209 protein-coding genes, 3 tRNA genes, 1 pseudogene and 1 other annotated feature (2 of these 214 cut by a window edge) are annotated in these 230,686 nt (G+C 52.9%); of the genes and pseudogenes, 140 read left to right on the top strand and 73 right to left on the bottom strand.

Annotated elements, in window-relative coordinates; translation table 11 throughout:
• From bamA to rpmE, 4 genes are all read left to right on the top strand, one after another.
• Positions 1–2,412, top strand: the 3' portion of a protein-coding gene (gene bamA, locus ACO6S1_RS18855) for an outer membrane protein assembly factor BamA (RefSeq protein WP_422344079.1). The gene continues 246 nt to the left of window position 1, outside the view; the window shows 2,412 of its 2,658 coding nt (coding positions 247–2,658); its start codon lies beyond the left edge, outside the window; it ends in the stop codon at positions 2,410–2,412.
• Positions 2,412–3,065: an OmpH family outer membrane protein gene (locus ACO6S1_RS18850; RefSeq protein WP_422344078.1), complete on the top strand. Its 654-nt coding sequence runs from the start codon at positions 2,412–2,414 to the stop codon at positions 3,063–3,065. Before bamA ends, ACO6S1_RS18850 begins: the two co-directional genes overlap by 1 nt.
• Positions 3,066–3,073: 8 nt before the next feature.
• The gene (gene fabZ, locus ACO6S1_RS18845; RefSeq protein ID WP_422344077.1) at positions 3,074–3,532 is read left to right on the top strand and encodes a 3-hydroxyacyl-ACP dehydratase FabZ; all 459 of its coding nucleotides are present in this window, start codon (positions 3,074–3,076) and stop codon (positions 3,530–3,532) included.
• Positions 3,533–3,640: 108 nt separating this feature from the next.
• Positions 3,641–3,871: a 50S ribosomal protein L31 gene (gene rpmE, locus ACO6S1_RS18840; protein ID WP_422344076.1), complete on the top strand. Its 231-nt coding sequence runs from the start codon at positions 3,641–3,643 to the stop codon at positions 3,869–3,871.
• 30 nt (positions 3,872–3,901) lie between these two features.
• On the opposite strand, the gene ACO6S1_RS18835 is transcribed toward rpmE, so the two are convergent.
• The 5 genes from ACO6S1_RS18835 to ACO6S1_RS18815 are packed head-to-tail and all read right to left on the bottom strand — an operon-like array spanning position 3,902 to position 8,135.
• A complete protein-coding gene (locus ACO6S1_RS18835) occupies positions 3,902–4,849 on the bottom strand; it encodes a biotin-dependent carboxyltransferase family protein (RefSeq protein WP_422344075.1) in 948 nt (315 codons plus the stop codon).
• Positions 4,846–5,511, bottom strand: a complete 666-nt coding sequence (locus ACO6S1_RS18830; RefSeq protein ID WP_422344074.1) for a 5-oxoprolinase subunit B family protein — start codon at positions 5,509–5,511, stop codon at positions 4,846–4,848. The genes ACO6S1_RS18835 and ACO6S1_RS18830 overlap by 4 nt, the downstream gene beginning before the upstream one ends.
• The gene (gene pxpA / locus ACO6S1_RS18825) at positions 5,499–6,266 is read right to left on the bottom strand and encodes a 5-oxoprolinase subunit PxpA (RefSeq protein WP_422344073.1); all 768 of its coding nucleotides are present in this window, start codon (positions 6,264–6,266) and stop codon (positions 5,499–5,501) included. Before pxpA ends, ACO6S1_RS18830 begins: the two co-directional genes overlap by 13 nt.
• Positions 6,263–7,483 carry an Nramp family divalent metal transporter gene (locus ACO6S1_RS18820; RefSeq protein WP_422344072.1) on the bottom strand — a complete coding sequence of 407 codons (1,221 nt, stop codon included), beginning with the start codon at positions 7,481–7,483 and terminating at the stop codon, positions 6,263–6,265. Before ACO6S1_RS18820 ends, pxpA begins: the two co-directional genes overlap by 4 nt.
• 10 nt (positions 7,484–7,493) lie before the next feature.
• The gene (locus tag ACO6S1_RS18815; RefSeq protein WP_422344071.1) at positions 7,494–8,135 is read right to left on the bottom strand and encodes a prolyl hydroxylase family protein; all 642 of its coding nucleotides are present in this window, start codon (positions 8,133–8,135) and stop codon (positions 7,494–7,496) included.
• 43 nt (positions 8,136–8,178) lie between these two features.
• Between ACO6S1_RS18815 and gspJ the strand changes: the two genes are divergently transcribed.
• The 4 genes from gspJ to ACO6S1_RS18795 all read left to right on the top strand — a co-directional run bounded on the left by gspJ (position 8,179) and on the right by ACO6S1_RS18795 (position 11,221).
• Positions 8,179–8,871: a type II secretion system minor pseudopilin GspJ gene (gspJ, locus tag ACO6S1_RS18810; protein ID WP_422344070.1), complete on the top strand. Its 693-nt coding sequence runs from the start codon at positions 8,179–8,181 to the stop codon at positions 8,869–8,871.
• Complete coding sequence (gspK, locus tag ACO6S1_RS18805; RefSeq protein WP_422344069.1) at positions 8,868–9,857, top strand: type II secretion system minor pseudopilin GspK; 990 nt, start codon at positions 8,868–8,870, stop codon at positions 9,855–9,857. The genes gspJ and gspK overlap by 4 nt, the downstream gene beginning before the upstream one ends.
• Positions 9,858–9,961: 104 nt before the next feature.
• A tRNA-His gene (locus ACO6S1_RS18800) sits at positions 9,962–10,038 on the top strand.
• Positions 10,039–10,171: 133 nt separating this feature from the next.
• A complete protein-coding gene (locus ACO6S1_RS18795) occupies positions 10,172–11,221 on the top strand; it encodes a Glu/Leu/Phe/Val family dehydrogenase (RefSeq protein WP_422344068.1) in 1,050 nt (349 codons plus the stop codon).
• Positions 11,222–11,282: 61 nt separating this feature from the next.
• On the opposite strand, the gene ACO6S1_RS18790 is transcribed toward ACO6S1_RS18795, so the two are convergent.
• Positions 11,283–13,472: a putative bifunctional diguanylate cyclase/phosphodiesterase gene (locus ACO6S1_RS18790; RefSeq protein ID WP_422344067.1), complete on the bottom strand. Its 2,190-nt coding sequence runs from the start codon at positions 13,470–13,472 to the stop codon at positions 11,283–11,285.
• Positions 13,473–13,716: 244 nt separating this feature from the next.
• Here ACO6S1_RS18790 and ccmC point away from each other — a divergent pair, with 244 nt between their 5' ends.
• From ccmC to ACO6S1_RS18730, 12 genes are all read left to right on the top strand, one after another.
• Complete coding sequence (gene ccmC, locus ACO6S1_RS18785; RefSeq protein WP_422344066.1) at positions 13,717–14,433, top strand: heme ABC transporter permease CcmC; 717 nt, start codon at positions 13,717–13,719, stop codon at positions 14,431–14,433.
• A complete protein-coding gene (ccmD, locus tag ACO6S1_RS18780; RefSeq protein WP_422344065.1) occupies positions 14,430–14,564 on the top strand; it encodes a heme exporter protein CcmD in 135 nt (44 codons plus the stop codon). The genes ccmC and ccmD overlap by 4 nt, the downstream gene beginning before the upstream one ends.
• A gap of 25 nt (positions 14,565–14,589) precedes the next feature.
• Positions 14,590–15,039, top strand: a complete 450-nt coding sequence (gene ccmE / locus ACO6S1_RS18775; protein ID WP_422344064.1) for a cytochrome c maturation protein CcmE — start codon at positions 14,590–14,592, stop codon at positions 15,037–15,039.
• A complete protein-coding gene (locus tag ACO6S1_RS18770) occupies positions 15,036–16,973 on the top strand; it encodes a heme lyase CcmF/NrfE family subunit (protein ID WP_422344063.1) in 1,938 nt (645 codons plus the stop codon). Before ccmE ends, ACO6S1_RS18770 begins: the two co-directional genes overlap by 4 nt.
• Positions 16,970–17,497, top strand: a complete 528-nt coding sequence (locus tag ACO6S1_RS18765; RefSeq protein WP_422344062.1) for a DsbE family thiol:disulfide interchange protein — start codon at positions 16,970–16,972, stop codon at positions 17,495–17,497. Before ACO6S1_RS18770 ends, ACO6S1_RS18765 begins: the two co-directional genes overlap by 4 nt.
• The gene (locus ACO6S1_RS18760; protein WP_422344061.1) at positions 17,494–17,919 is read left to right on the top strand and encodes a cytochrome c-type biogenesis protein; all 426 of its coding nucleotides are present in this window, start codon (positions 17,494–17,496) and stop codon (positions 17,917–17,919) included. The genes ACO6S1_RS18765 and ACO6S1_RS18760 overlap by 4 nt, the downstream gene beginning before the upstream one ends.
• Positions 17,919–18,572, top strand: a complete 654-nt coding sequence (locus ACO6S1_RS18755) for a tetratricopeptide repeat protein (RefSeq protein ID WP_422344060.1) — start codon at positions 17,919–17,921, stop codon at positions 18,570–18,572. Before ACO6S1_RS18760 ends, ACO6S1_RS18755 begins: the two co-directional genes overlap by 1 nt.
• Positions 18,573–18,724: 152 nt before the next feature.
• The gene (locus ACO6S1_RS18750) at positions 18,725–20,665 is read left to right on the top strand and encodes a potassium transporter Kup (protein ID WP_422344059.1); all 1,941 of its coding nucleotides are present in this window, start codon (positions 18,725–18,727) and stop codon (positions 20,663–20,665) included.
• 124 nt (positions 20,666–20,789) lie between these two features.
• A complete protein-coding gene (gene rpiB / locus ACO6S1_RS18745) occupies positions 20,790–21,242 on the top strand; it encodes a ribose 5-phosphate isomerase B (RefSeq protein ID WP_422344058.1) in 453 nt (150 codons plus the stop codon).
• Complete coding sequence (gene glyA, locus ACO6S1_RS18740; RefSeq protein WP_422346242.1) at positions 21,236–22,546, top strand: serine hydroxymethyltransferase; 1,311 nt, start codon at positions 21,236–21,238, stop codon at positions 22,544–22,546. Before rpiB ends, glyA begins: the two co-directional genes overlap by 7 nt.
• Positions 22,547–22,560: 14 nt before the next feature.
• The gene (nrdR, locus tag ACO6S1_RS18735) at positions 22,561–23,037 is read left to right on the top strand and encodes a transcriptional regulator NrdR (protein ID WP_422344057.1); all 477 of its coding nucleotides are present in this window, start codon (positions 22,561–22,563) and stop codon (positions 23,035–23,037) included.
• Entirely contained in the window at positions 23,034–23,765 is a 732-nt protein-coding gene (locus ACO6S1_RS18730; protein ID WP_422344056.1) for an RNA methyltransferase, read from the top strand. Before nrdR ends, ACO6S1_RS18730 begins: the two co-directional genes overlap by 4 nt.
• Positions 23,766–23,777: 12 nt before the next feature.
• Here the strand turns inward: ACO6S1_RS18730 and ACO6S1_RS18725 are convergent, their stop codons facing one another.
• Positions 23,778–24,089: a chorismate mutase gene (locus tag ACO6S1_RS18725; protein WP_422344055.1), complete on the bottom strand. Its 312-nt coding sequence runs from the start codon at positions 24,087–24,089 to the stop codon at positions 23,778–23,780.
• Positions 24,090–24,308: 219 nt separating this feature from the next.
• Here ACO6S1_RS18725 and rpsD point away from each other — a divergent pair, with 219 nt between their 5' ends.
• The 8 genes from rpsD (at position 24,309) to aguB (ending at position 32,435) form a co-directional block, all read left to right on the top strand.
• Positions 24,309–24,923 carry a 30S ribosomal protein S4 gene (gene rpsD / locus ACO6S1_RS18720; RefSeq protein ID WP_422344054.1) on the top strand — a complete coding sequence of 205 codons (615 nt, stop codon included), beginning with the start codon at positions 24,309–24,311 and terminating at the stop codon, positions 24,921–24,923.
• A 149-nt stretch (positions 24,924–25,072) separates the two neighbouring features.
• A complete protein-coding gene (locus tag ACO6S1_RS18715) occupies positions 25,073–26,749 on the top strand; it encodes a M28 family metallopeptidase (RefSeq protein ID WP_422344053.1) in 1,677 nt (558 codons plus the stop codon).
• A 16-nt stretch (positions 26,750–26,765) separates the two neighbouring features.
• Positions 26,766–27,749, top strand: coding sequence for an agmatine deiminase family protein (locus ACO6S1_RS18710; protein ID WP_422346241.1), 984 nt, complete (start codon positions 26,766–26,768; stop codon positions 27,747–27,749).
• An 84-nt stretch (positions 27,750–27,833) separates the two neighbouring features.
• Positions 27,834–29,354, top strand: coding sequence for an FMN-binding glutamate synthase family protein (locus tag ACO6S1_RS18705; RefSeq protein WP_422344052.1), 1,521 nt, complete (start codon positions 27,834–27,836; stop codon positions 29,352–29,354).
• 75 nt (positions 29,355–29,429) lie between these two features.
• Positions 29,430–30,290, top strand: a complete 861-nt coding sequence (locus ACO6S1_RS18700) for a class I SAM-dependent methyltransferase (RefSeq protein ID WP_422344051.1) — start codon at positions 29,430–29,432, stop codon at positions 30,288–30,290.
• Between the two features lie 72 nt (positions 30,291–30,362).
• On the top strand, positions 30,363–31,211 hold the full coding sequence (locus ACO6S1_RS18695) for a class I SAM-dependent methyltransferase (protein ID WP_422344050.1): 849 nt from the start codon (positions 30,363–30,365) through the stop codon (positions 31,209–31,211).
• A gap of 14 nt (positions 31,212–31,225) precedes the next feature.
• The gene (locus ACO6S1_RS18690; protein ID WP_422344049.1) at positions 31,226–31,576 is read left to right on the top strand and encodes a DUF3147 family protein; all 351 of its coding nucleotides are present in this window, start codon (positions 31,226–31,228) and stop codon (positions 31,574–31,576) included.
• 7 nt (positions 31,577–31,583) lie between these two features.
• Positions 31,584–32,435, top strand: coding sequence for an N-carbamoylputrescine amidase (gene aguB / locus ACO6S1_RS18685; RefSeq protein ID WP_422344048.1), 852 nt, complete (start codon positions 31,584–31,586; stop codon positions 32,433–32,435).
• Here the strand turns inward: aguB and ACO6S1_RS18680 are convergent.
• Together ACO6S1_RS18680 and ACO6S1_RS18675 are read right to left on the bottom strand one after the other, a co-directional pair.
• On the bottom strand, positions 32,432–33,082 hold the full coding sequence (locus tag ACO6S1_RS18680) for a uracil-DNA glycosylase (RefSeq protein WP_422344047.1): 651 nt from the start codon (positions 33,080–33,082) through the stop codon (positions 32,432–32,434). The genes aguB and ACO6S1_RS18680 overlap by 4 nt on opposite strands.
• 51 nt (positions 33,083–33,133) lie before the next feature.
• Positions 33,134–33,496, bottom strand: coding sequence for a DUF3597 domain-containing protein (locus tag ACO6S1_RS18675; protein WP_422344046.1), 363 nt, complete (start codon positions 33,494–33,496; stop codon positions 33,134–33,136).
• A gap of 236 nt (positions 33,497–33,732) precedes the next feature.
• Here ACO6S1_RS18675 and ACO6S1_RS18670 point away from each other — a divergent pair, with 236 nt between their 5' ends.
• Together ACO6S1_RS18670 and ACO6S1_RS18665 are read left to right on the top strand one after the other, a co-directional pair.
• Positions 33,733–34,308 (top strand): DUF937 domain-containing protein, encoded by a 576-nt coding sequence (locus ACO6S1_RS18670; protein ID WP_422344045.1) that lies wholly within the window; start codon positions 33,733–33,735, stop codon positions 34,306–34,308.
• 27 nt (positions 34,309–34,335) lie between these two features.
• Positions 34,336–34,716: a hypothetical protein gene (locus ACO6S1_RS18665; RefSeq protein WP_422344044.1), complete on the top strand. Its 381-nt coding sequence runs from the start codon at positions 34,336–34,338 to the stop codon at positions 34,714–34,716.
• Positions 34,717–34,753: 37 nt separating this feature from the next.
• On the opposite strand, the gene ACO6S1_RS18660 is transcribed toward ACO6S1_RS18665, so the two are convergent.
• Both ACO6S1_RS18660 and ACO6S1_RS18655 read right to left on the bottom strand, forming a co-directional pair.
• Positions 34,754–35,221 carry an NfeD family protein gene (locus ACO6S1_RS18660; RefSeq protein WP_422344043.1) on the bottom strand — a complete coding sequence of 156 codons (468 nt, stop codon included), beginning with the start codon at positions 35,219–35,221 and terminating at the stop codon, positions 34,754–34,756.
• 11 nt (positions 35,222–35,232) lie between these two features.
• Positions 35,233–36,195, bottom strand: coding sequence for an SPFH domain-containing protein (locus ACO6S1_RS18655; protein ID WP_422344042.1), 963 nt, complete (start codon positions 36,193–36,195; stop codon positions 35,233–35,235).
• 104 nt (positions 36,196–36,299) lie between these two features.
• On the opposite strand from ACO6S1_RS18655, the gene ACO6S1_RS18650 reads away from it, so the two are divergent.
• The 5 genes from ACO6S1_RS18650 (at position 36,300) to ACO6S1_RS18630 (ending at position 41,359) form a co-directional block, all read left to right on the top strand.
• Entirely contained in the window at positions 36,300–37,814 is a 1,515-nt protein-coding gene (locus tag ACO6S1_RS18650) for a M28 family peptidase (protein ID WP_422344041.1), read from the top strand.
• Positions 37,815–37,877: 63 nt separating this feature from the next.
• Positions 37,878–39,344 carry an IMP dehydrogenase gene (gene guaB / locus ACO6S1_RS18645; protein WP_422344040.1) on the top strand — a complete coding sequence of 489 codons (1,467 nt, stop codon included), beginning with the start codon at positions 37,878–37,880 and terminating at the stop codon, positions 39,342–39,344.
• Positions 39,345–39,356: 12 nt separating this feature from the next.
• Positions 39,357–39,566, top strand: a complete 210-nt coding sequence (locus tag ACO6S1_RS18640) for a hypothetical protein (RefSeq protein WP_422344039.1) — start codon at positions 39,357–39,359, stop codon at positions 39,564–39,566.
• Positions 39,563–40,741: an RsmB/NOP family class I SAM-dependent RNA methyltransferase gene (locus ACO6S1_RS18635; protein WP_422344038.1), complete on the top strand. Its 1,179-nt coding sequence runs from the start codon at positions 39,563–39,565 to the stop codon at positions 40,739–40,741. The genes ACO6S1_RS18640 and ACO6S1_RS18635 overlap by 4 nt, the downstream gene beginning before the upstream one ends.
• Positions 40,742–40,825: 84 nt before the next feature.
• The gene (locus tag ACO6S1_RS18630; protein WP_422344037.1) at positions 40,826–41,359 is read left to right on the top strand and encodes a tetratricopeptide repeat protein; all 534 of its coding nucleotides are present in this window, start codon (positions 40,826–40,828) and stop codon (positions 41,357–41,359) included.
• A gap of 18 nt (positions 41,360–41,377) precedes the next feature.
• On the opposite strand, the gene ACO6S1_RS18625 is transcribed toward ACO6S1_RS18630, so the two are convergent.
• Genes ACO6S1_RS18625 through ACO6S1_RS18615 form a run of 3 tightly spaced genes read right to left on the bottom strand, consistent with a single transcriptional unit; the run spans position 41,378 to position 43,789 of the window.
• Positions 41,378–42,328 carry a DUF481 domain-containing protein gene (locus tag ACO6S1_RS18625; RefSeq protein WP_422344036.1) on the bottom strand — a complete coding sequence of 317 codons (951 nt, stop codon included), beginning with the start codon at positions 42,326–42,328 and terminating at the stop codon, positions 41,378–41,380.
• Positions 42,329–42,359: 31 nt separating this feature from the next.
• A complete protein-coding gene (locus tag ACO6S1_RS18620) occupies positions 42,360–42,848 on the bottom strand; it encodes an RNA pyrophosphohydrolase (protein ID WP_422344035.1) in 489 nt (162 codons plus the stop codon).
• Entirely contained in the window at positions 42,845–43,789 is a 945-nt protein-coding gene (locus ACO6S1_RS18615) for an alpha/beta hydrolase (protein WP_422344034.1), read from the bottom strand. The genes ACO6S1_RS18620 and ACO6S1_RS18615 overlap by 4 nt, the downstream gene beginning before the upstream one ends.
• 200 nt (positions 43,790–43,989) lie before the next feature.
• Between ACO6S1_RS18615 and ACO6S1_RS18610 the strand changes: the two genes are divergently transcribed.
• From ACO6S1_RS18610 to ACO6S1_RS18580, 7 genes are all read left to right on the top strand, one after another.
• On the top strand, positions 43,990–45,879 hold the full coding sequence (locus tag ACO6S1_RS18610; RefSeq protein WP_422344033.1) for a 2-oxoacid:acceptor oxidoreductase subunit alpha: 1,890 nt from the start codon (positions 43,990–43,992) through the stop codon (positions 45,877–45,879).
• Positions 45,876–46,904 (top strand): 2-oxoacid:ferredoxin oxidoreductase subunit beta, encoded by a 1,029-nt coding sequence (locus ACO6S1_RS18605; RefSeq protein WP_422344032.1) that lies wholly within the window; start codon positions 45,876–45,878, stop codon positions 46,902–46,904. The genes ACO6S1_RS18610 and ACO6S1_RS18605 overlap by 4 nt, the downstream gene beginning before the upstream one ends.
• Before the next feature lie 207 nt (positions 46,905–47,111).
• The gene (locus ACO6S1_RS18600) at positions 47,112–48,134 is read left to right on the top strand and encodes a metal-dependent hydrolase (RefSeq protein WP_422344031.1); all 1,023 of its coding nucleotides are present in this window, start codon (positions 47,112–47,114) and stop codon (positions 48,132–48,134) included.
• Positions 48,131–49,522, top strand: coding sequence for a cryptochrome/photolyase family protein (locus tag ACO6S1_RS18595; RefSeq protein WP_422344030.1), 1,392 nt, complete (start codon positions 48,131–48,133; stop codon positions 49,520–49,522). The genes ACO6S1_RS18600 and ACO6S1_RS18595 overlap by 4 nt, the downstream gene beginning before the upstream one ends.
• A gap of 159 nt (positions 49,523–49,681) precedes the next feature.
• A complete protein-coding gene (locus ACO6S1_RS18590) occupies positions 49,682–50,464 on the top strand; it encodes an SDR family oxidoreductase (protein WP_422344029.1) in 783 nt (260 codons plus the stop codon).
• 66 nt (positions 50,465–50,530) lie between these two features.
• On the top strand, positions 50,531–51,787 hold the full coding sequence (locus ACO6S1_RS18585; RefSeq protein ID WP_422344028.1) for a class I SAM-dependent methyltransferase: 1,257 nt from the start codon (positions 50,531–50,533) through the stop codon (positions 51,785–51,787).
• 25 nt (positions 51,788–51,812) lie between these two features.
• Positions 51,813–53,045: a serine hydrolase domain-containing protein gene (locus ACO6S1_RS18580; RefSeq protein WP_422344027.1), complete on the top strand. Its 1,233-nt coding sequence runs from the start codon at positions 51,813–51,815 to the stop codon at positions 53,043–53,045.
• Here the strand turns inward: ACO6S1_RS18580 and ACO6S1_RS18575 are convergent.
• Both ACO6S1_RS18575 and purF read right to left on the bottom strand, forming a co-directional pair.
• Complete coding sequence (locus ACO6S1_RS18575; protein ID WP_422344026.1) at positions 53,038–53,739, bottom strand: SDR family NAD(P)-dependent oxidoreductase; 702 nt, start codon at positions 53,737–53,739, stop codon at positions 53,038–53,040. The genes ACO6S1_RS18580 and ACO6S1_RS18575 overlap by 8 nt on opposite strands.
• A 29-nt stretch (positions 53,740–53,768) precedes the next feature.
• A complete protein-coding gene (gene purF / locus ACO6S1_RS18570; RefSeq protein WP_422344025.1) occupies positions 53,769–55,262 on the bottom strand; it encodes an amidophosphoribosyltransferase in 1,494 nt (497 codons plus the stop codon).
• 199 nt (positions 55,263–55,461) lie between these two features.
• Between purF and hisI the strand changes: the two genes are divergently transcribed.
• The 5 genes from hisI (at position 55,462) to ACO6S1_RS18545 (ending at position 59,139) form a co-directional block, all read left to right on the top strand.
• Positions 55,462–55,836, top strand: coding sequence for a phosphoribosyl-AMP cyclohydrolase (hisI, locus tag ACO6S1_RS18565; protein WP_422344024.1), 375 nt, complete (start codon positions 55,462–55,464; stop codon positions 55,834–55,836).
• A complete protein-coding gene (locus ACO6S1_RS18560) occupies positions 55,833–56,363 on the top strand; it encodes a hypothetical protein (protein ID WP_422344023.1) in 531 nt (176 codons plus the stop codon). The genes hisI and ACO6S1_RS18560 overlap by 4 nt, the downstream gene beginning before the upstream one ends.
• A 37-nt stretch (positions 56,364–56,400) precedes the next feature.
• Positions 56,401–56,838 carry a MerR family transcriptional regulator gene (locus tag ACO6S1_RS18555; protein WP_422346240.1) on the top strand — a complete coding sequence of 146 codons (438 nt, stop codon included), beginning with the start codon at positions 56,401–56,403 and terminating at the stop codon, positions 56,836–56,838.
• Between the two features lie 56 nt (positions 56,839–56,894).
• Entirely contained in the window at positions 56,895–58,697 is a 1,803-nt protein-coding gene (locus tag ACO6S1_RS18550; RefSeq protein ID WP_422344022.1) for an acyl-CoA dehydrogenase C-terminal domain-containing protein, read from the top strand.
• 166 nt (positions 58,698–58,863) lie between these two features.
• Entirely contained in the window at positions 58,864–59,139 is a 276-nt protein-coding gene (locus tag ACO6S1_RS18545) for a hypothetical protein (RefSeq protein ID WP_422344021.1), read from the top strand.
• A 53-nt stretch (positions 59,140–59,192) separates the two neighbouring features.
• Here the strand turns inward: ACO6S1_RS18545 and ACO6S1_RS18540 are convergent, their stop codons facing one another.
• The 4 genes from ACO6S1_RS18540 to ACO6S1_RS18525 all read right to left on the bottom strand — a co-directional run bounded on the left by ACO6S1_RS18540 (position 59,193) and on the right by ACO6S1_RS18525 (position 62,782).
• The gene (locus tag ACO6S1_RS18540) at positions 59,193–59,906 is read right to left on the bottom strand and encodes a dienelactone hydrolase family protein (protein ID WP_422344020.1); all 714 of its coding nucleotides are present in this window, start codon (positions 59,904–59,906) and stop codon (positions 59,193–59,195) included.
• A complete protein-coding gene (gene cysK, locus ACO6S1_RS18535) occupies positions 59,903–60,823 on the bottom strand; it encodes a cysteine synthase A (RefSeq protein WP_422344019.1) in 921 nt (306 codons plus the stop codon). The genes ACO6S1_RS18540 and cysK overlap by 4 nt, the downstream gene beginning before the upstream one ends.
• Positions 60,824–60,842: 19 nt before the next feature.
• Positions 60,843–62,108 carry an MFS transporter gene (locus tag ACO6S1_RS18530; RefSeq protein WP_422346239.1) on the bottom strand — a complete coding sequence of 422 codons (1,266 nt, stop codon included), beginning with the start codon at positions 62,106–62,108 and terminating at the stop codon, positions 60,843–60,845.
• A gap of 263 nt (positions 62,109–62,371) precedes the next feature.
• Complete coding sequence (locus ACO6S1_RS18525) at positions 62,372–62,782, bottom strand: hypothetical protein (RefSeq protein ID WP_422344018.1); 411 nt, start codon at positions 62,780–62,782, stop codon at positions 62,372–62,374.
• A 216-nt stretch (positions 62,783–62,998) separates the two neighbouring features.
• On the opposite strand from ACO6S1_RS18525, the gene ACO6S1_RS18520 reads away from it, so the two are divergent.
• Positions 62,999–63,694, top strand: coding sequence for a L,D-transpeptidase family protein (locus ACO6S1_RS18520; RefSeq protein ID WP_422344017.1), 696 nt, complete (start codon positions 62,999–63,001; stop codon positions 63,692–63,694).
• A 6-nt stretch (positions 63,695–63,700) separates the two neighbouring features.
• Here ACO6S1_RS18520 and ACO6S1_RS18515 read toward each other — a convergent pair whose 3' ends face one another.
• Together ACO6S1_RS18515 and ACO6S1_RS18510 are read right to left on the bottom strand one after the other, a co-directional pair.
• Positions 63,701–65,317 (bottom strand): FAD-dependent oxidoreductase, encoded by a 1,617-nt coding sequence (locus tag ACO6S1_RS18515; protein ID WP_422344016.1) that lies wholly within the window; start codon positions 65,315–65,317, stop codon positions 63,701–63,703.
• A gap of 153 nt (positions 65,318–65,470) precedes the next feature.
• Positions 65,471–67,735: an ATP-dependent helicase gene (locus ACO6S1_RS18510; RefSeq protein ID WP_422346238.1), complete on the bottom strand. Its 2,265-nt coding sequence runs from the start codon at positions 67,733–67,735 to the stop codon at positions 65,471–65,473.
• A 158-nt stretch (positions 67,736–67,893) separates the two neighbouring features.
• On the opposite strand from ACO6S1_RS18510, the gene ACO6S1_RS18505 reads away from it, so the two are divergent.
• Complete coding sequence (locus ACO6S1_RS18505; protein ID WP_422344015.1) at positions 67,894–68,019, top strand: hypothetical protein; 126 nt, start codon at positions 67,894–67,896, stop codon at positions 68,017–68,019.
• A 21-nt stretch (positions 68,020–68,040) separates the two neighbouring features.
• On the opposite strand, the gene rsmD is transcribed toward ACO6S1_RS18505, so the two are convergent.
• Positions 68,041–68,577, bottom strand: a complete 537-nt coding sequence (rsmD, locus tag ACO6S1_RS18500; RefSeq protein WP_422344014.1) for a 16S rRNA (guanine(966)-N(2))-methyltransferase RsmD — start codon at positions 68,575–68,577, stop codon at positions 68,041–68,043.
• A gap of 13 nt (positions 68,578–68,590) precedes the next feature.
• A complete protein-coding gene (locus ACO6S1_RS18495) occupies positions 68,591–69,418 on the bottom strand; it encodes a pseudouridine synthase (protein WP_422344013.1) in 828 nt (275 codons plus the stop codon).
• A 99-nt stretch (positions 69,419–69,517) separates the two neighbouring features.
• Here ACO6S1_RS18495 and ACO6S1_RS18490 point away from each other — a divergent pair, with 99 nt between their 5' ends.
• Together ACO6S1_RS18490 and ACO6S1_RS18485 are read left to right on the top strand one after the other, a co-directional pair.
• Positions 69,518–70,303, top strand: coding sequence for a DUF1223 domain-containing protein (locus ACO6S1_RS18490; RefSeq protein WP_422344012.1), 786 nt, complete (start codon positions 69,518–69,520; stop codon positions 70,301–70,303).
• A 75-nt stretch (positions 70,304–70,378) separates the two neighbouring features.
• A complete protein-coding gene (locus tag ACO6S1_RS18485) occupies positions 70,379–71,725 on the top strand; it encodes an AmpG family muropeptide MFS transporter (protein WP_422344011.1) in 1,347 nt (448 codons plus the stop codon).
• Here the strand turns inward: ACO6S1_RS18485 and ACO6S1_RS18480 are convergent.
• The 9 genes from ACO6S1_RS18480 to purB all read right to left on the bottom strand — a co-directional run bounded on the left by ACO6S1_RS18480 (position 71,722) and on the right by purB (position 79,653).
• Entirely contained in the window at positions 71,722–73,044 is a 1,323-nt protein-coding gene (locus tag ACO6S1_RS18480; RefSeq protein WP_422346237.1) for a bifunctional folylpolyglutamate synthase/dihydrofolate synthase, read from the bottom strand. The genes ACO6S1_RS18485 and ACO6S1_RS18480 overlap by 4 nt on opposite strands.
• Positions 73,045–73,150: 106 nt before the next feature.
• Positions 73,151–74,005, bottom strand: a complete 855-nt coding sequence (gene accD / locus ACO6S1_RS18475; protein ID WP_422344010.1) for an acetyl-CoA carboxylase, carboxyltransferase subunit beta — start codon at positions 74,003–74,005, stop codon at positions 73,151–73,153.
• Positions 74,006–74,024: 19 nt separating this feature from the next.
• Positions 74,025–74,813 carry a tryptophan synthase subunit alpha gene (trpA, locus tag ACO6S1_RS18470; RefSeq protein WP_422344009.1) on the bottom strand — a complete coding sequence of 263 codons (789 nt, stop codon included), beginning with the start codon at positions 74,811–74,813 and terminating at the stop codon, positions 74,025–74,027.
• On the bottom strand, positions 74,810–75,250 hold the full coding sequence (locus ACO6S1_RS18465; protein WP_422344008.1) for an endonuclease domain-containing protein: 441 nt from the start codon (positions 75,248–75,250) through the stop codon (positions 74,810–74,812). The genes trpA and ACO6S1_RS18465 overlap by 4 nt, the downstream gene beginning before the upstream one ends.
• A gap of 54 nt (positions 75,251–75,304) precedes the next feature.
• Complete coding sequence (gene trpB, locus ACO6S1_RS18460) at positions 75,305–76,546, bottom strand: tryptophan synthase subunit beta (RefSeq protein ID WP_422344007.1); 1,242 nt, start codon at positions 76,544–76,546, stop codon at positions 75,305–75,307.
• A complete protein-coding gene (locus ACO6S1_RS18455; protein WP_422344006.1) occupies positions 76,530–77,174 on the bottom strand; it encodes a phosphoribosylanthranilate isomerase in 645 nt (214 codons plus the stop codon). Before ACO6S1_RS18455 ends, trpB begins: the two co-directional genes overlap by 17 nt.
• 8 nt (positions 77,175–77,182) lie before the next feature.
• Entirely contained in the window at positions 77,183–77,857 is a 675-nt protein-coding gene (gene pyrF, locus ACO6S1_RS18450) for an orotidine-5'-phosphate decarboxylase (RefSeq protein WP_422344005.1), read from the bottom strand.
• Positions 77,854–78,261 (bottom strand): hypothetical protein, encoded by a 408-nt coding sequence (locus ACO6S1_RS18445; protein WP_422344004.1) that lies wholly within the window; start codon positions 78,259–78,261, stop codon positions 77,854–77,856. The genes pyrF and ACO6S1_RS18445 overlap by 4 nt, the downstream gene beginning before the upstream one ends.
• Positions 78,262–78,351: 90 nt before the next feature.
• The gene (gene purB, locus ACO6S1_RS18440) at positions 78,352–79,653 is read right to left on the bottom strand and encodes an adenylosuccinate lyase (protein WP_422344003.1); all 1,302 of its coding nucleotides are present in this window, start codon (positions 79,651–79,653) and stop codon (positions 78,352–78,354) included.
• Between the two features lie 119 nt (positions 79,654–79,772).
• Here purB and ACO6S1_RS18435 point away from each other — a divergent pair, with 119 nt between their 5' ends.
• Entirely contained in the window at positions 79,773–80,873 is a 1,101-nt protein-coding gene (locus tag ACO6S1_RS18435) for a 6-phosphofructokinase (protein ID WP_422344002.1), read from the top strand.
• A gap of 76 nt (positions 80,874–80,949) precedes the next feature.
• Positions 80,950–83,112 carry an FAD-dependent oxidoreductase gene (locus tag ACO6S1_RS18430; protein WP_422344001.1) on the top strand — a complete coding sequence of 721 codons (2,163 nt, stop codon included), beginning with the start codon at positions 80,950–80,952 and terminating at the stop codon, positions 83,110–83,112.
• Positions 83,113–83,119: 7 nt separating this feature from the next.
• Here ACO6S1_RS18430 and radC read toward each other — a convergent pair whose 3' ends face one another.
• Positions 83,120–83,836 (bottom strand): RadC family protein, encoded by a 717-nt coding sequence (gene radC / locus ACO6S1_RS18425; protein WP_422344000.1) that lies wholly within the window; start codon positions 83,834–83,836, stop codon positions 83,120–83,122.
• 221 nt (positions 83,837–84,057) lie between these two features.
• On the opposite strand from radC, the gene ACO6S1_RS18420 reads away from it, so the two are divergent.
• The 15 genes from ACO6S1_RS18420 (at position 84,058) to ACO6S1_RS18350 (ending at position 97,441) form a co-directional block, all read left to right on the top strand.
• Complete coding sequence (locus ACO6S1_RS18420) at positions 84,058–87,180, top strand: intermembrane phospholipid transport protein YdbH family protein (RefSeq protein ID WP_422343999.1); 3,123 nt, start codon at positions 84,058–84,060, stop codon at positions 87,178–87,180.
• Between the two features lie 46 nt (positions 87,181–87,226).
• Entirely contained in the window at positions 87,227–87,424 is a 198-nt protein-coding gene (locus ACO6S1_RS18415) for a YnbE family lipoprotein (protein ID WP_108812705.1), read from the top strand.
• Positions 87,424–87,819 carry a YdbL family protein gene (locus tag ACO6S1_RS18410; RefSeq protein WP_422343998.1) on the top strand — a complete coding sequence of 132 codons (396 nt, stop codon included), beginning with the start codon at positions 87,424–87,426 and terminating at the stop codon, positions 87,817–87,819. The genes ACO6S1_RS18415 and ACO6S1_RS18410 overlap by 1 nt, the downstream gene beginning before the upstream one ends.
• Positions 87,820–88,056: 237 nt before the next feature.
• Positions 88,057–88,371 (top strand): AtpZ/AtpI family protein, encoded by a 315-nt coding sequence (locus tag ACO6S1_RS18405; RefSeq protein ID WP_422343997.1) that lies wholly within the window; start codon positions 88,057–88,059, stop codon positions 88,369–88,371.
• A gap of 36 nt (positions 88,372–88,407) precedes the next feature.
• Positions 88,408–89,190 (top strand): F0F1 ATP synthase subunit A, encoded by a 783-nt coding sequence (locus tag ACO6S1_RS18400; RefSeq protein WP_422343996.1) that lies wholly within the window; start codon positions 88,408–88,410, stop codon positions 89,188–89,190.
• A 52-nt stretch (positions 89,191–89,242) separates the two neighbouring features.
• Entirely contained in the window at positions 89,243–89,470 is a 228-nt protein-coding gene (locus ACO6S1_RS18395) for a F0F1 ATP synthase subunit C (protein WP_108809819.1), read from the top strand.
• A 72-nt stretch (positions 89,471–89,542) separates the two neighbouring features.
• Positions 89,543–90,037 (top strand): ATPase, encoded by a 495-nt coding sequence (locus ACO6S1_RS18390; RefSeq protein ID WP_422343995.1) that lies wholly within the window; start codon positions 89,543–89,545, stop codon positions 90,035–90,037.
• The gene (locus ACO6S1_RS18385; protein WP_422343994.1) at positions 90,030–90,608 is read left to right on the top strand and encodes a F0F1 ATP synthase subunit B; all 579 of its coding nucleotides are present in this window, start codon (positions 90,030–90,032) and stop codon (positions 90,606–90,608) included. The genes ACO6S1_RS18390 and ACO6S1_RS18385 overlap by 8 nt, the downstream gene beginning before the upstream one ends.
• 64 nt (positions 90,609–90,672) lie before the next feature.
• Positions 90,673–92,589 carry an excinuclease ABC subunit UvrC gene (gene uvrC / locus ACO6S1_RS18380; RefSeq protein WP_422343993.1) on the top strand — a complete coding sequence of 639 codons (1,917 nt, stop codon included), beginning with the start codon at positions 90,673–90,675 and terminating at the stop codon, positions 92,587–92,589.
• On the top strand, positions 92,582–93,316 hold the full coding sequence (recO, locus tag ACO6S1_RS18375) for a DNA repair protein RecO (protein WP_422343992.1): 735 nt from the start codon (positions 92,582–92,584) through the stop codon (positions 93,314–93,316). The genes uvrC and recO overlap by 8 nt, the downstream gene beginning before the upstream one ends.
• 47 nt (positions 93,317–93,363) lie before the next feature.
• Positions 93,364–94,413, top strand: coding sequence for a 3-isopropylmalate dehydrogenase (gene leuB / locus ACO6S1_RS18370; protein ID WP_422343991.1), 1,050 nt, complete (start codon positions 93,364–93,366; stop codon positions 94,411–94,413).
• Between the two features lie 24 nt (positions 94,414–94,437).
• Positions 94,438–95,646 carry a trans-sulfuration enzyme family protein gene (locus ACO6S1_RS18365; RefSeq protein WP_422343990.1) on the top strand — a complete coding sequence of 403 codons (1,209 nt, stop codon included), beginning with the start codon at positions 94,438–94,440 and terminating at the stop codon, positions 95,644–95,646.
• Between the two features lie 18 nt (positions 95,647–95,664).
• Positions 95,665–96,063: a Co2+/Mg2+ efflux protein ApaG gene (apaG, locus tag ACO6S1_RS18360; protein ID WP_422346236.1), complete on the top strand. Its 399-nt coding sequence runs from the start codon at positions 95,665–95,667 to the stop codon at positions 96,061–96,063.
• Positions 96,060–96,854: a LysR family transcriptional regulator gene (locus tag ACO6S1_RS18355; RefSeq protein WP_422343989.1), complete on the top strand. Its 795-nt coding sequence runs from the start codon at positions 96,060–96,062 to the stop codon at positions 96,852–96,854. The genes apaG and ACO6S1_RS18355 overlap by 4 nt, the downstream gene beginning before the upstream one ends.
• A complete protein-coding gene (locus ACO6S1_RS18350; protein ID WP_422343988.1) occupies positions 96,851–97,441 on the top strand; it encodes a GNAT family N-acetyltransferase in 591 nt (196 codons plus the stop codon). Before ACO6S1_RS18355 ends, ACO6S1_RS18350 begins: the two co-directional genes overlap by 4 nt.
• Here ACO6S1_RS18350 and ACO6S1_RS18345 read toward each other — a convergent pair.
• The 3 genes from ACO6S1_RS18345 to ACO6S1_RS18335 form a co-directional block, all read right to left on the bottom strand.
• Positions 97,395–98,621 (bottom strand): serine hydrolase, encoded by a 1,227-nt coding sequence (locus tag ACO6S1_RS18345; protein WP_422343987.1) that lies wholly within the window; start codon positions 98,619–98,621, stop codon positions 97,395–97,397. The two genes, ACO6S1_RS18350 and ACO6S1_RS18345, sit on opposite strands and share 47 nt — an antisense overlap.
• Before the next feature lie 82 nt (positions 98,622–98,703).
• On the bottom strand, positions 98,704–100,692 hold the full coding sequence (gene parE / locus ACO6S1_RS18340; protein WP_422343986.1) for a DNA topoisomerase IV subunit B: 1,989 nt from the start codon (positions 100,690–100,692) through the stop codon (positions 98,704–98,706).
• A gap of 92 nt (positions 100,693–100,784) precedes the next feature.
• Entirely contained in the window at positions 100,785–101,459 is a 675-nt protein-coding gene (locus ACO6S1_RS18335; RefSeq protein ID WP_422343985.1) for a GcrA family cell cycle regulator, read from the bottom strand.
• A gap of 127 nt (positions 101,460–101,586) precedes the next feature.
• Between ACO6S1_RS18335 and ACO6S1_RS18330 the strand changes: the two genes are divergently transcribed.
• On the top strand, positions 101,587–102,444 hold the full coding sequence (locus ACO6S1_RS18330; protein ID WP_422343984.1) for an ABC transporter permease: 858 nt from the start codon (positions 101,587–101,589) through the stop codon (positions 102,442–102,444).
• 14 nt (positions 102,445–102,458) lie between these two features.
• Here ACO6S1_RS18330 and hspQ read toward each other — a convergent pair whose 3' ends face one another.
• Positions 102,459–102,839 carry a heat shock protein HspQ gene (gene hspQ / locus ACO6S1_RS18325; protein ID WP_422343983.1) on the bottom strand — a complete coding sequence of 127 codons (381 nt, stop codon included), beginning with the start codon at positions 102,837–102,839 and terminating at the stop codon, positions 102,459–102,461.
• Positions 102,840–103,000: 161 nt separating this feature from the next.
• On the opposite strand from hspQ, the gene ACO6S1_RS18320 reads away from it, so the two are divergent.
• From ACO6S1_RS18320 to ahpF, 3 genes are all read left to right on the top strand, one after another.
• Positions 103,001–103,090: transfer RNA gene (locus ACO6S1_RS18320), tRNA-Ser, on the top strand.
• Between the two features lie 400 nt (positions 103,091–103,490).
• Entirely contained in the window at positions 103,491–104,054 is a 564-nt protein-coding gene (gene ahpC, locus ACO6S1_RS18315) for an alkyl hydroperoxide reductase subunit C (protein WP_422343982.1), read from the top strand.
• A gap of 120 nt (positions 104,055–104,174) precedes the next feature.
• Complete coding sequence (gene ahpF, locus ACO6S1_RS18310) at positions 104,175–105,737, top strand: alkyl hydroperoxide reductase subunit F (RefSeq protein WP_422343981.1); 1,563 nt, start codon at positions 104,175–104,177, stop codon at positions 105,735–105,737.
• Between the two features lie 21 nt (positions 105,738–105,758).
• Here the strand turns inward: ahpF and ACO6S1_RS18305 are convergent, their stop codons facing one another.
• A complete protein-coding gene (locus ACO6S1_RS18305) occupies positions 105,759–108,326 on the bottom strand; it encodes an EAL domain-containing protein (RefSeq protein ID WP_422343980.1) in 2,568 nt (855 codons plus the stop codon).
• 124 nt (positions 108,327–108,450) lie between these two features.
• Complete coding sequence (locus ACO6S1_RS18300; protein WP_422343979.1) at positions 108,451–111,498, bottom strand: S8 family peptidase; 3,048 nt, start codon at positions 111,496–111,498, stop codon at positions 108,451–108,453.
• 356 nt (positions 111,499–111,854) lie between these two features.
• Between ACO6S1_RS18300 and ACO6S1_RS18295 the strand changes: the two genes are divergently transcribed.
• The 8 genes from ACO6S1_RS18295 to ACO6S1_RS18260 all read left to right on the top strand — a co-directional run bounded on the left by ACO6S1_RS18295 (position 111,855) and on the right by ACO6S1_RS18260 (position 123,307).
• Entirely contained in the window at positions 111,855–113,633 is a 1,779-nt protein-coding gene (locus ACO6S1_RS18295) for an HAD-IB family hydrolase (protein ID WP_422343978.1), read from the top strand.
• 9 nt (positions 113,634–113,642) lie between these two features.
• Positions 113,643–115,988: a glycerol-3-phosphate 1-O-acyltransferase gene (locus tag ACO6S1_RS18290; protein ID WP_422343977.1), complete on the top strand. Its 2,346-nt coding sequence runs from the start codon at positions 113,643–113,645 to the stop codon at positions 115,986–115,988.
• 26 nt (positions 115,989–116,014) lie between these two features.
• Positions 116,015–117,559, top strand: coding sequence for a WS/DGAT/MGAT family O-acyltransferase (locus ACO6S1_RS18285; RefSeq protein WP_422343976.1), 1,545 nt, complete (start codon positions 116,015–116,017; stop codon positions 117,557–117,559).
• Between the two features lie 86 nt (positions 117,560–117,645).
• A complete protein-coding gene (locus tag ACO6S1_RS18280; protein WP_422343975.1) occupies positions 117,646–119,124 on the top strand; it encodes a DUF3336 domain-containing protein in 1,479 nt (492 codons plus the stop codon).
• Between the two features lie 17 nt (positions 119,125–119,141).
• Positions 119,142–119,975 carry an alpha/beta hydrolase gene (locus tag ACO6S1_RS18275; RefSeq protein WP_422343974.1) on the top strand — a complete coding sequence of 278 codons (834 nt, stop codon included), beginning with the start codon at positions 119,142–119,144 and terminating at the stop codon, positions 119,973–119,975.
• 28 nt (positions 119,976–120,003) lie between these two features.
• On the top strand, positions 120,004–120,933 hold the full coding sequence (locus tag ACO6S1_RS18270; protein ID WP_422343973.1) for an alpha/beta fold hydrolase: 930 nt from the start codon (positions 120,004–120,006) through the stop codon (positions 120,931–120,933).
• Between the two features lie 70 nt (positions 120,934–121,003).
• Positions 121,004–122,005 carry an NAD(P)H-dependent glycerol-3-phosphate dehydrogenase gene (locus ACO6S1_RS18265; protein ID WP_422343972.1) on the top strand — a complete coding sequence of 334 codons (1,002 nt, stop codon included), beginning with the start codon at positions 121,004–121,006 and terminating at the stop codon, positions 122,003–122,005.
• Positions 122,006–122,224: 219 nt separating this feature from the next.
• Entirely contained in the window at positions 122,225–123,307 is a 1,083-nt protein-coding gene (locus ACO6S1_RS18260; RefSeq protein WP_422346235.1) for a crotonase/enoyl-CoA hydratase family protein, read from the top strand.
• Here ACO6S1_RS18260 and ACO6S1_RS18255 read toward each other — a convergent pair.
• Both ACO6S1_RS18255 and ACO6S1_RS18250 read right to left on the bottom strand, forming a co-directional pair.
• Positions 123,304–125,889, bottom strand: coding sequence for a response regulator (locus ACO6S1_RS18255; protein WP_422343971.1), 2,586 nt, complete (start codon positions 125,887–125,889; stop codon positions 123,304–123,306). The genes ACO6S1_RS18260 and ACO6S1_RS18255 overlap by 4 nt on opposite strands.
• A 5-nt stretch (positions 125,890–125,894) precedes the next feature.
• Positions 125,895–128,051, bottom strand: coding sequence for a GGDEF/EAL domain-containing response regulator (locus tag ACO6S1_RS18250; protein ID WP_422343970.1), 2,157 nt, complete (start codon positions 128,049–128,051; stop codon positions 125,895–125,897).
• Positions 128,052–128,388: 337 nt separating this feature from the next.
• On the opposite strand from ACO6S1_RS18250, the gene ACO6S1_RS18245 reads away from it, so the two are divergent.
• From ACO6S1_RS18245 to ACO6S1_RS18220, 6 genes are all read left to right on the top strand, one after another.
• Positions 128,389–128,979 carry a hypothetical protein gene (locus tag ACO6S1_RS18245; RefSeq protein WP_422343969.1) on the top strand — a complete coding sequence of 197 codons (591 nt, stop codon included), beginning with the start codon at positions 128,389–128,391 and terminating at the stop codon, positions 128,977–128,979.
• A 286-nt stretch (positions 128,980–129,265) separates the two neighbouring features.
• Positions 129,266–130,198: a thymidylate synthase gene (locus ACO6S1_RS18240; protein WP_422343968.1), complete on the top strand. Its 933-nt coding sequence runs from the start codon at positions 129,266–129,268 to the stop codon at positions 130,196–130,198.
• Positions 130,199–130,386: 188 nt separating this feature from the next.
• A complete protein-coding gene (locus tag ACO6S1_RS18235; RefSeq protein WP_422343967.1) occupies positions 130,387–133,692 on the top strand; it encodes an autotransporter domain-containing protein in 3,306 nt (1,101 codons plus the stop codon).
• Positions 133,693–133,859: 167 nt separating this feature from the next.
• A complete protein-coding gene (locus ACO6S1_RS18230; RefSeq protein ID WP_422343966.1) occupies positions 133,860–135,149 on the top strand; it encodes a 3-methyl-2-oxobutanoate dehydrogenase (2-methylpropanoyl-transferring) subunit alpha in 1,290 nt (429 codons plus the stop codon).
• 8 nt (positions 135,150–135,157) lie between these two features.
• Positions 135,158–136,171 carry an alpha-ketoacid dehydrogenase subunit beta gene (locus ACO6S1_RS18225; protein WP_422346234.1) on the top strand — a complete coding sequence of 338 codons (1,014 nt, stop codon included), beginning with the start codon at positions 135,158–135,160 and terminating at the stop codon, positions 136,169–136,171.
• On the top strand, positions 136,168–137,469 hold the full coding sequence (locus ACO6S1_RS18220; RefSeq protein WP_422343965.1) for a dihydrolipoamide acetyltransferase family protein: 1,302 nt from the start codon (positions 136,168–136,170) through the stop codon (positions 137,467–137,469). The genes ACO6S1_RS18225 and ACO6S1_RS18220 overlap by 4 nt, the downstream gene beginning before the upstream one ends.
• A 216-nt stretch (positions 137,470–137,685) precedes the next feature.
• Here ACO6S1_RS18220 and ACO6S1_RS18215 read toward each other — a convergent pair whose 3' ends face one another.
• The 4 genes from ACO6S1_RS18215 to ACO6S1_RS18200 all read right to left on the bottom strand — a co-directional run bounded on the left by ACO6S1_RS18215 (position 137,686) and on the right by ACO6S1_RS18200 (position 145,558).
• Positions 137,686–142,785 (bottom strand): hypothetical protein, encoded by a 5,100-nt coding sequence (locus ACO6S1_RS18215; protein ID WP_422343964.1) that lies wholly within the window; start codon positions 142,783–142,785, stop codon positions 137,686–137,688.
• A gap of 72 nt (positions 142,786–142,857) precedes the next feature.
• Positions 142,858–143,955, bottom strand: coding sequence for a hypothetical protein (locus tag ACO6S1_RS18210; RefSeq protein ID WP_422343963.1), 1,098 nt, complete (start codon positions 143,953–143,955; stop codon positions 142,858–142,860).
• Positions 143,956–144,023: 68 nt separating this feature from the next.
• Positions 144,024–144,512 (bottom strand): hypothetical protein, encoded by a 489-nt coding sequence (locus ACO6S1_RS18205; protein WP_422343962.1) that lies wholly within the window; start codon positions 144,510–144,512, stop codon positions 144,024–144,026.
• An 11-nt stretch (positions 144,513–144,523) separates the two neighbouring features.
• Positions 144,524–145,558, bottom strand: coding sequence for a hypothetical protein (locus ACO6S1_RS18200; protein ID WP_422343961.1), 1,035 nt, complete (start codon positions 145,556–145,558; stop codon positions 144,524–144,526).
• A 402-nt stretch (positions 145,559–145,960) separates the two neighbouring features.
• On the opposite strand from ACO6S1_RS18200, the gene ACO6S1_RS18195 reads away from it, so the two are divergent.
• Positions 145,961–146,037, top strand: a tRNA-Asp gene (locus ACO6S1_RS18195).
• Positions 146,038–146,062: 25 nt separating this feature from the next.
• On the opposite strand, the gene ACO6S1_RS18190 is transcribed toward ACO6S1_RS18195, so the two are convergent.
• From ACO6S1_RS18190 to ACO6S1_RS18175, 4 genes are all read right to left on the bottom strand, one after another.
• Positions 146,063–146,314: a DUF2842 domain-containing protein gene (locus ACO6S1_RS18190; RefSeq protein ID WP_422343960.1), complete on the bottom strand. Its 252-nt coding sequence runs from the start codon at positions 146,312–146,314 to the stop codon at positions 146,063–146,065.
• Positions 146,311–146,895, bottom strand: coding sequence for a 5-formyltetrahydrofolate cyclo-ligase (locus tag ACO6S1_RS18185; protein ID WP_422343959.1), 585 nt, complete (start codon positions 146,893–146,895; stop codon positions 146,311–146,313). Before ACO6S1_RS18185 ends, ACO6S1_RS18190 begins: the two co-directional genes overlap by 4 nt.
• A 212-nt stretch (positions 146,896–147,107) precedes the next feature.
• A complete protein-coding gene (locus ACO6S1_RS18180) occupies positions 147,108–147,473 on the bottom strand; it encodes a cell division protein ZapA (RefSeq protein ID WP_422343958.1) in 366 nt (121 codons plus the stop codon).
• Position 147,474: 1 nt separating this feature from the next.
• The gene (locus ACO6S1_RS18175; protein WP_422343957.1) at positions 147,475–147,666 is read right to left on the bottom strand and encodes a hypothetical protein; all 192 of its coding nucleotides are present in this window, start codon (positions 147,664–147,666) and stop codon (positions 147,475–147,477) included.
• A 197-nt stretch (positions 147,667–147,863) separates the two neighbouring features.
• Here ACO6S1_RS18175 and tkt point away from each other — a divergent pair, with 197 nt between their 5' ends.
• The 6 genes from tkt to thiE are packed head-to-tail and all read left to right on the top strand — an operon-like array spanning position 147,864 to position 154,358.
• The gene (tkt, locus tag ACO6S1_RS18170; protein ID WP_422343956.1) at positions 147,864–149,843 is read left to right on the top strand and encodes a transketolase; all 1,980 of its coding nucleotides are present in this window, start codon (positions 147,864–147,866) and stop codon (positions 149,841–149,843) included.
• A 37-nt stretch (positions 149,844–149,880) separates the two neighbouring features.
• Positions 149,881–150,885, top strand: coding sequence for a type I glyceraldehyde-3-phosphate dehydrogenase (gene gap, locus ACO6S1_RS18165; RefSeq protein WP_422343955.1), 1,005 nt, complete (start codon positions 149,881–149,883; stop codon positions 150,883–150,885).
• An 18-nt stretch (positions 150,886–150,903) separates the two neighbouring features.
• Positions 150,904–152,103, top strand: coding sequence for a phosphoglycerate kinase (locus ACO6S1_RS18160; protein ID WP_422343954.1), 1,200 nt, complete (start codon positions 150,904–150,906; stop codon positions 152,101–152,103).
• Positions 152,104–152,128: 25 nt separating this feature from the next.
• Positions 152,129–153,022 carry a fructose bisphosphate aldolase gene (locus tag ACO6S1_RS18155; RefSeq protein WP_422343953.1) on the top strand — a complete coding sequence of 298 codons (894 nt, stop codon included), beginning with the start codon at positions 152,129–152,131 and terminating at the stop codon, positions 153,020–153,022.
• A 12-nt stretch (positions 153,023–153,034) separates the two neighbouring features.
• A complete protein-coding gene (locus tag ACO6S1_RS18150) occupies positions 153,035–153,709 on the top strand; it encodes an O-methyltransferase (RefSeq protein ID WP_422343952.1) in 675 nt (224 codons plus the stop codon).
• A 19-nt stretch (positions 153,710–153,728) separates the two neighbouring features.
• Positions 153,729–154,358: a thiamine phosphate synthase gene (gene thiE, locus ACO6S1_RS18145; protein WP_422343951.1), complete on the top strand. Its 630-nt coding sequence runs from the start codon at positions 153,729–153,731 to the stop codon at positions 154,356–154,358.
• Between the two features lie 6 nt (positions 154,359–154,364).
• On the opposite strand, the gene ACO6S1_RS18140 is transcribed toward thiE, so the two are convergent.
• A complete protein-coding gene (locus ACO6S1_RS18140) occupies positions 154,365–154,610 on the bottom strand; it encodes a hypothetical protein (protein WP_422343950.1) in 246 nt (81 codons plus the stop codon).
• Between the two features lie 469 nt (positions 154,611–155,079).
• Between ACO6S1_RS18140 and efp the strand changes: the two genes are divergently transcribed.
• The 23 genes and pseudogenes from efp (at position 155,080) to ACO6S1_RS18025 (ending at position 175,359) form a co-directional block, all read left to right on the top strand.
• A complete protein-coding gene (gene efp / locus ACO6S1_RS18135) occupies positions 155,080–155,643 on the top strand; it encodes an elongation factor P (protein ID WP_422343949.1) in 564 nt (187 codons plus the stop codon).
• Positions 155,644–155,793: 150 nt separating this feature from the next.
• Positions 155,794–156,612, top strand: coding sequence for an inositol monophosphatase family protein (locus ACO6S1_RS18130; protein ID WP_422343948.1), 819 nt, complete (start codon positions 155,794–155,796; stop codon positions 156,610–156,612).
• 105 nt (positions 156,613–156,717) lie between these two features.
• Positions 156,718–157,092, top strand: coding sequence for an NADH-quinone oxidoreductase subunit A (locus ACO6S1_RS18125; protein ID WP_422343947.1), 375 nt, complete (start codon positions 156,718–156,720; stop codon positions 157,090–157,092).
• A 41-nt stretch (positions 157,093–157,133) separates the two neighbouring features.
• On the top strand, positions 157,134–157,649 hold the full coding sequence (locus tag ACO6S1_RS18120; protein ID WP_108812719.1) for a NuoB/complex I 20 kDa subunit family protein: 516 nt from the start codon (positions 157,134–157,136) through the stop codon (positions 157,647–157,649).
• A 1-nt stretch (position 157,650) separates the two neighbouring features.
• Positions 157,651–158,265 (top strand): annotated as a pseudogene (locus ACO6S1_RS18115) (NADH-quinone oxidoreductase subunit C); the annotation flags it as partial.
• Between the two features lie 23 nt (positions 158,266–158,288).
• Positions 158,289–159,521, top strand: coding sequence for an NADH-quinone oxidoreductase subunit D (locus ACO6S1_RS18110; RefSeq protein ID WP_422343946.1), 1,233 nt, complete (start codon positions 158,289–158,291; stop codon positions 159,519–159,521).
• Positions 159,518–159,700, top strand: a complete 183-nt coding sequence (locus tag ACO6S1_RS18105) for a hypothetical protein (protein WP_422343945.1) — start codon at positions 159,518–159,520, stop codon at positions 159,698–159,700. Before ACO6S1_RS18110 ends, ACO6S1_RS18105 begins: the two co-directional genes overlap by 4 nt.
• Positions 159,693–159,944, top strand: a complete 252-nt coding sequence (locus ACO6S1_RS18100) for a hypothetical protein (protein WP_422343944.1) — start codon at positions 159,693–159,695, stop codon at positions 159,942–159,944. Before ACO6S1_RS18105 ends, ACO6S1_RS18100 begins: the two co-directional genes overlap by 8 nt.
• Positions 159,937–160,602: a complex I 24 kDa subunit family protein gene (locus tag ACO6S1_RS18095; protein WP_422343943.1), complete on the top strand. Its 666-nt coding sequence runs from the start codon at positions 159,937–159,939 to the stop codon at positions 160,600–160,602. Before ACO6S1_RS18100 ends, ACO6S1_RS18095 begins: the two co-directional genes overlap by 8 nt.
• Positions 160,603–160,695: 93 nt before the next feature.
• Positions 160,696–162,003 carry an NADH-quinone oxidoreductase subunit NuoF gene (gene nuoF / locus ACO6S1_RS18090; RefSeq protein ID WP_422343942.1) on the top strand — a complete coding sequence of 436 codons (1,308 nt, stop codon included), beginning with the start codon at positions 160,696–160,698 and terminating at the stop codon, positions 162,001–162,003.
• 129 nt (positions 162,004–162,132) lie between these two features.
• Positions 162,133–164,145: an NADH-quinone oxidoreductase subunit NuoG gene (nuoG, locus tag ACO6S1_RS18085; protein ID WP_422343941.1), complete on the top strand. Its 2,013-nt coding sequence runs from the start codon at positions 162,133–162,135 to the stop codon at positions 164,143–164,145.
• Positions 164,142–164,426: a hypothetical protein gene (locus ACO6S1_RS18080; RefSeq protein WP_422343940.1), complete on the top strand. Its 285-nt coding sequence runs from the start codon at positions 164,142–164,144 to the stop codon at positions 164,424–164,426. Before nuoG ends, ACO6S1_RS18080 begins: the two co-directional genes overlap by 4 nt.
• Positions 164,423–165,475 (top strand): NADH-quinone oxidoreductase subunit NuoH, encoded by a 1,053-nt coding sequence (gene nuoH, locus ACO6S1_RS18075; RefSeq protein WP_422343939.1) that lies wholly within the window; start codon positions 164,423–164,425, stop codon positions 165,473–165,475. The genes ACO6S1_RS18080 and nuoH overlap by 4 nt, the downstream gene beginning before the upstream one ends.
• Complete coding sequence (gene nuoI / locus ACO6S1_RS18070; protein ID WP_422343938.1) at positions 165,472–165,957, top strand: NADH-quinone oxidoreductase subunit NuoI; 486 nt, start codon at positions 165,472–165,474, stop codon at positions 165,955–165,957. The genes nuoH and nuoI overlap by 4 nt, the downstream gene beginning before the upstream one ends.
• Before the next feature lie 41 nt (positions 165,958–165,998).
• On the top strand, positions 165,999–166,610 hold the full coding sequence (locus tag ACO6S1_RS18065) for an NADH-quinone oxidoreductase subunit J (protein WP_422343937.1): 612 nt from the start codon (positions 165,999–166,001) through the stop codon (positions 166,608–166,610).
• Positions 166,607–166,912, top strand: a complete 306-nt coding sequence (gene nuoK, locus ACO6S1_RS18060; RefSeq protein WP_108809875.1) for an NADH-quinone oxidoreductase subunit NuoK — start codon at positions 166,607–166,609, stop codon at positions 166,910–166,912. Before ACO6S1_RS18065 ends, nuoK begins: the two co-directional genes overlap by 4 nt.
• 4 nt (positions 166,913–166,916) lie before the next feature.
• On the top strand, positions 166,917–168,920 hold the full coding sequence (gene nuoL, locus ACO6S1_RS18055; RefSeq protein WP_422343936.1) for an NADH-quinone oxidoreductase subunit L: 2,004 nt from the start codon (positions 166,917–166,919) through the stop codon (positions 168,918–168,920).
• Complete coding sequence (locus ACO6S1_RS18050; RefSeq protein ID WP_422343935.1) at positions 168,920–170,470, top strand: NADH-quinone oxidoreductase subunit M; 1,551 nt, start codon at positions 168,920–168,922, stop codon at positions 170,468–170,470. The genes nuoL and ACO6S1_RS18050 overlap by 1 nt, the downstream gene beginning before the upstream one ends.
• Complete coding sequence (gene nuoN, locus ACO6S1_RS18045; RefSeq protein WP_422343934.1) at positions 170,470–171,924, top strand: NADH-quinone oxidoreductase subunit NuoN; 1,455 nt, start codon at positions 170,470–170,472, stop codon at positions 171,922–171,924. The genes ACO6S1_RS18050 and nuoN overlap by 1 nt, the downstream gene beginning before the upstream one ends.
• Positions 171,852–172,637 carry a biotin--[acetyl-CoA-carboxylase] ligase gene (locus tag ACO6S1_RS18040; RefSeq protein WP_422346233.1) on the top strand — a complete coding sequence of 262 codons (786 nt, stop codon included), beginning with the start codon at positions 171,852–171,854 and terminating at the stop codon, positions 172,635–172,637. The genes nuoN and ACO6S1_RS18040 overlap by 73 nt, the downstream gene beginning before the upstream one ends.
• Positions 172,638–172,652: 15 nt before the next feature.
• On the top strand, positions 172,653–173,432 hold the full coding sequence (locus ACO6S1_RS18035) for a type III pantothenate kinase (protein WP_422343933.1): 780 nt from the start codon (positions 172,653–172,655) through the stop codon (positions 173,430–173,432).
• Positions 173,433–173,434: 2 nt separating this feature from the next.
• The gene (locus ACO6S1_RS18030; protein WP_422346232.1) at positions 173,435–175,072 is read left to right on the top strand and encodes a ribonuclease J; all 1,638 of its coding nucleotides are present in this window, start codon (positions 173,435–173,437) and stop codon (positions 175,070–175,072) included.
• A 5-nt stretch (positions 175,073–175,077) separates the two neighbouring features.
• Positions 175,078–175,359: a DUF1467 family protein gene (locus tag ACO6S1_RS18025; protein WP_422343932.1), complete on the top strand. Its 282-nt coding sequence runs from the start codon at positions 175,078–175,080 to the stop codon at positions 175,357–175,359.
• Positions 175,360–175,363: 4 nt separating this feature from the next.
• Here the strand turns inward: ACO6S1_RS18025 and ACO6S1_RS18020 are convergent, their stop codons facing one another.
• Complete coding sequence (locus ACO6S1_RS18020; RefSeq protein ID WP_422343931.1) at positions 175,364–177,652, bottom strand: hypothetical protein; 2,289 nt, start codon at positions 177,650–177,652, stop codon at positions 175,364–175,366.
• Positions 177,653–177,777: 125 nt separating this feature from the next.
• Between ACO6S1_RS18020 and ACO6S1_RS18015 the strand changes: the two genes are divergently transcribed.
• The 4 genes from ACO6S1_RS18015 (at position 177,778) to ACO6S1_RS18000 (ending at position 181,877) form a co-directional block, all read left to right on the top strand.
• The gene (locus ACO6S1_RS18015; protein ID WP_422343930.1) at positions 177,778–178,086 is read left to right on the top strand and encodes an Hpt domain-containing protein; all 309 of its coding nucleotides are present in this window, start codon (positions 177,778–177,780) and stop codon (positions 178,084–178,086) included.
• Positions 178,087–178,221: 135 nt separating this feature from the next.
• Positions 178,222–179,343 (top strand): hypothetical protein, encoded by a 1,122-nt coding sequence (locus ACO6S1_RS18010; RefSeq protein ID WP_422343929.1) that lies wholly within the window; start codon positions 178,222–178,224, stop codon positions 179,341–179,343.
• Positions 179,344–179,442: 99 nt separating this feature from the next.
• Positions 179,443–180,477, top strand: coding sequence for a hypothetical protein (locus ACO6S1_RS18005; RefSeq protein ID WP_422343928.1), 1,035 nt, complete (start codon positions 179,443–179,445; stop codon positions 180,475–180,477).
• Positions 180,477–181,877, top strand: a complete 1,401-nt coding sequence (locus ACO6S1_RS18000; RefSeq protein WP_422343927.1) for a sensor histidine kinase — start codon at positions 180,477–180,479, stop codon at positions 181,875–181,877. Before ACO6S1_RS18005 ends, ACO6S1_RS18000 begins: the two co-directional genes overlap by 1 nt.
• Before the next feature lie 54 nt (positions 181,878–181,931).
• Here the strand turns inward: ACO6S1_RS18000 and ACO6S1_RS17995 are convergent, their stop codons facing one another.
• Both ACO6S1_RS17995 and gltX read right to left on the bottom strand, forming a co-directional pair.
• The gene (locus ACO6S1_RS17995; RefSeq protein WP_422343926.1) at positions 181,932–183,218 is read right to left on the bottom strand and encodes a citrate synthase; all 1,287 of its coding nucleotides are present in this window, start codon (positions 183,216–183,218) and stop codon (positions 181,932–181,934) included.
• Between the two features lie 33 nt (positions 183,219–183,251).
• Positions 183,252–184,670: a glutamate--tRNA ligase gene (gltX, locus tag ACO6S1_RS17990; protein ID WP_422343925.1), complete on the bottom strand. Its 1,419-nt coding sequence runs from the start codon at positions 184,668–184,670 to the stop codon at positions 183,252–183,254.
• A gap of 43 nt (positions 184,671–184,713) precedes the next feature.
• Between gltX and ACO6S1_RS17985 the strand changes: the two genes are divergently transcribed.
• A complete protein-coding gene (locus ACO6S1_RS17985) occupies positions 184,714–187,011 on the top strand; it encodes a ComEC/Rec2 family competence protein (RefSeq protein ID WP_422343924.1) in 2,298 nt (765 codons plus the stop codon).
• Here ACO6S1_RS17985 and lexA read toward each other — a convergent pair.
• The 7 genes from lexA to ACO6S1_RS17950 all read right to left on the bottom strand — a co-directional run bounded on the left by lexA (position 187,002) and on the right by ACO6S1_RS17950 (position 192,318).
• Positions 187,002–187,694, bottom strand: coding sequence for a transcriptional repressor LexA (gene lexA / locus ACO6S1_RS17980; RefSeq protein WP_422343923.1), 693 nt, complete (start codon positions 187,692–187,694; stop codon positions 187,002–187,004). The genes ACO6S1_RS17985 and lexA overlap by 10 nt on opposite strands.
• 66 nt (positions 187,695–187,760) lie before the next feature.
• Positions 187,761–188,945, bottom strand: coding sequence for a gephyrin-like molybdotransferase Glp (gene glp / locus ACO6S1_RS17975; protein WP_422343922.1), 1,185 nt, complete (start codon positions 188,943–188,945; stop codon positions 187,761–187,763).
• Positions 188,942–189,412 (bottom strand): cyclic pyranopterin monophosphate synthase MoaC, encoded by a 471-nt coding sequence (gene moaC, locus ACO6S1_RS17970; RefSeq protein ID WP_422343921.1) that lies wholly within the window; start codon positions 189,410–189,412, stop codon positions 188,942–188,944. The genes glp and moaC overlap by 4 nt, the downstream gene beginning before the upstream one ends.
• Positions 189,413–190,207 (bottom strand): indole-3-glycerol phosphate synthase TrpC, encoded by a 795-nt coding sequence (gene trpC, locus ACO6S1_RS17965; RefSeq protein WP_422343920.1) that lies wholly within the window; start codon positions 190,205–190,207, stop codon positions 189,413–189,415.
• Positions 190,208–190,217: 10 nt separating this feature from the next.
• Positions 190,218–191,207, bottom strand: a complete 990-nt coding sequence (trpD, locus tag ACO6S1_RS17960; protein WP_422343919.1) for an anthranilate phosphoribosyltransferase — start codon at positions 191,205–191,207, stop codon at positions 190,218–190,220.
• The gene (locus ACO6S1_RS17955; protein WP_422343918.1) at positions 191,204–191,737 is read right to left on the bottom strand and encodes a YcxB family protein; all 534 of its coding nucleotides are present in this window, start codon (positions 191,735–191,737) and stop codon (positions 191,204–191,206) included. The genes trpD and ACO6S1_RS17955 overlap by 4 nt, the downstream gene beginning before the upstream one ends.
• The gene (locus ACO6S1_RS17950; RefSeq protein ID WP_422343917.1) at positions 191,734–192,318 is read right to left on the bottom strand and encodes an anthranilate synthase component II; all 585 of its coding nucleotides are present in this window, start codon (positions 192,316–192,318) and stop codon (positions 191,734–191,736) included. Before ACO6S1_RS17950 ends, ACO6S1_RS17955 begins: the two co-directional genes overlap by 4 nt.
• Before the next feature lie 13 nt (positions 192,319–192,331).
• On the opposite strand from ACO6S1_RS17950, the gene ACO6S1_RS17945 reads away from it, so the two are divergent.
• The gene (locus ACO6S1_RS17945; RefSeq protein ID WP_422343916.1) at positions 192,332–192,736 is read left to right on the top strand and encodes a polyhydroxyalkanoic acid system family protein; all 405 of its coding nucleotides are present in this window, start codon (positions 192,332–192,334) and stop codon (positions 192,734–192,736) included.
• 75 nt (positions 192,737–192,811) lie between these two features.
• Here the strand turns inward: ACO6S1_RS17945 and ACO6S1_RS17940 are convergent, their stop codons facing one another.
• The 3 genes from ACO6S1_RS17940 to ACO6S1_RS17930 all read right to left on the bottom strand — a co-directional run bounded on the left by ACO6S1_RS17940 (position 192,812) and on the right by ACO6S1_RS17930 (position 197,738).
• Positions 192,812–194,149, bottom strand: a complete 1,338-nt coding sequence (locus ACO6S1_RS17940; RefSeq protein ID WP_422343915.1) for an alpha/beta hydrolase family protein — start codon at positions 194,147–194,149, stop codon at positions 192,812–192,814.
• A gap of 95 nt (positions 194,150–194,244) precedes the next feature.
• Positions 194,245–195,765, bottom strand: a complete 1,521-nt coding sequence (gene trpE / locus ACO6S1_RS17935) for an anthranilate synthase component I (protein ID WP_422343914.1) — start codon at positions 195,763–195,765, stop codon at positions 194,245–194,247.
• Positions 195,766–195,794: 29 nt separating this feature from the next.
• Entirely contained in the window at positions 195,795–197,738 is a 1,944-nt protein-coding gene (locus tag ACO6S1_RS17930; protein ID WP_422343913.1) for a SurA N-terminal domain-containing protein, read from the bottom strand.
• Positions 197,739–197,915: 177 nt separating this feature from the next.
• Between ACO6S1_RS17930 and tpiA the strand changes: the two genes are divergently transcribed.
• Together tpiA and ACO6S1_RS17920 are read left to right on the top strand one after the other, a co-directional pair.
• On the top strand, positions 197,916–198,662 hold the full coding sequence (gene tpiA / locus ACO6S1_RS17925; RefSeq protein WP_422343912.1) for a triose-phosphate isomerase: 747 nt from the start codon (positions 197,916–197,918) through the stop codon (positions 198,660–198,662).
• Positions 198,662–198,877, top strand: coding sequence for a DUF2805 domain-containing protein (locus tag ACO6S1_RS17920; protein ID WP_422343911.1), 216 nt, complete (start codon positions 198,662–198,664; stop codon positions 198,875–198,877). Before tpiA ends, ACO6S1_RS17920 begins: the two co-directional genes overlap by 1 nt.
• A gap of 42 nt (positions 198,878–198,919) precedes the next feature.
• On the opposite strand, the gene ACO6S1_RS17915 is transcribed toward ACO6S1_RS17920, so the two are convergent.
• Together ACO6S1_RS17915 and ACO6S1_RS17910 are read right to left on the bottom strand one after the other, a co-directional pair.
• Positions 198,920–199,228 carry a hypothetical protein gene (locus tag ACO6S1_RS17915; RefSeq protein ID WP_422343910.1) on the bottom strand — a complete coding sequence of 103 codons (309 nt, stop codon included), beginning with the start codon at positions 199,226–199,228 and terminating at the stop codon, positions 198,920–198,922.
• 35 nt (positions 199,229–199,263) lie between these two features.
• On the bottom strand, positions 199,264–200,109 hold the full coding sequence (locus ACO6S1_RS17910; RefSeq protein ID WP_422343909.1) for a hypothetical protein: 846 nt from the start codon (positions 200,107–200,109) through the stop codon (positions 199,264–199,266).
• 242 nt (positions 200,110–200,351) lie between these two features.
• Here ACO6S1_RS17910 and ACO6S1_RS17905 point away from each other — a divergent pair, with 242 nt between their 5' ends.
• The 5 genes from ACO6S1_RS17905 to ACO6S1_RS17885 all read left to right on the top strand — a co-directional run bounded on the left by ACO6S1_RS17905 (position 200,352) and on the right by ACO6S1_RS17885 (position 206,738).
• A complete protein-coding gene (locus tag ACO6S1_RS17905) occupies positions 200,352–202,109 on the top strand; it encodes an alpha/beta fold hydrolase (RefSeq protein ID WP_422343908.1) in 1,758 nt (585 codons plus the stop codon).
• A 380-nt stretch (positions 202,110–202,489) separates the two neighbouring features.
• Positions 202,490–202,900 carry a preprotein translocase subunit SecG gene (gene secG, locus ACO6S1_RS17900; protein WP_422343907.1) on the top strand — a complete coding sequence of 137 codons (411 nt, stop codon included), beginning with the start codon at positions 202,490–202,492 and terminating at the stop codon, positions 202,898–202,900.
• 124 nt (positions 202,901–203,024) lie between these two features.
• Positions 203,025–204,656, top strand: coding sequence for a CTP synthase (locus ACO6S1_RS17895; protein ID WP_422343906.1), 1,632 nt, complete (start codon positions 203,025–203,027; stop codon positions 204,654–204,656).
• Between the two features lie 106 nt (positions 204,657–204,762).
• The gene (locus tag ACO6S1_RS17890) at positions 204,763–205,449 is read left to right on the top strand and encodes a Crp/Fnr family transcriptional regulator (protein ID WP_422343905.1); all 687 of its coding nucleotides are present in this window, start codon (positions 204,763–204,765) and stop codon (positions 205,447–205,449) included.
• Positions 205,450–205,509: 60 nt separating this feature from the next.
• A protein-coding gene (locus tag ACO6S1_RS17885; RefSeq protein ID WP_422343068.1) for an IS3 family transposase occupies positions 205,510–206,738 on the top strand; the annotation gives its coding sequence in 2 pieces (ribosomal slippage) (positions 205,510–205,798 and positions 205,798–206,738; 1,230 coding nt in all).
• Positions 205,791–205,907, top strand: a sequence feature (AL1L pseudoknot). It overlaps the preceding gene by 117 nt.
• A 331-nt stretch (positions 206,739–207,069) precedes the next feature.
• On the opposite strand, the gene ACO6S1_RS17880 is transcribed toward ACO6S1_RS17885, so the two are convergent.
• Positions 207,070–207,549: an Hsp20 family protein gene (locus ACO6S1_RS17880; protein WP_422343904.1), complete on the bottom strand. Its 480-nt coding sequence runs from the start codon at positions 207,547–207,549 to the stop codon at positions 207,070–207,072.
• Positions 207,550–208,026: 477 nt separating this feature from the next.
• Between ACO6S1_RS17880 and ACO6S1_RS17875 the strand changes: the two genes are divergently transcribed.
• The 5 genes from ACO6S1_RS17875 to ACO6S1_RS17855 all read left to right on the top strand — a co-directional run bounded on the left by ACO6S1_RS17875 (position 208,027) and on the right by ACO6S1_RS17855 (position 215,791).
• A complete protein-coding gene (locus ACO6S1_RS17875) occupies positions 208,027–209,277 on the top strand; it encodes a lipoprotein-releasing ABC transporter permease subunit (protein WP_422346231.1) in 1,251 nt (416 codons plus the stop codon).
• Complete coding sequence (locus tag ACO6S1_RS17870) at positions 209,270–209,953, top strand: ABC transporter ATP-binding protein (RefSeq protein WP_422343903.1); 684 nt, start codon at positions 209,270–209,272, stop codon at positions 209,951–209,953. Before ACO6S1_RS17875 ends, ACO6S1_RS17870 begins: the two co-directional genes overlap by 8 nt.
• A 101-nt stretch (positions 209,954–210,054) precedes the next feature.
• Positions 210,055–210,528 carry a glutathione peroxidase gene (locus ACO6S1_RS17865; protein ID WP_422343902.1) on the top strand — a complete coding sequence of 158 codons (474 nt, stop codon included), beginning with the start codon at positions 210,055–210,057 and terminating at the stop codon, positions 210,526–210,528.
• Between the two features lie 95 nt (positions 210,529–210,623).
• A complete protein-coding gene (gene dnaE, locus ACO6S1_RS17860) occupies positions 210,624–214,130 on the top strand; it encodes a DNA polymerase III subunit alpha (RefSeq protein ID WP_422343901.1) in 3,507 nt (1,168 codons plus the stop codon).
• Positions 214,131–214,174: 44 nt separating this feature from the next.
• Complete coding sequence (locus ACO6S1_RS17855; protein WP_422343900.1) at positions 214,175–215,791, top strand: long-chain fatty acid--CoA ligase; 1,617 nt, start codon at positions 214,175–214,177, stop codon at positions 215,789–215,791.
• On the opposite strand, the gene ACO6S1_RS17850 is transcribed toward ACO6S1_RS17855, so the two are convergent.
• The 6 genes from ACO6S1_RS17850 to moaB all read right to left on the bottom strand — a co-directional run bounded on the left by ACO6S1_RS17850 (position 215,721) and on the right by moaB (position 221,065).
• A complete protein-coding gene (locus tag ACO6S1_RS17850; protein WP_422343899.1) occupies positions 215,721–216,056 on the bottom strand; it encodes a pyridoxamine 5'-phosphate oxidase family protein in 336 nt (111 codons plus the stop codon). The genes ACO6S1_RS17855 and ACO6S1_RS17850 overlap by 71 nt on opposite strands.
• Before the next feature lie 435 nt (positions 216,057–216,491).
• Positions 216,492–217,112, bottom strand: a complete 621-nt coding sequence (locus ACO6S1_RS17845; protein WP_422343898.1) for a PEPxxWA-CTERM sorting domain-containing protein — start codon at positions 217,110–217,112, stop codon at positions 216,492–216,494.
• A 169-nt stretch (positions 217,113–217,281) separates the two neighbouring features.
• Positions 217,282–218,403 (bottom strand): class V aminotransferase, encoded by a 1,122-nt coding sequence (locus ACO6S1_RS17840; RefSeq protein WP_422343897.1) that lies wholly within the window; start codon positions 218,401–218,403, stop codon positions 217,282–217,284.
• Positions 218,400–219,197 carry a tryptophan 2,3-dioxygenase gene (locus tag ACO6S1_RS17835; RefSeq protein WP_422343896.1) on the bottom strand — a complete coding sequence of 266 codons (798 nt, stop codon included), beginning with the start codon at positions 219,195–219,197 and terminating at the stop codon, positions 218,400–218,402. Before ACO6S1_RS17835 ends, ACO6S1_RS17840 begins: the two co-directional genes overlap by 4 nt.
• A gap of 203 nt (positions 219,198–219,400) precedes the next feature.
• Entirely contained in the window at positions 219,401–220,498 is a 1,098-nt protein-coding gene (locus ACO6S1_RS17830) for a PA0069 family radical SAM protein (RefSeq protein WP_422343895.1), read from the bottom strand.
• A gap of 39 nt (positions 220,499–220,537) precedes the next feature.
• On the bottom strand, positions 220,538–221,065 hold the full coding sequence (gene moaB / locus ACO6S1_RS17825; protein WP_422343894.1) for a molybdenum cofactor biosynthesis protein B: 528 nt from the start codon (positions 221,063–221,065) through the stop codon (positions 220,538–220,540).
• Between the two features lie 113 nt (positions 221,066–221,178).
• On the opposite strand from moaB, the gene ACO6S1_RS17820 reads away from it, so the two are divergent.
• The 6 genes in view from ACO6S1_RS17820 to addA are tightly spaced (at most 12 nt apart) and all read left to right on the top strand, a layout consistent with a single transcriptional unit that may run on beyond the window.
• Positions 221,179–223,527, top strand: coding sequence for a PAS-domain containing protein (locus tag ACO6S1_RS17820; RefSeq protein ID WP_422343893.1), 2,349 nt, complete (start codon positions 221,179–221,181; stop codon positions 223,525–223,527).
• Positions 223,528–223,539: 12 nt separating this feature from the next.
• The gene (gene tsaE, locus ACO6S1_RS17815) at positions 223,540–223,995 is read left to right on the top strand and encodes a tRNA (adenosine(37)-N6)-threonylcarbamoyltransferase complex ATPase subunit type 1 TsaE (protein WP_422343892.1); all 456 of its coding nucleotides are present in this window, start codon (positions 223,540–223,542) and stop codon (positions 223,993–223,995) included.
• The gene (locus ACO6S1_RS17810; protein WP_422346230.1) at positions 223,992–224,972 is read left to right on the top strand and encodes an aminoglycoside phosphotransferase family protein; all 981 of its coding nucleotides are present in this window, start codon (positions 223,992–223,994) and stop codon (positions 224,970–224,972) included. The genes tsaE and ACO6S1_RS17810 overlap by 4 nt, the downstream gene beginning before the upstream one ends.
• On the top strand, positions 224,969–225,685 hold the full coding sequence (locus ACO6S1_RS17805) for a nucleotidyltransferase family protein (RefSeq protein WP_422343891.1): 717 nt from the start codon (positions 224,969–224,971) through the stop codon (positions 225,683–225,685). Before ACO6S1_RS17810 ends, ACO6S1_RS17805 begins: the two co-directional genes overlap by 4 nt.
• Before the next feature lie 6 nt (positions 225,686–225,691).
• Positions 225,692–228,691: a double-strand break repair protein AddB gene (gene addB / locus ACO6S1_RS17800; protein ID WP_422343890.1), complete on the top strand. Its 3,000-nt coding sequence runs from the start codon at positions 225,692–225,694 to the stop codon at positions 228,689–228,691.
• Positions 228,684–230,686 carry the 5' portion of a double-strand break repair helicase AddA gene (gene addA / locus ACO6S1_RS17795; protein ID WP_422343889.1) on the top strand. The gene runs 1,453 nt beyond the window's last position, so only the first 2,003 of its 3,456 coding nucleotides appear in the window; the start codon lies at positions 228,684–228,686; the stop codon falls past the right edge of the window. The genes addB and addA overlap by 8 nt, the downstream gene beginning before the upstream one ends.

Below are 230,686 nucleotides of genomic sequence, written 5' to 3'. Positions count from 1 at the left end.
TTCGAGACCGAATTGTTCAAGGATGTCAGCATCCGCAACAATGCCGGCGCTGTCGTCATTGATGTTGTCGAGAACCCGGTGATCAACCGGATTTTGCTGGAAGGCAACAAACGGATCAAAGATGATGCCATCCGGCCGGAAATCCGGCTGGCTCCGCGTCAGATATTCACGCGCTCCAAAGTGCGGGCCGATGTGGCTCGCATTATCGAGTTGTACAAGCGCAAGGGCCGCTTTGCTGCCAGCGTCGAACCCAAGATGGTTCAACTGGACCAGAACCGGGTTGATATCGTGTTTGAGGTCAACGAAGGTCCCAAATCCAAGGTTCAACAAATCAACATCATCGGGAATGAAGTATTTTCCGATGGCAAGCTGCGCGGTGAAATGGTCACCAAGCAATCGCGTTTCTATCGCTTCTTCAGCTCCAGCGACACATATGATCCCGATCGTCTGGCCTTTGATCAACAAAAACTTCGGCAATTTTACCTAACCGAAGGCTATGCCGATTTCCGGGTTATCTCGGCGGTTGCAGAGCTGACACCAGACAAAAAAGACTTCATCATCACTTATGTGGTGGAAGAAGGAGAACGCTATAAATTTGGCGATGTATCTGTCGAAAGTGAAATCCGTGATTTTACCGCCGAAACACTAACCCCGCTATTGCCGATGCAGGAAGGTGATTTCTACGACGCGAAGCAGGTGGAAGACACGGTGGAAAGCTTGTCTGAAACCGCTGGCCTTTTCGGCTATGCTTTCGCCGATGTACGGCCGGAATTTAACCGCGACAAAGACACCCTGACCATGGGTATCACATTCAAGGTTGCCGAAAGCGACCGGGTCTATGTCGAGCGGATTGATATTAACGGAAACACGCTGACCCAGGATAAAGTGGTCCGCCGCGAATTCCGTCTGAACGAAGGCGATGCCTTTAACAGTTTCCAGGTCAAGCGGTCCGCTAACCGTATCAAGTCTTTGGGCTTTTTCCAGGACGAGTTGGAGATTGAACAAAAACAAGGCAGCGCACCGGACCGGATCATTCTCGAAGCCAATGTGGAAGAACGCGCTACGGGTGAATTGCAGCTTTCTGCCGGTTTCTCGAGCGTTGAGAATTTCATTCTGCAAGCATCTGTTCGCCAGCGCAATTTCCGCGGTAAGGGCCAGGAACTACGTACAAGTGTGAGCTATTCCAGCTTCTCGCAATCGATTGAGCTGGGTTTTACTGAACCCTATTTATTTGACCGGAACATAGCAGTTGGAGTCGATCTCTTTCGCCGCGATCTGAACAGCTTTAATTTCGTTGGCGATGATCGGGAAACGACATTCGAGCAGCTGACAACCGGTTTTCAGGTCCGCGCAGGCGTTCCGATTACCGAATATCTGTCAGCGTCGCTGCGTTACGGCCTGAGTCATGATGATGTGACATTGGATCGTGATCTGTTCTTTACCGATTCTGATGGTGATGGTTTCCGCGGGAATAGTGATGCTGATACTTGCGACCCCTTGGTTGCTGGACGTTTTCTATGTGATGCATTGGGTAAACGCACCACCTCATCCATCGGCGCATCGCTGATTTATGACGACCGGGACAATCGTGTTCGTCCGACCCGCGGCCAGACCGTTGTCGGCAGCCTCGATTTTGCTGGCCTCGGCGGCAGTGTCAAATATCTTAGAGGTCGTTTGAATGCTGCAAAATATTGGCGGGTACTGGGGAATTTCATTTTCTCGGTAAGTGCCGAAGGTGGTTATATTCATCCGCTAGAGAATCGCGGTAGCGCTGCTGATGGTATCGATGATGTCCGCTTAACCGATCGGTTCTTCCTAGGCGAACCACAGATTCGCGGCTTTGATATCCGTGGTGTTGGGCCAAGGGTGATCCGCGCGCGTTTTACGCCAGAAATTGTTGATGGTCGTGCGGTTAACTCGATTATCGATTTCCGTGAAGATCGCGATAGTGTTACCGATGACGCCATCGGCGGTCGCGCTTATTATCTGGGCCGCGCTGAACTGGAAATTCCGTTGGGAAGTGGCGCACGGGAACTGGGATTACGGCCTTCAATATTTGTAGATGCCGGCGCGGTGTTCAATGTTACGCAACCCTTGTTGGTCGAAAACCGTGTGCAGGCTGTCGATACTAACGGTGATCCGCTTTTCATAACTGTAAACGACGATGGTGCTCTGGTGAATACTACCGATGCAGTTGATGCCAATGGTGTGGCCAATGAGCCTTCGCTGGTTGCAGGTAGTTTTACCGAACAATTTTTTGGCGACAGCGCCAGTCCACGCGTTTCCGTTGGCATTGGCGTCAACTGGAATTCCCCATTCGGTCCATTTAGGATCGATGTAGCACGTGCTCTGTTAAAGGAGCCAGGTGATGACACCAAGCTATTCACTTTCAATGTAGGAACTCAATTCTAATGACTTTTTCAACCAAGACACTTTTGAAATCAGCCGCATTGGCCGTTGCTGCTCTGTCGGTGCCGGCTGTGATAGCAACGCCGGCAGCGGCCCAATCCCGTACCAGCATCGCAATTGCCAATTATGAGGCTGCTGTGGTCAGATCACAGGCTTATCGCACCGCAGTTGAGCAGATGAAGACAACATACAAAGCCGACATCGATGCAACCAACGCGCGTGCGACAGCGCTGCAGACCGAGCTTAAACCTCTTGTGGATGCCTATAACGCAGCTGTTCAACAGCCTGGTGCCACAGCACAAACGGTTCAGCCACAGGCTCAGGCTCTGCAGGCAAAGCGGCAGTCCGGCCAACAGGAGCTGGCCCGTTTGCAGCAGCGTGTGACTTTGGCAACCGCTTATGTCGAAGAACAGGTCGGCATGAAACTGAATGATGCCATCAGGGCAACAATGAAGGCCAAGAATGTTGATCTTGTGCTTCAGCCGCAAGCCGCCGTTGCGCGGGAGCCTTATGTCGACATCACGGATGCGATTGTATTGGAGCTTAACAAGCTTGTTCCTTCTGCTTCTATAACACCTCCGGCTGACTGGAAGCCTGGCCAAGCACAGCAGCAGGCTGCGCAGCCCGCTGCAACCGAACAGCCTTCCGGCCGGTAAAAGACATAATGTCCGAATCGTTGGATTATGACGTAACCAAGGTGATGGCGGTGTTACCGCACCGCTATCCCATGTTGCTCGTGGACCGGGTGGAAGAACTTGTCAAAGACGAGTCCATCCGCGCCGTAAAAGCCGTCACCATGAATGAAGGCTTTTTTCAGGGACATTTTCCTGGCCGGCCAATCATGCCGGGAGTTATGATTGTTGAGGCACTGGCACAGGCTGCTGGTGTTTTGGCAATGGAAAGCTTTGGCCTGGTTGGCTCGGGCAAGCTGGTCTATTTCATGGCGATTGACGGAGCTAAATTCCGCAGTCCGGTGGAACCGGGTTGTCTGCTTTCGCTTAATGTTGAATTTGTCCAGAAACGTCCGCGAGTCTGCAAATTTGCAGGTAAAGCGATGATTGGCGATAAATTGGCGGCAGAAGCCAATTTTACCGCCATGATTGCCGATCCGCCCAGCGCTTAGGCCACAAAAGAATCTTGCACTTTGGCGCAGCGGCGGTTAATGCGCCGCTTCGCAGAAATTTATACGCTTAGGGATCTGGTCGGAAACCAGCCCGTTTTGGAGCATGAAATGAAAAAAGATACGCATCCCGATTACCACATGATCAAGGTCCAGATGACCGATGGCACCGTGTTTGAAACCCGCTCTACCTGGGGCAAAGAGGGTGAAACGCTGCAGCTGGATATTGATCCGACATCGCACCCGGCATGGACCGGTGGCAATCAGCGTCTTCTTGACGCCGGTGGTCAGGTTGCCCGCTTTAACAAGCGCTTTGGCGGTCTGTCTCTCAAGAAAAACTAAGCTGTGTTGGCAGGGGTTTAACGCCTCTGCTTACCACAGGCTTTCGATACCTAGCATAGGTGCAAGAAGCGAGAGCTTCTGGCGGTAGATTTCTGTTGCCCGCTCGTTTGAGGTCATCACAAACTGGATTTCTGATCCGGAACGCACTTGTCCGATCAAGTGACGATCGGCGCGAATGACCTGCGCTATCCGCGGATAGCCGCCGGTTGTTTGCGCATCCGGCCCAAGCAGGAAGGGCACGCCGTCGGGGGGGCATTGGATCGTACCCGGAAAGACCGGCGCGCTTTTCATGTGCAGCGCATTGGTGGTCTCCAAATTTCCGTTATTCAGGCTAATGCCCATGCGATTGATTCGCGTTCCGGCTTTGTATTTGTTCGCAAACAACCGAATTTGCGATTCATCATCCAATTGCGAATATTCCGGTCCTGCCGTTACACGAATCAAATATTTCCCGGACATTATCGGTCGAAGGTCATCCGGTATTTTCTTGCCCCTGTTTACGGATCTGCCATCGGGTGTGCATTTGACAACATCACCGACCTGCAACGCCCGTCCATGAAAACCGCCAAGGCTGGCGGCAAGATAGGTGGATTGCCCACTCAACAGGGTTTGCGATTCGATTGCACCTGAGATCGCCAGATAGGATCGACAGCCACGATCAGCGCTGCCGATATGAATTTCATCGCCCGGCTTCGCCGAAACCGACACATATGTCGGCTTATCCTCTCCATTTATCCGAAGAAAACTCGCTGCACCGGAGACGGCAAAGGCCAGCGGATGCATCGCAGCGAATTTGGCATCATCAAGTGTCATTTCCAAAGCGACTGCGTCTGGTGCATTGCCCACCAGATTGTTGGCGAGGGCAAGCGAGAAGCAATCCGCAGCACCGGCGGCGGGCATGCCAAGATGCCGGTGGCCTGAATAAGGTGCGCCCTGAAGAGTTGTCTGAAGTCCGGGTTTGATAACCTGCAACGTCATTTGACATGCTCGGCGGCAAGAGTATCAAATTCGGTTTTGCTGATCGGCTGAAAGGATACAGTTTGATTGGCGGATAGCAATGCAGGCGGATGCTTGCCGATATCAAATAGTTTTAGCGGCGTGCGCCCGATGATCGGCCAACCGCCGGGACTAGTGAACGAATAGATGCAACTCTGATCTCCAATAAGGCCTATGGAGCCGGCATCCACTTTTTGTCTGGGCGTCGCCAGCCGACCGATATCGCTGACAGCTTCGGTGCATTGCAAATAGGCGAAGCCGGGCATGAAGCCCAGCATGGTTACGGTGAATTCCAGATTGCTATGCCACTCTATCAATGCCTCGACGGTAAGGCCCAGCTTTTCGGCGATCCAATCTCGGTCAGGCGAAAAACTGTCCTCATAACAAACGGGAATTATAATCGGCTGCGGCTTTTCCATCGCTCCATTGAAGGGTGCCAGCATTTGTTCTCGAAACAAATCGGTCGCCTGTTCAGGGGTGATACGTACCGGATCGAACTGCACTGCTATGCTGTCGAGCCCAGGGACAACCTCTTGCCATGCAGAGTTTTTCCGAAAGGCGACATGCGCTGCATGAATTGCATCAAGACTGTCGAGGGGACAGGAAAGCCAGTCATCACAGGCGTGTATCTCTAAGATACGCACCGGACATCTGATCCAATTGATATGTCTTCAAGCTCCAGTGCGCGCCGGACCGCTTTTGCCGTTGCGAGGGCGCCATCGCTATCGCTGTGCAGGCACAATGTTTCGGCTTGAATAACTTTCGATGTTCTTTCTGCGGTTGTGACAGGCTCGCCCTTTGCCAGCGCCAAGGCCTGTCCTATCCTTTCACCATCGTCAGCAATCACTGCGCCTTCCTGGGACCGAGGCAATAGTCTGCCTCGCTCGGTGTAGCGCCGGTCGATAAAGGCTTCAGACAGAAAGGCGAGTTCTGCTTTTTTGGCTTCCTCATGGACCGCCGATCCGGCCATACTCACCAGTGGCAAATTTTCACTCTGCGCCACTTCGACGAGCATTTCTGCCAACAGCTCGTCATCCTGCGCATCGTTATAAAGTGCCCCATGGGGTTTGAGATGCGTGATGGATGTCCCAAGTTCATTCGCTATCTCTTGGATCATGGTCACTTGCCTAAGCAAATCAGCCTTCAATGCCGCCGGTTTTATGTCCATGCTCACGCGCCCGAAATTGGCCCGATCGGGATAGGAAGGATGGGCGCCCGCTGATAGTTTCCTTGCCTTGGCGGCGGTCAGCATGGTGCGCATGCTATCCGGTGATCCCGCATGGCCGCCGCAGGCAATGTTGCAACTGGAGACTATGTCCATAATCGCTATATCGCGCGCTGTGCCTTCCGGGCTGTCATCCTCGCCCAGGTCAGCGTTCAGATCAATAATCCGCTTCATGGCCGCCATCCCAATGCTCTGGCGATGAGACGGACGCCGAGCATGCTGGTCACTATTAAAATGATCGCCCCGGCGATATTGCCTTTCCAGCCATTGATATGACGACCCAGCAGGGCGCTGTCATTGGCCAATTTGATGAGAAAAAAGGCGATGATCGGTAATAAAAGACCATTGGCAATCTGGGCCACAAAGATGATTTCGACCGGTTTGTAATTGAGCAGCGCGCCAAATGTTCCGGACAATATGACTAGCAAGGCACCGATCCTGAACGGGGTTCGTGAAGCCTTGTCGTTCGCCTTTCCGAAAATCTCCTGCACAATATAGCCTGTCGCCAGCGGCGCTGTGATCGCTGATGTCAGCCCGGCGGCGAACAGGCCCGCGCCCAAGGTCATACTAGCAAAGCTGCCAAATAAGGGATTGAGTTGCTGGGCCATATCAACGGCGCTGGAGATTTCCGTACCGGTTCCGAACAGGCTGGCTGCTGCTGTCGCCAATATGGTGACGGAGACCAAGCCGCCAAGCCCAATGGAAAAAGCGCTGTCCGTTTGCGCTTCGGCAAGATCGCTCTCTTCTTTCCACCGCTCCCGTACGCTGGCGGCGTGGAGGAATAGGTTATAGGGCACGATCGTGGTCCCGATCAGCGCAATGGCGGTCAATAGCCCTTGCTCGGGAATGCGGGGGATGAAGCCGTTTAATATGGCGCCAATATCCGGCCGCGTAATCAGGAAGGTCAGCAGGAACGACAGGCACATGAACAGTACCATCGCGATCAATATCCGCTCCACCCAGCGAGGTTTTGATAATAGGATCAAACCGCCCGCCAGCAGCGCAATAGCGCAAATAACCAGTGTTCTGCTGTCGGAAAAACCGCTGTTCAGCGCTTCCAGACCCAGCAAGGCGCCTGAAATATTTCCCGCCTCATAGGCGGCGTTGCCTAGCGCCAAGGCCGCGATCAGCAGCAGCGCTGCAAACCATCGCAGCGGCGGCGATGCTATGGTCTGCATCATCGCCTCGGCAAGGCCCATTCGGGACACCAGCGCTACCCGGACGGCAATGGATTGCAGGATGATGGTGGTCACGGTGGCAAAGGCCAGCGCCCAAATCAGTGCAAAGCCGAAATTGGCCCCGGCAAGAGTGCAGGCTGTGACCGTACCGGGGCCGATAAAGGCCGCCGAGACCATCATGCCCGGACCTGGGCGATAGCGGGTAATTGTCATAATGGTTGGTTCATTCTGGCCATGGCCAAGGACGTTCTCGGAACCATTTTGTGATCACATATTTGGTGCCGCTACGGACTTTCATGCCATGATGAAGTGTAAGAAGGTTGATGTCGCCATCTGGCTTCCTGTTGTTCCAGCACAGCAGATTGCCGGTCTTTGGGACGAACTTCTTGTTCAATTTGGTAAAACGGGTAGCGCCGCCAGCGCCGGGCTCGTTGAGATAGATCATGAATGTCCACGTCCGCTGTCCGGAAACGGAGCAGAATTTTTTGAAGTCCTCACCATTCGGATCAAAAAAATCTGTGTGGGCCTTGAACTCCTGACCCTCGGCATAGCGTTGGCCCTGCAGCGGTTCACCAAATTTGTGATCGATATTTGCAAAGTTGCAGATTTTCTCGTCAATGCTGGCAACAAAGGGATCATCATGATCGAGATCGCAGGTTTCGCTTGTACGGAAATAATCGTCGCCATTGGCATCGGCGATGGTCGAAGGCCGACGCTTTTCGTCAATGCGCTCTATCAGCTTTTGACATTCCTCCGGTTTCAGGAAGTTTTTCAAGATGCAAAGCTCGACATCCTTGTTCGGAAAGCGTTGCACCTGGCCGAGGGCGACCAGATAATCTGCGGTGGTGCTGTTGAATTCTGTCATCAAACCGTCCGAAATCACTCCTAATGTCGGCGGTCTAGATTAGATGAAAATTTGCGCGTCGCAACCGCTGTTTGCCGACCGGCAGAATGGCGGTATAGAAAAGGCGATCATGACGGATATCAAACGCAATCACGGCAAAAGCATTCGGACGCAAAGCGGTTTCACGCTGGTCGAGTTGATGGTGGCGTTGTTTATTTTTTCGCTCTTGTCTGTGGCCGGTGTTGCGTTGCTGCGCGGAGCGGTCAACAGCAATGAGGTTACCGACGCCAAGCTCGGCGATATGGCGCGGATGCAGCGACTGGTGTCGCTCATGGAAGCGGACCTGAGTCAGGCCGTACCGCGGCCCCATCGCGACCAGCAGGGCGAAAGAGTGGCCGCCTTGATCAGCGAAACCGGTAGCAACGGACGCGGGTTCCTGTCATTCACCCGTGGCGGCCAGAGCAATATAAACAACAAAGCCCGTTCCAACATGCTGCGGGTGTCCTACCAATTGAATGACGGGCGTCTCGAACGGTCGCAATTTGAAATGACTGATGGCGGCGCGATCAGCGAACCTGCTTCGCTACTGGAAGGTGTTAGCAATCTGGAGTTACGCTTTCGCGATAAACGAGGGCAGTGGCTTCGCAACTGGCAAACCGAACGGCTCAATGACTTGCCTCGGGCAGTGGAGTTGCGATTTGAACAAAATGGCAGAAACTATCGTCATGTGTTTCTCCTTGGCACCGGATATTTATGAATCGACCTGAACATTTTCGACCAGGCGAACGCGGTGCGGCCCTGTTGACCGTATTACTGTTGGTGGCCGTTATCGCTGTGCTCGCGGCGCACGGGATCGACCGGCTGGCAGGCGCGACCAAATTGGCGTCCAATGCACGTGAACTCAGTCAGGCCAAGGCCTATTTGATCGCAGCGGAATCGATCGGCATGCAATCGGCCGAGCAAATTGTCAGTCTTTCACCCGGACGCACCACAAATCTGGGCGGCTGGAATGGACAGGAGAGGCGCTTTCCGGTTCCCGGCGGTGTGATCACCGCTGCGCTGACCGATGGTGGAAATTGTTTCAATATCAACAGCCTTGTCAGCCAGAATGATGCCGAGTTCGTGGCACGCCCCGACGGCCAAACCCAGTTTGTCCGGTTGATGACATTGCTGGAAATTCCGGAAGGCGAGGCGGCTGACATTGCAGAATCGGTCACGGACTGGATCGACAGCGACATTATCCCTTCGCCGCGAGGCGCAGAAGATGAATATTATGCGCAGTTGGAAGCGCCCTATCGCACCGCCAATGCAATCATGATGGATGTTAGTGAACTTCGCACGGTAAAGGGCGTGACAAGCGCTGTATACGCGCGGATCGCGCCATGGATTTGCGCGCTCCCAACCACCGATTTGTCCCCGATCAACGTGAATACTCTGCGCCCGGAACAAGCGGTGTTCCTGGCAATGCTTTCGAATACGCCTGATATCGTGCAATCCCGTCAGTTTCTCGGACGCCGCGCGGAAACCGGCTATGGCAGCCTTAATGATTTTTGGGCCGAACCATTCCCAGCAAGCTTTTTGGCGCCATCCCAAGTCCAGTCACAGGTGAAATTGACGACACGCTGGTTTCGATTGGATGCCACGGTCGAGATGCAAAGCGCGCTTGTCGAGGAACGAGCGCTTGTTGATGCTGCGCGCCAACCGGCCCGGCTGGTGCATCGTCAACGCGGAGACGCACTGTGAAGATCGATTCACATCTTTTCGATGCGCTAAATACTTGACGCCTGCCCCCAAGCATCCCTATGCAGCGCGGCGCAGCAGGCATGTTTGAATGCCGCGTTATTATGGCGATCGTAGCTCAGTTGGTTAGAGCGCCGGTTTGTGGTACCGGAGGTCGGGGGTTCGAGACCCCTCGGTCGCCCCATTTTCAAAACCACTTAATTAGTATATTCAAAGAGTTATTGGCTCCCGGAACATCTTGGGGTGACAAAAGTGTTTTGTAATATTATTACGCCTTAACAAAATTATGTTACTCAGCGAACGAAGGGTTTTTCCGAATGTCGGTAATGTGGGATATGCCAGATTTTGATGGTCACGAAGCTGTCCATTTTTTTCACGACGTCGAAACGGGCCTAAGCGCGATTATTGCTCTTCATTCGACCCATTTGGGTCCAGGTGCCGGCGGCACGCGTTTTTGGCATTATGAGAATCGCGAGACAGCCGTGACTGACGCCCTGCGCCTTTCCCGCGGCATGAGTTTCAAAAACGCGATGGCGGGGCTGCCACTAGGTGGTGGTAAGGCCGTGATACTGGCCGATCGCAACCGCAAAAAGTCGCCCGAGATGCTAGCCGCATTTGGACGTATGATCGATTCGCTCAACGGTTGCTATGTCACTGCAGAAGATGTGGGAATCAGCACGGCAGATATGGTCGAAGTGTCCAAGCAGACCCAATATGTTTCAGGTCTGCCGGTCAGCGAACAAGGCGATGCTGGGGGTGACCCGGGACCGTTTACGGCGATGGGCGTTTATCTTGGTGTCAAAGCCGCCGTGAAACATAAATTGGGTCGCGACAATCTGGATGGCGTTCATGTTGCAATCCAGGGTGTTGGCAGCGTCGGTGGCGGGCTTGCGCGGCTGCTTGCGAAGGATGGTGCGAAACTAAGTATTGCCGATATCGACAAGGATCATGCAACACGCTTGGCGACAGAGATTGGTGCGAGTGTGGTTGGTCTTGATGATATCATGCGTATCGAAGCAGATGTGTTTAGCCCCAATGCTTTAGGAGCAATTCTTGATAAGGTTTCGATAGCCCATCTTAACGTGCCCATCGTGGCGGGCGGAGCCAATAATCAGCTGGCGACGCCGGAAGATGGCCAACGGATATTCGACCGTAACATATTATTTGCTCCCGATTATGTGATCAACTCTGGCGGCATCATCAATGTCGGACTGGAATATCTTGGAAATAGCAGTGTTGATGAGGTCAACCGCAGGATCGAAATGATTCCCGATCGCCTGACCGAAATCTGGGAAGAAAGCGCCTCAAGCAAGCTGCCTTCCGCGGAAGTTGCCGACAATATGGCGTGCAAGCTTATCGGCCGCTGACGCCTTTGCTTTAGATCATCCAAGCGGACCGGGGGGCTTGCATCATGGCCGACCGGATTGTTTAGATTGCGACTTGCATGAATTTCGGTTTGCTCATCTGACTGGAGGCGCTTTGCGCAAGCGGGTAATTGCCCGGCGGCAAGGCAGCCAGCGGCATGCCGGCGGCAGCAAGGTCATAGGGCGATACCCGGTGGCGGGTGCATAATCCACCAGCACCATCACTTACCAACGGCGTTTCAAATTCCGTTGCCACCATCGCTTCCTTCACCCGGATCACCGTGCTGATGACTAGCTGTCCACCGCCGAGATCAAGCACGAGTTGGGTGCCCAAAGGGACACCAAGCATGCCTTCAAAACGGGCACCTGTTTTGGAAAGATCCCGCATCACAACATCATAGCGATGATCTTCGTGAATCGCCCCGATACGGCGGAAAACGGTGCGTCGGTCTGGCCTGTACAGATCGGGTCCATCAGGTTCGATTTTGAAGAGACCGTTGCCGAGATTTTCTTCAATCTCCTCGAGTCTGAGAGCTTTGGAATAGATCCAGCCCTGAATATAGCGCGCGCCTTTGGAACATACGAGATTGAACTGGTCAAAGGCTTCAACCCCTTCGACGGTAGTTTCCATGCCGAGTGCTTCGGACAGGCTAACAATCGCGGCAATAATCTTGGCACTGTTCTTGTCTTTTTGCGTACAGGAATCGACAAAGCTCTTGTCGACCTTGATTTTGTCAAACGGAGCGGATCGCAAATAACTCAACGATGAGTAACCGGTACCAAAATCGTCCAACGCCAGCCGGACACCCAGTTCTTTCAGGATTTTGAACGTGTTGTCGATGGTTTCGCTGTCACCCATGAACACACTTTCGGTCAGTTCAAGCTCCAGGCGTTCCGGATCCAGACCGCTCGAGGCGAGCGCGTTCATGACGATTTCCGGAAAGCCGCTATTGGCAAATTGTACTGCGGAAACATTGACGGCGATACGCACGGATTTTGGCCATTGCAAAGCATCGGTACAGGCTTTGCGTAGGGCCCACTCGCCCAATTGATTGATGAGGTTCAGTTCCTCTGCAATCGGTATAAAAACACCAGGACTGACCGCGCCGCGTTCTGGATGAACCCAGCGCATAAGTCCTTCAAATCCAACTACCATATGGTCGTCGGTCCGCACTACCGGTTGATAGTGCAGTTCCAGCTGGTCATTGTCGAGCGCATCGCGCAAATCCTCTACCAACAGCCGGCGTTCTTCTTCCTCGTCCTTCAGGTCCGCCGAGTAGAAACGAAATTGGCCGCGACCGGAATTTTTTGCAGCATAGAGAGCGAGATCCGAGCTACGCACCAGCTCTTCCTTCTCGACGCCGTCATAGGGTGCGACCGCAATTCCGATCGAGGTGCCAATAATCGCGCTTTTGTCGTCGATCGGATAAGGTTGCGAGATGACTTTGACTATTTTCTCGGCGATTTCGCCCAGTTTCCCGCGATCGTCGAGGTCAGGCAGAATGACTTGAAATTCATCGCCGCCAAGCCGCCCAATTTCGCCGCGATCACCGATGATTGTGCGCATCCGCTTTGCAACCTGCTTCAGCAGCTCGTCACCGGCGGGGTGGCCCATGGTGTCATTAACCTGCTTGAACCGGTCGAGATCGAGCATCATGATTGCGCAACTGCGGTTGGCAGACTTGAAAGCCCCCAAAATACCGGTCAACTGGCTGTCCATGCGGTGGCGATTGGCAAGTCCGGTTAGCGAATCAAACTCTGCGAGCCGGGAATCCTCAAGCTTGCGCTGATACTCGATCGTTATATCTTTGGCATTGCCGCGATATCCTTGAAAATTGCCCGATTCATCAAATTTAGGATGGGCTGAGATCAACCACCAGGTTGGCCGATCGTTACTGGTCAAGGTTACCGGTACGCGGCGGACAACCAGATCGTGCAATTTGCTGCGCTTGCTAAACTGATAGTGAAGCGGGCGATCCGATTTTTCGTCCGGATTATCAGGGTCATTTTCAAACCATGCAGTAAAAGGTTGAGCGAGTATGTCTTCAATCGGTCTTTTCAGATTTTCTGCTGCTTTTTCGGAGAGATATACAAAACGGCCTTCAGCATCTGTGGCCCATAGCCAGTTAATGCCTGCTTGTTCAAAATCATCCAGTACTTCCAGCCGTTTTGCGTGGTTTTCGGCCGTTATGACCGAAGCTGATCCCCCGGAGGAACCATTTGAAAACGCCTTCAACAACCCTTTTACCGCCATAATATACTCTAACCTCAGCCCCACCGAAGAAATAAATTGATCTATGAGCAGGGGTATAACGGTTCATGGTTTACATAGCGCTAACGTCAGTTGTTTAGTTTTGCATTTGATGGTTTCTTTGAAGATGGGCGGGGACAGAGCGGAATGGTTTAGAAAAACACTTGTCGGCTTGCGACAGTTCTGCCATCAAAAAATCAGATTTTACTGGTCGCACAGTAGCCAAGGGCAATTGACCGTTTTTTAAATGCACGCTTACGCAAATCCTACCCGTTTTCTATCACTCGCCAGACCATTGACGCTTTGGTTTTTGGTGCTGGGATTGCTCATGGTCGCTTTTGGTTCTGCCTATGGGCTTTTCTATGCCCCGGCCGACCGGCTGATGGGCGATAGTGTCCGCATTCTCTATATCCATGTCCCCACAGTCTGGCTTGCGATGGGCGGTTGGACGGCCATTGCGATTGCCAGTATTGTGCAGATTGCCTGGCGTCATCCTCTGGCAGCGGTTGCGGCGCGCGCAGTAGCGGTTCCGGGGGCATTATTTACTGCGCTCGGACTGATAACCGGCTCTATCTGGGCGCGGCCAACCTGGGGGACTTGGTGGGTCTGGGACGGCCGGGTAACATCCGTACTTGTTCTGCTGTTTCTTTACCTGGCCTATATCGCGCTGGCCAATGCCAGCGGCGAGAAAGGCGGTGTTTCCCGGGTAACTGCGATTTTTGGTATTGTCGGCGCGATTAACATACCGATCATCAATCGCTCGGTTGTATGGTGGAATAGCCTGCATCAGCCGGCCAGCATCACGGTTAGCGGATCTTCTATTGATACTGCTTTTCTATGGCCGCTCCTGATAAATGTAATTGGCTTTAGTCTGATATTTGGCGCAATCGTCCTGATGCGAATGCGTGGCATTTTGGCGGAAACCAAGGTTGAAGCGCGATTAAAACGGATGGCGGCAGAATGAACCATTGGCCTTTTGTGATTGCATCCTATGCGATAGTGCTGCTTGGCACTGCCATTGTTATTATTGGAAGCTACGCGGCGATGCGCAAATCGGAAGCCAAGGCAGACCAGCTGAAAAAGGCGCGAAAATGATTTTTAAGATGAAAGAGTTGGGCGCGTGAAGGCGAAACATCAAAGACTGACATTGGCGGTGTTAGCCCTGGTCGCGCTGGTTGGCGCTGGGCTGCTGGCGGCGTTTGCGCTCCAAGATCAGGCCAGTTATTTCTACACGCCCACAGATATCGTCGAAAAACAGCCAAAAGTCGGTCAGGCCATCCGTCTGGGTGGCATGGTACAGGAAGGTTCCATCCAACGCGCCGATGACGGTGTTACAGTAATGTTCACTGTCCATGACGGTGCAACCTTTCAGCCGGCAACCTATACCGGCATCACGCCTGATTTGTTCGTCGAAGGGTCCGGGGTGGTGGCAGACGGAAAACTGACGGCAGATGGTTTGTTTGTTGCCGATACATTGCTCGCCAAACATGATGAAAATTATGTGCCGCGTGAACTGGAAGGCATTGATATGACTGGCAATATGAAAAAAACGGATACGCTGGTCGAATGATTGCAGAAGCAGGTCTTATCGCGCTCTGGCTCGCCGCCAGCATGGCATTTTTGCAATTTGCCTTGTGCGCTGTTGGTTTGGCGAAGGGTCAGGACGAGTTTTTTGCAGCGATCCGTCCGGTGGCGATTGCCCAGGGCCTGCTAGTTGCGATTTCCTTCTTGCTGCTCGTCTGGCTGTTTGTTCGCTCTGACATGTCGGTTAAGCTGGTCGTTGCGAACAGCGTGGCGATCAAGCCGCTGATCTACAAGATTTCAGGCGCATGGGGCAATCATGAGGGTTCCATGCTGCTATGGATCGCCATTATGGGCGTCGCGGGTGCCTGTATTGGAATTTTCGAGCGCAACCTGAAAACAAAGACACTGGTGACAACTTTGGGTGCGCAGGCGTTTATCAGCATCGGTTTTTATGCCTATCTGTTGATTGCCTCCAATCCATTCGAACGGATGTTTCCGGTGCCGGCGGATGGGCAGGGGTTAAATCCGCTGCTTCAGGACATTGGCCTCGCGCTGCATCCTCCAACGCTTTATATAGGCTATGTTGGCCTGTCTGTTGCCTTTTCCTTTGCGGTGGGGGCGATGATCACGCGCGATGTTGGACCGGAATTTGCGAAAGCGATGCGGCCATGGGTGCTTGGCGCATGGGTCTTTCTGACACTGGGCATAACCGCTGGCAGTTATTGGGCTTATTATGAGCTTGGCTGGGGCGGCTGGTGGTTCTGGGATCCCGTGGAAAATGCTTCGTTAATGCCGTGGCTCGCCGCGACCGCATTGTTACATTCGGTCACCGTATTGGCGACACGCGATGGATTGCGGGCGTGGACATTAATGCTTGCCGTTGTTGCGTTCTCGATGTCGATGATCGGCACATTTCTGGTGCGCTCCGGCGTGCTCACCAGCGTTCATGCTTTTGCGGTTGATCCGGAGCGCGGCAGTTTCATTCTCGCTTTGCTCGCCATTTACATTGGCGGGGCGATGGCTTTGTTTGCGCTGCGCGTCGGCAAGGTCAAAGAAGGGTCCCAATTCGAACCCGTCAGCCGGGAAGGGGCCCTGGTAGCCAACAACCTCCTGCTGTCGGCAATATTGGGTATTGTCTTTATCGGGACTCTCTATCCCTTGGTTGTAGAGGGGTTTAGCGATGAGATGATCTCTGTCGGACCTCCATATTTCAATTTGGCAACGGGACCGCTGGCGTTGATACTGGTGGCGATCATGGCTGCCGGACCTTTGTTGCGGTGGCGGCGCGACCAAGCCAAAGCCTTGTTAAACAGGATATCGATTCCGGTCTTCCTGACCGCAGCAGCCCTTTTTGCGCTGGTTATGTTTACCACTTCGATGTCAGTTCTGCCCCTGCTCGGGCTGGCCTTGGCAGCTGGTATCGCGGTAGCCAGTTTTGCGCCCTTGTGGAAACGCAATTTACGCCGCACGCCAATGCATGTTTACGGCATGGTTCTAGCGCATTTTGGTGTTGCGGTCGCGCTGGTCGGAATGGCCTCTGAAACCAGCTTTACCGAGGAAAAACTGGTGGCTGCCGCGCCGGGCGACGAAATTCTGGTCAATAATTGGAAAATCAAATTTTTGGCAATCGAGCCGGTTGCAGGGCCCAATTGGACCGCTCTCGAAGCACGCGTGACCGCTCAGTATGAAGACCAAGCGATCCACGAGATTGCTCCGCAGAACCGGATGTTCGCGTCTGCCCAGATGCAGACCAGCGAGGCCGCACTGCTAACCCGCTGGAACGGGCAGCTTTATGTCGTCCTTGGCGATGCCGACTCGCAGGGGCGCTGGCAATTGCGTATCTGGTGGAAACCATTTGTGACGCTGATCTGGTACGGCGGCGTGCTTATTGCTTTAGGAGGATTGCTTGCGATGGTCGGGCGATTGCGCCGCGCGGCCCGCCAAAAGCAGCAAAGAGCCTATGCCGAGGCGGTACTATGAACCGCTGGCTGCTCTGGATCCCGTTGGTGCTGTTCAGCCTGTTTTTCGCGATTGTCGCGGGCGGACTGATGCGGCCAAAGGATAATATCATTGAATCGAAAATGATCGGCAAACCGATTCCGGAATTTGCACTACCTGCTGCCATAGAGCAGCGTCCGGCCTTGACCACTGCTGACCTCGCTACAGGCAAACCGCAGTTGCTCAACATTTTCGCAAGCTGGTGCGTGCCCTGTATTGCAGAGGCGCCGCAATTGCTGGCGCTGGAACAGGCGGGCGTATCGATCAACGGCATAGCCAGCCGCGACACGCCGGAAGATATTGCAAACTTTCTCAACCGTTGGGGCAATCCCTATGTCAGGATCGGAACCGATGTGCGCAGCGCCGTTCAATTGGAGCTAGGTTCATCAGGTGTCCCTGAGACGTTCGTGATCGATGGCAATGGTGTCATCGTGCATCAGCATATCGGCGACATTCGCAAGGAAGACGTGCCGGAACTGCTTGAGATACTGGAGAAGGCAGGATGACCAGATTGATTGCGCTCCTTGCATTGCTTTTTTCGGCGCCTCTGGTTGCTCAGAACGCGCTCCCGCCGTCTCCTTATGCGGATCAGCAACTGGAGGATCCGGTAAAAGAGGAAAAAGCGCGTTCGCTCATGGAAGAATTGCGCTGCCTTAAATGTCAGAGCCAGTCGATTGCCGATAGCGATGCACCCATGGCAGGTGATATGCGCAGTCAGGTGCGTGAACGCATAAACGCAGGCGCGACACCGGAAGAGGTTCGCAGCTGGCTGATCGAACGTTATGGCGACTGGGTAACTTATAATCCGCCGGTCAATGCTGTCACGGGACCGCTCTGGATTGCACCGGTGGTGCTTTTGATAATCGCGATATGGCTCGCGCGCGGGCTTTTCCGTCAGCGTAAAGACAACGAGAAGGATGCAAGCTGATGGGCTGGATCATTCTTCTTGTCATGATAATCGCGCTGTTCGCCGCGCTCGTGTTTTTGGGCAAGCTGCCTCGGACGGCTTTTGAATTGACCGGTGCGGCGCTTTTGCTGGGCGTTGCGGGCTATGCTTGGCAAGCTAATCCGGGGATGGCTGGCGTGTCTGTCGAGCCCGATGAAAAGCCGAACAGCTTTGATGAAGACAGCATTACATCACGCGAGGAAATGGGTGAACGTTTCGGCACCGCGCGGGAATGGTTGGTATTTTCCGATGCACTGAACCGCAGTGGCAGGCATGGCGCAGCAGCCAATTACTTGCGAAATGGTGTCAAAGAGCATCCCAATGATCCAGACTTGTGGGTCGGATTGGGTAACGCACTGGTCGTTCACGCCGATGGTGTGATTACACCAGCAGCCCAATTTGCCTTTCAGCAGGCAGCCAATATATCGCCGGAGCATCCGGGTCCGCCATTCTTCCTTGGCATGGCTTATGCCCAGTCTGGCAAGATTGACCAGGCCCGCGCAATCTGGACAGAGCTGTTGGAACGCAGCCCTGAAGAAGCACCCTGGCGCAAGGATCTCGAGTCGCGTTTGGCGGCTATGGAGAAAATGCAACCGGCGTTACCGGTGGTACAGGACACCCCTGACGCTAACTAAAAGGCTTTTAGATCAAGCGGTTGAAAGGCGTATCTGTTGGTCTTGTTGCGTGCTATAAAGGCCCATGCTAGTCGCGCGCGCTTGTCGAAACGGATATGCGGGGTTAGCGCATTCATTTCGACCCAATCAGGGGACCGCCAAAGCGGCAATCAATGTCTGAATCGACGTCACAACCGAAACGGAAACGCAATCGCGTAATCCAGCCTCACGGTTCACGCCAGGAGGGAGGCGCGGTTGCAAAACTGGCTGCTGGTGCGATTGGTATTGTATTCGGTGATATCGGTACCAGCCCGCTCTATGCTTTTCGCGAAACATTTGTTGGTGCGCATCCGCTGGAGCTGGACCGCATTCATGTGCTCGGCGTCGTCAGTCTGATTTTCTGGTCGATGACACTGGTTGTATCGATCCAGTATGTGACGATCCTGATGCGGGCGGATAACAAGGGGCAGGGCGGTAGCCTTGCGCTGGTGGCGTTGCTCTCCAGCGCTTTGCGAAAATCCAAATTTGGCTGGGTTGCGGTATTGCTTGGTGTGTTTGCAACATCGCTTTTTTACGGCGACAGTATGATTACGCCAGCCATTTCAGTTTTGTCCGCGGTCGAGGGTTTGACGGTTGTTCAATCAGGCTTGGCCCCGTTGGTCCTGCCGATTGCCATCGGTTTGCTGGTGTTTCTCTTCATGATCCAGTCGCGAGGGACCGCGAAAATCGGAGCACTTTTCGCTCCGATCATGCTGGTTTATTTTGTCGTGATCGCGGTTTTGGGGATCATTCAAATTGTCGCCCATCCTTCTATTCTGCTCGCGCTTAATCCTTGGTATGCAATACAATTTTTCATAACCGACGGGTTTAAGGCCTTTCTGGCCTTAGGTTCTGTGGTATTGGCGGTGACAGGATCGGAAGCATTGTTTGCGGACATGGGGCATTTTGGCAAGAAACCGATGCGGATAGCGTGGTTCGGTTTTGTGATGCCCGCTTTGCTCTGCAACTATTTTGGACAAGGGGCTATGATACTCGCCCTTGATTCAGCTGGCGCTGCAGAAGCGATCAAAAATCCATTTTTCATATTGGCGCCTGAGTTTCTGAGACTGCCATTGGTGATATTGGCGACCATGGCGACTTTCATTGCCAGTCAGGCCGTGATCTCGGGAGCATTCTCGGTTACCCATCAAGCTATTCAACTGGGCTTCATTCCGCGCTTGACGGTCAAGCATACTAGCGCTTCGGAAGCGGGACAGATCTATATCCCGATCGTTAACTGGACGATCATGATCGCAGTCATATTGCTGGTGCTAACTTTCCAAACATCGAGCAATCTGGCTTCGGCTTATGGTATTGCGGTGACCGGCGCGATGTTCATTGATACCTGCCTGCTGGCGATTGTGGTCTTGACTCTTTGGAAATGGAAATGGTGGTATGCCATGCCATTGGTCGGAATATTCTTCATCGTCGATGGTGCTTACTTCGCTGCTAATCTAACCAAGGTTCCAGATGGTGGCTGGTTCCCGCTGCTTGTTGGTGCGGTTGCATTTCTTTTGCTCACAACCTGGGCCAAGGGACGGAAAATCATGCGGGAAAATATGGCTGAATCTGCGATGCCAATCGAGATTTTTACCAAGTCGGCCAAAAACAGCGCGACGCGGGTTCCCGGAACGGCCATATTCATGGCGTCATCGTCTGCAGGGGTTCCCTCGGCGTTGTTACACAATATCAAACACAATAAAGTTATCCACGAACGGGTCGTGATCCTGACCGTGAACATCCAGGATGTGCCGAGCATACCGCAATCGGAACGGATAGAAGTAAAAGATCTCGGTGATGGCTTTTACCGGCTAATTCTGAACTTTGGATTCATGCAGGAAACCGATGTCCCTGCGGCTCTCAAAAAGGTCAAGGAATGCGGCATGGACTTTGACATGATGACCACCAGCTTCTTCCTGTCACGTCAGACATTGTTGCCATCGGAAAAACCGAAAATGATGGTCTGGCGAGAGAAGATATTCGCGTGGATGCTGCGCAATGCCGCAACCGCGATGGAGTTTTTCAAGCTGCCAAGCAACCGGGTGGTTGAACTTGGCAGTCAGATGGAAATATAAATTGACCTGCGCCCACCACAGCCAAATTATTGTCTGAAAAGCGCAATATTTTGTGGCCTAAGCCCTCATGCTCCACTAGATACCGGACCAACGATTCTCATGCCGAATTAGGGATAACTGCTCTATGCGTATTGCCATCGCTTCTGACCATGCCGCTATTGATATGAAGGCCGCTTTGGTCGAGTGGCTAACCGAGGCCGGGCATGATGTGGACGATTTGGGCCCGATGACTACCGATAGCGTCGATTATCCCGATTATGGTTACAAGCTGGCCAATGCTGTTGCATCCGGCGAGGCGCAGCGCGGTGTTGCTTTATGCGGCTCCGGCATTGGCATATCCATTGCGGTCAATCGCAACCCGGCTTGCCGCTGCGCTTTGGTATCCGAGTCCCTTTCGGCCAGGTTGGCCCGTGAACATAATGATGCCAATGTCATTGCCATGGGCGCCCGTCTGATCGGTATTGAAATCGCAAAAGATTGCCTGAACAATTTCTTGAACACGGAATTTGGCGGCGACCGGCATCAGCGCCGCGTCGATAAGCTTTCCGCCCCAATAGCCGAAGGAGCAGCATCATGAGTAATGTCGCAGATATGCAGGATATTCGCCAAACCGGATTTTTCGATTTTTCGGTTGACGAGAGTGATCCAGCGGTTGCCGGTGCAATTAATGCAGAGATGTCGCGTCAGCAAAACCAGATCGAGCTGATCGCTTCTGAAAATATCGTCTCCAGGGCTGTGTTGCAGGCACAGGGATCGGTGTTCACCAACAAATATGCCGAAGGCTATCCGGGGCGTCGCTATTATCAGGGCTGCGCGCCATCGGATGATGTCGAAACGCTGGCGATCGAGCGGGCGAAACAATTGTTCAACTGCGGCTTTGCCAATGTTCAGCCGCATTCGGGCGCTCAGGCCAATGGTGCTGTTATGCTCGCGCTGACCAAGCCAGGCGATACTATTCTTGGTATGTCGCTGGATGCCGGCGGGCATTTGACCCACGGCGCGAAACCGGCGCAATCGGGCAAATGGTTTAACGCCATTCAATATGGCGTGAACGAAGATGATCACCTGATCAACTATGAAGAAGTCGAAGCGCTTGCCAAAGAGCATCAACCGAAACTGATCATCGCCGGTGGTTCCGCCTATCCGCGCCAGATTGATTTTGCCAAGTTCCGGGCGATTGCCGATGCGGTCGGCGCGATCTTCATGGTCGATATGGCCCATTTCGCTGGACTGGTAGCCGCTGGCTACCATCCCAGCCCGCTGGACTATGCCGATGTGGTTACAACAACGACACATAAAACCTTGCGTGGACCTCGTGGCGGTATGGTGCTGACCAATGACGAAGCCATTGCAAAGAAAATCAATTCGGCGGTTTTTCCCGGCCTGCAGGGCGGTCCGCTGATGCACGTCATCGCGGCCAAAGCGGTGGCATTTGGCGAAGCGTTGCGTCCTGAATTTGCAAGTTACTCCGCCGCTGTCATCGAAAATGCGAAAGTGCTTGCCGCACGCCTGAAAGAGCGCGGCGCTGACGTTGTTGCCGGTGGCACCGATACGCATCTGGCGCTAATTGACCTTTCGCCGCTGGGCATTACGGGACGCGATGCCGATGAAGCGCTCGAACGCGCAGGCATTACCTGCAACAAGAACAGCATTCCCAACGATCCGCAGCCGCCCATGAAAACCAGCGGCATTCGTGTTGGCTCGCCAGCAGGCACTACGCGCGGCTTTGGTCCTGCAGAATTCCAGATGATTGGCGATATGGTCGCCGATGTGCTGGATGGTCTTCGCGAAAAAGGCGAGGACGGTGATCCTGCGGTAGAGGCCGATGTGCGTGAGCGCGTTCAAGCGCTATGCAACCGTTTCCCGATTTACCCAGAATAAGCGAAACCGACTTTATGCGTTGTCCCTTTTGTGCCTATGACGACAGTCAGGTAAAAGATAGCCGGCCTACCGAAGATGGCACGACCATCCGGCGTCGGCGGCAGTGTGAAGGCTGTGGCGCACGTTTCACCACATTTGAACGGATACAGCTTCGCGAGATTACCGTGGTCAAAAGCGAGGACCGCCGCGAGACGTTCGACCGCTCCAAGATTGATTTGTCCGTCTCTTTGGCATGTCGCAAGCGGGGCATTTCGCAAGAAAAGATGGACCAACTTGTCTCGGGCATACAGCGCCAGTTGGAAACCAGCGGCGAGAACGAAATTCCGTCTAAACGCATCGGCGAGATGGTTATGGATGGTCTGAAAGGGCTCGATAGTGTTGCTTATATCCGCTTCGCATCAGTCTATAAGGACTTTACCGAGGCCAAGGATTTCGAAGAATTTGCCGGTAGCGTGAAAGATGTTGCGATCAACGACGCCAACAGCAAATGAGCACCGGCAGGCCGATAATCGTTCTGGTAAAACCGCAACTTGGCGAGAATATCGGTAAAGCAGCGCGCGCGATGCTGAATTTCGGCCTGACCGAGATGCGGATTGTGGATCCTCGTGACGGCTGGCCCAATCCTTCGGCAGGTCCGACAGCAGCGGGCGCCGACAGTGTATTGGAAAAAGCAGAGATTTTTGCAACTACGGCAGAGGCTGTGGCGGATTGCGCCCATGTCTACGCGACCACGGTCCGAAAGCGCGGCATGACCAAAGAGGTTCTGACACCGGCAGAAGCTGCGGATGATATGGCATCGGCTAGCGGCAAGTGCGCGATATTATTTGGCCCTGAACGCTCGGGCCTGGAAATTGGTGATGTCGAGCTTTCCCGTAAAATCATCACCGTGCCGATCAATCCCGAATTCGGGTCTCTCAATCTGGCGCAAGCGGTTATCTTGGTGGCTTATGAGCTGTCGAAGATGGAAAATGCCGGAACCGTGCAGCCGACAGTAGAGAAAAAGAAGCGGGAACCCGCTCCGCAAATCGAACTTGATCGCTTTTATGAGCATTTGGAACGGGCGCTGGAGGGAAGTGGGTATTTCTTTCCACCGGACCGTGCGCCAGCGACCAAGGTGACTCTCCGCAATATGATCACCAAACCGGCGTGGACCAATGAAGAAGTGCAGACCTGGCGCGGCGTTATCAGCGCTCTGGAAAAACCGTTTGTCAAAAAATAAGTTTTTGACCGATCAGCTGTCTCTCAGCTGATCCCATTTTTCGAGCTCATAGCTGATTGAGGTTTCGATCAGCATTTCCCATATCGCCGCCATGGCCGGGACCGGAATACCAGCGTCGCTGGCAAGCTGTTTCACATGGCTTAAAACCTCAGCTTTCCGGCCCTCGTCACGCACTGTTGCCCGATCCTGTTTGATCCGTGCCGCAGCGTCCATGCAGGCGAAGCGGTGTTTCATCAGGGCGATAAGTTCGCCATCAATCCGGTCCACTTGTTCGCGGACATCTTTCATGGTTTCCATAGGCGGAAGTTTGGTCATTTCTGTCATGTCAGCGCCTTTAATCATTGCGATCGCTCAAGTCGAGCAATGATGGGGATTTTTGCGTGATTTTTGGGCTTGCAGATGCTTGACAATCGCCCGTTAGATCGTCATAGGCCGCGTCTTGCAATTGGCTCCGCACCCCGGTGAAGCGGTAGCCGCGTTAATCCAGACGGATTTTCGGTGCATTCCGGGACGAATATAAACAGCAAATTAGGAGTCATTGATATGACCAAACGTACCAGCTCGAAATATAAACTTGATCGCCGCATGGGCGAGAATATCTGGGGCCGCCCCAAATCACCTGTCAATCGCCGCGATTATGGTCCCGGTCAGCACGGTCAGCGCCGCAAAGGCAAGCTTTCCGACTACGGCATTCAGCTGCGCGCCAAGCAGAAGCTGAAAGGCTATTATGGCGACGTGACCGAGAAACAGTTCAAGCGCGCTTACAAAGAAGCATCAAGCATGAAAGGCGATACCAGCCAGAACCTTATCGGCCTGCTGGAGCAGCGTCTGGATATGGTCGTATACCGCGCCAAATTCACGCCGACGATTTTTTCTGCCCGTCAGCTCGTCAGCCACGGCCACATTCGCGTCAACGGCGTGAAATGTAACGTTGCTTCACGCAAAGTGCAGCCTGGTGACGTTGTTTCCCTGAGCGACAAGGCTAAGGAAATGTTGCTGGTTATCGAAGCGCAGAGCCTACCAGAGCGCGACATTCCAGAATATGTCACGCCAGACGGCACCGACAAAGTCACCTATGTTCGCGTACCAACGCTGGACGAAGTGCCTTACCCGGTAACAATGGAACCAAACCTGGTCGTCGAGTTTTACTCACGCTAATTGGTTTTATCAGAATTTTTCAAAAGGCGGCCGTTCACGGTCGCCTTTTTTGTTTGCGCTATTGGCAAAGGCTTGCACCATATCAAGGACACTGCCAGTAGTGACAACAGAAATCAGTTTGATGCTAATAATTGGATGAGGACCCGAAAATGCAAAAGAAATGGCTTTCCCTGGCGTTGATACCGGCGCTGGCTTTGACAGCATGTAAGAAAGTGGACGACCCGGAGAATTTGGCGCCGTTGCCTGAAGTGGCTGCACCGGAATTGTCGCTTGATACGATGCGCGATATCACGCGGGAGCTCTCTTCCGACGCGTTTGAAGGGCGCGCGCCGGGCACTGTTGGGGAAGAAAAGACGCTGGCCCTGCTGACCAAGGAATTTGCAGAAGCAGGCATCGAACCTGGCAATGGCGATAGCTGGTTTCAGGATGTGCCGCTTGTCGAGATTGAAGCCAAGAACGTGTCCGACCTGACGATCAAGGGCGGCTCGGGTGACATGAGCTTCAAATATGGTCCTGAAATGGTCATCACATCCTATCAGGAACAGCCGAAAATCGATGTCGCGGATAGCGAACTGGTCTTTGTCGGTTACGGCATCAACGCGCCCGAGCGCGAGTGGAACGATTATGAAGGCGTCGATGTCAAAGGAAAAACCGTCGTCATTCTGGTGAATGATCCGGACTTTGGGACAGAAAGCCTGGAAGGCGAATTTGGCGGTCGGGCGATGACCTATTACGGGCGCTGGACCTACAAATATGAAGAAGCGGCGCGTCAGGGCGCGGCTGCAGCACTGATCATTCATGATACGGCGCCAGCGGCTTATGGCTGGAATGTAGTGGAATCCAGCTGGAGCGGCCCGCAATTTTATGCGCAGTCAGCCAATGGCGGAGCGGACCAAACCAAAGCAAACGGCTGGGTACAGAAAGATGTGGCAGCAAAGATTTTTGCGAGCGCCGGACAGGATCTGGAAGCGATGATGGCCGCTGCGAAGAACAAGGACTTTAAAGCGGTGCCGCTGGGCCTGACGGCTTCGATGTCGTTTGAAAATGATATTAGCAAGATGAACAGCAAAAATGTCATCGGCATGATCAAGGGCAAAACGCGGCCCGATGAATATGTGCTCTATACTGCGCATTGGGATCATCTGGGTCGCTGCAAGCCAGCACCGGATGGTGATGATATTTGCAACGGTGCTGTCGACAATGCGACCGGAACCGCCGCCTTGGTCGCTTTGGCCGAAGCGCATGTAAAGGCTGGCGCACCGGATCGCAGTATCATCTTCCTTGCTGTGACAGCGGAAGAATCCGGCTTGCTCGGTTCGAAATATTATGCCGAAAACCCAATCTATCCGCTCAACAAGACGGTTGGCGGTGTGAACATGGATGCCTTTGGTATGGCTGGCCCTGCGAAAAACGTCGTGGTTGTTGGTAAAGGCAAGTCTCAACTGGATCGCTATCTGGAAGGTGCATTAACCGTGGATGGGCGGATTGCCGAGGCCGAGCCGACGCCGGAGAAAGGCTTTTACTATCGCTCCGATCATTTCAGCTTCGCCAAGCTGGGCGTGCCGATGATCTATTTTGAAGGTGGTGAAGATCTTGTCGAAGGTGGCCGCGAAGCCGGAGAAGCGATCAGTCAGGACTATACCGAAAACAAGTATCATGGACCAAAGGACGAATTTAATCCGGACTGGAACTGGGACGGCGTCATGGGTGATTTGAAGGTCTATTATACCGTCGCCAGAATGCTTGCGATGACTGAAGACTGGCCCAACTGGAATGACGGCGACGAATTTCGCGACATTCGCGACAAGAGTCGCGCCGGGGCCTGATCGCTAGTTTCTTGTACTGACGATGAGATGGCCAGCCGAATGGGAGCCGCATGAAGCGGTCTGGATCGGCTTTCCCGGCAACCCAGAGGAATGGCCTGAGCAATTGGCGGAGGCGCAGCTTGAAGTTGCCGCTTTCGCCAATGCTGTTTGCGATGATGGTCATGGCGAACGCGTGATACTCGTTTGCCGGAATCAAACGGATGCCAATGGCGCGAGGGTGCTGGTTAATGCCGCCGTTCAAATCGTCATAGAGCCATTTGGCGATATTTGGTTGCGGGACACCGGCCCGATAATCACTCGGGGTGATCACGGTCGTACCGCTCATGTTTTTGGCTTCAATGGCTGGGGCGGTAAGTTTGAGATGGCCGGTGATCAGGACATAGGTTCGCGTCTTGCCCGATCCTGGAATCTGTCTGCGCATGACCATGATTGGGTGCTGGAAGGCGGTGCGATTGACGGTGATGGCCAGGGCCTATTGCTGACGACCGAGCAATGTGTCCTCAATAGCAATCGCAACACGGACATGACCCGGAAACGGGTTGAAACAGGCCTCAGTGATGCCTTGCAGGTCAGTACAATCTGCTGGCTGGGCAATGGCTTGATGGCTGATCATACTGATGGTCATGTTGATAATTTGGCCCGTTTTGTAGGTGTAGGTAAGGTCGTGATCCCAAAGGCGGATGAAGCCGATGATCCGAATAGCGCAATATTTGAAGATGCTGCGCGGCGGGCAGCGGCAGAGGGCCTGGAAATTGTCCGGATATCTTCGGTTGGAAAATATACAGTTGATGGCACCATTGCACCGGCCAGCTATATGAACTTCTATATTGGCAATAATGCTGTGGCTGTACCGCAATATGGTGCCAAAAATGACAACCGCGCGATAACCGAAATTGCTTCGCTATTCCCGGATCGCAAAATTGTCGGCCTTTCCAGTGTGGCATTATTGCGCGGTGGTGGCAGTTTCCACTGCATTTCGCAGCAGATCCCGATAGCCTAGTTTTGTAACCTTTGTGGTAGGTTAGCGAACTATGCTTGGGGGAAGCAAAATGCTATTCCATAGATATGATTTAGGGGATGCTGGATGGCTGACGGAATCTTGAGCGTTTTGAGCACGCTTACTTATCTACTGGTATTCTTGCTGGGCCTCGGACTGGCCGGTGTGATCGTCCTTTTCTTCATCGACGTCACGCAGAAACAAGATGCCGTGCGGCGCAACTATCCGGTCATTGGCCGCTTCCGCCATTTGTTCAGCAGCCTGGGCGAATTTTTCCGGCAATATTTCTTTGCCATGGACCGCGAGGAAATGCCGTTCAACCGGGCGGAACGGGAATGGGTCGGTCGCGCGGCCAAAGGCAAAGGGAATACCATCGCTTTTGGTTCCACCAAGAATCTCGATCCTGCGGGGACGCCAATTTTTGTCAATTGCCCGTTTCCAACTTTGGAAAAAGATGCCGCCGAAACAGCAAGCTGCACATTGGGTCCTTATTGCGAAAAACCTTATGAGGCCAAATCGCTGTTCAACATCTCCGCGATGAGTTTTGGCGCTCTGTCGGTGCCCGCTGTTCAGGCGCTGTCTCACGGGGCCAAGATGGCCGGATGCTGGATGAACACCGGGGAGGGCGGCTTGTCGCCTTATCACCTCGAAGGAGGGTGCGACATTGTCTTTCAGATCGGCACGGCCAAATATGGTGTCCGTAATGACGATGGCAGCCTGAATGACGACAAGTTACGCGCCATTGCGGATCACGAGCAAGTGCGGATGTTCGAAATCAAAATGTCGCAGGGCGCAAAACCGGGCAAAGGCGGGATATTGCCAGCGGAAAAGGTGACCGAAGTCATAGCGAAGGTGCGAGGGATCCCGGAGGGTGAAGCCTCGATTTCCCCCAATCGGCATCCCGAAATCAACAGCGTAAGCGACATGCTGGATTTTATCGACCATGTCCGCACCGTCACCGGCAAGCCGACTGGTATCAAGGCCGTTGTCGGCGCCTATGGTTGGCTGGTCGAGCTTTGCGAAGAAATCCATCGGCGCGGCATTGAAAGCGCGCCTGATTTCTTCACGCTTGATGGCGGTGATGGCGGAACGGGCGCCGCACCGATGCCCTTGATGGACAATGTCGGATTACAGCTCGATGAAAGCCTGCCAATGCTGTCCGATATTTTGCACCAATATGACCTGCGCGAGCGTATCCGGATCATTGCTTCTGGCAAACGGATCACACCGGTTGATGTCGCATGGGCCATTTGTGCGGGCGCAGATTTTGTCAACAGCGCGCGCGGCTTCATGTTCTCGCTGGGTTGCATCCAATCCTTGAAATGCAACAAGAACACCTGCCCGACGGGTATCACGACTCATAATCCGCGCCTCCAGCGGGGGCTGGATCCATCGGACAAGAAAGTGAAAGTCGCTAATTACTGCAAAAATCTCGTCCATGAAGTCGAAGTGATTGCGCATAGCTGCGGCGTTGATGAGCCCCGTCAACTGGGCCGCAAACATGTCCGGATCGTACAGGATAGCGGCAAGTCTGTGCCACTGGATGAAATCTATCCGCGGCCGGAGGTTTTGAAGAAATTCAAGGTGATAGAAGGCATCTCTGGATAAACTGCTTTGCATGACCGTGCACCTGATTTATGTGCTCTGTCAGAGAGATACTCCCCAACTGAAAGGCCTGAATAAATGACAAAGAAGCTTCTATTCGCTGGCGTCGCAACCGCATTATTGGCAACGGCAGGAGTGCCGGTGCTGGCTAAAGATAATGCAAAAGATAGCGCGATGCACAGTGATGCTAACTTGACGGCGGTCATCAACCATGACCGGCGCAAGGATGACAAGGCCCGCGACGTCTATCGTAACCCAGCAGAGACATTGGCATTTTTTCAGGTCGAGCCGACACATATAGTGGCCGAATATGGCCCGGGCGGAGGCTGGTACACGCGGATATTGTTGCCCTATCTCAGCGGCAATGGAAAATATATCGCAGTCAATGGCAATAGCGACAGCATCAACTTTACCAGCCGTGCCCGGGAAGGGCGCTCAAAAAGTTGGCCCGAGCGTTTTCCTGATATAGCATCAGGATGGACAGGTGTACCGGCCGATCAAATAGCCGCTTTTGAAAGCGATGAAGTGCCGGACGAAATGAAAGGCAAGATTGACCGCATCCTGATATTCCGTTCCATGCATGGCATGCTCAACGGCGCGCGATCGGATTCCGAACTGCAGGCGCTGCGCGAAATTTTGGCTGACGACGGGATGATCGGTATCGTCCAGCATCGCGCCAACGAAGATGCGACCTATGCCATGTCGAAAGGGACAAAAGGCTATTTGAAGCAAAGCGCGGTAATCGCCTTGTTTGAATTAAATGGTTTTGAGCTGGTGGATTCGTCTGAAATCAATGCCAATCCGAAGGATACGAAAGACTATGAAAAAGGTGTCTGGACCCTGCCGCCTGTGCTGACCAACAAGGATCAAGACAGAGCCAGATATCAAGCGATCGGTGAATCGGACAGGATGACCCTGTTGTTCAAAAAACGACCTTAGTTTGGCAGGGATTAGAAATCAGGCTAGTCACTGACATTCGGACGAGGACGAATGAAAGGAATGATGATGAAAATGAAATTGATGATTGGCGCGCTGACCGCCGTTGGAGTGGTTGCCTCGGCGCCCGTTTCTGCAAAACATCATGAAGAGGATGGAATGGCGCATAGCGACACCAATCTGCGGACCATCATGATGCATGAGCGCCGGGCAGAAGACAAAGCGCGGGACAAGTATCGCCATCCGACCCAGACGATCAATTTCTTTGGCATAGAGCCCAGTCACACGGTCGTCGAATATGTGCCTGGCGGCGGTTGGTATACACGGATATTGGCTCCTTATGTTGCTGAGAAAGGCAAGTATATCGGACTGACCTTTGCACCGGATCCCTTGCCATTCGGGGACGAGGCAAAAGAGCGTATTCGCGGCTTCCCAACCAAATTTCCCACTGATGTCGCCGAATGGACCAGTATGCCGGCCGCGAAATTTGCTGCCTACACTACCGACATGGTTCCTGAAGAGGCCAATGGTACCGCAGATTACGTTATAATTCCGCGGATGATGCACAACCTGATGCGCTGGAACCTGGCGGACAGCGAAATCAAGGTGATGCGTAATATGCTGAAAGACGGCGGCATGGTTGGCATCATTCAGCACCGTGCAAAAGACGGCACACCATTTAGTTATGCAGATGGTAATAAGGGCTATTTGCGCACCGATACCGTGGTGAAATTCATGGAAGCGCATGGCTTTGAACTGGTCAAGCAGTCCGAAGTCAACGCGAACCCCAAGGACACTGCGGATTACCCCAAAGGTGTCTGGACCCTCCCACCACGCTACGCGGAAGGGGAAACGGACAAAGCCAAATATACTGAGATCGGTGAATCGGACCGCATGACTTTGCTGTTCAAAAAGCTGCCATGACGTCATGTTGAACTATGGGTGAGTTCGCCGTTCGGGCGATAGTTTCGGGCGTGATTGTGGCAATCGTTGCGATCATTGCCCGACGCTATCCTGCCATGGGCGCACTGATCGCGTCGCTGCCGCTGATTTCTATATTGGCGGTGATCTGGCTATGGCGGGACACCGGCGATACGGAGCTGCTCGCCGGGCATGTGCAGGCGACTTTCTTCTATGTCATTCCCAGCCTGCCCATGTTTCTTGTCATCCCAATCATGCTGCGGCAGGGCATAAATTTCTGGGCCTCGCTGTCGGCCGGTATATTGGTCACGATAATCCTGTATATCGCGACAATTCCGATTGCAGCCCGTTTTGGCATAAAGCTATGAGCGCATCATGACACAGAATATTACGGTTGCCGCCTTGCAGCTGTCCTTGAGCGGCAGTGAAATGGAAAATATCGAAGCGGTGAGCGCGCATGTGGCTGAAGCAGCAGAGCAGGGCGCTCAGATCATATTGCCGCCGGAACTTTTTGCTGGTCCCTATTTCTGCAAGACCGAAGACGAAGCGTTGTTTGCGCTCGCCAAACCAGCGCAAGACAGCGCACCGGTTAAGGCCATGCAAAAACTGGCAAAGAGTTTGGGCGTAGCGATCCCGGCCAGTTTCTTCGAACGGGATGGCCAGCATTATTATAACAGCATCGCGATGATCGATCCGGACGGTGAAGTCATGGGCGTCTATCGCAAAAGCCATATTCCCGATGGTCCGGGCTATGAAGAAAAATTCTATTTCCGCCCCGGCAATAGCGGTTTTAAGACTTGGGATGTTTGTGGAACGACGATCGGTGTCGGGATATGCTGGGACCAATGGTATCCCGAAACAGCGCGGGCAATGGCGCTGATGGGTGCGGAAATCCTGTTCTATCCGACTGCTATCGGATCAGAGCCCTATGATGCCGACCTAGATACCAGCCGGATGTGGAGGCGCGCCATGCAGGGCCATGCGGTGAGCAATTGTATGCCCGTTATTGCGAGCAATCGTATTGGCGAAGAAGAAGGGCAGAGCTTCTATGGCCATAGCTTCATTGCCAATGAATGGGGTGATTTGGTGCTGGAATATGGCGCGGAAGAAAGTGGCGTATTGGTGGCGACATTTGATCTGGAGCAGGCGCGCAAGCACCGAGCAGGCATGGGCTTTTTCCGCGATCGCCGGCCGGAGCTTTACGGTCGGTTGGTTGAGGATCGCTAGCGAAGAGCCATAGCCCGTTCAAAAGCCGCTTCAAACATCTCCGCCGTCAGTCGCCCCGTGTTCACATTATATCTACTACAATGATAGCTATCTATCAGTATGCGGTCATCGGGTAAGTGATGCTCCGCCCCATGCGTGAATTTATGGTCAGCCAGTCTGCCACCTGTCATTCGGATAACGCTGTCATGAGCGATTTTGCCTAGGGCCAGCATGACCTTCAGATTGGGCAAGCCATCCAAAGCCTTGGTCATGTAGGGACGGCAATTGTTGATCTCTGCGCCATTGGGTTTGTTCTCTGGGGGCAGGCATTTGACGGCGTTGAGGATAACCGCACCGCTAAGGGTCACACCATCATCGGTGCGGGATTGAAAAATGCCATTCGACAACCCCACCTTGTCCAGTGTCGCAAAAAGCAAATCACCGGATGCATCGCCGGTAAATGGTCGACCGGTGCGGTTTGCGCCTTCCTTACCAGGCGCTAGGCCGATAATGGCAAGCCACGCATCGGGATCGCCAAAGGCGGGGACCGGTGCGTTCCACCAGTCATCATGCTGTTTACGAAGCGATTTGCGCAAGGTAACCAGGCGTGGACAGCGACGGCAGTTTTTCGGTGCTTCGGCAAAAGGAAGGGGACTGTGATCGCTCATAGCCCCCGCCTAAAATCATTTGGACATTACGTCCAGTAAAGGACTGAAAGATCAGTCTTTCAATTCTGCCGGAACGATGCCGCCATTGGCTGCGATTTCCGACATGACGCGCTTGTGCAGAGCGATATTGTCTTCTGCGGATCCGCTATAGCTGGCGTTGCCCAGTTCCTGTGCCAGTGCTTTGCGGTTCTCGTAGCTCGCATCAATCTGTACGAGTTTCATCAGATCGACAATTGATGTGCGCCAGTTCAGCTTGTCTGATCCGGGGATATTGTCCAACCGTGCGGTAACGTCGACTTCGGTTATGGCTGCGCGCGCCGCTGGCGCTGATTCTGCTGCGGGGGCCGCTGCAGGTTCGGCCGCTTTTGCTTCGCCGCCAAAAATGGCGCTCTTAATTTTTCCAAATATGCTCATGTTTTGCTCCTCTTTATTTGCTTTTTAGGCATTTTGCTTTGCCCTTGGTTTCTTTCTTCGGTGCTTCGCGTTGCGGAGTCAAATGCCAGATACTGTTTTTTGGACTTTCTGCGCTTTCCATGAGTGTAAACACTGGTAAACCTTTCCGAATGGGCGTTTTGAGAGAAAAATTATGCTAGACCGGGGTTAAGAAGAGAATCAATCAAAAGGCTTGTGGAGCCAAAAGGAGACGGGTGATGAGTATATTGGATATGTTGCAACAGTCCGGCGGAATCGAGACAATGGCTCGCGAATTGGGTATAAACGAAAGCGTTGCCCAGGCCGGCGCAGCGGCTTTGCTTCCGTCAATTTTAGGTGGTTTCAAAAAGACAACCCAGGCTCAACCTGGCGGTCTTGAAGGCTTGGGCGGGTTGCTCGGCCAACTGGGCGGCGGCGGGCTGCTCGACAGCGTGCTTGCTCCTCAACCTACACCGGTGAACCAAGGGAACGAAATCCTCGGCCAGATTTTCGGATCAAAAGAAGTCAGCCGCACAGTTGCCGCTGGAGCAGAGCAACAAACCGGTATCAGCGGGGACTTGCTGAAGAAAATGCTTCCCATCGTTGCGATGATGGTTGCCGGTTATATGGCCAAGCAGGGTAGTGGCGATAGTGGCAATGGCGGCGGATTGGGCGGCCTGATTGGCGGCCTGCTCGGCGGCGGCTCCAGCGCATCGTCTGGAGGCCTTGGCGGATTGGCATCATTGCTGGATATGGACGGAGACGGCAATCCGCTAGATGACATAATTGGTATGGCTGGCAAGCTGACCCGCTAAACGCAAAAATAACACAGGAGAAGAGAGATGGGACTTTTGGATCGTGCACTGGGCATGTTGCCTGACAATGTAAATCTGGACAGCTTGGCGGAAAAGGTCGGAATGACAGCCGATGAGCTGAAATCAGGCGGCGAGGCGCTTTTTACGAAGTTGCAGGATAGCAGCGTCGACAAGGCAACCGCAATCAAGGAGGCGGCAGCAGAAGCTGGCGTAGATGCAGAAAAGCTCAAAGGACTGATGCCCGCGATGGCTGAAAAAGCCGGTCTGGACGGCGAAGGCGGCCTGATGGACAAGCTTGGCGGCGAGAACGGCATCCTTGGCAAAGTCGGCGGTTTTCTGGACCGTGACGGTGACGGCAATCCGTTGAACGATATTACCGACATGGCCAAGGGATTCTTTAAGAAATAGACTACAGCTTAACGAGACAAAACCTTAACGGGACAAGTTAGCGGTTCTGGTCCTCCAGCGCTTCGAGTTGGAGGACACCGCCTTCCACAGCCGTAACCCGGGCGGTGGTTCCCTTTTTCATATCCGGTCCCTTTGCCGGCCATTCGCCATCGGCAACTTTTGCGCGGCCGCTGGTCGCACTGATCGCCTCGACAACCGTAACCGTTTGGCCGACAAGCCGTGCGGACCGGTCATTGAGCAACGGGTCTTCGCTTTCAACCTGATTGGTCAGATACCAGCGGCGGCCAAAGAAAACCGATGCCAGCGAGAGTAAGCCGAACAGGGTGAATTGACCGGCGACGGTGATGTCGATGAACATCGCAACAAAGCCGGTCACTGCGGCAGCAGCGGCCAGCCAGATAAGAAACACGCCGGGCACCAAGATCTCGCCAATGCCCAATAAGAGGGCGATTATCAGCCAGTGATAATGCGATTCCAGTGACATTATCTGTTCAATGATATCCATATTTGCTCGCCTTACTGCTCAAAGGGACCTTTTCGGCGGGGCGGCGGCGGAGTAATCGCGCCGCCATTTTCGCCGAGTGCTTCTTTGGCCAGTTCGCCTATGCCGCCCAGGGTGCCGATAAGCTGTGTCGCTTCAACAGGGAACAGGATTGTTTTGGCATTGGGTGAAGTGGCGAATTTCTCAACCGCTTTGACATAGTCCTGCGCGACGAAATAGTTGATCGCCTGAGCATTCCCGTTTGCGATCGCCTCGGACACCATTTTTGTGGCCTTTGCTTCCGCTTCTGCTTCACGCTCACGCGCCTCCGCATCTCGAAAAGCGGCCTCCTTGCGCCCTTCTGCCTGCAAGATTTGTCCTTGCTTCTCACCCTCCGAACGCAAAATTTCGGAAGCGCGAGCACCCTCGGCATCCAGAATATTGGCGCGTTTTTCGCGCTCCGCTTTCATCTGCCGGGCCATGGCGTTCACAATATCCTGTGGCGGCCGGATATCCTTGATCTCGACGCGGGTGATCTTGATTCCCCAAGGAGTCGTTGCATCATCAATTACGGTGAGGAGGCGCGCGTTGATTTCGTCGCGCTTGGATAGCGTTTCATCCAGATCCATCGAACCCATCACGGTCCGTAGGTTGGTGGTCACCAGATTGAGGATCGCGTTGTAGAGGTCGTTCACCTCATAGGCAGCTTTGGCGGCTTCCAATACCTGAAAGAAGACGACGCCGTCGGTGGAGATCATCGCATTGTCTTTGGTGATGATTTCTTGGCCCGGTATGTCGAGCACTTGCTCCATCATATTGACCTTGCGGCCGACACGATAGAAAAAAGCCGGATAGAAGTTGAAGCCCGGCTTTGCGATGGCGGTGAAGCGGCCAAAATATTCGATCGTATATTCGAAGCCCTGACGAACAATCTTGATACTCGCGCCGAGATATATAATCACCAACAGGAAGAAGAAAAATGCGGCTGTGAATTCCATCTGTGAAGACCTCCAACTTTATGTCTGATTATCATTGATTATTTGCTGTATAATGCCAAGGAAAAAGCGAATATTTCGCTCATGAACGAGGTTACCACATCCCTATGCGTTTTTATCTCATCGTTGCTGCCTTGCTGTTTTCATTCTCCATAGCGGCCCATGCGGAGGATATTTCAGAAACGGATTTGCGTGCCCATATCGAAATATTGGCGAGTGATGATTTCGGTGGCCGGAAACCCGGTACCGAGGGGGAGAACAAGACTCTCAAGTATATCGCGACGCAGTGGCAGCAGGCAGGATTGGTCCCGGCAACCGGATCATCATCCTGGTATGCACCGGTGGCGCTGGTTGATCGCACACCTCTGAGCCAGACCGTGCGCTTTATGCAATTTAACGGCAAGCGTGCAAAGTCCATACGGATTGATGATGATCAATTAATCTTGCGCTCGGCCATGCCGTCCGGCCAGTTGACAAATATTCCGGTCGTGCATGTTGGATATGGCAATCAGAGCGACGACATATTGGCTGAAGCGGTATCAGACAAGATGGCTTTCATGTTCACGCGATCTCCGTTGGGGGTCAAGGACTTTCCAAGTTATCGTGAACGCAGGGCCAAAATCCTTTCCGCCGGTGCAACGGGGGTCTTAACTATTGCAGGCAGCGATGCACGCTACATCCGCCTCGCCAGACGTTTTCGCGGGGCTAACACCAATCTCGATGCGGAAGGATATCATGCCGATATAGAAGGCGTGATCAGCAAAGAGGCGGCCGAGAAGATACTGCGCAAAGCTGATATAGACTATGAGCAATTGGCCAAAGACGCCGCATCGAGTGATTTTCGACCGCTGGAAACCGGCGTTTTTGCGGATATTTCGGTTGATACCCGGGTAAGGTCCTATCAATCCCATAATGTCATTGGCAAAATTCCCGGGCGTAAGCCGCGTAGCGGTGCCGTCCTGTTTATGGGTCATTGGGACCATCTTGGCGAATGTCGCAGGGAACCTGCCGTAGATCGCATTTGCAACGGCGCGGTTGACAATGCGAGTGGCATCTCGCTGTTGATCGAGATCGCCGAACGGCTGGTGAAGGAACGCCCGGACCGCGATGTCTATTTTCTTGCGACGACAGCGGAGGAGAGCGGATTGCTGGGTGCCAAGGCCTTTGCCGCTGATCCGAGTTTCCCTTTGGAGGATCTGGTCGCTGTGTTCAACGCCGACACGGTCGCTTTGACACCAGATGGCAAGCTGCTGGCTGTTGTCGGACGGGGCAAGACAAAACTGGATGAAGACCTGGAAAAGATCGCCGCGGCGGAAGATCGGGAAATAGACAAAACCGACAAAGCCAACGCCTTTATCAAGCGCCAGGATGCCTATGTCTTTCTGGAAAAGGGCATTCCCGCCTTTATGATCACCAGCGCTTTTTCGGATGAGGAACGCCTTAACAGCTATCTGGAAAGCCGTTATCATGATGCCAGCGATGAATTGGATGAACAGCTCTTGCTTGGCGGCGCGGCCGATGATGCCAATTTTCACGTCGCGCTTGGCCGCTATTTCGGCAGTGTCGCATCTTATCCGATAAAAACGGGCCAAAATAGTGCAGTGAATAGTGCTGGCGAATAGTTGCAGAACTGATTACATGGGCCGCCACAGAATCAAAACCAGCATATCAGAAAGTGGCATTCCATGAGAAGCAGAGAAATCCGAACCGGACTAACATTTGATGATGTCCTGCTGCAGCCTGGTGCGTCGGATATTGTGCCCAGCCAAGCCAATACACAGACCTGGCTGACCAAGGAAATCGGCCTGAATATTCCGGTACTATCTTCTGCAATGGATACCGTGACCGAGTCTGATATGGCAATTGTCATGGCACAGATGGGCGGCATTGGTGTGCTTCACCGCAACCTGACGCTGAAGCAGCAAATTGCGGCAGTAAGGCAGGTGAAGCGATTTGAATCCGGCATGGTCGTCAATCCGATCACCATTGCGCCGGATGCGACATTGGCAGATGCGGAAGCGACCATGTCGCAGAACAAGATTTCCGGTATTCCGGTGGTTGAAGAAGGGGGCAAGCTGGTCGGCATTTTGACCAATCGAGATGTCCGTTTTGCTGAGAATCCGCGGCAACCCGTGTCCGAACTGATGACCAAAGATAATCTGGTCACGGTTCCGGTAGGCGTCAGTCAGGAAGAAGCCCGCCGGATGCTCCATCAGAGGCGCATTGAAAAGCTGCTGGTGGTTGATGACCGCTATCATTGTGTCGGGCTGATCACCGTCAAGGATATAGAAAAAGCGGTGACCTATCCGAACGCGACCAAAGACAGCACCGGCCGATTGCGCGTTGCCGCAGCCTCAACGGTCGGTGATGCCGGGCTGGAACGGACCGAGGCCTTGATCGATGCCGAATGCGATCTGGTTGTTATCGACACGGCGCACGGCCATAGCAAAATGGTCTCCAAGGCCGTGGAAGAGGTCAAGAAACGCTCCAACCATACACAGATTATTGCCGGAAACGTCGCTACGGCGGCTGCTACACGCGCGCTGATTGATGCTGGCGCCGATGGAATCAAGGTCGGCATTGGCCCCGGTTCGATTTGTACGACCCGCGTGGTTGCTGGCGTTGGCGTGCCGCAGTTGACAGCGATCATGGATTGCGCCGAGGAAGCGGCCAAATCGGGGATACCCATTGTGGCAGATGGCGGCCTCAGGACATCTGGCGATGTCGCCAAGGCATTGGCCGCCGGTGCCTCATCAGTCATGGTTGGATCGCTGCTGGCCGGAACCGAGGAAGCACCGGGCGAGACATTTCTCTATCAGGGTCGTGCCTATAAAAGCTATCGCGGCATGGGTTCTGTTGGCGCAATGGCGCGGGGATCGGCCGATCGCTATTTCCAGCAGGATATCAAGGATCAGATGAAACTGGTGCCTGAAGGTATTGAGGGGCAGGTGCCCTTTAAGGGACCAGCAGGCGACGTTATACATCAACTGGTTGGCGGCGTGAAAGCGGCCATGGGCTACACTGGTTCTCAAACATTGCAGCAACTACGGGAAAATGCGGAATTTGTGCGCATTACCAATGCGGGTTTGCAGGAAAGTCATGTGCATGATGTTGCGATCACGCGCGAAGCACCCAATTATCCTACGCGCTAAAAAGGCTGGTTGATGGTCGAACTGAAAATATTTTTGCTGTTGCTGATTTGGCCCGACGGGCAGGATCAGGGAAATCCTTTGTGGACAAGCGAGGCCTTCGAGACGGTGGCCGAATGTCAGGAATATGCAGCTACCGCCATTGAAGAGGCAATCGAGAGACATGGTGCTGATGTCCAAACGCAATTCCACTGTTTGAATAAAGATAGCCGCATCGCCGAATGACCCCGTCAGCGCGCCTGCAAGCGGCCATTGAGTTGCTTGACGAAATCATTGTCGCAGCGCGGGATAATGGGGCATCGGCCGACAATATCGCAAAAAAATTCTTCAAGGCGCGCCGCTATGCCGGCTCAAAAGATCGCCGGGCGGTGCGGGAGCTTGTTTATGCGGCCATCCGGCGCTTTGGTGACCGGCCGGAGCACGGGCGTGCCGCAATGGCTGGTTTGGCCGAAGAACAGCCGGAATTGCAGGATTTATTCGATGGTTCGGCTTACGGACCTGCACGGCTGAAAGAAGGCGAAGAGAAGGCTGCCGGTGAAGATATTCCTGGCTGGCTCTTGGACAGGTTCGCAGGGCCGATTGATGCAGAAGAACAAAAAGCATTATTTAACCGCGCGCCGCTGGATATCCGGTTGAATCCCAAAAAGGGCGACGCCAGCACAATTATTTCAGCATGGCCGGAAATCGAAACACTGCCTTTGCCCAATGCCTATCGGCTGCTGACTGGAACAAGTGTCGAAAACAGCAGGGCCTACAATAGCGGCCAGATCGAGATTCAGGATTTGGGCAGTCAGGCGATAATCACCTCTTGTCTGGCGAGGGAGCCTGAGCGGATTTTGGATATGTGCGCCGGGGCGGGGGGCAAAACCTTGGGGCTGGCAGCCCAATTGCCGGACGAAGCCCAGATCATTGCCGCTGATACGGATCGCGGCCGTCTGAGCCGCATAGAACCGCGCTTGCGCCGGTCGGGCGCCAATAATATTGAAACCTTGTTATTGTCACCCAACAAAGAAGAAGAAGCGCTTGGGGCCTTGCTAGGGCGATGCGATCTGGTGCTGGTTGATGCCCCGTGTACGGGCACTGGCACATGGCGGCGCAACCCGGAATTGCGCTGGCGCATGACGCCAAAAAGGCTTGATCAAACGACAAAATTGCAGGCGAGATTGCTGGAACTGGCGAGCAAGATGGTCGCGCCGGGTGGGCGATTGGTCTATGCTGTCTGTTCCTTGTTAGACGCAGAAGGCGGCGATCAAGCTGCACTTTTCCTGAAAAACCACCCGGATTGGCGGGATATAGAGGTTGATTTGCCGATTGGACGGCCATATCGTAAAGGAACTCTACTCACCCCGTATCAAGACGGAACAGATGGCTTTTATTTTTCCTGCCTCGAAAAAATGTGATAGCAAATCATGATCGGCAATAACATGTTCACCGAGCATGCAGGTGCGTCTGTTAAAAAGCCTGAGTCTTTATTGGAGCTAATTATGCGTTTTTCACCCGCCGCTATTGCGATGTCGCTGGTTTTGGCCACAGTTTCGAGCGCCGGTTTCGGCCAGTCGGCTGATGTAGAAATCAAGGCCCGTTCGGTTGCCTATATGGAACGGGGCGAAGCAGCACAGAAACAAGGTAATCTGGAACTGGCAACGGACCTCTATGAGACGGCTCTGGCAGTGGATCCGCGCAATGGGTCGGCCTTCATTGCTCTCGCGCAGATCGCACGGGCGCAGAAACTGCCTGGCAAAGCGATTCGTTTCTATCGTGAGGCATTAATCCTCGATCCCAATAATCTCGATGCACTGGCGGGGCAGGGCGAAGCTCTGGTACAACGCGGAGCGGTTGAAAAAGCGAAGATCAATCTATCGCGCATTGAAACATTGTGCCGAACCCGTTGTCCGCAAACGGCGCAATTGTCGTCAGCTATTACCGCATCGCAGAAGCTGCCAGTGATGTCAGCGCAAGCGGTTACCCCAAAACCAAAAGTGGGTGACGAAAAGACTGAAGAAGTCGCGCCTAACTAATCGGGAAGCGCCAAAACCTTAAAAATCATAGACAAGTGTCGCGCGACTGAGCGTATCGGTTTTCTCGCTGCCGTCGGGCGGGTTTGTCTCATGTTCAATGGCATAAGAGAAACGGGCGGTCAGCTTTCCGTTGATCTTCGCATCCAGCCCGGTTGTGGCCGTCAGCGTATTTGTGCCGGAAGAAAATATCACATTGGCGCTGGTGAGGCTTTGCGCATCGGATGCCAGCGTTGCGCCTGCGCCTTGGGTCAGCTTCAGATTCTTTGCAATTTGCCAGCCCAGATCAAGCCCGATCAGGCCCGCAAGGCTGCTGTCTGACCCACCTTCGGAAAATTCCGTAAGCCGCCAGGCTGGGCCAGCCTTTACGTCGAGGAAAATGTCCTTCTCCTTGATCACCGTATAACCAATCCCGCCAGACACGGTGTAGCGGGAAGAAAAGCCCTGAAACACATCCCGGTCATATTGGGCCAGTCCATAGAGGAAGAGCCGGTCATTGATTTTATATTCCGGTTCCAGCGCAGCGGCATATTGTTCTCTGCTGGTCACGCCATTGCTGCGTTGATAATCGGCACGCGCGCGAACTTTCATCCGCCATTTGACCGCATCTTTTACGAGTTTGATCCCGCCGCTTAAACCAACATTGCTGGAATTGCCGGTGTTGCGGAAGCCGCCAAGCTCACCTTCTCCTGTCCAGTTTTCGAAAAATGGTGCTTCCATTTTTGCCTGTTTCTCGGCCGCCGCGAGCTGTGTTTTCTTTGCGGTATATGCGGCCAGCATCGCATCAATTTCGGCGATATCGTCGGGATTTGCTACCTTGGCGAACTTGATGACAGACTTTACCTCGTCATCTTTGCCCGATTCTATCGCTGCATTTATCATCGCTTTTACCGGTTCGGGAAGCGCCGCCTGGGCTGGCGCAGCAAGGCCGAAGGTCGCCAAAGGAATTGACCAAACTATCTTACGCAACATATTATAATCCCGTGTCTATTCTGGCTCATCGTCAGATTAGCGGTTCGAATTCCTTCAATATTGCCCGATAGAGGTCCCTTTTGAACGGCACTATCATATTGGGCAATTCCGTGGGATCGGCCCACTTCCAGTCAGAGAATTCCGCATGATCTGTGGCGATATTGACATGCTCGTCTTCGCCTGTAAACCGCATCAGGAACCATGTCTGGCGCTGGCCACGATATTTTCCCTTCCAGATTTTACCGAGTAACTCGTCCGGTAGATCATATAAATGTTCTTTGGCGCTGCGCCCGATAATCTGGACATACTGAGCGGTTATACCGGTTTCCTCTTCCAGTTCGCGAATCGCGGCGGCTTCACTGTCTTCACCCTTGTCGATGCCGCCCTGGGGCATTTGCCAGGCATCGGGATAGCGGCTGGTCTTGGCGTCCAGACGCTGTCCAACAAATATACGTCCGTTGGTGTCCGCCAGCATGATCCCTGCACAGGGGCGGTAAGGCAATTCGCTGTAATCGGTCATAGCGCCGCCAGGGTTGCTTTCAGGGCGTTGCACAGGCCATCGACATCCTTTTGGGATGAAGGGATGCCTTTGCGCAAGCAGATGAGGCCGTGAATATTGCCTTTCGCTTCGCTAAAGTTCACCGGCACACCGGCTTCGATCAGCTTGGCGGCATAGGCGCGACCCTGATCCCTGAGAGGATCGAGACCGCCGGTAATAAGAACAGTTGGCGGACTGCTAGCGAGATCGCCATGAATGGGATCGCAGCGCGGATCGCCTGCTACTCCCTGATAGAAGCCCATGAAATAATCCATCGAGTCCTTGGTCAGCAGAAAACCCTCGGCAAATTCTTCCATCGACCCTCCTGAGGCGGTGCTGTCGACGACCGGATAGATCGGTACCTGTGCGATAACCGGAGCCGCAGCCGGGTTTTTGGCCAGATCCTGTGCAACCACAATCGCCAGATTACCGCCCGCGCTGTCGCCGCAGGGGATCAAACTATCAATTTCGATGCCCAGCGCTGCCTTGGCATTTTCTGCAATCCACCGGGTGGCCGCTTCACAATCATCGGGAGCCGCAGGGAAGGGTGCTTCAGGGGCGAGCCGGTAATCGACGGCAATTAACGGCAAATCCATCTGCGCCGCCATTTCCGTACAATAGGGATGGTGGCTTTCCAGATCACCGATCACAAAACCACCGCCATGGTAGAAAATGATCGCCGGACCCGCTTCACGGCTTTCCCTTTTGTCATAATAGCGCAGCTTGATATCACCTGCTGGCCCCGGACAGGTCAGGTCTTTGATAACTGCTAATTCCGTGGGTTCTGCATCGACCAGAAAACGCATGCCGACATAGGCCTCGCGCGCTGCCGCGGGCTCCATCTGGTCCATCGGCACCTCCATAGCGGTTTCCAGCATAGCCAGCAGTGCCTGGGTATCGGGTCGCACAAAAGCCGTCGTCATCCTCAATTCTCCGTATTGTTGCATATTGATTTGCTACTCAACTTGTGGCGAGTAGATCAGGCGAGGTTCACTAGGCAAGGTGTAATCTATTTCTCCCGTTTCAAACAAAAACTTTATCCCTAGTAGTTTTTATGGTTTGAAGCAGAGGGGAGAAGTGCTTTACCGCATCTTCTAAAGAGTTTTGGGTACGGAAATTATATATGGCTACGGCGCTTAAACGGGACGATTCAGACAATAACCAGCCAGCGAATGCGGAGAATGTTGTCGTTCGCTTTGCTGGTGACAGTGGCGATGGCATGCAGCTTACCGGGGGGCAATTCACATTGTCGACCGCGCTGGCGGGTAGCGATCTGGCAACTTTCCCCGATTTTCCGGCCGAAATCCGGGCACCGCAAGGGACGCTTTTCGGTGTTTCCGCTTTCCAGATTAATTTTGGCAGCCGTGCGATTGAAACGGCGGGTGACCAGCCTGATGTGCTGATTGCGATGAATCCCGCTGCATTGAAGACCAATGTCGATGCCTTGCGTGAAGGTGGCTTGATCATTGCCGACGAAGGTGAATTCGGGAAACGCAATCTCGACAAAGCCAAATATGAGGCTAATCCGCTCGAAGATGGCTCGTTGGCCAAGTGGCAATTGCTCAAGCTGGATATATCTGCGCTGACGCTCGAAGCAGTGAAGCCTTTTGGACTCGGCAACAAAGAAGCACTGCGCTGCAAGAATATGTGGACGCTGGGTCTAGCGCTCTGGATGTTCGAGCGCGAGCGGGAGCCGATTGTTGACTGGCTCAAAACAAAATTCGCGAAATTGCCAGATGTAGCGGATGCCAATATCGCTGCCTTGAACGCCGGCCATGCTTATGGTGAGACGGCCGAACTTTCCGGTGATGGTCTTGGCAGCGGCCATTTGACCACGCGTAAAGTTGGTGCTGCGCCATCAGCACCGGGTCAATATCGTACGGTAACGGGTGCAGAAGCCCTGTCGCTCGGTTTGGTGGCTGGTGCGCAGTTGGCCGACTTGCCGATGTTCTTCGGCGGTTATCCGATAACGCCGGCCTCCGCGATCCTGCATCACTTGTCGCGCCTCAAAGAATTTGGCGTCACGACTTTTCAGGCCGAGGACGAGATTGCGGCGATCGCGGCCGCCATCGGTGCAAGCTATGCTGGCAAATTGGGCATTACGTCCTCATCCGGCCCGGGTATCGCGCTGAAAGGCGAAGCCATGGGTCTGGCGATCATGACCGAGTTGCCCCTGGTGATTGTCAATTCACAGCGCGGCGGGCCTTCGACCGGTTTACCGACCAAGACCGAGCAATCGGATCTCTATCAGGCAATTTATGGCCGAAACGGTGATGCGCCGATGCCGGTTATCGCGGCGCGCTCACCCGGTGATGCATTTGAGTGCGCGATCGAAGCAGTGCGGATCGCGGTGCAATATATGACGCCGGTCATGCTGCTGACCGACGGTTACATTGCCAATGCGGCAGAGCCCTGGAAAATTCCCGATGTTGCATCGCTGGAGCCATTTCCAGTCACTTATCTCGATAAAATGCCGGAAGGTGGTTTGAAACCCTATAGCCGCGATGAGAAGCTTGCACGGCCATGGATCAAACCGGGCACGCCGGAATTGATGCACCGGATTGGCGGCATCGAAAAAGGGATTGATACTGGCCATATCGATTATGGCGCGGCCAATCACCAGCAGATGACCGAAATCAGGCGCGACAAGGTATTGGGCGTCGCCGACAGCATAGCCGATCAGGATGTTGCACTCGGCAAGACCGGCGGCAAACTTGCCGTTGTTGGTTGGGGGTCAACCTTTGGACCAATCCATCAGGCCGTGCGCCGTGCTTTGGAGGCTGGAAAAGATGTCAGCCATATCCATGTCAGGAACGTCTGGCCGATGCCGAAAAATATGGGTGAATTGCTGAAAAGCTATGATCGGATTATCGTACCGGAAATGAATACCGGACAATTGAAAACCGTATTGCGCGATCAATTTCTAGTCGATGCAAAACCGATCAACAAAGTATCGGGCCAGCCTTTTACCATTGCCGAAATTGAAGCGGCGATTGAGGAGAATCTGTCATGAACGAGATGACCAAAATCACGACGCTGAAAGACTGGGAAACCGATCAGGAGGTACGCTGGTGCCCGGGTTGCGGTGACTATGCGATCCTGAAAGCGGTGCAGCGGACCATGCCGGAACTGGGTGTGCGTCCGGAAGATACGTTGTTTATCAGCGGGATCGGCTGCTCTTCTCGCTTTCCCTATTATATGGAAACTTATGGTTTTCACACGATCCATGGTCGCGCGCCAGCGGTGGCAACCGGTGCGAAGCTGGCCAATCCTGATCTCGATGTCTGGATCATTACCGGCGACGGCGACGCGCTGTCCATCGGCGGGAACCACACGATGCATTTGCTGCGCCGCAATCTGGATTGCCAGATCATGCTGTTCAACAATGAAATTTACGGTCTGACCAAAGGACAATATTCGCCGACATCACGCGTCGGCACCAATACGCCATCCACACCTTATGGTTCGGTCGATCGGCCCGCTAGCCCTTGTGCTTTTGCCTTGGGCTCCGGCGCACGGTTCATTGCGCGCGGTATTGATGTGCGCAAGGATCTGACCAATGTTTTGAAAGCAGCCCATGCGCACAAGGGCGCTGCCTTTATCGAGATTTTCCAGAACTGTATCGTCTATAATAAAGACGTGTTCGAGGAATTCGCGGCCAAGAAAACCGCAGCGTCGACGCAGCTGTTGCTTGCCGATGGTGAGCCGATGCTGTTTGAAAAAGGGGAGAAGGGTATCGCGCTGGACCGCGAAACCTTGTCACTAAAAGTGGTCGATGTGGTTGATGGCGACTGGCAGGCTGCGAATGTCATTGTGCACGATGTGACCAACCGCTCTGTGGCACATATGCTGATCGAAATGCCTTTCGGCGAATTTCCTATGGCTATCGGTGTTCTTTATGATGACCCGCGTCCCACTTTTGAAGCGGCAGTGGTCGAGCAAAACAAACAGGCAGCCGAAGGCAAGAAGGCCGATCTGCAGGCGCTGCTGAACAAAGGACAGACCTGGACCGTGACCGAGGACGGGCCGGAACTGTAGCGGCCTTTTCCGCTACTTGATGCTTGCAATGTAGGATTTGCTTTGCCAGCATGCCGGCAGGGTATCAGCCCTTTCGTCACGCTATGGGGTGGGGCGATTCTGAACGGACATCTCGTCGCTCATATGAAACAGTTCAACCGAAGATGACCCCCGTTTTGCGTATAGAGTGTATAATTTCCCGGTTCGGTTTAGTCGGCTTTCGGTCGCATGGATAACCTGACCCATAGCCTTGCCGGCGCCGTTATCGGCCAGCTCGGATTAAAGAAGAAAACCGGCCTGGGCATGGTGACTTTGATAATCGCGGCCAATATTCCCGATATCGATGCCGCAGCAACCTTGCTCGGCGGCGTCCAGCATCTCGCCATCCGCCGCGGCATTACCCATGGTCCGATTGCGATGGTGGTGTTACCGCTGATTCTCACTGCCATCATGCTATGGTTCGATCGCTGGCAAACGAGGCGCGGCAAAAGGCCAGCGGACCGACTGCCGATTCACAAGGGCTGGCTGTTGGCCTTGGCCTATATCGGTTGCCTCAGCCATCCCGCGCTGGATTGGCTCAACAGCTATGGCATTCGCTTGCTCGAACCCTTTTCCTCGCAATGGTATTATGGCGACAGCATCTTCATCATCGATATCTGGATCTGGGCGGCGCTGATCGCGGGCGTCTGGATATCACGGCGGCGCGAGAAAAAGGGCAGGGATGACTGGCAGCGGCCGGCTTGGGCAAGCTTTACCGTGATTTGTGCGTATATCTTCGCCAACGGGCTGATTACCGGCAAGGCGGAGGCGGACACCGCCGTGGCTGTCGAGCAACGCACCGGACACGCACCGGAACAGGTTGTCGCCAATCCCATGCCTTTCACCTTCTGGCGCCGCGATATGATCTGGCAGGTGGCTGGAGCAAATGGCAAGGAATATGGCGAGACACAGTTTGATTTATTTGACCGGGAGCCTTTCTATTGGAAAGGTGAATTGATAAAAAACAACACGCCGCCACACATCATCGAACAAGCAAAAAAGACCGATGCCGATGCTCGTGCCTTCATGGTCTGGGCGCGTATGCCCGTCTTGCAGCAAGACATTGACGCTGATGACCCGTCTGCCGTGAGCTTGAATATCTCGGATATGCGCTTCCGTGATCCCTTGGTGCAAGATCGTTTTTCGGTTCAGACAACGGTCTCGGGAGATATGGAAACCATGCAACCCAAAACAGGTATCGGTAGCAAATGACCAACCCCACCATCCTCTGGTTCCGCCGCGATTTGCGCCTGTCCGATCAAGCCGCTGTTGCTGCGGCTGCTGCGGAAGGCCCGGTCATTCCGGTCTATATCCTCGATGATGAAACGCCCAAGCATCGCAAAATGGGCGGGGCGTCACGCTGGTGGCTGCATCATAGTTTGCAATCCCTCGATCAGCATTTGCGGGACAAAGGGACACGTCTGATCCTGCGCAGGGGCAATGCCGCGAACATCCTGGCCGATATCGCACACAAAGCTGGGGCCAAGACGATTCACGCGCTGCATCATTATGAGCCCTGGTGGATCAACGCCGAAAAACATCTGCGGGAGGCTCTGGGCGAGTCCGTCGAGCTGATATTGCATGACGGCAATTACCTGTTGCCACCTGGAACCGTTACGACCGGTAGTGGTGATCCTTATAAAATCTACACACCATTCTGGAAATCCCTGCGCGAACGGATGCCGCCAGCAGACCCAAGCCCCGTACCGCACACGATCAACGCGCCGGATTCATGGCCAGCCAGCGATAATCTGGACGACTGGAATTTGCTGCCGACACAGCCCAACTGGGCGAGCGGTTTTGAAGACGCCTGGACCCCCGGTGAGGATGGCGCGCGGGCGAATGTCGATGCATTTATCGACAAGGCGACCCGCTATGACGAGGGTCGCAACCTTCCCTCGGAAGAGCTGGTGTCGCGGCTCTCGCCACATTTGCATTTTGGCGAGGTCAGCCCGGCCTATGTCTGGCACAGGGTGTCCGGGCCCGGAAGGCAGGTGGAAACCTATCTGAAGGAAATTGTCTGGCGTGATTATGCCCAAAATGTGATCTGGCAATTCCCGCAATATGGCGGGGAAAGCTATCGCGAAAAATTCCGGGCATTCCCATGGCGTGATATGGCTGATCCCAAGGTTGGCAAGGATTATGACGCCTGGTGTCACGGTCAGACCGGCTATCCGATTGTCGATGCTGGTATGCGCGAACTATGGGCAACAGGATGGATGCACAACCGCGTCCGCATGATTGCCGCAAGTTTTCTCATCAAGCATTTGCTGATCGACTGGCGCGAGGGAGAGCAATGGTTCTGGGACACTCTGGTCGATGCCGATTTTGCGTCGAACAGCGTCAACTGGCAATGGGTGTCCGGAACCGGCGTCGACAGCAATATGTTTGTCCGCATCATGGCGCCGCTGACCCAGTCCGAGAAATTCAACGCAGGGGATTATATCCGCAAATGGGTGCCGGAGCTGGCGGATGTCGACGATCCCTATATCCACGACCCCGAGGAAAGCGGCGCCAAACCGCCAAGCTATCGTTCAAAGATCATAGCGCACAAAGAGGCGCGCGCGCGGGCACTGGATGCCTATGCGCAAGTAAAATGAGAGAGAGGATTGAAATGGCTGAAACATTTGCCTATTCCTCCCATCACTCCAAAAGAGGATATCAGGTCGATGAATAAGTAGGTCGCCACCGGGCAAATCAAAATGAAACCCTTCAGTCCGCTGGGCTGGATATTTTGACACCTATATTCAGGATCTTTTATGCACAGACTATCAGAAAAATTTTGCGTCATCACCGGTGCTGCTCGCGGCATTGGTAGAGCCATTGCCAAGGCCTTTATCGACGAGGGAGCGACGGTACTGCTGACCGATAAGGACGCCGAAACATTGGCGCGGGCAGGACAGGAATTGGGAAGTCCCACTCTTGTCCTCGATGTCGAAAAGGAAGCGGACTGGGACCATCTGACCGAATTGCATCCCATGGCGGACGTCGTCGTCAACAATGCCGGGATTACCGGTTTTGAAGCGGGTGTGGCGCCCCATGATCCCGAAAATGCGTCGCTGGAAGACTGGCGGGCGGTACACCGGGTCAATCTCGACGGCACCTTCATGGGGTGCCGCTATGCCATCCGCGCGATGAAGGAAAAGGGCGCTGGTTCCATCATAAATATCTCGTCACGGTCCGGCATGGTGGGCATTCCCGGTGCCGCGGCCTATGCGTCCTCCAAGGCGGCGATCCGTAACCACAGCAAATCCGTTGCCCTTTATTGCGCGCAATCGGGATGGAACATTCGCTGCAATTCCATCCATCCGGCAGCCATCATGACGCCAATGTGGGAGCCGATGCTGGGCGAAGGAGAACAGCGGGCGGCCACAATGGCAGCATTGGTCAAAGACACGCCATTGCAGCGCTTTGGCGAGGCTGAGGAGGTGGCAGCGGTTGCTGTGCTGCTCGCATCGGACGAGGCGGGCTATATCACAGGTACAGAGATGACCATCGATGGCGGCATACTGGCCGGTTCTGCCGCCGCGCCGGGCTCCTGATTTTATGACCGTTAATAGGGATAGTTCCGCATTGCCAAGCAGTTACCACTGGTCCATATTTGCGTCATGAATGCGGAGGCACCAAAAAGAGGCAAGCACCTGCTCGATGCGCGTAAGCGCTTCGGGACAGGGGGCGGCCTGTTCGCGCGCCTGACTGCGCCGGGATTCCACCGGATATTGGACCGGATTGATGCCGGCCTTGATCATGGCACATTCGAAGGCAAATTGCCCGATGGCACGACCCGCATTGTCGGTGGACGCGGCGAAGGGCCGATGGCGGAAATCACGATCCACAGCTGGAATGCTTTGCTGCGTCTGGTGAATAGTGGTTCGGTTGGTTGGTATCGCGCCTGGGAACTGGGTGAGTGGGAAAGTCCTGACCTGGTGCCAGTTTTCGATCTTTTCACGCGCAACCGCGCTGGTTTGAAAGACACGGGACGGGCCGCCGGGATATTCCGGTTCATTGCGAAAATGCGTCATTCACGACGGCATAATGACAAAGCCCGCGCCCGGCAGAATATCCAATATCACTATGATCTGGGCAATGATTTTTACGGCCTGTGGCTCGATGAAAGCATGAGCTATTCCAGTGGATTGTTCGAAGATGCATCCGGAAAAGCAGCAACGCTGGGCGAAGCGCAGGCGAAGAAAGTTGCCGCGATAGCAAGCCGTCTTGATACCAAGCCCGGACAGAAGATCCTGGAGATCGGATGCGGTTGGGGATATTTGTCGGGAACACTGGCACGTGACTACAGCTTGGACGTAACCGGCATTTCCTTATCCGACGAGCAAACCGAATGGGCGCGAGGGCACCATCCGGAGGCCAGTTTCCTGATCCAGGACTATCGTGATGTAGACGGACAATATGACGCGATTGCCAGCGTGGAAATGGTTGAAGCGGTTGGTCAGAAATATTGGCCTGACTTTCTGGATTGCGTGGCGCGTAATTTGAAACCCGGCGGACGGGCCGCCATTCAATATATCAGCATCGCTGACGATATTTTCGAACAATATGCGGCCAGTGCCGACTTTATTCAAACCTATATTTTCCCCGGTGGCATGTTGCTCTCGGAAAGCCGTTTTCGCAAGCTGGCCGAAGAACGCGGACTTGCTTGGTCTGATCAACATGATTTTGGCCCCGACTATGCAGAAACCTTGCGACAGTGGCGCGAGCGTTTTGATGCTGTGGTGGAGCAAGGAAAATTGCCGGCAGGATTTGATGAGCGTTTTGTCCGGCTGTGGCGCTATTATTTAAACTATTGCGAAGGTGGTTTTAGCGGTGGGGGCATTAATGTCTCGCAAGTGACTTTGATAAAACGATAAAAAGATAAAAATACAGGAGTGAATAATGGGTTTGGGTAAAAAGCTGACACTTGTAATGACGGGCGTAGGTCTGTGTCTGGCACTGCCGGGTTGCGAGAAAGTCAAGGAAGTGGCTGCGGATGCAGCTGGATTGCCAACGGATAAAAACATCCTGTTTTGGACCGACGACCAACGCAACAAAGCCTTTCGGATGATGGATACGCTTGTTTCATCCAATACCATCGCAGCTGGCACAGAGCCCAAGCTTTTGGAGCAGGGAAAGGCGCTACCTAAAGAATTCGAGGTGGACGGCAAGATGCTATCCGTGGATCAATATATGGAAGATCAGCGCACGGCAGGCATTGTGATATTGCAGGACGGGAAAATCCGGCTCGAAGAATATCGCATGGATTTCGGAAAGGATGATCGCTGGACATCTTTCTCTGTCGCAAAATCACTGGTGTCAACAATGGTTGGCGCGGCGATCAAGGACGGATTTATCAAGTCCATAGATGATCCGCTGACAGACTATATTCCAGAGCTTAAGGGCAGTGGATATGACGGGGTAACCGTAGAGCAGCTTTTGACGATGACATCGGGCGTGCAATGGAACGAGGATTATGCTGACCCCAAATCCGATGTCGCGCTGTTCAACAACACAAAGCCAGTGGATGGGGTTGATCCCGTCATCGTCTACATGAAGACACTGAAAAACGAGGCCGCGCCAGGAACGCGCTGGCAATATAATACTGGCGAAACCAATCTAATCGGAGTGCTAGTCGCAAAAGCGACGGGCAAAACCATTTCCGAATATCTCTCGGAAAAAGTCTGGACGCCTTATGGCATGTCGCAGGACGCGGAATGGCTGCTAAATGAGGGTGGCAAGGAAATTGGCGGCTGCTGTATCTCAGCCACAGTCAGGGACTATGCGCTCTTCGGCCAACTCGCGATGAATGGCGGCATGATTGGGGGAAAGTCGATCGTTCCTGATGGATGGTTTTCCAAGGCTGGTACGAAGCAGGCCGATATCGGAATTCCGGGCCGCGGCTATGGCTATCAATGGTGGACTTTTGACGATGGTAGTTTTGCTGGCCAAGGCATTTTCGGGCAGGGGATATTCATAGATCCTGCGCGCAAACTGGTGATTGCGAGCAACGGTAACTGGCCCAGCGCGACGCCGGATGAACAGAAAGACCAGCGCATTGCCTTTTTCAATGCGGTAAAAAGCTATCTGGATTCTGAGAGTGGGGAGGTTTCCGAAACCGCTGCCGCTAAGTGATATCGAAGCTCTCGCCAGTTTCAAAATCGCTGGCGAGAATTTCCACCAATTGATCTGCAACGACTTCAGGCGGTTTTACAGATTGCGGATCTTCACCGGGATAGGCGCTTGCCCGCATATCGGTTCGAGTGCGACCGGGATTAATAATCGCGGTCCGTAACTTGCCAAGGTTACGCATCTCCTCGCCATAGCTGAGAACCAATGTTTCCAACGCTGCCTTGGACGCTCCATAAGCCCCCCAGAAGGCCCGGGGAGATCTGCCCACACTGCTGGTTATGGCAAGGAGACGGGCGTCATTGCTCTTGCGCATCATGGGATCAAATGCTGCAATCAACGCCTGCTGCGCGATCAGGTTGAGTGTCAGTAGATTGTTAAACTCTTTGCCATCGATTGCAGGAACCGGAGTCAATGTACCAAGCATGGCCGCATTCAGGACCATGATATCAAGAGCTTCCCAGCGCTCTGAAATGGCTTGGGCAAGCCGGCCAATGCTGTCACCGTCGGTTAAATCCAGGGGAGCGATTGTAGCGTGTCCACCGGCTTGATGAATCTTTTCCTCAACCTCTTCGAGGTCTGTCGCCGAACGTGCTGTCAATATGACATGCGCACCGCTTGCAGCAAGAGCGATTGCAGTCGCGGCACCAATGCCACGGCTTGCGCCGGTTACCAGCGCCAGTTGGTTTTCAAAGCTCATGGATTTTGTTCAACTCGCAAACGATTAGCCTAACCTATTTGTTCTGCCAATATGGGTGATTCTTTGGCCGCCACCTTCTCGTTTAGTAAGGTTAGTTGATCGGGTTGCTGTTCGCCTTCCTGGTCGGTCAAAGGCGTTGGATAGGCGCCGGTAAAGCACGCATCGCAATATTGCGGCTGGATATCATTCCGGGAGTCTTCCCCCACAGCGCGGTACAGACCATCAATAGAAATGAAAGACAGGCTGTCTGCCTGAATATATTCGCACATCTGTTCGACGGATTTCAGTGCCGCCAACAACTTCTCTCGCTTTGGCGTATTTACGCCATAGAAACAGCTATGCATGGTAGGCGGGCTGGCTATGCGCATATGCACCTCTGCCGCTCCGGCCTCACGCATCATTTGGACGATTTTCAGGCTTGTGGTACCGCGGACGATACTGTCATCGATCAAAACAATTTTCTTGCCGTTTACCAGCGGCCTGTTGGCATTATGTTTGAGTTTCACACCAAGATGACGAACCCCGTCACCTGGTTGAATAAACGTTCGCCCGACATAATGAGAACGGATTATACCCAGTTCAAATGGGATGCCAGACTGTTCGGCATAGCCAATAGCAGCAGGTGTTCCACTATCAGGGACTGGAATGACATAATCGGCATCAACAGGATTCTCGATTGCAAGCTGCGCGCCAATTGCCTTGCGCACACTGTAAACTGACGACCCGTCGACAATCGAATCTGGTCTTGAGAAATAGACATGTTCAAAAATACAAGGACGGGCATTTGTTTCACCAAATGGCCGGTGAGAGCGCATTTCGCCGTTGGAGACCACAACCAGTTCCCCGGCATCGACACTCCGCACATATTCAGCTCCAACGAGATCAAGGGCAACTGTTTCTGACGCAAACACAAATGCATCACCAATTTTGCCAATCACAAGCGGGCGGATACCTAAAGGGTCGCGGCAAGCAATCATACCGTCGGGCGTCATGCATATAAGGGAATAGGCGCCTTCCACTTTTCGCAATGCGTCAATGAATTTATCGAGAAGCGTGCGATATTTCGATGTCGCCAACAGATGGATAATGACTTCGGTATCGCTAGTTGATTGAAATATTGATCCGTTGCGGACCAGCTCTTCGCGCAATTTCAGCGCGTTAGATATATTGCCATTATGCGCAATAGCAAAACCGCCGGAGGCAAGGTCAGCTTCCAGCGGCTGGATGTTCCGCAAAGTTCCGGCGCCCGTTGTGGAATACCGCACATGGCCGCAAGCATAGTCGCCGCGCAGTTTGTTCATCACTTCTTGGCTATCGAAATTTCCTGCAACTGGTCCGAGTGCCCGATGGCTGTAAAATTCGCGCCCATTGCGACAGGTGATTCCCGCGGCTTCCTGTCCACGATGTTGCAGGGCGTGAAGCCCCAGCGCGACCATGGCAGCTGCGTCTTCGATGCCTGCGACACCAAAAACCCCACATTCTTCACGTAATTTGTCATCTTCAAACGGGTGGGTTGTAAGCATATCGCACCTTGTTTGCTGCCCAAAAAAATAGCGTCATAGCAACGCCAGTCTAGGGGATGGCTGGGATATAGATTTGATTCCCCTATTTGTCTTCCCCCTAGGTCATAAAAATATCATATTTGTTGATGTCCATCCTGTGCAATTGAAGGAAAGCCGGTTTTGCGTTGCATAGAAGGTTGTGGCGACCTAATTCAAATGCATGACAAATGAAAATAACAGGGACCGAGAGTCCGGTTTGGCACTCGTGCCAAAATATGATTCGAACGGACTGATAACCGCCGTGGTGACGGATGATTCGTCCGGAGCGCTTCTTATGGTTGCCTTTATGGATGCGCAGGCACTTGAGTTAACATTGGAGACAGGCGTCGCGCATTTCTATTCGCGCAGCCGCCAATCTCTTTGGAAAAAAGGCGAAACTTCGGGTAACGTCCTGGATGTCGTAGAAGTTTTGATAGACTGCGACCAAGATGCGTTGTGGATTAAAGCAAAGCCTGCTGGTCCTACCTGCCATACCGGTGCAAAAAGCTGTTTTTATCGGAAAATCAATAATGGTCGATTAGAGTCAATCGGGTGAAGAAGTTATCGGGGCTAATTTTCGTTCTGACTTTGGTTGCATGCGCTGATTCAGAACAAGACAAAAGTAACTCCATTAAGGCTGAGGATGTATCGTCTCTGGAACAGGCTGCGATCGACGCAGGCGTAATCCCAGACGTCAAAAATATCAGCTTATCAGGAGCGTTTGAACGGCAAAGCGATCTTGGCGAAGATCGATTTTGTGCCGTGGGCAATGATGAACGCGGATATCAGGTTGGATTACTTGCCGTATTTGGGCCGGACAGTAAATGTGAAGGCTTGGGCTCTGCCGAACGGAACGGCGAAACCGTCACGATAACACTTGAAAGTGAGCAGAAATGTAGATTTGAGGCCAGTTTCGATGGGGTTGCGCTCAATTTGCCGGGCAATCTGCCCGCTTCTTGCGAGAGCTATTGTACGCCGCGTGCCGGTTTTGGCGGTGTGAGCTTTTATCTGGTTGGAGAGGGGGATGCAGTGGCGCGATCCACCCGGGGTCGTGAAATCGAAAGCTTGTGTCCCGGCGGCTAGTATTGACGTTTACGTTAGCGTAAGCTATATCCGCATCATGTCGAAACCGCTGAATCATGCTGAATTGGATACGCCTGACATACAAAATCGTGAAACCTTCACGATTTCCGATCTGTCAGGGGAATTTGGCGTTACCGCACGCGCTCTTAGATTCTACGAGGATGAAGGCTTAATAGCGCCGCATCGCAAGGGCCTGTCTCGTGTTTACACCAAACGGGATCGTGCCCGCCTTGCTTGGATCATGCGCGCCAAGAATGTTGGTTTCAGTCTGACTGAAATTCGTGAGATGATCGATTTGTATGATCTGGGCGATGGTCGAGTAACGCAAATGAATGTGACGCTCGACAAATGCCAAGAGAAAGTTGATCTTCTCAAAAAGCAACGGAACGACATCGATAGCTCGATCACCGAACTCACGGAATTTATTAAGATTGTGCAGGACGCTGTAAAAGCCGCCAAAGCGCAACAAAACTAGAGGATAAACCGTCAGTATTTCCTGACCGCACTCAATTTAAGAGAAAGATTTCGATAATGCCTAGTTATCAAGCGCCCGTTCGGGACACACAATTCATCATTAACAATGTACTTGGTGTGGAACGTTTTTCGAACCTTCCTGGTTTCGAAAATGCGACACCGGAAATGATCGATGCTATCTTAACAGAAGGCAGCAAATTCATTGAAAATGTTTTGTTCCCGCTTAATCAAGTCGGTGATCTGGAAGGGTGCACACGCCATGAAGACGGCAGCGTGACCACTCCAACGGGCTTCAAAGATGCATATAAGCAATATTGCGAAGCAGGTTGGGGCACTTTGTCGGGGCCAGAAGAATTTGGCGGCCAAGGGCTGCCGCATATCGTTTCGATGGCTTTTGAGGAATATATGGCGAGCGGCAATATGGCCTTCGCCATGTATCCGGGGCTAACCCACGGCGCTATTTCGTCTATTCTCGCAAAGGGTAGCGACGAACAGAAAGCCAAATTCGTGCCAAAAATGTTGTCGGGCGAGTGGACCGGTACGATGAACCTGACCGAACCGCATTGCGGTACCGATCTGGGGCTTATCCGAACCAAAGCCGTGCCGAATGCAGACGGATCTCATGCCATAACCGGTACCAAGATCTTCATCTCGTCCGGTGAGCATGATATGTCCGAGAATATTATCCATCTGGTGCTAGCAAAGACACCAGACGCACCGGACAGTGTCAAAGGCATCTCCTTGTTCATTGTACCAAAATTCATCGTCAATGAAGATGGCTCGCTTGGAGACAAGAACGCTGTGTCATGCGGTTCGATCGAACATAAAATGGGCATTCACGGCAATTCCACATGCGTAATGAACTATGACGGCGCGACCGGCTATCTGGTCGGCGAAGAGAATAAGGGTCTGGCCGCCATGTTCATCATGATGAACGTTGCGCGGCTTGGTGTGGGACAGCAAGGCCTTGGCATTGCCGAAGTCGCATATCAAAATGCGGTACATTATGCGAATGATCGTCGTCAGGGCAGGGCTTTGACCGGACCGGAAGATCTGGAAGAGAAAGCCGATACCTTGTTCGTTCACCCGGATGTTCGCCGGATGCTGCTGGATGCAAAAGCCTTTACTGAAGGAATGCGGGCATTATGTCTTTGGGGCGCTCTGCAAGCGGATCTTATTCACAAGGCACAATCAGAAGAAGATCGCCAGATGGCGGATGATCTTCTGTCACTGCTGACTCCGGTTATTAAAGGCTATGGCACAGACAAAGGCTACGAGATCGCGACAAATGCCCAGCAAGTTTATGGCGGGCATGGTTATATCGGCGAGTGGGGCATGGAACAATATGTCCGCGATGCGCGCATTGCCATGATCTACGAAGGCACAAACGGTATTCAGGCGATGGATTTGGTTGGCCGGAAACTTGCCCAAAATGGTGGGCGCGGTGTCCAGGCGTTGTTTGCGGTGATAGCCAAGGAAGTCGAAGAGGCCAAAGGTGATGAAAAGCTGAAGAGCTTTGCCGAAGGCCTCGAAAAAGCCAATGGCGAGCTGCAAAAGGCGACGATGTGGTTCATGCAGAACGCGATGGCCAATCCGAACAACGCCGGTGCCGGTGCGCATCATTACATGCACATCATGGGCATTGTTGCATTGGGCCTGATGTGGCTGCGGATGGCGAAAGCCGCTTCTGAGGCGTTGGCCGCGGGTGATGAAAATCCTGATTACTATGAATCGAAGCTGGTCACCGCGCAATATTTCTCGGAGCGTTTCTTCCCGGATGCGGGTTCGCTGCGACGCAAGATTGAGGGCGGTAGTGAAGCCATCATGGCGCTCGAGCCCAAGATGTTTGCCGTCGCATAGGTTCGCTCGACGTCTACGGCAGAAGGTGGTTTTGGTGCGACAGATACCAAGGGCCGCCGAAAAGTCTCATTTCTATCTCGCTTAACCGCTACCCTCTTGAAGAGAGGGTGGCGGTAGCACATTGGTGTAAATGACAGGGGAATCATCTGCATTAGGAGTAGATGCAATGCATTCCAAAACGACTTTAAAGCCGAAACGGAGGCTGACACCCTATCTTATAACAGTTGGTGTTGGCTTCTCCATGGCAACAGGTGCAGCTGCTCAGGACACTCAGGAAAAACCGATGGAATCGGAAATTCCTGCCCCGACCATTGATACCGATGGTGATGGCACAATGGATGCCTGGGATCGCAGCGGTGATGGCCAACCAGATGCCTGGGATACCGATGGTGATGGCAAGCCTGATCTGCTGGACGATGATGGCGACGGCAAACCCGATTAACGCCAATCTGTCTTAAAGCGCCGGGCTGGGTCGCACTTCGCCCGGCGTCTTTTTTAAAAAAGCTCCTCAAACATGCTCAGCATGGCCGCCTTGCTCTGAATATCTGCAGACTTGTTATAAGCCACCGCATCCAGTGGCTTTCCGTCGCTCGCTGGATCAGTAAATCCGTGAACTACGCCCGTATATGTGTGCATATGACAATCTGCTCCGGCAAAATCCATTTCTTCCAGAAACGCGCGGACCTGCTTTGGCGGAACCAGAGGGTCTGCGCGACCATGACACACTAGCAGGCGGGCTTTGATCGCGCCCCTTTTTGCCGGAAGCGGGGTTGCCAGCAATCCGTGAAAGCTGACGACCAATGCAATATCTTCGCCGCCGCGCGCCATTTCCAGAACAATTTCGCCGCCCATGCAATAGCCAATCGCAGCGATCCGGTGGTTGGCAAGTTTCGAGCGTTTGCGCAGTTCTTCCAGTGCGCAACGAAAGCGCTCGCGATAATTTTCCGGATCGGCGCGCAGCGCGTTGGCCATGGTTTGCGCCATGCGGTTATCGGTTATTTCACCCTGACCATAGAGATCGCAAACCATAGCCGAATAGCCGATCGACGCGAGCCAGCGCGCGCGTTCGAACATGATCTTGTTCGGACCGGCGATTGTCGGGACGATCAATATACCCGCGCGCGGATAGCGGCTTGGCTGGGCCATATAGCCCGCCAGTTCCAGATCACCATGCTTATAGGTGAAGGTGTTGACTTCGATTGAGCTCATTCTTCGGGTAGGAACTCCGGTACCGAGAGATAACGTTCGCCCGTGTCATAGTTGAAACCGAGCACATTCGCTCCGCTTTCAAGATCGGGAAGCTTCTGGGCAATAGCTGCCAATGTGGCACCGGAACTTATCCCGACTAACATGCCTTCTTCCTTGGCAGCGCGCAGCGCCATCGCCTTTGCATCTGCCGGATCTACCTGAATCGCACCGTCAATACTCTGGGTATGCAGGTTGCCCGGAATGAAACCGGCACCAATACCCTGAATGGGATGAGGTCCGGGCTGGCCGCCGCTAATTACCGGAGAACCGACAGGTTCCACAGCATAGACTTTCAGGTCACTCCAATGCTCTTTCAGGACTTCGGCGACGCCGGTAATGTGACCGCCGGTGCCGACACCAGTGATGATGGCATCAAGCGGATTATCTTTGAAATCGGCCAGGATCTCCTGCGCTGTTGTCCGTTTGTGAACCTCAAAATTGGCAGGGTTTTCAAATTGTTGCGGCATCCATGCACCAGGGGTGGAATCGATCAATTCCTGGGCCCGTTCAATCGCGCCTTTCATGCCCTTTTCTTTCGGGCTGAGATCAAAACTTGCGCCATAGGCCAACATCAGACGGCGGCGTTCCAGCGACATGGACTCTGGCATGACCAAAACCAGCTTATAGCCTTTCACCGCAGCGACCATGGCGAGGCCGACACCGGTGTTTCCGGATGTCGGTTCAATGATCGTGCCGCCGGGCTTCAGCGCGCCGGATTTTTCGGCATCTTCGATCATCGCCAGCGCGATCCGGTCTTTAATCGATCCACCGGGGTTGGAGCGTTCAGATTTGATCCAGACATTCGCGTCATCAAACAGGCGCTGCATTTTGATATGGGGCGTATTCCCAATTGTATCGAGAATGGTGTTTGCGATCATTGCTCTGTCTCCTGATTCATTATGTAGCACTAGTGACTGATTTGTCTTCTTTTTTTATGTCCGTTTCCAAATCGGGGGGCGGATCAAAAGTCTTGGCGGCACCCAGTTGGGGGAACAGCCGTGACCAAATTCCGGTTACTACTATAGCACCGGCCCCGCCTGCGACAATGGCTGCGATCGGACCAAATAGCACTGCCAAACCGCCGGACAGGGCATCACCCAACTCGTTGGATGCACTGATCGTCATCTGGCTGACCGCGTTGACCCGTCCGCGGCGGTCGTCGGGCGTATGCAGCTGGATCAATGAACTGCGGACATAGACGCCGAACATGTCAGCGGCGCCGCATAAGGCGAGGCAGGCCATTGACAGGGGCAAGGATGTACTTAACCCGAATCCGATCGTGCCCACCCCGAAAACTGCCATCGCGATCAGCATCATATTGCCGACATTGCGCGACAATGGGGCAAAGGAAAATATCCCGGCGACGATGACTGCACCGACCGCTGGCGAAGCCGCCAGCAAGGACAGGCCAATCTCGCCTGCGCCCAGAATGTCTTTCGCAAATACCGGGATCATTGCCGTCGCTCCGGCGAGAAACATGACAAGCAGATCCAGCGTGATCGCACCCAGCACCAGCTTGTTGGTCCAGACATAGGACATGCCATCCATTACCTGACGCAGCGGCCCTTTGGTCCGGTCTATCGCGCTACGCGTGACCGGGCCGATCATGAAAATCGATACCATTGCCAGCGCATAAAGGGCTGCACAGACGAAATAGGGCAGGGACGGTGCAACCTTGTAAAGCGGTCCGGCCATCCCCGGACCGGCAATGACGCCCACCTGCCAGGCAATGGTCGACAGGGCAATGGCCCGCGGCAGCGACTCTTTCGGTACCAGATTGGGCGCCAGCGATGTGACCGCTGGTCCCAGAAACGCCCGGCAAATGCCAAGCAGAACCGAAATGATGTAAATGGCCCAGAGGGATATCTCGCCGCTGACGGTCAGCAGACCGAGGACCAAAGCAATCGCGGCCTGCGCCCCCAGAACAATCCTGGCAATCCACCGGCGATCCATATGATCCGCGACCCAGCCGACCACCGGAGTCAGGATGAACAATGGCACGAACTGCAAAAGCCCAAGCAGCCCCAATATGCCAGCGGATGCACCGACCCCCATATCTTCGCGCGCAAGATTATACGCCTGCCAACCCAGGATCAGCATCATCGCATAGAGCGCGAACATCGACGACAACCGCGAGAACCAAAGGTAGCGGTAATTGGCTATGCTGAAAGGATGGGGCGCGCGCTGTTCGATGATTTCTATTTTCTATGGCGATCAATGATGGAAGAGGTTCTAGGCAAGTCTCTCGCGGCTGGACAGCAAAAATTTCTTTGTCCACCGAAGGATATTGTGATGGTGGTTCGGTCCGTTAACGGTCATCAACCGGCTCGTTGAAGCGCCATTGCCCGCCCCGAGAAATTATACAAATAATACGCAAAATGGTGGTCAAATTCTGTCGAACCGTTGGTTGATGTCGATGAACCGTTTCACTTGCTGCGCGCCCGCAACAGAGCAAATAGCAGCCGATTGTCATATCGCCGAACCTCGCCGCGCATCAGGCCGCCATAGAAATAGGGTACGGTATAGCCTTCAATCGCCCGCGTGATGGCATGCTCACTGGCATTGTCATGTCCCATTTCCAGCGCCATGTCCCAGGCTGCGGCAAAGCTTTCTGCGCCTTCGCGTCCGCGCAATTTATAGGCGGAATCGCGGCTCATACCAACCGCCTTGGCCGCCGCCGAAACAATTCCAATTCGCGACAGTTGATAGATAAACTGGCGCTGGCGATCATCTGTCCAGCCGCGATAGCGTTTCACGGCCAAAGGAACGGGAGTGAAGAAGAGCGGATCGTCCTCACTTGCGATAGGCGCGGGGCGCACGGGGGATGTCTCTGTCATGACCATAATATGCCATAGCGACCGGCTTGTAGGAAAGAACAAAAAGGGAACTAACTAGTGCGAACGGCAAATCATGTCATCAGAAATGGTCCGTTTAACGGTATATTTTAAGACTTCTCTACTCCGCGTCTCCCTGCGGTACAGGCCGAAATCGCCGTTAGTTGCTGCCTTTCGTTTTTGGTAAAGAAAAGCTTAACCGAACAGGAGGCTTGCAACATGACAAAACAGATAGCGATGCGGATCAGCGCGGCGATATTGGTGATAGTGGGTTTTTCTGTTCTGGGCCTGATGGTGCTTGGCCTTGTTCGCGCGATTGCGGCAGAACCCATGGCTTCCGCGCCGGCACCGGCTGAAACGGAAGTGCAAGAGAAAATGGCCGCTGTGGCGGATCCGACCGATGTAGTGCCTGAACAGGAGCCAGCGCTCGTCCCTCAGACTGTTTCAAATTCTCCTTTTGTCGTGAAGCGCATCCTGCAGATCGACGAGCCGTTTGTGCATGGCTATTACAAATGGGATGATGAAGGCGTGCCAGATGGCGAGATTGTCATCACAGTCGACCTGAAAGCAGAATCCATATCGGTTTTCCGCGATGGCTATGAGATTGGTGCTGCGGTGATCAAATTTGGTGATGCGCTCAAACCGACGCCGACCGGTGTTTTCCCGATCACCCAAAAGAGCAAGGATCATGTCTCCAATATCTATCATGTGCCCATGCCCTATATGTTGCGGCTGACCAATGACGGTATTGCCATTCACGCCGCCGAGGTAAAATGGGGCTATGGCACACGCGGCTGTATCGGGGTGCCGGAAGAATTTGCGCGGCTATTGTTCGAGCAAGTCGAGCTTGGCGACCGAGTGATCGTGACCAATGGCAAAAGGCTGGGGCTCGGCGAACCGATTGTTGCTGGCTAGGTGCGGTCAGGCATTGACGGTCGAAAGCTGTGTTTTCACCTTGGTATTTTGACTGGCGAGATGATCTGCCAACCTGAGGCTCAGCGCCATGATGCCCAGCGTCGGATTGGCCCAGCCTGATGTCGGGAAAACCGAACTGCCGGCGACGTAGAGGTTGTTCACGCCATGTACGCGGCAATCCGCATCAACCACCCCCGTACGCGAAGATCCTGACATGCGGGTCGTGCCCATGTGATGATAGCCGCCCAAGGCATGTGCGGAAATCAGCGGATCGGTTGTCCATAACGTCTGTGCTTCGTCGAGCCAGGGCGCCGGATCGAAGCGGCCGATTCCCATATGTTCCAGCTGGTGCGCAAATTCGTGCATCATCACCCGGACGCTATGCTTGTCGAGCGCGGAAAAACGCCAGTCCAGCTCTGCCAGCGGCATGCCCAGTGCATCCCGGTCCTTGGCCAGTTTGATCCGGCTATCGGGATTGGGGGCCTGTTCCGCGCGGATAATCGCGGTCAAATCCCAACCCATGGCGGTCAGTACGCGGGGACGTACCGGGCCGGCCCATTCGTTGAAGCGGGTGATCCCTCTCTTGACGTTCAGCCATAGCGAGCGGTTTGTCTTGGTTGGCGACAATGAATGCTTCAGGCCGTTATAGGCTTTCACCGGCGCGACCATATTGGCTTGCGGTGCCTGTCGCGCGGCAATGGTGAAGGCGCTGTTCAATATCCCTTCACGCTGTTGCATGGCTGCAGTTGGCCTGATTAGTGCGGCGTGCAAATGGCCATTGCGATCGCGCATCCGGCCGTGGAGCATCTTGAACAACTGCCAGAATTGCCCCTTGGCCAGCCGCCCGCCGCGCGCATGGGGATGCTCCATGAAATAGCGGCCGACCTGATCATGGTGATTGCCGATATTGGTGGCGAGCAGCAATCGGGCATTGTCGATACCGCCAGCGGCCAGGATAAAATGTTTGGCGGTTATCAGGGCGTTACGGCCCGAAATATCCCTAACCGCGACGCTTTCTATAAGATCGCCGCCGTCTCCAGCATTGATCGCCGTGACGGTCGCATGCAACAGGATACGGACAGTTTTACTTTCTGCCAGATCGGTACATTTGCGCAGCGTAAATCGCTCTGTCTCAGGCGTGAATTGCCAGAAATCGGTGGTGAGACTGTCCTCTGCAAATCCCGGTGCCTGGCGTCCGAATTGCGGCCAGAGATTCTGTGATGATTGTCGCATTGGCAGGCCAAGCAGCGCGCGGGCATGGTCGTAATGCGGCCGCAACGCGTCGAGAGAAATCGGCCAGCCGCTATAGGGAACCCAGTCGCGGCGCTCGAAATCTATCGGGTTAAACTCGGCACAACGCCCGCCCCAGATGGCGGTTGTCCCGCCAAAGAAACGCAATCGTGAATCGGCAAGCGGGTAATAGTCATGGCCGGTGGACGGACCATCGGTCAAAGCCTGAATATCGGCTTCAAAATCAACGCCGCCGCTTTCCAGCAGCAAGATCCGCAATCCTGAATCCGCCAATTGCCGTGCGAGCGTGATGCCCGCTGCGCCTGCTCCTACAATGCAAATATCCGATTCGAACCGGGACGAAGGGTCACATGCCCTTAGGTCAATAATCACAATCCTGCCTCTTACAACAAGACTCGCGCGCGGTGCGCGAGTTACGACCCTACCAATCGGATTATATCACTAACAGGATGAACGGCACAGATATCAAATTGACTTGGCCGAAATTGTTAAATTGTCATTATTCTCGGCAGCATGAAGGAAAGATCAGGCGATTTCGACAAAGCTGTCCAGAACGCGCTTCGGACCGCTTTTTTCAAACTCTATTTCCAGCTTGTTGCCTTCTTTTTCCATCACTTCACCATAGCCGAATTTGGTGTGGAAGACCCGCATGCCGACGGTGACATCATCACGGCCCTTATTACCCAGAGACACCGCACTGCGCCGGGCCTCCTTGATATTTTTGGGCGTGCTGTCGAAGCTTCCGGTATTGCGAGCGCGCTTCCATCCCGGTCCGCGTGTGGAGCCACGAGCCGCATCGGCAAAGGGATCGGCGCGTTCCGACCAATTGGCGCGCCACAGGCTTTCGCCGCCCATCATGCTGGATTCTTCTTCAATATGTTCCGGCGGCAATTCACCAATGAAGCGGGAAGGGATGGAGCTGGTCCATTGACCATAAATACGCCGGTTGGCGGCATGGAAGATGGTGCATTTTTTCTTCGCTCGCGTAATCGCGACATAGGCGAGACGGCGTTCTTCTTCGAGGCTGGCGATGCCGCCTTCGTCAAGACTGCGCTGGGATGGAAACACGCCTTCCTCCCAACCGGCGCAAAAGACATGGTCAAATTCCAGACCCTTGGCCCCGTGCATGGTCATGATCGTAACCTTGGCTTCATGATCGGCCGCATCATTGTCCATTACCAGGCTGACATGCTCCAGAAAATCGCCCAGCGTTTCATATTCTTCCATTGCGCGGGTTAGCTCGGTGAGGTTTTCCAGCCTTCCAGCGGCTTCGGGCGTGCGATCCGCCTGCAACATGGTGGTATAGCCACATTCATCGAGGACGATCCGCGCCAGTTCAGCATGGGGCAGTTCATCGGCATTGGTGCGCCATCTGGCGAAACTGCGCATTAAATCCTGAAGCGTGGTTCTCGCCCGCGCGGGTAATTCGTCCGTATCGCAAATGCTAAGCGCTGCTGCGGCCAGCGGTATGCCTTGCGCTCGGGCCAGCCGGTGGACTTTTTCCACAGTTTTATCCCCAAGCCCACGTTTGGGCACATTGACGATCCGCTCAAAGGCGAGATCATCTGCCGGCTGCGCTATCACACGCAGATAGGCGAGGGCGTCGCGAATTTCTGCCCGCTCGTAGAATCGAAAGCCGCCGATAATCTTGTACGGCATGCCGATGGAGATGAACCGGTCCTCAAACTCGCGCGTCTGAAACTGCGCGCGAACGAGGATTGCCATGTCATTGAGCGAGACGCCCTTGTTCTGCAGGCTCTCCATTTCTTCGCCGGTTCGCCGCGCTTCTTCGGGGCCATCCCAGACCCCGGTGACTTGCACCTTGTCGCCTTCCTGTTCCTCGGTCCAAAGGGTCTTGCCGAGACGGCCGCTATTGTTCGCGATCAGTGCGGAAGCAGCGGCCAGGATATGCGGTGTAGAGCGATAGTTCTGCTCCAGCTTGACGACCTTGGCATCGGGAAAATCTTTCTCGAAGCGCAGGATATTGGCAACTTCTGCGCCGCGCCATGAATATATGCTTTGGTCATCATCGCCGACGCAGCAGATATTCTTGCGTTCCTGCGCGAGTAGCCGCAGCCAGAGATATTGGCTGCTATTCGTGTCCTGATATTCGTCGACGAGGATATATTTGAACCGCTCCTGATAGAGTTTCAATATCTCGCGATCGGTCTTCAGCAGGTTGAGAATATGCAACAAAAGATCGCCAAAATCGCAGGCATTGAGAACCTTTAGTCGCGCCTGATAGGCGGCATAAAATTCCTGACCGCGGCCATTGGCATAGCGCTCATTCTCATTGGCATCGAGATCGGTGGGGTTTAGCCCGCGGTTTTTCCATTGATCGATCAACCCGGCAAGCGCCCGAGCGGGCCAGCGTTTTTCGTCGAGCTCCTCCGCCTGAATCAACTGTTTCAGCAGGCGCAGCTGGTCGTCCGTATCGAGAATTGTGAAATTACTTTGCAGCCCGACCAGTTCGGCATGGCGGCGCAGCATTTTGGCACCGATGCTGTGAAAGGTTCCCAGCCACGGCATGCCTTCAACAGCATCGCCGACAATTGTACCAATTCGCTCCTTCATCTCCCGCGCGGCTTTGTTGGTAAAGGTCACCGCCAGAATTTCGGACGGCCAGGCCTTGCGAGAATAAACCAGATGCGCCAGCCGCCGGGTGAGGGCGGCCGTTTTACCGGTGCCGGCACCAGCCAGAACGAGCACCGGGCCCTCGGTGGTCAGCACAGCATCGCGTTGCGGCGCATTCAAGCCCCGTACATAGGGTGGATCGCTCTCGGCGGGCATGTTTACAGCATTGGTCACAGGTGAACAGTTAGGGAACATAGCAAGCGGCGGCAAGGCCAATATCACTTTTGACATGACCCAAGGGTCAGGTTGTAATCCTTGTTGCGGTGCACCAATTAGCTATCAACAGAAAAACTTCCCAGGATTTGGAACCGATAATGAGTAAAAGACTGATGTTTAGCGCGATACTCGCGACTGCTTTGATGGCGACGACGACATTTTATGCGCATTCGCAAAATGAACGGCAGGAAACTGCATCTGCTTTTGAGGCAGCGAATAGCTGACCTCTTGTGGCGGCAAGGCAACTAGGTGGGTCGCAAAATATGAAGCCTGGCCTTGCCGCTATCGCGTTGACTTTCCAACGTGAAACCGTTGACGCCGACCTCTTCCTTGCGAGACGTTTCAATAGCAATCCAGCTTGACGGTGCAAACCAGCCGTGACGACCCAATTTGTCAAGCGCAACCGCCCCCGCCCCGGTATCATAGGGCGGGTCCATCAATATCAGATCATAAGGTTTGCGAGCCGGTCCCAGCGCCAGAACCGAACCGATCCGAACATCCGCCTTTGCACCAAGCGTTTCGATGTTTTTCTCTAACGCTTTCAGAGCTTCACGGTCTTGCTCGACAAATGTGCAATGGGCCGCGCCGCGTGACAAAGCCTCTAGCCCAAGCGCACCAGACCCGGAAAACAGATCCAGCACTTGCAGATCGGCAAGATCGCCTAAACGGCTGGTCAGCATGGAAAATAGCCGCTCGCGGGTGCGGTCTGCGGTTGGACGGGTGGTTTCACCCTTGGGCGCAACAATTTTGCGTCCGCGCCAGTCGCCTGCGATAATCCGCATTATTCTCCAAACCTCATTTTAAGGTCCGCCGAAATTTTACCAGATCATGCTGGCGTACCGCCTCTATCTCGCCCTTGGCCAGATCACCCAACACGAACGGCCCGTAACGTGTGCGGATCAGGCGGGAGACTTTCAGACCAAGATGTTCAAGCACGCGCCGGACTTCGCGGTTTTTACCCTCTGTCAGAGTCATTTCAATCCACTGGTTGCGGCCGGTGCGGCGTTCCAGATTGGCTTCGATTGGGCCATAGTGCATGCCTTCGATAGTGATACCGCGATACAGTTCTTCAAGCTGGTTCTGCGTGATATCGCCAAAAGTTCGTGCGCGATAGGTGCGCTCGACACCGGTTTTAGGAAGCTCCATTTCGCGCTTGAACTCGCCATCGGTGGTCATCAACAACAGGCCTTCGGTATTCAGATCCAGTCGACCAATCGGCATGACCCGCTCCAGATCGTTCGGCAACACGTCATAAATGGTTTTCTTGCCTGAGGCATCGCGTTCGGCGGTGATATATCCATTGGGTTTGTGAAAACGGAACAGTTTGGCGGGCGCGGGTTCGGCGACGGTATTGCCGTCGACGGTAATCCCTGTGAGATTTTTGAGCAGCAATGAGGGATGCTCTACGGTTACGCCGTTGAGGGCAATCCGTTCCTCGCCAATCATGCGTTCAATTTCGCGGCGTGAGGCGACACCGGCACGGGCCAGTAATTTGGCAATGCGCTGCCCTTCGCGCACCTGCGTTTCGGGTGGCTTGGCTTTGGCAGGTTCTTGCTTTGCGCCACGTGTGGGCTTGGCTTTATAGATCTTGCCCGGTTCTTTGCCTGATTCGTTGTCTGTCATGATTTTGCGCATGGCGGAAAAAAAACTTTGTCGCAATCTGTAACCTGCGGGGTGGTGCCCGCGAATGACAAGATAGTTACTTGTAAGGAAGGCCTCTCGATGCGTCGAATAATATTGCCAGCAATGCTAGCAGGCGCTGCTTTTGCAGGCTTTATGGGTGCCCAGATTGCCCAGTCATCGAGCGGAGCGTCCGAACAGGGAACTACACCCGCGAAAAGCTCTGGCAACGAAACGGTTTCCCGAAATCCGGTCGTCGTTGAGCTGTTCACCAGTCAGGGATGCTCATCCTGTCCCCCTGCAGATATGCTGGCATCCCGGCTCGCAAAAGATGACTCCCTGCTGGTGATTTCGCGGCCTGTTACCTATTGGGACCGGCTGGGCTGGAAAGACACGCTGGCGCGGGAAGAAAATACCCGGTTGCAGCGGGCCTATGCCAGCAAAGGCAAGGCCGGATCGGGCGTCTATACACCGCAGGTCATCATAAATGGCGGCGGCGGAGCAGTGGGTTCGCGTGAAGGTGATATCCGGTCGCTGGTCCGTTTGGCGAGAAATGATGCTGGTCCGGTCATAGAGGCCATTCGCGACGACAACGGCGATGTTACTGTAACCGTCAGGGGCCAATCCCGCTATATGGCGGGCGTTTCGTTGCTTGCGCTGAGCTCCTCTGAAACCGTGCAAGTTGGCCGCGGCGAAAATGGCGGGCGCAAACTGCACTATGTCAACGTTGTGAAGAGCGAGCGTAATCTGGGCAGCTGGGACGGCACATCAATGCGGCTCAAGCTTTCAAACAAGGATCTAAATGTCTCCGGCGCCGATAAATATGCGATTATTGTCCAGCGACCGGGCTCAGGTCCGATTGTGGGCGCCAAGCTGCTCGATATTTAAGCTATCTGCAAAAATCTGACTGGCTTTCGAAACATTTGCCGCTAGTGTTTCCCTCAGTTTGAGGGAGAGTATGGCGTGAGTGGACAAATAGCAGACATCGGATGGCGGAAAATATTGCCCACCGGTGTCAGGCCTTATAGTGAAGCCGCGCCGTTAGCGGCTTTTTTCCTGGGCATTTCGTCGGCGCTGCCGCTAACGATGATCGCGGCGACCCTCACAACGCGTCTGGCACAGGCGGGGATCGAGAAATCCACCGTTACGGCCTTTGCGCTGACGTTTCTTGCCTATAATTTCAAATGGCTGTGGGCACCGATTATTGACGTAGTCAAACTGCCGATCATCGGGCGGATGGGCCAGCGCCTTTCGTGGCTGATCCTGACCGCGGCATTAGCCATGGCAGCGATTATTTATCTGGGGACACTGGATCCCCGAGCAGATATTGTTGCGGTGGCCGTGGCCGCCATCATGGTGGGTATAGCCGGGGCGACTTTTGACGTTGTTATTGACGCCTATCGCATCGAACTACTGGAACCGGAACAATTGGGCGTCGGGTCCGGGATGTCACAATATGGCTGGCGCATCGGCGCTGCTTCGGCGGGTGCAGTGGCGCTGGTCATAGCGGCCCGCAGCAACTGGTCGATCGCTTATTATGTCTGTTCACTATTCGCGCTGTTCGCCGTGATTGTAGGGCTGATCATGAGAGAACCTAGCAGACGTCAAGAGCCCAAGCCACTTAAAGGTCCGATCCAGGCGGCCATTGCTTATGCCAGCCCACTAGTTGAGTTTTTCAAACGCTCTGGTGCTCCTGTGGTTTTGCTTTTCGTACTGGTGCATAAAATTGGCGACACGCTGGCCAATTTGACGTTCCGGCTGCTGTTTGAAGATCTGGGATTTACTAATGACGAGATTGCTTTTTACGATGTCAGCCTTGGCTTCGTTGCCTTTCTGGTCGGCATATTTGTAGGCGGCATTGTCTATTCCCGTTTGGGCATGAAAAAAGCGGTTATGCTGAGCCTCGTCTTGATGGCGGTCAGCAACCTCTCATTTGCAGGGTTGGCGGCGAGCGGCCATAATAACTGGGCTATGGCAGCCGCCATCGGCTTTGAAAATTTTGCCAGTGGTATCGGTGGTGTGGCTGTGGTGGCATATCTCTCGGCACTTTGTAATTTGAGCTTCACGGCGACCCAGTTTGCGTTGCTGTCAGCGGCGGCCAGTATATTGGGACGTTTCCTGACCGGGACGACCGCAGGATCGCTGATCGAGTGGATGGGTTATGTCAATTTCTACCTATTGACGACGCTGGCGGCTTTCCCCGGGGTGATCATGTTCTGGCTGATGATCCGGTCTGGATTGGTGGACCGATCCTTGGGTACAGCGGGTACCGAACATGCGGTTGACGACGAGGCAGAAAAAGCAACCTAATCCGGTAGTTGCCGATTAGCCGCCAAAACAGTGCCAGCCAGATAGAGTGACCCGGCAATCAGTACCGTTTCGGGGTTTTGCGTGGCTATGCTGTTTAATGCTTCCGCAGCATTTGGTGACTTTGAAACAGGCGCTGCAACGCCCACGAAATCAGCCATTCCATGCGCCTCATGGCCCTCTATGGGAACCACTGTAATGCTTGCAATTTTCGCCCTAAGCGGCGCGATGATCGCGGTGGGGTCTTTATTGGCGAGCATCCCGATGACCAGATGGATGGAACCGTCGGGGTGGCCGTCGAAATGAGACGCCAAGGCTTCGCCGGCGTTAAGATTATGCCCACCATCGAGCCACGTTTTGGTGTCCTCTGGAAGAATATCTCGCAGCGGGCCCGGTGACAGCCTCTGCAAGCGCGCTGGCCATTTTGCCCATCCCATGGCCGCGCGGAACGCGGCTTCGGATATTTCGATCTTATCCTGATGACGCAGCATCGCGATGGCGAGCGCGGCATTGTCTGCCTGATGCGCGCCTGCCAAGGCGGGGAGGGGAAGCGTCAATTTTCCCTGATCATCGCGATAATGGAGCTGGTCTTCGTAAACAGCGGCATCCCATTGCCCACCGCGCGGCAGATATTGCGCGCCGACTGCTGCCGCATGGCCGGAAATGGCCTCCGCCATGTCATCCCCGTACTTCTGGGTGAGCAAGGCTACGCCGGGTTTTGCAATGCCGGCTTTCTCCCATGCTATACGTACCATTGCGTCGGTCGGAGTCCCCGCTTCCGGAGACAGCAAAAATTCCTTGTGATCAATGCCGAGTGCCGCCATTCCCGTGGCGGCTGGCCGGGGTACGATGTTCGTGGCGTCTAGTCTGCCGCCCAGACCGACTTCCAAAATGCATGCATCAGCGGGTGTTTCGGCAAACGCGATCAAGGCCGCCGCAGTTGTCGCTTCAAAAAAACTGGGGTTTATATCTTCGCTGCCATCAAGCACGCGAGCGAGTAACTCAGCCAGATATTCATCCTCGATAAGCGATCCCGCGAGCCTGATCCGTTCATTGAAGCGAACCAGATGCGGGCTGGTATAGACATGTGCTTTCAGGCCTTCGGCTTCCACTGCCGCGCGTAAAAAGGCGCAGGTGGACCCTTTGCCATTGGTCCCGGCAACATGGAAAACAGGCGGCAGCTTCAGATGCGGATTGCCGACGCGCTCCATAACAGCGCTGATCCGCTCCAGCCCCAGAACGTCGCGTCCCGGTGACAATAGCGAGAGCCGATCGAGTTGTTTCTGAACCGCCGGATGGTCGGAGCGCGCACCGTCTGCCATTATCTCCCACGGCCCTTCATGGGACAGGGCCACAGAGAGGGGGGTATCGGAGACGGTCTGCACAACCCCCTCTCCCTAACCCTCTCCCCTGAAGGGGAGGGGGGACTCATGCAGCCGTTTTCCAGGCCATGAGATAGCCCATGATCTGGGCCAATTTGGCGCGCAATTCCTTGCGGTGCACAATCATGTCGAGCATGCCATGTTCTAAATAATATTCGGAAGTTTGGAAGTCATCGGGCAGTTTCTCACGGATTGTATTTTCAATCACGCGTCTGCCAGTAAATGCCAATGTTGCATCCGGCTCAGCCAATTGAACATCGCCCAACATAGCATAGGCAGCCATTACGCCGCCCGATGTCGGATCGGTTAGGACGACAATATAGGGTATGCCTGCTTCTCGCATCATTGAGATTGCAACCGTTGTTTTCGGCATTTGCATCAAGGACAACGTGCCTTCCTGCATTCGCGCTCCACCCGAAGCCGTAAACACAATATAAGGACATTGATCGTTTATGGCACGTTGAGCACCGGCAACGAATGCCTCGCCGAGCGCGAGGCCCATGGAGCCTCCCATGAAAGCGAAATCCTGAACTCCAACGACGCATTTCTCGCCCTCGATAGTACCGACAATATTTATAAACGCATCTTGCTCGCCTGTTTTGGCCCGCGCTTCTTTGAGCCGATCGCTATATTTTTTCTGATCTTTGAACTTCAGCGGATCTTCCTGAACCGCTCGAAACGGAATGATCTTCCAGCTATTCTCGTCCATGATCTGGGCGAAGCGGGTCATCGGCCCAATGCGGCCATGATGCTCGCATTTCGGGCAGATATGCATATTGTCCTCAAATTCCTTGAGGAACACCATTGCTTCGCATTTCTTGCATTTGTGCCAGAGGTTATCCGGCGTTTCCTTTTTGGTGATCGAAGCGATCTTGTTACGAACATTGCTAAGCCAAGACATGCGTCAATTCCCCAGATTTTTATCGTGCGCTTCTGATAGCATCAGAAAGTGATTTTACATAGTCTTTGACATGCGGCGCAGCAGCAGCGCCATGTTCCGCGATGATCTCGACAATCGCTGAGCCAACGACAACGCCATCGGCAACGCGCGCGATATCAGCGGCTTGTTCGGGCGTGCGAACCCCGAAGCCCACGGCGACGGGAAGGTCGGTTCCGGCTTTGAGGCGTGCGACCGCCTCTTCGATGCTGGCCTGCGCCGCCTGTTGCAGTCCGGTTATGCCCGCCACAGAAACATAATAGAGAAAGCCCGAGGCATTGTTCAGGATTTCCGGCAAGCGTTCGGCATCGGTCGTTGGTGTGGCGAGACGGATCACGGCGACATCTTTGGCCCGCAAACTATCGCCCAGGCTATCATCTTCCTCGACCGGAATATCGACACAGATCACCCCATCAACGCCTGCGTTAACACAAGCATCGGCAAACCAGTCGGCGCCGCGGATCGTCATCGGATTGGCATAGCCCATCAGGACGAGCGGTACCTTAGGATGGCGTTCCCGGAAAGCAGTCGCAATGTTCAATATGTCGGCGGTTTTTGTGCCAGCGCTTAGGCTGCGAATATTCGCAGCCTGAATGGCTGGGCCGTCGGCCATCGGGTCGGTGAAGGGCATGCCGAGTTCGATGATATCCGCTCCGCCTTCGACGAGAGCGTCAAGGATGGCGCCGGTATCTGCGGCGGTCGGGTCACCGCCGGTGACGAAGGCGACAAGGGCTGCGCGATCCGTTGGGAAGGCGTTTGAGAGACGTGTCATTTAAGAGACTCCCCCTCCCTTAATCCCTCCCCTGAAGGGGCGGGAGATAGAATAGCCCTCTCCCCTTCAGGGGAGAGGGTTGGGAGAGGGGCAGTCATCTGATCAATCACTGCATCTAGCCGTTCCAAAACACCGCTCAAATTTTTCATCACGTCCCTGTTTGAAAATCGTATCACTTGATAGCCTTGCCCTTGCAGATATGCTGTTCTTTTTGCGTCATATATTTCATGCTTGGAATGCGTATCACCATCTAACTCAATTACCAGCTTTGGTTCACGAGCGGCGAAGTCGGCAATATATGACCCGATCACTTTTTGCTTTCTGAATTTAATATTGCGAAATCGCTTTGCACGTAACTCAAACCATAATTTCATCTCTGGTTCCGTCATTTCCCGGCGCATCTGCTTGGCATATTCGACTAATCTGGGATCACGCATTTGACTTCCCCCTCTCCCAACCCTCTCCCCTGAAGGGGAGAGGGCTATTGAGTTTCAAATCTCTGTCCCCAAAGCCTCGGCAACCGTGAAGATATCCTTGTCCCCGCGACCGCAGAGATTGGCGAGAATGATCTGATCTCGGTCCATCTTCACGGCTTCGCGTGTAACCGCTGCGATAGCGTGAGAAGGTTCCAGTGCCGGAATAATCCCTTCGGTACTGCACAAGAGCTGAAAGCCTTCCAGCGCTTCCGTATCGGTCACGCTGTCATAGCGCACACGGCCTGATTCTTTCAGCCAGCTATGCTCCGGACCAATGCCGGGATAGTCGAGGCCAGCGCTGATCGAATGGGCTTCGTCAATCTGGCCGTCTTCGTCCTGCAGCAGATAGGTCTTGTTACCGTGCAATATGCCAGGCTTGCCGCCGGCCAGCGATGCGGCATGTTCTTTTTCCAGACCATGGCCCGCCGCTTCAATGCCCAACATTTCAACATCGGGATCATCCAGAAACGGATGGAACAGGCCAATGGCATTAGACCCGCCGCCAATGGCCGCGACCAGCATATCGGGCAGGCGACCTGTACGCGCCAGCATCTGTTCGCGCGCTTCGCGGCCGATCACGCTCTGAAAATCGCGGACCAGTTCGGGATAGGGATGGGGGCCAGCGGCAGTGCCGATAATGTAGAACGTGTCGTGCACATTGGCGACCCAGTCGCGCAGCGCGTCATTCATGGCGTCCTTCAGCGTCGCCGAGCCACTGGTCACTGGCACGACCTCTGCGCCTAGCAACCGCATCCGGAAAATATTCGGTTTCTGCCGCTCAATATCGGTCGCGCCCATATAGATCACGCAGGGCAGGCCGAAGCGGGCGCAGACAGTCGCTGTCGCCACACCATGCTGACCCGCGCCAGTTTCGGCGATGATCCGAGTCTTGCCCATGCGTTTGGCGAGCAAAATCTGGCCGATGCAATTGTTGATCTTGTGCGCGCCGGTATGGTTGAGCTCGTCGCGCTTGAACCAAATTTGTGCGCCTTTGCCCTCTGGCGCGTCTTTCCGGACATGATCGGTCAGGCGTTCGGCAAAATAGAGCGGGCTGGGACGTCCGACATAATGTTCCAGCAGGTCATCAAATTCTTCCGCAAAGGCCGGATCGGCTTGCGCCGCGCGATAATGCTTCTCCAGATCAAGGATCAAGGGCATCAGCGTTTCGGCCACATAGCGCCCGCCAAATTGGCCAAAATGGCCGCGTTCGTCTGGTTGGTTGCGGAAGCTGTTCGAGAGTTTATCTTGTTTGGTCATATGTGCGAACCGCTTGGCAAAAGGCAGCGATTCTGTCCACATCTTTGACGCCCGGTGCTGATTCCACGCCCGAGGAGACATCAACAAGCGGCGGACTTGTGGCTTCCATCGCGCTTATGATGTTATCGCTGTCCAGACCGCCAGCGAGACCCCATGGAAGTTTGTGATCATGCCCCTTCAGAACAGACCAGTCAAAGCGCGTTCCTGTGCCACCGGGAAGGGCCTTTGCCGGGGCGTCAAACAACAGCCGGTCAGCGGCATCATCGAACCGGCTACTTTTTGCCAGTGTTTCTTTGTCGCGCAAGCCCAGTGCTTTCCAAACCTCGACATTGCTTTGATCGCGCACCAGTTTGATCCATTCGGGGGTTTCACTGCCATGAAACTGGATCACGTCGGGGCGGACAAAGTTGATGGCGTGGCCGGTCAGTTTCGGATCCGCGTTGACGAGCAACAAGACTGTCTTCAATGATTCCGGGGCAGCTGCGCGCAGTTCAGCTGCGCGTTCCAGCGACACGTGACGCGGGCTTTTCTCGAAATGCACGAGGCCGATATAATCGGCTCCGGCATCAGCAGCGGCGTTGATTGTCGCGATGTCGGACAGGCCGCATATTTTTATCCGGGTTTTCATCGGCTGGCTTAGAGCGTTGCTTCAATTGATCGCGCTGCGGCATTGGGGTCTTCCGCCGCCGTAATCGGGCGGCCAATGACCAGAACGCTGGCGCCATTATCGCGGGCAGCGCGCGGCGTTACCGTGCGTTTCTGATCTCCGGCTTTGCCATTGGCAGGGCGCAGGCCGGGCACCACAAAATAGCCCTCTTTCCATATTTTATGCGCCGCACCGACTTCATTGCCGGAACAGACAATGCCGTCCAGTCCGGCTTCGGCTGCGAGATTGGCAAGGCGCTCGACCTGATCATGGGGAGTGCCGTTATACCCGATCTTGCCCATGTCATTTTGATCAAGAGAGGTCAGCAACGTGACGCCCACGACTTTGGTGTTGCTGCCAGCCGCGGCCTTGGCATCTTCCATCATAGCCCGTCCGCCAGACGCATGAACGGTGACGATCGCGGGTTCGAGGACATTGATCGCCTGCATCGCTTTGGCGACTGTATTGGGAATGTCGTGGAGTTTCAGATCGAGAAAAATAGGCAGGCCGATTTTCTGGATTTCATGCACGCCGTGATGGCCATTGGCACAGAAAAATTCGAGACCGAGTTTCAAACCGCCGACATGGCCGTTGATCGATTTGGACAGTGCAACGGCTTTGTCCAATATCGGGGTATCAAGAGCAACAAATATCGGATTACTCATGCGCCTGTAGCCTTGTCATCTTTTGCGAGCGACGAAATAGCGGGTTCAGGCTCTGCAATCTGTTTCTTGTTCAAGTCGAGCGGTGCTTCAGCTTTTGCTTGCGGTGTTGGCGCTGGCGTTGGTCGTGTCGAAGCTGCACTGCTTGCAGATGTCGGCGCTTGAGCAGGGCGAGCCGCAGACTCCAATGTTTTGATCCGGCGGTTGAGTCGCCATTTGGATGCACGATGGATCAGCCATATCGGCACAAATCCGAGCAAGAATGCGCCAATTACCAGAACGGGTAATTTGGTATCGATGCGGGTATTATCCCAGATCAGCACGGATGTTGGTGACCAGTTATTGACCGCAAAAACAACCAATATGACCGCCAATATCACCCAGAAAAGCGTTTTTATAAACTGCATGCAAGACCCTTATTTGCGATTTTCTTTACATATTACGCTTAAATGTGACCAGTGACCAGAGCTGTTACCATTTTGGGTTCAACCAGTCGGTCATTCACCGAAAACGCGTTCAAAAATCGTGTCGATATGCTTGAAGTGATAGTCCAGATTAAAGCTCTCTTCCAGTTCTTCATGGGAAAGCTTGGCAGTCACGTCGCTATCCGCCTTGAGAAGATCGAGCAAAGCAATTTCGCCATCGGATTCCCAGACCTTCATCGCATTGCGTTGCACGATACGATAACTGTCCTCGCGGCTGATACCCGCTTGTGTGAGCGCCAGCAGCACACGCTGGGAATGCACAAGGCCGCCCATCCGGTCGAGATTTTTCTGCATGCGTTCTGGGTAAATGAGGAGCTTTTCCACCACACCGGTCAGCCGGGCTAGTGCAAAGTCCAGCGTGATGGTGGCGTCAGGGCCAATCATCCGTTCGACTGAACTGTGAGAGATATCGCGTTCATGCCACAAAGCCACATTTTCCATTGCCGGCAGGGCATAGCTGCGCACCATCCGGGCAAGTCCGGTCAGATTTTCGGTGAGGATCGGGTTGCGTTTGTGCGGCATTGCGCTGGAGCCTTTTTGGCCGGGAGAGAAATATTCCTCGGCCTCCAGGACTTCGGTGCGCTGCAAATGGCGGATTTCAACGGCCAGTCGTTCCACTGATGAAGCAATGACGGCCAATGTCGCAAAATATTGCGCATGGCGATCCCGCGGAATGACCTGTGTCGAGACCGGCTCGATTTCCAGACCCATCTTTTCAGCGACATGCGCTTCGACCTTGGGATCGATATTGGCGAATGTGCCAACCGCGCCGGAAATCGCACAGGTCGCGATTTCCTTGCGCGCCAGAACCAGCCGTTCCCGGTTCCGTTCAAACTCGGCATAGGCCTGCGCCAGTTTCATGCCGAACGTGACCGGCTCGCCATGAATGCCGTGGCTGCGGCCTATGGTCGGGGTCAGCTTATGCTCGTAAGCGCGGGTTTTGATGGCGGCGAGCAGCTTGTCGATGTCATCAAGCAATATATCCGTGGCGCGGGTCAGCTGGACGGCCACGCAGGTGTCGAGCACATCGCTTGATGTCATGCCCTGGTGCATGAAGCGGGCTTCTTCGCCAACATTTTCCGCAACATTGGTCAGGAAGGCGATGACGTCATGTTTTACTTCACGTTCAATCTCGTCGATCCGCGCGACATCAAATTTGCCTTTGGCCCAAATCGCTTTGGCTGCATCCTTTGGCACGACACCCAGTTCAGCGAGGGCATCGGTCGCATGCGCCTCTATCTCGAACCAGATCTGGAATTTGGATTCAGGTTCCCAAATGGCAACCATATCGGGGCGGGAATAGCGCGGGATCATTTTTTCTTTCCTTGAAACTGAAAAAGCTGGTTTAATCTGGTCATAGCATGATCAGAGATTTGCCGACCCGCTAGCAGCTACATTATGAGTCGGCAACGTGGATCATTGGGGAGAAAATTATGCGTCTGGCAGTATTAACCGGTGGCGGCGATGTTCCTGGCCTTAACCCTTGTATCCGTTCGATTGCCATGGCTGCCTGGCAGCGCGGTTGGGATGTGATTGGCTTGCGCCGCGGCTGGGAAGGGGTTCTTGAAACCGACCCGACCGATCCGTGGTCGCTGGAAAATTCGGCGATGGTTCTCGACAAGGATGCGGTGCGCGGCATTGACCGGCAGGGCGGAACCATATTGCACAGCTCACGCTGCGATCCCCGGACGACCAGCGAAGGCGACCAGACGCAAAAGGTTCTTGATATACTCGACGCACTGAAGGTCGATGCACTGATTACGATGGGCGGCGATGGTACATTGCGGTTTTCAGCCCATCTCGCTAGCTTGGGGCGCAACGTCATTTCTATCCCGAAGACCATGGATAATGACGTGTTCGGTACGGATTATTGCATAGGCTTTTCAACCGCTGTCACCCGATCTGTTGCAGCGATAAATGCGCTCAGAACAACGGTCGCGAGCCATGAACGGATTGCGGTTATCGAGCTTTTTGGCCGCCGGTCTGGTGAAACAGCCTTATTATCCGGCTTTTTGTCGCAAGCGGACCGTACAGTAATCGCCGAGGTGCCCGCCGATATCGACGTGCTGTTGCCGCTGCTGCTGAAGGACAAAGCGAGCAATCCCGAAAGCTATGCCATCTGTCTGGTGTCGGAAGGGGCCAAATTGGCTGGCAGCCAAACAGATGATGGCGAGATCAGCAAATCCAATACCAATCGTGTCGGCGTCAATATCGGTACACAATTGGCGAGAGAAATTGAGGCGCGGTCGCCGGAACGCACAATCGTGCAAGAGCTGGCCTATCTGATGCGCGCCGGTGAACCGGACGCGATGGACCGGATGGTCGGTTTTGCCTTTGGTGCGCTGGCCGTGCAACTGATCGAGGAAGGCCGCACGTCCAACATGGTCTGTCTGGAAGATGGTAATTATGGTGTCGTACCCATTGGTACGCTGCTCGGCGGAACGAAGGGCGTTAACGTATCGGGTCTTTACGACGCGCGCGAATATCGCGCTAATCTCGTGCAAGTTGAAGGCATGCCGATGTTTCTATATTGATTTGATTTTTGAGTATGTTGCGGCAGCTGTAACTATAAAGCGGTTTCGGCGAATAGGGTGATGAGGGGATCACGAAATGACTATTGATCAAACCGTATTGCAAGAAGAACGCCTGTCACCCTTTTTGCGCGTTACGCTTCGTATATGGGTGAAGACATATCGATCCATCATCGCTCTAATCAGTCCGGTTTTTGACCTGCTTGTCCGGTTATTCGTCGCGCAGGCGATATTCCGCTCGGGCGTGGTGAAGCTCTCTGACTGGGACACGGCACTAAGCCTGGCGCGTTTTGAATATCCCGTTTCATGGATGGCACCTGAGACAGCGGCTGTAATTGGTGTGACGATAGAGATTGTTGCACCGATATTGCTTTTGTTTGGCTTTTTCACACGCGGGGCCGCTTTGGCCATTCTTATCCTGTTGGCAATAAGCCAGATCGAATATATTCCAACGGATCTTAATCTCTGGCTGATCGCGATTTTGGGTTGGTATGTCCTGCGAGGTGCTGGCGGTTTTTCTTTTGATCGCGCCGTAGCTGGCGGATTGGGCGGTAGTGCCTTGCCATTCGCACAGCCGGTTATGAGGTTGTTCCAGTTTTTGACGGACGTCGGAGCACCTATGTGGTTGTGTGTTTTGCGGATATGGCTGGCAGTGACCCTTCTGGCGACCGCCGGTATGATCAACATGGCGGGCTCAGAGATATTCTTACCGGTCAGGAGCTTAGTCGGCATTAGTCCGGTATTGGCAATTATTCTGACGTTATCATTGGTTATCGGATTGGTTGTTCCAATCACGGGACTGGCACTGATAATCACCCTCAGCACTTTGGCGGTGATGGGGCTGCATCCCGATTTGACGCTTTACCCGATGCTGCTTTTTGGATTGATGATCGTTTTCGGTGCTGGCTATTTATCTGTCGACCGGATGATTTCCAACTGGCTGGAACATAATATCCTGTTTGATCGCAAATATGAGGATGTTCCGGAGCACTGGCCGCATATTGTTGTCGTTGGTGCCGGGTTCGGCGGATTGGCTTGCGTGGCCAAATTGAAGAACCTGCCAGTACGTATCACTCTCATCGACCGGCATAATTATCATTTGTTCCAGCCGCTGCTCTATCAAATCGCGACAGCCGCGCTGTCGCCGGCCGACGTGGCTACCCCGATCCGGGGGCTGTTCCGCAACGATGGCAATGTCCGGGTCCTGCTGGGTGAGGTTAGAAGTGTCGACAGCAAAGCAAAGACACTGACCTATGGTCAAAACAGTCTGGAATATGATCATCTGGTTCTCGCAACCGGCGCTTCCCATAGCTATTTTGGCAAAGATGAATGGGCGCCTTTTGCCCCAGGTCTGAAAACCATCGAAGACGGTGTGTCGGTCCGCGCGCATGTTTTGCGTGCCTTCGAAAGGGCTGAATCGTCCAATGATCCAGAGCGCGTGAAACGCCTGCTGACATTTGTTGTTGTCGGGGCAGGGCCTACCGGGGTGGAATTAGCAGGTGCGATTGCCGAATTGGCCCATCACGGACTCAAGGATGAATTCAGTCGTATTGACCCCGCGGAAGCACAAATTATTCTCGTGCAATCGGGTGATCGGATATTGCCAGCCTTTCCCGAAGATCTCTCTGCGCACGCGGCAGCCTCACTCAGCAACTTGGGCGTTGATATCCGGCTGAAATCGCGCGTGACTGATATTGCTGCCGATCGTGTGAAAATTGGTGATGATATTGAAATTGCAACCGAAACCGTGCTTTGGGCGGCAGGTGTTATCGCTTCTCCAGCAGGACAATGGCTTGAAGCCGACACCGATCGCGCAGGCCGTGTTGCTGTCGATGACTATATGAGGGTTGCAGGGCATGACAATGTCTTTGCTATTGGCGATACGGCGGGCAGCAATGCATGGGACGGCAATCCCGTTCCCGGACTGGCTCCTGCAGCCAAGCAAGCCGGTGTCTATGTGGCAAACTATATTCAAAAACAGCTTTTGGATGACAAACAAATCGCGCCCTTCCGATATAAGCATCAGGGCAGCCTTGCGACAATCGGTCGCAAAAGCGCTGTCGCGGATTTTGGTTTTATGAAATTGCACGGTGCGCTGGCCTGGTGGTTATGGGGTGCGGTGCATGTCGGTTTCCTCTCCGGGATGCGGAACCGGATTTCGGTATTGGTAAACTGGATATGGTCCTATTTCACCTTGCAACTCGGTATCCGCCTGATCACGGGCAAGGATAGCGGTGCTTAGGGCGCTTTTAGATCAGGCCCTTTGAACGGAAGGATATGTGACCATCTTTGCCGATAATGATATGGTCATGAACAGCGATGCCCAGTTTTCTTCCGGCGGCGCATATATCTTTGGTGATGGCGATATCCTGACGGCTGGGCGTGCTATCTCCGCTGGGGTGGTTGTGGACCAAAATAATCGCTGCGGATCCCAGTTCCAGTGCACGTTTGATAACTTCGCGGGTATAAATGGCTGCTTGGTCGATTGAACCTTCGCTGACCAGTTCGTCACGGATTAAACGGTTCTTGCTGTTGAGGTGCAGAACCCGCACCCGTTCGTGGACAAGATGCGCCATATCCGCTCGCAGATAGTCGAGCAAAGCCTGCCAACTCGTTAGAATTGGTTGTTCACGGACCGGTTCAGAAATCATGCGGAGCGCGGCAGCCTGAACGATTTTAATTGCGGCTGTGCTGTTTTCACCCATTCCCGGTACCTTCTTGATGGATTCGCCATCAGCGGTCAGAAGCGCAGCCACACTACCAAATGTATCGATAAGGTTTTTTGCCAAAGGTTTGGTGTCTTGCCGCCTTATCGTCAAAGCAAGTATATATTCCACGAGCTCGTGGTCCAAAAGTGCCTCGCTGCCTCCGTTTAGCAAGCGTTGGCGCAACCTTGCGCGATGACCTTCACCGTGATGGCCTTTCGTGTTTTTCGGGCTTTTTTTTGCTTTATCCAGAGCAGGCATGGCCGAATAATAGACCGTTTGCCCGGGAATGGGACAAGAAAGCCCGCTAACTTCCTGAAATGGCCGAATATGTCCAATTCCAGGGAAAAGACGGAAAAACTGCTCACCCTCGCACTTGTACATTGCAACTTAAGCTAGACTTCTGCATTTCAACCGCCATGGAGGAAGAACTAGACCAAGGCCCCATAGGGCGCCGATTAGGGCGACGACTTTTTGTCTATGTGATTCTATTTCTATTGCTGGTCGGCTTTCTCATATTATGGTTCAGCCGGATATCCATCGCCGATAATTTCGTGCGCTCGCAACTCGATGATCTGGGCATAGAGGCCAACTATGAGATTGAGGATATCGGTTTCCGAAAACAGATTATCCGCAATTTGGTGATCGGTGACCCCGAACGGCCCGATTTGACGGCCGATCTGGTCGAAATTGGCAATAGTCTTGGAACAGAGGGTGCCGGAATAAACTGGGTCAGGGCAACGGGGGTCAAGGCGTTTGGTCGTTTGAAAGACGGCAAGCTTTCCTTCGGTGCCCTCGACAAATTTTCTGATCCGGAAGATACCAGCCCCCTGGCATTGCCCGATATTGCGCTGACCCTCGAAAATGCGCAGTTGCGAATCGACAGTGACTTTGGCGCGGTTGGATTGGCACTAAACGGGTCTGGCAATCTGCATGACGGCTTCCAAGGCGAACTCGCGGCAGTGAGCAAGAATTTGGATATCGCAGGCTGCTCTATTTCTGAGCCCAGCTATTTCGGTGAGATTGCCATTGCCGGGCGCAAACCGCGCTTGAATGGTCCATTGCGGTTTCCCGATCTGCAATGTCCTGATCAAGACATGTCGGCCAAAGATGTGGGTATCCAGCTCGCATTGGAATTGGGGCAGGATTTTACCAGCTGGTCGGGGGATGCCGGTATATCAGGCGGACCTATGGTCTATGCCGATTATAGTGCCAAGGAAATCAAGTCGACAATCGGTTTTAACGGCAATCTGGACCGCTCCAGTGGCAATATCGATGTCACAACCAACGGTGTGCAATCACCCTATGGCCGCGCCGATATCGCGCGTGTTAGTGGACCTTTTCAATTTGGCTATGGTGATGATCCGATAACAGCGCGGTTTGAAGGCGCCCCAGAAATCCGTTCGGCGAGAATTTCCGCCAACCTGCTCAGGCAAACTGCCGAACTGGCAAAATCAGCCGATGGTACGCCGGTTGGGCCTATCGCCTCCAAATTGGCCACAGCTATCCGTAATGCAGGCAATTCTCTGAATCTAACGGGTGACATCCGATTTGATAGGGGAGCGGCGGGAAGCAAGCTGGCAATCAATGCGTTGAATGTAATTTCCCGTTCGGGAGGAGAGATGGAGCTGGATGACGCCATTTTGCTCACCTTTGTTAATGATGATGTGAAGATGCTCGCGCAAGGCGATCTGCTGCTCAATGGCGGAGGCTTCCCCGATGCCAGGATAGATTTGAACGACGGCAGTCTGGCGCGCGGCTTTGCTGGCAGTGTCAATATCGCTGCCTATCAGGCCGGAACCGCAAATCTCAATATTCCAAGCCTGAGTTTCGCGCCCGCGCCGGGCGGGGGTACGAATTTCGATGGTCGTCTGATCTTGTCCGGGCCGTTGCCAGACGGTCAGATCACCGGGCTTCAAGTGCCGATTAACGGCAGTTTTGGTAAGCGAGGGAGCTTCTCTTTGTTCCGCGAATGTGTTGATCTGCAATTTGCGAGCCTGCGCACGGCATCATTTGTCGCCGGGCCGACGCGGACACGGCTATGCCCAGAGGGGCGACGCGGAATCGTTTCCAGCCAGGGTGCAGGTGTCAATATCGCGGCTCGCGCCCCTTCTTTTAATTTGACCGGAACCGTTGGTGGGACGCCGCTTTCGCTTTCCAGTGGCGCACTTGGTTTTTCGATGGCCAATGGCGTTACGGCACAAGATGTTTCGCTGCGCTTGGGGGCAGCGGACAGCATGACCAAATTTGATATGGCGCGGGTCAGTGCTGCTTTCGGTCGCACGATTACCGGTAAAGTGACTGGCGCAGAGGGGCAGATCGCAAATGTTCCTTTGCTATTGAATGAAGTGGAAGGTGACTGGCGCTATCTCGATGGCGCGTTTCTGGCTGACGCACAGCTGCGGGTAAGGGATGAAAAGCAGGTTGAGCGTTTCCGGCCGCTGATCAGCAGGAATGTCCAGATCAAATTCACGGACGGTCAAATATCGGCTGAAGGCTTGCTGCTCGAGCCAACGACTGAGCGTGCAGTGGCAACTGTCAACATGGTCCATGTTCTGGAGAACAGCACAGGTGAAGCCTTGATTGAGGTTTCCGATCTGACCTTTGATGAGCGACTACAGCCGGAATTGCTAACGCCTTTGACGCTCGGGGTTATTGCCAATGTGAACGGAACGATCAACGGTTCAGGTCAAATCAATTGGGACGATCAAAGTGATGGTATCCGCAGTACAGGATCCTTTCGTACCGAATCCGTCAATCTGGCGGCGGCATTTGGTCCTGTTACCGGACTGGCAGGTGAAATTAAATTCTCGGACTTGCTGGGACTTGAAACAGAGGCAGGGCAATTAATCCGAATGGCCGAGGTTAATCCCGGCGTAGCCGCCTTTAACGGCCGGCTATTCTATCGCTTGCTGCCCGACTATAAAATGCAGGTGGAAGGCGGCCAATGGCCCTTTGCAGGCGGAATGCTTTATCTTGAGCCGACTATCTTCGATCTTGGCGAGGAAGCCGAGAGAAAACTGGTATTCACCGTTGTCGGCGTCGATGCGGCCCAGTTTCTGACCCAATTTGACTTTGAAAATATGACGGCGACCGGGGTTTTTGACGGCAAATTGCCGATGGTTTTTGATCAGGATGGCGGGCGCATTGCCGGCGGATATCTGGTAGCGCGTAAAGGTGGCGGTTCGCTATCCTATGTCGGTGAGTTGACCTATGAAGATATGGGGACTTTCGCAAACTTTGCCTTTAATGCGTTGAAATCACTGAAATATGAGCAGCTTACGATCGGTATGGATGGCGCCATCGACGGTGAGATTATCACCGAAGTGAAATTTGCCGGGCTGCAACAGGGTGATTCTGCCAGTAAAAACTTCATTACGAAGCAAATTGCCAGGGTTCCGCTCGAATTTAATGTCCGGATACAAGCGCCATTCATGCAATTGATGAGCAGTGCGAAAGCCTTTTATGAGCCAGAAATACTGGTCGGCCAAAACTTGCCAGCGTTGCTAAGGGCGCAGGAAGAGCGGGCTTCAGAGGCCGCAAAAGCACTAAAAGGCAATTCTGAATCAACTGTTCAGCCACGGGAAAGCGATAATGAGCCATAAGATATGCCAATTGACGGATCGGTCTGGAAATGCGATTCGATCAGTTATGAAGAGTAGGAAGACAACCGGCCTGATATCGGGTGTCGCCTTGGGGCTAAGTGCCGTTCTGGCAGGATGTGTGCAGGTTTCTGCGCCCGACAAACCCATCGTGATCAACCTGAATATCAATATTAAACAAGAGGTCGTGTATCGTCTTGATGGCGATGCGAAAGATTTGATTAACAGTGAAGCGGAGATTTTCTGATGTTTGAGTTTATACGGAAAAATAAGGCGGCGGCCATTGTTGGCGGCTTGGCTTTAACCGCAATTGTCGCAACGCCGGTCATGGCACAGCGCGATCCAGCTTATGCAGCGGCGCGTGCTTCTGGCGCGATTGGTGAGAAGCCAGACGGCTATCTCGGTTATGTGAGCTCCCCATCGGCATCGGTAAAAGCCATGGTTGAAGATTTGAATATTAAGCGCAAGGCCGCATATACCCGCAAGGCGCAGGAAACCAATTCGACGGTGGAGCAGTTCGCCTTTACCTCGGGATGCAATCTGATCATGCGCACAGTGGCGGGTGAAAAATACCAGGCGCCCGATGGCAGCTGGCAGACCAGAACATCGGCAGCACCCATCCGGGACGCACGTTGCCCCTGACGCCAATATGGACCAATTTTAGCACATTGGGCGCGTTGATAATATCAGCGCGCCCATTTTCGATTCAAATCGTTGATTTATTATCGAATTTTCTGCAGTGCAGCATCGCTGTTGACTTGGCGCATCCGCTTTTCTAAACGGGCGCGGTTAGCGGGGCTGCTCGCTGCCGTGAGTAGAACCAGTTTAATTGGCTTTTGCGCTGATTATCAATAGTTTTGCAAAGAATCACGGCAGAGAATGGACCTGGTAAATCTGATGGACGATGATGCTAAGATAGAGGCGCTGAAAAAGCGGATCGATCAGGCAACGTCAGAAGAGGCGGTCAGATCAGGCAAAACCCAAAAAGGGGTCGATGATAATTATCGGCTCGGAAATCGGGTTTTGGCAGATTTGATTGCAGGCATTGGTGGCGGTGCATTGGTCGGCTGGGTGCTCGATCATTTCATCGGTACTTCGCCTTGGCTTCTTTTGATCTTCCTGTTTCTGGGGATCATCGTGGCGTTCAGAAACATTATTAAACTCTCAAACGAGAGCGCAAAGAAGCATAAATGAGTTTTGCGCACCGTTTAGAAAACAGGGGTCCCTTGCGTGGCGACTGAAGAAGGTAAAATCGATCCAATGTACCAGTTTGAGGTACAGACGATTTTGGAAGGCTTTTCACTAGGCGGACAGCAGATTGCGTTTACCAATAGCGCCGTCTGGATGTTGGTTGCGGTTGCAGGTCTGTGGCTATTCATGCTGGGCGGTATGAAGCGGGAACTCGTTCCTGGTCGCTGGCAAATGATGGTCGAGGGCTTTACCGGCTTTATCGACAATATGATGGAGGCCAATATCGGCCCAGCCGGCCGCAAATATGCGCCCTATGTATTTTCGTTGTTCATGTTTATCCTGTTTTCGAACGTTTTCGGCTTGCTGCCGGTAGGCGTCTTGGGATTGCATCCCTTTACCGTTACAAGCCATTTGACGGTGACCGGCGTGCTGGCGATCCTGAGCTTCTCGATCGTTCTGATTGTGGGCTTTGCCAAGCACAAGCTTCATTTCTTTTCTCTGTTCGTCCCGCACGGGACGCCGCTTCCGATGATACCCTTTATCTTTATCGTCGAGCTGCTGTCTTTTCTGGTTCGTCCTTTCAGCCTCGCGCTGCGTCTTTTTGTCGCGATGACCGCTGGTCATATTTTATTGAAGGTTCTGGCTGGTTTCGTGATCAACAGCACCAATGCCGGTGCGGGTTATGGTGTGCTGGTTGGTATCCCGAGTTTTGCGCTGATGATTGGTATCAGTGCTCTCGAATTGCTGGTGGCGGTTGTGCAGGCATATGTCTTTGCATTGCTGACATCACTTTACATAAATGATGCAGAAAATCTGCATTGATTTGAAACAAGACTTTATTTCCAAACGATATTTTTGAACAGGAGTAACTAACATGGACGCAGAAGCAGCAAAATTATTGGGCGCAGGTCTGGCAGCAATTGGTGCCGGTGTTGCCGCCGTAGGTGTGGGTAACGTATTCGGAAGCTTCCTGGAAAGCGCACTGCGCAATCCTTCCGCTGCTGACGGTCAACAGGGCCGTTTGTTCATTGGCTTTGCGGCTGCCGAACTTTTGGGTCTGCTGGCATTTGTTGTCGCAATGATCCTGATTTTCGTTGCCTAATATATGATATGAAACTGGCGGGGTGGCAGAAACGCCGCTCCGCTATTTCAAACTATTGGAGCCTCTGGTTCGATGCCACAAATTGATCAAATTGCCTTAACTTATGGATCCCAGATTTTCTGGCTTTTGCTGACTTTCGGGTTCACATTTCTTGTTATCGGTTTAGGCATGTTTCCGAAAATCCAGGGCACTGTTGATGCCCGGGACAAACGGATTGCAGACGATCTGGAGGCGGCGCGTGCTGCCAATTCCATGGCGGACGAGCTGGAAGAAAACTATCGCGTCAAAATGGAAAAAGACCGTAGCGAGGCTCAAGCTGTGGTGGAAGCCAGCAAGGCGAAAGCCAATGCAGCGGCCGAGAAGCGTAAAAGCAAAGCCAATGCCGATATAGCCGCTAAACTGGCTGCGGCAGAAGCGGATATCAAGGCACGTTCTGACGAAGCCCTGAAAGAAATTGAAGGCATTTCTGCGGAAGTTGCACAAGATATGGTTGCCAAAATCTCTGGTGCGAAAGTAACCAAAGCTGCGGCATTGAAAGAAACAAAGGCAGCTTTGAAACATGGTTGATTTCATTTATCTCGCTGCAGCTGCGGCTGACATTGCTATCCTTGCATCAGGTGCTGGTGAAGAGCATGTTACGCCTTCCGTATTCGGCATCTTCAATGCGACCGTGTTTGTTTCGCTGTCGATGCTGGTCGTTATCGGTCTGGTTCTTTGGAAAAAGGTACCCGCCGCTATCGGGGCGTCGCTTGACAAGAAAATTGCCGATATTCGCGAGCAACTGGATGAAGCCAAGAAGCTGCGGGAAGAATCCGAAGAGCTTCGTGCGAAATATGAATCCCGTTTGCGGGCGGCAGATGATGAAGCGGCCGAAATATTGGCTCAGGCCGAAAAAGAGGCTGAGCTTGTTGTCGCTGATGCCAAGAAAGCCACAACCGACCTGATTGCGCGTCGCAAGAAGATGGCTGAAGATAAGATCGCCGCCGCAGAGCGTTCTGCCATTGCAGAGGTTCGTGCCAAGGCTGCGGGAGCGGCAACCATTGCTGCCCAGAACCTTATCGTTGCCAATCATGATGCGACAGCGGACAAGTCAGTGATCGACAAAACGATCAGCGATCTGGGTACTAAGCTTAACTGATTCAAAGCATTTCGGTTATTATTGGGCGCTGGTAATCATCAGCGCCTGCGCTTAGATATATAGCATGTCCGGCCCGCAATCTCCCGACCGTTTTAATGAGGATAAGGCGACTTATGCCGTCCGCGGCAATGAGACGCCCGACCTTGAAACAGGCATGGCAGCGATTCGCGAAACTTTGAACACGCTGCCAACGCGGCCCGGTGTTTACCGGATGCAGGATAGCCGCGGCGAAGTGCTCTACGTTGGCAAGGCGCGATCTCTCAAAAACCGGGTTGGTTCTTACGTCCAGATGAATCGCTTGCCGCACCGGTTATTGCGGATGGTTGCCCAGACCCGGTCGATGACGATTATAACAACGGGTAGCGAGGCCGAAGCGCTGCTGCTTGAAGCGCAGCTGATCAAGAAATTTCGTCCTGCTTACAACGTTCTCCTGCGAGACGATAAGAGCTTTCCGTTCATCCTGCTGCGTGAAGATCATGACTTTCCGCGCATCCAGAAACATCGTGGGGCACAGAAAGCAAAGGGCAAGTATTTTGGTCCCTTTGCCAGCGCCGGTTCTGTAAACCAGACGCTCAACGCCTTGCAAAAACTCTTCCTCTTGCGTTCCTGCACGGACAGCTTTTTCAGCAACCGCTCGCGGCCCTGTTTACTCTATCAAATCAAACGCTGTTCGGCGCCTTGCGTCGACCGGATCAGCAAGGAAGACTATGCAGAGTTGGTTGAAGACTCTCGTAATTTCCTCTCAGGAAAATCCACCGAGGTGCAACAGAAACTCGGGGCACAGATGGAAAAGGCGTCCGAGGAACTCGATTTCGAAATGGCGGCTCTTTATCGCGATCGATTAAAGGCTCTGACATTCATCCAGGGCAATCAGGCGGTGAATGCAGCCGGTTTGCCTGACGCCGATATATTCGCGTTGGCAGCCAAGGGGTCAACTGTTTGCATACAAGCTTTTTTCATTCGCGGCGGCCAGAATTGGGGACATCGCAGTTTCTTTCCTGCCCACACGAGTAATGTCGAGATAGAAGAGGTTCTTTCCAGTTTCCTGATGCAATTTTACGATCGGATGCCACCACCCAAACTGGTGCTTCTGGATAGGAAGCTGCCGGACGGAGAATTGCTGGCCGAGGCACTGGGTACGCGCGCTGACTATAAAGTCAGTGTCTCGAAGCCGCAGCGCGGCGATCGTTTGAAATTACTCAAACAAGCGAGCCGTAATGCAGAAGAAGCCTTGGATCGACGTTTGGCGGAATCCTCTACTCAGGCGAAAATCATGCGGGAAATGGTCGACCTGCTGGAACTGGATGCGGTGCCGGATCGCATAGAAATATATGATAACAGCCATATTCAGGGCACAAATATGGTCGGCGGGATGGTGGTCGCCGGGCCCGAAGGGTTTCGCAAGAACGCCTATCGAAAATTCAATATCAAAAACCCGGATATCAATCCTGGTGACGACTTCGCGATGATGCGCGAAGTTCTGGAACGCCGTTTCGCACGGGCACAAAAAGAAGATCCTGACCGGGAGAAGGGCGAGTGGCCTGACCTGGTGCTGATTGACGGTGGCAAAGGACAAATGAGCGCTGCCAAGGATGCGCTTGCCGAAATCGGCGTAGAAGACGTCAACATGATCGGCGTTTCCAAGGGCCCCGACCGCAACGCCGGGCGTGAGACGTTCCATTTCATGGATGGACGAGAACTGAACCTGCCGGTCAACAGTCCGGTGCTCTTTTATCTTCAGCGGTTGCGGGATGAAGCGCATCGCTTTGCCATTGGCGCGCATCGTCAGAAACGCGCCAAATCGGTCGGGCATAGCTCGCTTGATGATGTGCCGGGAATCGGCCCAGCTCGTAAAAAGGCGATGTTGCTGCATTTCGGGACTGCGCGGGCTGTCAAGAACGCATCGCTGGAAGACCTTCAGGGCGCTCCCGGAGTTTCCGCAACCGTGGCGCAAAAAGTTTACGACTATTTTCATGGCTAATCTGCGAACCTCGGCCATCATCTGCTCTGTCCGTCAGCACGGAGAGCATGGCGCGGTTGTGCGATCCCTAACGCCCGACAATGGATTGATGGCAGGCTATGTGCGCGGAGCACGATCACGGACGATGCGGCCTGTTCTGATCCCGTCCAATATCGTGCAAGCCGATTATCGGGCGCGAACAGAAGATCAGCTGGCTTCCATGACTGCCGAGTTACAAAAGAGCCGGGGACCTTATCTCGGTGAACCGCTGGCCAGTTCTGCACTGGATTGGGTGACGGCGTTGACAGCCGCAATTCTGCCGGAAGAGCATAGCTATCCACAGCTCCATAGCGCGCTGTCGGCTTTGCTGGACGCGATATGCGGCGCGCCTTCGGCCAAGGGCTGGGCGGTGGCACTGGTGCGCTATGAGTTGCTTCTCTTGTCGGAACTGGGCTTTGGATTGTCGCTTGATAAATGCGCTGTGACCGGCGGTACTGAAGATCTTGTTTACATCAGCCCCAAAAGCGCATCTGCAGTGAGCAAAGGGGCAGGGCAATTATACAAGGACAAGCTCTTGCCATTGCCAACCTCTCTGAAAGACCCGGGCCGCCCCGAATGGGATGATATTTTCGATGGTTTGAAAGTCACTGGATTTTTCCTGAAGCGTCATTTCTTCCAGGATCGCCGTAATGACGTCATGGCAGCACGCTCGGTATTGGTGGATCGTCTAAAAAGGGTGGTTGCCTAATCGCCGTTTGCGCGGCAGGACGGCGCGCAAACTTCTAAGGAAAAGAAATGCATATTGCGGTGCTCGCCGGTGACGGCATTGGTCAGGAAATCATGGTCGAAGCCCTGCGCGTATTGGACGCTTTGGGACTCCCGGATTTGCGGTTGAATCATGCGGATGTTGGTGGCGTGGCCTATAAGAACCACGGTCATCCTTTGCCGCCAGCGACTCTGGAACTGGTCATGGCATCCGATGCGGTGCTATTTGGCGCTGTGGGTGATCCAGAATGCGATGACCTGGAACGGCATTTGCGTCCCGAACAAGCCGTGCTGGGGTTGCGCAAGGAAATGCAGACTTTTGCCAATTTGCGCCCTGCCAAAGCTTTTGCCGGGTTGGAAAACCTCTCGGCCCTGAAACCCGATGTGGCGGGTGCCATTGATCTGCTTATTTTGCGCGAATTGACTGGCGATATTTATTTCGGTGAAAAAGGTCAGCGGACGACTGATGCAGGTTTGCGTGAAGGCTATGACATCATGGCCTATAATGAACAGGAAATCAGCCGCATCGCGCATGTCGCGTTCAAGGCAGCACAAGGTCGCCGGAAAAAGCTTTGCTCGGTAGACAAGGCTAATGTGCTGCAAACATCGGTCCTGTGGCGTGCCGTCGTAAATGAAGTGGCTGTGGACTATCCGGATGTCGAACTGACTCACATGTATGTTGATAATGCCGCGATGCAGTTGGTGCGTAATCCGGGGCAATTTGATGTCATGCTGACGGGTAACATTTTTGGCGACATATTATCCGATCAGGCCAGCATGTGTGTAGGATCGATTGGGCTGCTCGCTTCCGCCTCTCTGGGTACCGGAACCCGCGGGCTTTACGAGCCTATTCACGGCAGCGCGCCGGATATCGCAGGGCAGGGGATCGCCAATCCTTCTGCCATGATATTGTCCACTGCAATGATGTTGCGGCACAGTTTTGGAATGGAGGATCAAGCCTTGCGGATCGAACGGGCTGTCGCTGATGTTCTTGAGCAAGGGATATTGGGCCATGATCTGGGTGGCAGCGCGTCGACCCGAGAAATTGGTGACGCGGTTGTCGCGCGGCTTGCCAGTTAGCCACTGATCGGCTTAGGAAAAGATATGAAAAGAGATACTGGTCAAAATCGCGAGATAACTAAAAACTGGCGTTCGGCGACAAAGGCCATTCGCAGCGGAACGATGCGCAGCGAATTTGGGGAAACATCAGAAGCCTTGTTCCTGACTTCTGGCTACACGTATGACTGTGCCGAAGATGCCGCTGCACGCTTTAATGGCGAACAAGTCGGTATGACCTACAGCCGCTTGCAAAACCCGACAGTTCAGATGCTGGAAGAGCGAATTGCAGTGATGGAAGGGGCCGACGCCTGTCGCGCGACGGCTTCTGGTATGGCCGCAATGACCGCCGCGTTATTGTGCCAATTGGAAGCTGGCGATCATGTGGTTGCAAGCCGTGCGCTATTTGGTTCCTGTCGCTGGCTGACCGATAGCTTGTTACCGAAATTCGGAATCGAAACGACCGTCATTGATGGCCGAGAGATCGAAAATTGGGAACAGGCAATCACGCCGAAAACCAAGGTGTTTTTCTTTGAAACGCCTGCCAACCCAACAATGGACGTAATCGATCTACGCTCTGTCTGCGATCTGGCGCGATCGAAAGGCATTACCAGTGTCGTTGATAATGCTTTTGCTACGAATGTCCTGCAACGCCCGATGGAATTCGGCGCTGACGTTGTCGCCTATAGCGCGACCAAAATGATGGATGGGCAGGGCCGTGTACTGGCCGGCGCTGTTTGTGGCACGGAAGAGTTTATCGAGGAAACTTTGCTTGCCTTTACGCGAAACACGGGGCCGACTCTGAGCGCGTTCAATGCATGGGTGATTTTAAAGGGACTCGAAACGCTCGATCTGCGCATCCGCAAACAGAGTAATAATGCCATCGAGGTCGGAAAGTTTTTAGAGCAGCGGGTAGAGAAAATATTGTACCCGGGTCTGCCAAGTCACCCGCAACATAATCTTGCGATGAGCCAGATGGAGGCGGCAGGGCCGATCTTTTCGCTCTATGTTGGAGGTGGTCGCAAGCAGGCTCATGGACTGCTTAACGCATTGAACCTTATAGATATTTCAAACAATATTGGCGATAGTCGTTCACTCATGTGCCATCCGGCATCGACCACGCATCATGGGTTGGGTGAGGAAGCGCGATTGGAAATCGGGATTACCGAAGATATGCTCAGGATCAATGTCGGCCTCGAAGACCCGATCGACTTGATCGAAGATTTGGATCAAGCCCTTTCGTCTGTCGGTCTTTGACGCTATTATAAGTTGATGATGCAGGCGTTCTTTCCATTTTCAGAAACCACCGACGGGGTAACCGTACGGGTGTCCGTAACCTTTCTGCCCGAGCAATCGGATATCGACGGGCTGCGTTGGTTTTGGGCCTATCACATCCGAATCGAAAATGAGCGCGATACAGCGGTCCAGTTGCTAACCCGGCATTGGCGCATTTCTGATGCCCGTGGGGCCCTGCACCGGGTGGATGGTGACGGTGTGATTGGGGAACAGCCGATTATCCAGCCCGGAAAATCTCATGACTATGTTTCAGGTTGTCCGCTCAATACCCCGAGCGGAGCGATGGCCGGGCATTTCATGTTTGTGGGTTCTGCGCCGGACGCCTTTGAAGTCCGCATTCCTCATTTTCCTCTTTCTGCGCCAACCGTAGAACAATGAAGCGGACCCATTTGCCGCTCAACGGGCTTCGCGTGCTCGATGCCGCAGCACGGCATCTCAGCTTCACGCGCGCTGCGGATGAACTGGCTGTAACGCCAGCTGCTGTTGGACAGCAGATCCGTGCGCTTGAGGATATGCTGGGTGTCGTGATGTTCAGACGCACACCAAAGGGTCTGGAGCTGACAGATGAAGCTGCTGCTGGTCTGGACGCGTTGCGATCCGGTTTCCTGGAATTCGAAGACGCGGTACGGGCGATGCAGGCAGGGCAATCATCGCATAAACTGACGATAGCCGCGCCGCGCGATTTGACCGCTAAATGGCTGAATGAACGGCTCGCAAAATATTCGCAAGACAACAGGGATGTCAGCTTCGCGATTGTTGCCTCTGAAGGCGGTGCAGACTTTACCGAAGCGAATCTTGACCTGGCGATCGGGTTGACAGATGGCCCCGGCGAGAATGAAGGCGTGATTATCGGCGACACCATGTTCGTTAAAGTGGCTGCGCCGGGCGGCAAGCCGGGCCAGAAAATTGACTGGCCGGGGTGCCCCATTTCGGAAGGTGAAGAGACTCTAATGCGGGTTGCCGATGGCGGCCTGGCAATCGAGGCTGCTGCCAATGGCTTTGGTCATGCCTGGGTGCCGAAAATGTTGGTGCAACAAGATATTGCGGCAGGCCGCGTTCAAGTTATCGGTGAGGACAGCAAATCCTCCCGTGGGTACTGGCTGGTTGCTCCGCTGCCGCAATGGCGGCAGAAAAAGGTCAAGGCATTGGTTGCCGCACTAACGGCATGACCTTCCCCATTTTGTCGACGGAACGGCTGCGTTTGCGCCCATTGCATGTCGATGATGCGGAGGCCCTTCATCCTGCTTTTGCAGATGAGGATTTAATGCGCTGGTGGTCTAGCGGACCGCATAAAACAGTTACGGAAACGCGGGACTATGTGGCCCAAAATTGCGAAGGCACGCGCTGGCAAACCTGGGCAATCACCACAGTCCAGGACGATACGGCGCTTGGTTGGGTTGTCCTTATCAAGTCCGAAGATCGTCCGAATGTCAGAGAAATTGGTTATATTCTGAACCGTTCCGCTTGGGGAGCAGGAATGGCGCGAGAGTCTGTGGACCGGGTGATCCAATATGGCTTTGAAGAACTAGGTCTCCGACGAATCTGCGCCGATGTTGATCCTGACAATGTGTCTTCAATCAAACTGCTTAAAATTCTGGGCTTTCAACAGGAAGCGCATTTGCGACAGGAATCGGAAACGCATATCGGAATCCGAGACAGTTTGATTTTTGGATTGCTGCATGATGATTGGCAGAACGCCGGGCAACGATCTAACGAGCGGCGACCAGATTCAACAATCGGTTCATCATCAGCGTGAATCTCTCATTATCGACCGGCGCTTCGCTGTTGTTCCAGCTTCCCGAAAACGCGTAGGTCTTGCCTGATTTCGACTTGGTCAAAAAGGCGAAGGATATGACGCCCGGTTCCGAACCGCCTTTGCCGCCAATATAGCTCCAGCGCAGAGCATCTCCTGGCGGGATTAAGGGGTTGATCTTGAGGATATTCTTTACCACTGGATCCTCAATTTCCTCGATAATCTTTAACAGCCCGGTAATATCGGAAGGCGCGGCAAACCATTCTATCGTATCAATATGTTGCGGTTTGTTTGCCAGATTGCTGATCTCGATCGATTCCGGAGAGAGTCCGATGCTATATCTGCTGAGCAAATCCCTTTGTTCATTGTTGCTTGCAGTGACATAGAGCTCCCGAACATCCGCATTATTTGGCATTTTCAGATCAAAAAACTCGACGGTGTTCAGCATCGGAAGTGTCTTGTCAGGCGCGCTATGGCCGCTTTTATACACGATATCATCGATCGCCTTACTGCCAAGTTCGGTCATCAATATGTCCGTTGCGGTATTATCGCTCACGGAAATCATCAGTGTCGCCAGGGCTTGCAGCGTCATCGGTGTTCCTTCCGGCCAGTCTTGCAAAATTCCGGACGGCAGCGACTTTCGATAAAGCGGAACAACGTCGCTCCAATCCCGATCACTATTGGCTATTCTGGTCGAGAGTGCAGCAAGGACATAGAGTTTGAATGTGGAACCGATGGCAAATTGTCGATCCGCATTTAGAGATGCCATGATGCTTGCTTGATCTGGGCCAATTTCGGCGATCTCGAACCCGGCAGCGCCAGGTAGCGATTCCATCTCGCGCTTGATCTTGTCGATGTTGTCGTCGGTCATATTGGCACCGGTGACTTGCAGCCCGATCACGGGATAAGGCGCCGCACTATCGAGAACCATGCGCATTGCCAAAGTCGCTTTGCTATAAGCAATTTCGACGGTTCCATCCTGTTTGCTCGCCGGGATGATGCGAGCGATTGTCAGAGGTTTGCCATATTGCGCTTGGAGTTGTGCTACCAACGCCCGCAACTGGGTCACCGGTATTGCATCAAGAAATGAGCTTGCGAAGAACTGCTCCTCTTTTTGCGATCCTTTTAGAATGTCGAGAAGTTCGGACGCGCGGTCCTGATATTCTGAAGAAACGGTCGTCATTTGTTCCGCCCTTGCTGGAGAGGGAACCCCTGAGACGGAAATAATCGCAAAAACTAGGAAAATCCAGAACCGGCTTAACCGATCAAGCATCAATCGCCTCTTCATCAAGACTGGCGGCATTTTGCTGAATGAAATTGAACCGATGTTCAGGGTTCTTGCCCATGAGCCGATCTACAAGATCTTTCACGACCGCCCGGTTTTCATATTCCTGCGGTAACGTGACGCGGAACAAGGACCGGGTCTCCGGATCCATGGTCGTTTCTTTCAATTGCGATGGGTTCATTTCGCCAAGGCCTTTAAACCGGCTAACCTCAACCTTTTTGCCCTTAAAAGGCCCGTTCTCGATTTCGGCACGCGCTTCGTCATCCTGCGCATATAGGCTCTTGCCGCCCGCCGTCAGACGATAAAGTGGGGGGCGGGCAAGGAATAAATGGCCTTGTCGAACCAGCTCCGGCATCTCCTGAAAGAAATAGGTCATCAGCAGCGTCGCGATATGTGCACCATCAACATCAGCATCGGTCATGATTATCACGCGTTCATAGCGCAAATTATCGGGATCACAATCCTTGCGGGTACCACAGCCTAGCGCCAGCGTCAGATCGGCAATTTCCGAATTTGCAAAAATCTTGGCGCTGTTGGCCGATGCGACATTGAGGATCTTGCCGCGTATCGGCAAGATTGCCTGCGTCTTGCGGTTACGCGCCTGTTTGGCTGAGCCGCCAGCACTGTCGCCTTCGACGATGAACATTTCCGTGCCAGCTGGATCATTGCCGGAACAATCGGTGAGCTTGCCCGGCAGGCGCACCTTGCGCCCGCTGGTGGCCGTTTTGCGTTTGACTTCGCGTTCGGCTTTGCGCTTCAGCCTCTCATCCATGCGCTCCATGACGAAACCGAGCAGCGCTTTGCCGCGATCCATATTGTCGGTCAGGAAATGGTCGAAATGATCACGCACCGCATTTTCAACATATTTCGCGGCTTCGGGCGAGGTCAGCCGGTCTTTGGTCTGGCTCTGAAATTGAGGTTCGCGGATGAACACCGACAGCATCATTTCGCCGCCCGAGATTATATCATCGGCGGTAAGTTGTGATGCCTTTTTGAGCTGCACCAATTCACCAAAGGCACGCATGCCTTTGACCAGGGCGTTACGCAGGCCCGTTTCATGGGTGCCGCCATTGGGCGTCGGGATGGTGTTGCAATACCAGCTATAACTGCCATCCGTCCAGATCGGCCAGGTAATGGCCCATTCGACGCGGCCCGCGCTGTCGGGAAAGTCCTGACTGCCGGCAAAGAAGTCGGTTGTTACACATTCGCGGCCACTAAGTTGTTCACGCAAATGATCGGACAACCCGCCCGGAAACTGGAACACCGCTTCAGCAGGAACATCATCACTGGCTTGCTCCGGATCGCATTTCCAACGGATTTCGACGCCCGCATAGAGATAGGCTTTTGAGCGCGCCATCTTGAACAAGCGTGACGGTTTGAATTTGTTGCCCTCACCAAAAATTTCAGTGTCTGGTATGAATGAGATACTGGTCCCGCGTCGATTGGGGGTGCTGCCGACCTCTTCGAGTTTCGATACAGCATTGCCCTGCGAAAAGGACTGACGATAAATGGTCTTGTTGCGCGCCACTTCCACCACGGTGTCAGACGACAAGGCATTGACAACCGAAACGCCAACGCCGTGCAGGCCGCCTGATGTGGCATAGGCTTTGTCAGAAAACTTACCACCGGAGTGCAACGTCGTCATGATGACTTCCAGCGCAGATTTGTCTGGAAATTTAGGGTGTGGATCCACCGGAATCCCGCGTCCATTGTCAGTAACTGTCAAACGGTTTTCGCTATCAAGGGTGATTTCGATACGGCTTGCATGGCCGGCGACTGCCTCGTCCATGCTGTTGTCAATGACTTCGGCAGCCAAATGATGGAGCGCCCGTTCATCAACGCCGCCGATATACATGCCGGGACGTTTGCGAACAGGTTCCAGACCTTCCAATACCTCAATCGCAGAGGCATCATATTCACCGGACTTCGAAGTGGTTGGCGGATCGGCGCCAAAAAGATCATCGGACATAATGACCCTATAAGAGCGTCAGAGTCAGACTGGCAAGAGGCTTATTGGGCCTCTTGCCAAATGGTCTGTAAAATATAACCTTGTTGGCTGTTTTAGCGGACTCTTGGGCCGCCAAAGGGCAGTGGCGGAGGCGCCCTACGCGCACCGCGAGGCAGTTGTGCCTGAAACGCCCGGCCGCAATGCTCTACGCAATATGGAAAACCCGGGTTGACCTCTTCACCACAGAAGTGGAAATCCGGTTCGCCAGGGTGATTCATCGGCCAGCGACAAATCTTGTCATTCAAATCGAGCAGGCTTGTCTTGTCAGCCATCTCTTCGCTGGGCTTGGCCGGTACCAGACGCCGAGGCGGCGCCGGTGGAATAGGAGCCTGTTGATCGCCGGGTCCTTGACGCAAGAAACCTCCGGGTCCGACCGAGACGATTTTCGGTCCATCAGGCTTCGGCATTTTTGACTGCTGAGCCGCATGGGTGCGCGCTGCTGGCGTTGGCGGTGGCATTGCGCGGCGAGCCACATGTTCTTCTTTTTGTTTCGGTTTCTTGGTTGCTTTGACCGCCGCCTTTTTCGGCTTTGCTACCGGTTTATCGGTCTTTGCTGTTTTTGCTTTGGCTTTTACCGGTGACGGACGTGACTTCAGGCCAAGGCGATGCGCCTTGCCGATGACCGCATTACGGCTGACGCCGCCTAGTTCTTCGGCAATCTGACTCGCGGTCAAGCCTTTTTCCCACATCTGTTTCAGATGATCGATACGTTCGTCGGTCCAAGCCATGCAAAATCCTGTGTATTGTCGGTTCACCACCAATATAGGCTTTGTGCCCGTATAATCAATCATACGGAACCAAGGCCGATATAATATGGGTTGTGATTGCTGTCTGGAGCCGATAGGCGAAATCGATATGATAGACCAGCCCAAAAATAACGAATCTGATCAACCTGAGTTTAATGCCCAAACCTATATGGAGCCCGGGGTGGCTGTTATTCGCGGAGTGAACTGGGGCGGGTTTCTTGCGTTGTATTGGAAAGAGGTGCGTCGGTTCTTCAAGGTGCAACTGCAAACTGTGTGGGCCCCATCCATTACGACTTTGCTGTTTCTGATTATCTTTACCGTCGCGTTGGGTAGAGGAGATCGCACTGTTCTGGGCGTTCCATTTGCCGATTTTATAGCCCCGGGACTGATTTGTATGGGCATGCTCCAGAATGCTTTTGCAAATAGCAGTTTCTCGCTCTTGGTCGGTAAGATCCAAGGAACAATTGTCGACTATCTCATGCCGCCTTTGTCGGTTGGGGAATTGCTAGCCGGTTTGGTTGGTGCAGCGATAACCCGAGCAGCACTGGTTGGATTTGCCGTTTGGCTGGCCATGGCTCTGTGGCCCGGCGTTAACGTTAGCGTTGCGCACTGGTGGGCGGTCCTTTGGTTTGGTTTTATGGGGTCTGCAATGCTGGCGCTCTTGGGTGTCATGACGTCAATCTGGGCGGAGAAATTTGATCATGCCGCGGCGGTGACCAATTTTGTTGTCGCACCTGCTGCATTGTTATCAGGGACTTTTTACTCCATTGACCGACTGGCGCCGACATTTCAGGCGGTGAGCCATTTTAACCCGTTTTTCTATGCGATTTCCGGCTTTCGGTACGGATTTCTCGGGGAAGCGGACTCGCCGGTCCTGGTGGGATCCATCGTTCTATTGTGCATAAACATCGCCTTGACCGCTATATGCTACGCTCTGCTCAAAAAGGGATGGAAGATCAAATCATAGACTGATCCGTCGGTCTAGTGCCGGTGAATCCTGTGCAATTTGTATTTTCCCCCGTCTACGGTTTTGAACATTTGCGCGACATCGGGATGGGCAATCGGTTCTCCGCTATCATCTTCCAGCAGGTTTTGCTGACTGACATAAGCGACATAGCTGCTGTCTGCATTTTCGGCGAGAAGATGATAAAAGGGTTGATCCTTTGCGGGCTGCAAATCTTTCGGGATCGCGTCATACCATTCGTCGCTGTTTGCAAAAACCGGGTCGATATCATAAATTACGCCGCGAAAATCGAACAGTCTGTGCCTCACAACATCACCAATTGTGAAATTGGCGTTGAGCACGGGAGGCGTGCCTTTGGGAAGCGGATTTGTTGATGCAAGATGTTTGGTTTGAACCATAGCTATAATCTAGTCAGTTATCAGGAAGATGCAAGCGAACGCTAAATGCCTGCGGTTAAAGTTTCCTGCTTGGCAAATGACAGATCATAGGTTAAGCGCGCCGCACGTTCGACACGCATGGCCTTCCGGGCCGTGGTTTCCAAGGCAATTTGCCGACTTGCGGAGAGGTGCCAGAGTGGTCGAATGGGGCGGTCTCGAAAACCGTTGTGCGAGCGATCGTACCCAGGGTTCGAATCCCTGTCTCTCCGCCACTATTCTGATGCAGAAAGGCTCCCAGGGTTGCAGAATGACCCTTGCGTGGCTGTGCCGGTATATCCGATCCGGTGTGCTGGTGTTCAGCAAGTTTATCTCAGGCCCCGAAACTAAACGGCGGCTGCAAGGTGGCCTTATTATAGTTTGCAGCTGGTCTAAAGGCTTGCCTTAATGAATTTGTTGATTTCGAAAATTCGTAAACCTCATTAAAGAAACAACAAATTCACTGATCGAATGCGGCAATCACGGTGATCATCATAATCATCCAAAATACCCAAATCGGTTGTTGAAACAGCCAGCGCAGCAGCATATCTGCACCGCGATGACAATGATCATTCGGCTGCGTATCCAAGCTGAACAATCAATACATCGCTTAGTTATTTGTCAAAAGGAAAATAAATGACCACGATCAATAGTAAAATTCTCCCCTTTTCTACTGAAGCCTTTTATCGCGGTGAATTCGTCAACGTAACGCAAGAACATGCGGAAGGAAAATGGGCAGTATTTTTCTTTTACCCAGCCGACTTTACTTTCGTATGCCCAACCGAACTGGAAGATCTGGCGGATCAGTATGATGAACTTCAGCGGATGGGCGTGGAAGTTTATGCAGTCTCAACGGACACTCATTTCAGTCACAAAGCTTGGCATGGTAGTTCTGATGCGATTGGCAAAATAAATTTCTACATGCTGGGTGATCAAAACCATCAGATCAGCAATAATTTCGGTGTTCTTCGTGAAGGGCAAGGGCTTTCCGACCGGGCAACTTTTGTCGTTGATCCCGATGGTGTCGTGCAAGTCATGGAGATTACCTGTGAAGGCGTCGGTCGCAATGCGACGGAATTAGTGCGTAAAATCAAAGCAGCGCAATATGTACGCGCCAATCCTGGTGAAGTTTGTCCAGCCAAATGGGAAGAAGGCGAAACCACACTCGCTCCTTCCATTGAGCTTGTTGGCAAAATCTAAAAAGCACCAACAAATCTGAGCATTTGTGGCGGCCGGCTGAAAAGTTGGTCGCCACCGTTCTCTGGCGCCTATTCAACGCGCCAGAGAACGATAAGTCTATTCCATAGCTGAGAGCAAACCATGGCCATCCTTGATCAGTCGACTATCGAACAATTGAAAGCCTATTTGGCTAACCTGCGCCGTCCTATTCGCCTTGTTGCCAGTTTGAACGAAGGCGACAAGTCTCGGGAAATGCGATCGTTTCTCGAAAGCATTGCTCCTCTATCCGATAAGGTCGAGGCCCAATTTGACGGTAAAAGCCAGCGAATACCTTCATTTTTGATAACGGCAGAAGATGGCCAATCGGAGGTCGAATTTGCCGGGTTACCCGTTGGTCACGAATTTTCTTCCCTGATTCTGGCGCTGTTGCATGTTGGCGGCCATCCTCCGAAAGAAGATGCCGACTTGTTGGATAGCCTACGCAATCTGGAAGGTCGTTTCCATTTCGAAACCTATTTCTCCCTATCCTGCCAGAACTGTCCGGATGTCGTGCAGGCCCTTAATATTATGGCGGCACTCAATCCTAACATCAGCCATACAGCCATCGACGGCGCTCTTTTTCAGGATGAAGTCGAAAGTCGCAAAATCATGGCGGTTCCGACAATATTGTTAAACGGTGAACCATTTGGCTCGGGGCGAATGGATCTGGCGCAGATTATCGCAAAACTGGATAGTGGAGCTTCGGCAAAGGCCGCAGAAAAGCTGTCTGGCAAAGACCCATTTGATGTACTCGTGGTTGGCGGTGGTCCCGCTGGTGCTGCCGCCGCAATCTACACTGCGCGCAAGGGTATTCGCACCGGCATTGTCTCCGAACGATTCGGTGGACAGCTTCTTGATACGCTTGGCATAGAAAACTTCATCTCGGTTCAGCATATTGAGGGCCCGAAACTTGCAGCTGAACTGGAGCAGCATGTCCGGGAGTATGAAGTTGATATTATGGATGCCCAAAAAGCGACCAGACTAGCTGCAGCAAATGGTGACGGGTTACACAGCTTGCATCTGGAAAGCGGAGCCGAGCTTAAGGCCAAGACAATCATATTATCTACTGGCGCGCGCTGGCGTAAAATTGGGGTTCCGGGCGAAGATGAATATCGCAATCGCGGTGTAGCTTACTGTCCGCATTGCGATGGTCCCTTGTATAAAGGCAAGGACGTGGCGGTCATTGGCGGTGGTAATAGCGGTGTCGAGGCAGCAATTGACTTGGCTGGGATCGTCAAACATGTGACACTCTTGGAATTTGATAGCAATCTGCGCGCCGATGCGGTTCTGCAAACCAAATTGAACAGCTTGTCCAATGTCGAAGTTCTCAAATCGGCTCAGACAACTGAGGTTTTGGGCGACGGGAACAAAGTAACAGGGTTGCGCTATAGGGACCTTGAAAGTGGCGCGAGCCACGATATCAAGCTTGACGGGGTCTTCGTGCAAATCGGTCTGGTTCCCAATAGCGAATGGCTGGGCGATACCCTAGCGCTGACGCAGCATGGTGAGATAGATGTGGATGGAAACGGCGCCACCAATCTTCCCGGTGTTTTTGCTGCAGGTGATGCAACCATAGCGCCATATAAGCAGATTGTTGTCGCCATGGGTGAGGGATCCAAGGCAGGGTTGTCGGCTTTCGATTATCTGATCCGGTCGGGAAGTTAAGGCGATGTCCGTCTTAGTTGCTTAACTGGCTTTGCGTTTCAGATCCGAGCTGGAAAATGGAATGATCTTGGTGTCGACGGCGGTTCCGCTCGATTGGGAGGAGACAGATTTGCTAGGCCTTGAGAACAGGTAACCTTGCAATTGTGTGCAGCCAAGGTCGCGCATGACGTCCATTTCTCTGATATTCTCGATACCCTCCGCGGTTGTTTTCATGCCGAGTTCTTCTGCCATTGATACAATGGCCCGGATGATGGCGAGGCTCTCGGTCGATCCGCGCGTGGCTGATTTTACAAAACTACGATCTATCTTGATTGTTGAGAAGCTGGCCCGGCGGAGATAGCCCAATGAGGAATAGCCGGTGCCAAAATCGTCGAGGACAAGATTGATGCCCAGTGAACGCAGGTTTTCAAGCGTTGCATCGGTTTTTTCGTGATTATCTAAGAATACGCTTTCGGTAACCTCTAGTTCGAGGCGTTGCGGATCAAGCCCACTTGCGGCCAGGGCACTGATTATGCTGTTGGCCAGGCCTCCACCTTCAACTTGCAGAGCTGACACGTTGACGGAAAGCCGGACATGATCGGGCCAGGTTTTCGCTTGCGCACACGCTGTCCGCAAAACCCAGTTTCCAATATTACCGATCAGCCGTGCTTCTTCGGCAATCGGAATGAAAACAGCGGGAGAAATCTCACCACGGGTGGGATGATTCCACCGAAGCAATGATTCATAACCGATGATTTCCTCGCTGCGCGCGTCGACAATCGATTGGTAGGCAACTGATAAATCGCCATTTTCTAGTGCGTTGCGTAGATCGTTTTCCAAAATATGCCGTTCGTCAGCTTCGATTTGCATAAATTCCCGATAACGAACGCACTGACCCCGACCGGAATCTTTGCCATGATACAGGGCCAAATCGGCGCAGCGGGTAAGCGTTTGAACATTGTCGCTGTCCTGCGGGCCGACCGCCACACCAATTGTCGCGCCAATATTGACCGAAGTTCCGTTGATCGAATGTGTGCCGCACAGGTCTTCGATAACTTTTTTACCCAATATTTCGATATCGCCATCGTTTTCGATGTGCGGAATCACGAGCGCAAATTCATCCCCGCCGAGGCGTACCGCATGATATTTATCGCCAGCGGCCTGCTTCAGATGCTCAGCTACATGACAAAGAAGCTCGTCGCCGATATTGTGACCCAGGGTGTCGTTCACGGCCTTGAAGCGGTCAAGGTCAATCAGCATCACTGCACATCGTCCACCTTCCTTATTTGCGCTTACGAGAGCATCGGACAATAAAGTCCTGAAATAGCGTCGATTTGCAAGACCAGTCAAAAGGTCATGACGTGCAGCATGCGACAGTTGCGCATTTGCAGCACTAACAGCTTTTCGCCTCCGTCTGACGGATACGATCGCGAAAAATAGAGCACCGATCACGGCAAAGGCCAAAACCAGCAACAAGCTGGTATAGCGCAGAATTGTGCGTGACTTGGCGAGCGCGAGGTCGCGTTGCGCCTGTTTCGCTTCCAGTTTCGAGATCTCAAGTTCGCGATTGGCATCGTCAAACTGTGCGGCCAGCAACGCTGAATTGGTTGATGCTGCGAGGTCACGACCATTATCATCAAGCCGCTTGAAGGCATCAAGATGAGCGAGGGCTTGTTTATACTGCCCTAGTGCGTTGAAAACTTGATGAGCAGTTGAATGATAGTCCCGATAGGACATTGTCGAACTTTTCAGGTCTACACCGGCAAAGGCTAGTCCAATATAGCGCTCTGCGTCTGCCAATCGTTTGTCGGCCAGCGCGATCTGCGCGCGGGTACCCCACAAAAACGGCTCCCAGTCGGTTGCTCCCGCATGGGCAATAGCTAGGCCGGATCGCGTTGTTTTTTCGGCTTTTTCAAGATCACCTTGGGAATATTGCGCAAAAGCCAGGTTTGTCAGTATGCGTGTCTGAAGAAGCGGACTATCCATTTCCCTGGCAACTTTGAGCGCCTCGGCATATTCTGCTTCCGCCTCGCCGAACTTGCCCATATCTCTAAGAGCGTTCCCGCGATTATTGTGCGAAGACAGATTTAAAGCCGGATCATCAGCGTAGACCGATTTGGCTTGATCATAATAGTCCAGCACTCGAGGATAATCTCGCGCCTCATAGTAGATCGATCCGATGTTATGCAGGATAATGGCCTGACTACGCTTTTGATCCAATTTTCCATAAATTCGGTAGGCGTCGTAAAGCATCGGTAAGGCTTGCTCAACGCGGCCGGTCTGGATTGCAATTGCTGCAGAAGATTTCAACAAATCGGCATGCAACTTGGCATTTGGCGCTTCACGCTTAACCGTCTTTAGCGCGCTGTCGATAACCGGGCCTGCTTCGATCGGTCGGTTCAACCGAGTGAGGGCCTCGCCCTCTAACCATTGGCTTGTAGCAATGGCAATGGCTGCTTCCTTTTTCGGCATTGCATTAGCAATAATTGCCGCTTTGCGAGCGAATTTTAGCGCATTGCCAGGGTCCGACATCATCGAAGATTTTGTATCAGCGATTTGCGATTCGAAAGCCGATGGCACCGCTTCTGTTTGCGCATAGGCAGACGGCATATTGCACGCACAACCCACTAACAAAACAGCAGCTAGTTTTTGTCCCGACATACGCCCCCCGGCTTTCGCAAATCAATCTATCAAGGACAAATATGGATTTCCCACATGCTCCATAATAAATCTTTTAGAATGGGATACTTAGCATACCACCTGCTATTATTTCGTTAACATTACCTCTCGCCGATGCGTCATATTGTGCACGGCCGAAGAGAGAGAATTCCCCGCCTCCCCGCATTGGTGTGGCGTAGAGAAATTCACCGGTGAAACGGCGGTTTTCATCCGCAATACTGAAATCACGCGTTACGTTCCCGATTTCTCCTGTTGAACGGTCAATGACCTCCACAGCATTATATTCCAGTGTGCCTTTTTCAACATGCAGCGGCTGCGTTAAAGATACGCGTAAGCGGTCATCTTTGCGCATCAGGCCCTGTTTGCCGATTGAGAAAGCATAAGCAGAGCTTCTTACATTGCCGTTCGTCCGCAGATTTTGATCAATACCACCGTTTGATTTAGTCAGCGCTGTTGTTGCTGACGCAGCAATATTGATACCGTGCGGCAAATCGAAACTGGCACCTACTGTCATGGTCCGGCTCGTCGAACCGTGGCGAAGATCATTGTCCAGAGCCGATTGTACCCCCAGCAAGCCATCTTTTTCATCCAATGATGCAAAGCTGACGCTGAGAGTGGCGGCTTTCAGCGGCTTATGCGTCATGCGCAAGTTAAATGCGCTGGCTTGATAGTCTTTCGCACCACGCAATTGGGCCCGTTCCGCTTCGGTCAGTGCCAGATTCTCAGAATGGTCAAGTCGGCGACTGGTCAAACCGAAAGCGATTTTAGTATTTTTGGAAATTGCAAATTCGGCGTCAACAAATTCGCCACCTGAGGCAAGACCCAAGACCGGGTTCAAACCGCCTGTGTTTGTATCATAATCGGAGGTCAAACCGAATGAGCTCTGCCCGAGCAACGCAATAGCGCCTTGGCCGTAACCCGCATGAAAGGAGAGCTTGCCAGCAGCATCACCAAACTGGACGGCGCTATGCGGCACTTCTCCCTGCCGACCGTTACGCAGATAAGCTGTCGGATTGGCCGCCGAGACTGCAAAATTCCAACCTTCGCGTTTCGGGCTGGCATAGCTTGCGATATCAGTAAATCCACCAACCATATTGCTTGCGGTGAAGTTATTGGTCGACCAATCGACAAAACGCTCGCTGATGTAGGATTGGAAATACTCACTGGAGCCTGTGACGCTAGATTTCTGTCCAACAAGCTGGTTAGAGAACGGCACTACGAAATCTCGGTGGGTATCGCCTATTTTTTCGAACATCGTCAGAAATACACCATCGGTATTCCAAGTGGCGCCTACACCGGTTTTTTGAAGATCAGCAGCGTTACGTTTCAGCCTTTGGTTGCCACGATATTCATAAAAATCGAGATTATTGAAATCGAGCGGTGATTGTGATGCTTCAACATCAAGCAAGCCAACGCCATAAACATCGTCTACCCCTGGCGCGCCCAAATCCTGAGCGGAATCCAGGATGATGCGTACAGTTTCCTCTGGATGCTCGGCAAGCCATGGCCACCTATCATGCAGCAAAGTAATCGCACCCGATACAAGCGGAGCGGCAAACGACGTGCCGGACCGACGGGTGACGCCGCCGTTGCCGTCAGACATTAATATTAACTCACCTGGTGCGACGATAAAAATATCTCTGAGATGATAGTCATCTGTACATTGTCCATTATCTGTGAGGCAAACCGAGCCCGGTTTGTTGGAGATGCTGGAAATGTTCCCCAAGGGATCGATAGCTCCGACAACAATCAAACCAAAATCAGAATTCCTTTTAAATTCAACATTTTGAGTTTGCGTCATGCCATCATTGCCAGCAGCGATCACGAACACAGTGTCTTTTGCCACATCCTTGACGTCACTATCATTGAACACATTGTTCCATTCGGGATGTAGCGTCCAGCCTGAGACTCCCAGCGACATGTTGATGACGCTGGCATTCCCACCTTTCAGCGAAATAATTCCAGCCTCAATGTCATCCCAAGATGCGCTGCCGGTGTGATCAAACGGGTTGTAGGTTGCTACCGAAGCATTTGGCGCAATACCCATTACGCCGAAGCCATCATGATCGGCAATGAGCAAACTGGCGACACCTGTTCCATGTCCACCGACATGGGCCTGATAGCCGCCGGAATGGAAAACGTTGCCCTCAAGATCGGCGTCATTAACGATGGAAGAATCCAGTATGCCGATAACACTATCAGCGCCGCTGCCTTGAATTTTGGTTAGCTCTGGTGTCCAATTAATGGTTCTCATCCAGTGATCCACACGATCATGGCCACTATATTGCATCAATCCGTCAAACCATTCCGTCACCAGTTGCGCACGCTGTGCCTGACTGAGCGAACGGAAGCCCCAGACCCGATTGTCACCGATACCGAACTTTGCGAACAGCGGATTGAGAAAACTCGTTTCAAACGATTCTCCAGTTCGGGCCTGGATCGCACCGCCCCAGATGCTCTGAGATTGACTGATAAGGCTATTAATCTGCGCATCCAGCACGTCTCTTTTGGCCCCGGTGTTCCCATTTTGTGCAATATCGTTGATCTGCAGATTGGCCTCTCTCCAGGTGGCACCGAAGCTATGCCAAAAGCCGTTCATTTCAATGTAGCTTGGCAACGTTGCACCCGAAACCGGATCGGTTGCGCCAGAAAAAGGATCCAGGTTGCCACGGAAAGGATCAACATTGCCGGCAAACGGATCAACATTGCCTGCGAATGGATCAAGATTACCACCGAAAGGATCAATTGCGCCCCAAAGCGCACGAATTTCGCCATGAAACGGATTCAGGTTACCGGCAAAAGGATCGATATTGCCTTCAAATGGATTAATGTTGCCGGCAAACGGATCGATCGAACCGCTAAACGGATCGAGTGAACCGGAAAATGGATCAATGGAACCGGAGAACGGGTCAATGCTGCCGCCCATCGGAACGATCGGACGCGCGAACTCTTCAGCCGGCAAGGCTTCTTGCCCGACAACCGTGTTGGTTGCGGCGCTTTCCGGCACAGACTCAGTGGCCTGTGCAAAAGCCGGCATAGCGGCACCGAACATGATTGTTGCAATAGCAAATTTGCTAACGCGAAGATTAGATGGTTGTTTCATTTCTACCCCGTTCACCCACGAACTTATAATGAACGAATTAGGGGTCGTTTGTTAACCAGCGCGAAAAAAGATGGATTAACAACATTGTAACCACAGCTTGGCGCAGAGTTCCGGTTTGTTTTATTTCGCGAGAAGACGATTTTTCGCGTTCTAACCGTTAAAATTGCACAGAAATGTAAATTTAAATCGCGATTCCACCCCAATTTGTTAAAGGCGATCAATGGCTCAAATTTGGACGCTGGAATATTAATAGTGGCCCTAAAATCATTGCTGGCCAATAAAGACTGTGAAACACAGTCTTTTTTTGGCAGGATAGCTTGATGCTGCAATTGCTAATTTGATTTGAGGGACAATTAATGGCTGATCGGGATTCCCATCTACAAGAGGTGCTCAAAGCGCCTGAAGGACCGCACATTGCTGCCCTGTTTGATTTTGACGGTACAATCATCGCGGGATATTCGGCCACCGCAATGCTGTGGGAGAAAATCAAACGCCGTGAAATGACAGCGGAAGAGCTGGTAGAAACCGCAAATGTCATGGCGCAATATAGCATGGGCAGCATGGGTTTCTCGGGACTAATGATGGCGGCATCCAAATTCATGAAGGGTGTAACCGAAGACAGCTACTTTGAATTTGGCGAAGAACTCTATCAAAAGCACATCGCGCGTAAGGTTTATCCAGAGTCACGGGAATTGATCGAAGCCCATATGGCCAAAGGGCATACGGTAGCGATTGTTTCTTCCGCGACCATCTATCAGATTGAACCTACGGCCCGAGATCTTAATATCGAACATGTGCTTTGTTCTCAATATGAGGTTGAGAATGGCGAGTTTACGGGGAATATCATCCGTCCACTTTGTTTCGGCGAGGGAAAAGTGATCGCGGCCGAGAAACTGGCTGAAGAGTATAAGCTGGATCTCAAAAAGAGTTATTTCTATTCGGACAGCTATGATGATATCGAGCTTCTGGAACGGGTTGGCAAGCCGCGCCCGTTAAATCCTAACAGCAAGCTTAGAGAAGTCGCCAAGGAGCGAGGCTGGCCATTGCAAAAATTTGATAGTCGTGGCCAGGGCAGGCCGGTAGATTATCTGAGAACTGTTTACGCCACGGGATCGTTGGTTACATCGTTTGTTGCTGGATTGCCGATTTGGGCGCTGACCGGTTCACAGCGCGAGGCGACAAATTTCTCGACAGGTTTGTTCGGCGATGTTGCGACGGCGTTGACCGGCGTGGAGCTGGACGTCACCGGCGAGGAAAATCTTTGGATAAACCGGCCCTGCATTTTCGTATTCAATCATCAGAGTAAGGCCGATGTGATGATCATGGCCAAACTGGTCCGTAAAGATGTGGGCGGTATTGCAAAAAAAGAAGTCAAAGATACACCAATAATCGGAAAAGTCATGGAAATGGCAGGAACAGTCTTTGTTGATCGAGCTGATGGTCGGAATGCGATAAAGGCGATGGAACCGCTAATAGACGCGATCAAGGTTGACGGAAAATCAATTTGTATTGCACCCGAAGGTACACGTACGCTTTCGCCCAAAATTGGCCCGTTTAAAAAGGGTGCTTTCCATCTCGCGATGCAAGCGGGAGTGCCAATGGTTCCGATTGTTATCCATAATGCCGGCGATGTAGCGCCCAAAAATGAATTTGTGATGCGGCCGGCAACAGTGAAGGTCGAAATCTTGCCGCCTGTGGATACCAGTAAATGGAAAAAGACAACTCTGGATGCGCATGTTGCAGAAGTTCGGGGCATGTTCCTGAATGCTTTAGGGCAGACCGATGAAGAGATTGAAATTACCGAGGTGGCTAAAACCACAAAATCGCCCGCGCGCGCCAAACGGGTGAAGCAAACAACTCCAGCGGCAGCCGCAGGAGAGAAGACAACCTTGAAAGTTGTCCCAAAAAGGGCTGGATCACAAACCAAAACAAGGGCGCCCCGGAAAAAACCGGCCACGAGAAAAAATGCCGGCATGACCAATGCAAAAAGTCGGCCGTCAGCCGCCAAAAAATCAAGTACATCAGCGACAACAAAAACAGCCGCCAAAAAACCTGCAGCAAAAAAGAAGGCAACAGCAAGCACAACTGTAGCGCGAAAGGCACCAGTGAAAAAACCGGCCGCGTCGAAACAATAGTGAGGCAGAATGGATGAATCCACGGCAATAGCGAAAGCCATACCTCTGGTGACGCAGGGGCCAAAACTTTTTGTCATTGATGCGCGAAACCGCGTTGAGCGACGCTATTTGCTGGACTGGCTTCACACATCGCTCGCTGAAGGAGGCCCAGGCCGTGAAATCAACTGGGTCAGTCTTCCGATTTCTGATGAACGTGCCCGTTTGCGTTTGAAAGAGCTAACCAGGAAACTTGATACAAAGCCTGATACCATGGTTATACCGGTGCGTATTGCTTGGCGCATTCCCAATTTTGAAAAAAGCCGGGCGCTCAAGAAGCGTCATGCTTTATTTGGTGATCCGCGGACACCCGGCAGCTTTCGCGCGCGGACCATCTTGCTCCGTAACAAACGCCGGGCACATTGTTTGACCGGTCAGCCTGCGACCATCGGGGATCTCAAGAAGCGTTTCGAGCAGCAGAATGCCGTCGAAGTGCAAAATGACGATGCTCATGAATTCGCCGGTTTTGTTGCTCGGCAAGCTGGCTTGGTTTTGGATATTGAAGAACGCGGACTTCGTGGCCGCCGCTACAAAGTCCCTCGATTTGTTGCAGATGGTTTGCGCACAAGCCCCAAATTTCGTGCAGCAATGACTGAATTGGCAACAGATCTCGATAAATCCGAAGCGGCTTTATACGAAGAAGCCAGTAAATACATGAAAGAGCTGATTGCACGGCCCAGCGCTTTCTTCATCGATATGAAAGCGAAGCTTGATCGTTTCATGCTATCGCAAGGCTATGAAGATGAGGTCGTATTCAACAAAAACGAGCTGGCTAGATTACGCAAAACAATGCGCGATCATCCTACATTGCTGCTGTTTACCCACAAGACCTATATTGATGGCGTAACACCGACCGATCTGGCCTATCAGAATGATTTGCCGATGGTGCATGTATTTGGCGGCATCAATCTAGATTTTTTTGGCCTGGGTTTCGTTCTGCGCAGGGCAGGGACAATTTTCATTCGGCGCAGCTTTGAAAATAATCCCGTCTACAAGTTGGTGCTGCGCCATTATGTCAGCTATTTGCTGGAAAAACGCTTTCCGATGACTTGGGCCTTTGAAGGCACCCGCTCGCGGCTCGGAAAGCTGATGCCTCCGCGCTACGGTCTGTTAAAATATGTCATGGACAGCGCCAACGTGAATGACATTGAAAATGTGCATATCATTCCAGTCGTAACCAGCTTTGATCTGATCCGTGATGTCGAGGAATATGCCAGCGAACAAACCGGCCGCGTCAAAAAAGCGGAATCGCTCAGTTGGTTTGTCGGTTATCTTCGCAGCTTGCGAGAGCCGATGGGTAAAGTTTATGTTGATTTTGGCAAGCCGGTGATTGTTGAAAAAGCACCGGATCCGGATGACAGAATTGGTCTTTCCAAAATTGCTTTTGAGGTGGCGGTAGAGGCCAATCGCGCCACACCACTCACGTTGACGTCGTTAATGTGCCTCAGTCTGCTTGGCACAGCACCGCGGGCTATGACAGCGAATGAACTGCGGGCAGTGATCAATTTTTTCGTCAAATGGGCGCAAGAACGTAACATCCGGTTCAGCGACGATTTAATCGAACAGAATCTTGAAGGTATTCAGAAAGTGGTTGATACGCTGGTCAATAGCAGTCTTTTCATGCGCTATGATCAGGGATCTACCACAGTATATGCAATTCAGCCTGAGAAACACCCTCTGGCAAGCTATTATCGCAACTCTATAATTCATCATTTTCTTGATAAAGCAATTATTGAATTATCGCTCCTAAAAGCAAGAGAAGACAAGGAAAATATTGCGAAAGACGTGTTTTGGGCTGAAACCGAGCGATTGCGCGACTTGTTTAAATTCGAATTTTTCTATCCGCCCAAGGAGGAGTATCGCCAAAATCTGGAAGCGGAGCTGACACGCGCTTGTCCCGACTGGAAAATGAAACTGGATCAGGGTGGCATAATGCTGAAAAGCCTTACCAACCGGTTCCAGCCTCTGATCGGTCATGCTGTCTTTTTACCATTTGTGGAATCTTACACCGTCGTGTTGGACATTCTGTCTCGGTTAGAGCCGGGCCAGGCAATCGACAAGAGCCAGTGCGTTGAAGCAGCCCTCAAGGAAGGACGGCAGGCTTACTTGCTGCGACGAATTACCAGTGAGGCCTCGATAGGCAAGATTCTGTTCGAGAATGGCTTTAAAATGGCTGCCAGTCAGGGACTCACAGGCGAAACAACGGAAGAAACCATCGCGAAACGCAAGGCTTTATTGCGCAAATTCCGCGCGCTGTCGCGGAGGATGGAGAAATCGCGTCTTGAGGTGTTGAGCCTTGCCGACAAGATTTTTGAGTAAGAACAATCGATATTAAGGAACCGCATATGTTGCATCAACTTAGTGCCCAAGACGCCCAGTTCCTTTACATTCAGACACCGGAAAACTTGACGCATGTCATGGCGGTCTATGTTTATGACCCATCAACGGCGCCGGCCAAGGCGGTACGCTTTAAGGATATCATCGAACATGTCCGCAGCAGGCTTCACATTTCTCCAGTTTTCAAGCGTAAACTCTATCGCCTGCCATTTGATATTGATCATCCATATTGGGTCGAGGATGTGCATTTCGATATAGAAGCCCATATCTCCCACGGAAGATTACCTGAACCAGGTGATTGGCGTCAGTTTTGCATCCATGTGGCGCGCCATTTCAGCAAACCCATGGATATGAATCGACCATTGTGGGACATGTATGTTGTGGAAGGGCTCGACCGCGTTAAAGGTTATGGCAAGGGCAGCTATGCTATTCTAACGCGGGTGCATCATGCGGCGATCGATGGCGCATCAGCCGCCTATTTTTTCACGGCACTCAGCGACCGAGATACCAAGGGCACCCCAGCGATAGAAGTACCGCATTCCGATTGGGATTATGGCGATATGCCCACTTCCTCAGAAATTGCCAATCGCGCCCTTTCGAGCAACCTGACTTCACCTGTCAAGCTGGCCAATGCCGTGTTGAAGCTGACCCCAACCCTATGGGACGCTGCGCAGAAAAATATGTCTGGTACAGGTGAGGGTGGCGGCCTCACTGTTCCCGAGACCAGGTTCAACGGAACTGTCTCCCCGCATAAGATGTTCGATGCTGTCAGTTTCGATTTGGATGATCTCAAAGCCATGCGGACCAAAGTCGAAGGCGCGACGATTAACGATGTTGTTCTCGCCATCTGTAGCGGCGCCCTGCGCAAATATTTGATGAAACACAAGGAATTGCCAAAAGAAACACTGGTAGGTGTTGCTCCTGTTAATGCCCGAAAACGGGATGGTCAGGAAAATACACCTGGTAACAAGATTACCGCAATGACAGTCAAGCTGTGGACCAATATTGCCAATCCATTGGAGCGATTAGAGGCCATTCGCAACACTACGCGGGAAACAAAGGCGGCTAAATCAGGCTTAAGTGCCCGGATTATGACGGACCTTACTCAACATATTCCGGGTGCGACGATGGCCGGGGTGGCGAAAATCCTGACCAGCGAGCGTTTTGCTCCCAAAATGAGTAATGTTTTCATTTCCAACGTACCGGGGCCGCAAATGCCTATGTATATGAATGGCGCAAAACTTACTCATCAATATGGCATGGCGCCGCTGGGGAACGGGATGGGTCTGTTCATTGCGACGCCCAGCTATAACGGGACGATGTCCTTTGCGATTACGACCGATAGAAAAATCATGCCAGACATTGAGTTTTTCCGTGAGTGTATCGAAACAGCTTTTGCTCAATTGAAGTCGGCAAAGCCGACGGCAGGCAAACGCAAATCAAAGACGCAAGCCTCACCAGCCAAGAAGGCAACACCAGTCAAAGATGCCTCGGTCATGTACCGGCGCGTATCCAAGACACCAAGAGGAGCGCAACCGAATAAGGCGAAATAAGTAGTGGATAACTACCTAATTATTCCGTTAACAGGTGTCTTTCCGCAGCGATGCGTGTATTCGGACGGATAGTAAGTGAGTAAATTATGATTTTGAATACGACATTGAAGATGGAAAAGGCGATGAGCCAGGCGGAAAACTATTCCGACTGGTCCGATGCCGCTGCTGCCCATGATCGTTCTACAGGAGTCGATAAATGGAAGGCTTCGGACGAAAGCAAACATTTCGATAATGTTTCCATCCGCCGACGGCTCAAACGTCTCTCAAAGCTTTGGAAAGCACAAGATAATGCGGGTCTGCTCTATGCTTTGAATGAAGGTATTCATGGCAATATGGATGGTATGGGCAATGATCGCCTACATCAAAAAGCGAAATTCGGAACCAAACAGCTAATTCAGGATTATGTAGACGCTATTGTCAATTCACTGGAATATCTGGCGAGTGATAAAGTCGATGATATTCCGTTTGAAGAGAAGCTCGATTTCTTTCGTCGGGCGCAACATTGCTATGGTCGCTCGGCATTCCTGATGAGTGGCTCAGGCGCCTTTCTCTATTTCCATATGGGTGTCGTGAAGGCGTTATGGTCAGAAGGTTTGTTGCCGCATATTTTGTCCGGTTCCAGCGGCGGATCTATCGTTGGAGCGCTCGTCAGCACACATGTAGATGATGAAATTCCGCCATTTTTTGAGCCCGAGAATTTGATCACTGAAGGCAGCGATGATATCGCCTCGCAAACAGGATTGAGCATATTTGGTGGCACAAAGCGGCTGAAAATTGACCAGATCCGTGATCGTATCAGCAACATGATCCCCGATCTGACGTTTCAGGAGGCTTATGAATTGACCGGACGGCATTTGAATGTGTCGATCGCTCCGGCGGAAAAGCATCAAACGTCACGCCTCCTAAATGCAATTGCATCGCCGAATGTTTTCATCCGTGAAGCGGTTATGGCTTCTTGCGCCGTCCCTGGCGTCTATCCGCCGGTGACGTTGGCAGCGAAGGACCATACCGGAGAGCGTAAACCTTATTTACCTAATCGAAAATGGGTCGATGGTTCGGTTACCCACGACCTGCCGGCCAAGCGCCTCGGGCGGCTTTATGGAGTCAATCATCATATTGTCAGTCAGGCTAATCCGCTAATCACACCTTTTGCAACCGATGTGAAGCAACAGCGAACACCGATATCGGCAATCCGCAACGCGACAACTTCCACGATGAAAGCTTGGCTTAATGCTAATGTCGAGATCATGCAAAAACCTTTGTCCTATTTCCCGCGACTGAATAGCATAGCAAATATGACGCTCTCGGTGATCAACCAGGACTATACTGGCGATATCAACATCATCCGCCCGACAATGTTCTGGAGCCCGGCAAAAATACTCAGCGATCTATCGTTGGAGGAAATTAGCGAACTTATTCAGTTGGGTGAACGGACGACGTGGCCGAAGATTGAAATGGTCCGCACTCAGACGAAAATCAGTCAGACTCTGGACCGTATATTGTTCGAATATGAATCCGAACTGGCGCATGATCACATGGTCGCAATGAAAAGGAAGATCGCTTGAGGCATGAGGAAGGGAGCTTGGCTCTGCCGCCCACCTCTGCTGCCGCGGGTGCAAAGCTTTATTGTCAAAGCTGGTCGCCGGATCAATCCCCGAAAGCAACCATCTTGTTGGTTCACGGCTATGACGAGCATAGCGGCAGATATCAGTATTTTGCCGAGCATTGCATTCGTCATGGTTTCGCGGTGCATACACTTGACCATTGGGGACATGGAAAATCGGCCGGGATAAATGGATTTGTTCCGGATTTTTCGGTCTATCATGATGGTCTGGATGCACTGATAGACCGCATCCCTGCTGACCAGCTTGCTTCGCCCCTGATTCTGGTCGGACACAGCCTTGGCGGGTTGATCGGAGCGTCTTATCTGCTGGATAAACAGAGCCGCTTCGAAGCCGCGATATTATCCGGTCCTGCGATAAAGGCCACAGAAGAACCCTCTTCGTTTATGAAGGGGTTGAGCAAAATTCTTTCCAAGGCAGCACCAAAAATGGGCGTGTTGGGTTTGGATGCCAATGGCGTCAGCCGCGATCAACAAGTCGTTGCTGATTATCTTGCCGATCCGATGGTTTCGGGCAGTAAGATAAGCGCTAGGCTTGCTTCAGAGATGATGCGCAATATGGAACTGGTGCAGAGCCAGGCCAACCGACTAACGCTGCCGATGCTGTTACTGCATGGCGATCAGGACAGTTTGACTGCGCCGGCAGGATCTGTTTTTCTTCACGAAAACATTGGTTCGGCAGAAAAGAAGTTGAAACTCTATCCCGGGCTTTACCACGAGATATTCAACGAACCGGAAAAAGATGAGGTGTTGAAAGATATGACAGACTGGATCGATCATATCATTGCCAAGTAAACATGAATATGAATGAGGGGACTTCGCGATGATGATCATTCTATATCTACTGGGTGCCGTACTTCTGGCGGTTTTGATCGCCTATTTTGTTTTTCCGAAAGCGTTGTACGACCTTATGACCGGATTAATCCGTTTGCGCGGCGGAATGCGGAAAAAATCAATCAAGGTGGGGGACAATATCTGGCCGTATCTTGAAGGCGGTCGCAGAGACGGTGTTCCGGTCATTCTATTGCATGGCTTCGGTGGCGACAAAGATAACTGGTCGATATACGCACCGCATATTACCAAACATCACCGACTAATTGCTCCCGATCTACCTGGGTTTGGGGAGAATGACCGTTCTTTGGATCGCGACTATGATGTAAAAACGCAAACGCACCGGCTCAATGCGTTCCTTGATGCCATGAGCATCAATCAATGCCATATCGGTGGCAACAGCATGGGCGGGTTTATCGCTTTACAATTTGCAATGGATTACCCGCAAAAAATACTGTCGCTCACGTTACTCAACAATGCAGGTGTTGTTGGAGAGAACAAAAGTGAATTGCAGGTTGCCGCAGAAAAGGGAGAAAACTCGCTGGCATTGGCAAACCTAGAGGATGTTGATCGATTGATGGCTTTTGTCGCCCACAAACCGGTATCCATGCCAAAAAATTTCAAAAAGCTGTTTTTTGCTGAAGCTGCAGAGCATCGGGAGCTTTTGGACAAGATTTTTTGGCAGATTGCTGGTTCCGGTATCAATGACCCTCTGAACGACCGTTTGGGTGAAGTCGCTGCACCCAGTTTGATCATTTGGGGACGGCATGATCGCTTGATCGATGTCAGCTGTGTTGATGTGCTCGATAACGGGCTCAAACGAAGCGAAGCGGTTATTTTAGAAGACGTAGGTCATATTCCAATGATCGAAAAACCCAAAGATACCGCGTCCGCCCACCTCGCATTTCTTGCAAAACACTGAATTTCCAGCCAGTTTGACCTGAAAGAACTTCTCGTAAAGAGGAGTCGCTGGAACAATAGGGGATTATGGCATGAAATTGCGGGTTGGATTATTGGGTGGTGGTTCGTGGGGAACAACGGTAGCTTCTCTGGTTTCGCGCAATGCACCGATCAAAATCTGGGCCCGGGACGAAGATACCGTCCGGGACATCAATGATAATCACAGAAACAGCAAATATTTGCCTGATGCGGAACTGCCCGAGGCGCTGAAAGCGACCGGAGGCATAGGCGATGCCGTTAAGGATGCGGATGTGCTGGTAATGGCTATTCCATCGGACAATTTTCGTAGTGTACTCGAAGAAGCCAAATCCTATCTGCGCCCGTGGGTGCCAGTTATCAGTCTGACCAAGGGTCTTGAGCTATCAACCGGAAAACGGATGACGGAAGTGATCGAGGATGTATTGCCAGGACATCCCGTCGGTGTTTTGACCGGCCCCAATCTGGCGCGAGAAATAATGGCAGGGCAGGCGGCCGCGAGCGTTATTTCCATGGAAGACGAGATTATCGTCAAACAATTGCAACAGCTTTTCCATTCCGGAATGTTCCGCGTCTATACCAATACCGACCTGCTCGGCTGCGAATTGGGTGGTGTGCTCAAGAACATAATTGCGATTGCTGTGGGAATGGGTGATGGGCTGGGGGCAGGGGATAATACGCGTTCTGCTTTGATCACCCGTGGTTTGGCAGAAATCACGCGATTGGGCGTTGCTATGGGTGGGCGTGCAGAGACTTTTGCCGGGTTGACCGGTATGGGTGACATGATTGCTACTTGCACTAGCCCCTTGAGCCGTAATCGCCATGTTGGAGTAGAGCTCGGCAAGGGAAGAAAGATTGACGACATTATCGAAGAGATGCTCATGGTAGCCGAAGGCGTCAAAAGCGCGCCAACGGTAATGGCGCTTGCCAAGAAATATAATGTAGCAATGCCCATAGCAGAAGATGTATTTGAAGTTACTAAAGGTACCCGATCTGCTGTACGTGCTTATCGCGGTCTAATTAGCGCTTCGGCCGGCTCGGAGGCGGATGCCGGATGAGTCTGTAGAACATGCCCAATTCTGACTTTTCATCTGGTTTTGCATGATGTCAGGGATGGTCTTTACCATGTTTTTCTAATAATAATTGATTTAGAGCAATGTTGAAAAGTTGAGTTTTCTGCGACTGATCGTGCCTGTCAATCATGCATTTTACGAGAATTTACAACCGCTTATCTCTTATTAAGTATCGTCAAACATTGCCTATTAATCTTGTCCATTATGGACCTTGTTTCACGATGTGGTTTTTGTTTGCTTCTTTTTGGGGCGTGCCATAAAAATGTTCCACAAGCATTTCGGAAATTGTTACGTCAGAGTTTAGACGCAGCACCGATTTTGTGGAGAGTATCTATGGATTTGAGAAGCCAAGCCGTAAGACATATTGAGGGCGATCTGGACCTGGATGGCACCGAATCTTTGGTTATCCAACAGCGTGGTATCAGTCAGGATATTCTTAATCAGAAATTCAATGAGATAGATCTGAGGTTTGATAAATCAGATGAGATATTCTGGTGCTATATGAACCAGAAATCGCGACCCAGCTATACATATTCCTTGGGTGATGAAATTCAGGTCGTACAAGATTGGGTTGAAACGAACTATGGAGCAGGTGCTGCTAGGGCCAAGGATCCATTGCGCTATTTCGTTTGTGGATCACATACTCCAGGTATCTACAACCTCGGCGGCGACCTGAAGCATTTTGCGCACTGCATAAGGCATCAAGATCTTGGCGCGTTGAAAAAATATGCGCGCACCTGTGTCCATATGCAACACGCCAATAGTACTGGTTTCGGGGCTCCAATCATTACGATGGCGTTGGTTCAGGGCGATGCATTGGGCGGAGGGTTTGAACATGCTCTGGCTTTTGACCTTTTGGTAGCGGAAAAAAGCGCCAGGCTGGGACTACCGGAAATATTGTTCAATCTATTCCCGGGTATGGGTGCTTATAGTTATCTCCGGCAGCGGCTGAGCCGTCAGGAGACGGAACGGTTCATATTGGAAGGTAAGCTATTCACCGCCGCAGAACTCTATGACATGGGAGTAGTTGATATCCTTGCTGAAGATGGCAAAGGAGAAGAAGCAATAGTCGAATATACCCGGCAAAATCGTAAGCGGTTCCATGCTGAACGTGCGGTATATAAGGCGCGGCGCTTGGCCAATCCGGTTTCATTGGATGAATTGCTTGAAATTACCGATATGTGGGCCGAAACGGCGCTTCATCTGGAAGAAGCAGATGTGCGGAAGATGGAAAGGCTGGCGAATGCGCAAGAGCGCAGGATGGAGCGCTCTTTAAGGGCCATCTAACCCGTGATTTTAATGCCGTCATCTGCATCATTTGATTGCATGGCCGACGAATTGTTGAAAAAGTCGGTGATTCTGGAAATTTCGGCCCTTATACCTGCAAGATATTCATAACGCTGATCAATGAATTCTGCCTCGGTTATGACCTCAAGCCGCCCGCACATTTGAGAGAGCTTGTTCGCACCAACATTATTGGCACCGCTCTTAAATGCATGGGCCTGAAAGCGGAAGCTCTCAACATCTGCGTCTTCAACTGAATGGACAAATGCATCCATGATGCTCGTGGTATCGTCTATATATGCCTTGATAATAGACTTAAGGAATGCCTCGTCCCCAATCGACTTGAGATAGTCCATTTGGCTTGTATCAATCGGCGGCGCTGCTTCGTCACTTGCATTTCCCATGATACTGCGAACGACGTTGAATGGATCAACGGCATTGTCGATCAATTCTGATGTATTATCCTCGCGATAATTACCGGTTTGTTCCGCTACCGTATCCAGCAAGATGCCAGCCTCGATAGGCTTGGTAAGGCGAAGGTCCATCCCAGCATCGAGGCATTTTTGCTCGGTTTCTGGAGTGGAGTCGGCTGTCAGGCCGATAATCGGAACATGATTGCGAGGGCCTTCGATCTGACGCCAAAGTTTGCAGCATTCTATGCCTCCGATATTTGGCATGTTCACGTCGAGGAAAACAACATCAAAGGTATATTTTTCAAGCTCATCCAAAGCCTGCTCCCCGTCTGAAACGACGACGACCTCATGACCTGCATTTACCAATATCGTTTGTAAAACCATTTGATTTGTGCGGTTGTCATCGGCGACCAGAATGTTCAGGGCTGCTTCTGTGCGAATGATCCTGCTGGCATCCTCATCAATCTTACTGTCTGTTCGATTAAATGAGCAACCGATCTGCACAACGCTGCGAACAGTGTCAAAATCGGGGGAGGCTGGCAAAACCGAAGCAAATGCTGCCCGCAATTGAATTTCATCGAGGTTTTTGTTGCTGTCCTCGGACAACAGGACTGGCGGAAGTTTGGCTTCTTGGAAGAAATTCCAAAATATCGGATCATCTTTATGATGCTCTGCAATCATACTGTCTAGCAAAGCGATATCATATGAGGCGAGCGGACGGTTTACCAGAATGTTTTCCAACCGATCGGTCTCTGAACATTGAATATGATCAACTTCGACCTCATCGGTTTCTTGTCCGCTTATCCGGGGGCCGTTTGGTCCAAATCCTAGCGATAAAATCTTGAGATTTCCGTTGGTTTTTTTACTTTCCCTATCTTCGGCAATAGCGATTGGGCAGGATAGCAAAAATGTGCTTCCTTCACCCAGGGTGCTTTCGACACTGACATTGCCTTCCATCTGCATCGCTAGCTGCTTGCAGATTGCCAAGCCAAGCCCAGTACCACCAAAATTATCGATGATGCTGTCATCAGCCTGTTGGAAAACGCCGAAAATCTTGTCATGTGCCTCGGCTGCTATGCCAGGTCCGGTGTCCGTCACCGAAAACCATAACATCGGCACGTTGCTGTCTGTATGGATACCGCATTTCAGCGTCACAGAACCTGTTTCGGTAAATTTAACCGCATTGCTGGTGAGGTTGATCAGAATGTTTCGAATATAGTCGAGCTGTCCGGTAACCAGCTTGTTGCTCATTGCCTCCGCCTGGAGATGGATTGTCAGATCTTTCTCATCTGCTGCCAGTTGCATTATGTCGCGAACTTCCGTGAGAATATCTACAGCACTAAATGTTTTGGGTTCGGGCAGTTCGTCTTGGGTGTCTGATCGCGCAAAGCTCAGCAATTGGTTGATCAAATGCAGCAGATGTTTGCCTGCAGAAACACTGGTGGCAACCATCTGCTGTTGTGCTTCCGGTAGCTTCATATCCAGCAAGTGGGTTCCATAGCCGATGATGGCGTTAAGTGGTGTCCGTAGTTCGTGACTGATACTGGCCAAAAACAGGCTTTTGGCTTTGTTTGCTTCTTCTGCTTCTTTCGTAGCCTTGGAGATTTTGATGATCAGTGTCGAACAATAAGCAGGTATAATGATGAGGCCGAGCAGCAGTCCGATGGATAGAGAGAGGTTTTGCTGCCAGAACGGAACGCTATACAACGTCCAGCCAAATGAGAGAGTCCCCATGGCTGCAGAGACAGCAAGCCATTTTATGCCAAACCGAAATCCATAGCCGAGGATTACCCAAAGATATAATGGGTAGAGTGCTGCTACAGCGCTACCGCCAATTTCAAACAGATAAGTTGCTACCCCGAAATCCGTAACCAATCCGGCAATCCGCCGCGCGCTGCTGGGGCCAGGGTTCAGCCGATATGCGACATAGATTGCTAGGCTTGCTATCAGGTGGAGCTTGAATCCAAGCATGATGTCTTGCGCAGCGCCCAAGTAGGTCGAAATGGACAGTGTAATGATGATCAAAACAAGCCGGTTTATGATCATTTCTCTTTCGCGGTCGCGGCCACGCGTCGCTACGTTGGTCCGCTGGTGATGGTGACCATGGTGATGGTGATGGGCCTTGTTGTGACGGCTCTTTTTGCTGAGCTTAGGCGGGCTAAAGGATAACATTTATATTAACCCTCCGCGGCGCAAGAGGATTGCCTCTTGTGAGCGAGGAACAGCTTGGGAAGATCCTCTACCCGCTGTGGCCGAGCAATTTTAAATCCTTGAATTTCATCGACACCTGAAACTTGTAGCAATTCAAGCTGGGCATCATTTTCCACGCCCTCAGCAATTACACGCATGTCAAGCGCGTGAGCCAGGTGAGAAATTGTGCCGATGATGGCGCGATCGGCCGCAGAATGCTCAATCCGCGATATGAAGGTACGATCAATTTTCAGGCAGTTGGCAGGCAGGTCACGAAGATATTGGAGAGAAGAATAGCCAGTTCCAAAATCATCAATGGAAATGCCAACGCCGGTTTTGCGCAGCCGGTTCAAAGTTTGCCGAACATGGTCATTATTGTCCAACAGCAGTTCTTCGGTGATTTCAACCACAATTTTGGAAGGATCGATGTTGTTTTTATCGATATTTTTCAATATCTCTTCACACACATTCTGGTTCTGAAACTGGCGCGGTGATACGTTGATAGCCACGCGCGGCAAGTCCACGCCTTCATCCGCAAATTGTCTGATTTGGCGACAAACTTCTGCGATCACCCATTTGCCTAAGCCGTCCATAATGCCTGAATCTTCGGCAACCCTTATAAACTGTATCGGCAACAAACGCCCACGCGTCGGATGCTCCCAACGGATTAGTGCCTCGAGACCAACATAATTCAGTGTTTTGGCATTAACAATTGGCTGATACTCCAGAACAAACTGGTTCTGGTTAATCGCATCCCGCAACTCAATTTCCAGCGCAGCATCAGCTTGGGCAATCTGATTCATGCCTTCCGAGAAGAAACGATGGCAATTGCGTCCGTTTGCCTTGGCATCATACATGGCGAGATCCGCAAGGCGCAGTAACTCTTCATATTCACTGCCATCAGTCGGGATAAGACTGACGCCGATACTTGCACCGATTACCTGTTCTACACCGCTGATTGAATAGGGTTGATTAATGGCTTTCAATATCTTGGTGCAGCGCGAGTTGATGGAATCTGCCCCGTCAACCTTGCCTAATATAATGGCAAATTCATCGCCACCAATACGCGCGGCAAAATCATCCGGGCCGATTATCTCAATCAGCCTATCAGCCACTTCGCGTAGCAGGGTGTCGCCGCTATGGTGCCCACGCGTGTCATTTATGACTTTGAAACGGTCAAGATCAAGCAAGAGCAGCGCTGCCTCTTGGCCAGTTTTCTTGCAGTTATCGATTGCCTTGCGGACTTTCTCCGCGAGCAATGCTCGGTTGGGCAAACCGGTCAGCATATCGTGCAGCGCCAGATGAGTGCGATGTTCTTCGGCAAACTTGCGAGCGGTGATGTCCACTGCGGTCGTCAAAACTCCAATGGTCTCACCCTTATGGTTGAGAAGCGGAGATTTGTTGCAATGGAAAATGAGTTCAACACCGTCACTTGTGAATTTCTCTTCATAATGCGGGATAGGTTGTTCAGATTTGAGTACGATATTGTTTCTGCGTTCCGAATTTGCCGCAAGCTCAGGGCCCAGCAATTCACTAAAATTTTCGCCGACCATCTGATCAGGTGTTTTATCAAAAAGAGCCGATTGATAGGCGTTGGTGAACAAACATTGGCCAGCACGATCGGTAGCATTGATCATGATCGGTATCGTGTCGATGATTTGCTCGAGCATACTTTTGCTTGCCGGAACATCCTGATCGACTGTTTCCGCGAGCGCTGCATGCTTCCGCTCGATTTCTGACGCCCGCTTCCTTAAATTGACGCTTTTTTCGTTTTTCGTCAAAAGCGACATTGCGCGTTTGCAAAATTCCACATGAGAAACGGGGCTTTGCAAGAAGTCGGTTGCGCCTGCATCCAATGCGGCTAATCGACATTCACGATCCTGATGGGCGGTAATGACAATAGCGGGAACGTCGCTGCAATTGGACATTGCGCGGACTTTTTTGATGAATTCCGCTCCGTTCATTTGCGGCATCCGATAATCGACGACGAGCAATTCGGCCTTATTCTGGCGCAGCCAGGCTAAGGCTTCAACAGGATCAGCAAATGTCACGGAGGAGTATTTTTCCCCCATGATGGTTACGAACTGAGCATAAATCCTAAGATTTGTTGGCCGGTCATCGACAATGAGAACGCGCATGGTCATCAGTTTGCAATACGCAGCGATAATCAAAATAAGGTTAACATGCAATTGGGGCTATGGGCCTTTGTTTTTTTTGGCAAATCGGCCAAAACTTGCCGAGAAACATCTTTCGTTGCTGTCGGTACGCAAGTTCATCAATCGGAACGTGAGATTAGGGTATGACGAAATCCAATTTTGAATGTCGAAAATAGCGTAACCGCATCAGATCTAACCATTTTGATGATATTCTTGCTTGCCAAGATCATTAAAGGCAATAGACCCAGAACAATAACAATATTGTTCTGGCACGAAAAACTGCTTTGTCGCCAAATTCATGTGGAAGGTTCAGCGGGGATAGGAAATGGAGTTCACATATTCTGAAATATTAGACATGCTTGCGGTCAAGCATAAGATTAAGCGAGACAAGACCACAGCCTTCAGGGGAAGGTTGCAGCATTTTCAACGACTTGGATTTCCCACGGGTGCAAATACCGGAAAGGGAAACATGGTAGCCTATTCATGGCGAGAATTGTTCCTGATCGGATTAGCGCTAGACTGCTTGGAAATAGGTTCAACACCTGATCGATGTGTCAACGAAATCGTTAAGTTTGAGGATGTTTTTCTATCAGCCATAGGCCGCGTTGCGCGTGGAGATCAGGCAATTGATGATAATGAATTTGAATGTTTCCTTATAGTAGAATTGTCGACTTTGATGTCGCTGAAAGATGAGAGTGATTGGAGCCAAACCGTAAAATTGCTCTCACATCGCGATTTGATGCAGATATTGTCAAGCGAGGGGCTGGATGCGCATCGCTCTCCGTACGCCCTGATTGATTTGCGGCAATTTCTGGCAGCGGTGCTTGATGCAGCCTTTGAAACTTTGGATAGTCCAAAAGAGATCATTGTTGGAAAACTCAAGCACTGGGCTGCTCACTTGCCGGATATAAACTGACCGAGCGCGGAAGGATTCTCTAGCCCGCCACAGAGCCTAAGCATCGAAGCGTTTTGACACAACCGGTGCGGAAGTTTCATTCTGGACAGGCCACCTGAATTGATGAAGAGCTTGATCTAGCAACCTCGTTTACATCTTGTTTGAACCAAGTGGGGCCTGTGTCCAAAAGACCTTTACAATGAGTGCGCGGGATTGTCGTGCCGATGTGCGTCAAATCAATAATGTCGCGGTTGAAGAAAGTCATGGACCGGTATAGCGTCTCAATCATCATTTCGGAGTATAAGTTTTGAATCCTGACCAGCATTATGAGCACCAATATCTTGATTTAATGCGTCATATTTGGATGAATGGCGATGAACGGGTTGATCGTACTGGTGTCGGCACCAGAGCGATATTTGGCGCAACAATGCGGTTTGATCTCACCGATCTGGCCATTCCGCTGCTCACAACAAAACGTGTTTTCTGGAAAACAGCAACCCGTGAAATGCTTTGGTTTCTAACCGGCGATACTAACATCCGATCGTTGGTAGAACAAAAGGTCCATATCTGGACCGATTGGCCATTAGATAAATACCGCAAAGAAACAGGCGATGAGATAAGCAGGGACGCTTTTGAACAGCGGATCATAGAAGACGACGCCTTTGCGCAGCAATGGGGCGACTTGGGTCCTGTTTACGGGAAACAGTGGGTGAATTGGCCGAGTTATGTGCCTGCAGGAGAGGGCCTCTATCGCCGTGAAGAGAAAGGAATCAATCAGATACAGTTGCTGATTGACGGTCTCAAAAATAATCCTGGCTCCAGGAGGCATATTTTCACTGGCTGGAATGTGGCTGAACTCGACGAGATGGCGCTGCCGCCATGCCATAAAACTTATCAGTTTTATGTCGCCAATGGAAAATTGTCGGGCATATTATACCAACGCAGTTGTGACCTTGGTCTCGGTTTCGCTTTCAACGTGTATTCGGCAGCATTATTGATTCGAATGATTGCACAGCAATGTGATTTGGAGCCTGGAGAATTGGTTTGGAATGGCGGCGATGTCCATTTGTATATGAACCACTCGGAACTGGTTGAAGAACAACTCTCGCGAACGCCTGCAGGAGAGCCTAAACTTAAAATATTGGACAAGCCAAAATCGATTTTTGACTATAGCATTACTGATTTTGAAGTTCTGGATTACGCGCCACAACCGCATATTTCTGCGCCGGTAGCTGTTTAAAGAACAAGCCTTCAACCTCTGAAAAATTGCGCCTTCCGGTTACGGGATGACAAGGGCGCGTAACAATGTTCCATCACAGGAATGTAAATTTACAATAAATCATGCTATTATGAGATTGTCACCGAGTCGTGAACACACCTAAAAACAGTAGTGATGCGTAGTTCAACCAACTCTTAAGGAGCGTTCGAATGCAAATCCGCGACATTAACCGACTACTATTGATAAACGTTTCATCCATCGCTTGTATCGCAGCGCTGGCAGCGCCGGCCCAAGCGCAGACGGCATTAGCAGGTGCTGAAAATTCTGCGCCGATGCTTTACGAACAAAGCGCGCAATCGCGACCGGTTATGGTCGAGGACGCTCCAAGCATCGTCATACGGGATGATCTGACGTTAGACGACCCGCCGCCGGTTGGAGTTTTTGACAATATAGTTGACGTCACGGGTGTTGGCCAAATGACTACTAGGCCGGATCAGAATACATTTGGGTTGGGCCTTTGCACAGGCACGTTAATCAATCCGCGAACCGTTATATTTGCTGCGCATTGTGTAAATGATCAGGCGGCAGAAAGCTATGGATTTGCAACCGGTGGTACGGCAATCGCTTTCGGCTTTAGCGCTGACAACCTTCCGGCCGTGCGGCGCTGGGTCGGCCTTGATGGTGGTGCAGCCAATCAGACAGACGTCGATTTCAATATCTATAATGTGGAACAGGTTTGGTATGATGAACGTTCGGTCCCGCTGGGCTTTCTTGAAGCGGATGTTGCGCTGGCCACCCTCGATACACATGCTGACGGCGTTCCAACCTGGACCCTTCTTTTTTCGCCGTTAAGGGAAGAAACTCACGGCGTTATAAATGGTTATGGCGCAAGAGGACTGGGGCCTGATGGATCCAATCTTGGTATCGATTTTCGCCGCCGTATTGCAGAAAATATGATCTCATCCGCCAGTTCGCTGGACGACAGGAATAACTTCCTCTTTGGCCCTGGTGATCCAGCATTACCCCAAACTCTGTATAACACCGACTTTGACAGCCCGGATGGAGAAGCCGTTTTCGATCCAGAAAATGGCCGGTTCGACTTCGACCTTTATGATGGGGCGGCATTGCCACGCGAAGGGACGACAGCTGGTGGTGACTCTGGAAGTGCATTGGTTGCAGATGAACTGTTTGATATACCGGTGATCACGTCAGTATTATCGGGCGGTTCGAGATTTTTTGGGAATGATCCCAGCGATCCACTGACATTTCAGCCGTTCTCATCTTACGGCACACAAAGCTTTTATCAGCCGCTCTATCTGTTCTGGGATCAGATCGTGGCCAACAACAGCTATGTATATGCGTCCAGTCGCGCTGGAACACGCAACTGGATGAACCCACGTCATTGGGTGCAGGATATGGACCCGAGCTATGCCATTAGCGTAGATGGGGAACTCGTCAATGCGCTCCCGGGTTTTGAAGCCCAAGGGGTGACTGGTGACACTCCCAAATTCGGAAATGTCTGTTTTCTCGATGACTGTCTTGACCTTTCAACCTTAAGCGTTGATTTTGACGAGGGAACACCAAACAGCGTGTTCATTGAAGGGGGTCCGGGTAGCCGCAATTTTGTCCCGAATAATGTTGTTGCTGACCCTTCAGCTGGCGTTCGGGCACGCTACTATGAAGTGACACTGGCCGCGGCCGGAGCGACAAGACTGCGCGACGACGTGACTATTGATCGCCTCAATCTGGAAGGCGCAGCCCGGCTTGATATTCGCCGACGAGGTAACCTTAAAGTCTGGGGCGATTACACGCAGACAGGCGGATGGCTTGACCTTCGGGGCACTCTGACTACGGGTGAAGCTTTTCTCGGTGTAGGACTGTTGACGGGCACCGGCCTCTTCGACCCCACATTCCTGACATCGGTCAATGGTTCCATAGCACCGGGCCTTGATTTTGGTGATACCGGCACGCTGACAATCGCAGGTGATGTTATTCTTGCATCCGGCACGCTCTCTATTTTTGATGTCGGTCGAACGGGCAATGATAAGCTAGCGGTGCTTGGCGATGACGATAATCCTGGTATCATTTCGCTGGGAGGTACTGCCGCTGTGATCAATGCCTTTGGACGTAACAGCGCCAGATTTGGGCAAACCTTTGAGATTATCACAGCCGAAGGGGGGGTCGAGAATACTTTTGACGACGTAGTGGGTCGCATTGGCGTTCTCTATCCGGAGCTTATCTATGGTCCGGATAATGTCACGGCGCGCATGCGAGCAATCAGGTTCTCCGATTTCTTCAGCAGCAATGGTGTCTCCAATCCGTTTTCGCTTGCTTTTGGTAATGCTTTGGATGGGGCCCGGCTGAACAGCTACAATGATCTCGCTGACGTTTACGGTCTCATCGACGTCATGGAAGTCGGCCAGCTAAACGCTACATTCCAGAGCCTTTCGGCAACGCAGGCCGGGCGCACAACGACGCTTGATCAACAGCAGGGTTATGCAATGCGCAGCCTTGTTTCCGATCGCTTGTCTTTGCTTAGTGCGAAGCAAGGAGTGAAGGGCAAAATCAGGATCATTGGTGCATCGGGGGTTTTAAACAACCGTCAGCTAACCAACAGCACCGCATCCCAGATGAGCTTTGCCGGTAACTATCAGTCATCGGATTGGAATGCGGTTGCGCTTCCCGAAAATATGAGTGGGTTTATCTCGGCAGGTTATAACCAGTCGGCATTGGCATTTTCTCGCGATGGAACGGAGGATCAGCAAGGCAGCTGGCATATTGCCATGGGCTTGGAATTTGCCCTGAATGACCGAACCAACTTCGGAACAGCATTTGGCTATGCCGACGGTGCGCAGCAGGTTGGTGGAAGTCTTGCAAATGTCGAAACCAATCAAGCGTCAGTTTACGGCAGTTATGATCTTGGTCGTAGTTTCTACCTCGGAGGCCAGGCATCTATTGGCTATTCTCGGATCGACAGCACGAGCCGTTTGTCTGCAGGTTTGTCACAGAATAATCTGAACACCAATTCGCTGACGTTCGCCACTGAGATCGAAGCTGGCTACAACATCGACATGGATGGGTTGACCCTGACACCCCGCGCCAGCATCGGATATTCATCCTATGCCGTAAGCGGATTCCGAGATGGCGCAGGTGACCTGGCGCTGGCCGTAGATGATATCAGTCGATCGGGCGTTGATGCAAAGGTAGGTTTGAAACTATCTGGCAGCAGCAAGTTGGGCATTGCTTCTGGTTGGTCTTTCCAGCCGGAAATGAAGGTCGATTATGTCAATCGCCTGTCTGGTAACGATACCAACTTCCTTGTCCGTTTCCTCGATGCCGAGAATGTTGCTTTGGCTTTGCCTATCGGCCTGCAGGATTCCTCCTACGGCGAAGTGAAGGGCGGGTTTCAGTTTACCAATGGACCGCTTTCCATCGGTGGCGCGTTAGAGTCGCGTATCGGTCAGAAAATCTACCGTGATGATCGGGCGGTGATGAATATGTCGCTTCGTTTCTGAAAACCGTCTCCGATATATGCTAAGCAGGGGCGCAATATGTTTGCGCCCCTTTTTTTGCGACAACAGTTAGGGCAGGGAGATTGACCTAAATATCATTTTGTAATAATGTAACAAGATAATATATTTATATTGCAGCGCAGCAAGTGCGTGATTGTAGGAGAAGCCTTGTGGCTGACGTCAAGCCGAAAACAAATTTGCCGCCATTATCCCTGCATGTTCCCGAGCCGAAATATCGGCCGGGTGATCCAGTGGATTATAGTGATGTCGATATCCCCAAGGCTGGCGATCAGCCGCGACCAGATGTGGCCAGCGATCCCGCGACAATGCGGGAAATGGTCTATGACATGGTCCGTGTGCTGGATGACGACTACAAGGCGGTTGGTCCGTGGGATCCGAAGCTGTCCGACGAAACGCTATTGCAAATGCTTAAGACCATGGCGCAGGTGAGGGCATTTGATGACCGGCTGCACCGAATGCAGCGGCAGGGTAAAACCAGCTTTTATATGAAATCCACGGGCGAAGAGGCGACATCAGTTGCAGCAGCCATGGCACTGCATAGCGATGATATGTGTTTCCCGAGCTATCGCCAGCAGGGGATACTTTTTGTTCGTGGCTATCCGATGGTGGACATGATCAATCAGATTTTCTCCAACCGGGCAGATAAACTGAAAGGTCGTCAGCTACCGATCATGTATTGTTCGCGGGAGCTTGGGTTTTTCTCCATATCTGGCAATCTGGCGACCCAATATCCGCAGGCTGTTGGATGGGCGATGGCGAGCGCTGCCAAAGGCGATACCCGTATAGCAGCGACTTGGTGTGGGGAGGGCTCTACCGCTGAGGGTGATTTCCACAGTGCGATGACCTTTGCTACCGTCTACAACGCACCGATTGTCATGAATATTGTCAATAACCAATGGGCGATCTCTTCGTTTTCGGGTTTTGCAGGCGCTGAGCGGACAACTTTTGCTGCGCGGGCTGCAGGCTACGGGATTGCCGGACTGCGGGTGGATGGCAATGACCCCTTGGCCGTTTATGCAGCAACCCAATGGGCGGCGGAACGGGCGCGAACCAACAATGGTCCGACGCTGATTGAGCATTTCACCTATCGCGCAGAAGCGCACAGCACGTCTGATGATCCCAGCGCCTATCGAAGCGCACAAGAACGCGAGGAATGGCCATTGGGTGACCCGATTACCCGGTTGAAACGCCACCTGATCCATCGCGGTGTTTGGAGTAAAGAGCAGCATGAAGCACTCGACAAAGAATGTATTGACGCTGTGAAAGTCGCGACCAAGGAAGCTGAGAAAAACGGTATTTTGGGTCATGGTCTACACCAGCCTTTTGAGACGATGTTCCAGGATGTCTTTGAAGAAATGCCCTGGCATCTGAAAGAACAGAGCGATCAGGCAAACAGAGAACGGGAAATCAAATGGCCTGATGCGGAGGCATCTCAATAATGGCAACCATGAACATGATAGAAGCCATTAACAGCGGCTTGGACAATATGATGACGCGCGATGATGATGTGGTTATCATGGGCGAAGATGTCGGCTATTTTGGTGGCGTTTTCCGGGCGACCGCTGGACTTCAGGAAAAGCACGGCAAGACGCGGTGTTTTGATACACCGATCAGCGAATGCGGGATTATCGGCGTCGCTGTCGGGATGGCGGCTTATGGGATGCGCCCGGTGCCGGAAATTCAGTTTGCCGATTATATCTACCCCGGCCTTGACCAGCTTGTATCCGAGGCCGCGCGCCTGCGCTATCGGTCTGCTGCCGAGTTTACCAGTGCGATTACGGTGCGCTCGCCCTTTGGGGGCGGTATCTTTGGCGGGCAAACACATAGCCAGTCGCCGGAGAGCATGTTTACCCATGTCTGTGGCTTGAAGACAGTAATTCCATCAACACCTTATGATGCCAAGGGACTACTTATTTCGGCGATTGAAGACAATGACCCGGTAATGTTCTTTGAACCCAAGCGGATCTACAATGGTCCTTTCACAGGCTATTATGACAAGCCGGTAGAGCCCTGGTCGAAGTTTGAGGCATCAGAGGTCCCTGAAGATTATTACAAGATACCGCTTGGCAAGGCGAACATCGTCCGCGCTGGTGAAGCTGTGACTATCCTAGCCTATGGCACAATGGTTCATGTCGCAAAGGCGGTGGTTGAAGAACATGGTGTTGATGCGGAAGTGATTGACCTGCGAACGCTCGTTCCGCTGGATATCGAGACGATTGAGGCGTCGGTGAAGAAGACCGGGCGCTGCCTGATCATTCATGAGGCGACCCGCACGAGTGGATTTGGGGCGGAACTGTCGGCGCTGGTGCAGGAGCGGTGCTTCTATCATCTTGAGGCACCGATTGAGCGAGTGACCGGATTTGATACGCCTTACCCTCATTCACTGGAATGGGCTTATTTCCCGGGACCGGTCCGGATCGGGAAAGCTTTGGATAAGATAGTCGGGGAGCTGACAGCATGAGCATTTACACTTTCAACCTGCCTGATATCGGCGAAGGCATAGCCGAGGCGGAGATCGTCGCTTGGCATGTGAAGGTCGGTGATCGGGTCGAGGAAGATGATCAGATTGCCGACATGATGACCGACAAGGCGACGGTTGAAATGGAAGCGCCGGTATCGGGAACGATTGTTGCTGTTGCGGGCGAAGAAGGCGATATCATCGCCATCGGTTCTATGCTGGTTCAGATAGAGGCGGAAGGTGACGGAAGTGCCGCGGAAGCGGGACGGTCGGAAAGTAACGCTGCGGTCGAAAGTGACGTCACGACGCCAGTTCAAACTACTGATAATAAAGAAAAAAGTGAGCGATCTGCCGAAGTTCCTGCACCGGAACCGGAAGTTGACGCAACCGCACCGGAACCACCCAAAAGTGACGTCATGGCAGCAGAATCCACGCCATCGGCAAAGGTTCTCGCCACCCCCGCCGTGCGTAAACGCGCGGCCGATCTGGGCGTTGATCTGAGCCTCGTGAAGGCCCAGGGCGAGCATATCCGGCACAGCGATCTGGATGCCTATTTGAGCTATGGCAGCGGGCAGGGTTATCGGCCCTCGGGCGCGTCTCTCAAACGTGACGACGAAACCATCAAAGTCATCGGCATGCGCCGCAAGATCGCCCAGAATATGGCGGAATCGAAACGTCATATTCCGCATTTTTCCTATGTCGATGAAATTGATATGACCGCGGTCGAAGATATGCGCGCGGACTTGAATGCCAATCGCGGCGACCGACCAAAAATCACCATGTTGCCCTTGATGATCGTTGCCATATGCAAAGCGCTGCCGCAATTTCCGATGCTCAACGCCACCTATGACGACGAAGCAGGGCTCGTGACGCGTCATGGCGCCGTCCACCTGGGCATGGCCACACAGACCGAACAGGGCCTCATGGTGCCGGTTATACGGGACGCACAGGACAAGAATATCTGGCAATTGGCCTCAGAAATCGGCCGTTTATCGGCTGCTGCGCGCAATGGCAGCGCAAAAGCAGACGAATTGTCGGGATCGACGCTGACATTGACGTCTCTGGGGCCCTTGGGCGGCATTGCGACGACACCCGTCATACAACGCCCGCAGGTCGCGATTATCGGTCCTAACAAGATCGTCGAGCGCCCCATGATCATTGACGGCGAGATTCAGGCACGCAAGCTGATGAATCTGTCGATCTCGTGTGATCACAGGGTCGTGGACGGCTATGATGCCGCCAGTTATGTGCAAGCGCTCAAGCATTTGCTTGAAACACCTGTATTGTTGTTCGCTGATTGATTGTCGCGGTTTCCGGCACTCCCCAATGCGCTGGTTTTGCGATAATCGCTCAGCAATTTACACACAGAGCAACGTGCTCCGCACTTGATGCGGAGCCTAGGGTTACCTGTTGCGCCCTGCCAACCTGGGCTCCGCATCAAGTGCGGAGCACAAATCTTCAAAGCTATTTTGCATCCATCAACTGAAAGGTGACGGATGTGTGACGCAACGGCCCCGTTAAAGCCCCAAACTCCCCAGGGTCTGTTGGTCAAATTTTAGGCGGAAGGTGATGAAGGGCCCATCTCTAGTGTAGCGGCTTTCTTCAAAGTCGCGGTCTTCAAAACCCACCACATTATAGCCGAGCGAGATATAGCCGTTTTTAAACGGCGTGATCCCGATACTCGGTCCCCCGCTATAGGCAATCGTATCAAAGTCCGTACCTATACGCGCAGTCGCCTGTCCGCCGATGTCAATGGTGTCGGAAAGGTCGAACTTGACGTCCGCCCCGACCACATTGCTCCAGCCTTTGACATCATCTTCACCAAATTTATCGAAAACATAGCGGCTTCCCCAAAAGAAACTATATTCTCCGGCTTCGGTAAAGATGCCATCATCCGCGTCAATCGGCGTGTAATTGACGCTTAAACTATTGATAATTCTACGAGAAGTTACGTCCCCGTTGACCAGTAGCGGCGCGCCGCCAATCGGTCCGGACGTGCCCGCGGTCGCATTGCGCACGCGGTCTTCGCGAAATTCGAGCTTTTCGAGCCATGACCAGCGGCTGTCCGCCGGGCGATGGGCCCAGCTGGCCTCCGCTTCGATTACCCTTGTGCTGGTGCCGGTTTCATCTTCGGCGACGAAGATGCTGCCCAATGCCCCCAAAGCGCTGCCTTCACCGATTTGTTTCAAAACGGCAGAGGTGAATCCATAGCGTTCCGAGATATCGCCATCGCGATATTCGGCGCGGCTGACCCAGCTCCAGTCGTCGCTGCGGAAGGTTGCACCGGCGGTGACGGCGATGAAATCTTCCGTCAACGAGCCATCATTGCCCAGAAAACCGCCGGAAGCGACAGGTTGTTCGTCGTTAATCACATCGCTGCGGTCAAAACCCCCCAAGGTTTCGTTGCCGTCGAGTGAGAAATCGATCGTCCACTTGTCGTCGAGCGGAATAGACTGAGTCAGGCCGTAAGCGGCAAAGGTGCGCGGGCCAAATTCGGTAATTTCCTGTTGATTGGCACTGACCACGGCACGCGCTCCATCCCATGGCGCGACATCGACACCAATGCGAGCGGTGCGCGCATCGATATTCTCGCCATCGGCGATCTCATATGTACCGACCAGCTTGATATCGTTGGTGATCGCATAGCGTGCGGTCACGCTGTGACGGGCCGGAAAGTCGATGCTTTCATCCTGGCCGCCGAGTGCGAATTCGGTTTGGGCATCCAGTTCCAGCTTGCCGTCAAACAGTCTTTGCGTCGCACCAAGCCGCGCTAATGTAGAGCGATTGACGCTACCGTCAGACAATCTGTCCTCGGCATGGACGACACCGGCACGCAGGGCGGTATTGTCGTTGCGATACTCGACTTCCGCCGTGCCGGAGCGCCGACGCGCATTGCTGGTCAGGAAATTCTCCTGATAACCGCTGGCTGAAAGCGACAGCTTGTCATTGAGACGCACACGTGTGTCGATACCGAATTTGCGGGTACCGCTTTCCGCTGCGTTAAGCTGACCCAGACCAAAACCGGCGGATTGCTGGCGCACATAGGCGAGGACATCGAAATTGGAACCATGATGCTCAGCCTCAACCAGCCAGGCAACAGCGCTATCTGCGCCGCGTTGCTCGCCATTTAGCACGTCGGCGGTTTTGTCTTCGCTGTCGCTGGAAGCCACCTCTGCTCGAAATTCCGTTTTCAGACTGGGCCGATAGCGCACATCCACGCCTACAAGATCGCTTTTGACGCTTTCATTCTCGTCATGGATCGCGGTAGCACCGACTTTGAACTTCTTGTCCTTGGACTCGTAAGTCAGACGACCGCCAGCGTTTAGATCGCGGCCACCCACGCCCAACACTTCATATTCGGCGATGATGAATTGCGGATCGAGGCCGCTGCTGCGGCTCAAAATCGGCTCGCGGAACCGCAAGGTGCCAGCGAGATAGTCGATATCATAATCGATGTGACGCGTGAGTTCTTTGCGCTCGACGATACGGTCAGAGCGCAGGCGATCGCGGGTTTCCAGCGTGATACGCTCGCTGTTGGCGATGATATCACGGGTGGAGAGGGCATAGGGGCCGGACAGGCCATTGCCCTGAATTTCCTCACGGCGGAAACGATTGGCAGCATCCGCACCAAAGGCCAGCGCGCTGACCTGATCGCTGCGATATTCGGCTTTTACGCCGTTGAATGCGCGCTGGTAACGGGCCAGCTCGGGCTCGTTAATGCCGGTCTCATAGTCTCCGAACAGCGCATAAAATTGCGGCCGTTCGAGCTTGAGATACAGGCGGCGCACCGATGCGGCATCGTAGCGTTGCTCTGAGCGATCGGCGTAAACGGTGTAATAGCGGCGTGGGTCGATAACACCGGCAAAGCGGGTTTCATCTTCTTCCTTGTCGGTGTCATAAGCCAGGGTCATCAGCCATTTGCCGGTGACGCGGCCTTTTGCATACAAGGCGACGCGGCCGTCCAGATTGATATTATCATCATCCTCGGTCAGATCTTCGAGACGCTCGTCGAGCGTGTTGAAGCCCACCGTTCCGGCGGCAAAACCGACCACGGTCCACGGACGATTGCCGGGATCAAGCCAGGTTTCAATGCGCTGTTGACGCGATACTTCGCCATCCTGGAACGGGAAAGTGATGCTGACAGAGCCGGAAGCGGTTGTCGGCGCAAGTTCGATATAGGCAATGCCCTCATCGCCTTCCACGCGCCACACAGGGGCGCCGCGTTCAAGGCCGGAAAGCTGGTTCGCCTGCTGTGCATCCACCTCAATGGTGGGGGCATAGGGGGCGGGAACGCTGAAATCGCCCGTTGCGCCGTGATGCGCCGGGCGACCGTCACGGTCGGTCAGGCGAACGGCCAGAACAGGCCGGGTGACGCCGTCAGCAATCAGCACAGAGCGCTCTTTGAGCAGTTCTGCATTGAGCGGGCTGGCCGAATAATGCACTTCGCGAGTCAATTCCTCGACCAGCGCGCCATTCTTGTCCAAAACGCGTGCCACAAGTGTGTTTTTCCGGTTTTTAATGTCCAGGCCGCGCCAAATGCTGATCTGTACCGAACCATTGGCGCTTTTCTCTTTGCCCTCAAACGACAGCGGATTGACCTTTTCGCCGTTCAGAGAAAGTTCGACAGTTTGGCCCTCGCGATGCTTCACCGCTGCCCGAAGCGACTTAACCCGTGGGTTATAGCCGGTTTCAGGGAAAATGAAGGCGATGCCCGGAGCCTGTCCGGCCAGCCAGTTGCGCTCGGCGCCGGCGGCCTCTGGATCCGAGAGGATTTCGGGCTTTTGATAGGCTTGAACTGCCTGAACTTCCCGTGGAGCCACTTTGTGAGCACGGAAATCTGCGCGTTTCAGCGCGCCACCGCGACCCTCGACAAAGCGCGAAATGTCACTGCCCGCGGCGCGCGTGTTTTGCGCGCAGTTAATCGGGGCCATATCGGCAGGAAAAGTGGATGGATCGACCTGCACAACGTGCAAACCGGGCCTGATGCCTTCAAAATGATAGCGACCTTCTTCGTCCGTGACGGTGTAGGTTCCGTCCTGCAACATGACGCGAATACCGCCAATTCCTGCCGCTTCGCGTGGATCAACGCTGCATCCGCCGTCGGTAATTCGGCCGATAATCGTGAATCTTTCGGAAATGCCATCGCGTTCAACACGCACGGGCACGCTGGCAACAAGACTTTCGGCACCACGATTATCGCGGGCCTGAGCCGTGTTGATGGCATCGCCAGGCTGGGCGTCCTGGCGGACTTCTGCCAAATAGGTCAGTAATCCGCTGCCTGCTGGGGGCAAAGCAGGGACGTTGACCGAGAAATTCTGTCCATTGGGCTCCACAACGGGCGTTACGAGCGCGCCATTATAGCGAACAGTGTCAATGCGCAGGCGCATCGCGTTCGGTAACTGGTCCTCAATCGTAATCGCACCGGTTGTGCGCACCGGATCGCTGTTTTGCACGGTCACACGGTACTGGATCGCATCACCCGGGACGGCAACGGCTGTGGATACCTCCTTGGTTATCGTTATCGGCACGCCGGGCCTGTCCAGCGGAACATCTACGCGGACCGGTGCCGGATCCTCCAGCGTGATGATCCCGCCATAGGAGCCATCCACAATGGTGAAGGGCAGGCCGTCCGTCCGCCGGAAGCCTTCCAGTTCCTGCGGTGTGGCCGCCGATGGCGCCGTATAGGGCGAAGGCGGCTCGATCAGCAGCCTGTACTGGCCGGGACGGGCAAAGGGGAAGCGATAGAAGCCTTCGGTGAAATCATACACATTGCCGCCGCTATCGGTCACGGATCCGCCGGAAATCACTGTGCTGGGGAACACAGAGACGCCGTCATCACCGAAAACTTCTGCTGGCAGGCCCGTGGCAACATCTATGAGCGTTACCCGTGTGCCATCGACAGGGGCGCCGTCGCCGCTGTCAAAGGTTTCACCAAAGGGATCGATCAAGATCCCGATTGCGACTGTGCCAATGGCACTACCGCTGACCTCATCAATACCCACATTGAGCTGATCGCCAGGCTGCACGGAAAGGACGCAATCGCCCTGAACCGGCGCAGGCGGAATCGCTGCGGTATTGATCATGCCAACGAAACGGCCGCTATTTACGTCAGTTTCAACGATATTGATCGTCTCACGGTCGCCAGAAGGCGTGGTGAGGACAATATCGAAACTGTCGATAGCGGCGCTACTCAAATTCTTGTTTGGGGCAAGAACCGAGACGATTAATGGCTCTCCAGCGCGGATTCTGTCCGTTTCCATGATGGAAGCGGGGCTGGTACTGGTTCCGGCAAACACACCGCGAAGCTCAACAGGGACATTGCCGCCGGAGCCTCTGCAGATCGTGCCGGGAAGGGGAAGCTGTTCCGCGCCGGGCGGATCACCAAGATGGAAAAGCGTGATCTCAGGCGGCACTGTTGGGGGTGCTACGACCTGAATATCGACGCGATTGGATGGGGTTTGCAGGCGTGTGTTGCCCACATCCCATTCCGCCTCTGCGACATTGGTGATGAGAGGGAAGCTTTGGGCATGCGCAGGAATCATAGAGGCAGGCGCGACCATCGCTCCTGCAGCAAGCGCCAGACTGACTGGCTTAACAAGGTTGGTTAACCAACGCATCCAAAAAAGGGCCCAAAAAGGGGAGGCGGCGGCTTTCCGATTGGACCGGAAAGCCGCCGCATTCCTCAATTTTTAGTCAACCGTTGCCCGGAAGAGCAGGGTTTCGGTGACGCCCGCAGCGACATCGCCGAGGTTGCCACTGATGATGCCGCCTGCCTCGCCGAGGCCGCTGGCATCGGCATTGGTGCCGGTTCCGTCACAAGCCAGAGCCGAGCGGACACCGTTCGCCACTGGAATGGTGGCTGGTCCGGTTACTGGCGCGGTTGCATAGAAGGACAGATCCAGAGCGGAAATGTCATCCGAAATGCTAACGCTGGTCGCGGTCGCACTGCCCGTCGCGTTGGTCACGGCGATACAATATTCGATAACCGCACCCGGAATCGATTTCGGGTTGGTGCTGCCGTTTACCGGATCCCACAATACCGCGCTGGATTTCACAACACTGACATTGGCTGCGGAAATCACGAAATTGTCCGTATCGGACGCCGATGCATTGACGTACACATTGTCGATATTCGCAGCGTTGACCGTACCATCTTCGGTATTGGTCGCGCTGACTGTGTAGTCACCGCCAAGGCTGCTTGGTGTAGCACCTTCCTTGATGGTCGCGGTAAGGGTAATGCCCGCCGCATCGCCGGTTGCGAGGCCGAGCGGGATGTCACCGACAACATAGACCGTGGCATTTGTATCTTCTGCCAGCTCGTCGATAAACGTCGCAGTGTCTTCCGCTGGCTGATAGCCGGGCGTTGCGCCGGATTCGACGAAAATCAGCAAACCGGTGACATCAAAGTCATCGGTACCGCTAAACGGTGTTGCGGCACCTGTGGTTTGCTGGGCAGCGCTCAGTTCAAAGTCCACTACATCATTTGAATCGTTGGTAACCGTATAGGTCAGGAAGGCCGGATTGGGCGCTCCTGCGGTCTGGCCCGGTGTTACGGACTGCGCAGCGCTATTGGCTTCCGACACGGTCAGGTCAAGCTTACGGTCAACCGTAAACGTGTCTGAATCGGTTTCAGCCGTTTGCGCCACGCCGCCAACCTGATAGTTTACGGTAACATTATTCGTAATCGCGTCGCCGGCGGTTGTTCCTGCAGCAAAAGCCGGGTTTGCACCCAGCATTGCGGCAGTAACTGCGCTTGTGGCAACGAGAAGTTTCAGCTTACTGGTCATTACTGATCTCCTGTTTCACTCTACTGTGGATCGCCTTCATCTCCGCGGCGATCCGATACGGTTTGCGGTCATTTTACTGTCCCGCGAAATACAAGTTTCCCTTCCGAACCCACTGAAAGGGAACGATTAAACTTCCACTTGATATGCGTTACGTCGCTCATCAGGGCAGGGCGAACCTCCCCATTTTCACGCGTATAGGTAAGAGCCGAGAGCGGCCCCCAGCTTTTGCCTCCATCAATGGAGACAATTTCGGTGCCATCAGACGTTCCCTTGAACGCGACCGCCTTGGGGAGCGGGTTGGTGACAGAGAAATCGGTTGCTGGCGTGGTGCCAACGTTCTTATATTTGACGACGAAGACGAGATTATCGCCAGGAATGACCGTTTTTGGCTCTTCCAGCATCACAGCAGTCTGTCCGTCAGGCTTCTCGACCTTGCGCTCGACAAAAACGTCGCTTGAGAGCGTTACGTTGTTGGCGGCCAGTGCCATACCAGGCGTAATGCCGGGGAAAGCCAGGGCGGCCAGTATGGCCAAGCGCTTTAAAAGATTGATTTTCATCAATTTATTCCTCAATCTATCGTTACTTGAAAGGTGATGGTGCGGGTCTGGCCGCCGGGAACGGTGCCCAGCGCAACGGCAATTTCGCTGCCATCAAAGGAGCCGGCATCGGCGTCAGCGTCGCTATCGGTCAGGCCTGCGCCCTCCAATGTGATGCTTTCCGCCGTGTAAGTGGTGTCAGCCGGGATATCATCGGTGATATTCAGGTTCGTAAGGCTGCCTGAACCGGTTATTGTCGCTACCAATTGATAAGTGATGGTAGCGCCTGGGACAGGCTGGTTGCCACCAAATTGATCAAGGATTGTGGCGCTTTTTACCAAGGCCACCTGCGCAGCCTGGATCAAGAAGAAGCTGCTCGCTTCGCCATCTGCGCCGGTGGAACCGACCACGGCATCGCCACCGCCATCGCCTTGTCCGGCAAAGCTCGTGCCTGGCGTACCGTTGCCGGTTACCGCTGCGGCGAGAAGCTCAACCTCGGCGCGCTGTCCGTCCGTCGCTGCGACGGGGATATCGGAGAGGATAAATATGGTGACGCTGGCATCCGGTGCCAAGACAGGGTCATTGGAGCCAGGGGAGTATAGAGTATCAACACCGACATCAAAAACGCCGTTATCATTGGTGTCGATATAGATTACCGCATTACTGGTATCGAAATCGTCACCGCCCTTGGCTGTATCAGCCGTTAACGCAAAGGCTTCGCTGCCATTGCCAGTATTTGTAACCTGATAAGTGGTTACCTGCTGTGTCGCTCCGCTATCGGCCGCTATATCGCCAGGATCGCCCGATGCTACCGTGACATCGAGCAATTCATCGACCTTTATGGTGACTGTGTTGGAATCAATAACAACCGGACCGCCAGGCCCGTCGTAAGTCGCCTGCGCGGTATTGAGGATATCGGTTCCGGCAATCGTACCGGCCGCATGCGCTACCGATGCACTGAAAGCCACCGCGTAACAGGTCGCGGCCAACGTCATGGCGGCACGCGCTGCGAGTAGTCCGGAAGACCGTTTGGGACCGGTCAAATTGGGATTTGGTTGATATTTCATGCATTTGCTATGCACAAAAAAGGAAAATATTTCGTAAAGATGACGTCAGGAAATTGGTGACGTCACCAAAAATAAAAACTATATAAAACAATAGTTTAATTGCGCATAAATGAGATTTTTCGGGTTTTGCTTAATGGTCTGTTAACTGTAACCATTTGTAACATTCGTGCACATCTGTAAAATGCTGACTGATGACGATGCCGTTCGAATGGGCCGATAAAAACGTGACCGGTTATGTCAAATCATCATCAGGGCCGGGCTTCTCGTTGCTAGATTCCGACCGGTAAATCTCAAGGAAGCAAATTTTCTTTGAATCTTTGCAAGAGTGTTGTTGACAGTCAGGCAGAGCTCTTATACTTGCGCTTCTCCACTGCATATCCCGGCAAACATGTCGGTGCATAAGCGGGTGTAGCTCAGTTGGTTAGAGCGCCGGCCTGTCACGCCGGAGGTCGCGAGTTCAAGTCTCGTCACTCGCGCCATTGCCTCAAAAAGGGTAATGGCGGTTCAGGAACGGAATTTTCCGGTATTTATCCAAAGCAGCAACGGTTTGATGGGAAAGATCCAGACAATCCCCGCGATTATGTAGATCGGCAGTTGCAACCAGAAATTCAGATCGCTGATCCAGTCCATCAGGCTGACAACAATCCCGCTCCAGATAAGAATGAAAATCAGCATCATGATCACCCCAACCGGTGCGCGCCAATTGGGCGAAGCCGGTGGATTATGAGGTGCTTTTTTGTCTGGTTCTGTTGTCATGACGTCATGTTAACGCTTTGAATTATTTCGGATTCTGTGACGATCATCTGCAATGTGACGTCATGGGGTTGCATCGGGATATTATCTGCTTCCTGTACGGACCATGCAAGGCCAATGCGGGACGCTTCGGGGTATTTTTCAAAGCTTCTGTCATAATGGCCTTTGCCTTGTCCGAGTCGACCCATGGATCGATCAAAGGCAACCATCGGCGTGACAATCAAATCGGGCCTGACGACCGGACAATCAGCGCCTGGTTCGGAGATATTCTGATATCCGGTTTCCAACAATTCGATATTGTCGACTTGACGAAATTCCAGGGGAGAATCCCCTGTGACTGCTGGAAAAGCAATAGTTTTACCGATCTCGATGCAATATTCAGCCAGTCTTGCCGTCGGTGCTTCGGAGCCCATCGAACTGTAAAGCGCTATGACATCGCTCTGCTCGATCAGTTTCGCCAAGGGTGAAGGTGGGCGGCGGAAGGCGAGGCCTTTTGTCGCAGCATCCAACTGGTTGTAAAAAGCATCGCGCCTTCGTCGATACTCTTCACGTAGTTTCTTTTTAATTTCGGGTAAGTTATTCAAAAAATACTCTTTCTTGGAGAAAGGTGACGGGACCGCCAGGGTCGTTTGCTGGAAAATCCTCTGACGCCTATTACGTCAGGTGGGCGCCATATGCGTCGGACCCGACTTCCGAAGAAATCCGCAATCCGGGCAGGGACAGCTCCCTATGTTGTTATATCGCCTCAGGGATGTTCGCTTCTAGCTCGTATCCGGCAGTACCCGTCAGAAGCTATCTAGGGATTTTTGCTGGTCTGCTCAAGGCTGTTTGCGAAGGCTTCTGCCCGATCGGCCAGTTTTTCAAGAGCAAGCAACATCCGCTCATCCTCGGCATCGTTGGTTTTTGTCGCATTACTGGCCGGTGGAATAGCAGCCTGGGGTGCCGGGCTATTGCTCTGTGCAGACTTGGTGCCATGCAGCTCATCGGCCAGTAAAAGCGAGGTAAACAGTAGCATACGGCTTTCTGTGAGGCCGGCAGGATCGCCTGCTTCTCCGGCTTTTGCATCTACCATCGCGCCCAATTTACCAAGATGTTCTTCTTCGCCATCCTGGCATGTGACCATGAATGAGCGGCCGCCGATTTCCAGCTTCACTTGTGCCATATCAGCGCTCCTGTTGGGCAATCAGCCCGTCAATAGTATGGATAGCCTGTTTCATTTCCTCTTTGAGGGCCGCATGGCGCTTTTCCAGCGCGGCGTCAGCCTGATGACCGGGTACAGCTTCTTTGGCCGTTTCTATCCGGCTAAGCGCCCGTTCAATGCGACCGATTGCTAGGATCACTCGTTCGTTTTCCATGACTTGGTTCCGACATATAAGTTATTGTGTTTCATTGGTAACAATCAAAGGCCGCTGCGTAAACAACAGATCGGTGAAGCGCAGCCTTGACGATATGAGCGCAGGCCAGCAAAGGGTGTGTCAAATTGGCGAATCGGTAGATTTCCGAAGTCCACCGTTGTCATAAATTGATCACTGCTGGGGGATCCTGAAATATTATGACCGTTTCCGAAAAAATTTCCGAAAAAACCATGGCAAACGCCATCCGAGCGCTTTCTATGGATGCGGTTCAAGCGGCCAATAGCGGCCATCCAGGCATGCCCATGGGAATGGCGGATGTGGCGACCGTGCTGTTCAGCGATTTTCTGAAATTTGATCCAAAGGCGCCGAAATGGGCGGATCGCGACCGCTTCGTTCTTTCTGCCGGCCACGGATCGATGCTTATCTATGCATTGTTGCATCTGACCGGATATGAGCGTCCGACACTACAGGATATCAAGGATTTCAGGCAATTATCCTCGCCTTGTGCAGGACATCCTGAGAATTTCAAGCTGGAAGGCGTGGAGGCGACGACCGGTCCATTGGGGCAGGGATTTGCCATGGCCGTCGGCATGGCGATTGCCGAGCGGCATTTGAACGCGCATTTCGGCGATGATCTGGTCGATCACAAAACCTGGGTTATTGCCGGTGATGGTTGTCTTATGGAGGCCATCAACCATGAAGCGGTTGGTTTGGGCGGGCATTTGGGCCTGGGCCGGCTGAATGTGCTGTGGGACGATAATGGTATAACCATCGATGGCGGCACGGAATTGTCCACCAGCGAGGATATTCCAGCGCGTTACCGTGCTTCTGGCTGGCATGTTGTTAGCTGTGACGGGCATGATTTTGATGATATCCGCAGGGCGCTGAAAGAAGCTGAAGCCGATCCGCGGCCCTCGCTCATTGCTTGCAAGACAGTCATTGGCTACGGAGCGCCGACAAAACAGGGCACATCCGCCACCCATGGCGCGCCGCTGGGCGACGAAGAAATTGCCGGAACCCGGGACGCCCTAGGCTGGAATCACGAACCTTTTGTGGTTCCCGATGATGTGCGGGCCGCATGGTTGGCGCTGGGTGAAAAGGGTGCGGTGGCGCGTGAAGCCTGGAATGCACGGCTTTCCGATCATGGTGAAAAGGCGGAATTTGAACGTCGGATGTCCGGTGCGTTGCCTGATGGTAGCGCGATGCAGGACTATCTCAACGGTCTGGCCCAAGATCCACCAAAGGTTGCGACCCGCAAGGCTTCGGAAATGGCATTGGGAGCGATTACTGCTGCCTTGCCGGAAATGGTTGGCGGCAGTGCTGATCTCACAGGTTCAAACAATACCAAAACTCCTTCAACTAAACCTCTGACAAAAGAAGATTATTCTGGGCGCTATATCTATTATGGTATCCGCGAGTTCGGTATGGCGGCGGCGATGAATGGTATGGCGCTGCACGGCGGTATCATTCCTTATGGCGGCACCTTCCTGGTCTTTACTGACTATTGTCGCGGCGCGATGCGGCTTTCGGCGATCCAGAATACTCGCGCTATCTATGTCATGACGCATGACAGCATTGGTTTGGGCGAAGATGGGCCGACACACCAACCCATAGAGCATGTCCAAAGCCTTCGCGCCATGCCCAACATGCATGTGTTCCGGCCTGCTGATGCAATTGAGACAGCGGAATGCTGGGCGCTGGCCATAAAGCGGTCTGAGGGGCCTTCGACTTTGGCTTTAACCCGTCAGGGCCTGCCGCCGTTACGCCATGACGTCAGTGTAAACCTTTGTGAAAAAGGCGCTTATTCAATCAAGTCGGCTGAGAATGAAAAACGGGTGGTGTTAGTTGCCACGGGTTCTGAAGTATCGCTGGCGATGGATGTTGCAACCCAGCTGGAGGCGAACGGCGTTGGTGCGGAGGTTGTATCCATGCCATGCACCGAGCTATTTGATGCACAACCGGACGACTACAAGTCGGAACTGCTGGGCGACTCCGGAATATTACGGGTTTCCATTGAAGCGGGAACGACCTTTGGTTGGGAGCGCTATACCGGCTTGGACGGTTTGCGCTTCGGCATAGACAGCTTTGGCGCATCCGCACCGATTAACGATCTGTTCGAACATTTTGGTCTCACCGCAGACGCAATTACACCGCAAATATTGACAAAACTGGGCTGAAAACAGCTAGAAACTTGAATTCAAAGGAGCAACATTTATGACAAAAGTAGCAATTAACGGATTTGGCCGCATCGGTCGCCTTGTCGCCCGCGCCATCCTGGAGCGCCCCGATTGTGGCCTTGAGCTAGTTGCGATTAATGATCTGGCCGATGCCGACGCCAATGCGCTTTTGTTCGGTTATGACAGCGTTCACGGTCGTTTCCCGGGCGAAGTCACCGCCGATGGCGACAGCATCTCCGTCAATGGCAAGAAAATCGCTGTAACATCAGAGCGTAACCCCGGCGATCTGCCACATGGCAAGATGGGTATCGACATCGTACTGGAATGCACTGGCTTTTTCCAATCGGTCGAAGCGGCGCAGCCTCATATTGATGCGGGCGCGAAACGCGTTTTGATCTCTGCGCCGGCCAAAGGCGACCTGAAAACAGTCGTCTACGGGGTCAACCACGACGTATTGACGTCATCGGATGTCATTGTTTCCAATGCATCTTGTACCACTAACTGCCTCGCACCGGTTGCCAAGGTGCTGAATGATGCGGTTGGCATTGAGCGCGGCTTCATGACCACGATTCACAGCTATACCAACGACCAGCGCATGCTGGACCAGATGCACAGCGACATGCGCCGTGCCCGTGCCGGTGCGGTCAACATGATCCCGACCACCACAGGCGCTGCCAGGGCGGTTGGTCTGGTACTGCCAGAACTGAATGGCAAGCTCGACGGATCATCGGTTCGCGTACCAACGCCGAATGTCAGCCTGGTTGATCTGGTCTTCACGCCAAATCGCGATACCAGCGTCGAAGAGATTAACGGCGCGCTGAAGGCGGCGGCTGAAGGGCCTATGAAAGGCGTGCTGGTATTTGAAGACAAGCCACTGGTATCGAGCGATTTCAACCATCAGCCTGCTAGCTCCTCCGTCGACAGTCTGGAAACGACCGTTATGGACGGCAAGCTGGTCCGGGTGGTCAGCTGGTATGACAATGAATGGGGTTTCTCGAACCGTATGATCGACACCGCAGGCGTTATGGCGAAATTTCTCTAATCAGAAAGGTTCTGAGAAATGGCCGGCAATAGTTTCAAAACACTAGATGATCTCGGAGACGTAACAGGAAAGCCCGGCTTGGTCCGGGTAGACCTGAACGTGCCGATGGCGGACGGCAAGGTTACTGATGACACGCGGTTGAAAGCCGTTATTCCAACCGTCACCGAATTGGCGGATCGCGGGGCCAAAGTCTTGTTGCTCGCCCATTTTGGACGGCCGAAGGGCAAAGCGGATATGCAATATTCGCTGGAACCGGTGGTCGCGCCTTTGGCTAAAGTTCTCGGCCGTGATGTCGGTTTCATGCAAATGCCTGATCATGATACGATTGACGTCTTGCCAAATGGTAGCATTGTTGTGGTCGAAAACAGCCGTTTTGCGCCAGGTGAAGAGAAGAACGATCCTGGTATGGCGAAAGCCATTGCCTCTTTTGGCGAATTTTACGTCAATGACGCCTTTTCCGCAGCCCATAGGGCGCACGTTACGACCGCTGGCTTGGCCGGACATTTGCCAGCCTATGCCGGGCGTTCGATGGAACGCGAGCTAAGTGCGCTTAACAAGGCGCTTGGCGATCCCGAGCATCCGGTTGTTGCGGTTGTTGGCGGTGCAAAAGTTTCCAGCAAACTCGATGTTTTGCGGCAAATGGTGGAGAAAGTGGACCATCTGATCATCGGCGGCGGCATGGCTAACACATTTTTGGCCGCGCGCGGCGTCGATGTTGGCAAATCGCTGTGTGAGCACGACCTGACAGATACGGCCAATGAAATTCTGGAAGCGGCGGACAAGGCCGATTGTACGGTTCATCTGCCTTATGATGTTGTTGTATCGAAGGAATTCGCTCCCAACCCGCCAACCCGCACGGTCAATGTGCACGAGGTCGCGGCGGACGAAATGATCCTGGATGTTGGACCGGCGGCGGTTGAAGCTCTGTCCGACGTGCTGAAAACCTGCAAAACGCTGGTCTGGAACGGTCCGATGGGTGCTTTCGAGACACCGCCTTTCGATATGGCGACAGTCGCATTGGCAAAAACAGCGGCTGCGCTGACCAAAGAAGGCTCATTGCTGTCTGTAGCTGGCGGCGGCGACACGGTTGCTGCCTTGAATCACGCTGGTGTGGCCGATGATTTCAGCTTTGTGTCCACCGCTGGCGGTGCTTTTCTGGAATGGATGGAAGGCAAGGAACTGCCTGGCGTTGCAGCATTGGAAAATAATCAAATTTAATCGAAATAGATCGAGGACAGAATTCATGCATGATCCAAAGATGATGGACAAAATCGAAAATGGTCAAGGCTTTATCGCAGCTTTGGACCAAAGTGGCGGTTCGACGCCAAAAGCGTTAAAAGGCTATGGCGTTGAAGCAGATGCTTTTTCAAACGATGACGAGATGTTTGCTCTGATCCACGGCATGCGCAGTCGCATCGTGACCGCACCGAGTTTTGGCAGCGGCAAGGTAATCGGCGCGATCCTGTTTGAAAAAACCATGGATGGCGAAGCGGACGGAAAGCCGGTGCCGACTTTGCTTTGGGAACGCGGCGTGGTTCCGTTCCTGAAAGTCGACAAAGGTCTGGAAGACGAAGCTGACGGCGTGCAGATGATGAAGCCGATGCCAGAACTCGGCGCCTTGCTGGAGCGGGCGAAGGCAAAAGGCGTTTTTGGCACCAAGATGCGTTCGGTAATCAATCTCGCGTCGCCAACCGGTATCGCGGCCATCGTCCAACAGCAGTTTGATGTTGCCAGCCAGATTTTGGATCATGGCCTGATGCCGATGATCGAGCCGGAAGTGAACATCAAAAGCGCAGAGCGCGCGCAATGTGACGCGATCTTGCTGGAAGAGATCACAAAACAGCTCGACGCTTTGCCAGCGGATCGCAAAGTTATGCTGAAATTGTCTATTCCCGCGGAAGCCAATCTCTATGCGCCGCTTGTCGATCATCCGCGGGTTGCTCGCGTTGTTGCGCTTTCCGGTGGCTTCTCGCGTGATGAGGCCTGCGCAGAGCTTGCCAAGAACCGCGGTATGATCGCCAGCTTCTCTCGGGCACTGTTACAGGATTTGCGGCATTCGATGACCGATGCAGAGTTTGATCAGTCGCTCGGCACTGCGATTGACCAGATCCACAAGGCTTCGACTGTAAAGGTCTAAGGAACAAAGCGTTTGGCAAAGTCGGATCCCAGTTGGTCAGAGGTGGATGATTATATCGTCCAGCATCTGATTGGCGACGATCCGGTTCAGGATTCCTGTTTGGCGGCCAATGCGCGGGCAGGCCTGCCTGCTATTGATGTTTCTCCGGCGCAGGGACGGATGCTCGAGTTGTTGGCTCGGGGTGTTCAGGCACAACAGATTCTGGAAATTGGTACATTAGGAGGATATTCGACTATTTGGCTGGCCCGAGCGCTGCCTGATGACGGTCGTCTCATCTCATTGGAACTGGAACCAGCTTATGCTGACGTTGCGCGTTCCAACATTGAAAGAGCGGGGTTGGCGGACAAGGTTGAAATAATTATTGGCGAGGCCGTAGGCTCTCTGGCTGCGCTGCAAGCGAAGGGATTGTCTGCATTCGACTTCATTTTCGTCGATGCGGATAAGGAAAACTATGCAACCTATCTAGATTACGCCGTGCAGCTGTCACGACCGGGAGCGATGCTGGTTTTTGATAATGTGGTGAGAGAGGGCGGCGTTGTGAATCCGGATAGTGATGACCCCAAAGTGCCGGGTACACGAGCGCTATATTCGGCTTTGCAAAATCATCCAAAAGTCAGTGCTACCGCCATTCAGACGGTGGGAAGCAAAAAATGGGACGGGTTCCTTCTTGCTGTCGTGCAGGCATGACGTTTAAGAGGCAGCGCATATGACAATTCCATCTTGCCAGCTTTACCTAATTTCTCCTTTAGATGTGGGCGGAGATTTTCCCGGACAACTGCGAGCTGCGCTGGAAGCGGGGCCGGTCGCCGCATTCCAGTTTCGCGTAAAAGACGTCGAACAGGATGAAGCCGCGCGCTTGGCCGAACCGCTCAAAGCGATTTGTGATGCGCATGATGTTGCGTTTGTGGTGAATGATGATGTCGCACTAGCCAAACGGCTCGGCGCTGATGGTGTGCATTTGGGGCAGGGCGATGACAATCTGAAAGACGCCCGGGCTGAATTGGGCGATCAGGTCCAGATTGGCATCACCTGTCATGACAGCAGGCACCTGGCGATGGAAGCAGGCGAGGGTGGCGCCAATTATGTTGCCTTTGGAGCCTTTTTCCCGACACAGACCAAGGAAACCCATCACCGTCCTGAGGTTGATGTGCTAAAATGGTGGTCAAATATTATGGAGATCCCTTGTGTCGCCATCGGCGGCATTACGCCGGATAATTGCCAGCCGTTGGTTGAGGCCGGGGCGGATTTTCTGGCGGTAAGCGGATCGGTCTGGAATGATCCGAAAGGACCGGCACATGCTGTGAAACGATTTACCGAGATTCTATCAACGGATTGAGGGCGTTCAGGACGAGCTCTTGGTCAGCCCGATTGTGGAGCGAACATATTGCGCCATAAACCGGTCGATCGACGGCGGTGAGAAATTGGGCAATTGTTCCAAATCTCTCACATAGCCGGGCAGTGGGATGAAAGACCGGATTTTCCCTTCACCGATAGAATAACCGAAAAGGCCTGCCGCAGTGACTTTGTTTGGATCACTTTCCGGCAAATCCGGTTTTTTATTGGGTTCCAGAAGAAATGTTTCGCTCATGACCGTTAATTACATTGATGTCAGTGCGGCGTATTGTACGAAAAAGACAAAGACCAGTTATTTGTAGTTTTTCCTATCGAGTTGTCGCATGTATCCGGAAGCTTAGGAGCAGCTTCACGGATCGACGACGAAAAGCCCTTTGCGTCCCTCAAGAAAGTTTCTGACGAAGCTTCGTTCCGACGGTATACAAAAATGAGGCATCGCTTCTATATCACTCAGAAATCCGATGGGATTTGGCGTTAACGGTATCGGGGCGCGTCTTATTGTCCCGCTGAAAAGGCCAGCAGCAGGGGCAGTTGTTTCTTCAGGCGACACAAGGTCCGGGATGTTTTCCATTAATTGTCGCGTAAATCGGGCTTAGCGAAATGTATTGTATGAAATCGCCATTTTCAGTCTGCGCTATGCTTGCCTATCTGCGTCCACCGATATAGAGGGCCGCAACACAAGATTTCCGAAAGCGAGACGTATCATGAAAATCAGCGGCGTAGATATCCGTCCCGGTAACATATTGGACTATGAAAACGGCCTGTGGAAGGTCGCAAAGATCCAGCACACCCAGCCCGGCAAAGGCGGCGCTTATATGCAGGTGGAGATGAAGAATCTGGTAGATGGCCGGAAAACCAATATCCGCTTTCGCAGCGCGGATACGGTGGAAAAGGTCCGTCTGGATACCAAGACATTTCAGTATCTATTTGCCGATGGTGATATGCTGACTTTCATGGACAAGGAAAATTACGAGCAGATCACATTGCCTGCCGATTTGCTCGGTGATGCGGTTGAGTTTTTGCAGGACGGCATGGATGTCCAGCTTGAGCTTTACGAAGAAAAGCCGATTTCCGTACAATTGCCGGACCAGATTGAAGCCGAAATTGTTGAGGCCGATGCGGTGGTCAAAGGCCAGACTGCTTCTTCCAGCTACAAGCCCGCGGTTCTCGATAACGGCGTCCGTGTTATGGTACCGCCCTTTATTTCAGCCGGTACGCGGATCATCGTCGACGTTTATGCCCGTGAATATGTCGGGAAAGTGTCGTAAACGCTTAGATATGGTAATAGCCCTCTCTCCTTCAGGGGAGAGGGTTGGGAGAGGGGCAGTCTCTCCGACAGATTTAACTCGAAATAGGCCAGAGAGTCGGACTCCCCCCTCTCCCCGGCCCTCTCCCCTGAAGAGGAGAGGGAGATCATAATGCCAGCACATTCCGCCCTTATCACCGTCATGGAACGCGCCGCGCGCATGGCCGGATCACGCCTCCGCCGCGACTTTGGTGAAGTCGAGCACCTTCAGGTATCGAAAAAAGGCCCGGCCGATTTTGTTTCCAAAGCGGATATGCGTTCCGAACGCATCCTTTATGATGAACTGATGAAGGTTCGTCCCGGCTGGGGTTTCGTGCTGGAAGAGGGTGGCATGATCGAGGGTGAGGAAGGCAAGCCGCGCTGGATTGTTGATCCGCTGGACGGCACCACCAATTTTCTTCACGGCATTCCGCATTTTGCAATTTCCATTGCTGTGCAGGAAAGATCCTATGATGGGCAGAGTTGGGGCAAGATCACCAGCGGTTTGATCTACGAACCGGTGTCTGACCAAACCTGGTGGGCGGAAATGGACAAGGGCGCCTATCTTGGAGACAAGCGTCTGCGCGTATCCGCGCGGCGGGACTTGTCCGAAGCAGTTATCGCAACCGGCATTCCGTTCAAGGGGCATGGCGACTTGAGTGAGTGGGCCCGGATTTTTGGCTCGATTGCACCACAAGTGGCGGGCATCCGTCGCAACGGCGCAGCATCGCTTGACCTCGCCTGGCTTGCGGCGGGCCGCTATGACGGGTTCTGGGAATCGGATTTGCAGGTCTGGGATGTGGCTGCGGGTATATTAATGGTCCGCGAAGCGGGTGGTTTTGTGAGCGATTATACCGGTGGCGATCAACCCATCGGGCAACGCGAAATACTGGCATCAAATGAAGCGCTCCACAGCAAGCTGCATAAAATTCTCGCCAAGTCGCTGCTATAACTTGGCAAGTGTCCATAGATAGGGCCAATTTGAGCCATTTGGCCCTTGCAGCATGGCGAGCCTATCCCTAAAAGCGGCGCTGAATTCTAGAGAAACGAGTCTTTTGTGGTCGATCTATCCGAATATGCGCCGATACTGCTCTTTCTTGCAGTGGCATTGAGCCTGTCTGCCCTGTTTGTCTTTTTGCCCATGGGTGTGTCGCGACTGACCGGGACTCATCAGCCGGATCCGGAAAAACTCTCGGAATATGAATGTGGTTTCCCCGCATTTGAAGATTCGCGCAGCCAGTTTGATGTTCGTTTCTATCTGGTGGCCATTCTTTTTATCATCTTTGATCTTGAGGCCGCATTTCTGTTTCCTTGGGCGGTATCCCTTGGCCAAATTGGCTGGGTGGGATGGTCGTCCATGATGATCTTTCTGATCATCCTGACGGTCGGCTTTATTTACGAATGGAAAATGGGAGCGCTCGATTGGGAGTAGAAACTGGCAGCAACGTTATCCTGAATGCGGATGGTACGCCAATGGCCCCCAATACGCAGCCGGATGAAGCGTTTTTCAAAGACCTGAATTCGGAAGTGAATGACAAGGGGTTTCTTGTCACGTCCACCGAAGACCTGTTCCAATGGGCGCGTACCGGCTCACTCTGGTGGATGACCTTTGGTCTGGCCTGCTGTGCGGTCGAAATGATCCACGTCAATATGCCACGCTACGATATGGAGCGATTTGGTGCCGCGCCGCGGGCCAGTCCGCGTCAGTCCGATGTGATGATCGTGGCGGGAACGCTGTGCAATAAAATGGCACCGGCGCTGCGCAAGGTTTATGACCAGATGTCTGAACCGAAATATGTGATTTCCATGGGCAGCTGTGCCAATGGCGGCGGCTATTATCACTATAGTTACTCGGTAGTGCGCGGCTGTGACCGGATCGTTCCGGTTGATATTTATGTGCCCGGATGTCCACCAACGGCCGAGGCTTTGCTTTACGGTGTGATGCAGTTGCAGCGCAAGATCCGCCGCATCGGGACGTTAGAGCGTTAATATGGCAAACGGGGCTCCAACCATGTCCAGCAACGAAGGTGTTGCTGCCACTCTCGCCAAATCCTTGGGCGCGGCCGTGATTGATACGGTCGAGGCATATGGTGAGATCAGCTTTACCGTCGATCGCAAAAAACTGCCTGCGGTGATGGACAAGTTACGGAAAAGTCATGAATATCAACAGCTCGTCGAGATTGCCGGTGTGGATTACCCGGAGCGGCCCGAGCGGTTCGAAATTTGCTATCATCTGCTCAGCCTGACCAAAAACCACCGAATACGCGTAAAAGTTACAACCGACGAAGACACCCCGGTGCCAACGGTTACGCATATTTGGGAAGTAGCTGGCTGGCTGGAGCGCGAAGTGTTCGACCTTTATGGCGTATTATTTGATGGGAACACGGACCTGCGACGCATCCTGACCGATTATGGTTTTCAGGGGCACCCGTTCCGCAAGGATTTCCCGCTGACCGGCTATGTCGAGATGCGCTATTCCGAGGAAGCCAAGCGGGTGGTTTATGAGCCCGTCAAATTGGCGCAGGATTTTCGCAGCTTTGACTTTATGTCGCCCTGGGAGGGTGCAGATTATATTCTGCCCGGCGATGAAAAATCGGAAGATGCTGACGATAAGGGAGCCAAGTCATAATGGCTGATTATCTCGACGAAATGGATGGCATTGCTGACGAGGCTGATCCCACGGTTGGTGATCTGGAAATCCAGAATTACACAATCAACTTTGGTCCGCAGCATCCCGCTGCACATGGCGTTTTGCGACTGGTGATGGAATTGGACGGGGAGATTGTCGAGCGGCTTGATCCGCATGTTGGTTTGCTCCACCGTGGCACCGAGAAACTGATCGAGCATAAGACTTATTTGCAGGCTTTGCCCTATTTTGACCGGCTGGATTATTGCTCACCGCTGGCGATGGAACATAGCTATGTTCTGGCGATTGAAAAACTGCTCGACCTCGAAGTGCCTCTGCGCGGACAATATTTGCGGGTTCTGTTCGCGGAACTGACCCGCATCTGCAACCACATGCTCAACATCGGGGCGCATGTTATGGATGTCGGCGCGATGACGCCCAATATCTGGGTGTTTGAAATTCGCGAACAATGTCTGGCCTTTTTCGAGCGCGCAAGCGGTGCCCGTATGCACAGCGCATGGTTCCGGCCCGGCGGGGTGCATCAGGATGTGCCGCTGAAACTGCTTACCGATATGGCCGATTGGCTGGACGAGTTTCCATCCTTTTTCGAAGATGCGATGAGCCTTGTCATCGACAACCGTATTTTCAAACAGCGCAATGTTGATATCGCAACCGTTTCGAAAGAAGACGCCGTGCGCTGGGGCTTTTCCGGTCCGATGATCCGCGGCAGCGGTATCGCCTGGGATTTGCGTAAGTCGCAGCCTTATGACGTCTATGACCGGATGGAATTTGACGTGCCGGTTGGTACGCGCGGCGATTGCTATGACCGGTTCATGGTGCGGGTTGAGGAAGTGCGTCAATCTGCAAGGATCATGCGCCAGTGCCTCAATGAAATGCCGGATGGTCCGGTTGCGAGCAGTGACCGTAAGGTCGTCCCACCCAAGCGCGCCGAGATGAAGCAATCGATGGAAGCTTTGATCCATCACTTCAAGCTTTATACCGAAGGCTTTCACGTTCCCGCTGGCGAAGTTTATGTCGCGACCGAGAGCCCGAAAGGCGAATTTGGCGTCTATCTGGTGAGCGATGGCAGCAACAAGCCCTATCGCTGCAAGATCCGCCCCACCGCTTTCTCACATTTGCAGGCGATGGACTTCATGTCCAAAGGCCACATGCTCGCTGATGCCACCGCCATATTGGGCGCGATGGATATTGTGTTCGGGGAGTGCGACCGGTGATCGGGCGCGAGCTCATCATCTTTATTGCGGCAATTGCCGTGTTTGCGTCGGCCGTGGCCGCATATCTGGCTGCCTTTCATGGTGAGGTCAGTCTCAAGGAAGTGCTGTCGACGGCTTTTGCAGCTGTTGTCGGGCTCTATGCTGGTCGCTTTGTCGAACGGAGGTTGAGCCATGACTGACGCTCCCGACACATCGAAAAGATGGCGGCTTGGCGCAGGCGCGACCGTGTTTGTGGTTGTGGCGATCATGTTGCTCTGGGAATTGTGGCAGCCCGCAAACATGCTTTGGAACATCATTTTGTTGACTATGACAGTCGGCATAATCGTAGCCGGTTTCTGGCTGAACATATATTTTTCAAAGCATTGGGACGAAATTGGGGAAGCGCGTTTTGATACGCGAAACAAAAGTGATTTAGATGGCTGAAGCTCCAAATATACCTGATGAACTTGAAGTGCGCGCCAAATGGGGCGATTTCAAATTCACGCCAGCGAACGAGAAGCTCGCCAAATGGCAGATTGCGAAATATCCGGAAGGTCGCCAGAAATCGGCGGTTATGGCTTTGCTGGATCTGGCTCAGCGCCAGGTTGGTGCGGATACGGACACGCAAGGCTGGTTGCCGGTTCCGGTGATCGAATATGTCGCGGCCTATTTGGACATGCCCTATATGCGCGCCTATGAAGTCGCGACCTTCTACACCATGTATAATCTGGCGCCGGTTGGCCGTTTCCATGTGCAGGTTTGTGGCACAACGCCCTGCATGTTGCGGGGCAGCGACGATGTGATGGCGGCCTGCAAGAACAAGGGCATGGCCAAGGGAAAGACGACGCCAGACGGCCTATTCACGCTGACCGAAGTCGAGTGCATGGGCAATTGTTCCAATGCGCCGATGGTTCAGATTAACGACGATAATTACGAAGATCTCGATTACGATATCATGACACGTATTTTGGAAGACCTCGCCGATGGCAAAGAAATTCCGGTCGGTTCGCAAATTGGTCGCAAGACCAGCGAGCCGGAAGGCGGTCCGGTTGTCTTGAAAGAGATGGTCAAGGCCAATCATGACTATCGGAAGGAGTGGTAAGATGCTGCTCGACGGATATGCAGGATGGGTTGCGCTGGCGGTGGTTGCCATTGCGGTTGCAGGTGGCCTCTGGGGTCGCAGGAGGAAGAAATAATGGCTTTTGACTTTCTCCAGGACAAAGATCGCATCTTTACCAATGTCTATGGCTTTCAGTCATGGGACCTGAAAGCTGCGCAAAAGCGTGGTGACTGGGACAATACTGCCGACATCATCAAGCGCGGCAATGACAAGATTATCGAAGAGATGAAGGAAAGCGGCCTGCGCGGTCGCGGCGGCGCGGGTTTTCCGACCGGTCTGAAATGGTCCTTCATGCCGAAGGAATCGCCAGATGGACGGCCGAGTTTTCTGGTTATTAACGCTGATGAATCCGAGCCCGGTTCTTGCAAGGACCGCGAAATCCTGCGCAACGATCCGCACAAGCTGATCGAAGGCGCATTGATTGCCGGTTTCGCGATGCGCGCGCGCGCAGCCTATATCTACATTCGCGGCGAATATATCATGGAAGCCAAGGTCATGGAGGCAGCCGTCAAGGAAGCCTATGACGCCGGGCTGATCGGGAAAAATGCGGCCAAGTCCGGCTATGATTTCGACGTCTTCGTCCATCGCGGTGCTGGCGCTTATATTTGCGGTGAAGAAACCGCGATGATCGAAAGTCTGGAAGGCAAAAAGGGCCAGCCGCGCCTGAAACCGCCATTTCCTGCCGGTGCCGGGCTCTATGGTTGCCCTACGACTGTCAACAATGTTGAGTCCATCGCGGTGGTGCCAACGATCCTGCGCCGTGGCGCCAGCTGGTTTGCCGGCTTTGGCCGCGAGAATAACCATGGCACGAAATTATTTCAGGTTTCCGGCCATGTCGACAAGCCGGCTGTGTTTGAAGAAGCCATGTCTGTCCCGTTCAAGGATATGATTGAAAAGCATTGTGGCGGGATTACCGGCGGATGGGACAATCTGCTCGCGGTAATTCCGGGCGGCTCTTCGGTGCCTTTGGTACCAGCCGAACAAATCATGGACGCGCCGATGGATTTTGACGGGCTCAAGGATTTGGGCTCCGGTCTTGGTACGGCAGCGGTCATCGTGATGGACAAGTCGACCGACATCGTCCGCGCGATTTCACGGCTTAGCTATTTCTACAAACATGAAAGCTGTGGCCAATGCACGCCATGCCGTGAGGGCACCGGCTGGATGTGGCGCGTGATGGAAAAAATGCGTGATGGCGATGCCGAGATTGGCGATATCGATACGCTTTATGAAGTGACCAAACAGGTTGAAGGCCACACGATCTGCGCGCTGGGTGATGCGGCGGCTTGGCCGATACAGGGCCTGATCCGTCATTTCCGTCCGGAGATGGAGCGGCGTATTCGTGAAAATAAAGGCGCAGAAGTTTTGGAGGCGGCGGAGTGAATTATAGTCTTGCATTTCGTCACCCTGAACTTGTTTCAGGGTCCATCTCTAGTCTTGAGACCATCTCTGTGAAGGCGCAATGGATGCTGAAACAAGTTCAGCATGACGAACTTAATTTGGATGCAACATATGCCTAAAGTCACCGTAGATGGCATCGAACTCGAAGTTCCTCAGGGCGCCACCGTGCTGCAAGCTGCCGAGCTTGCAGGTAAGGAAATTCCGCGTTTCTGCTACCATGAGCGCCTGAGCATTGCGGGTAATTGCCGCATGTGTCTGGTCGAGGTGAAGCCCGGACCGCCGAAGCCGCAGGCAAGCTGCGCGCTGCCCGCCGCTGAAGGGCAAGAAATTCGTACCGACAGCGAAATGGTCAAAAAGGCCCGCGAAGGGGTGATGGAATTTCTGCTCATCAACCATCCGCTCGATTGCCCGATTTGCGATCAGGGCGGCGAGTGTGACTTGCAGGATCAGGCCATGGCCTATGGCAAGGGCGGATCGCGCTATGAAGAGAATAAACGCGCGGTAACCGAAAAATATATGGGACCTGTGGTCAAGACGATCATGACCCGCTGTATCCATTGCACCCGCTGCGTTCGCTTTGTTGAAGAAGTGGCGGGCGTGGAAGAAATTGGCGCTATTGGCCGCGGTGAGGGAATGGAGATTACCTCCTATCTCGAAGGCGCAGTGCATAGCGAGCTTTCAGGCAATGTTGTTGATCTTTGCCCCGTTGGCGCGCTGACCAGCAAGCCTTATGCATTTGAAGCGCGGCCCTGGGAATTGACCAAGACCTTGGGCATTGACGTGATGGACGGCGTTGGCACCAATATCCGCATCGACAGCCGCGGCCGCGAAGTGCTGCGCGCATTGCCGCGCGTCAATGATGACGTGAACGAGGAATGGGCGACCGACAAGACGCGTCACGCAATTGACGGTCTGATGAAGCGCCGCCTCGACAAGCCTTATATCCGGCAAAATGGCACATTGATGCCCGCGAGCTGGAACGAAGCATTTGAAGCCATTGCGGCGGTCAAAGCAGGCAGTTCGGTAGCCGCCATCGCCGGTGATCTGGTTGATTGCGAAACCATGTACGCGACCAAGAAGCTGCTCAAATCGATGAAATCGGACATGCTGGAAGGGCGCCAGACGGGCCTGTCTTACGATGTGTCCAATCTGGCAGCGGTGAATTTCAACACCACCATTGCCGGCATTGAAGAGGCGGACGTGATCATTCTGGTTTCGACCAATCCGCGCTGGGAAGCCTCGCTCGTTAATACGCGCATCCGCAAGGCGGTGCGCAAGGGCGGAGCGAAAGTCTTTGGCATTGGACCAGAGGCCGATCAGACCTATCCGGTTGAATGGCTCGGCGATGATATGAGCTTGCTGGCCAAGCTGCCCAAAGCCGCTGCAGACGCACTGAAAAATGCCGAAAAACCGGCGCTTATCCTGGGCGGCGGCGCATTGAGTATAGACGGCGCGCATGGCGCAGCCTTGAAGCTGGCGACAAAATATAAGCTGATTCGTGATGACTGGAACGGCTTCAATGTGCTGCATATCGGCGCTTCGCGCACTGGCGGGTTGATGCTCGGCTATGCTTATGATGGCGGTATCAAGGCGATTGCCGCGAAAAAGCCGAAACTGCTCTTTTCGCTCGGTGCCGATGAAATGGATTATGCGCCGTTTGATAAGAGCTTCAAAGTCTATATCGGCCATCATGGCGATGCCGGTGCGCATGCGGCGGACGTGATCTTGCCAGCGGCGGCCTATACCGAGAAAAACGGTACTTATGTCAATCTCGAAGGACGTGTGCAGCGCTCCAACAAGGCGATTTTTGCTCCCGGCGATGCCCGCGAAGACTGGAGCATCTTGCGGGCTCTGTCCGATGTGATGGGCAAGACATTGCCATTTGACAGTTTTGAAGAGCTACGCAGCAAGATGTTCAAGGATCATCCGGAATTCGCCACAGAAGGCCTGGTGTCATTGGATTGGGCACCACCAACGGGGTTGCCAGACAAGCCAACAGGGCAGGGCGTCCACCCGATCAAGGATTTCTACCTTACCAACAGCATCGCCCGCGCCAGCGCGACGATGCAACGCTGTTCGGCTGAATTGCTGCATGGTGATGATATGCTGGAGGCGGCAGAATGAATCAGCTTCCGGATCTTCTCGTAAGAGCGCCTAAGGTTTTCTATATACTCGCTGTTCTTGTGTTCTTCGCAACATTTTGGATGACATATTACGAAGTTAAATCAGCTCAAATGCCCTTCGGTCCAGAAGATAGTCCAGTTGTGAGAGCGGCGCTTTTAAGGGCAATTTTGCAAGGCTGTCTTGATTCAATATGGATTGCAGCAAATGGCATTTTGTTCGATTTCCTCATCCGGTTCTGGAACCGGCATGCGCCGTCGAGTGATTTGGGAGAGAACAAGTGACCGAATATCTCCAATCAACTTTTCTGGGCCCTGATATTGGTTGGTTTGTTGCGACACTGGCACTGATCCTGCTGATCGCGCTTCCGCTGATGTTGGCTGTGGCGATGATCATTTATGTGGATCGCAAGATTATTGCCGCCGTGGCGCTGCGCCGCGGCCCCAACGTGGTCGGCCCGTTCGGCTTGCTGCAAAGTTTCGCAGATGGCTTGAAAGTGTTCCTGCAGGAAACGATCATCCCGTCCGGAGCCAATAAAGGCCTGTTCCTGCTGGCGCCGATCATAACCTTTACCGTGGCTTTGCTGGCCTGGGCGGTCATTCCGTTTAGCGAGGAAATGGTCCTCGCGAACATCAATATTGGCGTGCTGTACATTCTCGCGATAAGCTCTCTGGGCGTTTACGGCGTGGTGATTTCCGGTTGGGCGAGTAACTCGAAATATCCGTTTTTCTCGGCCATGCGCGCGGCGGCTCAGATGATCTCTTATGAGGTTTCCATCGGCTTCATCCTGATTTCGGTGGTTTTGTTTGCCGGTACTTTCAATCTCAACGAAATTATCAAGGCGCAAGAAGGCCATATCTTCGGATTGGTGAACGCTTACGGGCTCAATCCGCTGCTCTTTCCAATGGCGGTGATGTTCCTGATCAGCTCGATGGCGGAAACGGCGCGCGCGCCTTTCGATCTCACCGAAGCAGAGAGTGAGTTGGTCGCGGGTTACCAGACCGAATATTCCTCCATGTCCTTTGCGCTGTTCTGGCTGGGCGAATATGCCAATATTCTGCTGATGTGTGCGCTGAATGTGATCCTGTTCTGGGGCGGATGGTTGCCGCCGGTGGATTGGGAACCGCTTTATGCTGTACCCGGGATTATCTGGTTGTTCCTGAAGATGTTCATGATCTTTTTCATCTTCAGTTGGGCGTGGGCCACGGTGCCACGTTATCGCTATGATCAGCTCATGCGTCTGGGTTGGAAAGTGTTTCTGCCCATTAGCATATTCTGGGTATTTCTGGTCAGCGGATATGTCATGATCGATAAATTTGGGTGGCCGCTATGAGAATAACAGAAGTCATAAAAGCCTTTACGCTTTACGAAATCGTCCTGGCGCACGCACTGACGCTGAAATATTTCTTCAAGCGGAAGAAGACCATCAATTATCCCTATGAGAAGAACCCGATTTCGCCGCGGTTTCGTGGGGAGCATGTGCTGCGCCGCTATCCCAATGGGGAAGAACGCTGCATCGCCTGTAAGCTTTGCGAAGCGGTATGCCCGGCGCAAGCGATCACGATTGAAGCCGAACCACGCGAAGATGGCAGCCGCCGGACCACGCGCTACGACATTGATATGACCAAATGCATCTATTGCGGCTTCTGTCAGGAAGCCTGTCCGGTGGATGCGGTCGTCGAGGGCCCGAATTTTGAATATTCGACCGAGACACGCGAAGAATTAATCTACGACAAAGCAAAACTGCTCGAAAATGGTGACAAATGGGAGCGAGCCATCGCATCCAACCTTGCCGCCGACGCGCCCTATCGTTAAGGCGCTGACAGGATTCTAAGGGGGTTACGGAAACCGTAAACATGCAAATATTTGCTTTCTATCTATTCGCATCCATTGTCATCGCCAGCGGTGCGTTCTGCATCTTTGCGCGTAATCCCGTGCACAGCGTTTTATGGCTGATCCTGGCGTTTTTTAACGCGGCGGGCCTGATGTTGCTGGTTGGCGCAGAATTTATCGCTGCCTTGCTGGTCATTGTCTATGTTGGCGCGGTGGCGGTCCTGTTCCTTTTTGTTGTGATGATGCTCGACATCGACTTTGCAGAGTTGCGCGCGGGTTTCATGAAAAACCTGCCTCTGGGGCTGTTATTGGCTCTGGTCTTGCTCGCCGAGATTATTTTCGGAGTGGGTGCGTGGACCGCTGGCGGGATGGGCGAAGCCAACGCCGTGGTTGGACCTCCAGCCGGTGGGCCGTCCAATATCGAAGCCTTGGGCACTTTGCTCTACACCAAATATATCTTCCTGTTTGAGGCCGCTGGCCTGATCCTGCTGGTTGCCATGGTCGGTGCCATTGTTCTGACCAACCGCAAACGCGGCGGAGTTCGGATCCAGAATATTCGAGACCAGGTCACACGGCGACCAGAAGACGCGACACGCAACGAGCAGCCTGAAGTCGGCAAGGGGGTCGAACTATGATCGGCATAGAGCATTATCTGGTGGTCAGCTCCATCCTGTTTGTGATGGGCATGCTGGGCATATTTCTAAACCGCAAGAATATCATCATTATTCTGATGGCGATTGAGCTGATCCTGCTTTCGGTCAATTTGAACCTGGTCGCGTTCAGTGCCTTTCTGGGCGACATGACCGGGCAAATTTTTGCGATGTTCGTGCTGACGGTCGCGGCAGGCGAAGCGGCCATTGGACTTGCCATATTGGTTATCTATTTCCGTCAGCGCGGCACGATCGCCGTTGATGATGTCAACCGGATGAAGGGTTAGGGACTTGACGATCCAGCTTATCGTTTTCCTGCCCTTGCTGGCAGCAATAGTCGCAGGCTTTGGCAATCGCATGATTGGCAATGTTCCCGCGAAATTTATCACGACCGCCGCCTTGTTCGTATCCTGCGCGCTGAGCTGGCCGATATTCATCGACTATATCATGCTGGCGCGAGCGGCAGAAGTTGTGCCGGTGCTGACATGGGTGCAGTCGGGCGATCTCAACTTTGAATGGGCTCTGAGGGTTGATGCACTGACTGCTGTCATGCTGGTCGTCGTGACCACGGTTTCGGCTCTGGTGCACCTGTATAGCTGGGGCTATATGGATGAAGATCCTGATCAACCGCGCTTTTTTGCATATTTGTCGCTTTTTACCTTTGCCATGTTGATGCTGGTGACAGCCGATAATCTGGTCCAGATGTTCTTCGGTTGGGAAGGGGTTGGCCTTGCGTCCTACCTGCTCATCGGTTTCTGGTTCAAGAAACCGACGGCTAGCGCGGCAGCAATCAAAGCCTTTGTTGTGAACCGGGTTGGCGATCTTGGCTTCATGCTTGGTATCTTCGGAACTTTTCTTGTGTTCGGCACTGTGTCTATTCCTGAAATTCTGGAAGCGGCACCAGCCATGGCAGGCTCGACAATCACGTTTGCCGGTATGCGGCTTGATACGATGACGATCCTCAGTTTGCTGCTGTTTATCGGAGCGATGGGCAAGTCGGCGCAATTGGGTCTGCACACCTGGCTACCGGACGCGATGGAAGGGCCGACACCTGTTTCGGCACTGATCCATGCAGCGACAATGGTTACAGCAGGTGTCTTCATGGTTTGCCGTCTGTCACCGATGTTCGAAACCAGTGATGTGGCTTTGACAGTCGTTACCGTCGTTGGCGCCGCTACCGCAATTTTTGCAGCGACGGTTGGCCTTGTGCAGACTGATATTAAGCGCGTGATTGCTTATTCCACCTGCTCACAGCTGGGCTATATGTTCTTCGCCGCAGGTGTTGGTGCCTATAGCGCAGCGATGTTCCATCTGTTCACCCACGCTTTCTTCAAGGCCCTTTTGTTCCTTGGTGCGGGCTCAGTAATTCATGCCATGCATCATGAGCAAGACATGCGTTATTACGGTGGGCTGCGAAAAGAAATTCCGCTGACTTTCTGGGCAATGATGGCAGGGACGCTGGCTATTACTGGTGTTGGCATTGTTGGCCTTGGCGGTTTTGCCGGCTTCTATTCCAAGGATGCAATCATTGAGGCAGCCTTTGCGAGTGGCACCAGCACAGGGCAATTCGCCTTTGCTATTGGTGTGCTGGCGGCTTTGTTGACCAGCTTCTATAGCTGGCGCCTGATGTTCCTGACTTTCTGGGGCACACCGCGCTGGATTCAATCCGAGCATATTCAGCACAGCGTTCACAAAACACCGGAAACGGCCGAAGACTCAACCGGCGGTTATCACCCTCATGAAAGTCCATTCTCTATGCTGATCCCTCTGGGCGTGCTTGGTTTTGGCGCGATCGCGGCAGGCTTTCTGTTCCACAACCAGTTTATCGATGCTACGGAGGGCTTCCGATTCTGGGCTGGCAGTTTGGCGTTTGACCGTCATTTAATGCATGAAATTCACGAAGTACCGCTGTGGGTGAAACTGGCCTCGACTGTGGCCATGCTCATAGGTCTTACCACGGCATATCTGATGTACTTCCGCGGCAAAGATCGTCCAGCGCGTCTCGCCGCGACCTTCCAGCCGATCTATAATTTCTTCTTCAACAAATGGTATTTTGACGAGCTTTATGACTTGATCTTTGTACGTCCGGCCTTCTGGTTTGGACGGCTGTTCTGGAAAACCGGCGATGAAGGCACAATTGATCGCTTCGGCCCCAATGGCGTCGCGGCGGTTGTGGCTAGCGGTGCAGGTGTCGCGAAGAAATTCCAGACCGGCTATCTCTATAGCTATGCGCTGGTCATGCTACTCGGATTGGCTGCTGCGGTGACGTGGCTTATCGTGCGGGGAGCGAACTGATGAACCAGCTTGATTTCCCGATCCTGTCGCTGATGATGGGCCTGCCAATGCTGGCCGCGATTATTTGCCTGTTTGTTGGCGCAAAAGCCGCACGCTGGCTCGCCCTGATTACGACGTTGGTGTTGTTTGCTCTCGGCATTGTGCTGTGGGCCAATTACGATATTGGCGGCCCGCAGTGGCAATATGTCGAGCGATTGGAGCTGTTTGGCACTTTCGCCTGGGCCTTGGGCATAGACGGCATTTCGATGATGTTGATCATGCTCACCGTGTTCCTTATGCCGATTTGTATCGGTGCGAGCTGGGAGTCGATCAAGGACCGCGTTGGCGAATATATGGCCGCGTTCCTGTTCATGGAAGTGCTGATGATCGGCGTGTTTGCGGCGCAGGATATCTTCCTGTTCTACATACTCTTCGAAGCCGGCCTGATCCCGATGTATCTGATCATTGGTATTTGGGGCGGCACTAACCGGATTTACGCCAGTTACAAATTCTTCCTCTACACTTTGCTCGGCTCGGTCGTGATGTTGATCGCGATGCTGTGGATGGTGCAGAATGCTGGTACGAGCGATATTCCGACGCTGCTCAACTATGATTTTGCGCCTGAGGCCCAGACCTGGCTCTGGCTGGCCTTTTTCGCCAGCTTTGCGGTTAAAATGCCGATGTGGCCGGTCCATACTTGGTTGCCCGATGCGCACGTTCAGGCACCGACGGCAGGGTCCGTGATCCTGGCTGGTGTGCTGTTGAAAATGGGCGGTTATGGGTTCCTGCGTTTCTCCATCCCGATGTTCCCGGAAGCGTCAGAGCAATTTATCTGGCTGATCTTTGGACTGTCGATGGTCGCAGTAATCTACACATCGCTGGTTGCGTTGGTGCAGCAGGATATGAAGAAGCTGATCGCCTATTCGTCTGTCGCCCATATGGCAATTGTGACGCTGGGTCTGTTTGCTTTCAACCGGCAAGGCATTGAGGGCGCGATCATTGTTATGCTCAGCCATGGCTTGGTTTCCGGCGCGCTCTTCCTCTGCGTTGGCGTGATATATGATCGTCTACATACAAGAGAAATTGACCGTTATGGCGGTCTTTCGATCAACATGCCGAAATATGCCGTCCTGTTCATGCTGTTCACAATGGCATCTATCGGCCTTCCCGGTACAAGCGGCTTCGTCGGCGAATTTCTCTCGCTTGTGGGCCTCTATAAGGTGAATAGCTGGGTCACATTGGTGGCGACGACAGGTATCATTTTGGGTGCCGGTTACATGCTCTATCTCTATCGTCGGGTCGCTTTTGGCGAGCTTGTCCATGAAGACGTTAAAGCGATGCCGGATTTATCCGCCCGCGAAATGGCATTGCTGGCGCCGATTGCTGCTGCTGTCATGTGGATGGGTGTCTATCCGGAAAGTTTTATGGCACCAATACGCGGAGACGTGGGAACACTGGTCGCCCGCATTGATCGCGCTGCGCCAGAGGGGGATGCACATTTGAAAATGGGGCAAGCACAAGCGGCGCCAAAGAGCCAAAAGGCTGAGGCCGGTCATGGGGAGTCGCACTGATGGATTATAGACTTTCACTGATTTTCACCCTGCCGGAGATTATCCTGTCGGTAAGTGGCATGATCCTGCTGCTCATCGCAGCATGGGGTGGCGTTAAATCGGCACGGTTGGTTACTATTCTAGCCGTAGCCGCTCTTTTCGGTGCATCGGCTTATGCGTTGGAATTTCTAACCAACTCATCTTTTGAATTCGGCGGCGATGCTTTCAACGGGCTTTACCGTATGGATGGCTTTGGCAGCTTCGCGAAACTGCTCATCTATTTCGCAGCAATTATATCGCTTATCGTTGCACCGCGTTTCTTCAAGGATAGCGCTGCCTATCGTCCTGAATATCCGGTGCTGGTTCTGTTTGCGACCGTTGGCATGGGTATGATGGTGTCGGCGGTCGATCTGATGACGCTTTATATCGGCCTCGAGTTGAACAGCCTCTCTGCCTATGTACTTGCCAGCTTTATTCGCAATGACGTTCGCTCTTCGGAAGCGGGTCTGAAATATTTCGTGTTAGGCGCCTTGGCGAGCGGCATGCTGCTCTTTGGCATGTCCTTGGTATATGGATTTGCAGGGTCCACCAGCTTTTCTGTCATAGGCGACACGCTGACAGGGCAGCTTTCAACCGGGCCACTGATTGGTGTGGTATTGGTCCTCGCTGGCTTGGCATTCAAAATCAGTGCGGTGCCGTTTCACATGTGGACACCCGATGTCTATGAAGGCGCGCCGACCCCGGTAACCGCCTTTTTCGCAAGCGCTCCCAAAGTCGCTGCCATAGCGCTGACCGTTCGTGTCATTATCGACGCATTTGGAGGCCAGACTTCTACATGGCAGCAGATCATCGTGTTCGTGGCTTTGGCTTCGATCATACTCGGCGCAGTAGCGGCCATCGGGCAACAAAACATAAAACGCCTTCTTGCTTATAGTTCGATCAATAATGTCGGGTTCCTGCTAATCGGTCTTGCCGCGGGAACCGCACAAGGCATTTCTGCCATGCTCTTCTATCTCATCATATACGTCGCCATGACATTGGGCAGCTTTATCTGCGTCATGGAAATGCGCGATACGGACGGCAAACCATTGGAATCACTTTCCAGCCTTGCCGGTTTGTCACAAACCCGACCAGGCTTGGCTGCCGCATTTGCGATATTCATGTTTTCGCTGGCCGGCATACCGCCGTTATTCGGGTTCTGGGGCAAGTTCCTGGTCTTTGATGCCGCTGTTGCCGCGGGCATGTTGCCCTTGGCGGTCATTGGCATAGCTGCATCGGTTATCGGAGCCTTCTATTATATTAAGATCGTCAAGATTATCTATTTCGATGATCCCGCAGGACAGATTGTCCAGACTGGACATAAGACCGAAAATGGCCTGATTGCGTTGTTGGCTGTCGCAGTATCTCCGTTGGGATATCTCGCTATTCCGTTGTTGGCACCGGTTACAGCAACGGCGGCTCAGGCTCTGTTCTGACTATCCATATAGAAACGATCGCCGAAACCGCATCAACCAATGCGGATATGAAAGCGCGTGCTCTGGAAGGAGCTGAAGAGGGCTTTTGGCTGCGCGCGGTAAAGCAAAGTGGCGGGGTAGGGCGATTGGGCCGTAAATGGGAAAGCCCGGAGGGAAACCTTTATTGCAGCACATTGGTGCGTTGCCGTCGCGACGACCCTTCGCCATCGAGCTTGTCATTTGTCGCCGCTTTGGCTGTACACAAAGCAATCAGCGCGCATCTCCCCCACGACGATATCTGGTTGAAATGGCCGAACGACATTCTGGTGTCCGGTTTGAAAATCTGCGGTATCTTGCTGGAGCGCGCCGGCGATGCGGTTGTTGTTGGTATTGGGGTGAATGTCGCTGTGGCTCCCCAATTGGACGGCCGTACCGTAACCAGCCTTCACAAGGAGGGAAGCGACCCTGAATTGTCGCCAGAAGCGGTTCTGGATTCGCTTGCGGAATGCTTCGCCGATACCTTAACCGAATGGCGGCAAACGGGTTTGGCAAGTATATTGGATGCTTGGCAGAAACGCGCGCATCCGCTGGGAACAAGATTGTCGACCAGTGATGCAAATGGGCAGCCCCTGGAGGGCGAATATGCCGGTCTTTCCGCCGATGGTGCACTTCGCTTGAGAAAGCGGGATGGAACGCTTATCGCTATACATGCCGGTGACGTGGATGTCGGATAGAAGAAAGGTTCAATTATGCTGCTTGCTATAGATGCCGGCAATACCAACATTGTATTCGCACTATTTGATGGCTCAGAAATCAAGGCTCGCTGGCGGATTGCCACAGATCCGCGTCGCACCGCCGACGAATATGTAGTGTGGCTGAGACAATTGCTGGAATTGAATGACTGGAAGCTGGATTCTGTCGATGCGGTGATAATCGGTACTGTGGTGCCAAGGGCGCTACATAACTTGACGGTATTGTCGGAGAAATATTTCGGTGTAACTCCATTGGTTGCTGGCCGCGGTGATGCCGAATGGGGCGTTGCACTGGATGTCGCTCAACCCGATACAGTGGGAGCCGACCGCGTGCTGAATATTATTGCAGCCCATGAAAGCTACAAACAAGATATCGTGATTATCGATTTTGGCACAGCTACGACTTTCGACGTCGCGGATTATGATGGCGCCTATAAAGGCGGTGTTATCGCACCGGGAATAAATTTGTCGCTGGATGCATTGGTCGGTAAGACTGCACAATTGCCGCGTATCGCCCTAGAGGCACCCGATGATGATAATGTCATTGGACGGACGACCGAGAGCCAGATGCTGATCGGGATTTTCTGGGGCTATGTCGGGATGATCGAAGGGTTGGTTAAACGCACCAAAGTACAGATTGGCCGTCCTACCAAAGTTATCGCTACTGGCGGTCTTTCCGTGCTATTTAATGAACATACAGACGTATTTGATCACCTTGAGTCCGATCTTACCTTGCGCGGACTGCTAATCCTCTACCAGAGAGCAACTAACTCCTAATGATAAAACCAAAAAACGAACTTCTCTTCCTGGCCCTTGGCGGCTCGGCGGAGATAGGCATGAATGTCAACCTATATGGCTGCGATGGCAAATGGGTGATGGTAGACCTTGGCATGACCTTCGCCGATCCTGCTTATCCTGGTATCGATCTTGTTCTGCCGGACCTGGAGTTTATCGAGAAACAGACGAAAAATCTGCTTGGGATTGTTCTGACACACGGTCACGAAGACCATATCGGCGCGATACCCTATTTTGCGGGCGAACTTGATGTCCCTCTCTATGCAACCCCCTTTACCGCAGGATTGATCAGGCGCAAGCTTGAGGAAGTTGGGCTCGAGAATGACGTTGAATTGAACATCATCCCGAATGAGGGAAGCTTCGAACTCGGACCTTTCGGCTTCCGATATCTGCCGATTGCGCATAGTATTGCGGAGGGCAATGCGCTTCTGATCGACACGCCTTATGGCAAGATTTTCCATACCGGCGACTGGAAGCTCGATGACGAGCCGATGTTGGGAATTCCGTCAACGCCGGAGCAACTTACAGCGGTTGGTGATGAAGGCATATTGGCGATGGTGTGTGATTCCACCAATGTCTTCAATGACTCTGCTTCCGGATCAGAAGGCGATGTTTATCGCAACTTGATGCGCGTGGTCGAAAATCTTGACAACCGGGTGCTGGTGACAACATTCGCTTCCAATGCAGCAAGACTCCATACATTGGGAGAAGTGGCCAAACATTCAGGACGCCAGCTCTGTGTTGCCGGGCGATCGCTTGACCGAATGATCGAGAATTCCCGTGAAAACGGATATCTGAAAGATTTTCCGCCGACTGTTGATTTTGATGAAGCTATGAACATCCCTCGCGATGAAATCATGATTATTGCCACGGGTGGGCAAGGTGAGGCGAGGGCCGCACTGGGCCGTATTGCTGGCGATAGCCACAAGATCAAATTGACAGACGGCGATCATGTTCTCTTCTCATCGAAACAGATCCCGGGCAATGAAATTGCCATTGGCCGGATCCAAAACCAGCTCGCGGCAAAGGGTGTGGTGATGATCACCGATCGACAAGAGCATATTCATGTGTCCGGTCATCCTGGTCGCCCCGAGCTGGCGGAAATGTACAAGTGGATACGGCCAGAGATTTTGGTGCCCGTGCATGGTGAAATTCGTCATATGAAAGAGCAGGCGCGTTTTGCCGCAGAACAGGGGGTTCCCAAGAATATTTTCCAGCAAAATGGCGACGTCGTTCGCCTAGCACCTGACGGCCCAAAAATTTTGCGGCAAGAACGCACTGGGCGGCTTGTCTTGGACGGTGATGTCATTATCCCCGCCGATGGCAAGACCCTTAACGAGCGTAGGAAAATCGCCTATAATGGTATGATATCCGTAGCGGTTGGCCTTGACGATCGCGGCAAGATTTCAGGTCAGCCCGTACTGCGTTTGCAAGGTGTGCCGATGGAAGAAGATGAGGAAGAATTTCTGGATGATATGTGCGAAGCAATATCGAAGAAATTCAAAAAACCGGTGGGCGATATCAGCAAATTTTCTGAGGAACTGCGCTTGATGGTGAGGCGCAGTGCTACCGAGTGGACCGGTAAAAAGCCTGTTGTTTCGGTACTGGTGGTGGAGGCCTAAGAGCAATGGAATGGACGTCCATTATCGCGATTTATGTTTTGTTCTGGGTCATCTCGGCATTTATCATATTGCCCATCGGTATCCGTAGCCATACGGAATCGGGCGTGGAAATGATCAAAGGGCAAGCGGATGGCGCGCCGGTTAACTTCAAACCGCGCAAGGTTTTGCTTTATACGACTATATTGGCAACGCTCGCCTTCATATTATTCTATTTCAACTATACCAATCAGTGGATCACCGTCGAGGATATCGACTTTTTTGGTAGCCGAGAGCGGATGGGCCAATAGCAGCCTAGTTGCGAAGCCGCTCTATTGCTTGCGCCAATGCGACATATAGTTTGCCGATATCGGAGGACAGCAGAGTAACACTCACCGCACTGCCATCGCGTGTTGCGAGAACGCCGCGGAGCATGGTTTCAAAGTCATGGATATAGCGATTTACATGCTCTCTGAACTCCGAATTATTATCATATTCTGACAATATCTCGCGAACTTCGCTGGCGTCCAGCAAACGGACTGCACGGCGGGTGAATATCCCGCGGTCGCCTTTAAGATAGGCTGCCCATTCCGTATCGGTCACTTCATTCGAGAATAGCTTGCTTACATCGATCGCTGTCGAGTTGAGCGATTCCGTAAGCAGCGCGACCCGGCGCGTGAAATTCTCTTCGCTGCTCTGTTCCGCTTTTTCTTTTGCGAACAGGATGCGTTGCTCCAGCTTGACCGTCATTTCTTCAATAGCATTGAGCTGACTGGTCAAGTGACCCGCAGTCGATTCGGTCGTAGCCACAGCTTTGGATACAGCGGTTTCCAGTTTAGGAGCGATGGAGGAGATTTTCTCGTCGATAATTTTGTTGAGCGCTTCCTCACTTACTTTTTCAAAGGCTTCAGCAGAACCGGATATCGAGTTTTCCAAAGCCTCCCGTGAATGCTCCGATGCCTGTCGGGCCGTTTCTTTGACCCGGAGCAGGGCGCTGATCAGCTTTTCACCGGCGCTTTCGGCCAGGGCTTCATTTTGCTCGCGGACGTTTCGCAATTCTCCCGCCAGTTTCTCAATTCTGCCGAAAACATTATCCGTCGCGACCGTGCCGTCCTGACTGAGCTTGGCGAGCTTGGCACGCTGTTCCTCAATAGCTTCATCCGATTTTTCAATTTTTGCCGTAACTTCTTCCGCCACTGTTCCGACTTTTGCAGCTTCTTCGGACATCCGCTGGAATGTAGAAAGACTGTCTTCTGTTTTTGCATTCATGCGATCAAAAGCGGCGGGTAGCGTTTCGTCTAATTCTCTGGCGCTGCTATCAAGTGCAACCAGCAACTGTTCGATCCGCTCGATCATTCCATCGGCCGTTCCATGGCCTTCTTCGATGGATTTCTTCAGTGCCGCGCTGTTCTGTTCAAGAGCGGTCATTGCAAATGCAAGTTTAGCCGTCTTCTCACCACTCTCATTATCCAGTGTTTCCACCTGTGTAGATATGTCGACGATATTCTGGTTAAGCTCTGCGACCAGCGCTTTCAGTCGCGCTTCCTCGTCATCTGCTGCCTTGCCGACGTTTGACAGCGTTTCCTCCAATGCAGCGAGATCACTCTTTATGGCTTGCGAGCTTTCAGAAGTTTCAGTTGCCAGTTCTGCGCGAGTCTCGTGCAATGCGGTGATCACTTCTGCGGATGCCTTTTTCAGAACACTCGCGATTTTATTGGAACCGGTTTCCGCTTCGGCCAATTGCTCGGAGAATTTCGTTTCGATGTCTTTGGCAGTTGTGGCCAGGTTTTCGAGGGATACTTCCGATCGTTGGGTCAGCTCATCAAGGCTTTTCTTCGCTGCCGTGCCGACGTCACCGACTCGTTTTAGAGTGGTCACCATTGCAGCAATTTCTGCTTGTGCCGAGCGTCCGGAGTTCCCGATCTGGTTGGTTACATCCTTGGCAGTATTAATGACCACGGGTAAATGTTCGCGCAATTGTTCAAGGTTTTTAAAGGCCGCTCCACCAACATCATCCAGTTTCTTCATCTTGGAAAGGCCATCGCTCAGCGCTGTTTTAATATTGCTCGCGGCTTGATTGAGCTTGTCAGAGGACTGAGACCCCAGTGTTTCCAACTCTCTTGTTTCACCAGCAAGAAATTCGCGCGCCATAGCGAGCTCGTTATTTACGGTCTTTAAACGATATTCGAGTTGCTCCGATTCAGCACGAAGCGAAGAAGCGACATCGTTGAAGCGTTTCGCCTCGCGGGTGCTGTTCCGCATGTAGAGCAGATACAGAATCGCAAAGGTGGCGATTGGCAAACAATATTGTGAAAGAAGGTCAATCCCGCCTTTCATAGTTGGTATCGTTGTAAAAATGTCGCGATTGGCCCATGCAAAAAAGCCTGTCCAGAGCGCTATGGATAGTCCCAACAATATGGGAGCGACAAGCTGAGCTTTGGATGTCGAAACGACCTCCGCGTCGGCATAGTGACTCCACTCATCATCTTCGTCGATATGATCAACCTGTTGATCCGCATCGATTTCCTCTGAGGGTTCGCGATTGTCATCGCTCAACTCGAGGGCTTCGTTGCCATCTGTTTCATCAATTTCGACATGCTCCATATGAGGCTCCGTGCCCCGGTCACGCCTGATTCCGATAATTTTTGATCCACCTGTCATGAGTCGTATTTACCACAAAAATCGTCCAGAGAAACTATAAGTTAACCATAGCATCTTAGAAAAGGCTCATGTCATTTGATTATGGAGCGTTGGACGCGGCCTTGGCCGCTGCAGTTGGGGACGATCAGTCGCTTATTGCCGAGTTACGTGGAGCCTTTTTGGAAAGTGCGAAACGCCAGGTGGATTTGCTCCACAGGGCGCGCTGTGACGCCAATTGGGAATATGCCGCATTGCGCCTGAAGGGCCTTGCTGCCAGTTTCGGAGCAACCCATGTTCTCAATCTCGCACAGGAAGCCGCCACCGCTGCTCCAGGTGAACCCACCGTGCTCAGAAAACTCGAGCGTGCGATCGAAGCAATCGAGGAACATCGCGACTGATTTGCGAATAACGCTTTGATGACAACCCGGTAAATCCTATAGACGGACGGCGCAACGCGGCGCGCTATATGGGATGATTTTTTGAGACTGGCACTAATTTCACTTTCAGCCGAGAATTCTGCGGGAACGGAACCTGTGGGATTCTTGCCCTTGTTCGATAGCAATATCCTTGCCAAGCAAGTGCGGTCGGCGAAAAAGATGGGCGCTGAGAAAATCATCTTTCTGAGCCCTGCGATGCACAGCGGCCTGTTGCAATATACCGATAATCTCAAAAACCTGGATGTCGATATTGATATCGTCCGAACGGCGGAGGATTTGGGGCAATATGCATCGAATGATGACGATCTGATCTTTCTTGGTGATGGTATTTTTCCCGATGACGCGATTGAACAGGCGCTGTCCAGTCACAAGTCGGAACGCATATATGTGGTTGCCAATGCGGATGCTTATGAAAATTTCGAGCGCATCGATCTAACCCACAGATGGTTGGGTGTCGCGCTTCTGAAATCGGAACGATTGGCGGAAATTTCCGATATTCCAGATGATTGGGATATCGGATCGGCCTTGCTGCGGACGGCTGTTCAGGCTGAATGTGAGCGGGCACTCTTGTCCGATGCCAAAATGCAGTCTGATGCGGTCTCACAATTGCTGAATATTCAGGACAGCGAGACCTTTGCAAAGCGACAGCTTGGCAAAAAAAATATTTTAAAACAGAACTTTCTAGATCGTTTTGTGATCTGGCCGCTGATGCGCAAACTGATTCCGCTGCTTTGGAACATGCCACATGCGAAAAGCTATTTTGGTCTTGCCAGTCTGGGGGTGGCAATAGTGGCACTCGGTCTGCTGTTTCTGAACTGGCTGGGCGCAGCACTGGGATTATTGCTTATTGGGTCAATTGCACTGACGCTTCATGATCGAATCTCGATTTTCTCATCAGAAGAAGGCAAAACCGCTTTTATCGGTCTGTTGTTTCGTACGCTTGTGATGGTCGTTTTGACAGTTGCGGTCGTCCGTGCATCTCAGGCCGGACTGTTGTTGGGAAATCTCACGATATTATTAATGCTATTGGGCACTTTGTGGTTGGCATTCGTGCAGTCGGAAAACCGGAAATTCGACATTGTGATGCCCGATATCCCATTGGTTTTATTGACTTTATTGATAGCGACTACTTTTGGCTCATTTTTAATCGGTCTCTACCTATCTGCTTTATATTGCCTCGCTTATCTTCTGATTATGCAGCGCGATCGTTCCATCTGAAGATCGCGGTTGGTTTCTGCCAGCTAGTTGATGTTGCACTTAGCCAGATATTAACCACATTAGCCTAAGGCTAACTCTATGGCGAAGCGAGAATTTTTAATGGATCGAAATCCAGCTATTGGGCTTGTGCAGCAGGCTGCTGCGATAAGTGTTTCGAGCGCCTATGTAGCTGATGATCTTGCAGCGGCTTTGTTTCCCAAATCGGATATTATTCTGTCAGACCGCATGTTGTCCAATGGTCGTCAATATCTGCGATCCTTAGTGCAAGAAATCGAAACAGAAATTTGCATGATTGCGGTCAAAGATTTTGGCTTGAACCATGATATCATAGTGGAGATAGGCAATAGCGATCGCGTGCATTGCTATGCATTGCTGCAGAAGGCAGGGTTGCTAAAGAGCCAGTCCCTTCTTGGCCATGTTTTTACCAATGTGCAACGCGTTGAGTTAAGTGCGCGCCTGCTTAACAAGATATCCCAGGCAGATCTAGAATCGGTCCTGACGCGCTATCTTGACGATGAAGATAGCTCGACGGCTGATGCTGCCATGGCATTATTGGTGGCACAAAGTCGCGACAATGTGGGCCCCGGGATTGTCAAAGCCCATATCGACAATTTACCAGCCGAGATACTGCTCGCTCTTGCTTGGCCGATTAGTGCGGCCCTGCAAAAGCTATCCGGCTATGCGGGCACAGCGCTGATTCAGGCGACCGAAAAGCGACTGATTGAACATGACGAAGGGGCCGGAACGCAAAGCCGGGCACAGCGGCTTGCCCAGTTGATCGATCAAACCGCAGCTAATCAGCAAAATCCGCACCCTTTAAATGACGGGCTTGATCTTTTCCTCGCTCGTTTGGCGCGGCGCTCGGGCCTGCCGGTGGATCAGCTTATCAGATTTACCGCCGAGCCTAATATGGTGCGGCTCGTGGTGACGATGCGTGCGATCGGACTGCCCGTGGATCAAGCCCTGTCAATTTTCAGTGCTCTCGATGGCGGCGGACAACTGCTTACGCCGGCATCTTTCCGTGAAATCGATGATACAAAATCGCAGGAACTGGTGTCAGACTGGTCAGCCAACAAACTTTATCAGGACGCACAGCGCCAGCTCAATGCCCATCTTGCGGGTTTAAGTGATTAATGTCGTTGCCGGGCAATCTGGCCGAGCCTGTTCGCGGGCAACTGGATGCTGAGGGTCGCTTGATCTCGGCCGATCCTCCGCTATTGCGCCTACATTTGCATTGCGGCGGCTATGAAGGCGGGCCGCTTGCTGTTCCACAGCTGCTAAGTCTTTGCCGGTTGAGTAAACAACTGGACATGGACCTCTCACGTGCCGTTCAGGCCGCTGATGAAGACAATCTGATAGATATGTGGGTCGAAACCCGCATTCAGCGCGAGGATTCACCCGCCACTATTGCAATCAACATAATCGATTGGAAAGAGTCGCCTGCGCCAGAATCAAATCGAGAAGAACCGGGAAGGCGCCGTGACTTTGATATTTTGAACGGCCGCGGTTCTATTCGCACGGATGCCTCATTGCGGATCATGGCATTGTCTTTTCCTGGTGATCTCGATGCTATAGAAAATTACATTGGCCACTCGCTCTTGGACGTTATCGACTTTGTCGAGCCGTCCAAACAAAGCGTGATGGTAGAATCAATCTCTGAACGCCAGCCCGTGCGCGGCCAACATGTCCGCCAGCGGCAAGGTAACAAGTCGTTTTTCATTTTATCGGGCCAGCCACTAATCGATAATGAAGGCCTTTTTTCCGGCTATCGTTTCTCGCTTGAAATCGATCAGGAAAGGGAGGTGGAGAAACAAAGCAAAGAGGCTCCAATCAGTTTAAGTCGCAGCGACTTAATCAGCGACTCTCTGTTCGGTTCCCAGCTAGGTCCGGCTTTGCGTCAGCCTTTGGGCAAGATTATCGCGAATGCCGAAACAATCGGAAGCCGTTTGGAAGGACCGCTGCGCGGAGACTATTCCGACTATGCAAAAGACATCGCATCGGCAGGTCGTCATCTGATGGATCTGGTCAATGACCTTTCGGACCTCGAAGCGATCCAGCGCACAAGTTTTTCGGTAGCAGCTGACGATATAGATCTAGTCGATCTGGCTCATCGCGCCGCTGGCTTGCTGGCGGTAAAGGCCGCTGATCATCAGATCCGCATCGACCTTCCTGAAAAGGATGCAGAAATCCCGGTGAAAGGTGAATTTCGCCGGGTTTTGCAGATTTTGGTCAATCTTATCGGCAATGCGATCCGCTATTCCCCCGATGGATCGGTTATCAAACTGCAGGTTGCCAAGGCAGATGATGTCTCATCAGTATCCGTGCGTGATCAGGGCGATGGCATCGCCGAAGAGGACCATCAACGGATTTTTGAGAAATTCGAACGATTAGGTCGGTCTGGCGATGGTGGCAGCGGTTTGGGACTCTTTATTTCTCGCCGTTTGGCCGAAGCGATGGATGGCAGTTTGACCGTTGAAAGCTCGCCCGGAAAAGGCGCCATATTCAAACTCAGCCTGCCAACGCGAACGGAATAGGAAACAAAAAAGGGAGCACTCAGGCTCCCTTCTTCTAAATCACATTATCCAGTTTCAGCGTTTGTCGATATCGACATAATCCCGCTGTGTTGGCCCCGTGTAGAGCTGGCGCGGACGTCCGATCACCTGGCCGGGATCAGAAATCATCTCGTTCCACTGTGCGACCCAGCCAACCGTGCGAGCCAGCGCGAAGAGTGCGGTGAACATCGAGGTTGGGAAACCAATAGCGGACAAAATAATGCCGGAATAGAAATCCACATTCGGGAACAGTTTCTTCTCTTTGAAATAGTCATCGTTCAGAGCCATTTCTTCGAGCTGCAGGGCAACTTCAAAGACGGGATCAGTGACCTTCAAGGCATCGAACACTTCGCGGACAGTTTTTTGCATGACGGTCGCACGGGGATCGTGGTTTTTGTAGACACGGTGACCAAAGCCCATCAGGCGGAATGGATCATTCTTGTCTTTCGCGCGTTCAATATATTCAGGAATCCGGTCCGGATGTCCGATTTCATGAAGCATGTTGAGCGCGGCTTCATTGGCGCCGCCATGAGCAGGACCCCACAGGCAGGCAATGCCAGCAGCGATACAGGCAAACGGATTGGCGCCGGAAGATCCGGCAAGCCGCACGGTTGACGTCGAGGCATTTTGCTCATGATCAGCATGCAGGATGAAAATCCGGTCCATTGCCTTTTCAACAGCTGGGATAACTTCATAAGGTTCGGCGGGAACGCCAAAGGTCATACGCAGGAAATTGCCGGTATAAGACAGGCTGTTATCCGGGTGCATGAAAGGCTGACCGACAGCATATTTATACGCCATTGCTGCAATGGTTGGCATTTTAGCGATCAGTCGGTGGCTCGCGATCATCCGTTGTTCGGGATCGCTGATATCCGTGCTGTCATGATAGAAAGCGGAAAGGGCTCCGACAACACCGCACATGATCGCCATCGGGTGCGCATCGCGGCGGAAGCCGTTGTAAAAGGTTGAAAATTGATCATGCAACATGGTGTGGCGTGTGATCGTGTTGGTAAAATCCGCATATTCGTCGGCAGTCGGAAGCTCGCCGCGCAAGAGCAAATGGGCGACTTCCATAAAGCTGCTTTTTTCAGCCAATTGGCCAATCGGATAGCCCCGATGCAGCAAAATGCCCTCGCCGCCGTCGATAAAGGTCAATTCTGATTCGCAGCTGGCCGTTGATTTAAAGCCAGGATCATAGGTGAAGGCACCAGTTTGTCCGTAGAGTTTCCGAATATCTACGACATCCGGTCCCTCTGTGCCCTGGATAACGGGAAATTCGTAATTTTCGCCCCCGAGGCCGAATGATGCGCTATTGTTGCCCACAATATTGTCCTTTCTGCTCCTGAAAATATCAGGTTATTTTATTTGATCTGCAAGACGATCCAAAGACTCTTCCTTGCCCAAGAGTATCAGCACGTCAAAAATTCCGGGTGAACTGGTGCTTCCCGTTAGAGCGGCTCGCATGGGTTGTGCAAGCTTTCCTAACCCCAATTCGGCGGCTTCCGCTATGGCCTTCACTTTGTCCTCGGTTGCCTCAAGCGTCCATTCGTCAAGGCCGGTCAAGGTGGCGTGAATCGATTCAAGCAGCTGCCGTGCGTCAGCGTCTAGCAGAGATTGTGCCTTCTCGTCGAGGTCAAGTGGTCGTTTTTTATAGAGAAAAAGGCTATTACTGGCCAATTCGATAAGGTTTTTGGCTCGGCTTTTCAAAACGGGCATGGCCTGCGCCAGTAAACCGCCATCGGCAGCTGATAATTTTGTTCCCAATTCTTTCTCAATCCACGGTGTGGTCAACGTGACCAGCACGCTGTCATCGGCCTCTCTTATATATTGGCCATTTAGATTCTGGAGCTTCTTGGCATCAAAACGCGAGGGAGATTTGCCAACACCGGCCAAATCAAACCACTCAATGGCCTGCGCGCGCGAGATAATCTCGTCATCGCCATGGCCCCAGCCAAGCCTGAGGAGATAGTTGAACATTGCGTCGGACATGATCCCCATATCGCGATAAGCCTCTACACCCAGTGCACCATGCCGTTTGGAAAGCTTGGCGCCGTCATTGCCGTGGATCAGCGGGATATGCGCATAGGTTGGCTCTTTCCAACCCATTGCACGGATCATGGCCAACTGCCGGAACGCGTTGTTGAGATGGTCATCGCCGCGGATCAAATGGGTCACGCCCATGTCATGATCGTCCACCACGACCGCCAACATGTAAGTCGGTGTGCCATCGGAGCGGAGGAGAATGAAATCGTCAATTTCACTGTTCTGAACCGACACTTCACCCTGAACTGCATCGGTAACGGTCATCTTTCCAGCGGTTTCGGTTTTCAGACGGATCACATAGGGCGCGCCTTCGGATGCTTCGGAAGGATCACGATCCCGCCAGCGGCCGTCATAGCGCATCGGCTTTTTCTCCGCCTTTTGCTGCTCGCGCATGGCGGTCAACTCTTCAGGCGTTGCGAAACATTTATAGGCATTGCCGGCGGCGAGCAGCTCATGGGCCACCTCGGCATGGCGATCGGCACGTTGGGATTGGAATACCGGTTCATCGTCCCAGTCGAGACCAAGCCAATCCAGCCCTTCCAAAATCGCATCAATCGCCTCCTGCGTGGACCGAGCCTGATCGGTATCTTCAATGCGCAGCAGCGCTTTACCGCCATGATGCCGGGCAAACAGCCAGTTGAACATGGCCGTACGCGCGCCGCCAATATGCAAAAAGCCGGTCGGCGAGGGGGCAAATCGCGTGATTACGGGATCGGTTTCATTAAGAGTCACGCTTTATGTTTCCCCATGTTAAGCGCCATGTTAGGCGAATGTGATGCAGAGTGGCTTTGATCCGAACAGCCCTGGCGTAGCCCCCGATCAAATCGGTGTAGCAACCATTTCCGGCCCGAATGGCAAGGCCCTTAGCATGTGGTTTCGCGCACGACAATTGCCTGAATATATTAGAAATTGGCAAATTTTAACTCGCCTGGAGATTCAGCTTGAAAAAGAGCGCGACCGGCTCGCCTTATGGGTGCCGGTTGGCATTAGCGCGGGAATCACGGCCTGGTTTTTGCTGGCAGATTTCTCTTTCTGGATCGCCTTGCTGGCCCTTTGCAGCGGGTTGGCCTTAACTGTCAAAGCCATGGGAAAAGGGGGACGCGTCGGCAGTGCCTTCCTTTGGTTCATGACACTGGTAGCGGTTGGATGTGCAGTCATGTGGTTCCGATCCTGGGCAGTTGCGGCGCCGGTACTGGAACGCCCGATGGTCGTGTCTCTTTATGCCGAAATTGAAAAGGTCGAGACCGTTAGTTCGCGCGACATCGTCCGTCTGACGCTCAACACGCATGAGAAACAGGGTCTTCCGCCGCGTGTCCGCGTCAATGTGCCAATTGCAAAGGCTACGATGGATTTGCAGGCTGGCACCGTCATTCAACTGCGCGCCCGATTGATGCCCCCGGCCATGGCAAGTCTGCCGGGCGCCTATGACTTTTCCCGCCGCGCCTGGTTTATGGGATTGGGGGCAACCGGACAATTGCTTGGCGACATTCAAGTGGTTCAGGCCGCGCAGCCCGCTTGGGGCCCGCTTTCTGCGATGTCGGAATATCGCCAGACGTTATCCAGTCATGTTCAGTCACGGATGGAGGGTGGGGCAGGGGCGATCGGCGCGACTTTAGCAACCGGTGATCGCGGCGCTATTAATGAAGAAGATGCCGAGGCAATGCGGCGCAGCGGATTGGCGCATCTCCTTTCGATCAGCGGTCTGCACGTGACGGCGGTGGTTGGCGCTGTCTATCTGCTCGTCTTGCGCGTACTGGCGCTATCTCCACCGCTGGCGCTCAGGTTTCGATTGCCTCTGGTCGCTGCGGGCTGCGCTGCCGTTGCGGCGATATCCTACACGTTAATGACGGGCGCGCAGGTGCCTACGATACGAGCCTGTGTGGCCGCTTTGCTCGTTTTGCTGGCTTTGATTTTGGGACGCAACGCCATTACATTACGGATGGTTGCTGCGGGCGCTTTATTCGTGCTTATCATCTGGCCGGAATCCCTCTTCGGGCCAAGTTTTCAGCTCAGTTTTGCAGCAGTCACAGCGATTATTGCGATGCATGAACATCCCAAAACCCAGGCCCTGTTTGCGCGGCGAGAAGAACCGGTTTTGAAGCGATTTGGTCGAGTCATATTGGCATTGTTCCTAACCGGCCTGGTGGTTGAGCTGGCGCTCATGCCCATAGCCTTGTTCCACTTTCACAAGGCAGGTCTCTATGGCGCTTTGGCGAATATCATTGCCATTCCGCTGACAACATTTGTCATCATGCCATTGGAAGCATTGGCACTTCTGCTCGACACATTCGGTCTTGGCGCACCGGTCTGGTGGATATGTGAAAAAGCGCTGAGCAGTCTTTTGGTCTTGGCACATTATGTTTCCAGCCGTCCGGGGTCGGTTGCGATACTGCCAACCATGCCATTGATCGCATTTGCTTCATTCATTGCGGGTGGCCTTTGGTTGGCCCTATGGAGCCAGCGCTGGCGTATCTGGGGGCTGGCGCCAATTTTCATGGCCATATTGATAGTCGCCGCAAACCGTGCGCCCGATCTCTATATCACCGGCGATGGCCGCCATGTCGGTATACGCAACGATGCCGGAGAGCTCGCCATGCTGCGCACCCTTAGTGGAGATTTCACCCGCAACATGCTGTTGGAAAATGCCGGTATAGATGGCGAAGCGGCAGCGCTGGAAGACTGGCCCAACGCCCTGTGTAACGCCGATAGTTGCAGCGTCACAATAGAGAAAGCTGACAGAAATTGGGTGATACTCGCGACCCGCAGTTCATATCATATTCCGGCATTGGCGTTATCGGCGGCCTGCCGGCGAGCCGATATTGTCATCAGCGAACGGCGCCTTCCGGCGAGTTGCCAGCCGCGCTGGTTAAAGGTGGATCGAACCTTGTTGCGTCAAACTGGCGGCATGACCATTGATCTGGAAAATCAGAAAATCACAACCGTTGTCGTTCGCTCGGGCCATCACCAATGGATGCGGTTTTCAGGCCCCGAAAAACCAAGATCGAGAGATATCATTCGCCAGAAGATGGATGATCCAGCGATCAGCCAAAATCAGCGTCAGAGTCAGTTATAACGCCGCAATAATCCAGCCATCTTGCCCTGAATCCGGACTTCACCTGCTCCGAAAATCTGTGGCTCATAGGCCGGATTTGCCGGATCAAGGCGGACCTGGCCATTATCTTTGAACAGATATTTGAGCGTGGCTTCTTCGTCATGAACCAGCGCCACTACAATTTCTCCGTTGCGGGCCGTTTCTGTCCGTTGGATGAGGGCATAGTCTCCATCAAGGATACCCGCCTCGATCATCGAATCGCCGGACACTTCCAAGGCGTAATGCTCGCCTGATCCCAACAACGCTGCTGGAACGCTAAGCGCGGATTGCCCTTCAAGTGCTTCGATGGGAACACCTGCTGCAATTTTCCCGTGGAGCGGAATTTCGATGACATCATTGGCTGCAACCGGAATTTCTTTCATAGGAGCGGAAGAAACCGGATCGGGTGCTATATTGACTATATTTGATTTTGCCGGTTTCAGATTACCGCCTTCGGGCAATTTTGTTACTTCCAAAGCCCGTGCCCGATTGGGAAGGCGCCTCAAAAAACCGCGTTCCTCCAAAGCGCTGATCAACCGATGAACACCAGATTTGGATTTCAGACCCAACGCATCCTTCATCTCTTCGAAAGAGGGGGATACGCCAGATTCTTCCAGACTGTTGTGAATGAAGCACAGCAATTCATGTTGTTTCGGTGTGAGCATATTTCATGTCCTTATCGGGAACGAATAAAGAACAATTATGAAACAAACAGTGCCAAGTCAAGCTTTTTAGATAGCGATATAGGAAACTTTCGCGCCTGGCTGCTGTTCTGGGCTGCGGGCTGGCCGATAGAGTAGGGCATTGGCAGCGGCTAGGATGGAAAGCTTGGCACTGTCCTGGCTGTTATAAGGCGTAATGCCTGACCCATCTACATTCGCGCGAAGAAACTCAGCACGTTGCGTGGTCGCTGGTAGTGGCGCGTTGCTTATCGCATTCTGCATCAGTGGAAGATATGTCGACGCTCCCGCCAGATAACGGATTAACGGCAACAGGAACAATGTTGCGGTAACAAAGGCAGATCCCGGGTTGCCGGGCAAGGCCAAGACCAAGCTTTTGCCAAGCTTGCCAGCCATTAAGGGTTTGCCCGGTTTCATGGCAATTTTCCAAAAATCCGTTTCGCCGCCCAATTTTTCAAAAGCTGGTGCAACCAGATCATGGTCTCCTACAGAAGCACCACCGATGGTCACGATTACATCGCAGTCTTTTGCGCTTTCCAGCGCGGCGCATAAGCTATCCATGTCGTCCCTGATGCGGCTGATCGACCGTGTGCGAACCGGTAGCTGCGCGAGCATTGCTGCTATCATAATGTCATTACTGGCGGGGATCTGATGAGGCTGCGTATCTGTGCCAGGGGCAACCAATTCGTCACCGGTCGACAGAATCGCGATACTTGGAGCGTGACCAACGCACAGCATGTCGGCACCGGCAATGACTGCGTGCCCCAAAGCAGCAGCGGTCAGAGTTGTGCCGACTGAAAGCGCGACATCGCCGGCCTGGAAATCACCGCCTTTGTGACGAACATGGCGACCTTTAACGGGTGAAGGCTCGTCAATCAGGCGGATTAACCCGCCATCCTCTTCCACATTTTCCTGCATGACCACGGTATCAGCACCCTGCGGGAGCAAGGCGCCGGTGAAAATACGAGCTGTTTGTCCGGGTTTTATTGGCGTGCTTGGCGGACTTCCGGCCTTGCATTCGCCAACCAATTTCCACGGCCCGGCGCGATCATCAAAGGCGATGGCATAGCCATCCATGGCTGACATATCGGCCGCAGGTTGGCTGCGCTTAGCGACCAGATCTTTGGCGAGATAGCGGCCCAAAGCTTCCGCAACTGGAACAGATTCAGATGGCAATCGCGTCGCCATCGCAATTAATCGCTCTTGTGCTTCTTCCAGTGGCAGCAAAGGCTTCATTCGGCGGCCCAGTCTCCTGATTTTCCGCCGGATTTGGACAAGAGGCGGATATCGCTGATCACCATGTCTTTCTGCATGGCCTTGGACATATCATAAACTGTCAAAAGCGCTGTAGAGACCGCGGTCAATGCTTCCATCTCCACGCCGGTCTTGCCGGTGAGCCGGGCCATTGCCTTGGCGCGGATGCCACCGTCCAAAAATTCAAACTCCACCGTGACTTTGCTGAGTGCCAGCGGATGACAAAGCGGGATCAGTTCACTGGTTTTCTTGGCGGCCATGATGCCGGCAATTCTGGCGGTGGCCAGCACGTCACCTTTTTTCATCATGTTGGTCTTGATGGCTTCAAGCACTGCTGCGTCCATACGGATAATTCCATCCGCATGCGCCTCTCGCACCGAATCATTTTTGCCTGAAACGTCAACCATATGGGCTGCACCATCGCCGTCGATATGGGTCAGTTTGCTCATTTAAGCCTCGCTACCGGTTAAAAGCAGCCGAGTGGCTGCCTCCACATCATCCTGCCGCATCAAAGATTCTCCAACCAGAAAAGCCCGTGCGCCGGATTGTGCCAGGCGCTGGCAGTCTTCATGCGTGAAAATACCGCTTTCCGATACCATGATCCGGTCATCGGGGACCAGTTTTGACAATCGCTCGGTTTGTTCAAGGCTGGTTTCGAAGGTTTTGAGATTGCGGTTATTGATGCCCAGAAGCCGCGATTTTAGTCGCAGGGCCCGTTCAAGCTCAACCTCGTCATGTACTTCAATCAATGCATCCATCCCCATCGCTATTGATGCCGCTTCTATTTCAAGCGCCTGCCCATCATCCAGCGCCGCCATAATGATCAAAATCGCATCCGCACCCAACGCACGGGACTCTTCAACCTGCCAGGGGTCGATCATGAAATCCTTGCGCAAACATGGCAGAGTACAGGCGGTTTGGGCGGCCACGAGATATTCATCAGCACCCTGGAAATAGGGCATATCTGTCAGTATCGAAAGACAGGCCGCGCCGCCCGCCTCATAAGCGCGGGCATGCGCAGGCGGATCAAAATCTTCCCGGATCAACCCCTTGGACGGGCTTGCTTTTTTAATCTCAGCAATCAAGGCAAAACCGGTCTTCGCCTTTTCCTCAATTGCTTTGATGAAGCCGCGGGGTTCAGCCTGACTGCGGAGTTGATCATGCATGGCCGACGTGGAAATATTCACCCTGCGTTTGCGGACATGGGCGCGCTTTGCCGTGCATATTTCGGTAAGCTTGTTCATCGGTCACCCTTCATTGGTTGGCGATCCAGCAATTGAGCAAAGCATTGGCCAATCCCTTGTCGAGCGCCTCGGCAGCTTCTTCAGCCCCAGCTTCCCAGCTATCGACTTCGCCGGCGACCATCAGCGCCGCGGCACTGTTGAGCACGACAGCATCGCGATAAGCCGACGCCTCTCCCTGTAACAAATCGCGCAGCGCAGCCGCGTTATAGCCCGCATCGCCGCCTTTGATCGATTCCGCCTGATGTCGCGGAAGACCGATATCTTCAGGTGTGATCCGGCTTTGGGTAATCGCCTGTCCTTCGACAATCGCCAGCCTGGACGGGCCGGATATGCTCAGTTCGTCCAGGCCTTCTTCGCCTGAAACAATCATGATTTTTTCATAGTCTAACCGGGCTGCCGCTTCGGCATAGACATCCACCAGATCGGGCGAGGCCACGCCGATCAATTGCCGCCTTACTCGGGCGGGATTACAGAGAGGTCCGAGCAAGTTAAAGATCGTCCGCCGACCAAGTGCCTTGCGAATTGGGGCCAGCGGTCCCAGCGCCGGATGATGATTGGGCGCAAAGAAAAAAGCTATGCCGATTTCGCGGAGGGACTGCTCGCCCCCGGTTGCTGCTTTGGCCAGATCAAGTCCCAATGCCTCCAGCGTATCTGCTGCGCCTGATTTGCTCGACGCGGCGCGATTGCCGTGTTTGGCCATCGGGATGTCACAAGCGGCAACAACCAAGGCTGTGGCAGTAGAGATATTCAAACTGTGGCTGCCATCTCCGCCGGTACCGCAGACATCAATGGCGCCGGCCGGCGCATCAACGGTGATCATGCGCGCACGCATTTCCTGCGCAGCCGCAGCAATTTCGGTTGCGGTTTCGCCGCGGTCGGCAAGTGCAACCAGAAAGGCGCTAATGGCTTCGGCATCCGCATTTCCGTCCAATATTTTCGAGAAAGCTTCGCGCGCATCACTCTCCGACAACGGACCATTGGGATTGGGCAGGGGCATCATGATTTTGTCTCTCCTGGTACGCCGGCATCCTCTAGCCGCCGGATCAATCCATTTTTGTGGGCTGCATCGCTGAAAATCCGCGCTGGCAGGAAGTTAAACAGCTGATCAGAGCGATAGAGCAAAACGATATTATCGTCTGCTCGCCACTTCACCATGTCCGCAAAAGTCAAATGGGCATGGCCTTGGGCATTGCCGGAATAGAGTTTTTCATCATCCCACCATGTCGTTGTTTCCAAATGCAGGTCTTTTTGTTGCTTGTAGATTTTCCTGGAGTATCGCGGCACCCACCAAATCGGTAGCAGCAGAGTCATAATCAAGGCAACGGCGCCGGCCCAAATGGTCATGCCAATGATCAATCCGATTGCTTGCTGTACATCATCAAAGCCATTGAAACCCGCCATGACAACGCCAAGCGTCAATCCGAACAAAACAAAATAGCCGATCCGCTTCCAGCTCATCTGCTTCATATGGAGCGCATAAGCGAAGCGCAGGTCTTCCTCAGTGGGGGTAAAGACAAGTTTCTGGGTCATGCCATTTGATTTGGGGTCATGCCCGCCAAACGCATAAAATTGGCAAGCAGGTCGTGACCATATTCGGTGGCGATACTTTCAGGGTGAAATTGCACACCGTGAATGGGCAGGCTTTCATGCCGGAAGCCCATGACCGAACCATCCTGCGCGGTGGCGTTGACCGGCAGGCATTCGGGAATATTCTCAACGATCAGGGAATGATAGCGCGTCGCGGTGTAAGGCGAAGGTATATCCAGAAACACGCCGCTATTGTCATGGGTAACCGGAGATGTCTTGCCATGCATCAGACCGCCACGAACCACTTTGCCGCCAAAATGCTGACCAATGGATTGGTGGCCAAGGCAAACGCCCAGCAAAGGTTTCTCCGCATCAGCACAGGCCGCCACCAGATCAAGGGATATGCCTGCCTCATTTGGTGTGCAGGGCCCCGGTGAGATCAAAAACGCGTCTGCACCAGTTGCCAGTGCTTCGCTGGCACTCATCGCATCATTGCGCTCCACCCGCACATCTGCACCCAGTTCCATCAGATAGTGAACCAGATTGAAGGTGAAGCTGTCATAATTGTCGATAACCAAGATCATGAAATGCTGCCTAATGACAAATGTGCAGCAGGCCAAGTTTTTCTGGCGTTTATCAAGCAGATCATTTGACGGCCTCAATCGGGATGATATTGAGGGGGCAGGGGAGAATTGCACCATGGGTCAACCGGTAACCGTTACAATTGATCATAAACTGGGACTTGCAGAGGCACGTCAGCGCATCGGAAACGGTGTGCATACACTAAGTGAATCGGTCCCGGGCGCAACGGTTACCGATCATCATTGGGAAGGGGATACGATGCATTGTACCCTCGAAGCGATGGGACAGCGCATCGGTGGCGAAATGCAAGTTCGCGAAGACGAGGTTTATGCCATATTCGACCTGCCACCATTGCTGGCCATGTTTGCCAACAAGATAAAGGAAAAGCTTCAGAAAGAAGCGCCAAAGATGCTGGAATAGGCTTCTGTTTTTCCGATCAAGATCGCTGTGTCTCTGAGGGATTCAGGAAACGATGGCGCTTGGATGTTATTGCCTTTACTGCTTTTTCTCCATGCGATGCATTTCCAGACCAACAGCCCACCGGCGTTGAAAGCCTTTCCAGTGATCGCTTTGATCGGAACCAGCCAGTTTTCCGTTTAGCTGCTCGCCGAACTGGACGGGCCATTGGCTGTCATTGGAATCCTTTGTCGGGACGTTCAGATAATCGGCTTTGGACGTATCCCCTTTAAGTGTCATGTCCAGAAAGGCCGTCACAAAATGCTGGTTGATGGCGTTTAGCCGATCGCTTCGCCATACTGGCTCTTTAAGAAATTCTGCCGTTGTAAAATTGCCGTCTGCCTCCAGATCAAATTCATTTCCGACAATATTGTGCCGCGCTTCACGATAGACCAACATATAGCGATTGGATCCGGTCATATTCTCGAACAACCACTTCACGCCCTCTTCATAGTTCACAATATCGTCTTGATTTCCGGCAATGATCAGAACCGGTTTGTCAATCTTCCCGATATTTTCGGCGGTCCATGCTCGGCTGTCGGGCTGACCGCCCCAAGGGGCAAAGGTTACCAAGGATTTGATCGGCAGGGGTTTTTGCGCGACTTCGTTCAGCGTCATTCTGGCTGAATCCGGAATATTGGACATTGGATCATTTGAAAAATCATAAGGCGCGCCGGCAGAAGCAATCGCCCCATATCCGCCCATGGAATAGCCAATCAGGCCGACATTATCGGTATCAATCTGTGCGGCATAATCGTGCGAGCCGGATTGCGCATCTTCCAGAATTTGCGCCAGAATATGGCGCTGGTCCAACGTCCGGTCGACAAGAACATTGCCAAAGGACAACAAGAAAGACGTGACACCGTCAATGGGCATATCGGCATGATCAATCGATGCAACAATATAGCCGTGTGAAGCAATCTGTTCGGCCAAGTTACTAAATTGGGTGTCCCATCCGCCAAAGCCATGGGACATCAGGACCAGCGGATATTTCTGATCGACAATGGCATTCGCCTTCGGGACGGCCACGCCCTGGCTGGCAATGCTGACGGGCTCCTTGCCCGGTGGACGCATGATATGGGTATATTGAGCGGTCTCACCATCCCCTTTTTCAGCGGGGTACCAGAATCGGACCGACAATTCTCGGTTCGCTTCTGTCAGGTTTCCGGAAATCGCACCCCATGCCGTAATCCTGGTTCGGTCCTCGAGAGCGAAATTCCTGACCGTTACCCCGATGCTATATTGGCCTAATCGTCCGAGTTCCGGTGCTTCGCCAACTTGTCCGGCATGGATGGTTGGGGAAGCCACATAGGCAACAGCTCCAGCGCCAACCAGAAGGACCCCCGATGCAATTGCTGCAATTATTATCTTCCTCATTGGCCGTTCCTCATCTTTCCATATCTCAAACCCGGCGTTTTACAGATGATACGCACATCAGTTGCCGGTGAAATTGGCATTCAACTAAAGGTGCGCTATTGCCCGAAACCAACATCCTGTGCTCGCCGCACGGCTTCCTTTGCAGCGGCCAGCAAGGCGCCGGATTTGGCTTCGCATTCCCTTTGTTCGTAAGCGGGGTCGCTGTCTGCCACAATGCCAGCACCGGCTTGCACATGGAGCGTGCCATCCTTGACGATACCGGTGCGCAGCACGATGCAACTGTCCATGCTGCCATCGGGCGAGAAATAGCCGACACCGCCGGCATAGGCGCCGCGTGTCTCTGGCTCCAGTTCGGCAATAATCTCGCAAGCGCGTACTTTCGGCGCACCGCTGACTGTGCCTGCAGGGAAGCCTGCGAACAGTGCATCGAGCGCGTCCTTGTCCGGGGCGAGTTCGCCGACGACATTGGAGACGATATGCATGACGTGGCTGTAAAATTCGACGGTATAGCTGTCTGTCACTTCCACGCTGTTGGCAGCGCTGACCCTCCCTACGTCATTGCGGCCGAGATCAAGCAGCATCAAATGTTCTGCGCGCTCTTTGGGGTCGGCGAGCAGGCTATCGCGATTGGCTTTGTCCTCGGCAGCATTGGCGCCGCGCGGGCGCGTTCCAGCAATCGGGCGGATTGTAACCTCGCCGTCGCGGGCGCGGACCAATATTTCGGGGCTGGATCCGATCAGGGCAAAGCCCGGCAGATCCAGGAAGAAGAGAAAAGGGGAGGGATTTATCCGGCGCAGCGCCCGATAAAGCTCGACCGGGGGCAAGGAAAAGGCCGTGGTGAATCGCTGTGCAAGAACCACCTGAAAAATATCGCCCGCTTCGATATAATCCTTGGCGGTCAGCACCATATTTTCATATTGGCCGGGTTCCAGTTTGGCTTCGAAAGCAAGATCATCGGGATTGAGTTTTGCTCTTTCGGTTGCCAATAGCGGAACCGACGCGGCAATCTGCCTTTCAACCTCATCCAGTCGCTCTTCGGCGCTGGCCAGTTTGCTGTCTGCATCACCCATTGTTTCAGGCCAGACCGGTGCGACGAGAAACATTTCGTCCGCCAACCGGTCAAAGATCACGATCACCGTCGGTCGGACGAACAGCATGTCGGGAAGGGCGAGTTCGGACTGCGGCGCACGCGGTAATTTTTCAACCAGGCCGATAGTTTCATACCCAAAATACCCCACCAGACAGGCCAGCGCGCGGGGCAGTCCCTCGGGCACATCCATCTGACACCTTTTTACCAAATTTCTTAAGGCATTAAGGCTATCGGTTTGTTCATCGGTAAAGGCGTCCCGGTCCGTCAACCAATGCGCGTTAATCGCTGCTTCGTCACCGTCTGCGCGAAATACGAGATCGGGCGAAAGGCCGATCAGGCTATGACGCCCACGTGTCTCACCACCCTCGACAGATTCCAGCAAAAAATCGCCACGCTCGGCCTCCATAAGCTTGAGCGCAGCCGATACTGGCGTTTCGGTATCAGCGACTTGCTTGCGCCAGATCAGCGCCGGTTTCCCCTCATCCAACGCGCGTTCTGCGGCCTCGATGCCGAAACTACGCGCCATTAGTCTGGAACAGGCCGAAATTGCCGCATCTAGTTACGACCGACCAGCTGATTTTTCAGTGCCGTCAGTGCGTCGTCGTTTTTCTTGACCCCGACATCGGCTTTCATCGCGTTGATGAATTGTTCGGTATATTCGTTTCCAAAGACCTGTTTGAACTGGCCTCTGGTTGCTGACAGAAGATCTTGGCGACTGGATGCGTCACCCTTGTCGATATTGTCCAGATAAACCACGAACCAACCTTGGTTCTGCGGCGCTTTCAAAGTCTTTGCTGTGCCTTCGGCCATGCTGAACATCAAGGTCAGCGGCGGTGGTACCTGGCCCTGTTGGCTTTGCCGCGCCAGATCCGCGCGGGTGCTTCTTACCGATTCTATCGCTGGCAGTTTGACCTTTGCGTCAGCCACTGCCTTTGACAATGTCGCGCCGCCACCAATTTGTTTGGCGATTTGGTCAGCAATGACCTTTGCCTTTTTGGAGCCTTCTTCGAGGATATAGTCCCGCGTCACGATCTGCTCGATAGACTTGAGCGGCGGCGGGGCTGCCGGTGTTATTTCACCCACATCCACAATGGCATATTGCTGCCCCGGGATGATCTCGACAACCTGAGGATCGGAATCTTCTTCCAGCGAAAAGGCCACCGGCAGGATGCGTTGCATTTCCGGGATGGGGCGATAGTTCGGGTCCTCGGGATTTTGACCATTGGCAAGCAGCATCGGCGTCGATTCAATCTTCAGCGCCTCAGCATTGGCAATGTCGACAAGCGATGCCCCTGCCGCAAATTCGTCTTCCATCGTCACGGTCAGCTCAGCCAGTGCCTGATCGATTTTTTTAAGGCTCAGCTCCGCTACAATTTGCGCGCGGACTTGTTCCAGGCTCTGGGCCGGAACCTTCTGAACATCGTTGATTTTGGCGATATGCCAACCGAGGCTGCTTTGTGCTGGCACAGAAACGCTGCCCGATGGAGCGGCAAAGACAGCATCGGCAACAGCCTGCGACGCCGTTCCGGCCAGCGCACTTTTGCTTACCGATCCAAGCTCTGCAACGGACAGCCCGACCGAATCCGCTGCGGCTGCGATCGTCATGCCGCCGTTAACCTTGTCGGCAAGCGCTTTGGCTGCGGCTTGTGTTGGAAGGATAACCTGATTGATATTACGGTTTTCGCTGGCCGCATATTTCGCCTTGTCGAGATTATACTTGCCTTCGATCTCCTTTTCGGTGGGTTTGATCGTCTCGTTAAACCGGTCTTTGGAGAACAGGGCATAGCTGATCGAGCGCCGTTCAGGTATTGTGTAGCGAGAGCTGTTCTTGCTGTAGAAAGCCGCAAGCGCCGCATCGGCAGGCTTGGTATTGGTAACAAATGCCGCGGAAGGCACGATCGCGACCTGTCCCTGACGGGCTTCCAGCAGCAGCGATGCATATGGTGTTACCAGCTTTTGCGGCACATACGTACCAAAGCCTGCGACGGTAAGCAATTGATCCGCGAGTAGATTGCGCGTGAAATCATCGCGCAATTGCTGTTCCTTGATCCCTTGCTGCTGCAGCGCACGGCGAAAATTTTCTTCGCTAAACTGTCCATCCGCACCCTGAAAAGACGGGATGCTGGCAATCTCGCTGTCGACCAGTCGCTTGCCAGCGGTCATGCCATATTTGTTGCCGAAGGCGGCAATTGCAAAGCTGTTGATCAATCGATCCAAAATACCTTCGAATCCACCGCCTTCGATATAGGTTTTCAGATCGAGGCTGGTATTCTGACGCTGTTCAGCGCGAAAGGCATTGTTCACCGATTGGCTGAGCTCAGAGGTGGTCAAGGTGGATTCACCGACCTTTGCCGCTGTGCCTGATCCAGTAACCCCACCAAATGCGCCCGTTCCCGTGACATCGGCGGATGCAAAGGCAATCGCGATCAGTGCGACAAAGCACATCGTAAAGAAAAGGCCGATCTTGGAAGAGAAAATATTGCGGAAAAATGTAATCATAAGAAAAACTGCAATTCTGTTAGGGCATATGGTTTTCCGATGCTTTAGGCGGCTTGGGTTTTTCGTTCAAGCAAAAGGGCGCCGGACTGGTCAAAACGCTTTTAATCGAAACTAATTTGGCAGCGAGAGCGGAATTTGTTAGCGCATAGGCGGCATCAACAAAGGGGTGGAGAGAATATGGCAAATCGCAAATATATTGTGGGCAATTGGAAGATGAACGGCCTGCGGACAGAATTAACCGATATCGCAGATATTGCCGCGATTGCCGGTCAGAACAAACAAGTTGATGTTGCGATATGTCCACCGGTGACCTTGATCACGCAAGCGGCAGCAAATTCTCCCGGGTTCACCATTGGTGCCCAGGACTGTCACTATGCAAAAAACGGCGCGCATACCGGTTGCTTATCCGCCACGATGATCCGCGAGGCCGGCGCCATCATGACGATATTGGGACATAGCGAACGCCGGGCGGATCAACATGAAAGTGATGCCGAAGTCAAAGCCAAAGCAGAGGCTGCCCACGCTGCAGGCCTGGGCGCAATTATTTGTGTCGGTGAGACAGAAGAAGAACGCGACGCGGGTAAGGCTGTTGATGTTGTCTGCGGTCAGCTGGAAGGTTCGTTCCCCGATGGTGCGGACCCGCACTGGCTTACGATTGCTTATGAACCGGTCTGGGCGATCGGCACGGGGCGTGTGCCCGAAGCATCGGATGTTGAGGAGATGCATGCCGCCATCAGACACAAGTTGGGCAAATTAATGGACGAGGGCGCCGATACAGTGCGTATTCTTTATGGCGGATCGATGAACGGGGGTAATGCTGCGGAATTGCTCGCGGTACCCAATGTCGATGGCGGCTTGGTTGGCGGCGCGAGTCTGACGGCCGAAAAATTTGGTCCGATCATTGAGGCCGCCGCTGCGAGCTGATGGCAAAAGCTCCTGATCTCGCCGAAGATATCGTCAGTGAAATTGTCGAAATGGCTCTCAGCGATCACGTGGCTTTCGATACAATCCGAAAGCTTCATGGTATTAGCCCGGATCAGGTTAAGGCAATTATGCGTTCGAATTTGAAAACCGGCAGCTATCGTGCCTGGCGCAAACGCGTCCGCGATTTTGGAGACAGGCGGGCTGTCTATAAATAGGCGACTCCGTGCTATGGATGGCGCGGAATCGCCCGAGTTTTGTTATTTGACGCAATATTTGCCGGACGCTTTCAGCCCACCGGGGCAACTGCCGCTTTTGACTTCGGCATAATCACCTTTGTCGCCGACGCAATAGTTGCTGGAAGCCTTGAAGCCAGTTGGACAAGAACCAATTTTCGCAATCGCGACTTTGCCGGAACTGGACTTGCAACTGCTGCCGGAAGCTTTGAAACCGCTGGGGCAACTGCCGTCCTTGGCGACGCTGGAGCTGCTTGATTGGGCAAATGCCGCGGGTACATATAGCCCCGATGTGGCCAGTGCGGCTGCCGTGACGATGGTAAGAGTCTTCATAGGAACATCCTTATATTAATAATTAGATCAGTGGTTTAACGGCCGGAAGCGCTCATATATTCAAACCCGACAAGGCTTTGACCAGTGCGCTTGTTATAATATTGGCAATAGAGTTTCTCGGTCGGGCCGCGGAACTGTCCGGTGGTGCGAGCGAGAAAGCTGATGCCGTATTTGCCGCGTTTTTTCATGGCGCTGGAATATGCCGACGCGCGAGATGAATTGCTGCCGGTCGCGCAATCAGAAATACCCTGATCATTGCCGCAATGCAGCTTCATATGGGAATCGCTAAGATATTGATCGCTGTTCCAGTTCCAGTAATCGGTCACGCCAGCACCGGGATTGTCAGAGCGTACACACTGCCATTCAAAATCATTGCCCTTATCGAGCGCCTTATATTTTGCGCGATCCACCTCGAAATAGAGTATCTCGCCGGATTGCAGGCCGGGCGTAATGATACAGCTCTTGCTGACATTGCCGGGCTTGCGGTTGATAAAGCCGGTGCGCTCTTCTTTGCTGAAGCCCTGCTGAAAAGTATATTCGCCAAGATTACCGATAGTGACTTGTGACAATGCTAGCCCGGTACACTTGGTTTGGGATGTCAAATTGGCTGCCGGCGTGCCCATTTTATAGTCGGTTCTCGTCGGGGTCCGTTTGGCAGTACGCGGGCTGTTGCTGGTGCTCCCGCGATTGGCAAATCCGTCCGATGATGTTCCTGCTGCGCGGTCAATAACCTCAACTGCATCATCAACCTTTTTCTTTTTCTTCTTCACTTTTTTGACGGCGCTTTTCAGTCCGCCAAAGGGGTCTCGCGCTTCGGCCATATGACCGGTCGATAGAACGGCGATACCGGCAAGAAGGTACATGGAATTTCTGAGTGTCATTAATAGTCTCCCTTGTTTCTGGGGAGAGCAAATGGCGGGAAGCCGGGCACAAAAGAATATCCCATATGGTATAAACCCGCGGATGATTTCAGCCATGCCCTGTGATTGATGTCACAACAGGATGGAAACTGGCTGTTTTATTTACAATTTTGCAATTGTGTGCATCAATAGACACGTTATCAGCAGAAACAGAAAATGCTCAATTGTTGAGGACGCTTTTTTAAGCTTGGAGCACGGGTTCATTGGATAATGACATCGTCGGGCGCGACGAAGATATCGTAAAGCTGGCTTATTCAATGGCCATTGGCCCTTATCGCTATCGGGAGATGTTCGACCTGCTCGGCACGCGACTCGATGCCGCTTTGGACAGGGCAAAGAATGGATCAGAGGCCGAAGATGGAACTTCTCTGGATGAAACTGCCCTGAAATCGGCGTTTGAGCCGCTGGAACCCCATTTTGAAAATGCCCAGTCTTTAATGGACATGCAGGGGCGGCCTTCTGACAGCGCCAAATATTCCATGAAAATGATCGATGCCGACAATCATCCATCCGCATTGATCGGTGCCGATGGCCGGATTGTTTATACCAATAGTGCCGCCGAGGCGATGTTCGGGCTCGCTAAGGATCAACGCCCCGATGAAAGCCTTTTTGAACGCGGTCATTTCAAGACGCTCTTGTCTCAACTTGAATCGCTCGATCAGTTTGAGCTGAACAAGATGATCAGCATTTTCGGTATGGAAAGTGCAGATGGTGACGAGATGATCAAGGTTGCTGTGACCAAGGTCCATGATTCCGACGGTCATGCGATCGGTCACATTTCTGCGATCAATATCAGCTGGTTTCCTGATGTCGGAAAACAGTTTCAGAAGCTGCTGAACCTGACGCCAGTAGAACTTGAAATCACCAAGGCGGTGGTGACCGGGCAGTCACTGAGTGATCTGGCCGCCAAGCGTGGCCGATCGGTTGGTACCGTGCGGCATCAAACCAAGACATTATTGGCGAAACTCAATCTGCGTTCGCAAACGGAACTGGCCTGTCTCTATTCCGGTTTTTCGAAATTTAATGTGAAAGGGCAGGGTACCGAAAAAATCGGTGTTTCAACTGCAGATGGACGGGAAAGCGGTCATATCCTGCTGCGACAGGATGGCCGCGTGCTGGACTATGAAATGGTTGGCGCAACGAGCGCTACGCCGCTATTGTTTTTCCCAGCCTTGTTGGGCGGCATGACAGTGACCGAGGAGATGCGCCGCGCGTTGAACCGGCATGGATTGCGCCTGATCATGGTTTGGCGTCCCGGTCTGGCCAACAGTGGATGGGACGGCCCGACCGGCAGTGATAGCTTTGCCCGCTATGCGGACGACGTAAAAGCATTGTTGGACGAACTGGGCATAAAATCTTGCCCGGTAATCGGCCATATTACTGGCGCGATGTTCGCTTATGGCGTGGCCAAATATCTACCGGGCCGGATTACCGGTATCGTCAATATCAATGGCATTGTGCCGATGCAGCCCGGACCACATCTTGCCAAAGTCGATCGAGCCGAACGGCTGCGGCTCTATCTGATGCGCCATTTCCCCAAAATTGGCCGCTTTGTCGTGCATGGTGCGCTGGCCAAAGTGGATTCGGGATATGACCATGAATATCTCCACGCTTTTTTGGGCGACAATGACCATGACCAAAGCACGATAAAACGGGAAGATATTCGCACGCAGTTTCGTCAAGCATTCCTGAAAACCACGAGGCAGGGCTATGACAGTTTCACCAATGAACTGAAGCTGGCGAGCAGCGATTGGCAATATCTGATTGATGATTGCCTTTGTCCGGTGCGCAATCTTGTCGGGCAACATAACTTGCACTACACGCCCGACGTTATGCACAGCTTTGCGGCTGATCGAGACAATTACAGCGTTGATGTGGTCGCCGACACGGCCCACCTGCTGTTATATCAAAAACCGGATGTGGTTTTTGAAGCTGCGAAGTCTTTCCTACATGGTGCCTGATGGGTATGGAAAATGGCTGCTCCTGATAAAATTGGATTTCGCCAAATTACAAATGAAAAAATTTTGATAAATATTATAAATCAATATGTTAAGTCTATATTCAGTGGGTGTGAATTGTGTGAACTTTGAAGCAGGATTGGCATTATTATCCAAGGCATAAGAGGCTGTGATTTGTGTGAACTTTGCTTCAGCAGTGAGTGGCAGGAACGGCCTGTGATTTGTGTGAACTTTGAAATAGGCTGCCGTCCTGACCGGGGTGCCTTTGGGACCCCTTGGCAATTGGCTGATACGGCATGGTTTCGCGTTTCATCGCTTGAACTTGCACCATCCAATCGCTATGTGCGCTGCTCATCGTTAATCCATTACGTTCGGACCTAGTTATGTTTCTGTTTCTCACCGTTGTTCAGGCGATAGTCGCAGCCGCCCTTGTTGGCGTCATATTGATGCAGCGGTCGGAAGGTGGCGGTCTCGGTGTTGGTGGCAGCCCATCGGGCATGATGTCCGCGCGCGGTGCAGCGGATTTGCTGACCCGCACGACAACTGTCCTGGCGGTTTTGTTCGTGGCTCTTTCCATTTCACTGGCCTTTTTGGCGGCTTCCGAAGGGCAGCCCTCGACCATTGACCAGACGCTGGAACGCGACACCAGCATTCCTGTCGCTCCGGCAGAGCCAGCTGACGCGGTGCCTTTAATTGGTGATGATCCACTGGCTGCTGCTGCGGCACAGGCTGATGCGGCTAATAATGACGAAGCACCCGCTGCTGCCGAAGGGGCCGTTCCTCTCGATCAATAACCGGTCTTTTTGGATCAGAGCGCTTGTCGGCGCGTAAAATTTAGTACCGTTTGAAAATATATTTCGCTTTTTCGGATTCGCACGCTTGCCATTTCGGCCCGACACGCCTTAAGCCTTTCCTCCCATGGCGCGATATATTTTTATAACCGGCGGTGTGGTCTCCTCACTTGGCAAAGGTCTCATGGCAGCGAGCCTCGGCGCGCTTCTTCAAGCACGTGGATATTCGGTGCGAATCCGTAAGTTGGACCCCTATCTGAACGTCGATCCGGGCACGATGTCGCCTTACCAGCACGGTGAAGTCTATGTGACCGATGACGGTGCAGAGACCGATCTGGACCTGGGACATTACGAGCGCTTTACCGGTGTTCCGTCTTTGCAGTCCGACAATGTCACTTCGGGGCGAATCTACCAGTCGATCATCACCAAGGAACGCCGCGGCGATTATCTCGGTGCCACGGTTCAGGTGATCCCGCACGTAACCGATGCGATTCAGGAATTTGCCCAGGATAAGCTCGATGGGATCGACTTCGTGCTCTGCGAAATTGGCGGAACCGTTGGTGACATCGAAAGCCTGCCGTTTATCGAAGCGATTCGGCAGCTGCGTAACAAAGTCGGCCGTGCCAATGCGATTTCGGTTCACGTCACGCTGGTGCCCTATATTGCCGCTGCTGGTGAACTGAAGACCAAACCGACTCAGCACAGCGTGCGAGAACTGACATCGCTTGGTATTCAGCCGGATATATTGCTCTGTCGTTGCGAACATGATTTGCCGGATGGCGAGCGCGCGAAAATAGCCCAATTCTGTAACGTCCGCAAAGAAGCGGTGATTCCGGCTCTGGATGCGAGCAGTATTTATAATGTACCGCTGCAATATCATAAAGAAGGCCTTGATAGAGAGGTTCTCAACGCGTTCGGGATCATCAATGCACCGGAACCGGATTTAACCCGCTGGCACGACGTGATGGAGCGGATCGAGAACCCTGAAGGCGAAGTGATTGTGGGTGTCGTCGGGAAATATGTCGGCCTGCAGGACGCATATAAGTCGTTGCAAGAAGCACTATTTCACGGCGGACTGGCGAATCGGGTTAAAGTCCAGGTGCGCTGGCTCGATGCAGAGCTGTTTGAAAATGAGAGCGATCTGGCAGCCAATCTGGAACCGCTGCACGCGATTCTGGTTCCCGGCGGTTTCGGTGAGCGGGGCAGCGAGGGGAAAATCGGCTCCGTGCGATTCGCGCGCGAACATAATGTCCCGTTCTTCGGCATTTGTTTGGGTATGCAAATGGCCTGTGTCGAAGCTGCTCGCAATCTGGCGGGTATCGATGCAGCCTCGACAACGGAATTTGGTGAAACAGCCGAGCCCATTGTCGGACTGATTACGGAGTGGATGACCGAAGAAGGTCTGCAAAAACGCGAGTCGGGTGGAGATTTAGGCGGAACCATGCGGCTTGGTGCTTATGAAGCGCGCTTGCAGCAAGGCTCAAAGGTCAGCGAAATCTATGGCTCGGACGTGATTAGCGAGCGTCATCGCCATCGCTATGAAGTGAACAAGGGCTATATGGAGCGGCTGGAACAGACCGGTCTGATATTCTCTGGAATGTCGCCGGATGGGGAGTTGCCAGAGATTGTCGAACGGCCGGACCACAGCTGGTTCGTCGGTGTGCAATATCATCCGGAATTAAAGAGTAAGCCCTTTGACCCGCATCCACTTTTCGCTTCTTTTATCGCAGCTGCGGTAAAACAAAGCCGACTTGTCTAATTTATCCAATCCTTTTTACACCAAGTGACTATTGTCACATTCTAGCAATGAGAACTGGTTATCAACCGGTTAACAGGTGCGGGCGAATTGGAATGGGGCAAGAGACGTGAAGGCGGAAGAACTTGCGAGCATATTGGCAGAGCATAGTCTGTTTGCTGATTGCGACGAGTCAGAACTGGCGGATCTGATCTTGCGCGGCCATTTCGTGCAATATGAAAAAGGGGATGAATTGATCATGCAAGGCGATCCTGGAAACTCATTACTGATATTATTATCGGGCAATGCGCGGACCAGCATGATTGCCAGCAATGGCCATGAAATTGTTCTGGATTACGCAGAGCCCGGCCAGGTTTTGGGTGAAATCGCGTTGCTTGACGGTGGTGAGAGGACGGCCAGTGTGACAGCGATCGAACCAACCACAGCATTGACCATTACACGCGCTGCTTTTGAAGAAATTTTGAAAAAGCACAAAAATATGGCATTACGGCTACTTAAGGTAATGGCTAGCCGCATTCGGACGGCCAATACCATGATAGAGGGAGACAGGGCCTACACATCAGGGCCTCGGCTGGCGCGCTATCTTTTAAGATTATCCGTTGTCGGCGCAGAAGAGGGGCGATTAAAACTGGATTTAAGTCAAAGCGAGCTCGGCAACTTTGCCGGGATGTCGCGTGAACATATTAATCGGCAACTTTCGACATGGTCAGAAGATGGCATTGTTTCTGTCGAAAGCGGGAAAGTACGGATATTAAATCACGCCGTTCTTTCTAATATTGCCAATGCGGATTCTTGAATGAAGTTGAACCGCCCCGGGATTGCCGGAGGCTCCAACTCTTGAGTAGAAGGAGCTATTATGAGCAAGACCACAAACAAGTTTTCACCGGAGGTTCGCGAACGGGCGACCCGCATGGTGCTGGAGCACAGACAGGATTATCCATCGCGCTGGGCAGCGGTGGTGTCCATTTCTCAGAAGATCGGCTGCTCACCGCCGACACTGCATGAATGGGTGAAGCGAGCGGAAGTGGATAGCGGCACGCGCGCCGGGGTTCCCAGCGATGTTGCTGACAAGCTAAAAGCACTGGAACGCGAGAACCGCGAACTGCGCCAGGCCAACGAGATTTTACGTAAGGCATCGGCTTATTTTGCTCAGGCGGAGCTCGACCGCCCGTTCAAGCGATGATCACGTTTATCGACGATAACCGTGGATCTTATGGGGTCGAGCCGATCTGCAAGTTGCTGCCGATCGCCCCGTCAACCTATTATAGTCATGTGGCCAAGCGGCAAGATCCATCACGCATGTCAGCCCGCGCGCAGCGCGATATACTGCTGAAGCCGGAGGTGGCCCGAGTGTTTGCCGAGAACTTCGGGGTATATGGCGTGCGCAAGGTCTGGCGGCAGATGAAGCGTGAAGGCTATGATATTGCACGCTGCACGGTCGAACGGCTGATGCACGACATGGGCTTGGCAGGCGTGATACGAGGCAAGCCAGTGCGCACCACGGTCAGCGATAAAGCAGCGCCTTGTCCGCTTGACCATGTGAACCGGCAGTTCCACTCGCCAGCGCCCAATATGCTGTGGGTGTCAGATTTTACCTATGTCGCAACCTGGGCGGGCTTTGTCTATGTCGCCTTCGTGATCGATGTTTACGCCCGCTACATTGTTGGCTGGCGGGTGAGCCGAACCGCCCATGCCAGCTTTGTTCTCGATGCTTTGGAGCAGGCTTTACATGATCGCAGGCCCACGCATCGCGGCGGTCTGATCCATCACAGCGATCGCGGAAGTCAATATGTATCGATCAAATATACTGAACGCTTGGCCGAGGCAGGCATCGAACCATCGGTCGGCAGCGTCGGCGACAGCTATGACAACGCTTTGGCTGAAACAATCAATGGCCTTTACAAGGCAGAGGTAATCCACCGGCGCGGACCATGGCGGTCGTTAGAGGCCGTCGAATATGCCACACTGGAATGGGTAGACTGGTTCAACAATAAAAGGCTGCTGGAACCCATCGGCAATATCCCGCCCGTGGAAGCTGAGAAAAACTACTACGCCATGCTGGACGAAACCAACATGGCCGCTTAACTTAAACCAAATGGCCTCCGGCAATCCCGGGGCGGTTCAAGTTGGCCATTTGCGACCCGGGCTAATTTCATCAAGAGTGACACCACGCGGGTGTCAGGGGCAGTCGGATCCTCATCTGGCTGCCCCATTTTTTGCCCATTGCAGATAATCGGCTTTCCTACAGATCTGCCGCTGTGATAAGGCTTTTGCCGCTCTTTCTCAGTTTTAAATATTGTCGAGAATGCCAACAAGCGCGCATGGCTTGGGCCGAAACTTTGTGATTATCTGCATAAAAAAGGCAGCCAAAACATATTGGCTGCCTTCACTGTGGTCAAAAGATGGAGGTGTCGGCTTATGCCGCTTTATCTTCTGCCTTTTTACGCTTATCGGCGATTTTGGTGATATTGTTGTCGCCGTTTATGGCAATTTTCTGCGGTTTCATCGCGTCAGGAATTTCGCGCACCAGATCGATGACAAGCAGGCCATCGCTAAGAGCTGCGTTGTCGACGCGGACGAAATCCGCAAGTTCGAAACGGCGTTCGAAGTTACGGTTCGCAATTCCCATGTGCAGGAACTGCTTTCCTTCATTTTCGTCGCTGCCTTTATTTCCTGCGACTAACAACAGATTCTGCTGTGCGGTTATTTCTATTTCATTGTCTTTGAAACCCGCAACCGCAAGGGTAATCCGATAGTGATCATCTCCGCTGCGTTCAATGTTGAACGGTGGATAATTCTCGGATTGTTGTGCTCGCGCATTATTCTCGAGCAAATCAAAAAGCCGGTCAAAACCAACGGTTGAGCGACGATAGGGTGTAAAATCAAAACGGTTCATATCTTCATCCTCTTGTTGAGCAATTAAAATACTGGACCCGCATATGCGGCGTCCGGTTCTGTTGTGCGAAACCCTCACAAGGCATCTCGCTTGACCAACATATTATCCAGTATTCAAATTTCAAGAGGGCGAGACGCGCGAATATTAAACAAAAACGCCCGGAGCCATTTCTGACTCCGGGCGAAAATGGTGACGATAATATCGTCCCCCTGTTTTCCTGTCTTATTCAACACCGTTTGTCCCCCAACATTCGGCGGAACCAGATAGGATCCCTGAACCATGACCATTATTGCGGTAATTGATTCTGTAACTATCTCTGATCGGGATGGCTGCTATTGTCATGCAATTTTTCACAAATGTGCAATATTGGTTCAGGCTTGTGTCATAATGGCAACAGCATTTAAGCCAGCATCACTCTTGCCTGCGCCGCTTTGCGACCGTAAAGCCACAATAGTTTTTCAGGAAGTTCAAACCCCTATGTTCTTATCCCGTTATGAATGGGTCATCGCAAAGCGCTATCTTCTCCCCGGGAAGGGAGAAGGCTTTATTTTCCTCGTTGCGAGTATCAGCCTGGTCGCGGTTATGCTCGGTGTTGCCGCATTGATCGTTGTGATGAGTGTGATGAACGGGTTTCGGGCTGAGTTATTTGACAAGATCGTTGGTTTGAATGGTCATGCCGTGATTCAAGGTTATGGCGGACGGCTTCCGGATTGGCGCGACTTGCTGGAAGACGTACGCGAAACCGAAGGAGTCGTCTCCGCATCGCCGCTGATAGAAATGCCTTTGGCAGGCATTCATAATGGCCGGGTAGAGGCTGTATTAGTGCGAGGAATGCTGGTTGATGATATTTTGAGTAACGATACGCTCGATGGAAAGACCATTGCGGGTGATCTAAACAGTTTGGCCCCCGATAGCGGGCGTGTCGCTATCGGCAGCAGGTTGGCGCAAACTCTTGGAACCCAATTGGGCGGGCGCATAACGCTCATGAACCCTCAAGGTAGGTCAACGCCTTTCGGTACCGTTCCGCGAGAAATATCCTATGAGATAGCCGCCATATTTGAAGTGGGCGTTTATGACTATGACAAAGCCTTTGTGATCATGCCGATGGAAGATGCACAAACGCTGATGCTGTTAGGCGATCAGATTGGCATGATTGAGATACAAACTAATGATGCTGAAAATGTGCAAGAAATCGTTGCGCCGTTATATCCGAAAATCGACGGCCGTGCTCAGATTACCGATTGGCAGTCAATGAATGCTTCGTTGTTCGAGACCTTGCAGGTCGAACGCGTCGTTATGTTTGTTATCCTCTCCATCATCATATTGGTCGCAGTGTTCAATATTCTCTCATCACTGATCATGCTGGTTCGCGCAAAAACACGAGATATTGCGATTTTGCGTACTATGGGAGCTTCTCGCGCATCGTTAACGAGGATATTCGTGACAGTAGGCACATCAATTGGCGCGCTCGGCATAGCGGCAGGCATAATTTTGGGGCTGATTGCGATCTATTTCCGGCAGAATGTGATCAATTTTGTGCAGATGATCACGGGCCAAAATCTATGGGATCCCTCGATACGTTTCTTGACGGAGTTGCCAGCGAGAACAGACCCCATGGAGGTTTTCGGCATAGCGCTGCTAGCGCTGCTATTCAGCCTGCTGGCCACCCTTTATCCCGCCTACAAGGCAGCGAGCACGGATCCAGTACAGGTGCTGCGTTATGAATGAACCGGGGAACAAGGTTGTTGAACTGCGTAATGTAAAGCGGAGTTTTAGACAGGGGGACGTTCAGATTGATGTTCTGAAAGGGATTGATCTGGACATAAAATCCAATGAAATTGTCGCGCTGTTGGGGCCTTCCGGTTCCGGCAAATCCACCTTGTTGCAGGCTGTTGGCCTGCTTGAAGGCGGGTTCGAAGGCTCCATCAAGCTCAATGGCGAAGAAACGGCGCAAATGTCGGCGAGCAGCCACACCCGAATCCGTCGTGAACTGCTTGGCTTCGTCTATCAGTTTCATCATCTGTTGCCTGACTTTTCCGCTCAAGAAAATGTGGTGATGCCACAACTCATTGCCGGAACATCGCAAGCAGAAGCAGAAGAGCGAGCAGAATCATTGCTGCGCAGTCTAGGGCTTGGCGAGCGGCTGGATCACAAACCGAGCAAATTGTCGGGCGGAGAGCAACAGCGCGTAGCGGTTGCCAGAGCGCTGGCCAATGCGCCGAAACTGGTGCTCGCGGACGAACCTACAGGAAATCTGGATGAGTCAACCGCAGATATTGTACTCGCGGAACTAATGAGCCTTGTCCGCGAAGAGGGAAGTGCGGCATTGATCGCTACACATAACGAACGTTTGGCAGCGAAGATGGATCGTGTTGTCAGGCTGCATGATGGAATTTTAAGCTAATATTTTCAAAATGAAGCCAGATAGGCTTTGACATTTAGCACGCGACTACCAATCTGACGCTTAGTATCGGGGAACAAAATTGCAAAGAACGGGGTGCATCTATGCAAATTACAGAATTTGAAATCAAGCAGGCAGATGGTTCGATGTCGGACCTGTCGAAGTATAAGGGCAAGGTCCTGCTTATCGTAAATACAGCATCAAAATGCGGGTTTACGCCGCAATATGAAGGGTTAGAGAAACTTCATAAGGAATATGCGGACAAGGGATTGGAGATACTGGCTTTTCCCTGCAATCAATTTGGTAATCAGGAGCCTGGTGATGCAGAGGAAATCAAGAATTTCTGTACATTAAATTATGATGTCAGTTTTCCCTTGATGGGCAAAGTTGATGTGAATGGAAAAGATGCTGATCCTCTTTGGAAATATCTGAAATCTGAAAAATCGGGACTGCTAGGTTCCCGAATCAAGTGGAATTTCACAAAATTCCTCGTTGATCGTGAAGGTAACGTGGTTGCGCGACACGGTCCCGCTGTCAAACCAGAGCAGCTCAAAAGCGAGATCGAAGCGCTGCTTTAGCCGGAAAACAAACAAACTGTGGAAAACCGGTCGATATATGGCATTCCATAGATCTGGACATGGTCAAAGCTTTTTGACCGGGCTAGAGGTAGGCGATGTCACGGATTCCTTTTGTTCATTTGCGCTCCTTTTCTGCTTACACCATATTGGATGGCGCGATGGAGCCAAAAGCGATTGGTGCAGTGGCCAAGGAACGGGGATTTCCAGCAATAGCCCTGACTGACCGTATAGGTTTGTTCGCATCCATGGCTTTTGATGACGGTTGCCGCGCCAACGGTGTGCAGCCGATTACTGGCAGTTTTTTACGAGTTTTGCGACCCGGCAGTTCGTCTGCTGACAAGCCTGTTCTCGATTGGATTGCTCTCTACGCTCAAGATGAGACCGGATACCAGAATCTGTGTAAATTGGTGTCAGCATCACATTTGGACCGTCCGGCTGAGCAGGATGCGCATATCCCGCTCGAAATGCTCGCTCAGCATAATGATGGTCTTCTGGCCCTAACCGGAGGTGGTGAAGGCGCGGTCGCCCGGTTGCTTGCGGAAGAACAACAATCGGAGGCCGAAGCCTATCTTACACTGTTGCAACAATATTTCCCGGACCGTCTTTATATAGAACTTTCTCGCCGCGATGATCCCATAGAAATGGCGGCCGAAAGCGGGCTAATTGCTTTGGCAATGGATCGGAATATCCCGTTGGTGGCGACGAACCCAAGCTGCTTTGCCGAACCAGATTTTCATGAAGCCCATGACGCGATGAAATGTATCGCAGGTTCGGCTTATGTTGAAAACGATGATCGTGAAAAGCCATCACCGCATCTCTGGATAAAAAGCGCTCTGGTGATGGAGGAATTATTCTCCGATCTTCCCGAAGCACTCGAAAACACTCTGGTCATTGCAAAGCGCTGTGCTTTCTCTCCGCCCCGTCGCGATCCAATATTGCCCAGCCTCGCAGGAGATTTAGCAGGAGAAGCTGAACAGTTACGCCGGGATGCGACCGCTGGGCTGGAGAAACGACTCGCTCATATTGGAATCGACGGTTCGGCGCGTCAGGAATATTTTGATCGTCTTGATTTTGAGATCAACGTGATTGTTAATATGGGATTTCCCGGCTATTTTCTGATCGTTGCTGACTTTATAAAATGGGCAAAAGATCACGATATCCCTGTAGGCCCCGGCCGTGGTTCGGGCGCTGGTTCAGTGGTGGCCTGGGCTCTAACCATCACAGACCTTGACCCTATAAAGCTCGGGCTATTGTTTGAGCGCTTCCTGAATCCAGAACGTGTATCAATGCCTGACTTTGATATCGATTTCTGCGAAACCCGTCGCGGTGAAGTCATCCGCTATGTCCAGGAAAAATATGGCTCGGGGCAGGTCGCTCAGATTATTACATTTGGTAAGCTGAAAGCGAGGGCCGTCCTGCGTGACGTCGGGCGGGTTCTGCAAATGCCTTACGGCCAAGTGGATCGATTGACCAAATTGGTACCCAACCACCCTACGGATCCGTGGGATTTGAAACGGGCGCTAAACGGTGTTTCTGAATTGGCACAGGACTATAAACAAGCGGATGTAAAGCGTCTGTTTGATCTTGCGATGAAACTGGAAGGTCTGCCGCGCCATAGTTCAACGCATGCTGCGGGCGTCGTTATCGGCGATAGACCGCTGGACCAGTTGGTACCTCTGTATCGCGATCCACGCTCGGATTTGCCGGTCACACAGTTTGACATGAAGTTTGTGGAACAAGCCGGATTGGTCAAGTTTGATTTCTTGGGTTTGAAGACACTTTCTGTCTTGAAGAAGGCGGTGGAGCTGCTGGCCGAACGCAATGTTGAGGTGGATCTCGACGCCCTTGCTTGGGACGATCCGAAAGTTTTCGAATTGCTGCAACGCGGCGATACGGTTGGCGTATTTCAGTTGGAATCCGAAGGCATGCGCCGGACACTTGCGGCGGTGAAACCGACCAACTTTGGAGATATTATCGCACTGGTATCGCTTTATCGACCAGGTCCGATGGATAATATTCCTTTATTCGGCGACCGTAAAAATGGACGGGCAGAACTTGCTTACCCGCATCTATTGCTCGAAGACATATTGAAAGAGACCTACGGTATTTTTGTCTATCAGGAGCAGGTGATGCAAGCCGCTCAGATTATTGGAGGCTATTCGCTTGGTGAAGCCGACTTGCTGCGGCGTGCCATGGGTAAGAAGATTCAGTCAGAAATGGACGCACAGCGCAGCATCTTCGTCGACGGCGCTGCCAAAAACGGCTTGGAAAGTGGGCAAGCTAATGAACTTTTTGACCTGATCGACAAATTTGCCGGCTATGGTTTCAACAAAAGCCATGCTGCAGCGTACGCTCTGTTGGCTTATCAGACGGCCTGGCTCAAGGCACACTATCCGCATGAGTTTTACGCTGCATCAATGTGTTTCGACATGCACCAGAGCGACAAGCTCAGCATTTTTGTGGACGATATGAAACGCCTTGGTGTTAAAATATTACCGCCTTCGATCAACAAAAGCCGACCATCATTCGCGGTTGAAGAGCAGGATGGAGCCCTGCTTGCGGTGCGCTATGCTTTGGCAGGACTCAAAAATGTCGGTGAAAAGGCGATGCAGGCGCTGGTTGATGAGCGTTCGGGGAACGGCCTGTTTCAGTCAATGGACGACTTCGCCAACCGCGTTGACCCGAGCGGCATGAACAAGCGGCAGATTGAAAGTCTGGCCGCCGCTGGTGCGTTTGATGAGCTGGAGCCCAATCGAGCGGCCGTTTATGAAGGGGCAGATATGTTGCTGTCTGTCGCCAACAGCGCAGCAGAGGCCCGGACCAGCGGGCAGGGCGGCCTTTTTGGTGAAGGTGGAGCTGGCGACATGCAGGCCATCCGGCTGCCAGCCAATAGCGATTGGAATTTAAGCGAAATCATGGTGCGTGAGCGCGATGCGTTCGGATTTTATTTCGCATCCCATCCGGTGACCCAGTATCAGGCAGTGACTTCTTCTCATGGAGCCATGACATATGCAGCCCTTTGCGAGGAGGGGCCGATTGCCGAGGGGCAACGCAAACCAGCCGTAATGGCGGCGTTGGTTGAAGGGGTAAGGTGGCGAGAAAGCAAGCGGGGCAAGCGGTTTGTCCTTGTTGATCTATCGGACAGCAGCGGTCAATTTTCCGGCAGTTGCTTCGAGGAAGACCAATGTCAATTGCTCGCTGACATGGCCAAGGAAGGCAGCTGTGCTCTGCTTAACGTTGAACTTGACCAGCGTTCGGATGATGAAAGTCCCCGCGTAGCCATTCGCCGTGCACAAGCGATGGATGGTCTGGAAAAAACCACGCGGACTCGGATGGAGCTTGAAATACTCAATCTGGGCGGGCTTCAGGAGCTTAAGAATCTTGTGGCGCCGTTATCTGGCGGCAAAAGCGAACTGATTGCCAGTGTACCAAGCTTTGATGGCGAGTGCGCAGATATTTGTCTGGGCCGGTCCTTTCAGCTTGATGCCCAAATTGCGGAAACGCTCAGCCATGTTGCTGGGTTGGCAAATATCCGGTTAGGTCCGGCATCCGGCACGCGCCCGGTCCGGCACCGTAAACCCAATTTAAGGCTTGTAAGCTGAGCCAATTCCGTCAAAAAACAATTATATAACTAACGGAGAGACCAATGGCTGGAGCTATGCAGGGCAGTGCGCTCAAAATCACCAATTTGATTGACCATGCAGCGCGAGAACATGGCACGCGTGAAATTGTCAGCTATTGGGCAGACGGTTCGTTAACCCGCAGCAACTGGGGAGAAATTGGCTCCGATGCACGCAAGTTTTCTCAGGCGTTGCAGCGTCTGGGTATGGAAAAAGGCGACCGGATCGCGACAATCGCGATGAACCATGCGCATCATTTGATCAGCTGGTACGGCTCGGCAGGCATTGGTGGTATATTGCACACGGTCAATCCGAGACTCTTTGAAGAGCAATTGGTTTACATTATCAATCATGCCGAAGACCGGGTTTTGCTGTTCGACAAGATGTTCACACCGATCATTGAGATGCTGAAGCCGCAATTAAAGACTGTGGAACATTATATTCAATTCGACGGCGAGAAAGGCGAGTATCCCACATTCCGGGAGCTTGTCGACGCCGAGAATGGTGATTTTGACTGGGTGGAGGTCGACGAGAACGATCCTTGTGGACTTTGCTATACCAGTGGAACCACCGGCAACCCCAAGGGTGTGCTCTACGAACATCGCTCCAATGTGTTGCATGCGCTGACGGAAGTGCAGCCGGATATCATGGATCTGGCCACCCGTTCGGTCATGTTGCCAATCGTGCCGATGTTTCATGCCAATGCATGGGGTTTGCCCTTTGCTTGTGCAGCCGTGGGCGCGAAGATGGTCTTCTCGGCTAGTAACGAGGCGCCCGTTTTGTGGAAGCTGATCCGTGAGGAAGGGGTTACTCATAGTGCCGGTGTGCCAACTGTCTGGCTTTCCATGTTTGCAGACATGGACGCCAATGGTGGTGATTACGGCAAGCTGCAAGTCATCACCATCGGCGGTTCGGCCTGTCCGCGTTCCATGATCGAGCGATTGATGCAAAACGGTATGCGGGTTGCCCATGCCTGGGGGATGACCGAGACATCACCAATCGGGACAGCCGGATCGCTGCCTGCTAATTGGGATGATCTGAGCTTTGAAGAGCAGGTCGACGTGATATGCAAACAGGGACGTCCGCCCTTTGGGGTGGAGCTGAGAGTCGTGGATGACGAGGGTAATGTCCTGCCGCGCGATGGCGAGTCCAGTGGAACACTTGAGATCAAGGGGCCTTGGATCATTCAACGCTATTATCGCGCCGATGAAGACGCCGTAGAGGATGATCTGTGGTTTGATACTGGCGATGTGGCTGTTCTCCACCCCGATGGCACAATGCAGATTACCGATCGCGCAAAGGATGTCATCAAGTCGGGCGGGGAATGGATCAGTTCGATTGAGCTGGAAAATGCCGCTGTCGGCTGTCCCGGCGTTGCAGAGGCGGCAGCGGTTGGTGTGTATCACCCGAAATGGGATGAACGTCCATTGCTGCTGGTAGTCAAGAAGCCAGATGCTCAGGTAACGCAGGAAGATGTGATTGCTTATCTGACCGACAAGGTTGCCAAATGGTGGTTGCCGGATGAGGTTAAATTCATTGATGAGTTACCCCATACCGCGACCGGCAAGATCCTCAAACGGGCGCTGCGCGATGAGTATAAGGACTATAAGCTGAAAAGCCTTTTGAGCGCAGAAACTCCGTGAGAAGATCAAATTCTTTACCGCTTGTGTGAACAATACAAGCTCCCTTGAAGCGATACCCCTTCCTCAAGTTTCGATCGACGACGTTCAGCTCGGCAATTGGTTGAAAACCGAGATTATATATCGAGGCCGGTGATCTCACTTCACCGATAACCATTCGTCTATCATCTAAAACAAAGGTAAGCCCCTTGGGTGAAAGATTTGGTGACCCATCTGGACACACCGTTGCCAGATATGCCAGGCGTTGATCAGCGACAAAGTCTTTCATTGTTGTTGTAAGCTTCGACATGTGTTCAACTGTATAGCATTCTTGCTCGATTATGACTTGCTCTCGAACAACTTTCCCAAAATCGGAGTTATCCAGAGCGCACAATTCTAATCATTATGGTCAGCGTCTGGAGCGCTTTCCCCGGTCATTCAGAAGCTGTAGCTACGCGAATGAAAGTAACCCGGTTGGACGGAGCACCGATGAGTGGGCGGCTTTGTTAGAGATCTTACCAGCGACCGCATGATGTCCAGCGGCATCCGAACGCCGCCTAAATAGGCCGTAAAGCTGTTCGCTAACAGCCAAGCTTATACTTCTAAAAACCTCTTGTTGAATTCACGACGTCTGCAGATGCGCCCCAAGCTTGAAGTTAACACTCAAACAAAAAGCCCCGCCAGATTGCTCTGACGGGGCTTTGTTTGAATTCGAAATTTACGCTTAAGCGTAGCTAAGTTTGACGTTTGCTTTCTTCTGACGACGCATTGCGCCACCGATGGCGCCGAAGCCGAAGATCATGAATGCCCAGGTTGCTGGTTCAGGAACCGCTGCAATCGAGACATTGTCAAATTCGAACGAGTTTCGTGTGCTTACGAATTCGATCGCTTGCAGATCTGTTGCTACATCAAACTGCGCCGTAAACCGGAAGTTCGTTCCGAAATCATTCTGGTTACCATTTGCAGGCGGCAAGTCGCTGCCGTTCACAGTGTAGTTTCCGTTGCTGGTGAAAATGTTGATGCTATTATAGGTGTCAACGCTTCCCCAATCGAAAGAAAAGCTTGATACCAGGCTGTTAACCGCCAAAGTTGCTGAGCCGTCGCTGCCCCTTACGGCGATCTGTGACGTATTGTTTCCAGGCAGAGCTGCGGCCTGACCCGCTACACTGGTGAAGAAATTGATGTAGTTTCCGGTTAAAGCACCGCCGCAATCTGTTACGCCATCACAGATAACTGTATCACCTGCATCTATAACACCAAGAGGCCCTTGGCTAATGACTATGGCTGCATTTGCTGGCGCAACACTCAATCCCACAGCGGCCAACGCTACTAATGACTTTTTCATTTTAATATTAAACCTCAGCTATTCGATTGAAGGCGCAAGACTGCGCTTTCTGTTGATCAACCCTTAATAGCCTGTAAACTATATTTCTGTGGAAAGTAAATGGCTTGTGCACAGATGTTACAATTGTCTCGATTTGGGACGAAACGTAAGCGTCTGCAGATGTTGGAGCTTACAGAATCTCGCGGATCAATCCACTTAAGCGATCTACCTCAACAGTGTCATGATAGATCGCAAAACCAATGCGCAGAACATCACCACGGACATCCGTAACGATGTTGCGGTCTTCCAGAGCTTTATGGAGCATTGGCGCATTCTTGCCCTTAAAGGCCAAGAACCGAGCATGGGGTTTGCCGTCTACTGGATTGAGCAATTCCATGTCGGGCAGCGGATCATGCTCGATGAAATAGCGCTGCATTGCCGCTACATGTTCCGAGATTTTGGTGGTTGAGAGTCCAGCATCGCGCAACATGGCTTGTACGGCATTAAAACGATAAAGACCCGACGGATCAAATGTGCTGCCAAGAAACCTTCGGCCATCCGGGGCATAACCAACATTTCCAGCAGGGAGGGCGAGGTCATCGAACGCTGCATACCAGCCGGTTATCGGTGGCCTCGGTGCAAATCGGGGCGGGGCATGCAGGAAACAGACGCCTTCCCCGGCCATTGCATATTTATAGCCGCCAGACAGGTAGAAGACTTTGTCGGCAATGGCGGACAGGTCAGTTTCGAGTGCCATGAACCCGTGATAACCGTCGATTACAATCCATGGCCCGTCGGGACGGGCCAGCGAGGCCAATTGATCGATGCCATTCAATATCTTGCCGGAATTGAACAGGACCTGGCTGGCAAAAATCAGATGATGGCCGCCGAGCAGTGCCTTTTCAACGAGTGTATCAGCAGCAACGGCTTCAACAATAACGTCATTGTCTTCGGCCCAGCGGTCCATTTGCCTACGAAAGCTGTGAAACTCGCCATCGGTGGTTAGCACGCGCAATGGACGCGCGCAGATTGCAGAGACGATACGCAACAGAAAATCATGCGTATTAGGTGCAAAGGCGATTGTCTGCGGATCGGGCAACTTCAATTCAGCGGCTATATATCCTTGCGCCTTGGCCCAGACCGGACCCATGATTTTACCCCATTTGTGATCCGCCAATTCCATTGCATCATGACAGGCTGCCATATGGCCTTCGCAGGCGGCATCAGGCCAAAGATGATGGCTGTGCGCTGCAAAATGCAAGCGGTCGGGATTGGCCGCGAGTGCTTTGGAGAAGAGAGGCTTCCAACTCATAACGCAGTGCGTAGCGACCATAGTTCGGGAAAGGCGCGCTTGGGCAAAGTGGATTGGAGATAGGATACACCGGCGGTGCCGCCGGTCCCCATTTTGCCGCCAATGATACGTTCGACGGTTAAAACATGCTTGTGCCGCCAGGTTGCCATGGCATCGTCGAGGTCTACCAGTTTCTCGGCCAGTTGATATAGTTCCCAATAGCGCTCTGGATCGCGATAAACGTGAAGGAAGGCTGCTTCCACGTGAGGTGATGGAACGTGGGATGCGCTGAAATCTCGGTCGAGAAGTGCTGAAGGAATGTCAAAACCAGCGCGCGCAAGAGCGGCAATGGCATGATCCCACAGACTGGGCGCTTCCAATGCTAGCTGCATCGCCGCTTGCGCGTCTGGCCGGTCCTCCTGATATTTCAGAAAGCCTTTGTCTTTCAGCCCCAACAGATATTCAACGGTTCGGAATTGATCGGACTGAAAACCCGAGCTTTCGCCGAGTACATGACGGAACCGACTATAATCGCTCGGTGTCATTGTAGAGAGTACATCCCAGCTCAGCGTCATCACTGCCTGTATCCGGCTGACTCGTGCCAGAGCCTTATAGGCGGGCACCAATGCGTCACCGGCAATTTGCTTGATTGCTAGATGCATCTCCCGAATTATCTGTTTTAGCCATAACTCCTTGGTCTGATGGATAATGATGAAGAGCATCTCATCATCAAGATCGGACTTTGGATGCTGCGCAGACAAAAGGGTGTCGAGCGCAAGGTAGCCAGCGTAGGTAACGTTTTGGTTTTCAGTCATACTGGCTATTCATCAATAGTTTTGAACATTTTGCAATGGGACACGGATATTCTTCATTGTGCCTCTTATTCGATTGGCAAGAGCCGTATTTCATAGATAGCAAGCGAAAGCCAATTTTCTCGACCTTAACAATTTTAGGTGTCGTGAAGATTGCTAGATGAAACGAGATGTTTTGCATTTGAAACCGGGAAGCTATTAGCGGTTCAGAATAATTCCATCTGACTACCTTTGACTATCGGCCGCCGGAACAAATCAGTTCTAAGAGCAAATTTTGCTTTTCCAAGGCCGTTTTTGCGGGCTGCAATAGCGACACGGTGGTGAAGTAGCTCCGCCCAGGGGCCTTGTCCTTTCATGCGGCTGTGGAAATTGGCGTCGTTTTTCTTGCCGCCGCGTATTGAGGCAATGATGCTCATGACCTTTTGCTTGCGATCCGGGAAATGAGCTTCAAGCCATTGCTCAAACAATGGTGCGACTTCATGGGGCAAACGCACGGGAATAATCGATACACTCTGAGCACCGTGGCCCGCGGCTTCGGCAACAATTGCTTCGATCTCGTGGTCGGTAATCGCGGGAATAATCGGAGCAATATTGACATGAACCGGGATGTTTTGCGCACGCAAGTCGCGGATAGCGGCTAGTCTCTTCACCGGTGCTGGAGCGCGTGGTTCGAGAAGACGAGCTGTATGAGGATCGAGCGTGGTAACCGAAATAGCAACTGCCGTCAGACCAAGCGCAGCCAATGCAGCCAGAGTTTCGCTATCCTCTGTCACCCGGTTCGATTTGGTGGTGATTCCGACCGGATGTCTGGTTTCCAGCATTATCTCAAGGATCGCACGGGTAATCCTGTAGCGTTTTTCAATCGGCTGATAAGGATCGGTATTCGTTCCTATGGCGATGGCCGCCGGGCGGTAGGTCGGTTTTGCCAGCGTTTCCCGTAGCAGTTGCGCTGCATTGGGTTTTGCAAAGAGCTTGGTTTCAAAATCCAGGCCGGGTGACAGGTCATGATAAGCGTGCGTTGGCCGCGCATAACAATAGACACAGCCATGTTCGCAACCTCTGTAAGCATTGATAGAACGATCAAACGGAATGTCCGGCGAGTTGTTAAAGCTCAATATTGATCGCGGAAATTCTGTGATGACTTCGGTACGCAAGACAGGCTGGGCATCATCCAGAAGCTGGCGAGCATCCAACCAGTCGCCATCGGTTTCGCGGCCGGGCAAATTGAATCGCTTGCTTTCACTATTGGTGACCGCTCCACGGCCTTTTCGAGCGGGCAAATGGGGGGCGTCATTTTGTTCCATCGACGAATCATAGCATGAGAACAAAAATAGAACAAATACCTATTTTTCGCTTAGTCGCGGTATCAGTTCAACGAAATTACACGGACGGTGGCGGCTGTCGAGCTGTGTATCCAATATACCGTCCCAGCCGTCTTTAACCGCGCCGTTGGATCCCGGTAGCGCAAATATGTAAGTGCCTCTCGATACGACGGCACAGGCGCGGGACTGAACAGTTGAAGTGCCTATCTTGTCAAAACTCAACCAGCGAAACAATTCACCGAAGCCGGGAATATCCTTGTCCTTCACGGCATCAAGCGCTTCTGGCGTGATATCGCGGCCGGTTAGTCCAGTGCCGCCTGTGGTGATTATGACATCGACCAATTCATCATCAATCCACTGATGCAATTGCGCGATAATCTTTGATTTCTCGTCACGGATCAAGTTACGATAAAGAAGTATGTGGCCTTTACCAGCAACACGTTCCGCCAATATATCGCCAGATGTATCTTCTTTGAGTGACCGGGTGTCAGACACAGTCAGCAGGGCGATATTTATAGGTTTGAACGTCCGGCTTTCATCGATGGGCATAGAAATCTCCGATCATATTTTAGCGCTATCCTAAACCATATCACAGGACTTTTCTAAGCGATAAAGATTAGGGGCTTTTCGCCGGTGCCCTAACCGGCTAATCGCCTGTATTAATGTCAAACGTTCCAGACTTAACTGCTGTCATATTGGGCCTGATTCTTGCCGCCTGGCTTGCTGCATCTGCTTGGGCCGTCTGGACCGGCCTGGCGATGAAGAAAAAGGCGGCAGCAACAATGCGCCAGTCCGGGCGATTGGGGCGCCTGCTGGAAACTTCCCCGGCATTGCCGCTACTGGTTCGTTCCGACGGCAAATTAGAAGCGTCACAGCGTTTGATGCATTGGTTGGGCTTCGATTATCTGCCGGCTCATATCTCGGAACTGCACAGCCATGATGCTGGAATGAGCCGTGCTGATCTTGAGGGGCTGACCCAGGACGTCAATCTGGCACAGAAATCAGGCAGTAGCTTTACGCGGGCGATCAAGGTTGCAGGGTCTGATAAAGCGCTGTTGATAAAGGGCTGTTTGGCCGATCAGAAAATTGCGCCAAATGGTAGCGCTCTATTATGGATATTCGATGCAACTGAAAGTCAGGGGCAGATTGAGCAATTACGTGCCGAAAATGAAGAAGCACGCGCCGCTTTTGACGCCCTCTCGGCATTGATTGAAGCAGCGCCAGTCCCGATGTGGCACCGTTCGCGTGATCTGCAGCTGACACTTGTAAACAGCGCTTATGTCAAGGCCGTGGACGCGGACAGCGGTGCGCAAGTTGTCGAAGAGGGTATCGAACTGGTTGAGACGATAAACGGTGTCAGCCCGAGAGATGCCGCAGCTCAGGCAAAAGAAAAGGGCGAACCCTTTGAGCGAGTGGTCGCAACAACGATCGGTGGTCAGCGCAGAACCACGCAGGTGGTAGATGTGCCGCTCGGTAAGTCAGGTATTGCTGGCTATGCTATAGATATTCAGGAACTGATCGATTCACGCAAAGAGCAAAGGCGATTCAACGAATCGCAGCGTGATATGCTGGACAAGATATCTGCTGCGGTGGTGCAGTTTGATGCGGACAAATCTTTGCAATTTTGTAATCTGCCGTTCCAGCGAATATTCTCCATGCGCCAGCAATGGATAGCAGAGCGCCCTGAATTCCCGCGAGTACTTGATCGGATGCGCGAGATGAATCGAATCCCGGAAGTGCGGGATTTTCCGGAGTGGAGGGAAGAACGCAGCTTATGGTTCAAATCAACCGGATCGATTGAGGAAAATTGGTTGCTCGCCGATGGCACCCATTTGCGGGTTATCGCCAATCCGACACCGGACGGCGGTTTGTTGATGATCATCGAGGATCGCACAGAGCAGGTCCAATTGGCGAGTGCACGCGATACGCTATTGCGTGTGAGAACGGCGACGTTTGATAATCTTTTCGAATCCGTTGCAGTATTCGCAGCGGATGGAAAACTGAACATCTGGAACCACCAGTTTGCCAGCATCTGGAACCTTGATGAAGAAGAGCTCGGCAAACATCCAAGAGTTGACAGCCTGATGCAGAAAATGGCGGTGCAGTTGAAACAACCGGCGCGGATTTCAGAAGTGCGTGCAATGGTTCGGGCAGCTACGTCTGAGCGGGAACAGCAAAGTGGCCAGATGTCGTTTGCTGATGGACGCAGGTTTGAATTTGCCGCCATCCCGCTTCCGGATGGCAATGCACTTTTCACCATGCTTGATATATCTGATAGCAGGCGTATCGAGCTGGCGCTGCGCGAACGCAACGAAGCATTGGTAGAAGCTGATTCGATCAAGGCTTCCTTCCTGTCGAATATGAGCTACGAATTCCGTACACCGCTGACGTCCATAGGAGGATTTGCCGAACTATTGGACAATGAAGTCGCTGGACCTTTGACCGAGCAGGGCCATGAATATGCGCGCGCGATTCTGCAGTCTGTGAAGCGGTTGGGAATGCAGATCGACAATGTGCTTGATCTGAGTCAGAGCGAGGCAGGGGCATTGCCGATTGCGAAGGAAAAGGTAAATATCAACAAGCTGACCGAAGACGTGGCCGCCCAGTTTGCTGATGACGCACAGGCCAAAAATATTGAAATGGAACTGCAGCTTGACGATACACTGGGATCGGCATTGGTAGACAAAAAACGATTGTCACAAGCAATCGGGCAAATCATCGACAATAGTATCCGATATACCGGAGAAAACGGACGCATCCTGATCAATGGCAGTGGTAATGTGAAACAGGCTGTCATTCATATCTCCGACAATGGCCCGGGAATGAGTGCAGGTCAGCAGTCCAAGGCGTTTGACAGCTTTGCACGTTCCCGCAACAAGACTGGAGAAAATACCGGCGGGCTCGGTCTGCCGCTGGCCCGGCAATTGCTGTTGGCTCACGGCGGTGAGCTTACTTTAACTTCGGAGCCAGGGCAGGGTACGCTTGTCACGCTCCACCTTCCTCGGCAATAGGCAGTGATCGACATGACATTGCCGATCATATTGGAAAATGAGGCAGCGACAATGCAGTTAGGCCAACAGCTCGCTGATTTATTGCTGCCGGGTGACAAGGTTTCCCTTACTGGGACTTTGGGAGCGGGGAAAACAGCATTGGCTCGCGGTGTGTTGCGGGGATTGGGTTTCGAAGATGATGTGCCCAGTCCAACCTTCGCGATCGTCCAGCAATATGATCCACCCGAAGTCCGAATGCCGGTTGCGCATGTGGATTTCTATCGGATCGAAGACGCTGATGAAATTCAGGAGCTGGGTCTCTATGACGTGTTGATCGACGGGGCTCTCATCGCTGAATGGCCAGATCGTTTACCAGAGAAATTCTGGGCAGATGCTCTGCAAATCACCTTGGAAATTGTAAATGAAAATAAGCGGCGGTTGACTTGGACGGCTGGGCCCGCTTGGAAAGACAGATGGCCAATAACATGACACCGCCCGCCGCGGCACGAACCTTTTTGAATGAACAGGGCTGGGCCGGGGCAGAGATCTTACCCGTGGCCGGAGACGCTTCGTTTCGTCGCTATTTCCGGGTTATTGCTGGCGATCGCAAGGCAATCTTGATGGATGCACCACCACCGCATGAAGACCCGCGCCCATTTATCGCCATCGCGCGACATCTGAAAGCACAGAATTTTGCTGCGCCGGAGATCATGGGTGAAGATCTTGATCAGGGTTTAGTGTTGCTGGAAGATTTCGGCGATCACCGGATGCGGGAACATCTTGATCACCATCCGGAAGACGAAAAAGCCATATATCTCCGAACAATTGACGTTATAAAGGCGCTGCATAAAAAGCCGGCAGCTGACGTACCTCCTTATGATTGGAGCGAATATCTTAGGGAAGTCAATCTGCTTCCCGATTGGTACTGCCCGGCACAGTCGTTGCACGTTGACCGGGATGGCTTTGTTGATCGATGGCAAGCTGTTTTGGCGCCGGTCCTTGCGTCGCAAACATCGCCTGTGACGGTCCTTCGAGATTATCATGCCGAAAATATCATGCTGCTTGATGATGATCGTCTTGGATTGCTCGACTTTCAGGATGCACTTGCGGGGCACGCTGCTTATGATCTTGTATCGATGTTGCAGGACGCGCGCCGCGATGTTTCGGATGATTTGGAAGAAGCAATGCTGCAATATTACCTTGAGGGCCATTCATCCGAGCAAGCCGCCCAGTTCCGCAGCCATTATGCTATTCTTGGCGCGCAGCGGAATACCAAGATAATCGGTATTTTTACGCGGCTGCATGTTCGCGATGGCAAAGCGCGTTACCTCGATTTTCTACCGCGCATGTGGAGATTGCTCGAAAAAGACCTGGCTCATCCTGATCTGGCCCCGCTGAAAGATTGGTTCGATCACAATATCCCTGACGCTATCCGCAGCAAACCCATCGTGGCGCCACAGGCATGAGTAACGTCGAAACCGCAATGATCATGGCGGCGGGTCTTGGAAAACGCATGCGACCGTTGACCGCAACGCGCCCTAAACCATTGGTTAAAGTGGCGGGCAAACCGATGATCGATCATTGTCTCGACAAGCTTTGGGAAGCCGGCATAACCAAGGTGGTGGTCAATGCACACTATCTGCCTGATGCGCTCGAAGCACATCTGAAATCAGTCAATTATCCGTTCGACATCCGTGTATCGGACGAGCGCGCACAGTTGATGGAAACAGGTGGTGGATTGATAAAAGCGGAACCGCTGATCGACGAAGATCGCTTCTTCTGCCTCAATAGCGATAATCTCTGGACAGACGGGCCCGTAAACAGTCTTCAGCGGCTCGCTGACCGTTGGGATGACGATGCTATGGATGCGCTGTTGCTGCTGGTGCCTCAAACATCAGCGCACAACTATAAAGGGGCGGGCGATTTCGTGTTGGATGAATATGGCCGGGTTTCCCGCCGTTTGCCTGATCGTCAGGCACCATTTATCTATACCGGCATTCAGCTCATATCCAAACGCCTGTTGCGCGACGCGCCGGAAGGGCCGTTTTCGACCAATATCTTGTGGAGCCGGGCGATTGAAGAAGGTCGGCTGTACGGGTTGGTCCATGAAGGGGCCTGGTTTGAGGTTGGTTCTCCGGAAGCGATTGCACCGACCGAGGCGGCTCTGGCGCGTGTTTAGGGCGATATGACCAGGCGGTCGGCGCCCGAAATTTATAACATTGCCGCGCATGGCGGTTTTGCGGATGCGCTGGCGCAGGGAATGATTGACCGGTTTGCCAAAAATCCGCTGCAATTGGCTCGTGGGCTCATAATTCTGCCGAACAATCGCGCGCGGCGGGCGGTTCATGATGCGTTTGTGCGACTGAGCGAAGATGGCCTGCTTCTGCCGCGTATGGCCGTTATTGGCGATCTGGAGCTGGACGAATCCATCGGTGTTGCGCTGGATAGCGGCGAGCTGGCGCTGGATGTTGCCCCTGCGATTGATCCTCTTGATCGAATTTTGATGATTGCGCGGTTGATCGAGCGCGAAAGCGTGGCGATGGGCAATGCAATATTGTCAAAAGAAGCCCTGCGGCTGGCCCGTGAATTTGCGCGAACCATGGACCAGCTGACCGTAGAAGAAATTGGGCTGAGCGAACTGTTCGACATTGATGTGGAGCCCCAGCTTTCCGGTCATTGGCAGCGGTCTCTCGGGTTTTTCCGGGTCATCGCTGAGAAATGGCAGAAGAATCTGGCCGATAGGGGGCTGGTCGATGAAGCGGCGCGCCGCAATGCGCTGTTTGATCAAAGCGTAAAGGCCTGGAAAGCCAATCCGCCCAGTCATTTTGTTGTCGCCGCCGGTATCACCACATCCGCGCCAGCTATCGCCCGTTTCCTGCGCGCCATAGCCTTTCTGCCAAAGGGCATGGTGGTATTGCCTGATCTCGATATGGTGATGGCGGATGATGAATGGGATATGCTCGGGCCGTTTGAACCGGATGAGGCGAGCGGACAGATTCAACGCGCGCAAGAGACCCATCCGCAATATCATATGAAGCTATTGCTCGAACGGATGTCGATCGCGCGCGGAGAAATTTTGCGCTGGCGGCGAACCGGCCCAAGCGGCGCCGCAGCCAAGCGGAGCAGAGCGCTCAGCAACGCATTTGCCATCCCGAAACTGACCGCGCGCTGGCAGTCGCTGGATACGAATGACCGCAGCCTGGCCGGTGTGCAAACCGTGGAAGCGCGTAACAGCGCCGAAGAGGCCCAAACAGTTGCCTTGTTGGCACGTGAGGCACTGGAAACGCCGGAACGCCGGGTCGCGATTATCACGCCCGATCGCGCACTTGCCAGCCGGATATCAGCGTTGCTGGAACGTTGGTCGATCAAAGCGGATGATACCGCGGGTCAGCCGCTATCGAAAAAGCCGGAAGGTGTGTTTTTCCTGGCACTGCTATCGGCAACAGCGGACGGGTTTCCGCCTGCCGAATTTTTGGCACTGCTCAAACATCCTCTGGTTCAGGCAGGTGAGGGTCGGCTGGAATGGCTGGCGCAGGTGCGTAAGCTTGATCTGCTCATGCGCGGTCCCCGCCCGGCGCCGGGACTTCGCGGTATCGACAGCCTTTTCCAAAGCGAAAACCGCAGAACCAAGCCTCTGCGCGATTCACTGCGCCCATGGTGGCAAGAAACGCGCACTATTTTTGAAGCGGCCGAGCGGGCGCTGAGCGGCGCAATGGATTGGGCGGCCCTGTTGGCCGAGTTCCGGCAATTGGCCGATCGGCTGACCAATGGGCAGCTGTGGGTGGGGCCAGCGGGGCGTGAACTGGCCGACTTTCTATCCAATATGGAAGATCGCGCCACTTTGGGACCGATGAAAATTCAATCACAAGAAATTGCCGGCTATTTTGAGACCTTTCTCTCGGACCTGCCAGTGCGCCCGCCTTATGGCGGCCACCCGCGCATCGCGCTCTACGGCTTATTGGAAGCACGTCTGCAACAGGCGGAACTTGTGATCTGCTGCGGCCTCAATGAGGGCAGCTGGCCGCAAGCCATCACGCCGGATCCATGGCTCGCGCCGATGGTGCGGAAATCTCTTGGACTGCCTGCCCAGGAACGGCAAATCGGCCTTTCCGCGCACGATCTCGTGGGTGCCATGGGCGCGCAAAATGTCGTTCTTACCAGAGCGGAACGCGACGGATCCGGCCCGGCTATCGCCTCTCGCTTTCTGCTTCGGCTCAAAGCCATGTGCGGGGATAATCTGAAAGAGCATCCAGTGGCGAAAGGCTTCGCAAGACGGATTGATCAGCCGGACGATTTGATCCGTATCGAGCAACCGGCTCCGGAACCCAGCGCAGAACAGCGGCTGGTGAGCCTGTCGGTGACCAATGTGGATCGTTTGATTGCGGACCCCTTTGCCTTTTATGCGTCAAAGATCATGCGATTGGGCTCGCTCGATATGATCGATGCCGAACCGAGCCCGGCGTGGCGTGGTTCGATCATTCACGACATTCTGGAGCGCTGGGCCAAAGAGGATGACTATGACCCGGATGCTCTGAAACGGCGGGCGCTGGATTTCCTCAATGAGCGTTCTTCGCATCCGCTGATGCGCACGCTTTGGGCACCGCGGCTGATAGAGGGTTTGATTTGGGTTGCGGAAACCGTTGCCCAGCAGCGGACAGATCAGCGCACACCCCTCAAATCAGAGGAAAAGGGCTCGGCCCATATTGCTGGTGTTGACCTGTTTGGTATTGCCGACCGAATTGATCGCATGCCGGATGGCGGCCTTGGCATTGTCGACTATAAGACCGGCGGTCCGCCATCCAACCGGCAGGTGAAGGAAGGGTTCGCGTTGCAATTGGGCCTGCTCGGCGCGATTGCCGAGCGGGGCGATTTTGGTGGCCTTTCCGGCAAAGCGAGCGGGTTTGAATATTGGTCTTTGGCAAAACAGAGCGGCAAAGACAGCTTTGGCTATATCGCAACCCCGACGAACCCGCGCAGTCGTGACAAGATCGAAACCGACCAGATGGTTTCCCATGCGGTGGCCGAGTTCACCAAGGCCGTAAACAGCTATATTTTGGGCGATGAACCCATGACGGCCAAGCTGCACCCGGAATATGCGCCCTATGCCGATTATGATCAGTTGATGCGGCTTGAAGAATGGTATGGCCGTGCTGACATGCCGGAAGGTGAGGGCGATCATGAGTGAAACGCCAACCCTTTATGCGCTGGCTGACAAGCAGAATGACGCGGTGCAGCCCGGTGACAATATCTGGCTGAGCGCGTCGGCAGGCACAGGCAAGACTCAGGTTCTGACCGCACGGGTTTTCCGGCTGTTGCTAAGCGGTGTTAGTCCCGAGACGATCCTTTGCCTTACCTTCACCAAGGCGGGTGCGGCGGAAATGGCGGACCGTATTCACCGGCAACTTGCCGCCTGGGTTCGGATGCCGCAAAAAGATCTGCGTCAGGATCTCTTTGCGATTGGTGCACCGAATGATCCCGATACGCAGGAACGCGCCAGAACGCTTTTTGCAGAAGTGCTTGATGCGCGTGGCGGCGGTCTGAGAATCATGACGATCCACAGTTTTTGCCAGACGCTCTTGGCCAGTTTTCCCGAAGAAGCGGCGATCCCGGCATTGTTCAAACCGATTGAGGAGCGGGATCAGAAGATACTCGCGCGCCAGACATTGGGTGATTTGCTGCTGGATGAGGAAGCGGCAGGAAACACGGCAATCATCGCGGCCATTCAGGCGCTGAGTACGCGGATGGGTGAGGAAGACGCCGAGAAATATCTGTTACGTTGCGCATCGAAAGCCGATGCCATGGAAAGCCTTCCCAGCGCAGTGCTGCCTTTTGTCCGGCGACTGCTGAACTTGCCCATAGATGGCGATGCGCAAGACAGGCTGGAACAACAGTGCAGCGATGATGCGTTTGATATCGCATCGCTACAACAAATGGGTGAAGCGCTCGCAGCATGGGGCACCAAAACAGCCACGGGTTATATCGCGCAGATACAGGACTGGATCGGAGCCGAAAGCGACCGGCGAGCAGTGCTTTTGCCGGAGTTGCACAAGATATGGTCGAAAGCAGACGGCGAATGGCGCTCTGTTCCGAAAGGACTGGAAAAGGTTGCTCCCTATTATGAAGAGCTGAGCGTGGCGATCTACGATCATTGCCGCCAGTTGATCGAGACAAAAGCGCTTTTCGATTATGCCGACCTTTTTGCCGGTGCCTTGAATGCCGGTCGTGCTTTTTATCATCGTTACAAAGAAGCAAAAAAACTCAACGGCGTTGTTGATTTTGACGACATGATCCGCATGACGGCCAAGCTATTGACCCAGGGCGATATGGCGGAATGGATTCGCTACAAGCTCGACCAGCGCACAGATCACATATTGGTAGACGAAGCGCAGGATACCAATCTCGCGCAGTGGGATATTGTCCGGGCGCTGGCCGATGAGTTTTTTGCCGGATTGGGCGCCAGTGCCGACAAGGTTCGCACGCTGTTCACTGTGGGCGATTTCAAGCAGGCGATTTTTGGTTTTCAGGGCACTAGTCCCCATAATTATGTGAAGGCGCGCAACGAGTTTTTTGCTCGGGCAGAAGCATCCGAGCGGGCGTTTCGCGACCTGTCGCTTGATCGCAGCTTTCGCTCGACGCCGCCTGTGTTGGAGGTGGTCGACAACGTGCTCGCGCATATTGGTGAAAAGGAACTGGGGCTGGATAAGGCCATTCCGCCGCACGAGAGTAACTATGCCGACAAATCGGGTAGCGTCCGGTTATGGAGGCCGGTTGCCCATGGCGCCGTTGGCAATGCTGATGATCAGGAAAACTGGCTTAGCGATGAAAAACGTGTGTTTGCCCAGCGACTTGCGCTTCAGATTAAAGAATGGATCTCACCTGAAACACCGCTTTGGCTGAGCCAGCAAAACCGCCCGCTGGAACCGCGGGATATCATGATCCTTGTCAGTAAGCGCGACGAATTGAGCGCCTTGATCGTTGCGCGACTGTTCGCCGAAAATGTGCCTGTCGCGGGTATTGACCGGATCCGACTGAACCAGCCTTTGGTGGTGCAGGATATGCTGGCCACGATCCGCTTTGTTTTGCAGCCGAATGATGATCTCAATCTCGCTTCGCTTTTGGTATCTCCGTTGCTGGGCTGGTCGCAGGATGATCTGCTCGCTCGCGGCTATCGCGGCGAGGA

Origin of the sequence: Parasphingorhabdus sp. (assembly GCF_965233695.1) — a bacterium.
Taxonomy (GTDB): Bacteria; Pseudomonadota; Alphaproteobacteria; order Sphingomonadales; family Sphingomonadaceae; genus Parasphingorhabdus.
This window is presented reverse-complemented; position numbering and strand designations above follow the sequence as displayed.

Bases quoted from the DNA above. Each gene is read 5' to 3' on its own strand.
- ACO6S1_RS18035 (WP_422343933.1), top strand. From the start codon at position 172,653: ATGCTGCTTGCTATAGATGCCGGCAATACCAACATTGTATTCGCACTA.
- ACO6S1_RS18545 (WP_422344021.1), top strand. From the start codon at position 58,864: ATGCATTCCAAAACGACTTTAAAGCCGAAACGGAGGCTGACACCCTAT.
- ACO6S1_RS17880 (WP_422343904.1), bottom strand. From the start codon at position 207,549: ATGAACCGTTTTGATTTTACACCCTATCGTCGCTCAACCGTTGGTTTT.
- guaB (WP_422344040.1), top strand. From the start codon at position 37,878: ATGAGAAGCAGAGAAATCCGAACCGGACTAACATTTGATGATGTCCTG.
- ACO6S1_RS18365 (WP_422343990.1), top strand. From the start codon at position 94,438: ATGAAAAGAGATACTGGTCAAAATCGCGAGATAACTAAAAACTGGCGT.
- ACO6S1_RS17855 (WP_422343900.1), top strand. From the start codon at position 214,175: ATGGCTGGAGCTATGCAGGGCAGTGCGCTCAAAATCACCAATTTGATT.
- ACO6S1_RS18160 (WP_422343954.1), top strand. From the start codon at position 150,904: ATGGCCGGCAATAGTTTCAAAACACTAGATGATCTCGGAGACGTAACA.
- ACO6S1_RS18750 (WP_422344059.1), top strand. From the start codon at position 18,725: ATGTCTGAATCGACGTCACAACCGAAACGGAAACGCAATCGCGTAATC.
- ACO6S1_RS18670 (WP_422344045.1), top strand. From the start codon at position 33,733: ATGAGTATATTGGATATGTTGCAACAGTCCGGCGGAATCGAGACAATG.
- ACO6S1_RS18640 (WP_422344039.1), top strand. From the start codon at position 39,357: ATGGTCGAACTGAAAATATTTTTGCTGTTGCTGATTTGGCCCGACGGG.
- ACO6S1_RS18155 (WP_422343953.1), top strand. From the start codon at position 152,129: ATGCATGATCCAAAGATGATGGACAAAATCGAAAATGGTCAAGGCTTT.
- glp (WP_422343922.1), bottom strand. From the start codon at position 188,945: ATGAAGCCTTTGCTGCCACTGGAAGAAGCACAAGAGCGATTAATTGCG.
- ACO6S1_RS18620 (WP_422344035.1), bottom strand. From the start codon at position 42,848: ATGACCGATTACAGCGAATTGCCTTACCGCCCCTGTGCAGGGATCATG.
- cysK (WP_422344019.1), bottom strand. From the start codon at position 60,823: ATGATCGCAAACACCATTCTCGATACAATTGGGAATACGCCCCATATC.
- ACO6S1_RS18005 (WP_422343928.1), top strand. From the start codon at position 179,443: ATGGATCGAAATCCAGCTATTGGGCTTGTGCAGCAGGCTGCTGCGATA.
- ACO6S1_RS17945 (WP_422343916.1), top strand. From the start codon at position 192,332: ATGACAAATGTGCAGCAGGCCAAGTTTTTCTGGCGTTTATCAAGCAGA.
- ACO6S1_RS18250 (WP_422343970.1), bottom strand. From the start codon at position 128,051: ATGACCATGCGCGTTCTCATTGTCGATGACCGGCCAACAAATCTTAGG.
- ccmD (WP_422344065.1), top strand. From the start codon at position 14,430: ATGAACCATTGGCCTTTTGTGATTGCATCCTATGCGATAGTGCTGCTT.
- ACO6S1_RS18295 (WP_422343978.1), top strand. From the start codon at position 111,855: ATGGCTGATCGGGATTCCCATCTACAAGAGGTGCTCAAAGCGCCTGAA.
- moaC (WP_422343921.1), bottom strand. From the start codon at position 189,412: ATGAGCAAACTGACCCATATCGACGGCGATGGTGCAGCCCATATGGTT.
- ACO6S1_RS18110 (WP_422343946.1), top strand. From the start codon at position 158,289: ATGGCTGATTATCTCGACGAAATGGATGGCATTGCTGACGAGGCTGAT.
- ACO6S1_RS18025 (WP_422343932.1), top strand. From the start codon at position 175,078: ATGGAATGGACGTCCATTATCGCGATTTATGTTTTGTTCTGGGTCATC.
- ACO6S1_RS17955 (WP_422343918.1), bottom strand. From the start codon at position 191,737: ATGACCCAGAAACTTGTCTTTACCCCCACTGAGGAAGACCTGCGCTTC.
- ACO6S1_RS18445 (WP_422344004.1), bottom strand. From the start codon at position 78,261: ATGCAGTTTATAAAAACGCTTTTCTGGGTGATATTGGCGGTCATATTG.
- ACO6S1_RS18555 (WP_422346240.1), top strand. From the start codon at position 56,401: ATGTCGAAACCGCTGAATCATGCTGAATTGGATACGCCTGACATACAA.
- pxpA (WP_422344073.1), bottom strand. From the start codon at position 6,266: ATGAAGCGGATTATTGATCTGAACGCTGACCTGGGCGAGGATGACAGC.
- ACO6S1_RS18235 (WP_422343967.1), top strand. From the start codon at position 130,387: ATGCAAATCCGCGACATTAACCGACTACTATTGATAAACGTTTCATCC.
- rsmD (WP_422344014.1), bottom strand. From the start codon at position 68,577: ATGCGGATTATCGCAGGCGACTGGCGCGGACGCAAAATTGTTGCGCCC.
- ACO6S1_RS18700 (WP_422344051.1), top strand. From the start codon at position 29,430: ATGACAAAGAAGCTTCTATTCGCTGGCGTCGCAACCGCATTATTGGCA.
- ACO6S1_RS17920 (WP_422343911.1), top strand. From the start codon at position 198,662: ATGGCAAAAGCTCCTGATCTCGCCGAAGATATCGTCAGTGAAATTGTC.
- ACO6S1_RS18390 (WP_422343995.1), top strand. From the start codon at position 89,543: ATGCCACAAATTGATCAAATTGCCTTAACTTATGGATCCCAGATTTTC.
- ACO6S1_RS18265 (WP_422343972.1), top strand. From the start codon at position 121,004: ATGAAATTGCGGGTTGGATTATTGGGTGGTGGTTCGTGGGGAACAACG.
- ACO6S1_RS18690 (WP_422344049.1), top strand. From the start codon at position 31,226: ATGGGTGAGTTCGCCGTTCGGGCGATAGTTTCGGGCGTGATTGTGGCA.
- ACO6S1_RS18355 (WP_422343989.1), top strand. From the start codon at position 96,060: ATGAAGCGGACCCATTTGCCGCTCAACGGGCTTCGCGTGCTCGATGCC.
- ahpC (WP_422343982.1), top strand. From the start codon at position 103,491: ATGACCACGATCAATAGTAAAATTCTCCCCTTTTCTACTGAAGCCTTT.
- trpC (WP_422343920.1), bottom strand. From the start codon at position 190,207: ATGAACAAGCTTACCGAAATATGCACGGCAAAGCGCGCCCATGTCCGC.
- hspQ (WP_422343983.1), bottom strand. From the start codon at position 102,839: ATGGTTCAAACCAAACATCTTGCATCAACAAATCCGCTTCCCAAAGGC.
- ACO6S1_RS18575 (WP_422344026.1), bottom strand. From the start codon at position 53,739: ATGAGCTTTGAAAACCAACTGGCGCTGGTAACCGGCGCAAGCCGTGGC.
- ACO6S1_RS18850 (WP_422344078.1), top strand. From the start codon at position 2,412: ATGACTTTTTCAACCAAGACACTTTTGAAATCAGCCGCATTGGCCGTT.
- ACO6S1_RS18595 (WP_422344030.1), top strand. From the start codon at position 48,131: ATGACCAACCCCACCATCCTCTGGTTCCGCCGCGATTTGCGCCTGTCC.
- ACO6S1_RS17830 (WP_422343895.1), bottom strand. From the start codon at position 220,498: ATGGAACAAAATGACGCCCCCCATTTGCCCGCTCGAAAAGGCCGTGGA.
- ACO6S1_RS18675 (WP_422344046.1), bottom strand. From the start codon at position 33,496: ATGAGCATATTTGGAAAAATTAAGAGCGCCATTTTTGGCGGCGAAGCA.
- ACO6S1_RS18585 (WP_422344028.1), top strand. From the start codon at position 50,531: ATGAATGCGGAGGCACCAAAAAGAGGCAAGCACCTGCTCGATGCGCGT.
- trpA (WP_422344009.1), bottom strand. From the start codon at position 74,813: ATGACACGTCTCTCAAACGCCTTCCCAACGGATCGCGCAGCCCTTGTC.
- ahpF (WP_422343981.1), top strand. From the start codon at position 104,175: ATGGCCATCCTTGATCAGTCGACTATCGAACAATTGAAAGCCTATTTG.
- gspJ (WP_422344070.1), top strand. From the start codon at position 8,179: ATGAAAATTTGCGCGTCGCAACCGCTGTTTGCCGACCGGCAGAATGGC.
- ACO6S1_RS17850 (WP_422343899.1), bottom strand. From the start codon at position 216,056: ATGAAAGACTTTGTCGCTGATCAACGCCTGGCATATCTGGCAACGGTG.
- ACO6S1_RS18625 (WP_422344036.1), bottom strand. From the start codon at position 42,328: ATGTTGCGTAAGATAGTTTGGTCAATTCCTTTGGCGACCTTCGGCCTT.
- ACO6S1_RS18080 (WP_422343940.1), top strand. From the start codon at position 164,142: ATGAATCAGCTTCCGGATCTTCTCGTAAGAGCGCCTAAGGTTTTCTAT.
- ACO6S1_RS18050 (WP_422343935.1), top strand. From the start codon at position 168,920: ATGAACCAGCTTGATTTCCCGATCCTGTCGCTGATGATGGGCCTGCCA.
- trpE (WP_422343914.1), bottom strand. From the start codon at position 195,765: ATGGCGCGTAGTTTCGGCATCGAGGCCGCAGAACGCGCGTTGGATGAG.
- ACO6S1_RS18415 (WP_108812705.1), top strand. From the start codon at position 87,227: ATGAAGAGTAGGAAGACAACCGGCCTGATATCGGGTGTCGCCTTGGGG.
- ACO6S1_RS18465 (WP_422344008.1), bottom strand. From the start codon at position 75,250: ATGCGTGATCCCAGATTAGTCGAATATGCCAAGCAGATGCGCCGGGAA.
- purF (WP_422344025.1), bottom strand. From the start codon at position 55,262: ATGCTTACAACCCACCCGTTTGAAGATGACAAATTACGTGAAGAATGT.
- ACO6S1_RS18705 (WP_422344052.1), top strand. From the start codon at position 27,834: ATGGCTGACGGAATCTTGAGCGTTTTGAGCACGCTTACTTATCTACTG.
- ACO6S1_RS18665 (WP_422344044.1), top strand. From the start codon at position 34,336: ATGGGACTTTTGGATCGTGCACTGGGCATGTTGCCTGACAATGTAAAT.
- gap (WP_422343955.1), top strand. From the start codon at position 149,881: ATGACAAAAGTAGCAATTAACGGATTTGGCCGCATCGGTCGCCTTGTC.
- ACO6S1_RS18270 (WP_422343973.1), top strand. From the start codon at position 120,004: ATGATGATCATTCTATATCTACTGGGTGCCGTACTTCTGGCGGTTTTG.
- ACO6S1_RS18835 (WP_422344075.1), bottom strand. From the start codon at position 4,849: ATGACGTTGCAGGTTATCAAACCCGGACTTCAGACAACTCTTCAGGGC.
- ACO6S1_RS18120 (WP_108812719.1), top strand. From the start codon at position 157,134: ATGGCCCCCAATACGCAGCCGGATGAAGCGTTTTTCAAAGACCTGAAT.
- rpsD (WP_422344054.1), top strand. From the start codon at position 24,309: ATGACCAAACGTACCAGCTCGAAATATAAACTTGATCGCCGCATGGGC.
- ACO6S1_RS18245 (WP_422343969.1), top strand. From the start codon at position 128,389: ATGGAGTTCACATATTCTGAAATATTAGACATGCTTGCGGTCAAGCAT.
- ACO6S1_RS17875 (WP_422346231.1), top strand. From the start codon at position 208,027: ATGTTCTTATCCCGTTATGAATGGGTCATCGCAAAGCGCTATCTTCTC.
- ACO6S1_RS18205 (WP_422343962.1), bottom strand. From the start codon at position 144,512: ATGAAAATCAATCTTTTAAAGCGCTTGGCCATACTGGCCGCCCTGGCT.
- ACO6S1_RS18335 (WP_422343985.1), bottom strand. From the start codon at position 101,459: ATGGCTTGGACCGACGAACGTATCGATCATCTGAAACAGATGTGGGAA.
- ACO6S1_RS18180 (WP_422343958.1), bottom strand. From the start codon at position 147,473: ATGGCACAAGTGAAGCTGGAAATCGGCGGCCGCTCATTCATGGTCACA.
- ACO6S1_RS18520 (WP_422344017.1), top strand. From the start codon at position 62,999: ATGACAAAACAGATAGCGATGCGGATCAGCGCGGCGATATTGGTGATA.
- ACO6S1_RS18580 (WP_422344027.1), top strand. From the start codon at position 51,813: ATGGGTTTGGGTAAAAAGCTGACACTTGTAATGACGGGCGTAGGTCTG.
- ACO6S1_RS17845 (WP_422343898.1), bottom strand. From the start codon at position 217,112: ATGAAAAAGTCATTAGTAGCGTTGGCCGCTGTGGGATTGAGTGTTGCG.
- recO (WP_422343992.1), top strand. From the start codon at position 92,582: ATGGCTAATCTGCGAACCTCGGCCATCATCTGCTCTGTCCGTCAGCAC.
- ACO6S1_RS18795 (WP_422344068.1), top strand. From the start codon at position 10,172: ATGTCGGTAATGTGGGATATGCCAGATTTTGATGGTCACGAAGCTGTC.
- trpB (WP_422344007.1), bottom strand. From the start codon at position 76,546: ATGACCAAACAAGATAAACTCTCGAACAGCTTCCGCAACCAACCAGAC.
- nuoF (WP_422343942.1), top strand. From the start codon at position 160,696: ATGGCTTTTGACTTTCTCCAGGACAAAGATCGCATCTTTACCAATGTC.
- ACO6S1_RS18175 (WP_422343957.1), bottom strand. From the start codon at position 147,666: ATGGAAAACGAACGAGTGATCCTAGCAATCGGTCGCATTGAACGGGCG.
- ACO6S1_RS18255 (WP_422343971.1), bottom strand. From the start codon at position 125,889: ATGTTATCCTTTAGCCCGCCTAAGCTCAGCAAAAAGAGCCGTCACAAC.
- ACO6S1_RS17895 (WP_422343906.1), top strand. From the start codon at position 203,025: ATGGCGCGATATATTTTTATAACCGGCGGTGTGGTCTCCTCACTTGGC.
- nuoK (WP_108809875.1), top strand. From the start codon at position 166,607: ATGATCGGCATAGAGCATTATCTGGTGGTCAGCTCCATCCTGTTTGTG.
- ACO6S1_RS18510 (WP_422346238.1), bottom strand. From the start codon at position 67,735: ATGCCCGCCGAGAGCGATCCACCCTATGTACGGGGCTTGAATGCGCCG.
- nrdR (WP_422344057.1), top strand. From the start codon at position 22,561: ATGCGTTGTCCCTTTTGTGCCTATGACGACAGTCAGGTAAAAGATAGC.
- ACO6S1_RS17870 (WP_422343903.1), top strand. From the start codon at position 209,270: ATGAATGAACCGGGGAACAAGGTTGTTGAACTGCGTAATGTAAAGCGG.
- ACO6S1_RS18525 (WP_422344018.1), bottom strand. From the start codon at position 62,782: ATGACAGAGACATCCCCCGTGCGCCCCGCGCCTATCGCAAGTGAGGAC.
- ACO6S1_RS17805 (WP_422343891.1), top strand. From the start codon at position 224,969: ATGAGTAACGTCGAAACCGCAATGATCATGGCGGCGGGTCTTGGAAAA.
- ACO6S1_RS18695 (WP_422344050.1), top strand. From the start codon at position 30,363: ATGAAATTGATGATTGGCGCGCTGACCGCCGTTGGAGTGGTTGCCTCG.
- ACO6S1_RS18000 (WP_422343927.1), top strand. From the start codon at position 180,477: ATGTCGTTGCCGGGCAATCTGGCCGAGCCTGTTCGCGGGCAACTGGAT.
- ACO6S1_RS17915 (WP_422343910.1), bottom strand. From the start codon at position 199,228: ATGAAGACTCTTACCATCGTCACGGCAGCCGCACTGGCCACATCGGGG.
- ACO6S1_RS18630 (WP_422344037.1), top strand. From the start codon at position 40,826: ATGCGTTTTTCACCCGCCGCTATTGCGATGTCGCTGGTTTTGGCCACA.
- aguB (WP_422344048.1), top strand. From the start codon at position 31,584: ATGACACAGAATATTACGGTTGCCGCCTTGCAGCTGTCCTTGAGCGGC.
- ACO6S1_RS17835 (WP_422343896.1), bottom strand. From the start codon at position 219,197: ATGACTGAAAACCAAAACGTTACCTACGCTGGCTACCTTGCGCTCGAC.
- ACO6S1_RS18385 (WP_422343994.1), top strand. From the start codon at position 90,030: ATGGTTGATTTCATTTATCTCGCTGCAGCTGCGGCTGACATTGCTATC.
- ACO6S1_RS18815 (WP_422344071.1), bottom strand. From the start codon at position 8,135: ATGACAGAATTCAACAGCACCACCGCAGATTATCTGGTCGCCCTCGGC.
- rpmE (WP_422344076.1), top strand. From the start codon at position 3,641: ATGAAAAAAGATACGCATCCCGATTACCACATGATCAAGGTCCAGATG.
- ACO6S1_RS18345 (WP_422343987.1), bottom strand. From the start codon at position 98,621: ATGACGACCGTTTCTTCAGAATATCAGGACCGCGCGTCCGAACTTCTC.
- ACO6S1_RS18305 (WP_422343980.1), bottom strand. From the start codon at position 108,326: ATGCCGTCTGCCTATGCGCAAACAGAAGCGGTGCCATCGGCTTTCGAA.
- ACO6S1_RS17810 (WP_422346230.1), top strand. From the start codon at position 223,992: ATGACACCGCCCGCCGCGGCACGAACCTTTTTGAATGAACAGGGCTGG.
- apaG (WP_422346236.1), top strand. From the start codon at position 95,665: ATGCAGGCGTTCTTTCCATTTTCAGAAACCACCGACGGGGTAACCGTA.
- pyrF (WP_422344005.1), bottom strand. From the start codon at position 77,857: ATGAGTAATCCGATATTTGTTGCTCTTGATACCCCGATATTGGACAAA.
- ccmC (WP_422344066.1), top strand. From the start codon at position 13,717: ATGCACGCTTACGCAAATCCTACCCGTTTTCTATCACTCGCCAGACCA.
- ACO6S1_RS18610 (WP_422344033.1), top strand. From the start codon at position 43,990: ATGGCTACGGCGCTTAAACGGGACGATTCAGACAATAACCAGCCAGCG.
- ACO6S1_RS18590 (WP_422344029.1), top strand. From the start codon at position 49,682: ATGCACAGACTATCAGAAAAATTTTGCGTCATCACCGGTGCTGCTCGC.
- secG (WP_422343907.1), top strand. From the start codon at position 202,490: ATGTTTCTGTTTCTCACCGTTGTTCAGGCGATAGTCGCAGCCGCCCTT.
- ACO6S1_RS18350 (WP_422343988.1), top strand. From the start codon at position 96,851: ATGACCTTCCCCATTTTGTCGACGGAACGGCTGCGTTTGCGCCCATTG.
- tsaE (WP_422343892.1), top strand. From the start codon at position 223,540: ATGACATTGCCGATCATATTGGAAAATGAGGCAGCGACAATGCAGTTA.
- ACO6S1_RS18260 (WP_422346235.1), top strand. From the start codon at position 122,225: ATGGACCTTGTTTCACGATGTGGTTTTTGTTTGCTTCTTTTTGGGGCG.
- ACO6S1_RS18435 (WP_422344002.1), top strand. From the start codon at position 79,773: ATGCGTCTGGCAGTATTAACCGGTGGCGGCGATGTTCCTGGCCTTAAC.
- ACO6S1_RS17950 (WP_422343917.1), bottom strand. From the start codon at position 192,318: ATGATCTTGGTTATCGACAATTATGACAGCTTCACCTTCAATCTGGTT.
- ACO6S1_RS18410 (WP_422343998.1), top strand. From the start codon at position 87,424: ATGTTTGAGTTTATACGGAAAAATAAGGCGGCGGCCATTGTTGGCGGC.
- ACO6S1_RS18490 (WP_422344012.1), top strand. From the start codon at position 69,518: ATGCGTCGAATAATATTGCCAGCAATGCTAGCAGGCGCTGCTTTTGCA.
- trpD (WP_422343919.1), bottom strand. From the start codon at position 191,207: ATGATGCCCCTGCCCAATCCCAATGGTCCGTTGTCGGAGAGTGATGCG.
- ACO6S1_RS18615 (WP_422344034.1), bottom strand. From the start codon at position 43,789: ATGACGACGGCTTTTGTGCGACCCGATACCCAGGCACTGCTGGCTATG.
- ACO6S1_RS17985 (WP_422343924.1), top strand. From the start codon at position 184,714: ATGCAGAGTGGCTTTGATCCGAACAGCCCTGGCGTAGCCCCCGATCAA.
- lexA (WP_422343923.1), bottom strand. From the start codon at position 187,694: ATGCTCACACCGAAACAACATGAATTGCTGTGCTTCATTCACAACAGT.
- ACO6S1_RS18130 (WP_422343948.1), top strand. From the start codon at position 155,794: ATGCCAGCACATTCCGCCCTTATCACCGTCATGGAACGCGCCGCGCGC.
- ACO6S1_RS18635 (WP_422344038.1), top strand. From the start codon at position 39,563: ATGACCCCGTCAGCGCGCCTGCAAGCGGCCATTGAGTTGCTTGACGAA.
- ACO6S1_RS17930 (WP_422343913.1), bottom strand. From the start codon at position 197,738: ATGATTACATTTTTCCGCAATATTTTCTCTTCCAAGATCGGCCTTTTC.
- parE (WP_422343986.1), bottom strand. From the start codon at position 100,692: ATGTCCGATGATCTTTTTGGCGCCGATCCGCCAACCACTTCGAAGTCC.
- ACO6S1_RS18660 (WP_422344043.1), bottom strand. From the start codon at position 35,221: ATGGATATCATTGAACAGATAATGTCACTGGAATCGCATTATCACTGG.
- ACO6S1_RS18790 (WP_422344067.1), bottom strand. From the start codon at position 13,472: ATGGCGGTAAAAGGGTTGTTGAAGGCGTTTTCAAATGGTTCCTCCGGG.
- ACO6S1_RS18200 (WP_422343961.1), bottom strand. From the start codon at position 145,558: ATGAAATATCAACCAAATCCCAATTTGACCGGTCCCAAACGGTCTTCC.
- ACO6S1_RS18680 (WP_422344047.1), bottom strand. From the start codon at position 33,082: ATGAGCGATCACAGTCCCCTTCCTTTTGCCGAAGCACCGAAAAACTGC.
- moaB (WP_422343894.1), bottom strand. From the start codon at position 221,065: ATGCCCATCGATGAAAGCCGGACGTTCAAACCTATAAATATCGCCCTG.
- leuB (WP_422343991.1), top strand. From the start codon at position 93,364: ATGCATATTGCGGTGCTCGCCGGTGACGGCATTGGTCAGGAAATCATG.
- ACO6S1_RS18455 (WP_422344006.1), bottom strand. From the start codon at position 77,174: ATGAAAACCCGGATAAAAATATGCGGCCTGTCCGACATCGCGACAATC.
- nuoG (WP_422343941.1), top strand. From the start codon at position 162,133: ATGCCTAAAGTCACCGTAGATGGCATCGAACTCGAAGTTCCTCAGGGC.
- ACO6S1_RS18100 (WP_422343944.1), top strand. From the start codon at position 159,693: ATGACTGACGCTCCCGACACATCGAAAAGATGGCGGCTTGGCGCAGGC.
- ACO6S1_RS18225 (WP_422346234.1), top strand. From the start codon at position 135,158: ATGAACATGATAGAAGCCATTAACAGCGGCTTGGACAATATGATGACG.
- ACO6S1_RS18605 (WP_422344032.1), top strand. From the start codon at position 45,876: ATGAACGAGATGACCAAAATCACGACGCTGAAAGACTGGGAAACCGAT.
- addB (WP_422343890.1), top strand. From the start codon at position 225,692: ATGACCAGGCGGTCGGCGCCCGAAATTTATAACATTGCCGCGCATGGC.
- ACO6S1_RS18505 (WP_422344015.1), top strand. From the start codon at position 67,894: ATGAGTAAAAGACTGATGTTTAGCGCGATACTCGCGACTGCTTTGATG.
- ACO6S1_RS18540 (WP_422344020.1), bottom strand. From the start codon at position 59,906: ATGAGCTCAATCGAAGTCAACACCTTCACCTATAAGCATGGTGATCTG.
- ACO6S1_RS18650 (WP_422344041.1), top strand. From the start codon at position 36,300: ATGCGTTTTTATCTCATCGTTGCTGCCTTGCTGTTTTCATTCTCCATA.
- ACO6S1_RS18140 (WP_422343950.1), bottom strand. From the start codon at position 154,610: ATGAGCGAAACATTTCTTCTGGAACCCAATAAAAAACCGGATTTGCCG.
- ACO6S1_RS17940 (WP_422343915.1), bottom strand. From the start codon at position 194,149: ATGAGGAAGATAATAATTGCAGCAATTGCATCGGGGGTCCTTCTGGTT.
- ACO6S1_RS18495 (WP_422344013.1), bottom strand. From the start codon at position 69,418: ATGACAGACAACGAATCAGGCAAAGAACCGGGCAAGATCTATAAAGCC.
- ACO6S1_RS17865 (WP_422343902.1), top strand. From the start codon at position 210,055: ATGCAAATTACAGAATTTGAAATCAAGCAGGCAGATGGTTCGATGTCG.
- ACO6S1_RS18755 (WP_422344060.1), top strand. From the start codon at position 17,919: ATGGGCTGGATCATTCTTCTTGTCATGATAATCGCGCTGTTCGCCGCG.
- ACO6S1_RS18405 (WP_422343997.1), top strand. From the start codon at position 88,057: ATGGACCTGGTAAATCTGATGGACGATGATGCTAAGATAGAGGCGCTG.
- ACO6S1_RS18095 (WP_422343943.1), top strand. From the start codon at position 159,937: ATGGCTGAAGCTCCAAATATACCTGATGAACTTGAAGTGCGCGCCAAA.
- ACO6S1_RS17910 (WP_422343909.1), bottom strand. From the start codon at position 200,109: ATGACACTCAGAAATTCCATGTACCTTCTTGCCGGTATCGCCGTTCTA.
- ACO6S1_RS18395 (WP_108809819.1), top strand. From the start codon at position 89,243: ATGGACGCAGAAGCAGCAAAATTATTGGGCGCAGGTCTGGCAGCAATT.
- nuoN (WP_422343934.1), top strand. From the start codon at position 170,470: ATGGATTATAGACTTTCACTGATTTTCACCCTGCCGGAGATTATCCTG.
- ACO6S1_RS18715 (WP_422344053.1), top strand. From the start codon at position 25,073: ATGCAAAAGAAATGGCTTTCCCTGGCGTTGATACCGGCGCTGGCTTTG.
- ACO6S1_RS18760 (WP_422344061.1), top strand. From the start codon at position 17,494: ATGACCAGATTGATTGCGCTCCTTGCATTGCTTTTTTCGGCGCCTCTG.
- ACO6S1_RS18725 (WP_422344055.1), bottom strand. From the start codon at position 24,089: ATGACAGAAATGACCAAACTTCCGCCTATGGAAACCATGAAAGATGTC.
- efp (WP_422343949.1), top strand. From the start codon at position 155,080: ATGAAAATCAGCGGCGTAGATATCCGTCCCGGTAACATATTGGACTAT.
- hisI (WP_422344024.1), top strand. From the start codon at position 55,462: ATGACAAATGAAAATAACAGGGACCGAGAGTCCGGTTTGGCACTCGTG.
- ACO6S1_RS18770 (WP_422344063.1), top strand. From the start codon at position 15,036: ATGATTGCAGAAGCAGGTCTTATCGCGCTCTGGCTCGCCGCCAGCATG.
- ACO6S1_RS18300 (WP_422343979.1), bottom strand. From the start codon at position 111,498: ATGAAACAACCATCTAATCTTCGCGTTAGCAAATTTGCTATTGCAACA.
- ACO6S1_RS18820 (WP_422344072.1), bottom strand. From the start codon at position 7,483: ATGACAATTACCCGCTATCGCCCAGGTCCGGGCATGATGGTCTCGGCG.
- ACO6S1_RS18280 (WP_422343975.1), top strand. From the start codon at position 117,646: ATGATTTTGAATACGACATTGAAGATGGAAAAGGCGATGAGCCAGGCG.
- ACO6S1_RS18480 (WP_422346237.1), bottom strand. From the start codon at position 73,044: ATGGCAGACGGTGCGCGCTCCGACCATCCGGCGGTTCAGAAACAACTC.
- ACO6S1_RS18655 (WP_422344042.1), bottom strand. From the start codon at position 36,195: ATGGAATTCACAGCCGCATTTTTCTTCTTCCTGTTGGTGATTATATAT.
- ACO6S1_RS18015 (WP_422343930.1), top strand. From the start codon at position 177,778: ATGTCATTTGATTATGGAGCGTTGGACGCGGCCTTGGCCGCTGCAGTT.
- tkt (WP_422343956.1), top strand. From the start codon at position 147,864: ATGACCGTTTCCGAAAAAATTTCCGAAAAAACCATGGCAAACGCCATC.
- fabZ (WP_422344077.1), top strand. From the start codon at position 3,074: ATGTCCGAATCGTTGGATTATGACGTAACCAAGGTGATGGCGGTGTTA.
- uvrC (WP_422343993.1), top strand. From the start codon at position 90,673: ATGTCCGGCCCGCAATCTCCCGACCGTTTTAATGAGGATAAGGCGACT.
- dnaE (WP_422343901.1), top strand. From the start codon at position 210,624: ATGTCACGGATTCCTTTTGTTCATTTGCGCTCCTTTTCTGCTTACACC.
- ACO6S1_RS18600 (WP_422344031.1), top strand. From the start codon at position 47,112: ATGGATAACCTGACCCATAGCCTTGCCGGCGCCGTTATCGGCCAGCTC.
- ACO6S1_RS18550 (WP_422344022.1), top strand. From the start codon at position 56,895: ATGCCTAGTTATCAAGCGCCCGTTCGGGACACACAATTCATCATTAAC.
- ACO6S1_RS17840 (WP_422343897.1), bottom strand. From the start codon at position 218,403: ATGAGTTGGAAGCCTCTCTTCTCCAAAGCACTCGCGGCCAATCCCGAC.
- gspK (WP_422344069.1), top strand. From the start codon at position 8,868: ATGAATCGACCTGAACATTTTCGACCAGGCGAACGCGGTGCGGCCCTG.
- ACO6S1_RS18765 (WP_422344062.1), top strand. From the start codon at position 16,970: ATGAACCGCTGGCTGCTCTGGATCCCGTTGGTGCTGTTCAGCCTGTTT.
- ACO6S1_RS18220 (WP_422343965.1), top strand. From the start codon at position 136,168: ATGAGCATTTACACTTTCAACCTGCCTGATATCGGCGAAGGCATAGCC.
- nuoI (WP_422343938.1), top strand. From the start codon at position 165,472: ATGAGAATAACAGAAGTCATAAAAGCCTTTACGCTTTACGAAATCGTC.
- thiE (WP_422343951.1), top strand. From the start codon at position 153,729: ATGACAATTCCATCTTGCCAGCTTTACCTAATTTCTCCTTTAGATGTG.
- accD (WP_422344010.1), bottom strand. From the start codon at position 74,005: ATGTCTTGGCTTAGCAATGTTCGTAACAAGATCGCTTCGATCACCAAA.
- rpiB (WP_422344058.1), top strand. From the start codon at position 20,790: ATGCGTATTGCCATCGCTTCTGACCATGCCGCTATTGATATGAAGGCC.
- ACO6S1_RS18290 (WP_422343977.1), top strand. From the start codon at position 113,643: ATGGATGAATCCACGGCAATAGCGAAAGCCATACCTCTGGTGACGCAG.
- ACO6S1_RS18190 (WP_422343960.1), bottom strand. From the start codon at position 146,314: ATGACAACAGAACCAGACAAAAAAGCACCTCATAATCCACCGGCTTCG.
- ACO6S1_RS17820 (WP_422343893.1), top strand. From the start codon at position 221,179: ATGTCAAACGTTCCAGACTTAACTGCTGTCATATTGGGCCTGATTCTT.
- ACO6S1_RS18210 (WP_422343963.1), bottom strand. From the start codon at position 143,955: ATGACCAGTAAGCTGAAACTTCTCGTTGCCACAAGCGCAGTTACTGCC.
- ACO6S1_RS18020 (WP_422343931.1), bottom strand. From the start codon at position 177,652: ATGGAGCATGTCGAAATTGATGAAACAGATGGCAACGAAGCCCTCGAG.
- radC (WP_422344000.1), bottom strand. From the start codon at position 83,836: ATGCCTGCTCTGGATAAAGCAAAAAAAAGCCCGAAAAACACGAAAGGC.
- ACO6S1_RS18730 (WP_422344056.1), top strand. From the start codon at position 23,034: ATGAGCACCGGCAGGCCGATAATCGTTCTGGTAAAACCGCAACTTGGC.
- ACO6S1_RS18215 (WP_422343964.1), bottom strand. From the start codon at position 142,785: ATGCGTTGGTTAACCAACCTTGTTAAGCCAGTCAGTCTGGCGCTTGCT.
- ACO6S1_RS18430 (WP_422344001.1), top strand. From the start codon at position 80,950: ATGACTATTGATCAAACCGTATTGCAAGAAGAACGCCTGTCACCCTTT.
- tpiA (WP_422343912.1), top strand. From the start codon at position 197,916: ATGGCAAATCGCAAATATATTGTGGGCAATTGGAAGATGAACGGCCTG.
- purB (WP_422344003.1), bottom strand. From the start codon at position 79,653: ATGATCCCGCGCTATTCCCGCCCCGATATGGTTGCCATTTGGGAACCT.
- ACO6S1_RS18285 (WP_422343976.1), top strand. From the start codon at position 116,015: ATGTTGCATCAACTTAGTGCCCAAGACGCCCAGTTCCTTTACATTCAG.
- ACO6S1_RS18065 (WP_422343937.1), top strand. From the start codon at position 165,999: ATGCAAATATTTGCTTTCTATCTATTCGCATCCATTGTCATCGCCAGC.
- ACO6S1_RS18330 (WP_422343984.1), top strand. From the start codon at position 101,587: ATGATAGACCAGCCCAAAAATAACGAATCTGATCAACCTGAGTTTAAT.